Genomic DNA, 225,143 nt, shown 5'->3' with positions numbered 1-225,143 from the left:
CCGACTGCATGATCTCGAACAGGCCATCATCGATGTCGAAGGCCCAGAATCGGCCGGCCTCGCCGAAGGCGACACGGTAGCCGAGCGGTGCGAAAGCCTGCTCATAGAAGCGCTTGCTCTTCTCAAGGTTGCCGACCGCGAAGGTCACGTGATCGATCATGGTTTCCCCGACTGGGTGGCGTCCCACCGCTTCCCCCAGCATTAGCACAGCCGATGGACCTTGCGTTCAGCAACCGGACTTTGTTCATTCGACGGCCCCTGGCGGGTCTGTTACTCTCGGTCACGAATGGTCAAGGCAAGTGCCTGTATTAGTCTGGTTTTCGCGGTCCTGGCTTCCCCCACGGCGTGGGGAGAGGAAAGTCTTATCCTGCCGCCCTTTGCCTGGCCCGTGGCGGGGCAGGTCGTCGATGAGGATGACGGCAGGCCGTGCCCTTCGCGCCATGAGGGGATCGACATCCTGGTGCCCGACGGCACCGAGGTCAGGGCCAGTTTCGACGGGACGGTCATCTATGCCGGCAGTGAAGTGCCGAGCTTCGGCAATCTGGTCCTCATCCGCCATGATGGCGGCTGGGTGACGGTCTATGGCCACAACAAGGAGCTCTTCGTCAATCGCGGCGAGGATATCAAGATCGGCGATGTCATCGCCCGCAGCGGCCATAGCGGCTATGTGGCGCGGCCGCAGCTCCATTTCGAGATCCGGAACGGGCAGGTGCCGGTCAATCCGGCGCGCTATCTGGAGCTCCTGAAAGCCCAGGCGCCGGAACTGCCGTGATCGCCGGGGGGCGATCTCCAGCACGCCGACGTAAGAGCCCTCACCCGCCCTCTCGCCTTCGCGAAGCCTTGATTCAGCGTCGGCGGGCCAAGATGGCTTCGCTTCGGCGGAGCAAGGTCGGGCACCCTCTCCCATTGCTTCGCAACGGGCGAGGGGGAAAGTTTGGAGAGGGCTTGTCTGTTTAGAAATTCATGCGATTGCCCTGTTGATGGACCAGCTGTGTCATCCCGATACAGGTTGCCTTCTGTTTCATTTTAGCGACAGAGCCCGCCGCATCTTGACTTGCGGCTTACGATGGGGTAGTGTAGCGACCCTCAGGGCTCTACGGGTTCAAAGAAACCCGCTTCTGTTCACCAGCAGACCAGAATTTCCTCACTGAGCCTATCGTCGGAAAAAATGATCGGAATGTTCGCAGCACTCGCTTGAGCGCGCGCGGCCTGCCGATCGTCCGTGAATATGCGCGCAGCCGGTCAGCGATCGGTGCGAACGCGGCCTCCTGCGCGCCAACCGAACGAAACCGAGAAAGAACCCGAGATGAAAAGAGCAACGAAATCCCGAGCGGGCGCGAAGCGCCGCTCACCGCGCCGCAAGGCCGCGGCGGCGCATGACGACGGCAACCATCACATGTGCGGCTGCGATCTCGACTTCACCGAGATGGAAGAGACCCTCGATGCCCATCTGCCGATCGCCAAAGGCGGCGTCGCCACGACGGGCTCGCGCCGGGCGCGAACGGCCCGCCGGGCGAACGCCTGAAACGTGATCGATCAATCAAGAGGATCAAGGAAATGGCTTTCTCACTGACATGGTTGCCGCAAGTGCTGCTCGATGCCGGCCTCAAGGTCGCCGAGCAGCCGGGCTGGAAGACCCGCGGCCATGGCGATATGGCGACGGTCAAGGGCGTCATCTGCCACCACACGGTGGGCTCGAAGAACGGCAACATGCCGAGCCTCGGCGTGGTGACCAATGGCCGGCCCGATCTGCCGGGACCGCTGGCGCAATTGTGCCTCGGGCGCGACGGAACCTATTTCGTCGTCGCCGCCGGGCGATGCTTCCATGCGGGGCCGGGCAACTGGCAGGGCGTCACCGCCGGCAATTCAAGCTTCATCGGCATCGAGGCGGAGAATACCGGCCGCACCACGGGGCCGCTGGCCGATCCCTGGCCCGCCGTGCAGCTCGATGCCTATCGCCGCGGCGCCGCCGCGATCCTGAAGAAGATCCGCGCCAATGCCATCATGTGCTGCGGGCACAAGGAATATGCGCTGCCGATGGGGCGCAAGCCCGATCCGACGCTCGACATGGCCGATTTCCGCCAGCAGGTGAGCGCCATCATGGCGGGAACGGCGCCCAATCCCTCGGTCATCCCGGGCACGGATGCCGAAGGCCGCCCGACCTTGCGGCGCGGCGCCACCGGCGAGCTCGTCAAGGAGGTGCAGCGCAAGATCGGCATCGCGGCGAGCGGCGTCTTCGACGCCCTGATGGAAGCGGCGGTGCGCAAGTTCCAGCGCGACCATGACCTGGTGCCGGACGGGATCGTGGGCCCGCGCAGCTGGGCGACACTGGCGGCGATGTGAAGAGGGAGCCGACATCATGAGCGTGATCAAATTCGGCGCCATCGGGCTCCTGGCCCTCGCGGCCGTGGCCGGCACCGCCAGGAGCACGGCCCCCCAATCGCCGGCGATGGAAGTGGCCCAGGCACTCAGCCCGCGTTGCGCCACGCCCGCCGGCGTCTGCTTCATCAACCCGCAACCGATCGGCACGCCATGCTCCTGCGGGCAATTCCAGGGAACCGTCATCTGGTGACCGCCATCGGCGGCAAGAGGAAAGGGCGCGCCCCATGACCATACCGACCCGGCCTCGACGCTATCCCTTCACGCGCCACGCCGCCTTCCTGCGAATCGTCCCGTGCCTGGCCCTGGCGGTGGTCCTGGTGCAGCAGGACACGACCACCCGGAGCTCGTCGTCGCGATCCAACAGCGCCGCCGACCCTCTGCCGCCGCTTGAAACCGAAGTGCCGGGAACCGTCCCCGATGCCAGCTGCGACAGCGGCCAGCGCAATGTCATCAAGGTCTTCGTGGACGGGGCCCTGGTCAGGACCGAGAGAAAGAACTGCGTCGCGCCATGACCCAGCCGCAAGCCAAGCAGGCGGAGATCAGCCAGCCTGAGATCATTCAACCGGAGACCGCCCCGCCGCAAAGACCGGAAGTCTGGCCGTGGCTGAGGCGGGCGTTGTTCTCGCTGCCGGGCGGCACTCTGCTCGGGGCGGCATTGCTTGCCGCCATCCTCCTTGTCGCGGTCAATGTGCAGCCGAAGCGCCTGATCGGATGGGTGATCGGGCCGACAGGCAAGGTCTATGTCAGCAGCCCCGGCGTCTATACGCGGGAAAGGCTGGTCAATGACCGCAACGACCAGGACTTCTGGCTGCGCGAGCAACTGCAGCTTCTCGATGACGCGCAGATCGGCTTCTCGACGGTCACCAGCAACGACCTGCGGCTCAGGGCAGATGTGGCGGCAACGCCAGGGGGCGGTGCCGGCGCCGGCGAGCCGCCGGCGGGAGAGGCGGCCGGCAACGGCGCCAGTGAAGGGCAGCCCACGCCGGCGCAGCCATCGCTCTCGTTTCTCGATGGATTCGCCATCCGCACCGCGGCGCGCGATTCGATCCGCCAGAGCATCCTCGAGAACCTGCTCGACGACCGTCACGACCTGACGGGAAACTCCGTCTACGGATTGAAATTCGACACGACCGTGATCCCCGGCAAGTTCACCACGGGGCGCGCCTTCGTGCGGCTTTCCATCACGCCCGACCAGGCGGCGCTGGTTCCCGACGAGGCGGTTCCCGACAAGGATTTCCCCGATCTGCCCTATCACCTCAGAACCTATTTCCAGTACAGCTATTCGCAGATCGCCAATGATCCCGCCAATCTCAACCACAATTCCTTCAAGCTCTATTCGCAATGGCGCGCCAATGTCGGCTGGCGCCTGAATGCGCATTTCCTGCAGATCGTCGAGACGAAATGCCGGTGCATGACCAGCGTGCCGACCGACAGCCCGTGCAGCCCGCCTTCGCCGCAATGGCGCCAGGAGATCCTGTCCACGGTCAACAAGATCCTCGCCATCGACGGGGCGCGGATCAAGAGCGGGCAAACCGGATCGAGCATGGGCATCATCCTGCCGCCGCCATGGAACAACTTTCTCGCGGTCAATGTCAGCCTGCAGGAGATGAATGGCTGCGGCAGCCTGCCGGCGACCTTCACCGTCAACCAGGTCGACGACACCATCCTCATCCGGCCGAAGGACGAGAAGGACCAGAATTACAGGCTCGTCGATGAGGTGAGCGGGACCGAGTCCGCCTATGTCTATGTGCCCAAGTCGGAAGAAGCGGACCTGATGCTGTACTGGCCGCATTACCGCAACATCCCGGCGATCGCCAGATATGTGAAGAGCATCGGCAAGCAGCTGACCTATTGCACCGACAAGGCGAAACCTCAAAGCTGCGTCGGCTACATCACCATACCCTCGGGCTATTTCAACTTCATCGAGAAGGTCATCAAGCCCGATATGTATGCCTATTCGCTGTTTCCGCGGCTGGAAGCGACGTCGATCCTCAGCGCCCAGACCAGGAGCCTGGCCTATTCGGCGCGCCAGGGCGATGGCGGCCCCGGCTTCGGTATCGACAGCCGCGACGCGATCAACGAGGCAGCCCTGATGCCGACGGCGATCGGCTTCACCGACGCCGAATCGGAGAAATCCATCGACCTCGGCTGGGTGGTGGATGTGGGCCGCACCGGCGCGCCGTTCCAGCGCTCGCAATTCGCCCTCATCTCGGTTCCCGCCTGGACAAGCCGGCTGCAGATCTCGGTCGAGACCGGGTGGCTCGATTCGGCCTCGGCGGAGGAGGTTGCGGAAAAGCAGACCTATACCGTGCCGATACCGCCCGATTACGAAGCCTTCGATTCCTTCATCGGCGGCCAGGAAGCGGTGCGGCGGCCGCAGATCAATGACGAGCTGATGGATGGCGCGATCACGCTCGTCGCCTGCCGGCGCGCCGCCATCCTCATTCCGGGCCTGAGATTGTGGCGCAGCGCCATGGTCACGGTCGGGTCGGAGCGGGCCGACAGGATCACCGTGCTGCCGAATATGAGAGGCATCCTGGCGGAGTTCACCAGGCTCGGCCAGGCGGCGATCGGCGATGCCGTGACCTTGCGCGTATGGACGAGCGAAGGCGTCGATTCACAGCCGGGCAAGGTCAAGGTGATGCCGCCGCCCGATCCCAATGAATGCAAGGACAAGCTCACGACGAGCGCCACGGCCGATTCCGGCGATCCTCCCGCCGCCATTGCCGCGGCGCAGGGCCAGTAGAGGGATTTGTACAGGTACCGACGGGGGCATATGATGGTGGGCATGCCCGCTCCGTGACGGGCGACAGGATGCCCGGCCCATGAAAATCGAAAGCTTCACCTTCGCCGATGACGGCGATGTGCCCAACCATCCGCACTGGCCGATGATCGTCTATCTGGCGGCGCTCGATGCCGGGGAGGCGGACCCCGCCACGGCGTTCGAAAGGACATTCGCGCGCCATGGCTGGGGCGATGGCTGGCGCAACGGCATATATGCCTTTCCGCATTATCATTCCAATGCGCATGAGGTGCTGGGGATTGCCGCCGGCGAAGCGGTGGTGCGCTTCGGCGGGGCGCAGGGAATGGTTCTCACGGTCAGGAAAGGCGATGCGGTGCTGCTGCCGGCCGGCACCGGGCACCAGCGCCTGTCCTCAAGCTCCGATCTTCTCGTCGTCGGGGCCTATCCGCCAGGGGCCGGGCGCGACCTCAAGCGCTCGGGCGAGCCCGACAAGGCGCAGATCCGCAGCCGGCTGCGCCATGTTGCAAAGCCGCTGCATGATCCGATCGCCGGCACGACCGGGCCGATGATTTCACTATGGCAACAGACGCCATGACGATGCGTAACGGGTGACCTCACTGCGTCCTGTGCCGCCGTCATTTTGAATCCGATTCACATTGATGCCAGGAGAAAATCGTCACTGAGACCACGTCAAGTATCGGGGGCCTTTGTTCGTCCCCCGTTTTCGCAATTGGCCGTTTCCGTTCAAGGGTGGAGAACTTTTGTTCTCATCGCGATCTTGGCGGGTCCGCCACGTCACCTTGCCCGCAGACGGGCGATCTCGCGCTCGGCGACCTGTTCGATCAGACGGCGGTCGACGCCGATATCGCGCAGCTGCCGGTCAGAGAGCTGCTCCAGCTCATTGACCGCCCTGAGGCGCCGGACAGCGTCGGCCAGACGGCCAGCCAAGCGGGCGAGGGGCGAGGGGCGAGAGGCCTTTGCGGTCCCGGGAAGGGAATAACCGGTGAAATTCGACATGTTCGCTTCCTTTCAGTATTTCTTGAGCCCGATTTGATGCCCCATAGATATGCCCTTGTAATTCCACAGACAAACGAGTAGTTTTCATCGTATCTGTTAGTATATTTTGAAGATGTGGCCATGGTCCGACATGTTCCCGGCACCGGCTCGCTGAAGGCCTTCGAGGCCGCCGGCCGGCATCTCAATTTCACGCGGGCGGCGGCGGAGCTGAATGTGACGCCGGCCGCCGTCAGCCATCAGATCAAGGAATTCGAGGACCAGCTGGGCCAGCGCCTGATCGAGCGCACCAGCCGGTCCATGCGGCTGACACCGGCAGGCGAAATCCTGCATGAAGCGGTCGCCGAGGCGCTGGACGGGCTGGCCCGCGCGCTGGCTCGCATGCAGCGGGCGCGCAACAGCTCGAGGCTCAAAGTGAGCGCCTCGACCTCGATCGCCGCCAAATGGCTGGTGCCGCGGCTCGATGAGTATATGAAGGTCGCGCCTGGCGCCGAGGTTCAGCTCGATGTCTCCGACCGGGTGCGCGATTTCGTCCGGGACGACATCGATCTCGCCATCCGGTTCGGCAATGGCCACTATCCGGGCTTCCGTGCCGACCGGCTGTTCGACAACACGATCTTCCCGGTCTGCAGCCCGGCGCTGCTTTCGTCGAAGCAACCGCTGAAGCATCCGCGCGACCTGCTGCAGCACCGGCTGATCCATGTCGAATGGAGCGGGCAAGGGGTGACCTGGCCCAATTGGCGGATGTGGATGCTGGCCGCCGGCGTCGAGGACTATAATGAGGCGGGCGGGCTCTATCTCGACAATTCGGGACTGGCGCTGCAGGCGGCCGTCGACGGGCAGGGCGTGGCGCTGGGCGACTCGTCGCTGGTTTCCGACGATCTCGCCGCCGGATTGCTGGTCCAGCCCTTCGCGCTCACCATCAAGGGCCCGCCGCAATTCGCCTATTATCTGGTTTCCCTCAGCGAGCGGCAGGACGATCCCTTGGTCAAGTCATTCCGCGAATGGATCCTGGACGAGGCGGCGCGCACCCCCCTGGTGAAATGACGCGACCATGTCCTGTCATCCCGATGCAGACCGGAATCCTTTACCCTCGCCCCGCAAGCGAAGCGCAGCGGGGAGAGGGAAGGGGCCCGACGCGAAGCGGCGGGAAGGGTGAGGGGCAGTGGGCGCTGCAGGACTACTTTGCTTCCTGATCGAGGGACCAGCTCATTCGTCCGGCAAGCCCCTCACCCTCCCATTGCTGCGCAATGGGTCCGGCCGGCCTCCGCTTGCGCTCCGGCGCTCTGCGCTCAAAAAGGTCCACTGGACCTTTTTGCCGGCTTCGCCGTCGCGTCTCGCCCCCGCTGAAGCGGGGCGAGGGTAAAGGAGCCAGTCCTGCGATCTCGAGCAGCAATTTGCGCCGCACCGCATCGGCGAAAGTGGCGCGCGTTTCGGCGGTGATCACGAAGCTTCCCGGGCCGCCGATGATCGTCTCGGCGAAGGCCTTTTCGAGATCGTAATTGACCGGCCGGCCCGATGTGCAGCTGCGGCAGAGAATGGCAAGGCCGTTGATGACGATGTCCTTCGCCAGCACATTCATGCGGGCGAGCGGCACCGGAATGCCGCCCCAGCTATAGGCGCTGTCGGCGGAGAAATCGATGACCTTGCGGCTGCCCCTTATGGCGTTGTCCTCGATCAGCGCCTGCGCGACGGCAAGCGCGTTGCCGATGGCGTTGCGCCCTTGCGCCTTGCGGGGCGCCGATGTCAGGCGGTCGGCAAAGGCCCTGGCGCTCTGTTCCCCGTCAATAACAGTCCAGCCCACCACCACATCCTGCGAGGCGACGCTGCCCCATTCGACATAGGCGACGGCAATCTTCTGCAGGGCGCCGCTCGTTATCGCGTCGAGGATCGCGGGATCGGTGATCGCCGCCGCATAGCCCTCGCGCTGGAAGGCGATCTCGCTGTCATCGATCGACCCCGACGCATCGGCCAGGAGAACGAGCTCGAGATCGACTTCCTGGGCTCTTGCCGGAACGGCAGTCCATAGGGCAATAATGAGAAGCGCAACAAGCCGCATGATGGTCACTATGGGCGAGCCCGTCATCAGCGTCCAATCACAGCGCGTTGAGACAGGAACCTCGCCAATGCCTGCCTATACTTTGATCGTCATCTGCCGGAACGCGCATGATGAGGCCGATTTCCGCGCCATCGCCGAAAGAGTTGCCGCACTTGCGCCCGACATAAGGCCGGTGGTGCTGCGGGCCTGGTCGTCCAAGCTGCCGCCCGGCGATCTGTGGTCGAGGCCGGCGCTGGTCGTCGCCTTGTGCAACGCCTTCGAGCTTCAGGTGCAGCGCGGAACCGTCCTGCGCCCGCGGCGCATCTACAAGACCGACCAGTACCAGATCTTCCTCAAGGCGGGACTGGCGACGCCAAAGACGCGCATCTTCGAATTCGGCATGAAGCTCGATGCGGCCGAGTTCGGCGAGCATGTCATCCTCAAGCCCCTCAGGATCAACTCGAAGGGGGAGGGAATCCACCTGGTGCGCTCCTCGCGTGTCGGCGCGCTGAAGCCGCAGCTGTTCAAGGCCAGCCATCCGATCCACAAGGATGTCTATCTGGTCCAGCAATTCATCGATACCGGCGACTATCCGACCCACTACCGGGTGGAGACCTTCCTGGGCGAGGCTCTGTGCTGTCGCACCATCTTCTCGTCGCTCAAGCGTCCTTCGCTCACGGCCAGCGACCGCACGCTTCTCGACGGCGTGGTGGCGAGCAATGCGGTGATAGCGGGGGGAAACAGGACCGCGGCGGCGCGGGATGAGGAGGTGATCGCCTTCGCCCGGCGCATGGACGCCACCATCCCCGACTGCCCGCTCAAGGGCTGCGACGTGCTGCGGGAAGCCGGAACCGGCAAGCTCTATGCGCTCGAATGCAATCCCGGCGGCAACAGCTGGGCCTTCAGCGCGCCCGACGGCGAGAATGCGCGCCAGGCCTTTGGCGGCAAGCAGGGCATGATCGACCATATGGGGGCGTGGGACGCTGCGGCGCGCGGCCTCATCCAGCGCACGCGCGCCGAGGCTTCTTGACGCCTGCTAAAGCGGCCATGCTCATCCTCCTTCTCCGCGCGAAGCGCGGGGAAGGTGGCGCGTAGCGCCGGATGGGGTGGAGCAACCGGCGAAATTTCTGGAAAGCTGCGTGAATGTGTTTCGGCCCGGAGGACCAGATGCAGAAGCCTTCAGCACGCCTCGCGCGGCACCACCTCCATCCGGCGCTGCGCGCCACCTTCCCCCGCTTTGCGGAGGAAGGAGGAATTTATACCGCGTTGAACAGGCCGCCGTCGACGACAAGGCTCTGGCCGGTGATGTAGCCGGCCTGCGCCGAGCAGAGGAAGGCGCAGAGCTCGCCGATCTCGTTCGCCTCGCCGAAGCGTTTTGCCGGCACCGAGCTCTTGCGCTGGGCGGCCATATCGGTCTCGCTCTTTCCCTGCATCTTCGCCATGCGGCCGGTGGTGCTGCGCAGGCGGTCGGTGTCGAACATGCCGGGCAGGAGATGGTTGATGGTGATGTTGAAGCGGGCAAGCTCGCGGGCAGGGCCCGCCATAAAGGCCGCGAGGCCGGCGCGGGCGCCGGAGGAGAGATCGAGCCCCAGTATCGGCATCTTCACGGAGAGCGAGGTGATGTTGACGATGCGGCCGAAATTCTGCTCCTGCATCGCGGGCACGACGCGCTGGATCAGCTCGATCGGCGTCACCATGTTCTGGACGACGCCGGCGAGCACCGCGCCGCGGTCGAGCTCGCGGAAATCCCTGGGCGGCGGCCCGCCATTGTTGTTGACCAGGATATCGGGGCGGGGACAGGCGGCAAGGAGGGCTTCCTGGCCGGCAGGTGTTCCGACATCGGCTGCGACCGCCGTGACATTGGCGCCGGTCAAAGCGATGATCTCATCGCGCGTGGCGGCGAGGACCTTCTCGTCGCGGCCGTTGATGACAATCTCCACGCCTTCGCGGGCAAGCGAGAGCGCGCAGGCCTTGCCGAGACCCCGGCTCGATGCGCAAATGATCGCCTTGCGGCCCTTCAATCCCAGATCCATGTCATCACGCTCCGATAAAAAAACCTGGTAAACTAGAGGCGACGGCTAACGCCGTCGCCTCCAGTTATTTTTCTTGCGCATGATCTTATCGGAAAACCGGCTTCCACTTTTCCGGATCATGCGCTCTCAACCGGGTTCTCGCATGGCAACCTTTCAGGTTCAATCAGCTTTGCGGCGGCTTGCGCTCGGCCATGAAGCGCTCGAATTCCTCGCGGTCGCGCGATTCACGCAGGCGCTGGAGATGCTCGGCGAATTCCGCCTGCTCGGCCTCCAGCCGCTTCAATGTCTCGGCCTTGTAGGCATCGAAGGCGGCATTGCCCGATCCTTTCGGTGTGTTCCTGGCGCCGAAAGCCTCGCGCAGGCGCCGGGCGCCGTCATCGGCCAGGATATCGACCGGGCCGGCCCACAGCACATAGGCCAGGACCGAAAGACCGAGCGGCCACCAGACGATGAAGCCCGCGACGACGGCCAGGATGCTGAGCGGCGTCCAGCGGCCATGGCGCGATTGCGATGATGTCATGGAAGTTCCTCCGATCCAGAATGCGCCTTTTGATATGGGAAAGGAGGCGCGGGGTTCAAGGATTATCAGGGTGCAATCGAGCGATGGCGCGCCTGCCGCAAATCCGCTAATGGCTTCGGCCATGCAGAAAATCCCCAGCTTCGATGATGTCCTGGCGGCGCGTGAGCGCCTCAAGGGCCAAGCCGTCATGACACCGCTGATCGAAAACCCGGTGCTCAATGAGCGTGTCCAGGGCAGGGTGCTGATCAAGGCGGAGTGCCTGCAGCGCACCGGCTCGTTCAAGTTCCGCGGTGCCTGGAACGCGATCTCGCGTCTCGATGGCGACACCGCCAAGGGCGGCGTCGTGGCCTATTCCTCCGGCAACCATGCGCAAGGCGTTGCCGCGGCGGCGCAGCTGATGAAGCTGCCGGCCCTCATCGTCATGCCGTCCGATACGCCGCGGATCAAGCAGGCCAATACCCGCTCCTATGGCGCCGAGGTCGTGACCTATGACCGGGCCAGCGAGGACCGCGAGGAGATCGCCAACCGGATCGCGCGCGAGCGCGGCGCCGTCATCGTGCCGCCCTTCGATCATCCCGAGATCATCGCCGGGCAGGGCACGTCGGGCCTCGAGGTGATCGAGCAGGCGGCCGAGCGCGGCATCAGCGTCGATGCGGTGCTCGTCCCGGCGAGCGGCGGCGGCCTCGTGGCCGGCAATGCTCTGGCCTTCTCAGGCCGATCGCCCATGACCCAGGTACACAGCGTCGAGCCGGAAGGTTTCGACGATCACGCCCGCTCGCTCAGGAGCGGCAAGCGCGAGCGCAATGAGAAGACGACGGGCTCGATCTGCGATGCGCTGCTGTCGCCGGCGCCGGGCGAGATCACTTTCGCCATCAACCAGCCGCGGCTCAAGGCCGGCCTGGTGGTCAGCGAGGCCGAGGTGAAGCGCGCCATGGTCTTCGCCTTCGAGACGCTGAAGCTCGTCATCGAGCCCGGCGGCGCCGTCGGCTTGGCGGCGGTGCTGGCCGGCAAGATCGCCACGCGCGGGCGCACCATCGCGGTCATCGCATCGGGCGGCAATGTCGATCCCGGCCTGTTCGCGGAAATCCTGAACGGGCGGTAGACACACATCCTGCTCCTTCCCCCGCTTCGCGGAGGAAGGAGAAAGAATGAGTAAGGCGAAGACCTTGGTCAGCCGGACAATGGAATGTCGAGCGGATCGTCCTTGGCCCGGCGAATGACCACGATGCGCGGCTTTGCCTCGACGGGCGGTTCGGCCGCGGGCTCCACGCGCGTCGACGGCGGTTGGGGCGTGGGCTCGAACAGGTCCTCGTCGCGCGAGAAATAGGGCGCCTGGTGCCCGACCGGCTGGGCTTCGCCCGGCTCGGCGGCGAGGCCCGTCAGCGTCTCGTCAATGTGACTGAGAAGACCCATGGCCTTGGCGATGCGCTCGCTCAGCACCTCCTGCGACCAGGAGAGCGTCTCGAGCGAGCGGGCATTGGTCTCGACCGCCGCGACATGCTCCTCATCGGCGGTCGCGGCCTTGAGGCCGCCGGCAATGACGCGCAGCGAGATCGAACGCTTGGCGATCTCCCTCGACGTCGAGCGGGCATCGGCGGCGATATGGTCATAAAGCGCGCCATCGGCCGGCAGATAGCCGCCATCGGGCAGAAGGTCGTTATGGGTCGAGGCGATCTCGGAACGCGCCGCCTTGATGGTCAGGGCCAATTGATCGATGTCGGGCAGCGGCTTGTCGGGCTTGAGCCCATTGGATGACGCAACGTTTTCGAGCTTTTTCAGGGCGTCAAGCAGCATCACGGTGTCGGCGGCGCGGTTGCGCCTGGCATATTCGGCCAGGAACCAGCGGCCGCGCGCCGATTCCATGACGGCACTTTCCAGCGCTTCATATTGTTCGCGCGGAAAAACAACCGCGCCAGTTTCCTGACCGGGCGAGTTCATTCCGGGACTCCCACACACTGACTGTCCACTCCGCCGGCAATTATTCTGGAAACTGGTTAGCGTTTGGTTTAGAGGCTGGGACAGTCTCCCTTTCCGGCTCCGATGCAGCCTCAGGCCCTCAATTTCCGCCTCTGCTTCTACATGTCCTTCCTGTTCCTGGGGTTGGGCGTGCAGCTGCCGTTCCTGCCGCTGTGGCTCGCCGATCGCGGACTGTCGACGGCCGAGATCGCCGCCGTCCTCTCGGGCCAGATCCTCATCCGCACTTTCGGCGCGCCGCTCGGCACCTTTCTTGCCGACCGATACGGACGGCCGATCCTGCTCATGCGCCTCGGCGCCTTGCTGTGCGCGGCAAGCTATTTCCTCCTCGACTTCATGACCGGCTTCGCCGCGATCTTTCTCGTCGCGGTGCTGGCCTCGGTCTTCCTGTCGCCGGTGGGGCCGATCGCGGAGAATTTCGCCATCGTCGAGAGCGCCAAGCGAGGGCTCGATTACGGAAGGCAGAGGCTGTGGGCGTCGGTGAGCTTCATCATCGGCACGCTGGTCTCGGGCTTCGCGCTGGAATGGCTCGACACGTCGAGAGCGGTCCTCCTCATCGCGGTGAGCTATCTGGCGCTGGCGGCGGCCGGCTTCGTCCTGCCGGACCAGCGCCGCCGCAAGAGCAAGACGGAAGAGGCGCCGGCGATCGTCAGGCCCAAGGACGTGCTGCAGCTCTTCCGGGCGCGGAGCTTCGTCATCTTCCTGGTGGCGGTGAGCCTCGCCCAGGCGAGCCATGCGCTGCTCTATGGCTTCGGATCGCTGCATTGGGAACAGCTCGGCCACGCCAAGGCGACGATCGGCATATTGTGGGGCATAGGCGTCGTCGCCGAAGTGGTGTTCTTCTTCTTCTCAGGAAGGCTCATTCCCTCCTTCATGCCGATCGCGCTCATCATCGCCGGCTGCCTTGCCGGCGTCCTGCGCTGGATCGTGACGGCCTTCGATCCGGCGCTGTGGCTGCTCATGCCGCTGCAGGTGCTGCATGCCCTCACCTTCGCGCTCGTGCATTTCGGGACGCTGCATTTCCTGATGCAGAACGTGCCCGAGCGCCTGCGCAATTCGGCGCAAGGGCTCTATGCCGCCTGCTCGGCCGGCCTGTTCATGATGATCGCTACGGCGATCGCGGGGCCGCTGTTCGATGCCTTCGCCGGCGGGGCCTATCTTGCCATGGCGGTGATGTCGGCGCTGGCCGCAGCACTTGCCGTCCAGGTCATGCGGATCAGCCCCAGAGTGCCGGCGGCGGCGGATACATCAGGCTCCCGACAAAATTGATGCCGGGGGAGCGGTCTTCCTTCAGGAGCAAAGGCCCATCGAGATCGACGACGCTGGCGAATTGCGCCAGCAGCATCGCCGGCGCCATGGCGAGCGACGTCGCCAGCATGCAGCCGACCATGATCTTGAGATCATGCCGGCGGGCGGCCTCAGCCAGAGCCAAGGCGCCGGTGAGGCCGCCGGTCTTGTCGAGCTTGATGTTGATGGCGTCATATTTGCCGACGAGGCTGGCGATGCCTTCGACGCCATGGGCCGATTCATCGGCGCAGATCACAACCTTCCGGTCGATCGAGCGCAGCGCTTCATCGGCAGCGGCCGGCAAGGGCTGCTCGACGAGCTCAATTCCGGCCCTGGCGCAGGCATCGAGCATGCGCGGCAGCACGGTTTCGCTCCAGCCTTCATTGGCATCGACGATGAGCCGCGCGCCGGGAGCCGCGGCGCGGATGGCTTCAATGCGCTCCTCGTCGCCCTCGCGGCCGAGCTTGAGCTTGAGAAGAGGACGGTCCGATGCCGCGGCGGCCGCCCTGGCCATGGCCTCCGGCGTGCCGAGGCTCAGAGTATAGGCGGTGACGACCGGTCTCGGCTCGGCAAGGCCGGCGAGCTGCCATGCGGGCAGGCCTGAGCGCTTTGCCTCGAGGTCCCACAAAGCGCAATCCAGCGCGTTCCGCGCGGCCTTGGGGGCGACATGACGCGCGATCTGGTCGCGCGGAAGGCCTTCTTCAATCGCATCGCGGGCGGCTTCCAGGGCCGCCACGACCTGGGGCACCGTTTCGTCATAGCGCGGATAGGGCACGCATTCGCCGCGGCCCGTGGCGTCGCCTTTGGTCAAGGTGACGACGACGACATCGGCCTGTGTCTTGGAGCCGCGCGAGATGGTGAAGGAGCCGGCGATCGGCCAGCTCTCATGGGCGACGGTGAGCTTGCGCCTTGTCACCGTGGGCATCCGGAAGAATTGAAGAGAGTAACTCTGGCAGGCGACGCTATTACCCTCGCCCTGCAAGCGAAGCGCAGCGGGGAGAGGGAAGGGGCCCGCCGCGCAGCGGCGGGAAGGGTGAGGGGCAATGGGCGTTGCAATGCTCTACTGTCCTCTTGATCGAAGAGATCAGTCCAATTCGCGGCAGGCCCCTCACCCTCCCATTGCTGCGCAATGGGTCCCTCCCTCTCCCCGCTGAAGCGGGGCGAGGGTAAGTGCGCGCTTGCGCCAGGAGAGAAAGCCGTTGCCATCAGGCGTGATAGCGCTTCTGCAGGAGATCGATGATCGGCCCGCAGCCGGTGCGGATCGGGTCGACGCAAGGGAGGTCGTGCTCCCTGGCGGTGCGCTCGAGCAGCGCCAGAGCATCCGTCTCGGGCAGATGCTCGGTATTGATGGCGATGCCGGCGCAGGCGATCTTCGGATTGGTGAGACGGCCTTCGACAATGGTGCGGTCGATGACCTCGGCGATCGAGGGCAAGGCATGCTCGACGCCGCGCATCCTGGTGCGGGTCGGCTCATGGCAGACGACGAAGGCGTCAGGCTGGGCGCCGTGCAGCAGGCCCAGCGTCACGCCGGCGAAGGAGGGATGGAAGAGCGAGCCCTGGCCTTCGATGACATCCCAATGGTCGGGGTCGTTCGCCGGGCTCAGCCATTCGGCGGCCCCGGCGATGAAATCGGCGATCACCGCATCGAGGGCGATGCCGCGGCCGGAGATCAGGACGCCGGTCTGGCCGGTGGCACGGAAGTCCGATTTCATGCCGCGGGCACGCATTTCCTTGTCGAGGGCGAGTGCCGTGTATTTCTTGCCGACCGAGCAATCGGTGCCGACCGCGAGGATGCGCAGGCCCGGCCGCTTGGTGCCCTTGCCGGTGGCGAAGGCCATGTCGGTGAAGCGCACGTCGTGCAGCTTGCGGCCATTGCGCCGTGCAGCCTCGGCAATCTCCGGTATCGAGCTCAGCCGCTTGTGGAGCCCGGTCGCGACATCGAGCCCCTGGTCGAGCGCCTCGACGATGCGGGCCACCCAGTGTCCGGGCAGCACGCCGCCGGCATTGACGACGCCGACGACCATGGTCTTCGCGCCCTTGGCCCTGGCCTCGGCGATGGTGATGTCCTGAAGCCCGCAATCGGCCTTGCAGCCTTCCAGGCGGATCTGGCCGACGCACCAATCGGGACGCCAGTCGACGACACCCTGGGCGGTCTTGGCGGCAAGTTGATCTTTCACATCTCCCAGGAACAGGAGATAGGGCTTGGCGATATCCATGATGCTCCCTGCTTATTGCGGGCTGATGCGCCCGGAGGCTTGTGCCAGGAGCAGGTAGAGCTTTCCCGATTCCGATGCAAGGGAGGCATCGACCAGCTGGTCGCCCTGCGACGTTTCCGCAAAGGTGTCGAGCAGGCGTTCGAACAGGCGGACATAGGCATCGACGCGGCCGCGCACCAGCCGCTCGCTCTTGTAGCGGCGCTCGATGAGCTTGGGCAGGCGCCGGCCGCGATCCTCGAGCAGGTTGTGGGTATAGACCTCGCCTTCACCGGCCGTGAAGCGCTTCTCGAGATCGCGCGGCAGATCCTGGTCGATCGCCTCGACGATGTCGCGGGCGGCGGCATTGAGCTTGCGGACCAGTGTCTCGGCTTCGCGAGTCAGGGCGCGCGAGAGCTGGTTCTGCTTTGCCTTGCGCTGCGAGCCGTTGGCGGGCTGGAGCAGGGCCTCGGCGACCCGGCGCGGCTTCGTAACCGGCTCATCCTCGACCCGCCCGCGCAAAGCCGGGGGCTCATCGTCGCTCCGCTCGATGTCTTTCTTCTGGGCGCCAGAGGTCCTGGGGGGCGGAGCGTTGGACCCGGCGCCTTCTATTTTCCCGCGCCGGATCCCCGTCCCGAAGGCATGTAGATGCCGGGCCCCGACAGATCGAGCGCATTCGACTGGCGCTTGACGACGTCAGCCAGCGCATTCAGCGCCGAAATCTGGTCGGCGACGACCTGGCGCATGGCATCGGCATTGGCGCGCGTCTCGTCAGGCAGGTCGAAGATCGCGCGCTTCAGCTCGTTGCGGGCGAATTCGATGTCCTTGACCACCTGCTGGGCGGTGACGCGCATGTCCTGCGCCGTCTGCTGGAAGCCCGATGCCGTCTCCGCCATCATCTGATTCATGGCGCCGATGGCACGCTCATGCTGCTCGCGCATGACCCGGGCGGCGTTGGATATCTGCGAGTCGGAGGAGGCCTCGAGCCGGCGGATCTCCTTTTCCAGATTGGCGGCGACCTGGGTGGTGTTCTCGGAGATGAACTTGCCGACCTCGGCCGAGCGGCGCTCGGCGGCGCCGAGCGACTCCTCGATGAGGCCCATATAGTTGCGCATCATCTGATCGACGTCCTGGGCGCGCTTGCCGAGCGTGCTGACCAGCCCGCCCAGCGTGTCCTCGCGGCTCGACAGCATGTTCTCCATGTCGACATTGAACTTGTCGAGCGAGCGCTGGACGACGCCCGAGACATCCTCGAGGCGCTCGGAGATGCGGCTGCCGGCGGTCTCGAGCTTGCCGGTGAGCTGCATGCTGATGCCTTCGAGGCGGTCGTCGATCGCATCCGCCGTGGTCGAGAGCTGGTTGGACAGGAAGGCGTTGGCGGTCTCGAGATGCTTGGCGAACTTGCCGCCCGCTTCCTCGAGCTTCTTGGTCGAACCGGCAGCGGTGCGCTCGAGATCGCGCGCCGCCCGATCGAGGTGATCGACGAGGAGGCCGGATTGCTGCTCGAACTGCCCGGAGATCTGCAAGGTCGTCTGGCCCAGCCCCTCGGAGAAGGCGTCCGACGCCTTGCCGAGATTGGTGATGATGTTGGTGCTGGCGCTGTCGAGCGTCTGGGCGAAGGACATGCTCGCGCCTTCCATGCGGCCCGAGACATCGGTGGTGATCTTGTCGAGAAGATCGGTGGCCACGTCGAAGCGCTCGCCGAGATCGCGCACGGTATTGTCGATGCGCGCGAACATGGAATTGCCGGAGAGCTCGAGGCGATCGGCGACGTTGCCCGCCGTCTGCTCGAGCCGCTCGGTCATCGCCGTGCGCGTCGTGTCGAGCTGATCGAAGATCCGCGACGAGGTCTCCTCGAGCTGCGTGGTCATCTGGCTCGACGTGTCGATCAGCTGGTTGCCGAGGCGGCTCGAGGCGCTGTCCAGCTGCGAGAACAGCTGGGCCGAGGTGCTTTCGAGCTGCGTGGTCAGGCGATCGGAGGTCTCGGAAAGCTGCGAGCCCAGATCGTCCGAGGTGCGGTTCAGCTGCGAGAAGAGCTGGGCCGCGGTGCTTTCGAGCGTCGAGGTCAGGCGGCCCGAGGTCTCGTCGAGCTGCGAGGTGAGCAGCGTCGAGGTCTCGTGCAGGTCCTTGGCGAGGTCGCCCGCCACGCGCCCGACACTCGAGGTGACGAGGGTGGCGGTGCCGCTGATATGGTCGGTGATGCGCGACGTCGTTTCCTCGAGCTGGGCGGTGAGCTGGCCCGAGGTGTTCTCGAGACGCCCGAACAATTGCTGGGTGGTCTGCTCGAGCTGGGTGGTGAGATCGCCGGAGGAGCGCTCGAGGCGGCCGAACAGCTGATGAGTGGTTTCCTCAAGGCGGCCCGTCATCTGCGACGAAGCGGTCTCGAGCAGCTTGAAGACATCGTCGCGGGCGCTGTTGACGTTCTGCACGAAGTCGCCGGAAACGCCGATGAGCTTCTCGGTGACGATGCCGCCGACACCTTCGATGTTCTGCGAGACGGCTATTCCCGAATCCTGCATCTGCCGCGTCACGATCTCGGAAGTCTCGCGGATATGCGCGGTGATGGCCGTGCCGGTCGAGGCGACGAGATCGGTGACCGCGGCACCCGTGGTCTGCAGATCGGAGGTGATGCCGGAGGCGGTATCGCGCAGCCGCGCATAGACGCCATTGGTGGTTTCGTCGATCTTGCCGGTGATGGCGGTGGCGGTGGCGCCCATATGGCCGAAGAGCCGTTCGGCCGCTTCTTCGATACGGGTCTCCATCTGCTCCGAAGAGTCGCCGATGACGCCAGCGAGGCGGGTGGCGGATTCATCGAGCTTGGAGGTGACCAGCGAGGTCTGGTCGCCCAGCACGTTGAAGAAGCGGGTGGTCGTGTCCTCGACCTTGGCGGTGATCTCGCTGCCCGCCACATTGAGCTGGTCGAGGATGCCGGAGGCGGCCTGATCCATGCTGGCGACGAGCTGCGAGCTCGACACGTTGAGATGGCCGACAACGCGGCCGGAGGTCTCGTCCACGCGGCTGATCAGCCTTTCGCTGGCCGTCAGGATGGTGGTCGCGGCGAGCTCGGTCGAGGCGCTGAGCCGCTCGACCATGGCGTGGCTGTTGTCCTCGATGCCGGTCTGGATCGCCTGGGCGGTCTCGTCGACCCGGCCGATCAGCTTCTCGCTGGCGGCCACGATGGTCGAGGCGGCAAGCTCGGTCGAGGCGCTGAGCCTCTGGACCATGGCGTGGCTGTTGTCCTCGACGCCGGCCTGGATCGCCTGCGCCGTTTCGTCGAGCTTGGAGAACAGGCGGCCGGTGGTGTCGTCCAGTCGGCCGGCGAGGTGCAGGCCGGCATCGTCCATGAAGCTGGACAGGCCGGTGCGGGCGCGCTCGACATTCTCGACATAGTGCTTGATGGCGACGTCGAGACCGTCGGTCATGCGGGCACGGCCGGATTCGAAGGCGTGCGTGGCCTCGTCGAGCTTGGTGAACAGGCGGCCGGTCGAGTCATCGACGCGCAGCGCAATGTCGCCGCCGACCTGGTCGACATAGGTCGAAAGCTCGGCGCGGGCGCGCTCGACCTGGTCGACATAGTTCTTGATGATGCTTTCCAGGCCTTCGGTCATGCCGGAACGGCTGGTCTCGACCAGCTTCAGGAGCTGGGCACTCGACGTGCCGATGGCGATGGCGGCAGCCTCGGTGGAGGCCGACAGGCGCTCGACCAGGATGTTGCTGTTCTCCTCGATGCCGACATGGATGGCGCGCGCGGCCTCGTCCAGCTTGGTGAACAGGCGGCCGGTCGAGTCGTCGACCCGGGTGGAGATCTCGCCGCCGGCCTGGTCGACATAGGACGACAGATCGATGCGGGCGCGCTCGACCTGGTCGACATAGTTCTTGATGATGCTTTCGAGCCCGTCGGTCATGCCCGAGCGGTGCGTCTCGACCAGCTTGATGAGCTCGGCGCTCGAGGCGGCGATGGCGGCGGCAGCCGAGTTGGTGGAGGTGGAGAGGCGCTCCACCATGACATTGCTGTTCTCCTCGATGCCGACATGGATGGCACGCGCGGCTTCATCGAGCTTGGTGAACAGGCGGTTGGTCGAGTCGTCGACCCGGCCGGCGATCTCGTTACCGGCCTGGTCGACATAGCCGGCGAGGCTGGCGCGGGCGCGATCGACCTGCTCGACATAGTTCTTGATGATGCCCTCAAGCCCGTCGGTCATGCCGGTGCGGCTGGTCTCGACGAGGTGGATCAGCTTGTTGCTCGAGGCGCTGATGGCGGCGGCGGCGGCATCGGTCGAGAGGGTGAGACGCTCGGACAGCGTGTTGCCGTTCTCCTCGATGCCGATATGGATGTGGCGCGCCGCTTCGTCGAGCTTGGTGAACAGGCGGGCGGTCGATTCCTCGACCCGGCCGGCGATCTGCTGGCCCGCCTGGTCGACATAGGTGATGAGACCGGCGCGGGCGCAGTCGACCTGGTCGACATAATTCTTGGCGATGCCTTCGAGGCCGTCGGTCATGCTCGAACGGCTGGTCTCGATCTGCTGAGAAACGACGATGCCGGATTTCTCGATCTGCTCGGCGACCTCCTGCGAGGTGGCCTTCAGGTGATAGACGATGTTGCCGCTCGCCGACTGGAGGAGCTCGGTGAGCTGGGTGCCTGTGGTGCGGATCTGATCGCTCGACGAGGCGGCGGCATGGTCGATCGTCTGGGTAATCTGGGTATTGATGCTGGTAAGCTCGCTGATGCTCGAGCGCAGGAGCTGCACGACGCTCGACTCCATGCCCTGGACGCGCATCCCGAAATTGCTCGACTCCGCATTGAGGGAGCCTGTGGCATTGGCGAGGATTCCGATCTGCTCGGACAGATGCTCGGAGAACTTGCGCAGCTCAGTCACGAAGATCGAGGACGAGCGCTCCATATGCGCGGCTTGACCCGAAATCTCGGAGCCGGCGACGGAAGCGCGCGAGGCGACCTCATCGATGGTGCGGGCGAGCTCGACGGTCGTCGTCTTCAACCCGTGCTCGAGATGGGAGATCGTCGACTGCGCGTTGGAGATGATGGCGTCGAGATTCTGGGTGTTGGATTCAAGCCGCGCCAGGACCGGATTGGTTTCGGTGCCGATCACGACGCCCGCCTGCTGCAGGGCGGCGCGCTGGTTCTCGAGTCCGGCGACGAGGGTGCGGATGCGGTCTTCATTGCCCCCGAAGGCGCGCTCGATCGAGGCGATCTCCTTGTGGACGATGCCTTCGAGCTCGGAGGCGCGCTGCACCGCATGCTCGACGCCGCCGACCAGGATGTCGACTTCCGAGCGCACAGCCTGGGCGATCGAGGCGAGCCCATCGGCGGCTATGTCCTGGGGCCGCACAAGGCGCACGGCCGTCTGCACCAGGACTTCAGAAACCTGGCGCATCTGCCGGGCATGCCAGAAGAAATAGGCCAGCGTCCAGATCAGGATGACGGGCAGGATGCCGACGGCGCCGGCGATCATCGTCTGCGGCATGTTTGCCGTCGAGAGCGGGTTTGGCCGGTCAAGAATGGCCGGGCTGAAGGTCCAGAACCACAGGAATACCCACAGCAACATGAGGACAAAGGCAATGAGATAGGGCGCCGGCGAAGGCCGGCGGCGCAGGCCCGCCATCATGGCGGCCGATGGCTCATTCTCATTGGCAGGGCGCCCGCGCAAGGGCGTGTCGCGCGTCGCGCCAACATCGCCGTCGCGCCGGCCGGCATCGCCGCCCCGCTGACGCCGTTGCGAACGCCGTGGATCGTTTGGATTGTTTACCATGTCTGTACCCGCACCACTTCCCTGTTCATCGACGGCGGCTCTCTGTCCGTCCGACCCCCAGTCCCACCCGTTGGCCGTCCCTGGTTACGCGTCAAATCCCCATCCGCGCGTATGGGAGCCGGACACGACCGGGCATTGCCGGGCGGTCCGATTAGAGCTTCCATGATACCTCATCGGGAGTCCCGCTTGAACTCATCTTAACCTTGTCGATGCGGCTAAATAAAGTTTTGGTTAAAATTATGGTTCGCTTTGAATCAAAATGGAAAATCTCGTGTTAAGGAAAGCGGGCTAGGGAATTGTGGCTCAACGTCAGGGCGCGACCGCGGCCGCGAGGGGTAAGAAAATGTTAACCATTGGCGTGGCGGAAATGGGATCCGGCGATACGGATCCCGCCATATTCGACCGTGCGCATCTGCGGCAATATACGAGCGGGGACGAAAACCTCGAACGCGAGCTGCTTGGCCTTTTCCTGGGCCAGTTCACGCCGATCCGGACGCAGCTCCATGCCGCCGCCAAGGCCGATGACTGGAAGCTCGCCGCCCATACGCTGAAAGGGTCGGCCCGCTCGATCGGGGCGCCGCAGATCGGGGCAGTGGCGGAAAAGCTCGAGCTGACGGGCTTCACCGCACCTGCCGATAGCAGGGCCGCGGTTCTTGCCGAACTCGACCAGGCGATGGCGGGCTTCGCCGCCGAGGCCGAGAAGGTGCTCGGAGCCGGGGGATAAAAGACGCATTTGCAAAGAGTTGCGACGTTTCCCTGCAAGGGGGATTCAACCAGCCCGGATAAAGCGAAAAAGGCCCGGTGCCGGCGCATGGCTGCGGTGACGGGCCATTTCCTTGTGTTCGCCGGCCTGATCCCTTAAAGAGGCCCGCGCGTTAATACCCGACAAAAGGCCCCGGAATGGCGAAGATCACCTTCATCCAGCATAATGGCACAGAGCAGACCGTCGACGGGGTGACGGGGATGACGGTCATGGAGACCGCCGTCAAGAACATGGTGCCGGGGATCGATGCCGATTGCGGCGGCGCCTGCGCCTGCGCCACCTGCCATGTCTATGTCGAGCCCGACTGGCGCGAGAAGACCGGCCAGCGCAACCCGATGGAAGAGGACATGCTCGACTTCGCCTTCGATGTGCGGGAAGAAAGCCGGCTGTCCTGCCAGATCAAGGTATCCGACGCGCTGGACGGCCTCAGGGTGCGCGTCCCTGAAAAGCAATTCTAGTCATTGCGGAGCGAAAATATGAGCGAAGAGGTGATCTCCACCGATGCCGTGATCGTGGGGGCGGGACCTTGCGGCCTGTTCGCGATCTTCGAACTGGGGCTCCTCGACATCAAATGCCATGTGGTCGACATCCTCGACCGCCCGGGCGGGCAGTGCGCCGAGCTCTACCCGGAAAAGCCGATCTATGACATCCCGGCGCTGCCGATCGTCACCGGCTCCGAGCTGACGCACCGGCTCCTCGATCAGGCCAAGCCCTTCAAGCCCGAATATCACTTCAACCAGATGGTGACCGAGCTCACCAAGCGCGAAGATGGCCGCTTCGAGCTCAAGACCGATGGCGGCCTCGTCTTCAACGCCAAGGTGGTGGTCATCGCGGCGGGCGGCGGCTCGTTCCAGCCGAAGAAGCCGCCGATCCCGGGGATCGAGGCCTATGAGGCGAAATCGGTCTTCTATTCGGTCAAGAAGATGGAGACGCTGCGCGGGCGCGACATCCTCATAGTCGGCGGCGGCGACTCCGCCCTCGACTGGACGCTCAATCTGCAACCTCTGGCCAGGAGCCTGACGCTGCTGCACCGGCGCGACGATTTCCGCGCCGCGCCCGACAGCGTGAAGAAGATGCGCGAGCTGGTGGCGGCGGGCAAGATGCAGTTCAAGCTCGGCCAGGTGACCGGGCTCACGGGCGAGGGCGGTGTCCTCGCTTCGGTGCAGGTGAAGGGCAATGAAGGCCCGTTCGACATCACTGCCAATGCCATGCTGCCCTTCTTCGGACTCACCATGAAGCTTGGACCGGTGGCCGAATGGGGACTCAATCTGCACGAGAACCTCATTCCCGTCGATACGGCGAAGTTCGAGACCTCGACGCCAGGCATCTTCGCCATCGGCGACATCAACACCTATCCGGGCAAGCTCAAGCTCATATTGTCGGGCTTCCACGAAGCGGCGCTGATGGCGCAGGAAGCCTTCCATCATATCCATCCGGGCGAGCGGCTCCTGTTCCAGTACACCACCTCGAGCTCGAGCCTGCAGAAGAAGCTGGGTGTGGCTTAGCTCTTCTCACTCGCCCGGCTGATGCCGCGGGTCTTGCGCCGGCGCAGCAGCGCCAGTTCCTCCTTGCGGTTGGGCCGGCCCAGCATCTTGCGATAGGTGTCGCGCTGCTCATGCACGGAAGCGATGGCGAGGCCCATGGCGAGCCCGGCGCCGACCAGGACCGATTCACCCAGTTGCAGTGAGGCCTCGATCGTCTCGGGCACCGCTTCGGTGACGCCGAGGCCATAGAGCTTGACGGCATGGCGGTCGTCGCGGGCGCGCGCGATGATCTGGATGTCGGCGCGTTCGGCGCGTGCCGCGACCGTCACATCCTCGACCTTCCTCGGCTGGTCCATGGTGACCGCGATGACCCTGATATGATCGAGATTGCAGGCGCGCAGGAATTCCGGGCGCGCCGCATCGCCATAGTAGATGGGCTTGCCGGCCTTGCGCTCGGCAGCGACGACCGCGGGATCGGTGTCGACGGCGATATAGGCGATGCCATGCTCCTCGAGCATCTGGCCGATGAGGCGGCCGACGCGGCCGAAGCCCGCGATGATGACCTTGGCCTCGCTGTCGGGCGGCGGTGTTTCCATCGGCATCGCGACCGCGGCCTTGAGGATCTTCCGCGACAGGGGCCGGCTCAGATAATCGAGCAGCGGGAGCGCCGCCATGGTGAGCGAAACGGTGACCAGGACCGCATCCGAGACGATCTGGTTGACGACGCCCGCGGCGACGGCCGCCGCCATGGCGATGAAGGCGAATTCACCGCCGGGTCCCAGCAGCAAAGCGGCCTCGATGCGGGCGTCCTTTCCGATCGCGAAGGGGGCGGCGGCAAGCCAGAACAGGAGCGCCTTGACGGCGATGAGGGCAAATGCCGAGAGGATGAAGGCTGCCGGGAAGGAGGCGATCTGCCTGAGATCGATGCCCATGCCGACGAGCAGGAAGAAGGCGCCGAGCAGCAGGCCCTTGAAGGGTTCGATGATGGCCTCGATCTCGCGGCGGAACTCGGTCTCGGCAAGGAGGAGTCCGGCGAGGAAGCCGCCGAGCGCCATGGACAGGCCGGCGAGGCTCGCCGCATAGCCCGCACCCACCGCGATCAGCAAGGTCGTTGCCATGAAGAGGTCGCCGCTGCGGGTCGCCGCCACGAGCCTGAGCAGCGGGCGCAGCAGGAAGCGGCCGATGACCACGATGACCGAGATGGCGATGAGCGCCTGGGCGATGGCAGTGAGGATGTCGGCGAAGGAAAAGCCCGCCTCATTGGCGCTCAGCACATTGATGAGGAGCAGGATCGGGATGACGGCCAGGTCCTGGAAGAGAAGCACCGCGAAGCTGGCGCGCCCGGTCTGCGTGCCGAGCCGCTTGGCATCGGAGAGAAGCTGGACGACGATGGCGGTCGAGGAAAGCGACAGCGCGGCGCCGACGACCAGCGCTGCGGGCGCATCGAGGCCGAGCCACAGGCCGACGAGCGTCAGGACGGTCGCGGTCACCAGCATCTGCAGGCCGCCGAGGCCGAAGACCAGCCGGCGCATGGTGATGAGCCGCTCGAAGGACAATTCGATGCCGATCAGGAAGAGAAGGAAGACAACGCCGAGCTCGGCGAGCTGGGCGAACTGGCCCGATTCGGTGAAGACGAAATTGGCGAGCCAGGGATGATCCGGGGCGAGCGCCCCCAGCATATTGGGGCCGACCAGCGCGCCGACGATGAGAAAGCCCAAGATCGAGCTGATGCCGAGCTGGCGGAATATCGGAATGACGACGCCCGCGGTGCCGAGGAAGATCAGCGCTTCCTTGTAGGCGGAGGGATCGACGGGTGAGGCCATGGAAAGTCCGGGACTTGCTTGGTCGCTTCAGTGTGTGCGAAGCCACGGCACCTTGCAAAGAAGAATCGAGGCGCCGCCATGAATTCCCACAAGACCACTCCCGCTGGCAAGACACGTGGACGCGGGCTTAAGCTGCCCTTTCCCGGCGCGCCGGGCGAGCATAATGCAATCACCGATGTAGCCGGTGTCGAGGTCGGGGTAACGACGCTGATTTCAGGCGCGGGCAAGCTCGTCGTGGGCGCGGGGCCGGTGCGCACCGGCGTCACCGCCATCCTGCCGCGCGGCCGCGGCAAGGCGCAGGTGCCTTGCGCCGCGGGCTCCTACGCCCTCAACGGCAATGGCGAGATGACGGGCACCATCTGGATCGAGGAATCGGGTGAGCTGCAGACCCCGATCACCATCACCAACACGCATTCCTGCGGCATCGCGCGCGATGCGACGATCGAATGGCTGGTGCGTCATGGGGGCGGCAACGTGCAGGATTGGGGACTTCCCGTCGCGGCCGAGACCTATGACGGCGACCTCAACGATATCAACGGCTTCCACGTGAAGGCTGAGCATGTGATTCAAGCGCTGGAAGGGGCGCGGGGCGGGCCCGTGGAGCAGGGCAGTGTCGGCGGCGGCACCGGCATGATCTGCTACGACTTCAAGGGCGGCAACGGCACGGCGTCACGGGTGGTGAAGGTGGCGGGCCGCAACCATACGGTCGGCGCCTTCGTGCAATCCAATTTCGGCCAGCGCCCGGAATGCACCATCCTCGGCGTTCCCGCCGGCCGGCATCTTACCGGCGATGAACTGCGCGGCAAGCCCGCGGGCTCGATCATCGTCGTCATCGCCACCGACGCACCGCTTGAGGCGCATCAGCTCAAGCGCATCGCGAGAAGGGTGCCGATCGGCCTCGCCCGCACCGGCGGCATCGGCCATAACAGCTCCGGCGACATCTTCCTCGCCTTTTCGACCGCCAACGAGGCGGCCTTCACCGCAAAGCGCGGCGAATTGCGGCGGATGGAGGCGGTCGGCACTGGCGACATCGATCCCCTGTTCGAAGCGACGATCGAGGCGACGGAGGAGGCGATCATCGACAGCATGATCGCCAACGAGACGATGGAGGGACGCGACGGCAATCGATCGGTCGCACTGCCGCATGACCAGCTGATCGATGTGATGAAGAAATATGGGAGGATGTAGTTTCCCCTTCCCGCAAGGGCGATGGGTATCGCATATGAATTTCTAAACCAGGCAAGTCCTCTCCAAATTTTCTCCCTCGCCCGTTGCGAAGCAATGGGAGAGGGTGCCCGAAGGGCGGGTGAGGGCTCTTAAGCTGGCGTGCTGGAGATCGTTGCGATACCTTTCGTCATGGCTCTCACCGAGGAAAAGCGCCTTGAACAGGCCCGCCGACTGCGCCGTAGCCAGACGCCGGCAGAGGCGCGCTTGTGGTCAGGCTTGCGTGGTCGTCGTCTCCAGAACCACAAATTCCATCGCCAATACCCGATCGGACCGTTCACAGTCGATTTTCTGTGCCGCGATGCCCGCCTTGTGGTCGAATTGGATGGCGCGACACATTCGGAGGACCATGAGATCGCCTATGATACCAAGCGGACGGCGTATCTACGATCACAAGGATACAGAGTGCTTCGCGTTCTGAATGACGATGTCTATCATCGCTTCAACGATGTGATGGACATGATCCTGCTGGCTCTGGCTGGGGATATTTCAGAAGCAAAGTAAGAGCCCTCACCCGCCCTTCGGGCACCCTCTCCCATTGCTTCGCAACGGGCGAGGGGGAAAGCTTGGCGAGAGCTCGCTTAGGAATTCACAGGAACTCATTCGCGACAGCCTAAAGCGGATCACTTCTTCTGCTCGACATGGCCGCCGAATTCATAGCGCATGGCGGACAGGAGCTTCTCCGCGTAGGTATGGTCGCGGCGCGAGCGGAAGCGGGTATAGAGGGCCGTCGTCAGCACATCGGCGGGCACGGCCTCCTCTATCGCCGCTTCCACCGTCCAACGGCCTTCGCCTGAATCGGCGACGGAGCCCGTGAAGGTCTTGAGGTCGCTGTCGCGGGTCAAAGCAATGGCGCAGAGGTCGAGCAGCCAGGATGAAATGACGCTGCCGCGCCGCCAGACCTCGGCGAGATCAGCCATGTCGAAGGTGAAGCGCTCGTCTTCCGGCAAAGCCTCGCTCGATTTGTTGCGCAGGATGTCGAAGCCTTCGGCATAGGCCTGCATGAGGCCGTATTCGATGCCGTTGTGGATCATCTTGGCGAAGTGGCCGGAGCCTGCCGGCCCGCAATGGACATAGCCATGCTCGGCACGCGGATCGCGCTTCTCGCGGCCGGGTGTGCGATCGATCTTGCCGAGACCGGGAGCGAGGCAGGCGAAGATGGGGTCGAGATGCGCGACGATATCCTGGTCGCCGCCGATCATCATGCAATAGCCGCGCTCCAATCCCCACACCCCGCCCGAGGTGCCGACATCGACATAATTGATGCCCTTCGCCCGCAAGGTCCTGGCGCGACGGATGTCGTCCTTGTAGAAGCTGTTGCCGCCATCGATCAGGATGTCGCCCGTGCTCATTTCGGCGGCGACCTCGGCCAGGACCTTTTCGGTGATCTCGCCCGCCGGCAGCATGAGCCACACAGCGCGGGGCGCCTTCAGCTTCTTCAGCATATCGGCCGAATCCTTCGACGCCAGGCCGCCGGCGCCCGCGACGTCCTTCACCGCATCCTGGTTGCGGTCGAGCACCACGCATTTGTGTCCGCCGCGCAGGAGGCGGCGGGCAATGTTGCCGCCCATGCGTCCGAGGCCGATGATACCGATATCCATATGTGTGTTTCCCCGTTCAGGTCAGTGAAAGCATGTCATGCGACGGCTGCGGGTGCCAGTATGCCCCTGGCATGCGCAATCTCATCGTCATTTATGATGTGGTCGCTGCCGGGATAGAGGCGCCAGGTCACTTTCGCGCCCAGCGTTTCGAAATGAGCGGCGGTTTCGGTGACGCGGCGTGCGGGGATGAAAGGATCCTTCTCGCGGCAGCCCAGGAAAATGGGCGTGCCGGCAAGACTCCCCTGGTCCTGCCGGACCATCGGCTCGGGACCGATGAGACCGCCGCTGAAGCCCAGGACGCCGGCATAGCGCCGAGCGTTGCGGGCGGCGAATTCGCTGGCGAGGCAGGCGCCCTGTGAGAAGCCGGCGAGGAAAATCTGATCGCCAATGCCGAAGCCCAGCTCAGCCACGGCGGCGAGAATGGCGCCGACGCGGTCGAGGGCGCGGCTCAAATAGGGCTCGTTGCTGATGATGGGCGCCATGAAGGCTCCCGGATACCAGCTGCCGGTCTCGGCATCGGGCGCCAGGAAGCAGAGGCCGGGCTGGGCCAAACGGTCGGCAAGCGGCAGGATGACCTCACCGCTGGCATGGCGGCCATGGATGAGAATGACCACCTTGTCGGCTTCGGCCAGAGGCGCACCTGCAACATGAAGACCATGCGCCTTGATGAGACGGGCAGCATCCGTGGGCTTTATCTTCATGCGAGCGGCTTCAACCCGGCTTCAATGCTGGCGCGGCGCGCTTCGAGAAAGGGCGGCAGCGACAGGCGCTCGCCCAGGCTGGCCAGCGGCTCATCCACCGCAAAACCCGGCCCGTCGGTGGCGATCTCGAACAGGATGCCGTTGGGCTCGCGGAAATAGAGCGAGCGGAAATAATAACGCTCGACCTCACCGCTGTTGGGCAGCTTGAAGCTTGTGAGCCGCGCCGTCCATTGATGCAGCGCTTCGACACTTGGCGTGCGGAAGGCGACGTGATGGACGCCGCCGGCACCCTGGCCGGCAGCCGGCAGATGCGGCTCGACGGCGAGGTGGAGCTCGGCTGCCGCACCGCCATCGCCCATCGAGAAGACATGGAGGGATGTCTTGCCGTTGCCGAGCGGGTGCTCGCGCGTCTCGCTCATATTGAGGATCCGGGTGAGGACGGCGGCTGTCGGCTTCAGATCCGGCACCGAGAGCGTGATCGGGCCGAGCCCGCGAATCTGATGCGCCTCGGGAACGCTGCTGGCGCTCCACGGATTGCTTTCGCCTCTGCCCTTGTCATCGATGAGGCGCAGGCGCTGACCTTCCGGATCCTCGAAATCGAGTGACGTGAAACCGGCGACCTCGCCGATTTCGCCGGTCTTCACCTTGTGGGCCAGCAAGCGGTCGCGCCACCAGGCGAGGCTTGCCTCGCCGGCGACCCTGAGCGCCGTGCGCGAGATGCTATGGGTGCCGCGCCGCTCGCGCGCGACCGGCCAGTCGAAGAAGGTGACATCACTGCCCGGGCTTGCTTTGCCGTCGGCATAGAAGAGATGATAGGCGCTCGTATCGTCCTGATTGACGGTCTTCTTCACCAGGCGGAGCCCCAGCACCTTCGTGTAGAAAGCGAGATTGCCGGGCGCGTCGGCGGTGATGGCGGTCAGATGATGAATGCCGCTCAATTGGTCGGCCATGGCGGTCTCCCTGAAAGCTTTTTCTAGATTCGGTTGAGCGGCACCTTGAGATAGACATTGCCATCCGGATCGGGTGGCGGAAAATGCCCGGCATTCATGTTGACCTGGATCGAGGGGATGATGAGCCGCGGCGTGCCGAGCTTCTTGTCGCGCGCCGTGCGCATGGCGACGAACTCGTCCTCGCTGACGCCTTCGCGGACATGAATATTACCGGCGCGCTCGGCGGCCACCGTCGTCTCCCAGGCGAAGAAGTCGCGGCCCGGCGCCTTGTAGTCATGGCACAGGAAGAGCCTGGTATCCGGAGGCAGCGACAGCACCTTCTGGATCGAGCGATAGAGCTGGCGGGCATCGCCGCCGGGGAAATCAGCACGGGCGGTGCCGAAATCCGGCATGAACAGCGTGTCGCCGATGAAGGCGGCATCGCCAATGACAAAAGTCATGCAGGCAGGCGTGTGGCCCGGCGTGTGCATGGCATGGGCCTCGATCGAGCCGACGGCGAAACGGTCGCCATCGCCGAACAGATGATCGAACTGGCTGCCGTCGCGCTGAAAGTCCGTTCCGGCGTTGAAGATCCTGCCGAACGTGTCCTGCACGACCTTGATTTTCTCGCCGATGCCGAGCCTGCCGCCCAGTTTCTCCTGGATATAGGGAGCGGCGGAGAGATGGTCGGCATGGACATGGGTCTCGAGAATCCAGTCGAGCTCCAGCCTGTTGCGGCGGACGTGATCGATCACCCTGTCGGCGGACTGGAAGGAGGTCCGTCCGGCAGAAGGGTCGTAATCGAGAACCGAATCGACGATGGCGCAGATGCGGGTCGCGGGATCGCTGACGACATAACTCACCGTGTTGGTGGCTTCATCGAAGAACCCCTGAACATCGGGATGGCTGGCCATGATCTCCTCCTGATGCCGGTTTCGGCGGGAATGCCAGGCGGAGGATAGACCGGAATTGTGTCAGGCGCGACGGGGTTTGAGGAGGACAAGAAGCCGCCCGTCGATCAGGGCGAGCCCCAGGGCGATGGTCGCCATACCAATGACGTGGTGGCTGTCGAGGCTCTCGCCAAGGAAGGTCATGCCCAGCAGAATGGCGCTGACCGGGACGAGAAAAGTGACGAGGACGATGTTGGTCGCGCCGGCGCGCTTCAGGATAGTGAAATAGAGGATATAAGCGAGCGAGGTGCACAACAGAGCGAGACCCGCCACGGCAAGCCAGGCCGACACGGGCGGCGCCGACAGGCGCCAGGGCATGTCGATGGCGAGCATCAGCGGCAGGAGAATCAAGGTGGAGGCGGCGGTCTGACCGGCCGCGGTCACCAGCGGAGGCGTTTCGGAGAAACGCCGGCCGAAGACGCTGGCGAAGGCATAGGATATGGCGGCGCCGATGATGGCGAGCTGCGGCAGCAGGGATCCCGACTGCGCCGCCAGCATGTCGGTTCCCATCATGGCGGCGACGCCGGAAAGTCCGATCAGGGCGCCGAGAAGACGGTTCCAGGACAGCTTCTCATCGCTGGTGAGCAGGTTGGCGGCGATCACCGTGAAGAAGGGGGTTGTGGCGTTCAGGATGGCGGCGAGCCCTGAGGCGACTTCGTGCTGGCCCCAGACGATGAGGCTGAAAGGAATGGCGTTATTGATCAGCCCCATGACGAGGAAATCACGCCAGATGCCCCGCCGGCGCAGCGGCAGGAGGCCCATTGCCCAGGCGCACAGCCACAGGCCGAGGCTGCCCAGGCTCACGCGCAGGAAGACAATGGTGAAAGTGGGCAGATCGACGAGCGCCACGGCATAGAGGAAAAACGAACCTCCCCAGACGATGCTGAGGAGGATGAGCATGGCCCATTCGGCGGGGCCCATGACACGGCTGATCATGCGGATGGTCTAGCCGGCTTTGGCCGGCGCGACCACCCGATTCACGACCTATTTGGAGACGAACATGGTGCGCGCCAGGCTGTCGCGGATGATGCCGAAGGCAGTCACCAGCTCTTCATTGGTATCGACGTCGAAGAAGTACTTGTCCGGCGGGTCGGGGGGATCTTCGCCCGCCGCCACATTGTCGAGGTTGACCGACGCGCAATCCTTCAGGCGCTTTTCCGTATCCGCATCGGCCAGATCGAAGGAAACAGTGATGACGCGGATACCCGCGTCCTTCATCTTCTGGCACTGAACCTCCAGATTGGCCTCGGCCTGAGCAACGGAGAGGGCATTGTTCGGCCCGTTGCCGGGGCTCGTCTGCTTCCCATCGGTCAGCAGCACCACCGCCTTCAGCGTTTCCTCGGTGTTCTCCGTGGCCGCATAGGGCAGATTGGGCGTCAGCAGGTGCCAGGCGGTCTCCATGCCGAGCGATATATGCGTGTTGCCATATGGGATCATCTCGGTGATCTGCGTATTCGTCGCGGCATGATCGGTCGACAGCGGCCTCACATTCAACTTGTTGGTCGAGAAATACGAGCAGCTGGCCTTGAAGAACTTCGTCGAATTGTACGTCGTGCCGGTGTTGGGTGTTTCGGAACTGAGATTGTAGGGATAGTTGCGGTCATCGACGCAGCTGGTCGTCGTCGTGGTGCCGGTCTGGCCATAATAGTAATTCTTGGGCATAGTGACGCGCACCGCGTGCGAGAACGGCACCAGGCCGAATTCGACATCGGTATTGGTGAGGTTCTGTGACAGATATTTGACCAGCTTGCTGGCCTCATCGCGCATGCTCATGTATTTCTGCGTGCCGCCGACAGTCTCGTACATCGAGCTCGAGTAGTCCATGACGAGCACGATCTGACCCTTATGATAGTCGGAGAAAATCGGCAGCGTGACGGTGCTCGATATGGTGCCGTCCTCATTGTTGCCGATCGACATTTCTTCGAAACCGCCAATGCTCGTCAGTGTCGTCGGTATGGAGCCTTTGGCCGTCATGGTGAGAGTGTTGTCGACGGTGTTGACGGACACGTCCGTCTCCAGATTGGCATCGGTCAGCTCATCACTCTGGGCCAGATTGCTATCGAAGACCGCGTTGGCGATGTCCTTCCAGCTGTCGTTGCCGGTTCCATAGGCGGCGGCGGCAGAGAGGGCGGCGGCGTCGGTTGCCGCCTGGACATGGACACGGGCCGAAGACAGGCGGCTCGAGTCAACGGCGATGCCGGTGATCATGACTATCGGAATGGCGCTGATCGCGAATATGGGCGCCACGCTGGCCTTGTCGCCGGCGAAAAAGTGATTCAGGGCGGAGCGCGCCTTGAGCCATGTCTTGAAAGTTTCCGTGTGCATGAGGTTGCGATCCATGGATCAGAGGTTTTCCAGAACGGAGAGTGCCGTGTCGGTGTAGGCAGTGCAGAAAGCGGGCGTGTCATCGCCGATATCGGCGGCGATGTTGTCGAAGATGTCGTTGATCGTATCGGAAGAGGCGTCCGTGTTGGTGACGCGGGTCTCGATGATGTCCTGCAGCTTGCTCAGCTGAACTTCATCGACAGAGAGCTCGCATTTGCGCACCGCGATAAGGACCTTGTAATAGGTCTCGAGCGATTCAGCCCGGGCGGGCGCCGTGCCCATGAAGGTTGTTGCGATGGCCGCCTGGAGAGCGATGACGATGCTGCCCAATATCCTGCGTGACATTTCGAAGCCGTCCCTGAACAAAAAAGCGAAGATCGAGTAGACGGCAACCTAAAAGCGGCGTCTGATCCAGGAATTAAAAGAATTGTTCGAATTTTTCCTATCGCGCCCACCAACATGGGAGCACAGGTTTAGCCTTAATAGCATCTTTACCACTGCGCAGACATCAGTCGGCGCATTTAGGGATCGATTAAGGATGCAGGGGAACCGTGACGCCGGGACATCTGACGCAGTGTCGCAATCAACACAAGGAAACGTCGGTCGTATATCTCAGAAAACCCTGCATAACCTCAGCGCGTCATAGATTGCCGCGTGAATATTGCGCGAAGCGACGGCGTCGCCGATGCGAAAGAGCTGAAACTTGCCCGAGGGATTGGTGCGTATCGCCTGCGGCCGGGCGACGACAAAGGCTTCATGATCGAGCTCGCCGCGGTTGCTCGATTCTTCCTTGAGGTCGAAATAGAGATCGGCAAGAGGCGATGTTCCGTTCTCGATGACGACCTGATCGACCAGCCGGGTGGAATAGTCTGCCTCGCCATAGGTGTTCCACAAGGTGGCGAGGATCTTGTTGCCCTGACGCTTGAGCGTGCGCACCCGGGTCATGGTGGTGATCCGCACGTTGCGCCGGGTGAAGGCCTGCATATAGGGCACCAGATTGAGCCCGCCGATTTCCGCGGCAAAGATGCGTTCAGGACTCGCGATCTCGAGGGTCGAGCCCGTCTCGGCGATGAGTTCGGCCGCCGCCATGCCGGGATGCGCGCCATTGTCGTCAAAGACCAGGACGTCCTCGGCCGGTTTCACATCGCCGGACAGTATATCCCAGCTCGATACGGCGAGATCGGCGCCTTCCTCGATCGCCATGTTCTGCGGCAGGCCGCCGGTCGCGACAATGACGATGTCGGCGTCGAGCGATCTTACATCCGCCGCCTCGACGAAATGGTTGTACTTCACGCTGACGCCGAGCCGCTCGCACTGCTCGGCGCGCCAGTCGGCAATGCCGATGAGCTCGCGCCGGCGCCTGGCCTGGCTTGCCAGCCGGATCTGACCGCCGGGATTGCCCGACGCCTCGAACAGGATCACCTCATGGCCGCGCTCGCCCGAGACGCGTGCCGCTTCGAGGCCGGCGGGACCGGCGCCGATGATGGCGATCTTCCGGCGCTTGCCCGTCGTGCGGGTGACTACCTGCGGCAGCGAGGCTTCGCGGCCGGTCGCCGGATTGTGGATGCACAGCGTGTCGTAGCCTTCATAGAGGCGATCGAGGCAATAGGTGGCGCCGACGCAAGGGCGAATCTCGCTTTCGCGCCCCTCGGCGATCTTTTTGACGATATGAGGATCGGCGATATGGGCGCGCGTCATGCCGACCATGTCGAGCTTGCCTTCGGCGACCGCATGACGCGCCGTCGCCACGTCGTTGATGCGTGCCGCATGGAAGACCGGGAAGCGGGTGAGGGCGCGCACTTCGCCGGCAAAATTGAGATGCGGCGAAGCCTGCATGCCCATGACCGGAATGACCCGGGCAAGCGGGGCATCGTGCTCGATATGGCCGCGGATGATGTTGAGGAAATCGACGAGGCCGGAATTCTTGAGCTTGTGGCAGATCTCGAGGCCCTCCTGCTTGGAGAGCCCCTTGTCCCAATCCTCATCCGCCACTAGGCGGCAGCCGACGATGAAATCCGGCCCCACCGCCTTGCGCACCGCCTCGAGCACCCGCATGGTGAAGCGCAGCCGGTTGTCGATCGAGCCATTGTAGTCGTCGGTGCGCAGGTTGGTCGCCGGCGACCAGAAGGCATCCATCAGATGGCCGTAGCATTCGAACTCGAAGCCATCGAGGCCGGCCGCCTTCATGCGCTGGGCGGCTGCCGCGTAGTCGGCGATGATGCGGTCAAAATCCCAATCCTCCATCTCCTTGGGAAAGGCGCGATGCGCCGGCTCGCGCACCGGCGAGGGGGAGAGGATCGGGAGCCAGTCCCCCTTGTTCCAGTTGGTGCGGCGCCCGAGATGGGTGAGCTGGATCATCACGGCAGCGCCATGCTCATGGCACTCATCGGCCAGCTTGCGCAGCCAGGGCACGATCTCGTCCTTGTAAGCGAGGAGGTTGCCGAAAGCGGGCGGTGAATCGCGCGAGACGACGGCGGAACCGGCGGTCATGGTCAAAGCGATGCCGCCTTTGGCCTTCTCGACATGATAGAGCCGATAGCGGTCCTTCGGCATGCCGTCTTCGTGGTAGTTCGGCTCATGCGCCGTCGACATGATCCGGTTGCGGAGTGTCAGATGCTTGATTGTGTAAGGCTGGAGGAGGGGATCGTTGGCGCGGATGAGGGTGGTGGCTGGCATGTCAACTGTCTTGCTGGGCTTCCGTTGACAGTCTGTCACGCCTATTGCGGCAGTGCCAGCCTATTACGGTGCGGCGAAAGGACAGTCAGGCCGAGAAGAAGCGCGTGAAGCGGGTGCGGATCGTAGCCGGCGCCGAATGGTAAAAGCGCCGGACGAGCGGCCGCAGCAGGGAGAGATAGCCATGACCATAGACCATCCCGGCCATCGACAAGGGGGTGTGGAACTCATGGACCGCCACGCGGCCATTGCTCCAGGACTGCTTGTGGGGATCGCCCGGAATCATCAGGTCGAAGACCTGCATGCCATCCCGAATGGCCTGACGCTGGGATAGATCCATGTGAAGCCGCGCCGGCGAGGCATCCGTGAGGGTGGTGTCATGCGCGGTGATGAAACCGAAATGGGCCCCGCCGCAGCGCAGCCCGATCTCCCAGGAGATGGGACGGTCGCCCGCCGTCAGGCAGGAGATGACGAGCGAAAAAGCGCCGCCCGTGCTGCGCGAGAGATCGCGCAGGAAGGAGTCGAACAGGGGACACAGCAAGGGCTTGCTGTAGAGGCCGCGTTCCGAAAGCCATTGGCGTTTTTGCGCGACGGCCTGCTCCATGGCGCGATCCATGGCGCTGCCGGGGGATAACATGCGGAAGCTGACCGGCCCCATGGCCTCGAGGGACTTCCTGATCTTGTTGCGGCGCTTGCGCTGCTCGCGCGTGTAGCGCTGGTCGTAGGCTGTTTCGGTCGGGTAGGCCGTCAGGTCGAGAAAGGGCGCCTCATCGGGCTCGCCGGCACGGTAGAAGTTTTCCGCCAGGAAGGGGTGAATGGCCGAATCGGCCCGCACATGGCGCAGACGAAGGCAATCTATGCCCTTGAGCCGGCGCAGGAATTCCATGGCGCTACGGCACCAGGGACGGGCATCCGTGCCGGAACGAACCAGTATGTCGCCATATTGCGCAAAGGGATCGGTGAACCAGCGCAGGATGGTGAGGGGGCCGCTGCGCACTTTCATGAGCGGCCACAGGAACATCAGGACGCCATCCTGGTAGCCGGTGACGATGCAGGGCTCTATGCCTTTCTCAGGCTTCGCATAGCGGCGAGCCCAAGCCATGCACCATTCAGCACTCTGGAAAACGCCTGCAGGTCGGGCGCATGCCTGATGCAGGTCGTGCCAGTCACCCGACAGCTGCTCGAGCGCGGCCAGATCGGTGACGAGCGATATATGCCCGTGGTGCGGCGGCGCAAGGTCGCGGATAGCGAGGCTCGTAGAGCCTTCTCCCCGTGCAAAATCTGCGGTGAGCGAAAATTCTCGCTGTGGTTGCATTGCTGTCCTGACCCGATCTGTGCCGAGGAGACACAGTTGCAGGAAATCCCTGCAACTTGATTGCCAGGAAACGGACTATGGTTAGGAAAGGTTAAATTCGGGCCGGACGGGCAGAAAAGAGAGACCCGCAGAGCAAAGCCCTGAGGGCCGCCTTCAGTTACTGCTGCTCCGGGCCATTGCCGCCGCCGTCATCATCCCTGTCGTCGTCACGATCATGGTCGCGCCAGCGCCGCTTGCCGCCATCCCGGCGATCCTCCTTGCTGACGGCGCCATCGCCATTGCGGTCGCGGTTGGCGACGATGCGGGACAGCGGCTCCTTGTATTCATCGAGAGTCACGCTCGCATCGCCATTGGGGTCGAGCTGCTGGAACTCACGCACCATCTGCTTGCGGTGCGCCTCGAGCCACAGAGCCTCGAACTCCTTGAGGTTCATGGTTCCGTTCTTGTCGGCATCGAACCTGCCGAACCAGTCGGTGCGGTTGGTGTCGACTTCCTGCTGCGTCACCTTGCCGTCCTTGTTCGCGTCATAGCGTTCCATGAAGCCGCGCATCATGCCACCGTGGCGGCCGCCCCATCCGCCACCCCAGTGCCCCCGGTCGGCGAGCGCCGCCGTGGCAAGGGTGCCGATGCCCAGCGTGGACAGGGCGACGGTGATGAGGATGAGCCTGGTCTTGTTGTGCATTCTGATCTCCTGGGTTGATACCCATAAGACGAGAACCCGCCGTCATTCCGTCGTCGATTTAGCGCGTCAGCTCGCGCATGGCCTTGTCGAGGCCTTCGAGCGTCAAAGGAAACATGCGGCCGGCCAGAAGACGGCTGATGAGATCGGTCGAGGCCGTGTAGGTCCAATAGCGTTCGGGCGTCGGGTTGAGCCAGATGACCTTGGGATAGATATGGGTCATGCGCTCGAGCCAGAGAAGGCCGGGCTCCTCATTGAAATGCTCGACCGAGCCGCCGGCATGCGTGATCTCGTAAGGGCTCATGGCGGCATCGCCGACAAAGATGACCTTGTAGTCGCAGGGATAGGTGTGCAGCACCTTCCAGGTCTCGACCGGCTCGTCATGGCGCCGGCGATTGCTCCGCCACACTTTCTCGTAAAGGCAATTGTGGAAGTAGAAATACTCCATGTGCTTGAACTCGGCGCGCGCCGCCGAGAACAATTCCTCGCACAGGCGGATGAAGGGATCCATCGAGCCGCCGACATCGAAGAACAGCAGCACCTTCACCGTGTTGCGCCGTTCGGGCACCAGTTTCAGATCGAGATAGCCCTTGCTGGCGGTCGAGCGGATCGTGCCGCCGAGGTCAAGCTCCTCAGGCGCGCCTTCGCGCGCGAATTTGCGCAGGCGGCGCAATGCCAGCTTGATGTTGCGGGTACCGAGCTCGATCGTGTCGTCGAGATCCTTGTAGTCGCGGCGGTCCCACACCTTGACGGCGCAATTGTTGCGGTTCCTGTCCTGGCCGATACGGACACCCTCGGGATTGTAGCCATAGGCGCCGAAGGGCGAGGTGCCGGCCGTTCCGATCCATTTGCTGCCGCCCTGGTGACGCCCTTTCTGCTCGGCCAGGCGCTTTCTCAGTTCCTCCATGATCTTGTCCCAGCCGCCGAGCGACTCGATGAGCTTCTTCTCCTCCGCGGTGAGGAACTTCTCGGTGAGCCTGCGCAGCCACTCTTCCGGTATTTCGGCAAGAAGGGCATCGACCGGCGCATCGAGCCCCTTGAAGACATGGCCGAAGACGCGATCGAACCTGTCGAGATTGCGCTCGTCCTTCACCAGCGCGGTGCGCGCGAGGTAATAGAAATCCTCGACATGGAAGCGCGCCAGGCCCGCATCCATCGCTTCCATCAGGGTGAGATATTCCTTGAGCGTGACCGGGATACCGGAAGCCTTGAGCTCATGGAAGAAAGTCAGAAACATGCTTGATCTTGTGCAAGGCTGGATGGTCGGGTCAAGCCCGACCACTCAGTACCATATCCCCATGCGGTGCCAGTGGATGCGCGGATTGCGGATCGGCGGAACGATGGAAGGGCCGGGCTCGGGCCTCGTGGTGCTGACCACGATCTGAGGCCCGGCGTCGCCGGTGAGCGCCATCAGGCGCGCAACCCGATCCTTGGTCGCGGGATGGGTGCGCAGCAAGGACGGGCTCGGCACGCGCCCGGCCGGAAACAGGCCTTCCCAGATGTGACCCTGGCGGCGTTCGAGCGTATCGAGGGCGGAAGCGAGGCCGGCGGGATCGCCGGTCAATGCGGCGCCATCGAGATCGGCATCATATTCGCGCGTGCGCGACAGGCCCAGCTGCAACAGTCCGCCAAGGGTCGGCGCGAAGATCAACAGCAGGATGCCGAGCCAGGGTATGTCCATTCCCGCGCCGAACAGGGCAGGAATGCCGATGAGACCCAGCATCGCCATGAAGCTCGTGATGCGGGTCAAGACATCGGCGAGCGCCATCACCTTCAGATCGCCGGAGCGGATATGCGATGTCTCATGAGCGAGGATGCCGGCGAGCTGACGCATATTCATGGCGCGCACCAGGCCGTCGGTGATGGCGATCGCCGAATCCTGGGCCGTGCCGACAGCGAAGGCGTTGAGGAGCTTGCTCGGCACATAATAGAGCTGCGGGACGGAAGAAAGCTCGGCGCGCCGCGCCAGCTCGCGCATCACCCGATGAACGTCAGGCAGTTCGTCGGGCGACAGCGGGCGGGCCTTGTAGAGAGTGAGCACCACCTTGGGCGAGACGCGGCTCATCATCCACAGGCCGACGGCGCCGAAGATCGCGGCCCAGATGAGACCGGTCGGCCCGTAGACCGTCCAGGCGATGACGGCGAGAAGCAGGGCCGATCCGCCGATCAGGAACGCCGTATGGAGCGCGTTGCGCACGTCATGGCTGCGCCTCACTGCGTGATCAAGACGGGGAGGGGACATTTTCCTTGCCTTCGCTGCCGAAATTCACAAGCTCGCGCACCAGGCTCGCCAGCGTCTCCTTGGCTTCGGCATCCTGTGGAATGGGCCGGCAGACATCGAGCGCGGCAAGGCCGATGCGGGCGGTGAGGATACCATTGACCGCGCCTTCGCCAAAGCGCGCCGACAGGCGACCGATCAGGCCCTTGCCGACCACATGCTGGATGACGCTGTCGGAAAGGGCGAGACCGCCGGTGACCGCGAGATGGCCAATCACCATGCGGGCAAGACGCAAGGTCGAGAGCGTCGAGGGCCTGCCGCCATAGAGGGTGGCGATCTCGCGCAGCATGCGCAAATTCTGCGCCGCGACGAACAGGATGTCGAAGGCGGCGGCCGGCGTCACCGCGGTCAGCATGGTCACGCGGCGGCTGCGACGCGCGATGATGCGGTGCGCTTCCTCGTCGAAGCCGCTGACGAGATCGCGGTCGGCGAGACGGATGCGATCCTTCGCGTCCATCACGTCCCGCTCATGCTCGGCGAGCGACTTCAGTCCCCAGGCGGCATCATGGCGGCCGCCATAGACGTTCCTGAGGGCCAGGAGCACCCGCCGTGCGGCGGCATCATCGTCGTGATTGAGGGCGCGCGCCGCATCGGCCTGGACGTGCTCGATGCGGTTGAGACGCAACAGGCCCCAGATCTCGCGGATGATGATGGCGAGCGCGGCGAGGCCGGCGAGCCCGGCGAGGCCGACGCCGAGCCAGCCGAGATACTGCGAGCGGGCGAAGAGCTGCTCGATCAGATTGCCGGCGGACAGGCCGGCCCACAGGACGAAGAGGCCAAAGAGCGCTGAAACCAGAAGCGAGCCCCAGCGCAGGCTGCGTGATGACGGCAAGGGAGCCGGCGGCACCACGACGATGTCCCGACCCTGGGGCTCCGGGTCGAATTTGATCTTGTCCGGGGCGATGGCGCGCGGGGCGCGGCGCACTTTATCGGGCCGAGGCGCCGGGTCGATGCGGAAGGCCTGCGGTCTGCGGTGATCATTCATTGGAAGCGATCTCCCAGCAGGAATTCAAGCGTGCGATCAAGGCGAATATGCGGGAAGCTTTTTCCCACTGTCAAAGGCGGCCGGAATTTCACGAAATGCAGCGCTCCCTCGAGGCCGCCCCTGAGAGCCTCCTGCGGATCGGCGGGGAGATCGCCGGGGAAGATCGCCGCTTCGGTCTCGCCGTTGAAAACCTGGCCGCCGATCGTCTCGCCCTGCTGCGGGATGCCGACGATGCAGGCGAGCTCCTCACCCTTCTGCTTCACCGTCGCCTCGCGCGTCGCGCGGATGGCGGCGAGGCCGGCAATATCAATATCGGCGCCAAAATATTCGGCACGCGCGGCGGCGTCCTTGACGATCAGATCGAGGATCGCTTCCAGCCGGTCATGGCTCGTATGGTGGATGAGGTCGGCCTTGGCGGCGGCGAAGACGATGCGCTCGATGCGCCGGCCGAACATGGCGGAGGCCCATGAGTTCGAGCCCTGGCGGAACGCCTGGAGCACGTCGCCCAGCGCCTTCTGCAGATCGCGCATCGCATCGGCGCCGGCATTGAGGGCGGTCAGGGCATCGACGAGCACGATCTGGCAGTCGAGCCGGGCAAAATGGCCGAAGAAGAACGGCTTCACCACCTTGGCGGCATAGGAGTCATAGCGCCGCGCCATCAGCGCTCCCAGCGAGCCGCGCGGCAGGTCGGCATCGGCGGCGACATCGAGCGGCGCAAAAGTGAGGAGCGGAGAGCCGGCAAGATCGCCCGGCATCAGGAAGCGCCCGGGTGGCAGAGCCGAAAGCGACACGTCGCCGCCGCGGCATCGGGCGAGATAGGATGTAAAGAGCTCGGCCGCCTTGACGGCGTGCTGCTCATCAGCCGGTGCCAGGGGATCGAGCGTGGCCAGGAAAGAGTGCCAGTCGCGCGCCAGGGCCTGGCGGGGAGCGAGGCGGCTCGCCGCCACCGTCTCAGCCGACCATTGCTCGTAAGACAGGCCGAGCAGGGGCAGGTCGAGCAGCCATTCGCCCGGATAGTCGACGATGTCGACATGGAGGCGATGGCGGCCGAAACGGCGGGCGATGAAACCCTGCGGGGTGTAGTCGACGGTCAGCCTGAGCTGGCTCAGACGCCGCGTGCTCTCCGGCCATTGCCGGTCATCGGCGGTCAGCCGGGCAAGATGATCCTCATAGGCGAAACGCGGCAGGTCATCGTCGGGCTGGGGCTCGAGATAGGCGCGAGTGATCCGCCCTTGCGCCTGCGCATCGAACAAAGGCAGCCGCGTCTGGTTGAGCAAAGCGTGGACGAGGGCGGTGATGAAGACCGTCTTGCCGGATCGGGCAAGGCCAGTGACGCCAAGACGAAGGCTCGGCGTGCCGAGGCCCGACGCAAAATCCTTGAGGCCGCCCGCCGCGATGCGTGCGCTGTCGAAGAATGATGTGCGTTTCAATGCGTCATGGCCCAGATTCGCCCCATAGTTGGGGGCATAAGCGGCCTTGCGCAAGTGCTAAGTTATTGGCTCTTTTGCCAGATCGCGCGGGCGCACGAAGAAGGCGAGCGTGCCCTTGCCGTCCTCGATATTGCCCCAGTCCGACGTCTCGAAGGTGATCACGGCGAGAGCGCCGGTCGGATATTTCTCCGCGACGCGCTTGCGCAGTTTCGCATCGCCCTTGCCGATCAGGCGCTGCGCCAGGCGCTCGATCGAGGGATTGTGGCCGACGACCAGCACCGATCTGGCGGTATCGGACTTGGCCCTTACAGTGTCGAGAATGCGCCCGCCATTGCCGAAATCATAAAGCGCGTCTTCCATCAGGAGACGCGGCGACGCCTTGAGCTCGGTCGCGGCGAGCTTCCAGGTCTCGCGCGCCCGGCGTGCCGGCGAGCACAGGACGAGGTCGGGAACGAGCTTCTGGGCATTCATGAAGCGCCCGACCAAGGGTGCTGCCTTCTGCCCGCGCGGATTGAGGGGACGGTCATGATCGTCCAGACCGGGATCGGTCCAGCTCGATTTGGCGTGCCGCAGCAGCATGAGGCGAAGCATGGTGCGACGAACTATAGTCGGTTTGTGACAGGGGAGCGACAGGGCCCGCCATCAGGCAAGCGACTTGCGCATGAGCAAAGCCGGAAGGTCAGGCCATCATCCTTGTTGATGCAGATCGGGTAGTAGAAATCCATGATCTCGCGCATATGCGAGAGCAGGAAATCGGGGGAGCGGAAATCGGGGAGGGGCTTCACGCGATCTCCCCCGATTCCTATTTGCCGATATCGGCGAGCGCGAAGGGGGTCGACTGGTAGACCTCGTTGATCCAGTTGCCGAACAGGAGATGGGCGTGGCTGCGCCAGCGGTTCTCCGGCACGGCATGGGGATCATTGCCGGGGTAATAGTTCTTCGGCAGCTCGATCGGCTTGTTGGCTTTCACATCGCGCCAATATTCCTCGCCGAGCGAGGCCGAGTCATACTCGACATGGTTGAACATGTAGAGAGACCGGTGCGCCTTGTCCTCGATCATGCAGAGGCCGGCTTCATCCGATTCCATCAGTATCTCGAGGCCGCTGCCGGCTGGGATGTCGGCGCGGCGATTCTCCGTCCAGCGCGAGACCGGGATGGAGAAGTCATCGGAGAAACCGCGCAGATAGGGCGAGGCGGGCTTCAGGTTCCTGTGGCGATAGACGCCGAAGCGCTTCTGCGTCAGCGCGTGCTTGGGCACGCCATGGAAATGATAGAGGCCGGCCTGGGCGCCCCAGCAGATATGGAAACTCGAATGAACATTGGTCTGCGTCCAGTCGAAGACGCGCTGCAACTCGTCCCAATAGGTGACATCGGCGAAATCGAGAAGCTCGATCGGGGCACCCGTTACGATGAAGCCGTCGAACTTCTCCGCCTTCACATCCTCCCAGTCGCGATAGAAGGCGATGATGTGGTCGTTGGGCGTGTTCTTCGGCACGTGATTGGTCATCTTGACGAGCGTCATCTCGACCTGCAGCGGGGTGGCGCCGACAAGGCGCGCGAACTGCGTCTCGGTCCGGATCTTGTTCGGCATAAGGTTGAGGAGGCCTATGCGAAGGGCGCGGATATCCTGGCGGGCGGCGGTCGCCTCGCTCATCACCATCACGCCTTCCTGTTCGAGCGTGGCGCGGGCGGGCAGGTCGTTCGGAATCTTGATGGGCATGGTCAGTGTTTGTCGATCGCGCGCGACACGAGATCGAGAAAATCCTTCTCTGTCTTAACCTTGGGCACGTCTTCCATCTTCACCGCATAGCCGAAGTTGCGGGCAATCGCCTGGTAGAGCGGTATGCGGTGATGCAGCAGCTGCTCGAAGCCCCAGACCGCGAAGCCGTCGGGGTCGACCTCGCAATCCTCGGCGATGGATTTCGACTTCTTGTACTCGGCCCATTTCTCGTCGAGAAACCGCGGCTGATAGTACATGGGCTTCGGCATCTTGCGGAAGCGCTCGACCAGCATGCGCGCATGCGCCGGCGTGCCCTCGATATAGAGCAGGAGCGTGCTGTCGGCGAGGCATTGCAGCACCGGATCGCTGAAATCCTCAGGGTCGACCACCTCGCACAGGCTGCCGCCCGAGTCGCAGACGAAATGGCTGTAGCCATAGATATCACGCGAACGCTCGATGAAGGCCGGCACGTCCTTGAGCGCGCTGATCTCGCCTTCGCGATGCTGGGCCTGGCGACGCTTGTATTCGGCAAAATCGATGCCGCCCTTTTCGGGGTTGCCGGGCTTGCCGAGATAGGTCGAAAGCGGCTCCAGGTTCTGGAAGGTGATATTGGAGGAGATGTAGATCGAATCCGAGCGCAGGAGATCGCGCAGGAAAGGCACCCGCATCGCCTCACGCTTGAAGTTGTCGACAATATGCTCGCCCATGTAGCGCGTGCCGATCCGGTAATCGACCGAGTAGTGGAACCAGGCGCGGTCCTGCAGGAGATCGGCCAGGGTCGTCTTGCCGACGCCGGACATGCCGAAGACGGTCACGGCCTTGTTCGGCCAGTCCCTGAACTCCTTGCTGGTCTTGAAACGCATCGCGGGCCCTCAGATTGGTGGGTCTCAATAGCTTATGGGGGGCCTTGAGGGCAACGGCCCCGCCATGTGCGGGTTACAGGCCTGACTTGGGGTAGAATCATCTAAGATGACGGACGCGGTTGAGATTCGAGGGGACGCATGGGCTTCAAGTCTTCGCAGACCTGGTATGAGGCGATGGCACCTGCGAGGGATGCGGCGCCGCCGCCCCGGGGCGTCGTCGCGGCCGATGCCTGCATCATCGGGGGTGGACTTGCCGGGATCACCACCGCCCGGGAACTGCAGCGGCGCGGGCGGATCGTCGTCCTTCTCGAGGCAAAGACGCTGGCCTGGTCGGCCTCGGGACGCAATGGCGGCTTTGTCGGCAACGGCTTCGCCGCCGGGATCGAGGAGATCATCGAGCGCGTCGGCCTGAAGAACGCCCAGGCGCTCTATCGCCTGTCCGCCCATGGCACCGAATATGTCCGCCGCGAGGTCACGCGCCTCGATGCCTCGATCCGCATGAGCGACGGCATCATCGTGGCCCAGCGGGTGAATGACCCGGCGGGCGCCCGGCGGCGCCAGGAAATGATGCTGCGCGATTTCGGCGAGGGACTCGACGTGCTGTCGGCGGAGCAGACACGCGCACTCCTCGTCACCGAGCGCTATTTCCAAAGCCTCAGGAATCCGAAGAGCTTCCTCATTCATCCCCTGCGCTATGCCCGCGCCCTTGCCGATGACGCCGAGCATGGCGGGGTGAACATCTTCGAGAACACGCCGGCGCTTTCGGTGAGCCGGAAGGGCTCGTCCTTCGTCGTGCGCACCGCCCATGCCGAGGTCCATGCCCAGCATGTGGTGCATTGCGTCTCGGCGCTCGACCGGCGCATCCATGCCCCGACCGGCCGGGCGGTGCTTCCGGTCGCCACCTATGTCGCGGTGACCGAGCCCCTGACGCAGGACGCCATCCGGACGCGCTCGGGGATCGGCGACATGCGCCGCGCCGGAGACTATTATCGGCTCGTGACCGACAACCGCCTCCTGTGGGGCGGGCGCATCACGACCCGCATCAGCGAGCCTTTGCGCCTCGCCCAGATGATGAAGCACGACATGCTGGCGGTCTTCCCGCAGCTCGGCAATCCCAGGATCGACTATGCCTGGGGCGGGCTCATGGCCTATGCGCTGCACAAGATGCCGCTGATCGGCCGTGCCCGCGATGGCCAGTGGTTCGCCACAGCCTTTGGCGGCCATGGCCTCAATACCACCGCGATGGCCGGCATATTGCTGGCCCGCGCCATTGCCGACAAGGATGACGAATACCGGCGCTTCGCGGCCTTTGCGCCCAGATGGGCGGGAGGACCCTTCGGACGGATCGGCGTCCAGGCCAGCTACTGGCACATGCAGCTGCGCGACCGGCTCGACGAACGGGCGGACCGGCAGTCCCGCGATGGAGAAGACGATGAGCGGGAATGACGACTGGCTCGACATCGGCGCTGAGAGCGACCTCGAAAAGCAGGCGCTGAGGCCGATCGAAGCGGGCTCGGTCAAGATCGCCCTTTCCTGCATCAATGGGACTTTCGGTGCCGTCCACAATGCCTGCAACCATGTCGGCGGTCCTTTGGGCGAAGGGGCGCTCGATGGCGACTACATCGTCTGCCCGTGGCATCAGTGGAAATTCCATCGGGTCAGCGGCCTCGGCGAACCGGGCTTCGAGGCGGACCGGGTGCCATCCTTTCCGGTGAAGGTCGAGAACGGCCGCGTGCTCCTCCAGCTCAAGCCGACCAAGCGACAGAAGGCGCCGCATGAGCCGCATCCCCTGGCGCGCCCCATCGCGCGCGCCGCCGGTCCCATTCGCGTCGCCGGCATCTCGACCACCGCCATGGACAAGGGCGCACCGCGCTATTCGGGGTCGGATGACCTGCTCGCCTCGGCGCTCAAGGCCGCCGAAGCGCAAGGGGCCGAGACGCAGCTCATCAAGCTCAACGATCTCAAATTCCGCGCCTGCGAGGGCTATTACTCGAAGGCGGCGCAGGCCTGCACCTGGCCATGCTCGATCACCCAGATGCGGCCCAAGGACGAACTCACCCCCGTCTATGAGGCGCTGGTGCATTGGGCCGATGCGGTGATCATCGCGACACCGATCCGCTGGGGCCAGGCGAGCTCGCTCTATTTCCGCATGGCCGAGCGGCTCAATTGCATCCAGAACCAGGTGACGACGCATAATCGCGTGCTGATCCGCAACAAGGTGGCGTCCTTCATCATCGTGGGCGGGCAGGACAATGTGCAGGGCGTGGCCGGCCAGATGCTGGGTTTCTTCGCTGAGCTCGGTTTCCATTTCCCGCAATTCCCCTATATCGCGCATTCGCGCGGCTGGGCGGCGGAGGACATGGAAAGCAATGTGAGGGAGGTGCGCTCATCGGCAGAGCTGCACAGGGGAGCCGGCGATCTCGCCGAGCGCACGATTGCGCTGGCGCAAAGGCTGCTCGACACGACGCCGGCCGAAAAGATCCGCCGCGGCGGGCGCAAGGCGCATGCGCTGGATTAGAGCTCGATCACAGTGTTGCCGATGATGCGGCCGGCTTCGACCGTTTCATGCGCGGCGGCGATGTCGGCGAGCGGGAAGCGGGCGCCTATCGAGTGCCTGAGCGATCCCGACGCGAGCATGGCGTTCAGATCGGCGATGGCCGCGGCGCGATCTTCGGCGCGCAATTCATAGACCAGGAAGAACTGCAAGGTGAGGCTCCTGAACAGGCTGTCGGTGAAGGGCAGCGGGTTGGTGCCGCGCTGGTTCGAGCCATAGCCGACGAGCTTGCCATGGGGCGCCAGGATGCCCGCCGACAGCAAGGCTCCGGTCGATGAAAAGTCCATGTCGATGACGCCGTCGGCACCCTTGCCATGGGTGAGATCGAGGACGCGCTCGGCGACATTCTCCGTCTTGTAGTCGATGACCGCGTCGGCGCCGGCCGCAAGAGCATGACGGGAACGCGCCGCCGATGCGGTGCCGATCACGCGCGCGCCTCGCGCGACGGCGATCTGGGTTGCATAATGGGCAACCGCCGATGCGGCGCCGGTGACCAGCAGCGTCTTGCCGGCGAGGGGACCATGGAGATTGACCGCATGCATGGCGGTGAGGCCCGGAATGCCGAGGCATGCGCCGACGGCGAAATCTACTCCCTGCGGCAAGCGCACGGCCTGCGCCGCGGGAAGCGCTATGAACTCGGCGGCCGTGCCCATCGGCCGCTGCCATTGCCCGTTCCACAGCCAGACGCGCTCGCCGATGCGCGCAACGGGGACGCCGGCGCCGGCCTTCTCGATGATGCCGGCCCCGTCGCTATGCGGCACCACCAGGGGCCCGGCAAGGGGACGTCCGGCGCGGCTCTTCACGTCGGACGGGTTGACGCCCGAGACATTGAGCCGGACCAGGACTTCGCCACGCGACGGCTCGGGTGTCGGCAGATCGCCGACGATCAGGACATCGTGGGCGGCTCCATTGCGTTCATACCATGCGGCTTTCATGGTCCGTGGTTTTAGGGGCTTTTGCCCCACATGGAAACCACCCAGCCGATCTCGAGGACATCCGCGAGGAGAAGATCCACCCAAGCCACGACAACCGCTGCTTTGCGGCAGGGGGCGTCCCGCGCGCAATATGTGGGGAAGCGAGGTCATCCTCGCTCCACCTGTGCAGGAGGCAAATCTGTCCGATCAAGATGGTCACGCCCGCCAGAAGGGTTTCTGGATCTCGTTCAGCGCCTCTTCCAGCGAGAGGCCGATGTCGTTCACGAGATAATTGCCAAGCTCGATCTGCCGGCTGAGATCGCGGCGGAAGCGATGACGGGCGATCCATGCGCCGATTGTGTTATGCATCCTGCCCTCCTATTTGCCAGACAATTCACAAGCCCGAGATACGGCCTCTTTATCTCCCATTCAAAGCAAGCTATCTGGGGGTAAGGGTCAGGAAAACTAAGGCTAACGCGTCCATGCGCCTGCCATCGCTCAATGCTCTGCGTGCCTTCGAGGCAGCCGCCCGGCATCAGAGCTTTGCGCGCGCGGCGGCCGAGCTTCACGTCACCGAAGGGGCCGTCAGCCGGCATGTAAAGCTCCTGGAGGAGGAGCTTGGCCTGCCGCTGTTCATCCGCCGGCCGCGCAAGGTGGAGCTGACGGAGCATGGGCGCAAGCTGCTGCCCAGCCTGAACAAGGCCTTCAAGACGATCGCGGCCGGATTTGCCGATGTCGCGGCCGAGGCGCCGAAGCTCAAGCTCCTGAGCCAGCCGAGCTTCTCCATCCGCTGGCTCATCCCGCGCCTCGATGATTTCCGGGAAAGCCATCCGGCCATTCCGATCAACATCACCACCGGCATCTATGAATGGCCGGATGCGATCGGCGGTGGCTACGACCTTGCCTTTGGCTGCGGCCCCGATTGCCCGGAAGGCTGGGAAGCGATGATGGTCGTGCCCGCCACCATGACCCCGGTCTGCTCGCCACGCCTCTTGAGGAACAGGACGATCGCCACGCCTGCCGATCTCGCCCAGTTCAATCTGCTGCACACCACGCCCAATCGCAGCGACTGGAAGATCTGGATCGCCGAATTCGCGGTCGATCAGGTCGATGCGATGAGCGGAGAGACCTTTCCCATACTCGACATGGCGATCCAGGCGGCGGTGATGGGGCAGGGCGTTGCGATGGGCGACCTGACGCTGCTCGACCAGGAGCTCGGTTCAGGCAAGCTCGTCTGCCCGCTGCCGCATCTGGTGCTGCGCCGCGATGCCGAGACTACTATGTCTATGGCCCTTCGGCACGCTGGGACAGGCCCAGGGTCGCGGCCTTCCGGGAGTGGCTTCAGTCGGTCGCGCAGCATCAGTTCCGGGCGCCGGCAGCTTCCAGCAACCCTGCCATCTCGCGATAGCCGCGTTGCCTTGCATGGGCCAAGGGCGTCACGCCGTCGCGGTCGGCGAGATTCACATTGGCGCCGGCATCGATCAGGAGCTTCAGGATTTCGATATGCGTCGGACCGCCATCGGACAGGATGATGGTCTCGAGCAGCGCCGTCCAGCCCAGGCGATTGACGTGATCGATATCGATGTCGGTCTTGAGCAATTCGCGAACGATCTCGGGGTGGCCGTGATGGGCGGCGGGAATGAGTCCAACCCCGCCATAGCGGTTGACGCTCTTAAGATCCGCGCCCGCTTTAAGCGTCAGGCGCAGGATCTCGAGCCGGCCTTCGGCCGCGGCATAGAGATAGGGCGAATCCTGGATATTGTCCCTGGCGTTGACATCGGCACCCCTGGCGATGAGAAGGCGGGCGGCATCGACAGCATCGGCATGGGTGGCAACGAGCAGGGCGGTGCGCCCGGCGCCGTCGCGCGCATCGATACGGGCGCCTGCCTCGAGCAATGTCTCGACGCGCACCGCGTCATTCGCGGCCGCGGCCTGGTGGAGATCGGTTTCGGATGCCATGGCGGGAATGGATCCTGCTGCAAATGTCAGCGAAGTCAAAATCAGGAAAATTGAGGTTGTGAATCTGTAACGCACCTAATCTCCACCGCCGCCACCGTCCGAGCCACCGTCGCTGTCCCAACCGGATCCACCACCATCACCACCGGATGAGCTGCCTTCGCTCCTGGATCTTCTCGAGCTGCGATACGCCCACCACAGTCCGAGCCCTACCAAGATCAGCAGAAAGACTGTGCTGTCCTCGATCATCCTAGCATCTACCTGTCGCCGCGCCGCGCCATGAAAGCCAGCTTCTCGAACAGCGTCACATCCTGCTCGTTCTTGAGCAGCGCGCCGTGCAGCGGCGGGATGAGCTTGCGCGGGTCGCGCTCGCGCAAGATCTCGGGGCTCACATCCTCGTTCAAAAGCAGCTTGATCCAGTCGAGGAGCTCCGATGTTGACGGCTTCTTCTTGAGGCCGGGCACGTCGCGGATGTCGTAGAAGATATTGAGCGCCTCATGCACCAGCTTGCCCTTGAGGCCGGGGAAATGCACGTCGATGATCGCCTGCATCGTCTCGCGCTCGGGGAACTTGATGTAGTGGAAGAAGCAGCGCCTGAGAAACGCGTCGGGCAGCTCCTTCTCGTTGTTCGAAGTGATGATGACGACGGGACGCTGCTTCGCCTTGATCGTTTCGCCCGTTTCATAGACGAAGAACTCCATGCGATCGAGCTCCTGCAGGAGATCGTTGGGGAATTCGATGTCGGCCTTGTCGATCTCATCGATGAGGAGCACGGGGCGTTGCGCGTGAGTGAAGGCGTCCCAGAGCTTGCCCTTCCTGATATAGTTGCGGATGTCGTGGACGCGCTCGTCGCCCAGCTGTGAATCGCGCAAGCGGCTCACCGCGTCATACTCATAGAGGCCCTGCTGCGCCTTGGTCGTCGACTTGACGTGCCATTCGATGAGCGGCACGCCAAGGGCCGCCGCCACCTCGCGCGCCAGCACCGTCTTGCCGGTGCCGGGCTCGCCCTTGACGAGGAGGGGCCGCTCGAGGACGACGGCGGCATTGACCGCAATGGTGAGGTCGTCGGTTGCCACATAGTTGCTGGTGCCTTCAAAGCGCATGAGGGGCCCTTGTTTCTGTCTCGAACCGTCATAGCGCCAGCGCCCGGCAACTGCAAAGGCACGGTCTTTGCGAGGCTGTCACAGAATTCAGGCATCTGGCTGGAAATGAGAAAAATTGTTCCAAATCAGGATGATGCGTATGCGGGAACCCGACGGTGAGGGAACTTTCTTTGGCTATTGTCGAAGCAGTCCCCAATCGCTATAAGCCCGCCGCACCGAAGGTTAATAGACTCGAGTTCTGGTGAGGTCGGCATGGCGGCGGTGGAAGTCGAAGAGGACTACAAACCAAGAGAAGACGAGCCGTTCATGAACGAACGGCAGCGTGAATATTTCCGCAACAAGCTCCTGAACTGGAAGGACGACATCCTGAAGGAGAGCCGCGAGACGCTGGCGCATCTCCAGGACGACAACAACATCCTTCCCGATCTCGCCGACCGTGCCTCGACGGAAACCGACCGGTCGCTGGAGCTCCGCACCCGCGACCGCCAGCGCAAGCTCATCTCAAAGATCGACGCGGCGCTCAAGCGCATCGAGGACGGGACCTATGGCTATTGCGAGGAAACAGGCGAACCGATCAGCCTGCGCCGGCTCGACGCCCGCCCGATCGCCACGCTGTCGATCGAGGCACAGGAGCGCCATGAGCGGCGCGAACGGGTCTATCGTGACGATTGATTGCGGCACGCGTTCCGCGTAGCCTCGGGTTCATGCGCTGCAGGCCGCCGCACGTGCAATTCGCCCGCCACGGTTATCACCATGGAAACCTCAAAGAGGCGCTGATCGCGGCTGCGCGCAAGCTCATCGCCGAGCATGGCCCCCAGGGTTTCACCCTCAATGAAGCCTCGCGCACGGCCGGTGTCAGTCCCAGCGCTCCCTACCGGCATTTTCGCGACCGCAATGCCCTGATCGAGGCGACGGCCGAGGAAGGCTTCAATCTGTTTCGCGAGCGGCTGCTGGCGAGCGCCGAGGGTGCGGCTTCGCCCTATGACGCGCTGGTGCGCATGGGGGCTGCCTATTATGCCTTCGCGCTCGACGAACCCGGCTTCTACCAGGCGATGTTCTCCTCAGGCCTCCCGGCCGTGGGGGCGCCAGTGACCGAAGCCGGCGACCGCGCCTTCGCCGTGCTCGAAAATGCGGTCAGGGCGCTTGGCGCCCAGGAGCACCAGGTCCGCTCGCTTGCCATCAAGATCTGGGCTTTCACCCACGGCATGACGGGCCTGATCGCCTCAGGCTCGGTGTCGCCCATGGAAGCGGGCCGGCTCGCCGGCGATGCCGTCGATGCGCTGCTGCGCGCCAGCGGCATCGAAATTCCGGCCAGGGCTGAAATATAAATTTACAAACTCCGCCCTTGTAACGGGGGGATCCCTCCTTATGTGAATTGCGCTAACATCAGCGAGGAGGACCCATGTCAACGTCAACTTCCGGTACGTTCGAGCCTGGCTATGAGGCCCGAGACCAGCATGCGAGCCAAAGGCGCGGCTGCGGCTGGGGCAAGGCATCGTGGTCGTTCTGGGAAATCGCTCTCATCGTCGGCGCCTTCGTCGTCTTCTGGCCGCTCGGCCTCATCGCCCTGTTCTTCAAGCTGGCGAAAGGCGAGCTGTGGCGCGGCTCGGCGCAGAGTGTTGCTCCCTGGAACAAGTTCAAGGCACCGGACATCAAGCGCTGGACGTTCCGCGACGACCTGGCGGGCAACAGCGGCAACAGCGCCTTCGATGCCTATAAGGCGCAGGAGCTCGAAAGGCTCGAGGCGGAGCGCCGCAAGCTCGCCGAAGAGCAGCGCGCATTCGGCGAATTCCTCGATCGCCTGAAGAAGGCGAAGGACCAGGACGAGTTCGACCGGTTCATGAGCGAAAGGCGCCAACCGCCGGCGACCACCTGATAAGCTGGAATTGAGAAGGCCCGGAAAAATTCCGGGCCTTTTTCATTTGCCATTCATTTGGTGAGATCGGTCCAGATGGCCGTGTAGAGCTTCTGGATATCGGCGGGGCAGGTATGCATGAACGTGCCACCACTTGCGGCGCTGGCCGGGATATCGACCTCGGGCGCACCCTTCATGTCGGCCGGCATGAAAGCCTCGGACCCTTTTATGCCATTTGCGTAGCGCGCGAAGGCCGAGATCATCGCGGCATTCTCGGGATCCATGATGAAGTTCTGGAAGAGCTTGGCATTGTCGGGGTTCTTGGCGTCCTTGAGCACCGACACATTGTCCATCCAGATCGGATAGCCTTCCTTGGGATAGCCATAGACGAGCTTGTCGTTCTGCAAGCGGGCGCGGAACGACCAGCCGTTCCAGTTGACGCCGGCCGCTATGTCTTCCTTGGCGTATTTCTCGGCATTGGCATAATCCATCGCGATCCAGCTCGGCTTGGCGGCGACCAGCTTGTCGCGGACCTTCTTCAGGATCTCCTTGTCGCTGGTGCAGGGCTCGCCGCCGACATAGCGCACCGCCAGATGCATGACGTCCATCATCTCAGGCACGACATTGATCTTGCCCTTGAGCTCCTCCGGCGGGTCCATGAAGATCGCCGACGTATTGGGATCGCCCTTGTAATACTTGGTGTTGACGATGACGCCGGTGGTGCCCCATTGCCACGGCACGGTGTAATGGCGGCCGGGATCGAAATAGACATCGACCCATTTGGGGTCCATGTTCTTGAAATTCTCCATCTGGTCGGGCCGGGTTTCGAGCAGCAGCCCCTCATTGACCCAGATCGGAACGAACTGCGCCGAAGGCACCACGATGTCGTAGCCATGGCCGCCGGCGCGGATCTTGGCCAGGGCGGTGTCGTTCGAGTCGTAATCGGTGACCGTCACCTTAACGTTGTAGGCCTTCTCGAACTTCTTGATGAGATCGGGATTGGTATAGTCACCCCAGTTGTAGATGTTGAGCTCGCCATCGGCGAGCGCCGTGCCCAATGACGCCATCAGCCCAAGGCCGAAGACGCAGGCCTTCGCAGTCCATTTCATGATGCTTCCTCCGTTGCCGGCACTTTTGGATGTGCCTTCACTTGCGCCTGTGGATCAGGCTGCCCAGCGTATTTGCCCCATCGGATTCAGATAGCGCCGTTCTGCGACGGCTTCAGAACAGTCAGAAAACAGTCAGACGCGGTCGTCAGGTCCGTAGTCACGATCCTGGGGGCCGAGCTGGGGTTCGCCGCGATCGATGGTGCGCAGGACGGGACGCTTCTCGCCGAAGACCGGGGGGCGCGGAGCGGCACGCAGCGGAATGGGCGCGTGCTCGTCGCGCTCGGCGCGGGAGCTGCGGCGCGGCTCGGCGGGCTCGGCGTGGAGCGGGCGGCTGGTGAATGTCTCGTCATAGTCACGGTCGAACCCAATGGGGATGCCGGTCTCGATCACCACATCCTGGGCGCCGCCGATGAGGACAAGATGCTCATAGTCGTCGCGACGCACCAAAACGAGGCGGCGGTCCTTGTCGATCTCGTGATACTCGCTGATGCCGAGCCTGGCGCCCTTGCCACCGCGCACACGGCCACCCAGGCTGCGCACGACGACGAACAACAGCACCAGAACCGCAAGGATGATCACGGCCCCGACGATGTAACTCCAATAAGCCGTCAGAACGTCCATTTACGCCTCCTCCCAGAACGCCGTGAAACCCATCCTATCATGAATATCGGGGCTTGAGGCCAGCGAATAAACGCATCTGCGGCGGCCAAGCCCCGGATATCACGCCGGAAGTGGTCGCCAGCGGATTCCCGATCCGGCCAAATCGCCTATACTGGGACGATTCGCGGGATGGGGAAGTCTTGGGCGAGGATGAGTGACGCCACTAGCAAACAGGCAGAGGTGAGGGCTGGCCCATTGGGCGGCGCCCGCAAGGGCTGGCCTGTGCTGTCCCTGGTCCTGGCCATCCTGCTTGCCGTGGCCACCGCCGTGATCGCCTGGCACCTGCGCGGATCCGTGCCGCTGTGGCTGCTGGCGGCCGGCGCTATCCTGGCTTTTCTCGGCCTTGTCGTCCTGTTCGGTCTCATGGCCGGCATCGTCCATGTCGGACCAGGCGACCGCGGCGTCGCCTTCTTCAGCGGCCTGATGGACGCCATGGGCGATGCGTGTGTCGTCACCGATGCGCGGGGGCGCGCCGTCTATGGCAATGCCGCCTATCTCAAGCTGGTTTCGGCAGCGGGCCTGGCGCGGCTCGTGGGCATCGAAAACCTCTATGCCGGCTATCCGGACCTGTCCCAGCACATCTACCGGTTGTCGCAATCGGTTCGCGAAAGACGTGCCGCCGTCGAGGAAGTCCGCCTCATGGCCGGCTCCTCGGCCGCCGGCGCCAAGGCGAACGAGCCGGTGTGGATCAGGATCAGCGTGTCGCCCATCGAGACGGAAGGCGGGGAAGGCTATTCGCTGTGGCGGCACCAGGACATCACTTCCGACCGCGGCAAGCAGGAAAGCGCCTTTGCGCATCTCCAATATATCATCAACTATCTCGACCAGGCGCCGGCCGGATTCTTCTCCGCCGATGCCGACGGGCGGATCGCCTATATCAACGCCACGCTGGCGGAGTGGCTGGGCCTCGACCTCGAGGCGACGACCGGGGGCGCGCTCAGGCTCCGCGACGTGGTGTCGGAGGCGGGCGAGAAGCTCCTGACCCGCATCGCGTCCTCGGGCGAGGCGACCCTGACCGAGTTCTTCGACATCGACCTGCGCGCGCGCGACGGAAAGACGGTGCCGGTGCGCATCATCCACCGCACCGGGCATGACCAGGACGGGCGGCTGCAGCCCTCGCGCAGCCTCGTCCTGCCGCAAGCCGCCAAGGGAACCGAGGGAGCCGACACCCAGCTGTGGGAAGCGCGGCTGTCGCGCTTCTTCAATATCGCGCCCATGGGCATCGCCGAGCTCGACGGCCAGGGCATCATCCGCAACGCCAATCTCGCCTTTATCGGCCTGTCGCCGCAGGCCAAGCGCGGGGTGGCGCTCGAGAGCCTGGTGGCACCGCAGCAGCGCGCCCAGCTGCGCGAGGCGCTTGCGGCAGTGAGCGGGGTCGGGGCCCGGTCAACCCATGTCGATGTCTCGATCATCAGCGACCCGCCGCGCTCGGTGCAGCTCATCATCTCCGGCCACAGCGAAAAGGATGCGAGCTATCTCGTCTTCGCCCATGACACGACGGAGAATAAATCGCTCGAAGTGCAACTGGCCCAGGGCCAGAAGATGCAGGCCATCGGCCAGCTCGCTGGCGGCGTCGCGCATGACTTCAACAATGTGCTGACCGCCATCATCGGCTTCTCCGATCTGCTGCTCGCCAAGCACCGCCCGACCGATCCGGCCTTCGCCGACATCATGAACATCAAGCAGAACGCCAATCGCGCCGCCAATCTGGTGCGCCAGCTCCTGGCCTTCTCGCGCCGCCAGACGCTGCGGCCGGAGCTCCTGTCGCTGACCGATGTCATCTCCGATCTCGGCAACCTGCTGGGCCGGCTGCTCGGCGAGAAGGTCGAGCTCAAGGTGGTGCATGGCCGCGATCTCGGCATGGTCAAGGTCGACGTCAACCAGTTCGAGCAGGTCGTCATCAACCTGGCGGTCAATGCCCGCGATGCCATGCCCAATGGCGGCACGCTGACGGTGCGGACATCCAATGCCAGCATCTCGGCCCAGCAATCGGTCGATCTCCAGTCGATGCCGCCCGGCGACTATGTCCTGTGCGAGGTGCAGGATACGGGAACCGGCATCCCCAAGGAGATCCTGGACAAGATCTGGGAACCGTTCTTCTCCACCAAGGATGTCGGCAAGGGCACCGGGCTCGGGCTGTCGACCGTCTATGGCATCATCAAGCAGACCGGCGGCTTCGTTTTCTGCGACAGCGTCGTCGGCAAGGGAACCGTATTCCGCATCTACCTGCCGCGCCATCAGCCGTCCCAGGCGGCGGTCGAAGACGGCAAGGCCGAGCGGCCGGAGGCCAAGCGCGCCGATCACACCGGCAAGGGCACCGTGCTTCTGGTCGAGGACGAGGATGCGGTGCGTGCTTTCGCGTCGCGCGCGCTGGCGTCCCGCGGCTATACGGTGCTCGAGGCGGCTTCGGGCGAGGCGGCGCTGGCGATCGTCGCCGACAAGGGCGATGAGATCAGCCTCGTCATCTCGGATGTGGTGATGCCCGAAATGGACGGGCCGACGCTGCTCAAGGAATTGCGCAAGCGCGGTATCACCATCAAGGTCATCTTCATTTCGGGCTATGCCGAGGACGCCTTCGAGAAGAATCTCGAGGGTGAGGAAGATTTCGCTTTCCTGCCCAAACCATTCTCGCTTAAGCAGCTTGCCGAAGCGGTCAAGGATGTGATGGGAAGCTGATCTGATGACGTTCAAGCCTTTGCGCGCTTTGGCGCATGATCTGGATGCGGGCGCCGTTACCGCCCAGGAACTGGTCGAAACCGCTCTGGCGCGGATCCAGGATCCGGCCGGGGAGGGGGCTCGCGCCTTTCTTACCCTCGATGGCGCCGCGGCCGTCGAACTGGCGCAATTCTACGACCGGCAGCGCCGGGCCGGGCGCAGCGTGCCGCCCTTTGCCGGGATTCCGGTGGGGGCCAAGGATCTCTTCGACATCAAGGGCCAGGTGACGCGGGCGGGATCGGCGATCCTGGCCAATGCGCCGCCGGCCCAGGCCGATGCGCCGGCCATCGCCAGGGTGAAGGCGGCCGGCTTCATCGTGGTCGGCCGCAACAACATGACCGAATTCGCCTATTCGGGCGTCGGCCTCAACCCGCATTACGGCACGCCGCGCTCACCCTATGACCGCAAGACCGGGCGCATTCCGGGCGGCTCATCCTCAGGCGCCGGCGTCGCAGTGGCGGATGGCATGGTGCCGCTCGCCATCGGCACCGATACCGGCGGCTCGTGCCGTATTCCCGCCGCCTATAACGGCGTCGTCGGCTACAAGCCCTCGACCGGGCGCATCCCGACAGCCGGCGCCTATCCGCTGTCGAAGACGCTCGACAGTATCGGGCCACTCGCCCGCACTGTCGAATGCTGCGCCTTGACCGATGCGGTGCTGGCCGGCGACTGGGACGGCGTCATCGCGCCGCCCCGCCATGGCCTGCGCTTCGCGGTACCCAGGAGCTATTTCGAAGGCACGATCGATGAGGACGTGGCGGCGCATTTCGACCGGGCGCTCTCCCATCTCGGCGAGGCCGGGATCGCGATCGCGGAAGTCGCCTTCGATGAGCTAAGCCAGCTGCCGGCGATCAATTCGAAAGGCGGCATATCGGCGGTCGAGGCCATGCTGCATCACCGCGCCCAGATCGCCAGCCTGGGCGAGGGCTATGATCAAAGGGTGCGGCGGCGCATCGAGCTCGGCGCACTCATCTCGGCACCCGATTATGCCGATCTGCTCGCCATGCGGAAGTCGCTCATCGCCCAGTTCAATCGCGGCATGACCGGCTTCGACGCGCTCGTCATGCCGACCACCTGCAACATCGCGCCCGCCATCTCGGCGCTGGCGCGAGATGAGGAGTATCTCCGGCTCAACTTCCTCAGCCTGCGCAACACCTTCACCGGCAATTTCCTCGATTGCTGCGGCATCTCGCTGCCGATGCACAAGGAAGGCGAGCCGCCGACCGGCCTCATGCTGATGGCGCCGCATGGCCAGGACCAGCAGGTATTCTCGGCGGCGCAGGCAGTGGAAAGCGCTTTGGCGAGCTTGCGCTCCGCCTGACAGTCAGCGCGGGCGAGGCAGCTCTACGCGAACGAGGAAGCCCGTCGCATCATTGACGAGCTGGATGTCGCCGCCATGGCTCAGCACCACGTCGCGGGCGATGGTGAGGCCGAGGCCAGTGCCGCCGGTCTCGCGGTTGCGCGAGGCTTCGAGGCGCTGGAAGGGCGCGAAAGCGCGCTCCATCTGATCGGCCGGGATGCCCGGGCCGTTGTCGCGGATCTCGATGATGAGCGAGCTTCCCTTGTCGGTGAGCGAGACGCAGACCTCGCCGCCATATTTGCAGCCATTGTCGATGAGATTCGAGAAGGCGCGCCGCAGCGCCACCGGCCGGCAAGTCAATTGCGCATGATCCGGCCCTTTATAGGTGACCTTCCGGCCGCTATCGCAGAAGGTGTCGCACTGGCTGATGACGAGGCTCGCCACGTCGACGGCGCTATAGGGCTCGCGATGGATTTCGTCGCTCATGAAAGCAAGCGAGGTCGCGACCATGGTCTCCATGTCGGAAATGTCGGAAAGAATCTGGGCGCGCTGTGCCTTGTTCGGTACGCTTTCGGCATAGAGACGCAGCCTGGTCAGCGGCGTGCGCAGATCATGCGAGATGGCGGCCAGCATCTGCATGCGCTCGTCGACGAACTTCTTGAGCCTGGCCTGCATCTCGTTGAAGGTATCGGCGATGGCGGCGAATTCCGGAAGCTTCATGCCGCCGATCGGCGTGGTCTCGCGCTCGCGGCCGAGCTTTTCCGCCGCGGCCGCGAGATTGGACAGGGGCTTGACGATGCTGCGCGCCATCCAGATCGAGAAGATGGCCACGATGAAGAAGGTGAGTATCAGGCTGATGAGATTGCGGAAGTAAGTGAGCGGCGTCAGACCGGCTTCGGTCGGGCTGATCATCAGCCAGGACTGGTCCTTGAGTCTGATGGCGATATTGAGATCGCCAACGACCATGCTGTCGCGCGACATCAGAATCTCGGTATCCATGAAGGTCGGGATATCGGACATCACCACGACGTTGGTCTTGACCTCCGGCTCCTTGAAGAATTCGGTTCTCACCAGAACATCTTCCGGCGGCCGATCGAGCGCCCTGACGATGGCAGCTTTGGCTTCGCGGGCGAGCTTGGGCAGATCGTCCTGCGGAAAATCGGGCGCTTCCGCGAGGATATCGAATTTCAGCCATTGCGTAAGGGGTGAGCCGGCGAGAGCCGCCAGACGGTCCGCTGCCGGTGTCTGATCGGCAATGTGTTCCGCCTCCGTCGCTGTTTTCGCCAGCCACTCGTTGTTGACGACCAGGAAGCCGGAGGGTGGCAGAACATGCTGAAGCGTCTCGTCCAAAAATTTGGCTGCGACGGCCGTTGCCACGATGAGGATGGCGAGGCGCGGCGCCAGTTTGAGTTTCGACCAGAGCGGCAGTCTCATGGCGTCACGGCGGCGGTGATGGCGGCCACGGTCGCGGTGAAGAAATAGCCGCCATTGCGCACCGTCTTGATCAGCGCCGGCGCGTTGGGATCGAGCTCGATCTTGCGGCGCAGCCGGCTGACCTGCACATCGATGCTGCGGTCGAAAGCGAGGCTGACGCGGCCCCTGGCCAAATCGAGCAGCTGGTCGCGGTTGAGGACACGCTGCGGGTGCTCGACAAAGGCGACGAGAAGGTCGAATTCGCCGGTGGTGAGATCGGTGAGGGCGCCGTCCGGCGAGATCAGCGAGCGGCGGCTGGTGTCGAGCGTCCAGCCGGCGAACTGGTAGACCGCGCTGGCCAGGCGCTCGACGGCCTGCATGTTGCCGTTCACCCGCCGCAACAGGGCGCGGATGCGGGCGAGGAGCTCACGCGGATTGAACGGCTTCGTCACATAGTCGTCGGCGCCGAGCTCGAGTCCGACGATACGGTCGGTCTCGCTGTTGCGGGCGGTGAGCAGGATGAGGGGGATGGTGTTGCTGCTGCGCAATTTGCGGCACAGTGTAAAGCCATCATCGCCCGGCATCATGACGTCGAGCACGATGACGTCGAAGCGGCCGGTCTCCAGCGCTTTGAACATCTGCTCGCCGTCGCCGGCCTGCGTCACCCGCATCGCATGCTCGCCCAGGAAACGCGCCAGCATGGTGCGGATCTGGCGATCATCATCGACGATCAGGATATGCGGCTTTACCTGCTTACTCATCGCACGCACCTCTCCTCAGGCACGCGCGGCAACGCCCTCTCGGCAATAATCTGCAACATGTCGAAACCCGCTCGAAACTTCCTCGCCAGGATCGCGGCCTAGAAGGATGCATCCACTGATCGCAAAGGACCGCATCCATGCCTTCCCGCTTCGCCGGCAAGATTTCCCTGGCCCCAGCTGTTACCGCAAATTGGCTCAGAATCATGGCAGGAGTCGCCGTCGTCGCCTATGGCACCACCGTTGCCCAAGCGGCGGACGAGGATAACTCTACGTCAGAACCGGAGCCGAGCAAATGGAGCATCATCATCGGGGGCGGGGGCGCCTATCTGCCCGACTATGAAGGCTCCGACGATTATGAATTCCAGCCTTTCCCCTTCGCCTCGATCGTCTATGACGATTTCGTCTTCATCAGCGGACCGTCACTGGGCGTAAACCTGCTCAACCATGAGGGCCTCAAGGCCGGGCCGATCGCGCGCTACAGCTTCGGCCGCGACGAGGACGACAACAACGCCCTGGAAGGGTTGGGCGACGTCGATGATTCGATCGAGCTCGGCGGCTTCATCAAATACGAAATCGGCATCTGGTCGGCCGGGCTCACCGTGACCCAGGATGTCGCCGGCGGCCATGAGGGACTTCTCGCCGAGGCGACGACCGGCGTCGCCTTTGCGCTGACCGAAAATCTCAGATCCAGCCTCGAAGCGTCGGCCAGCTGGGCCGACAGCAACTACATGGAGACCTATTTCGGCATCTCCTCATCGCAGGCGGCGTCGAGCGGCTACGGCGAGTATGAGGCGGATTCAGGCTTCAAGGATGCGGGCGTGACGTTCGGGCTCGACTACAGGATCACCGAGAGCATCGGCATTGGCGGGCGGGCGCAATACAAGCGGTTGCTGGGCGATGCCGCCGACAGCCCGATCGTGGCGGATGAGGGCTCGGCGGACCAGTTCCTCTCGACCCTGTTCCTCACCTATCGCTTCAGATAGGCGGCAGGGGAAGGCAAAAAACGGCCCGGGGCGAACTAAGCGAGGTTCGGCTTGCATAGGGACGCAACATCAGGTGAAGTCGCGGCAGCTTTTGTAGCGGCGGAGAACCAGATGTATTTGCAGACGATCGGGGAAGACGAGGCAACCGGCCAGATTGCGGAGATCTACTACAAGCTCAGGGCGCAGAACGGCTTCGTCATGGAAGCCACCAAGTGCTTCACGACAAGGCCCGATCTCCTGCCGCTCTACACTGACTTCATCGACAAGGTGCGGGCCGGCTTTTCGCTCGGCCCGCGCGAGTGGCGGCTCATCACCCTCATCGCCGCCAAGCGCGTGCCTTCGACCTATTGCTCGCATGTCTTCGCCAAGCAGCTCATCGCCGATCTCGGCTCGAAGGAGGCGGTGCTCAGGATCCACCGCGATTTCCGGCATGCGGGGCTTCCGCCCCGGGATGTCGAGATGCTGAGCTATGCCGAGAAGATCGCCCAGAATGCCTCGCAGGTATCGGCGGACGATATCGAGCGCCTGCGCGCGGCGGGGTTCACCGACCGGCAGATCTGCGATATTGCTTTCTGTGCGGCGTGGCGCTGCTTCGTGGCGCGTTTCTTCGATGCGACGGGAGCCGGACCCGAACCCGCCTATATCGACGAAGATCCGGATTTCCGGGCAGCCATGACGGTCGGTAAGAATTGCTGACGACCGTTGTCTGTGAGGGTTGCGCGGCTCCTGTCCGTCCTGTCATTGTGACAATATCGGGGCAGTCCGGAAGTTCCGCCGGCCACGAATTATTTTCCGCTTTTCACGGCGTCGTCGCGAATCTGCGACAGAGTGCGGGCGGGCGTGATCGCCTCGGGGTCGATGAGGCAATGCAGGATCGAAGGCTTGCCTGATTTCAGGGCACGCTCGAAGGCCGGCGCGAACTCATCCGTCGTCTCGATGCGCTCGCCATGGCCGCCGAATGCCTTGGCGTAAGCGGCGAAATCGGGATTCCTGAGCAGCGTCGCCGAAACGCGATTCGGATATTCGCGCTCCTGGTGCATGCGGATCGTGCCATACATGGAGTTGTCGAGGACGATCACGATGAGCGGGATATCATACTGAACGGCGGTCGCAAATTCCTGGCCGTTCATCATGAAGCAGCCGTCGCCGGCAAAGGCGACGACGGGGGAGTCCGGAAATTGACGCTTCGCCATCACCGCCGCCGGCACGCCATAGCCCATTGATCCCGAAGTGGGCGCCAATTGCGTGCCGAGCTTGCGGAAGCGGTAATAGCGATGCACCCAGATGGCATAGTTGCCGGCGCCATTGGTGATGATCGCATCGGCGGGCAGGCGCTCGCGCAGCCAGCGCATGGCCTCGCCATATTGGAACTTGCCCGGAAGCCTGCCCGGCTTGTCGGTCCAGTCGATGAATTCCTGGCGCGCCTGGCGGGTGGCCTCGGCCCAGGGCCGCTCATTGGGCCGGGCGAGATCGGCAAGTGCTGCGCAGAAGGCGCCGGGCGATGCCTGGATGGCGAGCGCGGGCTGATAGACCCGGCCCAGCTCCTCCGCTCCCGGATGAATATGGACGAGAGTCTGGCGCGGATTGGGGATGTCGATGAGCGAATAGGAGGAAGAGGGCATTTCCGACATGCGGGCGCCGAGCAGCACCAGGAGATCGGCTTCCTTCACGCGCGCCGCGAGCTTCGGATTGGGGCCGATGCCGACATCGCCGACATAGTTGGGATGATCCGACGGGAAGAGATGGGCGCGGCGGAAGGAGGTGGTGATGCCGACATCGAATTTCTCGGCGAAGCCGATGAGCGCCTTCTGCGCCTCACCCGTCCAGCGCGATCCGCCGAGGATGAAGAGGGGCTTGCAGGCGGTGCGCAGCAACTCGCCGAATCGATTCATATCCTCAGGCCCAGGCCAGGATTCGGCATAGGAAATGGCGGGCGCATCCGCGACATCGGCCATTTCGGTCAATACGTCTTCCGGCAGAGCGACGACGACCGGGCCGGGCCGGCCCTGGCAGGCGACGCGATAGGCGCGGGCCACGAGCTCGGGCAGGCGGGCGGCGCTGTCGACCTCGACCACCCATTTGGCGATCGAGCCGAAGAAGGCCTTGTAGTCGACCTCCTGGAAGGCCTCGCGCTCGCGCATGCCGCGCTCGACCTGGCCGATGAACAGGATCATCGGGGTCGAATCCTGGGCGGCGATATGGACGCCGTGGCTGGCATTGGTGGCGCCGGGGCCGCGCGTCACGAAACAGATGCCGGGCTTGCCGGTGAGCTTGCCATAGGCTTCCGCCATCATGGCGGCGCCGCCTTCATTGCGGCAGACAAGGACGTCGATCTTCGCGTCATGGAGCGCATCGAGGACGGCCAGATAGCTTTCACCCGGCACGCAGGCGAGGCGCTCGGTGCCCTGGATAAGCAACTGGTCGACGAGAATCCGGCCCCCGCTTCTTTGTGTCATATCATTCTCCTGGCGCGCTTCCCGGCGAAGTGGACTCACTTCGCCGAAAGGAATCGCGCAATTGGTGTTTTGAGCAAATCCTTATCGCCAAAGTCTGCAACTTTGGCGGGATTTGCTCTAAAGCGTGATGGCTTTAGATGGAATCACCATCACGCTTTAGCTTTTTGTTTGCGCATGATTTTCCCGGAAAACCGGTGTCCACTTTTCCGGATCATGCTCTAAATATCGAATTTGACGCCCTGCGCCAAAGGCAGCGCGCGGCCGAAATTGATGGCGCTGGTGACGCGCCGCATATAGGCCTTCCAGGCGTCCGAGCCCGACTCGCGGCCGCCGCCCGTCTCCTTCTCGCCGCCAAAGGCGCCGCCGATCTCGGCGCCCGATGAGCCCATATTCACATTGGCGAGGCCGCAATCGGAGCCAGAGGCCGAGAGGAAGCGCTCGGATTCGCGCAAGTCCGTGGTGAAGATCGCCGAGGACAGGCCCTGCGGCACGCCATTGTGGAGGGCGAGGGCCTCGTCGAACTCCTTGTAGCGCAGCACATAGAGGATCGGTGCGAAGGTCTCGGCCAGCACCGGACCCGATTGCGCCGGCATCTCGACCAGAGCAGGGGCCACATAATAGGCGTCATCGCCGCCAAGCCCTGCGACGCGCTTGCCGCCATGCACCTTGCCGCCGGCCTCGGCGGCGGCGGTCAGCGCCTTCTGCATCGCCTCGAAGCTGCGCCTGTCGATGAGGGGACCCACCAGCGTCGAGGGCTCGCGCGGATCGCCGATCGCCACCGTCTCATAGATCTTCTTGAGGCGCGGGACGAAACGGTCATAGACGCTGTCATGCACGATGATGCGGCGCAGTGTGGTGCAGCGCTGGCCGGCCGTGCCGATGGCGGAAAAAGCCGTGGCGCGCAAAGCGAGGTCGAGATCGGCGGAAGGGCAGAGGATCGCGGCATTGTTGCCGCCGAGCTCGAGGATGGCGCGGCCGAAGCGGCGCGCCAGGCGCTCGCCGACAATGCGGCCCATGCCGGTGGAGCCGGTGGCCGAAACGAGCGGCACACGCGGATCATCGACCAGCGCCTCGCCGACATCGCGCCCGCCGATGAGGAGGCTCATCAGATTTTCAGGGATGCCTTCGACCCGGGCCGCGGCGCGGCGGAACAGGGCTTCGGTCGCCAGCGCGGTGAGCGGCGTCTTCTCGGAGGGCTTCCAGATCACCGTATTGCCGCAGATGAGCGCCAGCGCGGCGTTCCAGGACCATACGGCGACGGGGAAGTTGAAGGCGGTGATGACGCCGGTCGGCCCCAGCGGATGCCACTGCTCCATGAGGCGGTGATCGGCCCGCTCGCTCACCATGGTGAGGCCATAGAGCTGGCGCGACAGGCCGACGGCGAAGTCGCAGATGTCGATCATCTCCTGCACTTCGCCCAGGCCCTCGGACAGGATCTTGCCGGTCTCGATGGTGACGAGGCGGCCAAGCCCGTCCTTGGCGGCACGCAATTCATTGCCGAGCTGACGCACCAACTCGCCGCGCAGCGGGGCCGGAATGAGGCGCCATTGGTGGAAGGCTTCCGCCGCGCGGCCGATCGCGGCCCTGGCTTCCTTTGCATCGGCAAATCGCACCTTGGCGATGACCTCGCCGGTGATCGGGCAGCGGATTTCATGGGCACCTTCGGTGAGGCGCTCCGGCGGCAGGCCGAGCTCGGCGAAGAACTGCGCGACATCGCGGGCGAGGCTACGCTGCATCATAGGCTTGTTCATGAGGTGCTCCAGATGATCCGGTGTGTCTTCTAGAACCGGACCGGAAAAAGGGAAGCCGGTTTTTGTGAGGGAATAGGCGCCATGCGCCGAGCATAGGAGACGGGGAGCGCGGTGAAGCGCCTGCGGTGGACAGTTGGCGCAAGCGCTTGTGCGGTTTTGTTATCTGGTCGTTTTCGCGCCCGCAATAATCTGACAAATTTCCTGTTATGGTTGTATTTTGATAGGTTAGGCACTGTGAGGTTTTGTTTGATTTGCCTCCCAGGGCAAGTGCCTTTGCGACGTCATTCCAAATATTGACCGAACATTCAAAATGAGTTCTCATTCTGTTTCTTATATCCAGGGGTATAGCCGATCGCCGTTCACGAGATGTTTTTAGTCAAACATCCAGAATATATGGAGAACCCTAGTACAGCCGTATTCCGTAACGTAATGCGCGTTCGGCGAACGATCACGGATGAGACGGTTGACCAGCGGCCTGCAGGGCGCTGGCTCGCCGCTCGATACCAGGGCCAATTGGAAGGCGGCAGTGCAGGCAGGCACGACCAAATCGATCGGGCGAGATTCCAGCCGGGCCGAGGCTGCTTTTACTTTTCGTTTTGCGCCTGTTTAGGCTGACACCAAACGAATTGGCCTTGGATTCCATATTTGTTCTTGTCTGGTTCCAGGGGGTATTAATATAGCAGATAAAAAACAATGGTTTACAGAAAGGCTTGCCATGAGAACAAAAAAAGTACATTCTGACCACATCGCCGTTGTCCGAGACTCATTTGCACCGGCGGAACCCTTGTGAAATAAGGAGCGCGACGATGGGGCAGACGAATCTTAGGGTTGTCGAGAACAAGGATATGGACAAGAACAAGGCTCTGGATGCGGCGTTGAGCCAGATCGAGCGCGCCTTCGGCAAGGGCTCGATCATGAAGCTGGGCGCCAACCAGGCGCTTTCGATTGCCGCGATCTCGACAGGCTCGCTCGGGCTCGATATCGCGCTCGGCATTGGCGGCCTGCCCAAGGGCCGTGTCATCGAAATCTACGGGCCGGAATCCTCCGGCAAGACCACGCTGGCGCTGCAGACGGTCGCCGAAGCCCAGAAGAAGGGCGGCATCTGCGCCTTCGTCGACGCCGAACATGCGCTCGACCCGGTCTATGCGCGCAAGCTCGGCGTCAATGTGGACGATCTCCTGATCTCGCAGCCCGATACGGGCGAGCAGGCGCTCGAAATCGCCGACACGCTGGTGCGCTCCGGCGCCATCGAAATCCTGGTCATCGACTCCGTGGCGGCGCTCACGCCACGCGCCGAGCTCGAAGGCGAGATGGGCGATTCACTTCCGGGCCTCCAGGCGCGCCTGATGAGTCAGGCGCTGCGCAAGCTCACCGCATCGATCTCCAAGTCGAACTGCATGGTCATCTTCATCAACCAGATCCGCATGAAGATCGGCGTCATGTTCGGCTCGCCCGAAACGACGACGGGCGGCAATGCGCTGAAATTCTACGCCTCGGTGCGCCTCGACATCCGCCGCATCGGCGCCATCAAGGAGCGCGAGGAAGTGGTCGGCAACCAGACCCGCGTCAAGGTGGTCAAGAACAAGGTGGCGCCGCCCTTCAAGCAAGTCGAATTCGATATCATGTATGGCGAAGGCATCTCCAAGGTGGGCGAGCTTGTCGATCTCGGCGTCACCGCCGGCGTCGTGGAGAAATCAGGTTCGTGGTATTCCTATAATGGCGAGCGCATCGGGCAGGGGCGTGAGAACGCCAAGACCTTCCTCAAGCAGAATGCCGATGTGGCAGACGCCATCGAGCAGGCGATCAGGGCCAATGCCGGGCTGATCGCCGCCAAGATCACCGACCCGTCGGGCGACGAAGCGGCCGAATAATCCTCATTCCGGCCTTCCCCTCATCCCACCAGGCCGGCAAGGTGTGAGCCTCACACCGATCGGCGTCCTCCTTGCCCCGGGAGGACGCCTTTTCAGTTTTGGGCGCCCGGTTCCACGGGGGCAGTTCATCCGCCGGCAGAGGCGCGGGGACCATTGAGTTTCCACCGTCTTTTTAACCCTCCCGGGGTCATGTCTTTATGGACAGGGCCGCCCTCAATCCTTAAAACAGCGCACCCTCTTTCCAACTGGATATGACACCATGACCGGCCTTGCGCAGATCCGCTCCACCTTCCTCGACTTCTTCCGGAAGCAGGGGCATGAGGTCGTGGCCTCCTCGCCGCTGGTGCCGCGCAACGATCCCACCCTCATGTTCGCCAATTCCGGCATGGTGCAGTTCAAGAATGTCTTCACCGGCGCCGAGAAGCGCCCCTACAGGCGCGCCACCACGGCGCAGAAATGCGTGCGCGCCGGCGGCAAGCACAATGACCTCGACAATGTCGGCTATACCGCGCGCCATCACACCTTCTTCGAGATGCTGGGCAATTTCTCCTTCGGCGACTACTTCAAGCCGGATGCGATCGAATGGGCGTGGACGCTGGTCACCAAGGAATATGGCCTGCCCAAGGACAAGCTGACCGTCACCGTCTTCTCGGAGGACGATGAGGCTTTCGGCCTGTGGAAGAAGATCGCAGGGCTGCCCGACAGCCGCATCATCCGCATCCCGACCTCGGACAATTTCTGGGCGATGGGCGATACCGGCCCCTGCGGCCCGTGCTCGGAGATCTTCTACGACCATGGCGACAAGATCGCCGGCGGTCCTCCGGGCTCGGCGGAAGCCGATGGCGACCGCTTCATCGAGATCTGGAATCTCGTCTTCATGCAGTTCGAGCAGGTGACGAAGGAGGAGCGCATCTCCCTGCCGAAACCCTCGATCGACACCGGCATGGGGCTCGAGCGCATCTCGGCGGTGCTGCAGGGCACACATGACAATTACGAGACCGATCTGTTCCGCTCGCTGATCGCGGCGATCGTGGAAGAGACGAATGTGGCGGCGGAGGGCAAGCACAAGGCGTCGAACCGGGTCATCGCCGATCACCTGCGCGCATCGTCCTTCCTCATCGCCGATGGCGTGCTGCCGTCCAACGAAGGCCGCGGCTATGTGCTGCGCCGGATCATGCGGCGCGCCATGCGCCATGCCGAATTGCTGGGCGTCAAGGATCCCCTGATGTGGAAGCTGGTGCCGGCACTGGTGCGCGAGATGGGCGGCGCATACCCTGAGCTCACCCGCGCCGAGGCGCTGATCGAAGAGACGCTCAAGCTCGAAGAGACGCGTTTCCGCAAGACGCTGGAACGGGGCCTGCGCATTCTCGATGAGGAATCGGCCACGCTCGGCGCCGGCCATGTCTTTTCCGGCGAAACGGCCTTCAAGCTCTATGACACCTATGGCTTCCCGCTCGACCTGACGCAGGATGCGCTGAAGCCGCGCGGCATCGCGGTCGATGTCAAGGCCTTCGACAAGGCGATGGCGAAGCAGCGTGAGGATGCGCGCCAGGCCTGGAAGGGCTCGGGCGAGGCCAAGACCGACACGATCTGGTTCGATATCCGCGAGCGGATCGGCGGCAGCGAGTTCCTGGGCTACGACACCGAAAAGGCGGAAGGTGTCATCCGCACCATCGTCGCCGAGGGCAAGGAAATTCAGGAGCTGAAGCAAGGGGACAAGGGCACCATCGTCCTCAATCAGACGCCGTTCTATGGCGAATCGGGCGGCCAGACCGGCGATCACGGCGTCATCCGCGGCATGACGGGCAGTCTGTTCCGCGTCACCGACACGCAGAAGCGGGTCGGCGATCTCATCATCCATCAAGGTGTGGCCGAGAAAGGCTCGTTCAAGGCGGGCGAGGCGGTCGAGCTCGATGTCGATCATGCGCGCCGCTCCGGCAACCGCCAGCACCATTCGGCGACGCATCTGCTGCACGAAGCGCTGCGAGAGACGCTGGGCCATCATGTGGCGCAGAAGGGCTCGCGGGTCGAGCCGGACCGTCTGCGCTTCGACTTCTCGCACAACAAGGCGATGAGCGCCGAAGAGATCGCCGCGGTCGAGGCGATGGCCAACGAAGTGGTGCTGCAGAACGGCGCGGTCGCGACGCGCCTGATGAGCGTCGATGAGGCGATCGCGGAAGGCGCCATGGCGCTGTTCGGCGAGAAATATGGCGATGAGGTGCGTGTCGTGTCGATGGGATTGCGCCCGGAAGGCAACAACCGGCGGACCTATTCGCTCGAATTGTGCGGCGGCACGCATGTGGCGCGCACCGGCGATGTCGGCATCATCAAGATCATTTCGGAAAGCGCGTCCGCTGCGGGCGTGCGACGCATCGAGGCGCTGGCCGGCGAGGCGGCGCGGCGCTATCTCGACACGCAGGACAAGCGCGTCCATGCGGCGGCCTCCGTGCTGCGCGTGACTCCGTCCGATGTCGTGCAGCGCATCGAGACGCTGCTCGACGAGCGCAAGAAGCTCGAGCGCGAGCTGGCCGAGGCCAAGAAGCAGCTGGCGCTGGGCGGCGGGCCGGCCCGGGGCGATGAAGGTATTTCCGAAGCCGGCGGCGTCAAGCTGATGGCGCGGGTGATCAAGGGCATCAATCCCAAGGATATGAAAAGCCTGGTCGATGACGGCAAGGCGAAGATCGGCTCGGGCGTCGTGGCGCTGGTCGGCCTCAATGACGAGGGCAGGGCCGGGCTCATTGTCGGCGTCACGCAGGATCTGACCATGCGCTTCAACGCGGTCGAGCTGGTGCGCATCGGCTCGGAAGTGCTGGGCGGCAAGGGCGGCGGCGGGCGCCCCGACATGGCGCAGGCCGGCGGCCCGGACGCCTCCAAGGCGGAAGCGGCTTTGCAGGCCATCAGGGACGCCGTCGCGGCCTGAGCCCTTTCGGTGTATCATCATCCGGCCTCTCGATTTCCAGATAGGCGGCTGAAAGGAAACGACGCATGGCCTCGGTCTCGATGCGCCATCGTGTGTATGAGATCATCGAGCCCGGCATAAAGCGCGACAGCGCGGCGCTGTGGTTCGAGCGTGTGTCGATCCTGATCATCCTGGCCAGCGTCGCAGGCGTCGTCGCCTCGACCGTTCCAAGGCTCGATGCCGGCCTTCTGGCTTATCTCCACCATGCGGAGATCATCTTCGGCCTTTTCTTTCTGGGCGAGTATGCCGCCCGCCTGTGGACCGTGCCCGAGCATCCGGTATTTGGCGGCGAGAAGGGACGCGGGCTCGTCGCCTATGTGGTGACACCGCTGATGCTGCTGGATGTCGTCGGTATTCTGCCGCTTCTACTGCTGCTCGCCAGACCGCAGGCGTCGGGTCTCATCCTCATCCTCCAGGTGCTGCGCTTCTTCCGTCTCGCCCGCTATTCACCGGCGCTGGCAACGGTCGGCAGGGTACTCGCCAATGAGTGGCGACCACTGATGGCGGCGGGGCTCATCGGGCTTGGGCTCCTGCTGGTCTCGGCGACCGGAATGCATCTGATCGAGCATGAGGCCCAGCCCGACAAGCTCGGCAGCATCCCTGCAGCGATGTATTGGGCAGTCGTCACCGTGGTGACCGTCGGCTATGGCGACGTGGTGCCGATCACGCCGCTCGGCAAGCTCTTCACCGGCTTCGTCATGCTGGGCGGACTCATCTTCTTCGCGCTCCCTGTCGCTATCATCGCCACCGGATTCCTGGCCGAGATCCGCCGGCGCGATTTCATCGTGAATTACGGTATGGTGGCCCGGGTTCCGGCCTTTGCCGACCTCGATGGGGCGGCGCTGGCCGAACTCGTCAGCATGCTCAGGGCCCGCAAATTCCCGCCCAATACGATCATCATCCGGAAAGGCGATGAGGGCGACAGCATGTACTTCATCGCTTCGGGCGAAGTCGAGGTGGTGCTGCCGCGCCAGACCGTCAGGCTTCTGGACGGCGATTTCTTCGGTGAAGTGGCGGTGCTGGGCCGGGTCAGGCGGACAGCGACGGTGATCGCACGGCGAACAACGGAGCTTCTCGTGCTCGATGCCGCCAATGTCGTCAAGCTCATGGAGCAGAATCCGCGCGTCGAAGCCATCCTGCGCGAAGCGATGAATGCCCGCCAAGGGCTTCATGAGGAGGAGCCGGCGTAGATCATGCGCCATCTATCGGCAGCGCCGTCGTCTCCTTGATCTTCTCCATGACGAAGCTCGCCGACACATCGGTCAGCGCTATGCGGGTGATGAGCCGCTTATAGAGCTGGTCGTAGCCGGCAATATCGCTGACCACGGCCTGCAGCAGGTAGTCGGTCTCGCCCGTGGTGCGGTAGACGCCGATGATCTCGGGGAAGTCGCGCACGGCGCGGGAGAATTTCTCCAGCCACCTCTCTTCATGCTGGGCGGTGCGGATGGCGATGAAGGCGGTGAGACCGAGGCCGAGCTTCGCCGCATCGATGAGGGCGACACGGGCCTTGATGACGCCGGCCTCCTCGAGCGCCTTCACCCGGCGCCAGCAGGCATTGCGCGAAAGATGGATGCGCCCGGCCAGGTCGTCGACGGTGAGGGTGGCGTCGCGCTGCAGCTCGGCCAGGATGGCCCGATCGGTCTTGTCTAGCATTGTGGGATAATATCCCAATATTCTCTGATATGGCAATCATATTTGGGACGTTTTCTCGCGAATCTCGTGAGAATATGGAGGGATTCACGGGAAAGGAAAAGCCATGATCGTCGAGCGCATTTTTCTGAGGCATCCGCACCGGGTCGGCGAGGGCTTCTTCGAGCACATGGTCTTCGCGCTGACCTTCAGCGGACGCCTGTTCAAGGCCTCAGCCGCGGCGTTCCTGCATGCTTTCGTGCCGGCGCTATGCGAGACGACCGCTTCGCAGGCGATCATGGACATGCATGCCGAAATCGCCGCACGGCGCACCCAGATGGCGAAGAGCAGAGAAACCCCTCATGCCGAGGTGCGAGCGTAGCGAGCCTCGAAGCATGATCCAGGGACCACGGTCATGCCGCTTGCCACCCTTCGAGGGCCGCGTCGCGGCCACCTCAGGGTGAGGATTTGGAGATCGGCGGCCACATCTCAGTATCGTGGTCAGGATGCTGCAGGCTCTTCAGCTTCCTGAGATCTTCAGCTGTACGATCGTCCTCGGTCGAGTGTGACGGCAAATTCGCCAGAGCCTTGAACCAGGAGAGCTCCGACTCGATGCCAACCTGAGAGGTCGGCACGGCCTGTTCCGGATCGTCGAGCGTGCCGATGGCGATGTCGTAATTGGGATCGCCATCCTCGTTCATGTAAAGCGGTGTGCCGCACCCCGCGCAGAAGCCGCGGGCGACGATCGCCGATGAACGGAATTCAGACGGCTTGCCGCGCGTCCAGGTGAATTGCGCCTTGGGAACCGAAACCAGGGCCGCGCCCCAGTTGCCGAAAGCCTTCTGGCACATGCGGCAATGGCAGATGCCGGCATGTCCCAGGGTGCCTTCAATGCGATAACGCACCGCGCCGCATTGACAGCCGCCTGAGAGAACCGGTTCGGCCATGTTGTGTCTCCTCTGGAAGCGATAACTTAGCCCAAAGGTCTGCAGCTTTCTGTCAGCAGGTTCGTTCCTCTGAAGTCTGGATGGCCGCCTCGTCGGGCGGCCATGGACTTTTCGGGGATATGCGTCAGGCCATCGCCTTCTGCAGTTCCTTGTCGACCGCGTCGATGAAGCCCTCGGTCGAGAGCCAGGCCTGGTCGGGGCCGACCAGCACCGCGAGATCCTTCGTCATCTTGCCGCTCTCGATGGTCGCGACCGTCACCTTTTCCAGCGTGTCGGCGAATTTCCTGAGCGCCTCATTGCCGTCGAGCTTGGCGCGATGCGCGAGGCCCCGGCTCCAGGCGAAAATGGAGGCCGTCGAGTTGGTCGAGGTCTGCTTGCCCTGCTGATGCAGGCGATAGTGACGGGTCACCGTGCCATGCGCCGCTTCCGCTTCGACCGTCTTGCCGTCGGGCGTCATCAGCACCGAGGTCATGAGGCCGAGCGAGCCGAAGCCCTGGGCCACGGTGTCGGACTGGACGTCGCCATCATAGTTCTTGCACGCCCAGACATAGCCGCCGGTCCATTTGAGAGCGGAGGCCACCATGTCGTCGATCAGGCGGTGCTCGTAAGTGATCTTGCGCTTCTCGAACTCGGCCTTGAACTCCTTGTCGTACACTTCCTGGAAGATGTCCTTGAAGCGGCCGTCATAGACCTTGAGGATGGTGTTCTTGGTGGAGAGATAGACCGGGTAGTTGCGGTTGAGCCCGTAATTGAGCGAGGCGCGGGCGAATTCCCGGATCGATTCATCGAGATTGTACATCGCCATGGCGACGCCCGATCCGGGCGATGAGTATACCTCATGCTCGATCACCTTGCCGTCCTCGCCGACGAACTTGATCGAGAGCTTGCCCTTGCCGGGGAACTTGAAATCGGTGGCGCGGTACTGGTCGCCGAAGGCGTGGCGGCCGACGATGATGGGCTGGGTCCAGCCCGGCACCAGGCGCGGCACGTTGGTGCAGATGATCGGCTCGCGGAAGATGACGCCGCCCAGGATGTTGCGGATGGTGCCGTTGGGCGACTTCCACATCTGCTGCAGGTTGAATTCCTTCACGCGCGCCTCATCGGGCGTGATGGTGGCGCATTTGACGCCGACGCCGTGCTTCTTGATGGCATGGGCGGCATCGACGGTGACCTGATCCCTGGTCTTGTCGCGGTTCTCGACGGAGAGATCGTAGTAATCGAGCTTGATGTCGAGATAGGGGTGGATCAGCTTCGTCTTGATCAGATCCCAGATGATGCGCGTCATCTCATCGCCATCCAGCTCGACCACCGGATTTGCGACCTTTATCTTTGCCATGGAGCCTGCCTCACGCTGCGGTTTTGAAGAGACGTGCCTATAGCAAGCAGGAGCCGGGCGGGTAAACCCTCCAGATCACACAAGCTCAGCCCGTCCTGAGGGAGGCGGTGCGCATGATGGCGGCGAGAAACAGGGCCTGGGCGGGGGTGAGCGGGCGGCCCGCTTCATGGGTGATGAAATGCCCGGCGGCCGACTGCAACTCGATATCGGAAAGCGCCAACAGGGTCTTCCTTGCGAGCGCCGCATCGATGAGCGGGCGGGAGCCCAGGAGAATGCCGGCCCCGGCTTCCGCGGCGCCAAGGGCGGCGACGAAACTGTCGAAGCGATAACGGGCCGGGCCTTGCGGCGGCAATCCGGCCAGGGCGAACCAGTCGGGCCACATTTCGCGGGCGCCCCGCACCGCCAGCAGGGGCAGGCGCTGCCAGATGTCGGTCCTGCGGCGTGACGCCTGGGGAGCCGCGACGGGTCTGAGCCTTTCCGTCGTCAGCCGATAGGCCCTGCGGCCCGGCCAGTCGCCGAGGCCGAAGCGGATATCGAACACCGTCTCGCTCGCCTCATAGTCATCGGGCGTGTGCATCGTGGTGATGTCGAGGCTGAGGCCTTGCGTCTCGCCTTCGATACTCCTGAGGCGAGGGGTGAGCCACAAGGTAGCAAAGGAGATCGGCGACAGCAGCGTTATGGTCTGGGCCGGGCGGCGGCCGAACAACTCCTGCGTGCTGCGGGCGAGGCCCGCGAAAGCCGATTGAATATGGGGAAGATAGGCCGAACCTTCAGGCGTCAAGGTGACGCCGCGCTGGCGGCGATGGAAGAGCGCCGTGCCGAGGCGGCTTTCGAGCGCCCGGATCTGCTGGCTTATAGCAGCCTGGGTGAGCCCCAGCTCGTCGGCGGCAAGGGTGAAGCTCGACCGGCGTGCCGCGGCCTCGAAGGCCTTGAGCCAGTTCAGATGGGGCAACAAGTCGGGTTTTGCCATAAGTATAATTAAGCCAAAGGCCGAAATTGCATTGTTTGAATTTTGGCAGATGCCGAGCCAGGATTCAACCAGGCCCTTATGAGGAAACCCCCATGCCCCTGGAAAAAGCGCAGATCATCGAGGACGGCAAAGCGGTCGGCCTGACCTGGAGATCGGGCGAGACGGCGCGCTTCCATGCTCTCTGGCTGCGCGACAATGCGCTCGATGGCGCGACACGCAACGCCAGCAACGGTCAGCGGCTCATCACCGTGCTCGACATTCCGGCGGCAACCCGCCTTTCCGCAGCCGACATCTCGACAGGCGGCGATCTCACCCTCCGCTTCGAGCCCGAGGGCAAATCCGTGTCCTATCCGGCCAGCTGGCTTGCCCGTCATATCTATGATCGCAAGAGCGACGGGCGCCACGGCTGGGTCGCACCTCAGATCGCGACCTGGGACGGCACGCTCGCGGCGAAGACGCCGGTGATCGCGCATGAGCGCGCCAGGACCGATCGCGCGGCATTCGGGCAATGGCTCGCCGGCATCAGGCGCTATGGCTTCGGCGTCATGACGGATATGCCGACGACCAGCGGCGCCCTCATCGAGGTCGCCCGCATGTTCGGCTTCGTGCGCGAGACGAATTACGGCAAATGGTTCGAGGTGCGCGCCGAGGTCAATCCCAACAATCTCGCTTATACGAATCTGGGGCTCCAGGCCCATACCGACAATCCCTATCGCGATCCGGTGCCGACGCTGCAGCTGCTCGCCTGCCTCGAAAATACCGTCGAAGGCGGTGAATCGGTGGTCGTGGACGGCTTTCGCGCCGCTGAGCGGCTTCGCGAGGAAGACCCCAAAGGCTTTTCGCTCCTGGCGCGGCACTGCGCCCGGTTCGAATATGCAGGCTCGGCCGGCGTCAGGCTGCAATCGAAGCGGCCGATGATCGAGCTCGGGCCGGATGGCGAATTGATCGCCATCCGCTTCAATAACCGCTCGGCCGCGGCCTTTATCGATATCCCGTACGACGACATGGAAGCCTACTATGCCGCCTATCGCCGCTTTGCCGGGATCATCGAGGATCCGGCGCTGGAGATCACCTTCAAGCTGAAGCCGGGCGAGCTCTTCATCGTCGACAACACCCGCGTGCTGCATGCGCGCAAGGCGTTTTCGAGCTCAGGCTCGCGCTGGCTCCAGGGCTGCTATGCCGACAAGGATGGTCTCCTGTCGACGCTTGCCGCGATCGAGCATGAAGGCAAGGAGGCGGCGTGATGAGCGAGCCCCAACTCGACCGGTCGACCATCGTCGCCTTCATCGCCGATATCTTCGAGCGGCGCGGGGCGGAGTCCTATCTGGGCGAGCCTGTCACCATGTCGCAGCATATGCTGCAAGGCGCCGTCCTTGCCGAGCAGGAGGGGGCGAGCGATGAGCTGATCGCGGCGGCGCTCCTGCATGACATCGGCCATTTTACCAGCGAGTTCGGGCCTTATTCGCCGGACGACACCGAGGACAATCATCATGACGAGGCAGGGGCCAGGGTGCTCGAGCATTTCTTCCCGCCGGTCATCACCGAATGCGTGCGCCTGCATGTGGCGGCCAAGCGCTATCTCTGCGCCACGGATGCGACCTATTACGGCAAGCTCAGCCAGGCCTCGCGCCATACGCTGGAACTGCAGGGCGGCCCCATGAACAGGAAGGAAGTTGCCGAGTTCCGGCGCAACCCGTTCTACAGGGAAGCGGTGCGCGTCAGGCTGTGGGACGAGGGCGGCAAGGATCCGGATATGGCGACGCCGCCTTTCCGGCACTATGTTCCGGTACTGCAACGGGTGGTGGACAGATATATGGGGCCGATCTTAACATAACTCCACTCGAGATGCGAGCGCAGTCCCTCCATTCGTCATGGCCGGACTTCGACCCGGCCATCCAGCCTCGATGTCATACAGCTGGTGCGTTGAGAGACTGGATGGCCGCCTCAAGGGCGGCCATGACGAGTTGGGGTAAGTGTGCACTTCAGTGTGAGGTCGTCAATTACAACCAGTTCCCCATCAGAATGAAAGCCGACCAGTAGTAGGGATGCTGGAAGCCGGGCTCGGCGATCAGCGTATTGGCCGCCGGCACGTCGATGATCTCATTCGCCGAGCGCGACGCGGTGACCATGCTGGCGGGCCTGGTCTCGCCGCGCAGCATGGCGATCTGGGCATTGCGCAGCGCCGTCGCCTTGTCGTGGCCCGCGGCGAGGAGGCCCTTGTAGAAATCCGACATCAGGGCCGATGTCGATGTGTCGGCGATCGGCCACAAGGTGGCGAGGACGGAGGAGGCGCCGCGCTTCTGGACGACCGAGGCGAAGCTTTCGATCTCGGCACCGGTCTGGTCGACGCCACCCGCGGTCTCGCAGGCCGACAGCGTCAGGAGATCGAGATCGGTCAGGCGGAAGCGCTCGTCCTTGCGGAACTCATCGAGCGACAAGGTGCGGCCGTCGCCGAGCAGCAGGGCCGAATTGCCGGCATCGCCCGGAACCAGGCGAAAATGACTGGCGACATGGAGATAAAGCGGCTTCGACTTGAGAGCGTCACCGAGCGTGGCGCTGTTGAAGCCCTCATCCGCGCGGGCCTTGCCGCCGAGATAGCCCTTCTTGTCATTGCCATCGAAGATCGCTTCGAGCTCATCGGCCACGCCGGGAAGCGCCGAGAAGCCCTCATGCGGCTTGGTCACGCCAAAGCCCGCCGCCTTCTCACGCGTGCGCGGCAGGCGCTCATAGCGGGTATTGGCGGCCGTGGTGGACAGCGCCAAGGCGTAGTCTTCGACGAGATAGCGCTCGCCGCCATAGAGTGCGGCCAGCGGCACATAGCGCAGCACGCCGCTCAGATTGAACATCAGCACGTCGGCCCCGGACGCCTTGAGCTCGGGTTCGACCGGCTTGACCAGTATGTCATAGAGGCGCTTGAGATGAAGACGCGCGTCGGGATCGCGTGTCGCGGTGGCGCTCCAGGCGCGGAACACCAGGAGCGCCATCTCCTTGCGCCCGACCGGCACCGATTTGTGGATGCCGGTGCGGCCGGTGGTCAGGAAGATGTGGAGATCGGTGTCGAGGCTGGCGATCTGCAATTCGACCGCGCGGCCGTTCATGGCCTTGAGCCGCTCCTGCGTGGCATCGACCATATCGAGATCGAGCCGGTTGACCTCACGCTCGATCGTGCGGTCGGCGTTCTCGGCCTCGGCCAGGAGATCGTCGATCTCGGTCTGCTGCCTGCGGAACTGATCGGCGAGCGATTGCTCCAAGGTGAGGACGAGATGCTCTTCCTCCTTGCTGAGGCCCGTTTCCGCCTGTTTCTTCTTGAGGGCTTCGATCTCGCCGGCCGCGCGGATCGGCGCCTCGACGAGGTCCATGATGCGGCTGGAAAGATCGGATTCGGTGGGCGTCAAGGCGGCGCGCCCGTCAACGCTCGCCGCCTCCCGGCTGTCGCGCCGCACGAAATCGAAAAGCTCCTGCTGCTTGATGAGATCGAGCACCTGCTGGGCTTCCTGCAGGCGCCCCGCGGTGATCAGCATATTGGCGAGGTACTCATAGAGCTCGCGGTAGCGCCCGGCCAGCGCCCGCGCCATGTCCTCGGGCAGGTTGCGATTCTGCGAGCGGATTTCCTGATTGATGTTCACCGCCAGCTTGGCGAAGGCGATGGCCGCCGGCGCGTTGCCCTGCTGCTTGAGGACGAGCGAGAGCGACCAGTAGCTCTGGCGCAGATCCTCGGGGTCGGCCTGCTTGTTGATGGTGCGGATGCGCAAGGCGCGGAAGCCGTATTTCAGCGCCTCGCCATTGAGGCCGATGCGGGCGCTCGAGCCCGCGAGATCGGAATAGACATCGGCGATGCGCCGGTGATTGGGGCCGAAGACGCTTTCATATATTCCGGCGGCCTTGAACAATGGCGCACGTGCTTCGGTATATTTGCGGTTCTCGCGATAGAGGCCGCCCAGGCGGTGATAGGCCGAGGCGACGCGATCGTGATTGGGCCCGTAGAGCACCGCATAATGCTCGATGGCGAGATTCTGGATCTTCGTCGCCTCATCGAGACAGCCGGCGCGCACGAAGGTGACGCTCACATCATCGAGAACCTCGGGAACGCGGCGCTGCGCGCGCGTCCCGTTGGCGAGGTAGATTTTGAGGGCGGCGCCCAGATTCTCCAGGGCGCCCGAAGTCTTGCCCATGCTGCGGCCGACGGTGCCGGCGAAATGCAGAGCAAGGGCGGTGGTGCGATGCGCAGGGCCAAGCCGCGCGCGGCTGAGATCCGCCGCCTCCCTGGCCAGAGCCAGCGCCGTCTCGCGATTGCCGATGCGCGCATGCAGGCTCGCCGTGTCGATCAGAAGCTCGGTGAGATGGCTGGTCTCGGCCGGCAGGTTGGCCTCATAGACGGCGCGCGCGGCGCGGAAGGCCGCCAGCGCCGGCTCGAACTGCGTCATGTTCAGGTCGATCTTGCCGATATTGTGAAGGGCGAGCGCCACCTTGGGATGACCAGCGCCAAGAGCCGCCTCGTAACTGCCCCGCGCCGCATCATACATGGCGCGCGCGCCCAGACGGTCGCCCTTGTTGGTGAAGACCTGGGCCAGCTCCATCTGCGTATCGCCGAGCGCGGTGCGCCGGCGGGCCCCGGCGGCCGCGTAGATGGAGAGGGCGGATTTCAGCGCTGCAACCGCGTTGTCATATTGGGCGGCGTCACGATAATCGCGCGCCAGCACACGGTGGGCAGCGGCGGCGCGATTGCTCTTGTCGCCATATTTGCGGACCGCGTCGGCGAGGAGCTTCCGGCTTGCGTCGATGGCCGTTTCCTTGCGGGCACTGGCTTGCGAGGCCTCAAGCGACGATATTGCGGGTTTGCGGGGAACCGGCGGCAGAGCCTTCCGAGGCCCGCCGACGGCCTGCTCATAGGCCTCGATGGCGGCAGGGCAGGCGAGTTTCGGCACCGCGGCTTCGGGCGGGGGCTCGGGGATTTCGGGCGTCTGCGCACGCACGGCCGTGCCGGCCAGCAGGGCGGCGAGGAGAAGGGCGACCTTCATCGTCAGGCGCATGAAAAAACCAGGCAATACAAATCAGCGTGGACCCTAGTGAAACCGGATAGTTGACGCAAGGTCCCAATCTCAGGGGCTTTTTTGACAGGGCGCGATCCAGCGCGCATATCGTGGACGCAATGTCCCTTTCCGATTCATCCGATCCGGATTCTCCCGCCACAGCCGAGCCTTCCGTCTTTCGCCACCGCGGCTTCCTGTTCTACTGGATCGCCCGGATCTTGGTGAACTTCGCGACGCAGATCATCTCTGTCGCGGTGGGGTGGCAGGTCTATGATCTCACCCGTGATCCCTTCGATCTCGGCATTGTCGGCCTCGTCCAGTTTCTCCCCTCGTTGCTTCTGGTGCTGGTTACCGGCGCTGCCGCCGACCGCTACAACAGGCGCGCCATCATGGCGATTTGCCTCAGCCTCGAAGCGATTGTCTGCGCCGGGTTGCTGGCCTTCGTCTGGAGCGGGGCGCGCGAGGTCGGCTTCATTTTCGCCATGCTGGTGATATTCGGAATCTCACGGGCCTTCATGGGCCCGGCCACCCAGTCGCTCCTGCCTAATCTCGTGCCGCCGGCGGAATTGAGCAGGGCGATCGCGTGGAACTCCTCGTCCTGGCAGATTGCGACGATCACGGGGCCGGTGGCGGGCGGTCTGCTCTACGGTGTCTCGGAATATGCGGCGTACGGAACGGCTCTTCTGCTCATGGCCGTCGGCATGGTGCTGGTCAGCGCGATTCCCAGGCCGGTGCAGCGCACGTCCGGACAGGCGAAGAGCCTTGAAACGCTGTTTGCCGGCTTTCGCTATGTCTGGTCGGAGAAGGTGGTGCTCGGCGCCATCTCGCTCGATCTTTTCGCCGTCTTCCTGGGCGGCGCCATGGCTTTGCTTCCGGTCTATGCGCGCGACATTCTCCATGCCGGTCCCTGGGGGCTCGGGCTGCTGCGGGCGGCGCCCGGCGTAGGGGCGCTCCTTGTCGCGGCCTGGCTGACGCGCCACACAATTCGTGATCATGCCGGTGTGCTGATGTTTCTCTTCGTCATCGGCTTTGGAGCCTTCACGAGCCTGTTCGGCGCGTCGAGCCTGATCTGGCTGTCGGTCATCGCTCTGGCGGCGGCTGGCGCTTGCGACATGGTCAGCGTCTATGTGCGCCAGACGCTCATACAGCTGCGCACGCCCGATGATGTGCGCGGCCGCGTCAATGCCGTGAACATGGTGTTCGTCGGCGCATCGAACGAGCTCGGCGAATTCCGCGCCGGCGTCTCGGCGGCCCTGTTCGGGGCGGTGCCGGCGGTCGTCTTCGGCGGCGTCGGCACGATCGCGGTGGCGATCCTGTGGGCGATGTGGTTTCCGCAGCTGCGCAAGATACGCCATCTGGATGGGGCAAGGTAGCTTCCGGAACAGGACAAGCTCACAGAACGCCACAGTGACAAAGCCACGCGCGACAGTTATGGTGTTGTAACGACGCGGCAATTGCCGCAGGTTCTTCGAGATAGATTTTTATCTGAAAGCTTGCGCAATGGATGGTTTCGACCCGGTCTTGCTGGCGCGCTGGCAGTTCGCCTTTACGGTCAGCTTCCACATCATCTTTCCCGCTTTCACCATCGGGCTCGCCAGCTATCTGGCGGTGCTCGAGGCCCTGTGGCTCGCGACCGGGCGCGCGAGCTTCCTGTCGCTGTTCAACTATTGGAAGAAGATCTTCGCCGTCACCTTCGCCATGGGCGTCGTCTCGGGGCTGGTGATGAGCTACCAGTTCGGCACGAACTGGAGCGTATTCGCCGACAAGGCCGGCCCCGTCATCGGCCCCCTCATGGGCTATGAGGTGCTGACCGCCTTCTTCCTCGAAGCGGGCTTTCTCGGTGTCATGCTGTTCGGCCTCAACAAGGTGGGGCGCGGCCTGCATTTCATCGCCACACTGATGGTCGCCATCGGCACGTTCATCTCGGCCTTCTGGATATTGTCGGCCAACAGCTGGATGCAGACGCCGGACGGCCATGCGATCAATGCGGCCGGACAGTTCACGCCGGTCGACTGGTGGGCGATCATCTTCAACCCGTCCTTTCCCTATCGCCTCGTCCATATGGTGATCGCCGCCTATCTCACCACCGCACTTGTCGTCGGCGCTGTCGGCGCCTGGCACCTGCTGCGCGACAAGATGAACGAGCCGGCGCGCGTGATGTTCTCGATGGCGATGTGGATGCTGGCGCTGGTGGCGCCGGTGCAGATCCTCGCCGGCGACATGCATGGACTCAACACGATCGAGCATCAGCCGGCCAAGATCGCCGCCATGGAAGGCCATTTCGAGACCCGCGCCGGCGCTCCCCTCATCCTGTTCGGCTGGCCCGATATGGAAGCGGAGGAGACGCTTTACGAGATCGCGATACCGCAGCTCGGCAGCCTCATCCTCACGCATGACTGGAACGGGGTGGTGAACGGCCTCAAGGAATGGCCCAGGGAGGACCGGCCCAATGCGCTGATCGTCTTCTGGTCCTTCCGCATCATGGTGGGCCTGGGCTTTCTCATGCTGGGTCTCGGCCTGTGGTCTCTGTGGGGCCGGCTCAGGCGACGCCTCTATGACATGCGGCTGCTCCACATCGCGGCGCTCCTGATGGGGCCGATGGGCTTCGTCGCCGTGCTGGCCGGCTGGGTGACGACCGAAGCGGGCCGGCAGCCCTATACGGTCTATGGTCTCTTGCGCACCTCCGAGTCGGCGGCGCCTGTTGCCGCAGAGGCCGTCGCGGCTTCGCTTCTTGCTTTCATCATCGTCTATTTCGCGGTGTTCGGGGCAGGGACGTTCTATCTCCTGCGCCTGATGGCCAAAACGCCGCATCGCGACGAGCCCGACAATCCGAGCGATGCGCATCTGCGCTCGGCCGGCATCGTGCCGGCGCCGGCGCTCGAATCGGTCGGCGAACTGCAGTCCCATCCGGAGACGCGGCCATGATCTTCGATCTCGCTTTCATCTGGGCCGGGATCATCGCTTTCGCGGTGCTGGCCTATGTCGTCATGGATGGGTTCGATCTCGGCATCGGCATCCTGTTCCCCTTCTACAAGTCGGAAGCCGAGCGCGACCGGATGATGAATTCGGTGGCGCCGGTCTGGGACGGTAACGAGACCTGGCTGGTGCTGGGCGGCGGCGGGCTGTTCGCGGTCTTCCCGCTGGCTTATGCGATCATCATGCCGGCGCTTTATGCGCCGATCATCATCATGCTGCTGGCGCTCGTCTTCCGCGGCGTCGCCTTCGAATTCCGCTGGCGCACGACGCGCGGCAAGTTCCTGTGGGACTGGTCCTTCGCCCTGGGCTCGCTCGCCGCGACCTTCACGCAAGGCATAGCGCTCGGCACCATCGTGCAGGGCATTCCGGTGGCGGACCGCGCCTATGCCGGCGGCTGGTGGAACTGGCTTACCCTGTTCAGCCTGTTCACCGGCCTGGCGCTGGTGGTCGGCTATGCGCTGCTGGGCGCGACCTGGCTCATCCTCAAGACCGAAGGGCAACTGCAGGACAGATCCTATCGCTTCGCGCGCATCCTCGGGCCGGCGACGCTCATCCTCATCGGGCTGGTGAGCCTGTGGACGCCGTTCCTCGAGCCTCTTTATATGGAGCGCTGGTTCACCTGGCCGCGCATGCTCTACACGATCCCGGTGCCGCTGCTGGTGGCGGCTGCCGCCTATCTCCTGCTCAACGGCCTGGTGCGGCGGCAGGAACGCACGCCGTTCCTCGCTTCGCTGGCACTCTTCATCCTGTCCTTCATCGGCATCGGAATCAGCTTCTATCCCTATATCGTGCCGCCGACGCTCACCATCAGCGATGCGGCCGCGCCCGATGAGAGCCTGGGATTCCTGCTGGTTGGTGCCGTGGTGCTGGTGCCGATCATCCTGGCCTATACGGGCTATGCCTATTGGGTGTTCCGCGGCAAGGTCGGAACGGAGGGCTATCATTGAAGGCGGACGAGACCGAGCGGCCTTTGCGCCAGAAGCTCGCCTGGTTCGTGCTCCTGTGGGCTCTCGGCATAGCTGCCGTTGGGTCGGTAGCCTGGGTGATAAGGCTGTTCCTGGGTCTTTAGAGCGCCGGGCATTCCAGTCGATCGCCGCGGCGCTCTATCTCTTTGATTCGCGCATCGGATTGTCCGAAAACCGCTTCACACTTTTCGGTCCGATGCTTTGGCCAGAAAGTACGACAATATCACGCTTTCTTGCCATCGGGCGCCGTTCCCGCCATAAGGGCGACCGCATCAAAACTTGCATCATTGGGCACCATGGCGAAATCACTGAAATTGGGTGTGGCAGGACTGGGAACGGTCGGCACCGGGCTCCTCGATCTGTTGGCCAGGCACAGAGCGGTCATCGCCCGCCGGGCCGGCCGGCCGATCGAGATCACGGCGGTATCGGCGCGCAGCAAAGGCAAAGCGCGCGGCAGCCACGACCTCGGGCCTTTCACCTGGTTCGACGATCCCAAGGCGCTCGCCGTCTCTGATCAGATCGACGTGTTCGTCGAATTGATGGGCGGCGAAGGCGATCCCGCGAAGTCCGCCGTCGCGGCGGCGCTCAAAGCCGGCAAGCCGGTGGTGACGGCCAACAAGGCGCTGCTTGCCCATCATGGCGCCGAGCTTGCCAGGCTCGCGGACGAGAAGAGCATCGCGCTCAATTTCGAAGCCTCGGTCGCAGGCGGCATCCCCATCGTCAAGACGATGCGCGAGGCGCTGGCCGGCAACCAGGCGGCCAAGGTCTTCGGCATCCTCAACGGCACCTGCAACTATATCCTCACCAAGATGGCGGATGAGGGCAGGAACTTCACCGATGTGCTGAAGGAAGCCCAGCAACTGGGCTATGCCGAGGCCGATCCCACTTTCGACATCGGCGGCTTCGATACGGCCCACAAGCTCGCCATCCTGACCTCGCTCGCTTTCGGCGCGGAAGTGAATGTCGAAGCGATCGACATCGAGGGCATCGAGGCGGTGACGCTGGCCGATATCCGCAATGCCGATGCGATGGGCTTCAAGATCAAATTGCTCGGCGTCGCGGTGGCGACGGCGGACGGCATCGAGCAGCGCGTGCATCCGACGCTGGTGCCCAAGGGGTCGCCGGTTGCCGATACCGACGGCGTGTTCAACGCGGTCGTGGTGCAGAGCGATTTCGCCGGCGACCTGATGCTGGAAGGCCGCGGCGCCGGATCGCACCCGACCGCTTCCGCCGTGGTCTCCGACATCGTCGATATCGCGCGCGGCAATCTGCGCCCCGCTTTCGGCGTGCCGTCGGGTGAATTGCGCAAATACAGGAATGCGCCCAAGCGCGCGCATGAGGGTGGCTATTACGTGGCGCTCGAGCTCTATGACCGGCCAGGTGCCGTAGCGGCGATTGCCAGGGTCCTGGCGGACGAGAAGATCTCGATCGAAAGCATCGTGCAGAGGGCTCCCGCAAAGGAAGGGGCGATCGCGTCCTTCATGCTCGTCACACATAAGACACTTGATTCATCCATGCGTCAGGCCCTGGCCCGGATCGAAAGAGACGGCCATGTCGCCTCGAAACCCCGCACCATCCGTATCGAACGGCTCTGATCACCCTGGAGGATACTAATGCTCAACCGCATGCTTACCATCGAGATTGCCCGCGTCACCGAAGCGGCGGCCATCGCCGCGGCGCATTGGCGGGGCCGTGGCGATGAGAAGCTGGCGGACCAGGCGGCGGTCGATGCGATGCGCAAGGCGCTCAATGCCATCGTCGAGATGGACGGGCTGGTGGTGATCGGCGAGGGCGAGCGCGACGAGGCGCCCATGCTCTATATCGGGGAAAAAGTGGGCGGCGGCAAAAGCTGGCGCATCGATATCGCGCTCGATCCGCTGGAAGGCACGACCTTGTGCGCCAAGGCGATGCCCAATTCGATCGCCTGCGTGGCGATGGCGGAAGGCGGCAGCCTCCTGCATGCGCCGGACACCTACATGGACAAGATCGCGATCGGCGGCGGCTATCCCGAAGGCACGGTCGATCTCGATCTGTCGCCGCAGGAGAACATTGCGCGCCTCGCCAAGGCGAAGGGCGTTCCTGCGGCGCAGGTCACCGCCTGCATCCTCGACCGGCCGCGCCATGACAAGGTCATCGCCGCGGTGCGCGAAACCGGCGCCTCGGTGAGGCTCATTACCGATGGCGACGTGGCGGGCGTGATCCACACGGCGGATCCGGAAGAGACAGGCATCGACATCTATATGGGCATCGGCGGGGCGCCGGAGGGCGTGCTGGCGGCGGCGGCACTGCGCTGCATCGGCGGGCAGATGCAGGGCCGGCTGGTGACCTCGAGCGCCGAGCAGAAGGAGCGCGCCCGCAAGATGGGCATCACCGACTTCAACAGGAAGTTCTCGCTCAACGACATGGCCTCGGGCGATGTGATGTTCGCGGCGACCGGCGTCACCGACGGCTCGCTGCTGCGCGGCGTGCGCTTCGACCGCGAACATGTCACCACCGACACGGTCGTAATGCGCTCGGCCACCGGCACAGTGCGCTGGATCAAGAATCGCCGCCGCGCGGATGCGGCGGAATAGGCTCTCCAATATCGGTTCTCCATATTCCGTCACCCCGAAAGTCGGGGCCATTAAATTCGTGCAAACTCCGCAGCGCTGCTCGCTTGCGCTTATTCAGTGGGTCCCGGCTTTCGCCGGGATGACGAAAATAGGGAAGAGCGATCAAACGGGCAGATCGAGCACTTCGTTCGAGCCGAAGCCCATCGCGGCATAGGCGGCGAGGCTTTCATTGCCGCGGCCGCGCGCCGAGGTGAGGAACACCGTGCCGTGTTGGGCGCCATTCATGCGGGCGCCCGTGCCCTTGGCGCTACGCAGGAGATCGCTGACGCGGCGCGCGATGGCGGGGGCGGGATCGATATAAGTGACGGGCCACGGAGCAGCTTGGCGGATTTCGTCGAGCAGCAGCGGATAATGCGTGCAGCCGAGGACGACGACGTCCGTCGTCTTGTCGTCGCGCTTGCGGAAGACCGGCATGATCTCGCTCTTGAGCTCGTCCATGTCGACAGCCTGGCCTTTCAGCTTGCCTTCGGCGATCTCGGCCAGCCGCTTGGCGCCATGCAGGAACACCTTGCAGTGATAGGCATAGGTGTGGATCAGCGTCCTGGTATATTCGCGATTGACCGTTCCGGGCGTCGCGAGGACACCGATGAGACCTGATTTCGTCTGCTCGGCCGCGGGCTTGATGGCGGGCACGGTGCCGACAAAGGGGACGGCATAGCGTTCGCGCAGGGCCGCAAGCGCCAGCGTGCTCGCGGTGTTGCAGGCGATGACGACGAGGTCGGGGGTGGTTTCGGCAACGAGCTTGCCCACCACAGCGACGATGCGCTTGACCAGCAGCGGTTCGTCCCAGGCGCCATAGGGAAAGGCGGCATTGTCGGCGGCATAGATCAGCGTGGCCTCGGGCTCGGCGGCGCGCACGGCGCGCGCCACGGTGAGGCCGCCCATGCCGCTGTCGAAGAGAAGTATGCGGGGCTTTGTCATTCGCCCGTCGTGCCTTTCCGTTTCAGATGGGCGCGACTGAGGGAGGCGACGATACCGCGCAGCGAGCGCACTTCCTGCTCGGTGAGCTCGGCGCGGGCAAAGAGATTGCGCATGTTGCGGATCATTCCCGGTTTCTTGTCGGCGGTCTTGAAGAAGCCTGCCGCGTCCAATTCACTCTCAATATGATGAAAGAATCCATAAAGCTCGTCCTTGGTCGCGGGCCGCGTGTCGGGGGTCTGCAGACCGGGTCCGGCGAGGGCCGGAAGCTCCGGCGTGGATTGGCCCAAAGTCGTCGCCTCATGCTTATACCATTCATAGCCGACGAGCAGCACGGCCTGGGCGATGTTGAGCGACGCGAAGGCCGGGTTGACCGGGGCGGTGATGACGATATCGGCCAGGGAAACTTCGTCATTATTGAGGCCCCAGCGCTCACGGCCGAACAGCAAGGCCAGTTTTTCGCCGCGGCCGATCCTTGCCCGCATGTCGCTGCCCGCCTGTTCCGGGGTGATCACCTCCTTGACCATGCCGCGAGGCCGTGCCGTCGTCGCATAAACGCGGGTGAAGCCCTTGAGAGCCTCTTCCAGCGTGGCATGGATCACCGCCGCTTCGATGATCCAGTCGGCCCCCGAGGCCGCCTTGAGGGCCCGCTCATTGGGCCAGCCGTCGCGCGGGTCGACAATATGGAGCTCATGCAGGCCGAAATTGGCCATGGCCCGGGCCGCGGTACCTATATTTTCGCCGAGCTGGGGATTGACCAGGACGACCGCCGGGGCGGGGCCATGGGGGGAATTCCGGGTCTTGTCGGTGCCTGCCATGGCGCTCGCTTAACCTATTCGAAGGCAAAGGAAAATGCAGAACCGATCTGTGATTGCGTGATTTGGAAATTACGTCAATATTGGACCAACCGAGGTGTGCATGAACGACGGCAAGACCCAGCAGACCGATTTCCGCCTCGCCGACCCGGCGCAATTCGCCCGGAACATGGCGAAGGTCTTCGAGCAGGCGGCCCAGATCGCCCGCAGCATGGCCGAGAACCCGCCCGATCCGCAGCGCGAGATGGAGGCCCAGGTCACGCCCATCGAGCAGGTGGTGAAGACGCTCTCGGCCGTCGCGCAGTCCTATGCCTCGGACCCCCAGAAGCTGATGGATGCCCAGATGCGCCTGTGGGCCTCCTATGGGGACCTGTGGCAATCGGCCTGGCGGAAGTTCCTGGGCGAAGATGTCGGTCCGGTCGCCGCGCCCGAGCGCGGCGACAAGCGCTTCACCGACAAGGACTGGCAGCAGAACACGATCTTCGATTTCCTCAAGCAGTTCTATCTGCTCTCGGCGCGCTGGGCGGGCGATCTCGTCAAGGATGCCGAGGGGCTTGACGACCATACAAGGCACAAAGCGCGCTTCTATGTCGACCAGATCGCCAATGCGGTCTCGCCCTCCAATTTCGCCTTCACCAATCCGGAAGTGCTGCGGGCAACGCTCGCCAGCAACGGCGCCAATCTCATCGAGGGCCTGAAGAATCTCGAAGCCGACATCAAGGCCGGGCAGGGGCGCCTGCGCATCAAGCAGACCGATCTCTCGGCCTTCGAGCTCGGCAAGAATATCGCGACGACGCCCGGCAAGGTCGTCTTCCAGAACGACACGTTCCAGCTCATCCAGTATTCGCCGACCACGGAGAAGGTACATGAGATACCGCTCCTCATCGTGCCGCCCTGGATCAACAAGTTCTATATACTCGACCTCAACCCGAAGAAGTCCTTCGTGCGCTGGGCGACGGAGCAGGGGCTCACAGTGTTCGTCGTGTCCTGGGTCAATCCGGACGCGAGCCACGGCCACAAGACCTTCGCCGACTACATGCGCGATGGCTTCCTGGCCGCGCTCACCGCGGTGCAGGAAGCGACCGGCGTCACCAAGACGAATGTCATTGGCTATTGCGTCGGCGGCTCGCTGGTCGCCTCGGCACTCGGCTATCTCGCGGCCAAGGGCGATGAGCGGATCAACGCCGTCACCTTCTTCACCACGCAGGTCGATTTCGAGAAGGCCGGCGATCTGCGCGTCTTTGTCGACAAGGAGCAGATCGAATGGGCGGAAGGGCGGATGAAGGACAAGGGCTATCTTGCCGGCCGCCATCTCGCCGATGCGTTCAACCTGCTTCGGTCGAATGACCTGATCTGGTCCTATGTCGTCAACAACTACATGCTGGGCAAGGATCCGATGCCCTTCGACCTCCTGTACTGGAACAGCGATTCGACCCGCATGCCGGCGGGCGTGCACAGCCAGTATTTGCGCGAATGCTATCTCAACAACCGGCTGGCCAAGGCGCAGATGACGCTCGATGGCGTGCGCATCGATCTGAAGAAGGCGAAGTATCCGATCTATAATCTCGCGGCGCGCGAGGATCATATCGCGCCCTTGCCCTCGGTGTTCCGGTTGGGTCAGAATTTCGGCGGCGAGACCCGTCTCGTGGTATCGGGCTCGGGCCACATAGCGGGCGTGGTCAATCCACCCGAGGCGCAGAAATACCAGTACTGGACGAATGACCAGCCCGCGGCGACGATCGAGGAGTGGCTCAAGGGCGCCACCGAGCATCCGGGCTCGTGGTGGCCAGACTGGCTCGAATGGATCACGCCCAAATCCGGCAAAAAGGTCAAAGCGCGGGTTCCGGGCGAGGGCAAGCGCAAGGCGATCGAGGATGCGCCCGGCAGCTATGTGCTTGTGAAAGCGGAGTAATTCCGGTCTTCGTCGGCCATTTGACAAGCCTTCCGCCTTGCATTACACGCTCGCCCATGCGGGGCCGCATTTGGCCCCGTATTTTGCTTGCCTGCGGATCTCTTGTTTCCACGCGGAACGAAGGTCCTGTCGGCCGGGTAACCGGCAGAGGAGGGCTCGCTCAATAACCCGGCGGTCATTTCGGCCGCCACCTCATTATTTCGAGACTTTGGAGCCAGAGATGACGAAACGCGTGCAAGCCAAGCACAAGATCGACCGCCGCATGGGGCAGAATATCTGGGGCCGCCCCAAGAGCCCCATCAACAAGCGTGAATATGGCCCGGGCCAGCACGGCCAGCGCCGCAAGGGCAAGCTTTCCGACTTCGGCATGCAGCTCAGGGCCAAGCAGAAGCTGAAGGGCTACTACGCCAATATCTCCGAGCGCCAGTTCTTCGGCGTCTATTCGGAGGCCGCGCGCATGACCGGCGACACCTCGCAGAACCTGATCGGCCTGCTCGAGCGCCGCCTCGATGCGATCGTCTATCGCGCCAAGTTCGTCTCCACCATGTTCGCTGCCCGCCAGTTCGTGAGCCACGGCCATGTCAAGGTGAATGGCCGCCGGGTGACCATCCCCAGCATGCGCATCAAGATGGGCGATGTCATCGAAGTGCGCCAGAAGTCGAAGGAGCTGCCGGTGCTCCTCGAAGCGACGCAGCTCGCCGAGCGCGACGTGCCGGATTATGTCGAGACCGACCACAAGGCGATGACCGCGAAGCTGACCCGCGTTCCGAGCCTGTCGGATGTTCCCTATCCGGTGCAGATGGAGCCCAATCTGGTCGTCGAATATTATTCGCGCTGATCGGCTCTTCTATCGAGCTTCAGAACGGCGGGGTTATCCCCGCCGTTTTCGTTTGGGCTCTATCTTATCTCCTTCATCAGGAGTAGCGCCGTATCGCCATCGATGATGAGGCCCCTGGCCGTGCCGCTCTTGAGGAAAGCATGCGCGGCGCGCAGCTTGCTGCGCCCGGCAATGAGGCCCACCGCATTGGCCTTCCGCAACTCATCCAGGCCGAGCGCCAGAGTGCGATGATTGAGCGGGTGATCGACCGGGCGGCCATCATCGTCGAAGAAGATGCCATTGGTGTCGCCGACCGCGCCCGCAGCCCGCAATTCGACAAGCTCGGCCGAGGTCAGCATCTTCTGCCGGCGGAGCAGGGAGTCCTCGGTGAGCTCGCCGATCGAGATATAGGCGACGGTCGCCGAGCGGCCGATCTCGAGCGCCCGCTGCACGCTGCGCTGCGACAGCAGGACCTTGCGGTCCTCGACACTGTCGGCGATGAAGGGCACCGGCAGCACGAAGCCTTCGCCGCCAGTCGCGCGGGCGAAAGCATGCACCACCTCGAAGGGATTATAGGCGGAGTTGGCGGTCAGCGATCCCATCATGCTGATGAACCGCGCGCGCGGCGCCTTCACACCGGCGAGCTGCAAGGTCATTTGCTGCAACGTGCGGCCCCAGCCCGTGCCGATCACCGCATCTTCCTTCTCGGCGAGATGGCTACGCAGATGCGATGCGGCCGCGGCGCCCACGGCGCGGAAAGCAAAACCCTGCAGGACTTCGCTGGCTTCGTCCCCCTTGCGGTCTGATCCGAGAGCCGGCGTGCAGATGCAGAAATCGAGCCCGAACCTGATGCGGATCTCTTCCTCCACCGGCAAGAGGCCGACATTGGTCGGGTTGATCGTGATGCTGACGAGGCCGGTCTCGCGCGCGTCCTGAAGCAGCTTGTTGACCCGCGCGCGGGTGATGCCGAGGCGCCTGGCGGTCGCTTCCTGGTTGAGGCCGCCGACATAATAGAGCCAGGCGGCACGCGCCATCAGCATCTCATCCTCGAGGGCGGGTTCTCTGTCCTGCGGCACGACCTTCTCTCCAAATCCCATCGCCCGGAACCGAATTGAGCCGATTCGAGCGCGACAGGTAACTGCCTCAAAAGATTGAGCTTCGAAATACCCGACGCGCAGCCGGGCTCGTCAGCATGTCATGACAAATGTATTTCATGTTGACAATTGTAATACGACCCTTAATTTCATGATCGCGGACGGGTAAATCCACCCCGCCGCAAGCACTAACGATTTTGCCCGATGGGAGGAAATTAGACATGAAAACCCGGTTTGCCGGAATGATAGCGGCTGTCCTGATGACAGGTGTCATGGCGATGCCCGCGAATGCGCTCGATATCGCCTGGGTTCACTCGAATGCCGCAGCGCAGTCGGAACAGCGCGTGAAGGCCGGCTTCGATGCCTGGCTCAAGGAAACCAACAAGGGCGACTGGAAGGTCAATCTGCTCGACAGCGGCGGCTCGGGCGAGCAGACCGCGTCCAACATCCAGGACGCGGCGAGCCGCGGCGTTGGTGCCATCATCATCACCATGGCGGATCTGCGCGCCTCGCGCGCGGCGCTCGATGCGGCCCGTGCCGCCAAGATCCCGGTCTTCGCGGTCGATTCGGGCTATGTCGATGGCGTGGTCGCCGACATCACCACCAACAACTGGGCCATGTCGGCCGACGTCTCGCCCTATCTGCTCGACCAGTTGGGCGGCAAGGGCAACATCGTCTTCCTGCGCATGGCCGAGCATCACGGCACGCGCAAGCGCGGCGACGTGATGGCGCAGGTGCTGAAGGAATATCCGGATGTGAAGGTGCTGGCCGAGCATAATATCGACTACACCGCCTTCTTCGAGGACACCTCGAAGACGATGGAAGACTATGCCGCCCGTTTCGGCAAGGAAATCAACGCCGTCTGGGCGCCCTGGGATGAGCCGGCGCAGGCCGCGATCAACGCGCTCAAGGCGGCGGGGATCACGGATGTGAAGGTCATCGGCATCGATGGACATCCGCAAGCCGTCGCCGAAGTCTGCAAGCCCGACAGCATGATGATCGCCACCGTCTCGCAGCCCTTCGAGGGCATGGGCAAGATGCTTGGCGAATGGATCGAGGCGATCGTCGTCAACGGCAAGCCGACGGAGGAGGTCGTCCCGGCCAAGACCGTCTATATGGACGCGCCGCTGGTGACCAAGCGCAACTGCAAGGACTTCCTCAAGTAAGCCACTTATAAGGGAGCGGCGTTGCCCTGGCGGCGCCGCTCCTCTTATTTTGAGCCTTGCGATGGCCGAAATGGAAACGTGCCTCACCGACATCACCATGCAATTCCCGGGAACGCGCGCGCTCGACCGCGTGAGCGTCACCTTCCGTGTCGATGAAGTGCATGGCCTCATCGGCGAGAACGGGGCCGGCAAGTCGACACTCGTCAATATCCTCGGTGGCAGCCTGCCACCGACCTCGGGCTCGATCGCCATCGGCGGAGAAAGCGTGCGCCTGAAGAGCCCGCGCGATGCGCTCCTGCGCGGCATCGCCCATGTCAGCCAGGAAGGTAGCCTGGTGGCGGGGTTGAGCGGCGCCGAGAATATCCTGCTCGGCGCCGAACCACGCCGTGCGGGGGTGATCGCCGCGGGGAAGCTCAGGAACGACGCGGCCGCGCTGGTGAAGCGCTGGTTTCCGCAAGTCGTCATCAATCTTGCCGAACCGGTGGCAAGCCTGCCCGTCGCCGACCGCAAGGTGATCGAGATCGTGCGCGCCTTGCGTGGCGATATCCGTCTGCTCATCCTCGATGAACCCACCGCCACATTGCCGGCGCGCGAGAAGGAGCAATTGTGGAGCATCATCCGCAGCCTGCCCAGGCAGAGCGTGGGGGTGATCCTGATCAGTCACTTCCTGTCCGAGATCAAGGCGCTGAGCGACCGTATCACGGTGCTGCGCGATGGCCGCCATGTGGTGACCGAAGCGGCCGGCCGATTGAGCGAAAGCCAGCTCGTCGATCTCATGCTGCGGCGGTCGGGCGAAAGCGGCAAGTCCAAGGAACAGGCAGCTGCCGCCGCCCGCGCCGAGGGCGCTGTCGCGCTCAGCGTCAAAGGCTGGCGGGCCGGGCGGCTGCAGGTGCCGCAATTCCATATCCGCGCCGGCGAGATTGTCGGCCTCATCGGCCTCACGGGCTCCGGACATTTCGGCTTCGCCCGCTCGCTCTACAATCCGGCGGGCGTGCACTACGAGAGTTGCGAGGTGGGCGGGCGTGCCGTAGCACTGCACAGAGCGCGGACCATGCGCGACATGGGCGTGGCGCTGGTTCCCGATCACCGGATGGAGAATGCCCTGATCGGGGAATGGGAGCTGCGCGAGAACCTGGCCATGGTGCATCCCCAGCACGCGGTGCTGACGACGGGCGTGCTGTCGCGCCGGCGCGAGGAAAGCGAAGCCCAGCGCATCATGCGGCTCCTCAATGTGAAGGCCCATTCCTCGGCCCAGCAGCTCAACACGCTCTCCGGCGGCAACAAGCAGAAGATCTCGATCGGCAAGTGGCTCTATGGCGCCGGCAACCGCTACAAGGTGATGATCTTCATCGAGCCGACCGAAGGTGTCGATGTGGGGGCCAAGGCCGAGATCTATGCCGAGATGCGCCGCCTTGCGGGCCTGGGCGTCGCCATCCTCATCGCATCCTCCGACCTGATCGAAATCGAAACGATGGCCGACCGCGTCATCCCGTTCGTCAACCAGGCGGCCGGTCCGGAGCTCACCAGGGCGCAATTCTCGGAGAGCGCCTTCATTACCGCCATGTCAGGAGAATCCGCATGACCTCCACGAGCGCCGGAACCGCTCCGTCGCGTGACCTTGTGCTCGGCATCGTGCGCAAGGACCATGTCCAGCGCTACAGCACCGTCGTCGTGCTGGTGCTGATCTTCCTCATCTTCGCCGCCACGGTCGACCGCTTCCTGCAGCCGCAGAATCTTCTCAATATCGCGCAGCAGATCTCGATCCTGACGATCGTCGGCGTCGGACTCACTTTCGGCTTCGCGGCGCGCGAGATGGACCTGTCGGTCGGATTCGCGGTCGGCCTCGCCGGCATCCTGGTGCCCTTGCTTCTCACCAAGGACGTGGCGCTGCCTCTGGCCCTGCTTGCCGGAATAGGGGCGGGCCTTGTGATCGGCGGCGTCAACGCCGCGCTGGTCACGATCGTCGGCATTCCTTCGCTGATCGCGACACTTGCAACCGCCTCCATCCTGTTCGGAATCAGCTTCATCCTCACCGGCGGGCGCGCGATCTACGGCGGATTGCCCGAGGCCTATCTGTGGCTGGGCCAGGGGCGGGTCGGTGGCGTCCCGGTGCTTGCCATCCTGATGCTGATTGCGGTCATCGTCGCGTGGTTCGTGATGGAGCGCACCGTCTTCGGGCGCTACATCTATGCGGTCGGCGGCAACCGCAAGGCGGCCGAGCTCTCCGGCATCAATGTGCGGGGATACCGTATCGCGGCGCTCGTCGTGTGCGCCGTCTTCGCGACGGTCGCCGGCATGCTGCTCGCCTCGCGGCTGGGCTCGGGCCAGCCCAATGCCGGCGAGCGCTATCTTCTCGACGGGCTTGCCACCGTCTTCATCGGCATGACCATGCTGCGCCCGGGAACGGCGACCGTGGTCGGCACCTTCTTCGGCGCGCTGTTCATCGGCATCATCAACAACGGGCTCAATCTTCTGGGGATGGACACCTATATCCAGTCCATCGTCAAAGGCATCATCATCCTGACCGCGGTCGCGGTCGTATCGCGCACCACGAAGCTCAATCTTCTCTAGACTCCGGAGTTACGCATGAGCAAGCCAAAGGGGGCATCCGCTCCCGGCACAAAAACCAATTCCGACCTGCCGGAGCTCTATCGCACCATGCGCCGGGTGCGCAGCTTCGAGGAGCGGGTGGGTGAACTCTTCGTGCGCGGGCAGACGGCGGGCTCGATGCTGCATCTCTCGATCGGCGAGGAAAGTGCGGCGGCTGGCATCACCGCAGCAATGAAGCCGCAGGACACCTTCACCACCCATCATAGAGGCCATGGCATCTTCCTGGCGCGCGGCGCCGACCCAAAGCGCATGATGGCCGAGATCGGCGGCAAGGAAGCGGGCTACTGCCATGGCAAGGGCGGCTCGATGCATATTGCCGATATGGGCCTCGGCCATCTCGGCGCCAATGCCATTGTCGGCGGCGGCATTCCGGCCGTTGTCGGCGCCGGTCTCTCGGCGCGGCGCAAGCGCAACAACGCTGTTTCGGTCGCGTTCTTCGGCGATGGCGCCACCGGGCAGGGCGTACTCTATGAGAGCATGAACATGGCGGCGCTGTGGGGCCTGCCGGTGCTCTTCGCCTGCATCAACAACCAGTATGGCATGGGCACGCGGATCGACCAGGCGACCGCCAATACCGCGCTGCATGAGCGCGCCATCGCTTTCGGCCTTAATGGCGAAAGCGTGGACGGGCTCGATGTGGAGGAGGTGGCGGAAGCTGCGCGCCGGCTGGTGGATGCGGCACGTGCCGGCAAGCCCGGCTTTCTCGCCGTGTCCTGCTATCGCTTCTATGGCCATGCGCGCAAGGACAAGTCGCCCTATCGCGATGCGGCGGAGGAAGAAGCAGGCCGCCAGCGCGACCCGGTGGCATTCGCCCGCGCAAGGCTGATCGAGCGCGGGCTGGTGAAGGCCGCTGAGCTCGATGCGCTCGACAGCGAGATCGCCAGGGAAATGGATGCCACCATCGATTTCACCATCGCCCAGAACGAGCCGCCGCTCGCCTCGATGTTCCGCGACGTGTTCGATCCCTCGGAGCCCGAGCCCGAGCCGGTCCGCACCCGCCTCAACCGCGTGCTCGCAACGGAGCAAGAGAATGGCTGAACTGACTTACCGCGACGCGTTGCGCAAGGCGCTGGCGGATGCCATGACCGAGAATCCCGATATCGTCATCCTCGGCGAAGAGGTCGGCCGCTATGGCGGCGCCTATGGCGTGACCAAGGACCTGATCAAGGAATTCGGACCTGAGCGGGTGATCGATACGCCGATCTCGGAACCCTCCATTGTCGGGGCGGCGGTCGGCGCCGCCATGACCGGCCTGCGTCCGGTGGCCGAGCTCATGTATGTCGATTTTCTTGGCATGACGATGGACCAGCTGGCGAACCAGGCGGCGAAGATCCGCTACATGTTCGGCGGCCAGATCGGCGTGCCGATGGTGCTGAGGACCCAGGGCGGCACCGGGCGCTCGGCGGGCGCGCAGCATTCGCAGAGTCTCGAAGCCTATGTGATGCACACGCCGGGCCTCAGGCTTGCCATGCCGGCGACGGTTGCGGACGCCTATCACCTGCTGCGCCAGGCGCTGGAGAGGCCCGATCCGGTCGTCTTCATCGAGCATAAGGCGCTCTATACGATGAAGGAAGATGTGGATCTCGGCGCCAGGCCGCCGGCCTGGGGGAAGGCTGCGGTGCGACGCCAGGGCAAGGATCTGGTGATCGTCACCTATTCGCGCCAGCTCCATTATGTCATGGACGCCGCCAAGGCGCTGTCGGCCAAAGGCATCGAGGCGACCGTCATCGACCTGCGCACGCTCAATCCGCTCGATTTCGACACGATCCGCGAGCATGTCGAGCGCATCGGCCGCGCCATGGTGGTCTCGGAGGGCGCGATGACGGCCGGTGTCGCGGCCGAGCTCGCGGCGCGCATCTCGGAAGAGTGCTTCGATTTCCTCGAAGAGCCGGTGATCAGGGTGGCGGGCGAGGATATTCCGATATCCGTGTCGCCGGCTCTCGAAAGCGGTTCGGTGCCCGGCCCGCAGCTCATCGCCGAAATGGCGGGGCGGTTGCTCGCATGAGCACACGCATACTCACCATGCCGCGGCTCGGCGAGACGATGGAGGAAGGCACCATCGTCGGCTGGCTGGTTTCTCCCGGGCAAAGCTTCAAGCGCGGCCAGGCGATCGTCGAGATCGAGACCGACAAGACGGTGGTCGAGTTTCCGGCATTGGGCGACGGCGTGCTCGAGGAGACACTCGCCGGCGACGGAGACCGGGTCACGGTCGGCAATCCGATCGCGCGGGCCGTGGTGACGAATATGCATGACTGGGAGAGTGCGGCAGCTGATGTGCCGAGCGTCGATGCTCCGGCTTCGGCTGGCGTCACGGCAAGCGCGCCACCGCCGCCTGCGCCTTTGACCAGCGGGCGGCCGCGCGCGACGCCGGTGGCCCGCCGCCTGGCGCGGAAGGCCGGTCTTGCCCTGGAAGCGCTGCAGGGGACTGGCCGGCGCGGCCGCATCGAACGGGAGGATGTCGAGCGAGCATCACAGTCCGGGACCGGACGCACCAGCGGCCGGATCGCCTATGACAAGCTCGGCGAAGGCAGCACCACCTTCCTGCTGATCCATGGATTTGCCGGGGACCGCAGCACCTGGGCGGCGACGGCCAGCGGTCTCGCGCGCGCCGGCCATTGCGCCATCGTGCCCGATCTTCCCGCCCATGGCGCGACCATGGCCGAGGCGCAAAATCTCGATGATCTCGTTGCCGCTCTGGCGGAATTCAGCGCCGGACTGGCCGGTCCCCTTCATCTTGTCGGCCATTCACTCGGGGCTGCGGTCGCCGTGGGAATAGCCGAGCAACTGGGTGCCAAGGCGGCAAGCCTGACGCTGGTCGCGCCGGCCGGAACGGGCCGCGAAATCGCGCAGGACTTCATCTTCGGCATGGCCGAAGCAACGACAGCGGCGGAAGTTGCGCATCTGCTGCGTATGCTCGGACCGAAGGGCGAGGGGCTTTCGGACGCGGCACTCGCCGCGATGGCCGCGCAGCTGGCGCAGGGCCGCCTCAAGACCCTGGCCAACGCGCTGGCCGGTCCGCAGGGACAACGCATCGACATCCTGCGCCCGCTGGCAAAGCTTATCGAGCAGCTGCCGGTGCGGGCGCTCATCGGCAAGGATGATCGCATCATCCCACCGTCGCATGCCTTCAACTTGCCATCCGGCGTCGCGGTGCATTTCCTGTCGGCAGGGCATATGCCGCATTGGGATGCGCCACGCGAAACACTTGGCCTTCTGACAGGAGTCGTTCATGGCTGATACGAAACAAGCTCTCGCCGCCGCCAGGACACGCCTCGGCGCATTCGCCAAGGCAGCACCTGGCCTCATGAAGGGGCTCAGCGAGGTGAGCCGCGCCGCCACGAAGGAGGGACATTTCAAGGCGGCGGACAAGGAACTGCTGGCGGTTGCCATCGCGGTCGCGACCGGCTGCGAGGACTGCATTCTCTATCATGTCGATGCCGCGATCCGGCATGGGGCGAGCGAGGCGGCACTTGTCGAGGCGCTGGAGGTCGCGGTCGAGATGGGCGGGGGACCCGCCGTGATGTATGCCGGCAAGGCGCTGGAGGCCTATCGGTCTCCGGCTTGAGCTCTTGAACGAGGGAGGAGCGAATGGCCTATTACCTGACCGCGGATGGCGGAACGGAAAGCCTCAGGGCGCGGATCTATGATCTTGACGGCGTGTGCCTCGGCTCGAAGGCGGTGCCCTATGAAACGCGGTTCTTTCCAGGCGCACGGGCCGAGCAGAATCCCGAAGACTGGTGGCAGGCGCTGATCGCAGCGACACGCGGCGCCATTGCCGAGGCGCGTATCGATGCCGCCCAGATCGAGGCGATGGCCTATGCGACGACCTGCTGCACCGTCGTTGCGCTCGACAAGAACGGCCAGGCGCTGCGGCCGGCCCTTCTGTGGATGGATGTGCGCGCCCATGAAGAGGCCGATGCCGTCCTTGCCACGGGCGATGCGCGCCTCGCCATCAATGGGGCAGGGCGAGGGCCGGTTTCGGCGGAATGGATGATCCCCAAGGCGCTGTGGCTCAAGCGCCACGAGCCCGAGGTCTTCGCCGCCGCCGAAACGATCTGCGAATATCAGGATTACCTCACTTTCAGGCTCACCGGCGAGCGTTGCGCCTCGCTCGATAATGTGGGCTTGCGCTGGCATTATTCGAGCCGCGAGGGCGGCTGGGCGCGGGGCATCCTCAAGCGCCTCGATATCAGCGATCTCGAAGGGAAATGGCCGCAGCGCGTCGTGGCACCAGGCGCGGTCGTGGGCACGCTGACCTCGGCGGCGGCTGCCGCTCTGGGCCTCAGCCCAAAGGTCAAGGTGGTGCAGGGCGGGGCCGATGCGCTCATCGGCATGATCGGGCTCGGCGTGGCGAAGCCCGGCCAGCTGGCGCTGATCACCGGCTCATCGCATCTGCAGTTCGGCGTCACCGAGGCGCCCATCCATGCGCCGGGCGTGTGGGGCGCCTATCCCGACATCGTCTATCCGGGCCGCTTCATCGTCGAAGGCGGGCAGACCTCGACCGGATCGATCATCAACTGGCTGAGGCGCATCACCGGCGGTACGCTCGACCTCGCGGAGATGAACAGCAAGGCCGAAGCGCTGGAGCCGGGCTCCGACGGCCTCATCGTCCAGGATCATTTCCAGGGCAACCGCACGCCCTATACCGATCCCCTGTCGCGCGGCGCCATTGTCGGGCTGACGCTGGCGCATGAGCCGCATCACATCTTCCGCGCCATCATGGAAGGCATCGGCTTCGGAACGCGCGCCATTCTCGATGCCTTCAAGGCCGGCGGCTACAGCAGCACCGAGATCACCGCCGGCGGCGGCGCCACCGCGTCGCGCCTGTGGATGCAGATCCATGCCGACACGGCCGGCCTGCCGGTGCGCATCCCGGCCTCGCCCGATGCGCCCTCGACCGGTTCGGCAGTGCTGGCCGCGCATGGCGCCGGCCGCTTCGCCTCCATCGATGACGGCATTGCCGCCATGGTGCGGCCGGGATCGATGGTCGAGCCGCGGCCGCGCGAAGCCGCCCTCTATGACGAGATCTATCACCGCTACAAGGCGCTCTATCCGGCGCTGAAGACCGTGCTTGGCTAAGTGAAGGAGACGAGGATGACCGTTGGAAAGGGACGCGTGGCGCTGGTGACGGGAGCCAGCCGGGGAATAGGGCGCGCCATTGCGCTGGGCCTCGCCGAGCGCGGCTTCGATCTCGCCTTGAACGATATTCCACGCCAGGCCAAGGCGCTCGACGAGGCCGCCGCGGCCGTGCACGCCCTCGGCCGCCGTGCCGTGGCGCTCCATGCCGATGTGTCGCAGAAGATCGAGGTCGAGGCGATGGTCGAAAAGGCGGTGGCCGAGCTCGGCGGCATCCATGCCGTCGTCAACAATGCCGGCATCCTCATCGCCGCATCGGTCGAGACCCTGGCCGAAACGCATTGGGACAGCGTCATGGATGTCAATGCCAAGGGCACGTTCCTCGTCATCCAGGCCGTGCTGCCGGTCATGAAGCGCCAGGCCTATGGGCGCATCTGCAACATCGCCTCGATCGGCGGCAAGCATGGCGCGCCGCAGCAGGCCCATTACTCGGCCTCGAAGGCCGCCGTGATGGGCTTCACCCGCGTGCTGGCGCAGGAGCTCGGGCCCATCGGCATCACCGCGAACTGCGTGTGCCCCGGCATCATCCTCACCGATATGGGCCGCGTCAATCTCGACGATCCGGCGATCCGCAATGCCTGGGCGGCCAAGACCGCGATGGCGCGCATCGGCGATCCGGAGGATGTCGTAGGCCCCGTCGCCTTCTTCTGCTCGGATGACAGCGCCTTCGTCACCGGCCAGACGCTCAATGTCGATGGCGGTATCGTCTTCTCGTAATCCCTAGAGCATGATGGCTTTTCGTCGAGTCGCCATCACGCTCTAGCTTTTTGTTTGCGCATGATTTTTCCGGAAAACCGGTTTCCACTTTTCCGGATCATGCTCTAAGCCGCGAAGCGATCGACCCGGAAAGGTGCCAGCAATTCGGACCGTCCCTCGGTGACGAGACGGGCAACTTCCTCACCGACGCCGGCGCCCAGCTTGAAGCCGTGGCCGCTCGATCCGCAAATGACGAAGAGCCCGTCAATGCCGGGCACCGGTCCGATGATCGGATTGTCGTCCGGGCTCATGTCATAGAGGCCGGCATAGCCCGGCCGGACGCCAAGCTCGGCGAGGCGCGGGAAGCGCGGCAGGAGGAAGCTCAAGGAGTCGAGGCATTCATCCTCATCCGTCTCGGCGCGGTAGTCATCCGGGTCGGTGACGATCTCGGGGCGCGCCAGAGTCTGGTTGCGGATACCGGTGCCGCCGCCCGCCCAGACGCCCGCCAGGATGACGCGGTCGCCATCGGGACGCGCATAATTGCACAGGAGATCGTCGCACCAGGAGAAGGGCATGAAGTCGCGCGCTTTGCCGCCGCCGTCGAGCACCGCCATGATATGGCGCTCGACATGGATCGGCAGCTCATAGCCCTGAGCTGCGATCAGAGGTTTCGTCCACACGCCGGCCGCCGATATGACGATGGGAGCTGAAAGCTTGTCGCCATTTGCGGTCTCGACTCCGGTGATCCTGCCGGAAGACTGGACGAGGCGCGTGACCTTGCGGTTGAGATAGACCGTGGCGCCGCGCTGACGGGCGCCCTTCACCAAAGCATGGGTGGCGCCATAGGGATCGCCATAGCCATAGGCCTCTTCCCACAAAGCGAGCGCGATGCCGTCGAGATCGATGCCGGGCGCCTGGCGCGCCAGCTCATCGGCCGACATGGGCTCGATCCTCGACCCCTCCGTGGTGATGCGTTCCGCCGCGGCGCGCCAGGCCGGAGCCGAATCCGCGCCGCAGGCCCACATCATGCCGCATTCTGTGTGCGCTGGCGCCTCGCTGGTAAGCTCGGGGATGCGCCGCAAGGTGCCTACGCCGGCAATGGCGAGGCGCGACAGCTCGCTTTGCAGATAGAAGGCGTGGGTCACCGCCGATGACCGCCCCGTTGGGCCAGAGGCCGGGTGGCTCATCTCGATCAGCGCGACATTGGCGCCGCGCTCGGCCAGGAAGAAGGCGGTCGCCGCACCTGCAATGCCGGCGCCGACGACGATCACGTCATGTGTGCTCATAGTGCGTCCTCATACGCCTTGATAGATACGCCGCGCATTCGTCCGGGCGACGAGAGCTGCGATCTCGTCCGCATCCTTCGCCGAGCAGAAGCCATCCCTGATCCAGCTGTCGAGAATGCGCTGGAACGCCCGGCGGAACAGGAAGGCGCCCAGATAATAAAGCTCGGACAGGCCGAAGGCGTCGGTCGAGAACAGGAATTTCTGGAACTTCCCGATCTGCAGCGCCTCGCGAAGGATGTTCTCGGATTCAGCGGCGCCATAATTGAGAATGACGCCGGCATCGTAATAGACATTCTCGAACACCTCGGAGAGCCATTGGGCTTCCTTGAGGAACGGCCAGTTGTGGAGGAGCGTAATCGGTACCTGCCATTTCTCCATGGCGGCGATGAAGTCGGTGAAGTGGGTCGGATCGCAGGCATGCATATAGATGTCGGGGTCGCCGAAGCCGACATGGAGCTGCAATGGCAGCTTCTTCGCCCGGCAGATTTCGGCGCCGACCCACAGGCCATGGCGAATGACGGTTGGATCGCCGATGCGGAACTTGCCCGCCGCCTGCGAAGCCTTCATCCAGGCGCCTACGGCCTTGACGATTTCCGCAGGGGCGGGCGCCGACTGCGGAATGGCGAAAGTGCAGCGATAGGCAACGATCGATTTGAGGCCGACGGCCCCGGCGCTGCGCTCGGCCAGCCGGTCGGCAAAGGCCCTGGCGAAATTCTCCGCGCTGACGCCGGTGGCGGCGACTTCCTCGATGATCGCCTCGATGCGCACCACCTCATGTGCCGGCCTTCCGGCAAGGGCGCCGGTTTCCTCGAAGCTGTGAATGGCGCTGGAACGATGGCCGGTATCGACGATGAGGCAGTCTAGATGGGAAGTGCGCATCAGGCGGCGGTTCACCTCGGCAGCACCAAGGGCCAAGCGTTTCTCCACATAGGCCTCGCCCGAGACATGCGGTTCCAGATCGAGCAGCGGTGCGCAGAAGCTGCGGATGGCGAGGCCGAGCGGCTTCTGGAATTCATTCGTGCCGGGCGGCGGCGGGCGGTAGCTTTCCGAGAACAGCGCCTGGAACTGCTTCCAGTCGAGCTGCGCCGGCGAGATGCCGTGGCAGTGATGGTCGATCAGCGGCAGCGTCTCAATAGGCATCGTGATATCTCTGGCACATGGCTTCGGGCGTCGCTTCGGCGAACATCTCGATCTCCTTGCGCTTCACCGCCACATAGGAGTCGCGCATGACATCGGGCAGCCAGGAGGAAACGGTCTTGCTCGCCAGCATGAGGTCGAGCGCTTCGCCGAGCGATGAAGGCAGGGGGCGCACGCCAAGGGCTGCTCTCTCGCTCTGCGAATAATCAGCGGGATCGCGATCGAGCATCGCAGGCAGCGGCAGCTTCTGGCGAATGCCTTCGAGGCCGGCGCGCACGAGGGCGGCCAACACCATATAGGGGCTCGCTGTCGCATCGGGCGGGCGCAGCTCGAGATTGAAGGCCTTGGCCGACTTGGCCGGATCGGGCGAGGGGCAGGCGCGGATCGTCGCCTCGCGGTTCTGCACGCCGAAGGCGGCATAGCCGCAGGACCAGTGATGCGGGCCGAGCCGCAAATAGGAGACGGGCGAGGGGGCCACCAGCGCGCAGAATTCCGGCATGTAGCGCACGACGCCGGCAGCGAAACGCTGCGCCGCTATGGAAATCTGCGCAGGCTGCCCCGCATCGAAGGTGCGGTTCACGCCCTTGGCGTCGACCAGGCTGAAATGGACATGGGCGCCGTTGCCGACGCTGGTCGGGGTGGGCTTGGGGGTGAAGCTCGCCCGGAAGCCCAGGCGGCGCGCCGTTTCGCGAATGACCTCGCGGGTGATCACGCAACGGTCGGCGGCGGCGACGCCAATCGCCGGGCCGCACGAGATCTCATATTGGCGCACGCCATATTCAGGCTCGACCGTTTCGAGGCCGACATCGGCTATGAGCAGCGCCCGGGTGAGATCGCTCGTGAAGGGCGCCACCATGCGCATCTGCTCGACCGAGAAGGGCACGATCCAGGGCAGGTTGTTGCCGGAGAGGAGGAATTCATGCTCGAAGGCGGCAGCGAGAGAGAGGCCGGTCTCGCTCTCGAGGTCGGCAAGCGCGTCCTTGAGGAGACCGCGTACGCAGCAATCCCAGTTCCTGCCGGCAAGCATCGAATCGCACAGCGCGAAATGGAAGGCCGGCGCATCGTCCCAGATCGCGATGCGGGTCTCGGTCGCGAGCACCGGCGTCTGGCGCACCTCGGTCATCGGTCCCCAGGGATTGTCGGCAATATCCTCGAAGGGAGTCAGCGCCTGGCCGGCAACCGCCCAGCCAAGGCCGGTGGCGTGACGGTCCTTGAACTGGGCCACGGGAACGCCCCGGCAGCGGGTAATGCCGACATAGTCGGTCCAGACCAGAAGAACGATCTCGCCTGGATCACCGGCGCCCGGCCGGCCTTTCTTCGCCGCTGTCGCGGCGCGGGCTCTGCGTGCCATTCATTTCCTCCCTGGGACATCGAGGTCCCGGATTCTTACGTCTCTTCTTCCCGGCGCGCATGCTGATCCGGCGGTCAGGATGCCCGGCAGGGTCCGAAACGGATTGAATTATTTTTTACAGTTTGGAGTATTTGTGTCAATTCCGTAATAAATATTGACATCGCCTTTTTGCTCACCCTAGATTTGCAAACGGGGAGAAAAGAACGGGTGAGGGATGAGCTTCGGCTCAACATTGTCGCGCGCTATTGCTGTCGATGCCGTGCCGGGCGCCGCACTCCTGGCGGGTCTTGTGGCGTTGCCCTGCCTCGTCATCGCGCTGACCGGCAGCGGCGCGCTGGTCCTCACGGCCACCAATTTCCTCGTCATGCTGATCGCGGTGCTCGGCATTTCGCTGTTCAGCGGCAATTCCGGCATCATCAGCTTCGGCAATGTCGCCTTCATGGCGATCGGCGCCCAGGTGTCGGCCACGCTGACACTGCCGCCGGCGATCAAGACCGCCAACCTGCCGCTGCTGCCGGTTTTCCTCCAGTCGATCCAGCTCGATTTCTGGAGCGCCACCGCCGCGGCGCTCATCGTCGTCATCATCGTCGCTTTGGCGAGCGGCCTCGCTCTGGTGCGGATGAGCCCGACTTCGGCCTCGATCGCGACTTTGGGCCTTCTCATCATCGTCAATTCGATCATCGTCGGCGCGCAAGGTTTTACCCGCGGCAGCCAGGCCATGTATGGCGTGCCCAAGCTTGTCGGCCTGCCGATGGCCGTAGGGCTTGCAGTCGTCGCCATCATCGCAACGCGGCTCTATCGCGATTCCGTGACCGGGATCAGGCTCAGGGCCGGGCGCGACAATGATGCGGCGGCGCGCGCCTGCGGCATCGATGTGCCGGCCGAGCGGCTGCGCGCCTGGGTGGCCGGCGCCATTCTCTCCGGGCTCGCGGGCGCGATGTTCGCCCATATGCTGACCGTCTTCTCGGCCAAGAGCTTCTATTTCGACCTCACCTTCTCGATCATCGCCATGATGGTGGTGGGCGGCATGGCGAGCGTTACCGGCGCCGTCTCGGGCGCGGTGGTGATCACGGTGCTGATCGAAATCCTGCGCCGGCTCGAAAATGGCTTCAGCCTCGGCGGGCTGCAAGTGCCGCAGATATTCGGCCTCACCCAGGTGGGCCTCAGCGTCGCCATCCTGGTCATCCTTTATGGCGGGCAGACAGGTCTTCTCGGTTTCCGCGAGATCGATTCCTTCCTGCCGAAATCCTGGCGGCGCCAGCGTGCGCTGCCGGCAGCGGCATCCGCGCAAGCGCGCGCCGACGATGGCGGCGATGTGCTTTCGGTGCAGAAGCTCACCAAGAGCTATGGCGGGCTTGTCGCGGTGAGCGATGTAAGCCTCAGCGTGCGCCGCGGCGAGATCGTCGGCCTCATCGGGCCGAACGGATCCGGCAAGACGACGCTGCTCGGCTGTATTGCCGGCACCCACGCGGCGACCTCCGGCGATATCAGGATCGGCACGCTCAGCCTCAATGGCCTGGCGCCGCATGCGATCGCCCGCCTCGGCATCGGGCGCACCTTCCAGACGGTGCGGCTCTTCGCCAATATGACGGTGCTCGAGAATGTGACGGCGGCGCTCGCCGATGCCGAGCGCGGATCAGGCCTCGATGCGCTGGCGGGCAGGGCGATGGACCTCCTTGCCGAAATGGGTATTGCCGAGCTCTCAGGCCATATCGCCGGCACGCTGGCTTACGGCCAGCAGCGGCGCGTCGAGATCGCCCGCGCGGTCGCCGTTTCCCCGGCCTTCCTGCTGCTCGATGAGCCCACGGCGGGCATGAACGATGTCGAGACCGGCGTCATCCTCGCGACGCTCAAGCGGCTGGTGGCCGAGCGCAATATCGGACTCCTGATCGTCGATCACGACATGAAGCTCATCATGTCGCTGTGCGACCGCATCGTGGTGCTCAACAAGGGGGCGCTGATCGCCGAAGGATCGCCCGACGAGATCCAGGGCAACAAGAACGTGCAGGAAGCCTATCTCGGCCGGCGCCATGCCAGGCTGGCCGGCAATCAAGCATAAACACAAGGAGGAAGCAGATGTTCAGGAAATCACTCAACCTCGGTGTCGCCACGCTGGGCCTCGCCATGATGCTCGGCGGGCCGGCCCATGCCGAGGAGACGTTCAAGCTCGGTTTTCTCGGCGGGCTGACCGGCTATCTCGCCCCCTATGACCAGCCCTCGCTCGACGGCCTCACCTTCGGCGTCGACGAGATCAACAAGGCGGGCGGCCTGCAAGGCAAATACAAGATCGAGCTGGTGTCGCGCGACATGCGCTCGGAGACGGCGGAATCAGCCGTCATCGCGCAAGAGCTGGCAGGCGCCGGCGTCAATTTCCTGGTCGTGCCCTGCGATGTCGATCCGGCTGTGGCGGCGGGGCAGATCTCGGCGGCTGCGGGCATCCCGACCATGTCATCCTGCGCCTCGACGCCAACGCTGCCCGGCATTGTCGGGGAATACATGTTCTCCAACTACACCGCCGACAATCTGCAGGCCGCCGCCCTTGGCGATTATGCAATGAAGCAGGGCTACAAGAACGCCTTCGTCATGCTGTCGAAGGACACGCCCTATACCCAGAAACTGCCGGAATATTTCGTGGAAGTGTTCAAGAAAAAGGGCGGCAGCATCGCCGGCATCATCGAATACAAGATGGGTCAGCAGGATTTCGCCGCCGAGGTGACGAAGATCAAGGGCCTGTCGCCGGCGCCCGACGTCATCATGACCTCGGCCTATGAGCCGGATTTCCCGGCTTTCATCAAGGCGCTCCGTGCCGCCGGCATCACGACGCCAGTGCTGGGATCGGACGGCATCGATTCACCGACGACGCTCGCCCTTGGCGATGTGGCCGAAGGGGTCGTCTTCACCAATGCCGGCTTCGCCACCGAAGGCTCGGCGCTGGCCAAGTTCTTTGCCGACTACAAGGCGGCCAAGGGCAAGGAGCCTGAGACGCTCTATGTCGCGACAGGCTATGACATCGTGAAGGTGTTGGACGCTGCTGTGGGGGCCAGCCAGGGCAAGCTCGACGGCAAGTCGCTGCGCGATGCGGTCGACGGGCTCGAGAATGTTGCCGTCGCAACAGGCACGATGACATACAAGGGCATGAACCGTGTGCCGCTGCGCACCGTTGCGCTCAACAAGGTCACGGGCGGCGCCAGGGCGCTGGTCGAACTGGTGACGCCGGCCGCCGCCGACGTTCCCGCGGCGCAGTAAATCCTGCCATGCTCGAAGTCCACGATCTCAGAGTTTCCTACGGGCCGATCCAGGCGGTCAGAGGCGTCAGCTTCTCCGTGGCGAAAGGCGAGATCGTGGCGCTTCTGGGCGCCAACGGGGCAGGCAAGAGCTCGATCCTCAAGGCCTTCATGGGCATAGCGCCGCGCAGCGCCGGGCGGATCAGCTTTGCCGGTGAGGCGGTCGAGCGGGCCGATACGGCGAGCATCGTGCGGCGCGGGCTGACCCTGGTGCCGGAAGGGCGCCGGGTGTTCAGCCAGCTCAGCGTGCTGGAGAATCTCAAGATCGGGGCGGCCGCCAATCGCCAGTTGCGCGGCCGTACGCTTGAGAATTGCGAGCGCATGTATGCGCTCTTCCCCAAGCTGGCGGAGCGGCGCGACCAGCTTGCCGGATCGCTCTCGGGCGGCGAGCAGCAGATGCTCGCCATTGCCCGTGCCCTGATGTCGGAGCCGCGCATGCTGCTGCTGGACGAGCCCTCGCTCGGCCTCGCGCCCAATGTGGTGGACCAGATCTTCGATTTCCTGAAAGCCCTGCAGAAGCAAGACATCGCGCTGCTCATCGTCGAGCAGAATGCCGAGACGGCGCTCGATATCGCGGCGCGCGGTCTCGTGCTGGCGCAGGGCCGCATCGGCAAGGAGGGCGCCTCGGCGGCGCTGCGGGCGGATGAAGAGCTGCAGCGTCTTTACCTGGGGGCCGGCTGAGGCGCATGGACATCGTACTGCAGCAACTCCTGAACGCGGTGGCGCTCGGCGGCACCTATGCGCTGCTGGCCCTGGGCCTTGCCATCGTCTTCTCGGTGATGGGGCTCATCAACTTCGCCCATGGCGAGCTCATGACCGCCACCGGCTATGGCATCTTCTTCGGCATCGCCGCGGGTTTCCCCTTCATCCTGTCGCTCGGCATGGGCGTGGGTCTCGCGGTCGTGCTGGCGCTGTCGATGGAGCGCGTCGCCTTCCGTCCGATCCGGCGAGCATCGCCCACCATCATGCTGCTCACCAGCTTCGCCGTCAGCACCATCCTGCACACGCTGATGCAGAATCTCATCTCGGCCCGGCCGAAGCCGATCCCGATCCCCGACATGCTGGCGGGGGCGGTGACGATCGGGGCGCACCAGATCGGCACCATCCAGGTTCTTTCCATCGTCATCGCGGCAGTGTCGCTCATCGGCCTGACGCTGTTCTTCCGTGCCACCTTGCTCGGCATCGGCATGCGGGCGGCGGCGGAGGATTTCGATGTCGCGCGCCTCATGGGCCTCAATGCCAACCGGGTCATCGCGGTCGCCTTCGCCATATCGGGCGTGCTGGCTGGCATTGCCGGCATCCTGTGGCTGTTCCAGCGCGGCTCGGTCGATCCGCTGATGGGCTTCGTGCCCGTGCTCAAGGCCTTCATCGCCGTGGTGCTGGGCGGCATGGGAAGCCTGGTCGGCGCGGTCGCCGGCGGCTTCATCCTCGGCGTGGTCGAGGTGCTGCTGCGCGCGTTCCTGCCCGACGCGCTGATCTCCTATCGCGACGCCATCTCGCTCTCGATCGTCATCGCGATACTCTATTTCTATCCCGACGGAATCATACCGCGCCGCGAGAATATCAGATGAACTGGACTGCGCCTTTCGACGTCTTCAACCCGGAGGGCAAGACGGCGATCGTCATTGTCTGTGACCATGCGAGCAACGCGCTGCCAGGCGAGGTCGGTTGTCTCGGCGTCGCCGAAGGCGACATGCAGCGCCATATTGCCTGGGATATCGGAGCGGCGCCGATCGCGCGCCATCTGGCCCGGATATTCGATGCACCGGCGGTGTTGAGTGGAACCTCGCGGCTGGTTATCGACTGCAACCGCAAGCTCCATGATCCGTCACTCATTCCGTCGATGAGTGACGGCATCATCATTCCCGCCAATGAAGGCTTGAGTCCCGGGCAGCGGCAGAAGCGCATCGATGCCTATTTCAATCCCTATCATGCGGCCTGCCGGCAGGTGATCACGTCGCGTTGCCGAAAGGGAGAAAGACCGCTCTTCCTGTCGGTACATTCGATGACGGACCATATGGACGGAACGCATCGGCCGTGGGAAATATCGCTCTCGTCGAACGAGGATCGTCGCGCGACGGCGCCGGTGCTGGCGGCACTCAGCGAGGTGCCTGGCCTCGTGGTGGGCGACAACCAGCCCTACGACATGGACCCGACGCAGGACTATTCGACGCCCGAACATGCGCTGTCGCGCGGGCTCGACTACCTGCAGGTCGAGTTCCGCCAGGATCTGGTGGCCGAGGCGAAGGGCCAGGAGCGCTATGCACATATCTTTGCCGAAGCGGTCAAGCGGTCCGGTATCCTCACGCCGTAGGATCAGTGCAGTCGCCACTCGCTGCCGACAAAGCGCAGCTCGGCCGGGCCGACGATCGATGAATGAGCGACGCGCACCTCGCAGAGCGGGCCGTCGAGATTGTGCGCCCAGAAATCGAGAAACTTGACGAGGCGCGGGAATTGCGGCGCCAGATCGTAGTCCTGCCAGAGGAAGAGCTGAAGAATATCGCGGTGATCGGGCAGGCGGTACATGATCTCCGCCGTCGTCAAGGACCACCCTCGCAACTGACCTTCGAAGCTTCTGTCGATCATCGCCGTCCTCCAGATTCTCTGGCGATAACAGCTTGTTGCAGCCGGGATTCTCGGTCAAGACAGTGAAGATTGATTTAACGGTTATTTTTCAATCTGTTAGCAGCCCGCCCGAAAGAGTGCTGCCAATTCAGGGACGCAGCGAGAAGGCTTCCGCCATCTTGGCATCGGCGAAGGCGAAGCAGCCGGCGAGCGAGGCATTGAAGGGCAGTTCCGAATAGGTGCCAATGGCGCCATTGGCTTCGAGGCGGCCGGCAAGCCCTGCTTCCTCGCCCTGGACGATCCAGACGAAGCCAAGCCAGGTGCCGCGCACCGGCATGCCATTGGCGGCGACAATACGGGCGAACATCTCATCCTCGCTCATGCCGGGATCGAAGACCGCAAGCAGCGGCCCCGACGCTTCCGGCGGCAAGGCCGCCTGGCGCATGGTCACCGCCATCACCACGAGCCAGACGAGGAGGACGATGCCGCCAAAGGCCAGCGCAAATCTATGGCCCGGCCAGCTGCCCATCAGGCCGGCTGAGGCTGCGCGAAGTGGTTGGAGCGCTGCTCGCGGATAGGCAGATGGACCAATGCGGCGAAGATCCCGAGCGCGGCGCCCATCCACCAGACCGGATCATAGGAGCCGAACTGATCGTAGAGCCTGCCGCCGAGCCAGACGCCGAAGAAGGATCCGACCTGGTGGCTCAGGAACACGAAGCCATAGAGTGTGGCCATATAGCGGGTGCCGAACATCACGGTGACGAGGCTCATGGTCAGAGGCACCGTCGAGAGCCACAGGAGACCCATCGATATGGTGAAGGCCATGGTCGTCACATTGGTGATGGGCAGAAGGATGAAGGCGACGATGGCCAGGGAGCGCAGCACATAGATGATGCTGAGCGGAATGCGCTTGGCGCCCCGGCCGCCGATGATGCCCGAATAATAGGACCCCAGCACATTGAACAGGCCGATGGCGCTCATCGCAATGCCGGCGAATTCGTTGCTGATGCCGTGCTCGCGCAAATAGGGCGGCAGATGGATGGTGATGAAGGCGAGCTGGAAGCCGCAGACGAAAAAGCCGGCGGTCAGGAGATTGTAGGAGCGATTGCCGAAGGCCGCCTTGATGGCCTGGCGCATGCTCATTTCCGCTTCGCCCGGTGGCACGGCGCTCCTCGAGGTGTTATGCGCCATCAGGGGCAAAGCGAAGATGATGATCAGAAGCGAGCAGGCGGCAAGGATGAGCAGCGCCTCAAACCAGCCGAAGGCCGGGATGAGCACGCCACCCAAGGGCGCGAAGATGAACTGGCCCATGGAACCCGCCGCGGTGGCGATGCCGAAGGCCCAGGACCGCTTCTCCGGCGGCACGAGCCGGCCGAAAGCGGCCATGACGATGCCGAAGGACGAAGCGGCAATACCTATACCGACCAGGATGCCACCGCCGAAATGGAGCATGAGGGGCGTCGTCGCCATGGCCATCAGCACCGTGCCGGCGGCGTAGAAGAGCGCACCGCCGATCAGGACGCGGGCGCTGCCATATCGGTCGGCGAGAGCCCCGGCGATCGGTGTCGCAACGCCCCACAGAAGGTTCTGCAGCGCCATGGCGAAGCTGTAGATCTCGCGCGGCCAGGCATGGGCCTCCGAAATCGGCGTGGTGAAGAAGCCGAAGCTAGAGCGCACGCCGAAATTGACCATGGCGACGAGGCAGCCCGAGACGATGATCACGGCGGGCAGATAGTACCAGGGCGTGGGTCTGGCGAGCGGCTGATCGGTCATGGGCGCCTCAAAAGTGGGGGCGCAGCATAGGCACAACCGGAGCCTGGTCAAACTGCGTTCTCATCATGCCCGACCTGCCTCTGGCGCCTAATCTAGCGCGGCCCGAATTGGGCGACGGCGACACCGCCGAGAATCAGGAGGCCGCCCATCATCGTCGTCAAGGCAATCGTCTCGCCCAGGAAGAAAGCACCGGCCAGCACGGCGATCACCGGGATCACATAGAGCGACGTGCCGATCGTCGAAGCCGGCAGCCTGGCGGTGGCGTAGGTCCAGCAGAACATGGCGATGAAGGATGAGACAAAAGCCAGGAAGACGAGCTCGAGCCACTGGCCCTGAGTCATGCGGGTGAGCGTGTCGATGGTTCGGGACGATGCCAAGGCAAGCATCGGGATGGTCCCGACGAGCAGGCTGAGCGCCGTGATCGACAGCGTACCATAGCGCTGAATGATGACCTTGCCGGGAACCGAATAGAACGACCATGCGAAACAGGCGAGGAGCAGCAGCAATGTGCCGGTAAGGTATGATTGGGTCGTATCCGTCGCCATGAGATCGTCCCAGACGAGGAGGACGGTTCCGGCGATTGCCAGGATCAGGCCAAAGATGCTGGCATAGGTCAGTCTCTCGCCCAGCATGATGGCGGCGAGGAGCAGGATGAACAGGGGCTGCGTGGCATAGATGAGGCCGCCGACGCCAGCCGGCACGGTTGCGAAGGCATAGACCGAGGCAGCGCTGTAGCCAAAGATGCCGATGATCGAAATCACGAGCAGGCGAGGCCAGTCGGCCCGGGCGATGCGCCATTTGCCAGTGACCAAGAGCAGGATGATGCAGGCCAGCGAAATGAGAACGTAGCGGATCACCAGCGCATCGGCCGGCCCCAGCCCGACCGAGATCGAGCGCAGGAAAACCGGCGTGACACCCCATATCAGCATGGTGAAGGCCAAAGCGAGGATGGGTTTGAGCCGCGCCATTCAGACCGTCGTCGCCCTGCGGCAGATCCAGATGCCGGCGAGGATCGCGGCCCCGCTTGCCAGCATCATGAGGGTCAGGGGCTCAGACAGTATGAGCCAGGCGACGACGGCGGCGACCGCCGTCTGCATCAGCCCCATCATCGAGGAAAAGGATGTGGGCAGATGGGCGAGTGCGAAAGTCATCATGCCCTGGCCGCCGGCATGGCTGACGACGGCAAGCGCTATCAGGATCAGCCAGCCATTGAGCGAGCCCGACTCCATGGTCGGGCTGAGTGCCCAGGCGAAAGGCAGGATGGCGAGCGCCGAGACCAGCGTGGTGGTGAGCATGATGGTGCCGGTCGAACTGTTGCGGCGCACCTTGGTGATGAGCAGCAGATAGGCGGCATAGAAGGAAGCGGCCATCACCGCGTAGACACCGCCGAGCAGCCGGTCGGGTGGCATTGCCAAGGCGCCGGTCCGCTGCAGCGCCAGGGTCACGACGCCGGCGAGTGCGACGGCAAGACCAATGACGAAGAGCGGCTTGATCTTCTCGCCGAAGAAGAACACTGATGCGACCGTGACGATGATGGGTACGGTGCTGGCGAGGAGCGTCGCCTCGAGCACGGTGGTGTGGGCGATGGCCAGGTGCCAGAAGGCGATGTCGGCGGCAAAGGCGATGCCGGCCAGCACCATCCGGATGCGATCTCCCCGTGTCATCGCACCGAAAGGCTGAAGTTCGCCGCCGCTGAGTCTGATCGCCAGCCAGATGGCGACAACCGCGAAAGCCAACCGGTAGAAGCCTGAAGCCAGCGGGGCGAGATCGGAGACGCGGGCGAGAATGGGTGAGAAACCCACGGCGATGCCGGCGCCCAGAAGCGCTGTGAAAGCAAGGGTCGAGCCTTGCGACGTCGATGGTGAGGAGGTGAGGGCCATGCGGTTGGGCAACTGAGTTGCCCGAACCGTCACTTGGCGTCAATCGCCGGCCGAACCGGGCCAGCCATGCACGATGCATGGGGCCTGTCGCCTGATCGCAGGCGGTTCTGTATGAGGGAGTGCCGGGTTTTCACAGGGGAGTGCCATGGAGATTGCAGGGGTTGCGGCGGTGGTCACGGGGGGCGGGTCGGGACTTGGAGCGGCCACGGCGCGGGCCCTCGCGAAGAAAGGGGCAAGGGTCACGGTCCTCGATATCAGCCCCGATGGAGCGAAGTCCGTTGCCGCGGAGATCGGTGGCCTGGCACTGGGCTGCGATGTGACGCAGGAGACGGCAGCCGAGGCGCTCGATGAGGCGGCCAAAGCGCATGGGCCGGCGCGTGTTCTCGTCAACTGTGCCGGCATCGCTCCATCCGGCCGGACAGTCGGCAAGGAGGGACCGCTGGCGCTTGCCAACTATGCCAAGGTGATCAGCGTCAATCTGATCGGCACCTTCAATATGCTGAGGCTTGCCGCCGCCCGCATGGCGAAGCTCGATCTTCTGGGTGAGGAGCGCGGCGTCATCATCAACACGGCGAGCATCGCCGCCTATGAGGGCCAGATCGGCCAGGTTGCCTATGCCTCATCCAAGGGCGGCGTCGTGGGCATGACTTTGCCGGCGGCGCGCGATCTCAGCTCCCTCGCTATCCGCGTCAACAGCATCGCGCCCGGCATCTTCATGACGCCGATGCTGATGACCGTAGCGGAAGAGTACCGCAAGAGCCTCGGTGCCCAGGTGCCGTTTCCCTCACGCCTCGGCGACCCCAAGGAATATGCAAGCCTCGCCATTCATATCATCGAAAATTCGATGCTCAATGGCGAGACCATAAGGCTCGATGGCGCACTGCGGATGGGGCCGCGGTGAGGTCAGGCGGCCGTCTTCTCGGCGATGAGCGTCTTGAGCTCGCCAGACTGGAACATCTCGGTGACGATATCGCAGCCGCCGATGAATTCGCCCTTCACATAGAGCTGTGGGATGGTCGGCCAGTTGGAATAGTCCTTGATGCCCTGGCGCACTTCGCCCGATTCAAGGACATTTATGCCCTTATAGTCGGCGCCGAGATGATCGAGGATCTGCACGACGCGGCCGGAGAAGCCGCACATCGGCGCGTCCGGCGTGCCCTTCATGAACAGCACGACGTCATTCGACTTCACTTCATTGTCAATCCAGGTCTTGATGTCGGTCATTTTTCACTCGCTCTCTGAGATAGTCTCTGTGTTCCTCATGCCGGCTTTCGGCCGCTTTCTCGGTCAGCCACAAGGCTGAAGGCGGCTGCTCGACCGCCATTTGCGGTCCATATCCTTTTCGTTTCCCCACCGTCCGAAGCGCCAGAAGCGCCACACCCACCACGATAACTGCCACAGCGCCTGCAATCGCGATCGGATGGAGCATTCCAATCAGTCCTCCGGGGCGCTGGTCTGCAGCGCCAAAGCATGCAACTCACCGCCCATTCTACCCTTGAGCGCGGCATAAATCATCTGGTGCTGCTGGACGCGCGATTTGCCCTTGAAGGAAGAGGATACCACATTGGCGGCATAGTGATCGCCGTCGCCCGCGAGATCGCGGATCTCGACACGCGCATCCGGAAGGGCTTCGCGGATCAGGCGCTCGATCTCGGAGGCGTTCATCGCCATGCTCAATCTCTCCTTCAGGCAGCCTTGGCGCCCATATAGGCCGGGAACCAGCCTTCATGGGCCGCCCGCAGCTCGTCCAAGGATATAGAAGCGGCACCTTCGACAATCAATCCGGCCTTGTCGGTTACCATCCCGATCCGGATGACATCGACGCCCTTCACATGGGCCTGGGTGATGATCTTGGCGGCTTCCCTGGCCGGGCAGGTGACCACATAGCGGGCCTGGTCCTCGGCGAAGAGGGCGACATGATCGAGCGCCACGATCGAGGCCCCGAGCGTCTTCGAAGCGAGCGCCATCTCGATCAGCGCGGAAGCCAGGCCGCCGTCGGAAATGTCATGCACGGCAGTGACTTGGCCCGATCTGATGAAAGATCGAATCAGGTCGCCATGGCGCTTTTCCCTGGTCAGATCGACGGGCGGGGGGCTGCCTTCCTCGCGGCCCAGTATCTCGCGCAGATAGATCGACTGGCCGAGATGGGTTCCATGGCCACCCAGCAGCAGGACGGCCTCGCCTTCGGCCTTGAGGGCGAGGGTCGCCATTTTCCCGAGATCGGGCAGGAGGCCGACGCCGCCAATGGCGGGCGTGGGCAGGATCGCCTGGCCATTGGTCTCGTTGTAGAGCGAGACATTGCCGGAGACGACCGGGAAATCGAGTGCCCGGCAGGCCTCGCCAATGCCCTCGATCGCCCTGACGAAAGTTCCCATGATCTCGGGCTTCTCAGGGTTCCCGAAATTGAGGTTGTCGGTGACGGCGATGGGATCGGCGCCGACCGCGGTCAGATTGCGCCAGCATTCGGCCACCGCCTGCTTGCCGCCCTCATAAGGATCGGCCTCGACATAGCGGGGCGTCACATCTGTCGAGACCGCGAGGCCCTTGGGCGTCCCCTCGATGCGGAGGACGCCGGCATCACCACCAGGAATCTGCGCCGAATTGGACTGGATCAGATGGTCATATTGCTCCCATACCCAGCGCCGCGAGGACATATCGGGGCTCGAGAGGATCTTCAGGATCGCGGCCTTGAGATCATTCGGCGCCGGCACGGCGTCGGCCTTGAGCACCGGTGGCGCATTCGGCGCCACCCAGGGGCGGTCATATTCCGGCGCCTGGTCGCCCAGCTCCTTGATCGGCAGGTCGGCCTTCACCTCGCCCCCATGCTTGATGACGAAGCGCAGCGTATTCGTGGTCTCACCCACAATGGCGAAATCGAGCCCCCATTTGCGGAAGATCGCCTCGGCCTCTTTCTCCTTCTCCGGGCGCAACACCATCAGCATGCGCTCCTGCGATTCCGACAGCATCATCTCATAGGCAGTCATGCCGTCCTCGCGGCAGGGCACCTTGTCGAGATCGAGCTCGATGCCGAGATCGCCCTTGGCGCCCATCTCGACCGCCGAGCAGGTGAGACCGGCAGCGCCCATGTCCTGGATGGCGATGACGGCGCCGGACGCCATCAATTCGAGACAGGCTTCGAGCAGGCATTTCTCCGTGAACGGATCACCGACCTGGACGGTCGGCCGCTTCTCCTCGGCCTTGTCGTCGAATTCGGCGGACGCCATGGTGGCGCCATGGATGCCGTCGCGCCCGGTCTTGGCGCCGAGATAGACGACGGGAAGTCCCACACCTTCCGCCTTCGAATAGAAGATCTTGTCGGCATCGGCCAAACCGACCGCCATGGCATTGACGAGGATGTTGCCATTGTAGCGCGGGTGGAAGTTCACCTCGCCGCCCAGCGTCGGCACGCCGAAGGAATTGCCATAGCCGCCAATGCCGGCGACAACGCCCGAGACCAGGTGCCGGGTCCGGGGATGATCGGGGCTGCCGAAGCGCAGCGCGTTCAGGGCGGCGACAGGCCGCGCCCCCATGGTGAATACATCGCGCAGGATGCCGCCGACGCCGGTCGCGGCCCCCTGATAGGGCTCTATGAAGGAGGGATGGTTATGGCTCTCCATCTTGAAGATGACCGCCTGGCCGTCCCCGATATCGACCACGCCGGCATTCTCGCCCGGGCCCTGGATGACCTTCGGCCCGGTGGTGGGAAGCGTCTTCAGCCACTTCTTGGAGGATTTATAGGAGCAGTGCTCGTTCCACATGGCGGACACGATGCCGAGCTCGGTGATGGTCGGATCGCGGCCGATGAGCTTGCGGAAGCGCTCATATTCATCGGGCTTGAGGCCATGCTGGGCGATGAGTTCAGGGGTGATCTTGATGTCGTTGGGAATCATGGTTTTCGCTGGAACGGCTCTTGCGGAAAGGGGTCTGCTTAGCGGGGTTGGGCCCTGATAACAACTCGGCAAAAAGCTTACCCCGAAGGGGCTTCGCGGCTGCGTTTTCCGGCCCAGCGGTCATAGGCGACAAAGGCCAGGCCCAGGACGACGAACAGGATGAATATGAAAGCGATGTTGAGCAGGGCCGAGGGATAGCCGAGCTTGCCCGCATCCATGATCGGATAGGGATATTCTCCGGTCAGGCCGCCGCGGATCATGACATAGACGGCATAGAGGAAGGGGAAGGCCAGCGTCTTCGGGATGCCGGCATAGGCAAGCGTGCCCTTCGGCACGAAGACCAACCAGAAGATAAGGTAGAGGGCCGGCATCACATAGTGCAGCAGCGTGTCGAGCAGGCGCATGAGGCCCTCCGGCGCCCACAGGCCCTCGAGGATGGCGATATAGATGATGGCGACGACCAGCATATAGAGTGCCACCGCGCTCCGGACGCCAGGCTTGCGGAAGAAGGCAAGGCGGCCTTGCCCGGGCAGGAGAGCGGCCAGAAAGCAGAGCACCGCCAGGATGTTGCTGAGGATGGTGAAGAAACTGAAGAAGAAGACGATGGAGCCGAGAGACGTACGTCCGGCCGCCATCGACAGCGAGAAAGTGAGCGGGAACTGGCTGACGAGCGTCGCGGTGCCGATGACGAAACCGGCGCCGGCCAGGCCTCTTCTCCATGTCTGAAACGACGTCGTGCCCTGCATATTCATTCGGCGACCGCGAGGCTCCATTCAGGCATTGCGGATATGCTCTCCCACCAGCGGGCAAGACGGGGGAATTCCGAAAGCATCTGGCGCCCCTCCGGGGCCTGAAGAAAATAGCCGAAAACCGGGGCGACATGGAAATCGGCGAGGCTCGCTTTGGCTGAGACGAGATATGTCATGTCACCCTTCAGGGCGTCGAGCGCTGAAAGATAGGTGCGCGCCTTGGGCAAAGCGGCGGCGATCAGCTTTTCATCGACCGGCTTGCCGTCGCGAGCCTGCGAAACGCGCTCAACATAGATGTCCCAGACCAGCGGGCGATAGCCGTAGGAATCGGTCATCGCCATGACCTGCACCATGCGCGCCCGGTCCGCCACCTTTGCCGGCTGCAAGGCCGGCCCGGAGAAGGCTTCATCGACATAGCGGTTGATGGCTGCCGTCTCATAGAGAACGAAATCGTCGTGGCGGAAAGCGGGTATGCGGCCGAAAGGATGGAGCTTGCGATAGGCCTCGTGATCCTCCGCAGCGGAGAAGATATCGACGGGCTGGAGATCGTAAGCGACGCGCTTGGCGGCGAGCGCCATCCTGACGGCGCGCACATAGACGCTGTAGGAGGCGCCGTAGAGCGTGACCGCGGCGCTCACGCCGCCAGCAGGCTTTCGAACAGCGGCCGGCAGTCGGTATTGCCGTGCAATGGCTCGATCATATTCTCAGGATGCGGCATCATGCCGATGACATTGCCGGCCTCGTTCACGATGCCGGCGATGTCGCTCATCGCGCCATTGGGATTGGTGCCCTCGGCATAGCGGAAGACGACGCGGCCATTGTCCTCGAGCGCTTTCAAGGTCTCGGCGTCGCAAATATAGTTGCCTTCGCCATGGGCGACCGGGCAGCGCACGACATCGCCCTGCTTCATCCGATTGGTGAAGAAGGTGCGGGTGTTCTCCACTTTGAGCTTCACTTCGCGGCAGACGAATTTGAGGCCCGAATTGCGCAAAAGCGCTCCCGGCAGGAGGCCGGCCTCGGTGATGATCTGGAAGCCGTTGCACACGCCCAGCACTTTCAGGCCCCGGGCCGCCTTGGCGCGGATATCGGCCATGATCGGCGAGCGTGCCGCGATGGCGCCGCAGCGCAGATAGTCGCCATAAGAGAAGCCGCCCGGCACGGCGACGAGGTCGACCTTGGGCAAGGTCGTCTCGGTATGCCAGACGATGGCCGGCTTGTGGCCGGTGACGGCTTCGAGGGCCCGCGCCATATCGCGCTCGCGATTGATGCCCGGGAAAAGGATGACGGCGGATTTCATGCTGTCTAAGCGAGCTCGATCTCGTAATTCTCGATGACGGTGTTGGCGAGAAGCTTCTTGCAGATGTCGTCGAGCTGGGCCTTGGCCTTCGCCTTGTCCGTGCTCTTGAGGTCGATCTCGAAATACTTGCCCTGGCGCACGTGATCGATGCCGGAGAAGCCGAGCGAGCCGAGCGCGCCCTCGATCGCCTTGCCCTGCGGATCGAGGACCCCGTTCTTCAGCGTGACTTTGATTTTAGCTTTCATGATGAGATCAGTCACTCTTAACCAATTGCGGGCGGGACCGTTCGGGCTCGGCGAGCTCCGGCATGATGCCGAGGCGCTTGGCCACTTCCTGATAGGCTTCGACGAGGCCGCCCATGTCGCGGCGGAAGCGGTCCTTGTCGAGCTTGTCCTGGGTCTTGATGTCCCACAGGCGGCAGGAATCGGGGCTGATCTCATCGGCCAGCACGATGCGCATCATATCGTTCTCATAGAGCCGGCCGAACTCGATCTTGAAGTCGACGAGCTTGATGCCGATGCCGAGGAAAAGGCCCGACATGAAATCATTGATGCGGATGGCGAGATGCATCATGTCGTCGATCTCCTGGGGCGTCGCCCAGTTGAACGCGGTGATATGCTCCTCCGAGACCATCGGGTCGTTGAGCTCGTCCTTCTTGTAGTAGAATTCGATGATCGAGCGGGGCAGGGCGGTGCCTTCCTCGATGCCGAGGCGCTTCGACAGCGAGCCCGCGGCGACATTGCGCACCACGACCTCGAGCGGGATGATCTCGACCTCGCGCACGAGCTGCTCGCGCATATTGAGGCGCTTCAAGAAATGGGTCGGCAGGCCCAGCTCGTTGAGCCGCGTGAAGATCATTTCCGAGATGCGGTTGTTGAGCACACCCTTGCCGTCGATGACGGCCTTCTTCTGGGCATTGAAGGCGGTTGCATCGTCCTTGTAGTGAACGATCAGGGTTCCGGGCTCGGGCCCTTCATACAGGATCTTGGCCTTGCCCTCATATATGCGGGTGCGCCTGGTGTTCATATTCACAATCCTCATCCAGAAAACCCTTGTTACCCTCGCAAATTACGTCCGCAAGGGAGACTTACGCCACCAATATCGAGAAGTTATGCGACTCGCATTTGCCGCCATGGGCAAAATATAGGGCCTATGGTTGCGCTGCACAATGGACCTAGCCCGGGAGCCTCAGATAATCAAGCGCGGTTGATTTGGGGCCGGGCAGTCGCTATCTCATCGGCCACAGGGGTCATGCGCAGGCTGCGTGGCTGCATTAACTACAGGGGAGACCGGAATGACGACTTTCGACAAGCGCGAGGAAGGTTTTGAGCGGAAATTCGCCCTTGACGAGGAAATGCGGTTCCGGGCCAATGCGCGGCGCAACAAGCTCCTGGGCCAGTGGGCTGCCGAAAAACTGGGCCTTTCCGGCGCCGAAGCCGAGGCTTACGTCAAATCCGTCGTCGCCGCCGACTTCGAAGAGGCGGGCGATGAGGATGTTTTCCGCAAGGTGCGCAAGGATTTCGACGCCAAGAGCGTGAACCAGTCGGACCACCAGATCCGCCGCACCATGGAAGAACTGCTCGGCAAGGCCATCCAGCAGCTGCAGGCCGAGAAGTAAGGCATCCCGATGAGCGTCGATCTCAGGGCAAGGCTCGCCAAGTCCGAACCGTTCTATTTCAGCTGGATGACGCTGCCGGGCGCAATTGTCGCAGGGCAGGTGGCGAGGCTTCCCTATGAGGGTGTCTGCATCGACATGCAGCACGGCCTTGCGGGCTTCACCGATGTCGCTTCCATGTCGCCGGCGATCACCCAGACCGGCAAGCCGCTCATCCTGCGCATCCTGTGGAACGATCCGGGACTTGTCGGGCAGGCGCTCGATGCCGGCGCATCGGTGGTCATCGCGCCCATGGTCAACACGGCGAACCAGGCCCAGGCGCTGGTCAAGGCGGCGAAATACGCGCCCCAGGGCATGCGCAGCTGGGGCGGCTATGCGGCGGTCCAGGCGGCGGGCGTCGTGCCGGCGGACTATCTCAAGGAAGCCAACCGCCGCACCATGGTCTTCGCGATGATCGAGACCGAGGAAGCGCTCGGCAATCTCGACGCCATCGCGGCGACGCCGGGCCTCGACGGCCTGTTCGTCGGCCCCAATGATCTGTCGATCTCGCTCGGCTTCGGCCTCGGCAAGGACCTCAAGATCCCCAAGCTCGAGGCCGCGATCAAATCGATCGCCGCGGCGGCGAAAAAGAACGGGCTGGTGCCGGGCGCGTTCGGCGGCTCGCCCCAGGCTTGCGCTGTCTTCGCCGGGCATGGCTTCCGTTTCATCGCAGCGGCCACCGATGTCGGGCTCATGGCGGCGGGCGCCAAGGCGTTGCAGGATCAGATGGCCGAGATTTGACGCCTATTCCGTTAGCGTCCACAATCCGGGCTGGCAGAGAGGCATTGTTATGGATCAGCGAACTCCCCTGACCGCCAGGCGCGACGAGGTCCTGGACCGGATCGTCGATATCTGTCTGAGCGCTGGCCCGATCGAAGCCCAGACCGACAAGTATTTCACCAATACGTCGCGCATCGTGAAGGCGCATGGCGACGCGCAAGTGACCTTCGCGGTGTTCATGCGAAGGCGCGTCGTCGCGGCGCTCGAACCCACCATCCGCATCATCAACCGCCTGGCACCCGGCACCAAGGTGCAGCGCTTCTTCAACGAGGGCGACCTGGTTCCGTCGGAAATGAAGATGATGGAGATCACCGGCTCCATGGCGAAGCTCTCGGAGATCGAGACGCTGCTCCTGCAGAAGACGGGCTTTCCCTGCGTGTCGGCGAACAACGCCTATGAGATGTGCCGCGCCATCCCGACCGCCGGCTTCATGGACATGCATGCGCGCCATGCGAGCGGCGCCGAGATGAACATCCTCGCCGCCTATGGCGCGGCGATCGGCAGCGAAGCGGCGCGCCGCGCCGATCCCAAGGTCAAGGGCTTCGTCGGGTCCTCGCAGGATCTGACCGCGCCCTTGTTCGGCGCCGACCAGGGCATGGGCACCATGCCGCATGCGCTCGTCGGCTATACCGGCGGCGACGTGCTGGAAGCGATGAAGCTCTTCAACGCCACGATCCCCGACGCCAAGACACTGATCGCGCTGGTCGACTATACGGGCGAGGAGATCACCGACGCCTTGCGCTGCGCCAGGTGGTTCTACGAGGAAGAGAAGCTCGACGAGAAGGGCAAGACCTTCGGCGTGCGCCTCGACACGCATGGCGGGCGCTTCGCCGAAGGGCTCGACTATGAGAAATCGGTCGAGCGCGTCGGCCACTGGCTCGGCGTCTCGGGCGAATACAACATCGTCGAACAAGTGTTGGGCGGGCGCGCCTTCCAGCTCGATCCCGGCAATATCCTGGTCGACAAGGTGCGGCGCATCCTGTTCGGCAAGGGCGTGTCGGTCGCCTCCATCATCCATGTGCGCCTGGCGCTCGATGAGGCCGGCTATCGCGATGCGCAGATCGTCGCGTCCTCCGGCTTCGATCCGCAGAAATGCCAGGTCATGGGCGCCGCCAAGGCGCCGCTCGATGTCGTCGGCACCGGCAGCTTCCTGCCCGCGACCCTGTCCGAGACCTATGCGACGGCCGACATCATCGCCTATGACGGGGTAAGGCGCGTCAAGGTCGGCCGCGAGTTCTTGTTCGACTAAGCCTGGGAATAAACTTACGTTCGCGGCACCCGTCTCGCCGTCCTGAAATACAGGGAATTACAGGGATTTTCAGGGACTTTTCGCAAAAAGACTCCCGCTTCAGCAATATCAATGGGTTGGTTCGCCAGATCGCGCCGGAGCAGGGAATTTTCCGGTTCGGAACGCGGCGGCTTCAGTCTTGTGAAAATTCCCAGGCCTTGCATCGAAATCCCATCCTTCGTCCTCGAAAAAAAATGTACCGGACGACTGTCCGCAAAGGCAAGCGGCGCTGATCACTGCCTTGCACCGGCGCGCAAGCTTTGAAGATTGTGGACATGCCGGGAATCATCGCCTGAACGGGCACCCCCCGGGATTTATTCGCATTCTGCGCCCGTAAGGAATGAGCCCTTAAACATATTTCTGGAAATTCAATCTGTTCCCGGAGGAATGCGGTAGGAATAATCACGGTGACGTGAAGGAAACGACTGTTGAAAGCCTAAGGCGAGTCATGCTTTCCTATCGGCCTATTCGGGCTGAGATTACTGAGGGCTAGTGAACATGCGTATGGGTACTGGATTCTTCCGGAAAATCGCCTCGGTTGCCGCTGCGGGTTTCCTGGGCCTCTTCATAATGGCTTCGGCGGCGCAAGCCAAAGTCGCGGTCAGGATCGACATATCGAGCCAGACCATGTCGGTCTCGGTCAATGGCTGGCCCTATGCGACCTGGCGCGTCTCGACGGCGCGGCGCGGCTACTGGACGCCGCGCGGGTCCTACCGGCCCTTCATGCTGAAGCGCATGCATTATTCGAGCAAATACGACAATTCGCCGATGCCGCATTCGATCTTCTTCAAGGGCGGCTATGCCATCCATGGCACCGGCTATGTGCGCTCGCTCGGCCGGCCGGCCTCGCATGGCTGTATCCGGCTGGCGCCCGGCAATGCCGCCAGGCTCTTCAGCCTCGTGCAGCGCTATGGCAAGGGCAGCACGCGGATCGTCATCACCAACTGACCAGCATGTCAGCGAGCGTGCGTACCGGCCGAGCGTGACAGGCGGGCGCCGGACGTTCCATCGGTCCGATACTCAAGAGCATGATGGCTTTTCGTCGAGTCGCCATTACGCTCTGGCTTTTTGTTTGCGCATGATTTTTCCGGAAAACCGGTTTCCACTTTTCCGGATCATGCTAGCCGAAGACCCGCTTGAAGATCGTGTCGACATGCTTGGTGTGGTAGCCAAGGTCGAAGAGCTCGGCGAGCTCGGCCTTGGAGAGCTTCGCCGTCACGTCCTTGTCGGCTTGGAGAAGGGTCAGGAAATTGCCTTCGCCGCGCCACACCGGCATGGCGTTGCGCTGGACCGCGGCATAGGCTTCCTCGCGCGCCATGCCTTTCTGGGTGAGCGCCAGCATCACGCGCTGCGAATGGATGAGACCGCCGAGCCGGTCGAGATTCTTCTTCATGTTCTGCGGATAGACGAGAAGCTTGTCGATGAGGCCGGTGAGGCGGCGCAAGGCGAAATCGAGATGCACGGTGGCATCGGGCGCGATGCCGCGCTCGACGGATGAGTGCGAGATGTCGCGCTCATGCCAGAGCGCCACATTCTCGAGCGCCGGCACCGCGGCCGAGCGAACCAGACGGGCAAGGCCGGTCAGATTTTCCGACAGCACCGGGTTGCGCTTATGCGGCATGGCGGATGAGCCCTTCTGGCCGGGCGAGAAGAATTCCTCCGCCTCCAGCACCTCGGTGCGCTGCAGATGGCGGATTTCCGTGGCCAGGCGCTCGACCGAGCTGGCGATGACGGCCAGCACCGAGAAGAACATCGCATGCCGGTCGCGCGGGATGACCTGGGTCGAGACCGGTTCGGGCGTCAGGCCCATCTTCCTGGCGACATGCTCCTCAACGCGCGGGTCGATATTGGCGAAAGTGCCGACCGCCCCCGAAATGGCGCAGGTCGCGACCTCCATGCGGGCGAAAGCGAGGCGCTCCTTGGCGCGGCTGAACTCGGCATAGGCGAAAGCCAGCTTGACGCCGAAGGTCGTGGGCTCGGCATGGATGCCGTGGCTGCGGCCAATGGTGAGCGTGTTGCGGTGCTCCCTGGCGCGGCGCTCGAGCGCCACGAGCAGGTCGTCGAGATCGGCAAGGAGGAGGTCGGCCGCCCGGCACAATTGGACATTGAGGCAGGTGTCGAGCACGTCGGAGGACGTCATGCCCTGATGCACGAAACGCGCATCGGGACCGACGATCTCGGCGAGATGGGTCAGGAAGGCGATGACATCGTGCCTGGTCTCGCGTTCGATCGCATCGATGCGAGCGACGTCGAATTGGGCGTCGCGGCCCTTGGCCCAGATGGCCTCGGCCGCCTTTCTGGGGATGATGCCCAGCTCGGCCATGGCGTCCGCGGCATGGGCCTCGATCTCGAACCAGATGCGGAAACGGGTCTGGGGCTCCCAGACGGCGGCCATTTCGGGGCGGGTATAACGCGGAATCATAAGAGAGCTCGTGCGATTTCTGACCTGCGCGGTCTATCAAATCGAAAGGGCGAGAGCGAGGGAAAATCCAGCATCGGGCCATATTGACTCCACGAGCCGGACATAATCTGATGGTCCAATGGCGAGGTAGATGACGGCAGTGACGGCTCAGCTGACCAAAGTTCCCATATGGATGGCCGGACTTTTGTTCGTGGCTTTCGTCATGCTGACCGGGATCGGCCCAGCAGAGGCGGCCGAACGTCCCCGCCTGGCGCTCGTCATCGGCATCTCGGACTACCATCCACTTCCGGCGCTGAAGAACGCCGCCAATGATGGCCGCCTGATAACGGATAGCCTCTTGGATGTGGGGTTTGAGGTCACGTCGCTGACCAACCCTTCCAATGCCGAATTGCGCCGAGGGATCGTAGAATTTGCCGCACAGATCGCCGAAGTCCCGGATCCGATCGTGGTCGTCTACTATGCAGGACAGGGCATCCAGGTGGACGGCACGAACTATCTCATCCCGCGTGACGCCGCGATCACGACTGAGGCGGATCTGGAACTTGAAGGCGTCAGCCTGACTCAGTTGATCGACAGGCTGGGGAGCGCCAATGCGGCGGCGACATTCCTCATGTTCTTCGATGCGTGCAACGACAATCCTTTCGCGGCCGCCTCGACGACCCGTGGCGCAGTCAGGCTCGATGCACAACGCGGTCTCGCGCCAGTCGATGTCGGTCGTCGCCGCATGGTGGTGATGTATGCGACCGCGCCCGGGCGGCAGGCGCTCGATGGATCAGGCAGCAACGGTCCCTTCGCGCTGGCGCTGGCCAAGAATCTGAAAACTCCCGGTCTCGAATTCCTGGAATTCGCCAGGCTGGTGCGTGACGACGTGCTGGCCTCGACGAACGGCTATCAAAATCCCTGGGTCCAGACAGGCCTGATCGAGCCTTTCTACTTCAATGCCGTCGCGACCGCTCCCATTGTGCCGGAGAAGGACGCCAAGACCCGCGCCGCCGAAGTGCTCTACGAGGCGCAACCCGGCGAGATGGTGGCAACCTATGAGGACGGCAGCTACGCGCTTCTCGTCGGCGTCAGCCACTACGACGAAACCCTGAAGGCATGGCGCGACCTGCCCGCGGTCGGCGAGGAGATCGATGAGCTGGGACGGACGCTCGAGATCATGCACGGATTCAAGGTGAAGACGCTCCTCGACCCGACCGGCCGGGCACTGGAGACCGCGATCAAGGACTTCGTCAATGAGCACGGCTCCAAGACGAATGCGCGGCTGCTGTTCTTTTTCTCGGGCCACGGTATCACGATCGAGAACAAGCTGACGAGGAAGAAGGTGGGGTGGTTCATTCCGAAGGATGCTCCGCATCACATCGACAGCCCCATCCCCTTCGCCAATACGGCGCTCAATATGAGTCGCATCGCCGAATGGTCGGAACTGATGGAGGCCAAGCATGTGCTGTGGGTGTTCGACAGCTGCTTCTCCGGTGTGGCGCTGCGGATGATGGAGAAGAAGGGCGACGAGGCGATCAAACCCTGGGAGATCCATCTCCATCTTGCGCCGGTGCGCCGGGTGATAACGGCGGGTTCCGAGAACCAGGAGGTCCCGGCCGAAAGCCGCTTCACCCGGCAATTTACCCGGGTGCTGCGCGGCGACGTCAAGGTCGGGGACCGGGACGATCTCATCACCGGCGCGGAACTGGGCGATTTCCTGAAGCAGGACATCGTCGATGCTACTTACGGGACGGATCTCCCCCAGACCCCCCAAAGCGATACGATCATCATCCCGGATTCGGACAGCGGCGACATCGTCTTCAGGATCGAGCCTGATCTGATCGCCGGCATCGGGCCCTGAAATATTTTCCGGCCACCCCAAGCTTTCGCCATCGGCGTCCGTCAAACCCTGCAGACATGAGTGCGAGCGACCTCGATCTTGTCCGGCTTGCGCAGGACGGCGACCGTGCCGCGTTCCGGCTTCTGCTGGAGCGGCATTACGGCATGCTTTACCGGGTCGCCTACCGCCTCCTGGGCAGCAGGGCTGAGGCCGAGGACGCCGCCCAGGAGATGGCCATGGCGCTGGCGCGCAAGATCACGAGCTTCGGCGGCCGCAGCCGCTTCTCGACCTGGCTTTATCAGCTGGCGCTCAACCATTGCCGCGACCGGGCCCGGCGGCACAGGAGCGTCGCCAGGATGCAGGCCGCCTTTGTCGAGGTCGAGGCCGGGCGCAGCGCCGACTGGGCCGACAGCGACCGGCGGACCCGCTGGCTCTATCAGGCGATCGACCGGCTCAAGCCCGATCTCAAGGAGACGGCGCTGCTCGTCCTCGCCGAGGATATGAGCCACGCGCAGGCAGGCGAAGTGCTCGGCATCAAGGAAGCGACCGTGTCCTGGCGCATGCATGAGGTGCGCAAGCACCTGACGGAGATGGCGAAGACGGACCATGACTGACGAACTGGACCATATCAAAGCGCGCTTCCGTGCCGAAACCGCGATCGAGCCGGATGCGGCGGCCAAGGCGGCCGGGATCGCTGCGGCGATGGCGCACTATGACGAGAATTTTTCGAAGGCGTCCCAAGGAAAGGCATCTGGGCCCCGTCTCATCGAGCGGGTGAGGGGTGTTCTTTTCGGGAGCTCAAAAATGCATGGATTGAAGTTGAGCCATGGCCTGATGGCCGGCGCGAGCCTTGCCGTCATCTCGCTGGTGGCGATCAATAGCGGGCTGTTGCACGAGGTGCAGAATATCCCCTTCACGCCCGGCGTCGATCAGGATGAAGAGGCGAAACTGGCATCGCCGGCGCCAGAGCCCGCGAAGAAGGAAGCAGCACCGCTGCCGAGCATGCCATCGACAGTGGTGGCCCGGCAGAAAGCAGTCGAGTTCGATGCCGGCGCGATCAGTGGTTATCTCGAGAAGACACCGGCGCCTGGCCTCGCTTTGCCTGCCGACCAGCCGCAGGTCCATTACCAGGATCAGGGCCGCGACAAGTTCAGCGATATCGAGACCAACCCGGTGAAGATCGCCAGGGACGAGCCGGTCTCGACCTTCTCGATCGATGTCGACACGTCGTCCTACAGCTTCGTGCGGGCGGAGCTGAACCAGAATGTCCTGCCGCAGAAGGATGCGGTGCGGGTCGAGGAGATGATCAACTATTTCCCCTATGACTATGCGGGGCCGGTCGACAAGGCCGTGCCCTTCAAGACGAATGTCTCTGTCTTCCCCAGCCCATGGAATCCCGACACGAAGCTCATGCATGTCGGCATCAAGGGCTTCGCGCTCAATGGCCAGGAAAAGCCCAAATCGAACCTTGTCTTCCTGATCGATACGTCGGGCTCGATGGATTCACCCGACAAGCTGCCCTTGCTGCGGAATGCGATGACAATGCTGGTCGAGACGCTGGGCCCTGAGGACACGGTGTCGATCGTGACCTATGCCGGCAGCGCCGGGACGGTGCTCGAGCCCACCAAGGCGAAGGACAAGGCGAAAATCATCGGCGCGCTCGACCGGCTGATGGCGGGCGGCTCGACGGCGGGCGCCGAGGGCATCCGCCAGGCCTACCAGCTGGCCGAGCAGAGCTTCGACAAGACGGGCATCAACCGGGTGATCCTGGCGACCGATGGCGACTTCAATGTCGGCATCACCGATCCCGAGGAACTCAAGAGCTTCGTCGAGCGCAAGCGCGAGACCGGCGTCACCCTGTCGGTGCTGGGCTTCGGGCGCGGCAACTACAATGACGAGATGATGCAGACGCTGGCGCAGAACGGCAATGGCAATGCCGCCTATATCGACACGATCAACGAGGCGCGCAAGGTGCTGGTCGATGAGGTGAGCTCGACGCTGTTCACCATCGCGCAGGACGTCAAGATCCAGGTCGAGTTCAATCCCGACACGGTCTCGGAATACCGGCTCATCGGCTATGAGACGCGGATGCTGAAGCGTGAAGACTTCAACAACGACAAGGTCGATGCCGGCGATATCGGCTCCGGCCATACGGTGACGGCGATCTATGAGATCACGCCCCGGGATTCCAAGGCCAAGCTCAACGACGATCTGCGCTATGGGGCGAGCGAGACGCCGGCAAAGGCCGGGGCGGATGAATATGGCTTCGTCAAGATCCGCTACAAGCTGCCGGGCGAAAAGGACTCGAAGCTCATCAGTGAGCCGGTGAAGGTGAGCGCAGCATCGGCCACGGTCGATGCGGCGCCGCAGGAAGCGCGCTTCTCGGCGGCGGTCGCCGCCTTCGGGCAGCTTCTGCGCGGCGGGCAATATACCAGGTCCTATTCCTATGATGACGTGATCGCGCTGGCGCAAGCCGCCAAGGGAACCGACGCCTTCGGCTATCGCGCCGAGTTCATCAACCTGATGCGCCTGGCGAAGACGGCCCAGGGACTGGAGCCGCTCAAGCAGTAGTCATTACTCAAGCTCCTCCTGCGGAAACTCGAAAATCCGCAGGAGGGGTGTTTCATTTCTCCGATCCTCGCTATCCTTGGGGGGAATCGGAGAATTTCATGCCTCACTTCATGTGCGTGCAATGTGCTGTCCAATTCGCGGCAAGCGACAGCCCGCCTTCATCATGTCCCATCTGCTCGGACCCTCGCCAATATGTGCGCTGGGCCGGGCAGGCCTGGACCACGATGGAAGAGCTTGGCCGCGACCATGCGGTCGTGCTCAGGGACGAGGATGGAATCCTCAGCATCGGCGTCGAGCCCGCCTTCGCCATCGGGCAGCGCGCCCTGCTGGCCGAGACGGCGGACGGCAATGTGCTGTGGGATTGCGTGCCTCTGGTCAGCGATGAGGCGGTCGCGGCGCTTACCGCACGCGGCAAGGTGAAGGCCATCGCCATCTCGCATCCGCATTTCTTTTCGGCGATCGTCGAATGGAGCCGGGCCTTCGGTAATATCCCGGTCTATATCCATGAGGGCAACCGGCCATGGGTGATGCGGCCGGATCCGGCGATCGTCTTCTGGACCGGCGAGACGAAAGCCATCCTGCCGGATGTCACCTTGATCCATTGCGGCGGGCATTTCGACGGAAGCTCGGTCTGCCACTGGCGGCGACGGGACAAGTCCAATGTCGTGCTGGCGGGCGATACGCTGCAGGTCGTCATGGACCGCAAGCATGTGAGCTTCATGTATTCCTATCCCAATGCCGTGCCGCTCAATGCCCGAGCGGTGAAGTGCATCGCCGGCGCGCTCGAGTCCTTCGACTATGGGCAGGTCTACAGCGCCTTCTGGAACATGCGCATCCTGGCGGACGGCAAGGGCGCGGTGGCACGCTCGGTCGAGCGCTATCTGACGGCGATTGCGGATTAGCGTGGGATTAGCTCCTACCCATCACCCTCACCCTGAGGTGGCCGCGTAGCGGCCCTCGAAGGGTTTGCTGCGGCAAGCTCACTCTATCCTGATGGATGCTTCGAGGCTCGCTACGCTCGCACCTCAGCATGAGGGGTTGGTCAAGGCTTAGGGCAGGGTGAAGGGAACAGCGATCAGGCGTCGGTCCGAGCCTTCGAAGCCCGGCGTGTAGACTCCAACCAAGGCGACATATTTCTCGCCAGGCGGCGAATAGGTGCGATAGGCGATCACATCGGCGAGGTCATAGTCACGCGGGCAATAGCGTGAGGAGGGGATGGCCGCATCCTTATGGGCCTCCTTCGTGAGGTTCTTGTCATTGTCCGTGACGGTGAGCCTGAAGCCCATCTGCTTGTCGTTGTGGTCGAGGCATTTCTCGGGCGCCGGGAAGGGCACCAATTCGATGCGCAAGGTGTAGCGAGTGGCGGGCTGGCTCCCAAGCCCGATGTAGAAGGGATCGAAAGTCACGCGGTGGCGGTCTTGTGATGATTCGGTGACCGGCTGCGACGCGAGGATTTCGCCGGGCTCGGCGATGCTGAGGGAGGCGATCAGGCTCCGGGCGGAATTGGCGGCCTTTGCTCTGGCGCCGCTGACGAGCGCGCTCTCATCTTCCACCGTCTCGCGGAAGGGCGAGCCCTTCACCCATTCATCGGCGTGAAGATCGACGATGAATATCTCGGAGAACGGAAAGCCCGATCCGTCCTGAACGCCATATTGCTCGAAGGCGAAATAGCGGCCATCGGGCGAGAAGCCGATGACGGCGCGCTCGGCATTTTCGGCTGCCCTAACGGAATTTGTGGCGGCAAGAAGGACGATGATCAGTAGCCAAAAGAAGCGCATGGCTGGCCTTCAGAAAGCGCGGAAGGTGATGATCGTATAGGTGTCCCTGATGCCCTTTATCTTGTGCAGCTTCTCGTTCACGAAGTGGCCGATGTCGGCCTCGGGCTCGAGATAGAATTTTGCCAGAAGGTCGTAGTTCCCCGAGGTCGAATAGATCTCGGAGGCGATCTCGGCATCGGCGATCGCGGTCGCCACCTGGTATGCTTTGCCCAGCTCGCATTTTATCTGGACGAAATAGGCCTTCATTTCAGGCTCCCTTGATTTCCGGAACGATCCTTCCTGCCGAAAGTTGGTTTGGTCAAGATGCCATTTCGATCGGCAGGCCGATTTCGAACATGCGCATCCGAGGTCTAGGGGAGAGAGAAAAAGGAGGACCTTATTGTGTTGAATATCAAGACTTTGGCCATAGCCACCGGGATATCTGCCGGCGTCGCTCTCGCCCTGCCGGCAACGAGCCAGGCCATGCCGCACTCATCGCCGGTGAAGGTCGACACCATCGGGAACAGCAATGTCGTCGAGGTCAGGCACAAGAAGCGCTGGAAGAGATTCGCCCGCTATTGCCGGCGCAACTGGGACGATCCGCGCTGCCATAGCCGCCACCGTTCGGCGCGGTACCACCGCTATCGCTACCGCTACTACGAGCCCTATGACGACGGATATTATCGGCCGTATCGTCCGGGCATCGGGCTGTATCTCAATATCGACTGAACGAAGACTCATTCACGCAACATCAACCCGCATGGCGCGGCCTTGCGGGCGGTTCAGTAAATCAGCCGGCTGACGATTTGTTACAGAATGTTGCTGAGCGGCTCAAGCGGCGCGCGCGCCTTTTATCGGCCACATCCAATTCCTATCTAGAGAAATCTCAGAAGTCTTTGAGGTCTTATCGAGAGAGAAGGAGGGACCTTCATGATCAACATCAAAAACCTCGCCGCAGCCGCCGCGATTTCCGCGGGCTTCGCCCTTGCCATGCCGGCGACCGGTCAGGCGATGCCGGTCGGGCCGCTTAAAATTCAAACCAGCGGCGATGCGAATGTCATCGATGTCCACTACAAGAACAAGAAGCACTGGCGCAAGCACCACAAATGGCGCAAGCACAACAAATGGCGCGAGAGCCGCAGATGGCGCCACAGCCGCCGCTGGGCGCGCTATTGCGATCCGTGGGATGGCTGCTATCGCCGCCGTCATGCGCGCGTCTACCGCTATTGGGACGAGCCCTATTATGGCGGCTATGACTATCCCTATTATGGCGGCTATTACGGGCCGGGCTTCTATGGCCCTGGCATCGGATTGCAGTTCCGCATCCACTGACGCCCGCGCGTCAGCCCGGACAACAAAAAACCCGCATGGCATGCCATGCGGGTTCTTCTTTGGCGTAAGCGCCGATTACTTGTTCAGCTCGGCATCCTCGGCATATTTGCCGTCATGCCACTTGTACCAGACATACTTGGCGTCCTTGATGTCGCCCTTCTCGTTGAGCGAGAGATCGCCAAGCACGGTCTTCAGCGTGTTGCCGGCGCGCAGCCACTCGGCGAGCTTCTTGTTGTCGCCCGCGCCGCCGGCCGCCGCCACAGCCTGCTGATAGGCCTGGACAGCCGCGTAGGTGTAGAGCGTGTAGCCTTCCGGATTGTAGCCCGAGTCCTTGAACTTCTGCACGACTGCCTTGGCCGAGTCGAACTTCTGCGGATCGGGCGCGAAGGTCATGATCGTGCCTTCGCCAGACGGACCGGTAATGGTCCAGAATTCGTCGGTCACGAATGCGTCGCCCGAGATCATGAGCGCCTGCGAGCCCTGTTCACGCAGCTGGCGGAGGATGAGGCCGCCTTCCGTGTGATAGCCGCCGACATAGACGACATCGATGCCCGCTTCCTTCATCTTGGAAACGAGAGCGGTGTAGTCCTTCTCACCGGCGGTATAGGATTCGTTCATCGCCTCCTTGCCGCCGGCGGCGTTCAGCGCCTTGCGGGTTTCATCCGCGAGGCCTTTGCCATAGGCAGTCTTGTCGTCGATGATGGCGATCTTCTTGTCCTTGTAGTTCATGGCAAGGAAGTTGCCGGCGACGATGCCCTGGGCGTCGTCACGGCCGCAGACACGCGCCACGTTCCAGCCGCCCTCGTCGGTGAACTTCGGGTTCGTCGAGGCCGGCGAGACCTGCAGGATGCCTTCCTCTTCATAGACCTTGGAGGCGGGGATCGAGGAGCCGGAGCAGAAATGGCCGGCGATGAACTTCACGCCCTTCGAAGCCATCTGGTTGGCAACCGCAACAGCCTGCTTCGGGTCGCAGGCGTCGTCGCCCACTTCCAGCACCACTTTCTCGCCACCGATGCCGCCGGCCGCATTGACGTCGGCCACCGCCATTTCGGCGCCTTTCTTCATCTGCTCACCGAAGGCTGCATACTGCCCGGTGATCGGGCCCACGACGGCGATCGTGATATCGGCCCAGGCCGTCGAGGCGGCGAGCGCCGTCGCGAAGCCTACCGCCATGCCCGACAAAACTAACTTCTTCATCTGGTTCTCCCTTGGGGTAATGACCTTGATCGGTCTTTCGGGGGTTGCGCACCCCTTGAGCCTATCTTTGCTCAAATGGGTGCGATTGGAAAGGGCCATGCTTTTGGGCATTCTCCCTTTGTCCAAACTCATGGAGCTCCTTTTGCACGCCAGGAAAAGGGCCCTGAACGCTCGTACAGCCAGGGATACTGGCTGACCATCTGTTTGACACGGGTGAGGCGATAGCCGAGGCCGGCCCCGGCTATCAGCACCAGTGTGTCAGTTATGAAGTAATGCAGGCTCAAAAGATCGCCATTGAACAGCGCATAGTGAAAGAAGCGTAAAGCGAGGCCGAGCGGCACCATATAAAGGGCCGTCATGAGCCAGGGCCGCCATTTGGAGGCCAAAGCCCGCCCGGCGAGGAAGGCGGCGCCGCCGCCGATCACCACCGTCATGATGAGGAAGATCCAGGGGTTGTCCTCGACGAAGAGAGACATTTCAGGGTTCCTTAGTGGGCTCCGCCTTCGAGATAGGCGGCGCGGATCTCGGGGCTGGCGAGCAGCTGGCTGCCGGTTCCCGTCATGGTGATGCGGCCGTTCACCATCACATAGGCACGATGAGCGAGCTTCAGGGCGTGGAAGGCGTTCTGCTCGACCAGGAAAACGGTCAGGCCCTGGTTGGCATTGAGATCGCGAATGACCTCGAAGATCTGCTTCACGATCAGGGGGGCGAGGCCGAGCGAGGGCTCATCGAGCAGCAGGAGGCGCGGCCGCGCCATCAAGGCGCGCGCGATCGCCAGCATCTGCTGCTCGCCGCCCGACAAGGTGCCGCCGCGCTGGCCCTGGCGCTTTTCGAGTATAGGGAAGATCTTGAAGGCGCGGCCGAGATCCTCGTCGAAATGCTTCGGATCGCTGACCGCAGCGCCCATCTGCAGGTTCTCGAGCACCGTCATGCGCGGGAAGATGCGCCGGCCCTCCGGCGACTGGGCGATGCCGAGGCGGACGATCTCATGCGTCGGGCTCTGGGTGATGTCGGCGCCGCCGAAATTGATCGAGCCCGCGCGGCAGCGCGGCGTGCCGCAGATCGTCATCATCAAGGTGGATTTGCCGGCGCCGTTCGAGCCGATCAAGGTGACGATCTCGCCTTCATTGACATCGAGGTCGATGCCCCTGAGCGCCTGGATCTTGCCGTAGAAAGTCTCGACGCCGCGGACGGTGAGGAGGGGCTTGGCCATCAGCGTTCCCCCTGCTTGCCAGGAGGCTGCGATTCATGCTCGGCCCTGACGATCGCCTCGGTCACGAGCTTCTCGGCGATCGGCGGGGCTTCCTCCTCATCGACGCCCAGATAGGCGCGGATCACCGCCGGATCGGTCTTGACCTGGGCCGGAGTGCCGTCGGCGATCTTCTGCCCGTAGTCGAGCACCACGACATGATCGGAAATCTCCATAACCACCTTCATGTCATGCTCGATCAGCAGGATGCCGATGCCCTGGTCCTTACGGATGGACAGAAGCAGCTTGTTGAGGTCGTCCGATTCGCGCGGATTGAGGCCGGCGGCGGGCTCGTCGAGACAGAGGAGCTTGGGCTCGGTGCACATGGCGCGGGCGATCTCGAGGCGGCGCTGGGCGCCGTAAGGCAGATCGCCGGCCGGATCGTCGGCGCGGTCGGTCAGGTTGATCTTGTCGAGCCAGTATTTGGACTTCTCGATCGCTTCCCTTTCGGCGCGGCGATAGCCGGCGGCACCGAGAATGCCGGCGACCGTATAGCCAGATGCCTTCATCAAGGTATTGTGCTGGGCAACGACGAGGTTTTCGAGCACCGTCATGCCGGCGAACAGCCGGATGTTCTGGAAGGTGCGCGCCACCTTGGCGAATTGCGAGATGCGGAAATCGTCCATGCGCTCGAGGATGAACTCCTTGCCGTCCTCATGGCGCATCACGATCATGCCTTCGGTCGGCTTGTAGAAGCCGGTGAGGCAGTTGAAGACCGTGGTCTTGCCGGCACCGTTGGGGCCGATGAGGGCGGTGATGTCGTTGCGCCCGACGGTGAAGGAAAGATCGTCGATGGCGATGAGGCCGCCGAAGCGCATGGTGATGTGGTCCACGCGCAGCACGGGGTTGGTCTGCCAGCTCGCCATGTCAACCATGCCCCTGCGCGACGAGATCGGCCGAGACGGCCTTCTTTTCTTTCAGGTAGATCGAGGGATCGCGCTTGGTGATGAGGCCGCGCGGGCGCCAGCGCATGATCAGCACCATGGCGATGCCGACCGCCAGCATGCGGAACTGAACCGGATCGAAGCCTGCGGGCATGATCGCCTTGAGGAAGGCCATCTCGCGGAAGACCTCGAAGGCGCCGATGACGACGATCGAGGCGATGACGACGCCGATCTGGGAGCCGAGGCCGCCGAGCACGACGATGGCGAGGATGATGGCCGATTCCATGAAGACGAAGCTCTCGGGCGAGACGAAGCCCTGTCGGGTCGCGAAGAAGGACCCGGCGAAGCCGCCAAACATGGCGCCGATGGCGAAGGCGGTGAGCTTGGTGTTGGTGGTGTTGATGCCGAGCGAGCGGCAGGCGATTTCGTCCTCGCGCAACGCTTCCCAGGCGCGCCCGACCGGCAGCTTGCGCAGGCGCGTGGTGACGAAGTTGGTGATCAGCGCCAGGACCAGGATGACATAGTAGAGGAAGATGATGCGCTGCAGCGGCGAGTAGGTGAGGCCGAAAGTGGCGGCAAAGCCGTTCTCGTCATTGCTGAAGGGAATGCCGAAGAAGCTCGGGCGCGGAATATCGGACACGCCGTTCGGGCCGCCGGTGAAGTCGTACCAGTTGATGAGAATGACGCGGATGATCTCGCCGAAAGCGAGTGTCACGATGGCCAGGTAGTCGCCGCGCAGACGCAGCACCGGGAAGCCCAGGATGATGCCCCAGCAGGCGGCCAGGAGCCCGGCGAGCGGCAGCACCAGCCAGAAGGTCCAGGGCGTGATGCCCTCGCCGAACCACAAGGGGAAATAGACCGTGGAGAGGAGGGCGTAGGAATAGGCGCCGACGGCATAGAAGGCGACGTAGCCCAGGTCGAGGAGGCCGGCGAGGCCGACGACGATATTGAGGCCCCAGCCCAGCATGACATAGGTCAGCATCAGGATGGCGAGGTCGACGATGCGCCGGTCGACGCCCGGAATGAAAGGCAGGACGACGGCGATCAGGAAGAGGGCGACGCCGACATATTTTCCATAGGGCTCGACGGCCCGCATGAGACCGCCTGTCTGTGCGCCTCTGGCTTCGGCGATCTCCTTGGTGGCGGACGTCATAAGCCAGATGCCGAGGACGAGCGCGAAGACCCCGAAGGCGATCATCCAGGCGGCGAGGCTCGGATGGATTTGGGCCAGGAAGCCCACGGGCGAATCCATATTGGAGAGACCGACCAGCAGCGCCACGGCGCCAATGGCAATCGCTGCCGCGCCGGTGCGCTTGATGTGGATCGGCTCGACCCAGGCCGGACGGTTCCACACCAGGAGTTGCAGGAACAGCCGCCCGGCGGCGATGATGGCGACAAGCCAGAAGACCATGGTCCAGCGATATTCGAGGACGAGCCCGCCTTGCGGCGCGGTGGCGTTCATGCCGACGATGGGACCGATGATCGCCAAAGCGATCAGTGCGGTGAGGGCCGTGTCGATGAAAATGCGGCGGTAGTCGGTGCCGGCCTGGGACTGTTGCGTGGCGGCGGTCACTGCGCCTTGTTCCTTTCGCATTTGTCGGGCTGGCAAGGCGCCATGGTCAGACTTTCTCCACTTCCGGTTTGCCGAGGAGTCCCTGCGGGAGGAAGATCAGCACCACGGCCAGCATCGCGAAAGCCGCGACGTCCTTGTATTCGACCGAGAAATAGGCCGACCAGAACACTTCGATGAGGCCGATCACCATGCCGCCGAGCATGGCGCCCGGGATCGAGCCGATGCCGCCGAGGACCGCCGCCGTGAAGGCCTTAACGCCGGCGAGGAAGCCGATATAGAAGTCGATGACGCCGTAGCGCAGGAAGAACATGAGGCCGGCGACCGCGGCAAGGGTGGCGCCCATGATGAAGGTTATCGAGATCGTCCTGTTGACGTCGATGCCGAGGAGGGAGGCCATCTTCATGTCCTGCTCGCAGGAGCGCTGCGCGCGCCCCAGCGAGGTGCGGGTGATGAGGGCGGTGAACAGAGCCATCAAGGCCAGCGTCGAGACGATGATGACGATCTGCATGGTGGAGAGACGGACGACGAAGTCGCCCCTCTCGGTGGTCGTGTGCATCAGCTCGATGCCGCCGCTGATCAAAGGCTGCATCGGCTTGGGACGGCCACCCTGCGCGATGCGGACGAATTCCTGCAGCACGATCGACATGCCGATGGCGGAAATGAGCGGGGCGAGGCGGAAGGAGCCGCGCAGCGGCCGGTAGGCGACGCGCTCCACCGTCCAGTTGTAGGCGGCGGCCAGGATCATGGCGATGGCCAGCACCAGGATGAGCGCCAGGAGGAGGAGGGCGAAGCTTGCCGAGGCGGTGAGGCCGATGGCGAGGATCGCGATCAGCGAGATGAAGGCGCCAACCATGAAGATGTCGCCATGGGCGAAATTGATCATGCCGATGATGCCGTAGACCATCGTATAGCCGATGGCGATCAGGCCATAGATCGACCCAAGCGTAATACCGTTGATGAGCTGCTCGAGGAAATATTCCATGAGCCCCCCTGTCCCTCCTCACCCATGACTTTTTTTGTCGTTATCCAGCTTCTGCAACGGCCGGTTATGCGTTCATTAGACGCATCATTTTGGAAAGACAAGCCGTTGCTCAAAAAACCGCCAAACCGACCGAAAGGACACTTCAAAGTGATGAAATATTTCGTAACGAAATACTTTCCCGAAACATCTTGTCGTCTGTCAGTAGTGTTGCGATCTAGCAAGTTTATATCATTTACATTCAACCCCAAAAAGCCTATCTAGACGCCCCATGTTGCGCCGCATCATATACTTCTTGCTCGTGATTATTGTGCTGGGGGGACTCGGCGGACTGATCGCGTTCTATGCCTTCGATTTCAAGCCGAAGATGATTGCCGGCTTCATCGCGGCGGCGCCCAAGCCGGTCGAGACCGTCTCGGCCGAGGAAGCCCGCCAGGACCGGTGGGAACCGCTGGTCGCGGCGATCGGCACGCTCAACGCGGTGAACGGCATCGAGATGGCGCCCCAGGTCGGCGGCGTCGTCAAGGAACTCAATTTCGATTCGGGCGACCTCGTGAAGAAGGGCCAGAAGCTCCTCCAGCTCGATACCGACACGGAAGAGGCGGATCTCCAGAACTACAAGGTGCAGCTCGCCAATGCCCAGATCGAGCTCGACCGCCGCCAGAAGGTGTTCGACAAGGGCTATGTGGCGAAGGCCGATCTCGACACCGCGCGCACAACGCGCGACCAGCTCCAGGCCAATGTCCAGCGCACCGAGGCGCTGATCGCCCAGAAATCGATCTATGCGCCGTGGGACGGCAGGCTTGGCCTGCGCGATGTCTCGGTCGGCAAATATATCGCCCCCGGCCAGACGGTGGTCTGGCTGCAGACGGTCGATCCCATCTATGCCGACTTCACCGTGACCGAGAGCGATTTCGGCCGCATCAAGCCCGGCCAGAAGGTAATTGCGAAATTCAGCGCCTATCCCAATGACAGCTTCAACGGCGAGGTCACCACGACCGACGCGCGCGTGTCCTCGTCGAGCCGGATGATCACCGTCAGGGCCAAGATCGAAAATCCCGACGGCCGCCTGGTGCCCGGCATGTATGCCGATGTCAGGGTGGTGGTGGGCGAGCCGCAGCAGGTGGTGACCATCCCGCAGACCGCGGTGACCTATTCGCTTTACGGCGACAGCGTCTTCGCGGTCGTGAAGGCCAAGAATCCGGACCCCAATGCGAAGGAGCCCGAGCTCGAGATCGAGCGGCGCTTCATCAAGCTGGGCATGGTGCGTGACGGCAGAGTGAATGTGCTCGATGGCGTGAAGCCGGGCGAGCAGGTTGTGATCGCCGGGCAGAACAAGATCGACCAGGGTTCGAAGGTCCGAATCGACAATTCGATCGCGCTCAACCTGACGGTTGACCGCAACACGCAATAGCGGGGGCAACCCATGAGTTTCACCGACATCTTCGTGCGCCGCCCGGTGCTGGCGACGGTGGTGAGCCTGCTCATCCTTCTGGTGGGGGCGAATTCGGTCTGGAATCTGCCGGTCCGGCAGTTCCCGAAGGTCTCCGATACGACCATCACCATCACGACGTCCTATCCGGGCGCCAATGCCGACCAGATCAAGGGCTTCATCACGACGCCGATCCAGCAGGCGGTGGCCTCGACCGAGGGCATCGACACGCTGAAGTCGACCTCGGCGCAGAACGTCTCGACCATCACCATGAAGCTGAAGCTCGGCGCCGACGGCGACCGGGCGCTGGCCGACGTTCTCTCCAAGATCAACGAAGTGAAGAGCGTCAGCGGGGGCAACCCATGAGTTTCACCGACATCTTCGTGCGCCGCCCCGTGCTGGCGACGGTGGTGAGCCTGCTCATCCTTCTGGTGGGGGCGAATTCGGTCTGGAATCTGCCGGTCCGGCAGTTCCCGAAGGTCTCCGATACGACCATCACCATCACGACGTCCTATCCGGGCGCCAATGCCGACCAGATCAAGGGTTTCATCACCACCCCGATCCAGCAGGCGGTGGCCTCGACCGAGGGCATCGACACGCTGAAGTCGACCTCGGCGCAGAACGTCTCGACCATCACGCTGAAGCTGAAGCTCGACGCCGACGGCGACCGGGCGCTGGCCGACGTTCTCTCCAAGATCAACGAGGTGAAGAGCGTCCTGCCGGAGGAGTCGAAGGATCCGGTGGTGCAGCGCACCACGGGCACGCCCTATGCGCTCATGTATATCGGCTTCAATTCGAAGAACATGGCGCCGGCCCAGATCAGCGACTATCTCGACCGCGTGGTCAGGCCGCAGATCCAGGCGATCAACGGCGTGGCGGAAGCCGAGATCCTCGGCGGCGCCACCTTCGCCATGCGCGTCTGGCTCGATCCCGACAAGATGGCGGCCTTCGGCCTGACGCCGCTCGACGTCAACAACGCGCTCGCCGCCAACAACTTCACCACCGCCGCCGGCAGCGTGAAGGGCGACTTCACCTCGCAGAACATCAACGCGCAGACCTCGCTCGATACGCCCGAGCAGTTCATGCAGCTGGTCGTCGCCGTCAAGGGCGACACGATCATCCGCCTCGGCCAGATCGCGACCGTCGATCTCGGGCCGCAGAACTTCGATTCATCCTCGTCCTTCGACGGCCTCAAGGCGGTGTTCCTCGGCATCAATGCGACGCCCGACGCCAACCCGCTGTCGGTGATCTCGAATGTGCGCAAGGAATTCCCGAATATCCAACGCCAGCTGCCGCAGGGCCTCGACGCGCAGATCGCCTTCGACGCCACCACCTTCATCAGCTCCTCGATCTGGGAGGTGAGCAAGACGCTGGCGGAAGCGGCGATCATCGTCATCGTCGTCATCTTCCTGTTCCTCGGCAATGTGCGCTCGACGCTGGTGCCGGTCGTCACCATTCCCCTGTCGCTGGTCGGCGTCGCGATCTTCCTGCTGGCGCTCGGCTATTCGATCAACCTCCTGACGCTGCTCGCCTTCGTGCTCGCCATCGGCCTGGTGGTCGACGACGCCATCGTGGTGGTGGAGAACATCCACCGCCATATCGAGGACGGCATGACGCCGTTCCAGAGCGCCTTGCAGGGCGCGCGCGAGATCGCCGGCCCCGTCATCACCATGACGCTGACACTGGCCGCGGTCTATGCGCCGATCGGCTTCACCTCCGGTCTCACCGGCGCCTTGTTCCGCGAATTCGCCTTCACGCTGGCGGGCGCCGTCATCGTGTCGGGCATCGTCGCGCTCACTTTGTCGCCGATGATGTGCTCGAAGATCTTCAAGCAGCATGAGCAGGAAGGCTGGTTCGAGCGTCTCATCGAGCGCGTGTTCGGCGCGGTGCGCGGCTTCTATTCGCGCCGCCTCGAAGGCGCCATGAAGCAGCGGCCGGTCTTCGCGCTGATGGTCATCCTCATCGTCGCGATGTCGGGCATCCTCTATGCCGCGATCAACAAGGAGCTGGCGCCGGCGGAGGACCAGGGTGTGCTGTTCGCCTTCGTCAATGCGCCCGAGCACACCAATCTCGACTATCTGTCGACCTATACCGACCGCGCCACGCAGATCTTCATGGATGTGCCGGAGCGCCAGAACGTCTTCACCATCAACGGCATGGGCTCGACGCATGCCGCCTTTGTCGGCCTCATCCTGAAGCCATGGGAGGAGCGGCAGCGCTCCGACGCGATGGTCATCGGCGAATTGCAGGGCAAGCTCGGCAGCATCCCGGGCGTCAAGACCTTCGCCACCGCGCCCCCGGCGATCCCGATCGGGGCCGGCGAAATGCCGGTCGAGTTCGTCATCAAGTATCCGGGCGACTACACCAAGGTCTCGGAGGTGCTCGACAAGATCGACGCCGAGGCGAAGAAGAGCGGCCTGTTCATCTTCACCAACACCGACCTCCGGTTCGAGACGCCGCAGGCCGAGCTCATCATCGACAAGGACAAGGCGAACCAGCTTGGCGTGCGCATGAGCGATGTCGGCGCCACGCTCGCGGTGCTGCTCGGCGGCAACAATGTGAACCGCGTCAACATACAGGGCCGCTCCTATGAAGTGATCGCCCAGGTGCCGCGCGCGTTCCGCGGCTCGGCCGAGCGGCTGCTCGACTACCAGCTGCGCACCACCTCGGGCGACATGGTGCCCTTGTCGTCCTTCATCCGGCTCGACAGGACGGTGCAGCCCAACAGCCTCGCCACCTTCCAGCAGCTGAACTCGGCCACCTTCCAGGGCGTGCCGTTCCCCGGCCGCACGGTGGGCGAGGCGGTGGCCTTCCTGCAGCAGAAGGCGAACGAGTATTTCCCGCAAGGCATGACCTACGACTTCCAGGGTGAAAGCCGGCAGTTCGTGACCGAGGGCAACACGCTCGCCATCACCTTCCTGTTCGCGCTGGTCGTCATCTATCTGGTGCTGGCGGCGCAGTTCGAAAGCTTCCGCGACCCGTTCATCATCCTGATCGGCCTGCCGGCCTCGATGTTCGGCGCGCTGTTCTTCCTGTTCATCCTGGGCGAGGTGAACGGCATGACGCAGGGCCAGTCGCCGGTCAATCTGGGCTCCGGCACGATGAACATCTATACCCAGATCGGTCTCGTGACCCTGATCGGCCTCATCTCGAAGCACGGCATTCTCATGGTGGAGTTCGCCAACAAGCTTCAGGAAGAGCAGAATTACGACAAGTTCGCTGCCATCAAGGAAGCCGCCGCGGTGCGCCTCAGGCCGATCCTGATGACGACCGCGGCCATGGTGATCGGCGTTGTGCCGCTCCTCGTTGCCAGCGGCGCCGGCGCCAAGAGCCGCTTCGATATCGGCCTCGTCATCGCCGCCGGCATGACGATCGGCACGATGTTCACGCTGTTCATCACGCCCGTCGTCTATACCTATATCGCCGCCGACCGGCGTCCGAAGGAAGCGCTCGCGGCAGGGGGCGCCACGGGCCACGGCCATGCGCCGGTGATGGCGCAAGCCGCCAATGACCGGGACGAGGAGCCGCAAGTGGCGGCCAAGGGCAGGAAACGGCGCGAGCCGCGACCGCCTGCGGCGGAAGCGGCGGAATAATCAGGTAAGCCGCTTCAATCCCTTGGCGAAGCGCTCCAGCGCCTTGGCGAGTTCGGCCTCGCCGGTGGCGAAGGAGAGCCTGATGCAGTCGGGATCGCCGAAGGCCGAGCCCGGGACGGTGGCGACGCCATGTTCCTCGAGCAGCCAGTCGCACAGGGTCTCGACGCTGTCCATCACGTGATTGCCGGCCTTGCGGCCAAGATAGGCGCCGACATTGGGGAAGGCGTAGAAGGTCGCCGGGATGGGCGCCAGGCGCAAATCGGGAATGGCGCCCAGCGCCGTCACCACCATGTCGCGGCGCGCCTGATAGCGCCGGCGCATCTCCTCGACGCAATCGCGCGGGGAAGCGAGTGCGGTCAGCGCCGCTTGCTGGACGAAGGAATTGGCGCCGGCGGTCAGGCCGCTCTGCAGGCGCGCCATGGCGACGGCCAGCGGAGCAGGGCCTGCCGAATAGCCAAGCCGCCATCCCGTCATGGCGAAGCTCTTGGAGAAGCCGTTCACCGTGATCGCCCGCTCGCGCATGCCGGGCAGGCTGGCAAAGGACATCATCTTGCCGTCGAACAGGATATATTCATAGATCTCGTCCGACAGCACCATCAGGCGCGGATGATCCCTGACCACCTCCGCCAGCGCCTCGAGCTCGGGCTTCGTCCATACAGCACCCGTCGGGTTGTTGGGCGAGTTGAGCATCAGGAGCTTGGTCTTGTCGGTCAGCGCTGCCTTGATGCGCTGCGCCGGGACCTTGAAATTCTCCTCGACGCTGGCTTTCAGGATGACCGGCACGCCGCCCGCCAGCCTGACCGTGATCTCATAGGAGACCCAATAGGGCGAGAGCAGCATCACCTCATCGCCGGGCTCGATCAGAGCGAGGACGGCATTGGCGATGGCCTGCTTGGCGCCATTGGCGAGCACGATCTCGGAAGCGGCATAGTCGAGGCCGTTCTCCTCCTTGAGCTTCCGGGCGAGGGCCTGGCGCAGCTCGGGGATGCCGGCGACCGGGGAATAATGGGTGAGGCCCTTGCGCATGGCCTCGGTTGCCGCGGCCTGGATATAAGCGGGCGTGTCGAAATCAGGCTCGCCGATGGTCAGGCTCGCAATGTCCTGGCCCTTCGCCTTCAGCTCGCGGGCGCGCTGCGACATGCGCACGATGGCGCCTTCATCGGACTGGGCGGCACGGCGGGCGAGGAGGGAAGTGACATCGAAGGGGGCCATGGCGGGCTCTATGCCATGGGCGGGCAAGGAGGTCGAGCGGCCCCCGCAAAAAAGTCACAGTCTGCCCTTAGGCGGGCCCGATTGCATCGGTGCAATTGCTTAACTTCCTTCCTGTACATGGCGGGCGAACAGCCCTATATGCGCGGGCCTTCCCACCCCATCGCCGGATTTTCCATGACCCGTAACGTGCTTGCGCTTCTCCTTGTCGCGATCCTCGCCTCGGCCTGCAGCAAGGGCGGCAATGTCGATATCAATTCCGGCGGACCCAGGAAGATGCAGACGCAGTCGCGCTCCGAGCCCATCTTCTACAATGGCAAGCACTATGCGCTCGCCTACAGCTATAATGAAGGCATGAAGGCCTTCGACGTGAAGGTGTCGGGGACAACCACGCCGATGAAATCCGACAGCCAGAAGGACGCGGTCAATATCGCCTCGTCCTCGCTCGGCTATTTCGCCTGTCCGGACGAGCAGCGCGGCCGCCTCGTCGGCTCGCCCAAATTCAATGGCGGCGTGTGGGATCTGCAGGCGCGCTGCGGCTAGGGTCTCGTCTCGCGCCCGCTATTTCCTGTTTCCCTTCGGCCTGGCCGCGCCTTCCGCAGCCTTCCTTTTCTGCTTTCGCGAGATGAGCAGCTTGTCGATGCGCCGCTTGTCCATATCCACCACTTCGAACTTCCAGTCGCGGTATTTGAATTTCTCGCCGGCCGCCGGTATGCGCCCAAGCTGATAGAGTGCGAAGCCCGCGACCGTGTGGAAATCATTCTGCGCCGGCAGGATGTCGAGGCCCAGCCGGATGAAGACCTCGCGAATGGGGGTAAGGCCATCGACGAGGAACGAGCCATCGTCGCGCTCGACGATCTGGGGTTGCTCGCCTTCGGCTTCCGGCAGGTCGCCGGCAATGGCTTCCAGAAGATCGGTCTGGGTTACGATGCCCTGCAGGCTTCCATATTCGTCGACGATCATCGCGAGCCGGACCGGGCCTTTCTTGAAATGGCTCAGCACGCTGAAGATCGGCGTGACTTCCGGGATCACGAGCGGGTCGTGCATGATGGCTGCAAGGTCGAGAGTCTTGCCGTCGAGCATCCGATCGAGCACCTCATGCTTGGAGATCACGCCGATCGGCTCATCGATCGTTCTCCGCCCGACCAGCATCTGCTCGTGCGGGCATTGGCGGATGCGCTTGAGAATTTCATCCAGGTCGTCCTTGGCGTTCACCCAGTCTATCTCGGGCCTCGGCGTCATGATGTCGCTGATGTGACGGTCGCCGATGCTGAATACTCTTTCCGCCACTTCCTGCTGCGCCTCCTGGAGAAGCCCCGCCTCGTAGCTCGCGGTGATCAGCAGCTTCAATTCGTCGGGTGAATGCAGGGACTCCTCGCCGGTTCCCGCCCGCAGCCCGACCAGGCGCAGGATGAGATTGCCAAGACCGTTGAGGATCAGGATGGCGGGCTTGAGCAGGAACAGGAAGAAGCCGAGCGGCCGGACCACCCAGAGTGCGGTGCTTTCACTGCGCTGCAAAGCGAGGCTCTTGGGCGCGAGCTCGCCAAGGACGATGTGCAGGGCGGTGATGACGATGAAGGCGATGGCGACCGCGATGACATGCGAGGTTGCCGCCGTGAATGACGCCGGAACAAAGCTCAGCAGCGGCTCGATCAGATGCGCCAATGCCGGTTCGCCGATCCATCCCAGAGCGAGCGAGGAAATGGTGATCCCGAGCTGGGTCGCGGCGAGATTCGCATCGAGATTGCCGAGGGCACGCTGGAGCGCGCCGGCATTCATCCGGCCTGCCGCAACCAGCTCGGCAACGCGGCTGCGCCGGACGGCGACCATGGAAAATTCCGCGGCGACAAAGAAGCCGTTGGCGGCAACGAGGACAAGGACACCCAGGACGCCGAGCACATTGAAGAAACCACTACTGGACTCTGGCATAATCTTCCCTCGCATGGGTTCGGATGATGGGTACCGTCGGGAATTTATCGAATTGAAGCCCGAAACGCCATCAAGGGATGCTGGCGAGGGCCCGCCTTGTGAGGGAGCGGGGCCGCTGCTAGCTAAGAGGGCTCTGCGGATTTTCGGAGCCGGTTGTGATCCTTCGAACTCTAGCCGTCTTGTGGAGCCTGTGCGCGGCCGCTCTGTTGTTCGCGCCGGACACCGCAGCGGCGCAAACGCCGCGGATCTGCCTCGACGACAGCAAGCAGGCGCTCGCGCAATTCGCGCAGTTCCACGAGCTCGCGACACGCAACCTTTATCACACGCGATCGGTAGCCCGCCTGCGCCAGCCCTTCGTCGATCTTGCTTCTGACGCGGCCGCCTATGTCGGACCGCGTGAACATGCGGGCCTTCTCATCTTCGCCTGGGATGAACGTGATCTCTGCCTGTTCTTCTGGGCGCAGCAGTCGCGGACGCCGGACGACTATGTCTATGTGCGCCGGTCAGGCGGGCGGGCAGAGCTTCTCGCCCAGGCCCGGTTGCTCGACGAGATCGTTCGTGCTCCCAAAGCCGTCGCAAACCGTTTGCCGCGGAAACGCAGCATGACGGTCCTGGAGGCACCCGCTCCACCGACGGGCGATGTGGCGGCCGTGACCGCGATCCTTTCGCGGCTTCTTTTCCCGCCCGAGCTTCGCCGTGAGCTCGCGAGCGTCAAGGAGCTGTCGATCGTGCCGGTCGGTCCGATTGCCACCATTCCGCTCTTCATGCTGGAACCGCTGGACGATGCGCGCACCTCGCCCGAGCTCTTCTCGATCAACATCCTGACGCTCATGGAGGACATCCAGGCGCCGATGCGCTGGCAACATGCCGCCGGCGACACCGTCCTCGTGATCGGCAATCCGGCCGCGCGCGATGCGGAATGGGATCTTCCCGATCTGCCGGGCGCCGAGGCCGAGGCGCGTTTCGCGCATCGGCTCTTCGGCGGCACGATGCTCGCCGGTCGGGAAGCCACTTCGGAGAGGTTCGAGGCGCTTGCGCCGGAGGCGGATCTCATCGTCATCGCCGCTCATGGTGTGGCGGACAGTGTCGAGCCCCTGGACGGCAGCTTCCTGGCGCTTGCCGGCGGACGGCTCACGCCGCGCCAGATCCAGTCGCTCGAACTGGCGAAACATCCGCTCGTCATTCTCAGCGCCTGCCAGAGTGGTCTCGGCCAGGCGCTCGATGCCGGTGTCATCGGCCTGGCGCGAGCCTTCCAGATCGCCGGCGCCACCGATACTGTCATGAGCCTGTGGAGCATCGATGATGAAGCGACCCGCTTCCTGATGGAGCGCTTCTACCGGCAGCTCGTCACGCATCCGCCGGCCGAAGCCCTCCGGCGGGCGACGCTTGCCACGAAGGAGCACTATCCCGATCCCGCGCAATGGGCGGCCTTCGCATTGTTCGGCGGGCCGTGATCCTGGGTAGTAGCAGGCACTCAAGGATCTGGTAATCCAGGTCGATGTACTCTCTCAGCCTGAGCATTCCGAACGGCAACAATTGCTTTTAGATTTGATATCAGCGTCTTTCCGTCGGCCGAGTCTGGATTGATTTCAGGAATTAGTATCCTCTTGTTCTTCTCCAGTGCGTGAAATGCCGCCGTCAGATACTTCCCGACTGGATTGTTACGCGTAAACCTCGCTACCAAGCACGCCATAATGTACGGCGTCCCAGAATCACCAAGCCTACTGTAGTAAACGTAGTCTAGTATCTCTATCGCCCACCCGTTTTCTCGTGCGGCGCCTGCGATATCTTTTGGCCATCCAGAAAAGAAAAAGTCCTGCAGGTCAACATTCGCCCAATCGTCAATCTTGGTGAGCTTACGGGTCTTTTCTATTTCAGATTTATAGGCGTCCGATTTACAGTTTTCCTTGATTAAGTTGATTAGGCGCGCCTTTGCTGCTTGCGGAAATTTTTCGTCATGTCTGCACGTGACTGCTAAGACAAATTCTTCGACGCTTGAGCCGTCTGAGCTAGTCTGATTCTGCCACTTAAGAAATCGCTCCACTGTATTGTTTATTCTCATGATATCCGGAGGCTCTGGATAGTAGTGATCGCAAAAATCCAAATTGATAAAATCATATGGAAAAGACTCTTTGATGCGAAAGTGTGTCCGTTTTAGTTGCAGACGATCTACCTTATCTTCTTCTCTTAAGAAGCCCTCATCCTCTAGCTTCTCAGAAATACTATCGAGGCTTGGGAACTCCATTGTGAAACTGTCATCTTCAAATAAGACGGCTGGTTCGAGTCGATCTTGAAAGCCCGCATCTTCGCGAGCAACCAGATCTCGAATCTCCACGAAATGTTCGGGATCAAGTTCACAGAACTGAACTGAGTCAATGGCATGGCTTTCTGTATCCAGAAGCAAAACACCTTCCTTAACAAGCATAAAGACATCGATCATTGGGCGAGCGCAAAGAGTAAAGTAACGGAGTGATCTCGTGCCGTTCAGCTTTTTGGCAAGCCCCTTTATATGCGGAAGCCAGTGCTCATTCCGCTTTTTGTGTTTCTTCAGATCTTTCCAGTATTTGCCGAAATCTGACATGATAACCCTATAGGTCAGAGAAAATGTCGTTCAAAAGCTTGTAAAAAAGCTCTCGTCTCTTCGCTACGGTTGGTTCGGAGTTCGAGCGTTCAAACGCGACGACGAGCCTTTCAATTAACGGTGCGTACTTCGTGCGGCGGAACAGAGGTTGGAGAAGCGCGTGGTCGGCATTGACTTCGATCTCTTCATTCTGGGAGTGAAACTCCACAGGCTGGACGGGAACGCTTCTGGGTGTGTGGGCGCCCTTTTCCTTTGCTACCTCCACCCTGCGAATTGATCTGACCGGATCTCCTGTCGCCCTACTAAGATTTGTTACGAATCGAGTGTCTTGCTCAACCTTGATTGTATCTTTCCGCTGGCGGTTACGTTGCTTTTCCTCTCCCCAAGTTTCAGGGAAGATCAGCTCATGTAACAAAGCATGCATATATGCCTGCAGCCGGATATAATGGGGGTGTAGTTCATTGAAGCTGTCGCGGTCGATATTAAGCGCATCCTCAAAACCATTTCGTACGAAGACTTCGCTGGAAACCATTGAGTATCTTGGCCCCTCGGCATAGGGGTACGTGAGCATTCCGTTGTCAAATTTGCCGATTGCGACATTGTTGAGGCGAATTAGAATTCCCTGAATGTCTCGGGGGTAGAGGCGCCCGGTTTGTTGAAAAAGATATCCAGAAAAAGCAAGTCTACTTCCTGCGACGTCCTTGTTGTTATAGTCGAACGCATAGAGGTTGAATGTTTCATCAGAATCGACAACAGCTACGTGATGCTGGGTTACCTGGCATTTGGCTTTATAAGGCCCGTCGACTAAAGGGAAGTCTTTGATCTCTGCTCCTTTTACGCGGCATTTGCTAGTGGAGGAGTCTTTTCTGTCTGACGGTAGGCAGACAGGGTTAGCAAGAGATATATTGTCAACCAGGACTTGAAATTTGTACTCACTCAGCTCGGTTTGTCGTGTTGCAACAGCTGGAATTTTTGTTACAATGTTTCTGTTGCTTATGAAAGGCAAAGGTGGAGCGAGGGCTAGTCCAAAAATCATTTGATCGTAGTCAGAGAGCAAATTCAAAGATTTGTTGAGCGAATGCGGTTGATATATTGCCTCTAAGAAGTTCTCAAAGTTTTTGTAAGGTCTCGATTGTTTAAGGATCTTCTTATTTGCATAACGCGACAGTGACGAGCGCATGCGCTTTCGAAACGACTCGCGAAGATATTTGGTGAATACGCGAACCCCCTGTTTTTCGACTGAAAATTTCTCCTCATCGAATTGATACTCTCCCCCCTGAACGAACTCCTCTTTCGCGCTTGTCTTTGCTGTGATTTTATCCATTTCCTCCCGGGTATAGGGGGGGAACTTTATCGTCGCTCGAAATGCAGTTTTCGTTTCGCGGTGATGAGATACGATGTCGAAGCGAGAGCATATCTGCGCGAGCGCTAGAATGCCGAGACCAAGTCGACCAATTAATGGTCGCTTATACTTATCTGTTGTCGTTTTGTTGTTTGCCCGCTTGTAGCTGCTGCCTATTCCCTGATCCATCAATCTGAGGAATTCATCTCGTGACATACCGGTGCCGTCATCCTCGCATGAGAACGTATCGAAGTGAGGATAGCCGGTGTGAATGCGCACCAAGCGAGAGTCGGCATCGAAGGAGTTGGAGATTAATTCTTTAATCGCGCCCGCAGGAGTGCGGTACATGCCCTGCGAGATGTGGCCGAACACTTTGGCGGAAAGGACAATTGGCTTCCACTGTTCGGGCATGGTGGTCGTTATTTTGGTTTTCGAAGGATCAGAATTCGCTCACTCAATAGGCGGTTGCCAGTTGAGCCTTTTGCGGTTTTCCATTCTATTGAATCAACAAATTTCAGCCCCTGAGCGGGAGAGCTTGCCAGTTTAGCTATGATGGATGGGGTATCTATATACAGCCCCAAAAGCGATTTTTGATCCCTAATGACGTATGCACAATACCCGCCAGGCTTAAGAGCCCTGGATGTTGCGCGCAGATGGGTGATCATTCCGCCAAAATACTCACTGACCATTTGCCCATAGAGCCGAGAGAACCCGTCCGTTCGCCCTCTGGCGCGACGGTTCAATTCTTTTGAAATCTCACGCACACTTGAATAACGATTGCCCGTTCGCGCTTCAGTATCGCCTTTATATATTCCCTTGGTATGGCATCGAACCATCTTCTTCTTCAGAGCTCGAATATCGTCATTGCTCTTGACGTGCCCCAACATAACGAGTTCCAGACGGGTACTTCGCGTGTAGTCGTGCTCAGCAGGATAGGGAGGCGATGTAATCACGAAATCTGCGCCGTTTGGAACTGCTTTTGTGAGCAAGGCCTCTTGGCGAGAATCTCCCTCGAATATCTTACTGCTGGCGGTTTGTCGCAGATGCGGTGCAGCTCGAGCAAGATCTCCAATCATCGTATTGACGGTTTCTTGGAAGCTGGCCTGTACTTGTGTTCGCTTGGGTTGTGGAAGGCAGTAGACTTCGGGACCGAATTTTATATCAGCGATTTTATCTACGATGGCGGAGATCAGGGCGAGGCGAAAAAACTTTCGTTGCGGTGGCTTCATTGCAATCTGTTCAATCGCCAACCGGATTGCGACGACTTTCCGGGCCTTGTGATCCGAAAGCCAACCACGATCGATCATGCCGCTTTCACGTAGGTATTGCAGTGCAATATCGTTCGAAACGATTTCTTTCTTTTCGATCTGCTCTGATGTCTGAAGGATCTTTTTTGACAGCCCGATAAGAGCGTTCGGCTCGAGATTCCAGAATGTTTTTACTTTTGACGCTAGAATGCAGACTGGGTTGGCGTCAATGCCTACAGATTTAATGCCTTGCTTCTTGCATTGGACCAGCGTTGTACCAGCGCCACAAAACGGGTCGAGAACCAAGTGGTTAGGGCCAATGTTCAGTTCGTTGATTACGAATTGAACAAGCTTCCAGTCGAAGCCCATAATTATCCGGTACCACTGATGGACAGAGTCATCCTTCAACAGGTCAGCCGAGTCCATTTGGTTAGGGTCCCCACCCGCGATCCGCGCCCAAACCCTCTACAATACTGACTGCTAACAATTTGAAAAGAGTCGGGGAAGGAGATTGTCTAAAACTTAAGATTGTGTTTACCCAATATTCCGATCGATCCAGTCGCGGGTGCGGAAATAGCGCCCGATCCACGGCACAAACCAGGTGTTGCCGTTGTAGAATGGATGATCGGGGAAATCCTCGCGGTCGAAGGCGCAGATGCGGTTGACGCGGCCGGCGATCTTGCGGCCCGTCTGGAAGCCCAGATAGCTCAGCATCGCGACGCCTGAGCCATTGCAGCCCAGCGCGTAATGGAGATTGTCGAACTTGCCCATATGCGGCATCTCGTCGAGGGTGAAAGCCACATTGCCGGTCCAGGCATGGGTGATCTTCACGCCTTTGAGCTGCGGATAGCGGTCGAGCATGAAGCCGTAAAGGATGGGCGCGGTGTCGACGGGATCGGTCTGGCCGAATTTGGCGCGTCCCCCGAAGATGAGGCGCTTGCCGTCGGGCGACATGCGGTAATAGGTCAGAACCCGGCGGGTATCGGCGATCGAGCGGTTCTTCGGCGACAGGGAGGCCGCGATCTCGGGTGAAAGCTCTTCGGTGGCGATGATATAGGAGCCGATCGGCACCACGCGACGCTTGAATTGCGGCGTGACATCGCCGGTATAGCCGTTGGTCGCGATCACCACATCGCCGGCTTTGATTTCGCCACGGGGCGTCGTCACGGTCCAGTCCTTGCCGGTCGGCGTGAGCTTCGTCACCGGTGTCTTCGAGGCGATCGGAATATTCCGCTTACGGATGATTTCGAGCAGGCCCTGGTAATAGAGGGCAGGGTGGATATGGGCGGCGCGCTCCACCACCATGCCGCCGCGATAATAATCCGAACCGATCTCTTCGCGCTGGCGCTCGCGCGGCACGATATAGGCGCCCGATCGCGCATTGGCATTGAGCGCCTTGATCTTCTTTTCCATGTCGCGATAGTGGCTGTTGCACCAGGCGCCGAGGAAATAGCCGGCCTTGGTCCAATGGCAGGCGATCTTCTCGCGCTCGATCAGCGCCTCGATATGGGTGAAAGCTTCGGCGGCATCGCCCAGGAAAGGCGCTGCCTCCTCGGGTGCCATGGGCTTGGCCAGATAGCGCTTGCCGACATTGACGCCGCCCGACACCATGCCGCCATTGCGCGTCGAGGCGCCGAAGCCCGGCTCATTGGCATCGAGAATGATGCAGTCGAGGCCGGCATCGTTCAGAGCAAGCGCCGCAGAGAGCCCGGCATAGCCGGCACCGACAATGGCGACACGCGCTTCCCTGGGCAGGTCGATCGGGGCAAGTGCCTCAGGCGCATAGGCTTCCCACCAGAAGGGGCGCGCCTTGAAGCCGGGATGAAATATCTGTGATGGCATGGAGGTGCGTTTCCACGAGTTGGAGTCCGGTGAACAATAACACTGGCCGTTTAGCGTTTCAAAAACAGCCACTTAAGCGAGGCTTCTGATCTATTCCGAAAACCCGGCTTCGACGTTAGTTGAATGACGCGGCAAGTTGCCTCACCCCGGTTTCTCCTGCACACTCACGCGCAAACGCCACAGGCAAGAACCCAGGCGTCAACCAGGGAGGAACCTCATGAAAAGAGACAAAAAGGCCACGAAAGACGTGGTCGCGAAATCGCGCCGAAACTTCCTCAAGACGGGCGCAACGGCGGTCGCCGGAGCGGCCGCTTTGTCGGTGCCCAATGTCGCCCGCGCCCAGGAGGCGATGGTGTTCAAATTCCAGAGCACCTGGCCGTCCAAGGACATCTTTCATGAATATGCACAAGACTATGTGAGCCGCGTCAACGACATGTCGGGCGGCCGTCTCAAGCTCGAATTGCTGGCGGCAGGAGCCGTCGCCAAGGCCTTCGAGGTGCAGGATGCGGTCATTGCCGGCACGCTCGATGGCGGGCACGGCGTGTGCGCCTACTGGTATGGCAAGCACAAGGCCTATTCATTGTTCGGCACGCCGCCCGCCTGGGGCTGGCGCGCCAACCAGATGGTCGGCTGGATGAAATATGGCGGCGGCCAGGCGCTCTATGACGAACTCGTCCAGCAGGTGCTCGGCCTCAATCTCGTCGGCTTCCTCACCGGGCCGATGCCCACCCAGCCGCTCGGCTGGTTCAAGAAGCCGGTCGAGAAGCCGGAAGACCTGTCAGGCCTCAAATACCGCACCGTCGGCCTCTCGGCCGACCTGTTCAAGGAAATGGGCGCGGCGGTCACCATCCTGGGCGGCGGCGAGATCGTGCCGGCGATGGACAGAGGCCTGCTCGAGGCGGCGGAGTTCAACAATCCGTCCTCGGACCGGTTGCTGGGCTTCCCGGATGTCAGCAAGGACTACATGCTGCAGTCCTACCATCAGTCGGCGGAGTGCTTCGAGATCATCTTCAACAAGTCGAAATATGATGCGCTCACGCCCGATCTCCAGGCGATCCTGAAATATGCGGCGGAATCAGCGTCCGCCGACATGTCGTGGAAGGCGATGGACCGCTATTCCAAGGATCTCGAGGCGATGAAGACGGAGCAGGGGGTGAAGGTGCATCGCACACCCGACAGTGTCCTGCAGGCGCAGCTCGCGGCCTGGGACAAGGTGATCACGGCCCAGTCGCAGGAGCCGTTCTTCGCCAAGGTGGTCGAATCGCAAAAGGCGTGGACGAAGCGGGTGGTGAGCACCCAGTTCGATCTGGAAGTCGATCAGAAGACAGCCTACGATCACTTCTTCAAGGCTTAGCTCTCACCATTATTACCTTCTCCCGTGCGCAAGCATGGGAGAAGGTGCCCGAAGGGCGGATGAGGGCTCTTTACTTAGCTCGCGCAGGGACGGTTTATCGGATTCAGTGTCGGTCCTGATGGTTCCAGATAGAGCCCTCACCCGGCCTCTCGCCTTCACGAAGCCGAGGTTTCGCCCCGGCAGAGCAGATAACTTCCGCTTCGGCGGAGCAAGGTTGGCCACCCTCTCCCATTGCTTCGCAACGGGCGAGGGGGAAACCTGGAGACGAAAGGCTCGTGGGTAGAAAGTAGGGGAGCGGGATGCACAAATCTGACTGCGCGGGGGCGCTATGAAGAACCAGCGCCTGTCGCTGTTTCTTTTCGGGGGTGGCGTCGTCCTCATCATTCTGGCGATCTTCTGGTCGCTCTATGCCTATGGGCTGGTCGGCGGTCTCGTCGCCGGCAAGGGGCTCAGACCCAGCCAGACCTTCCTCTGCCTGTTCGGCCCGTTCGAGCGCTGCGCGCCGCTTGCCGCAGCTCATGCGGAACGCGGCACGATCGCCTATTCACCATGGCTGTTCTGGGTTGGCGCGCTGGCCATCGTCACGAGCTTCTGGCTCAATCTCGCCAAGCGATCGCCCGACGAGGGCTGGGGGCCGCGGCTGCAGCGCGTGCTGATCCCGGTCGACCAGGTCTCGACCTTCATCGGCAAGCTCTTCGCCTGGTCGATCGTCGTTCTCACGCTGGCGGTGAGCTATGAGGTCTTCGCGCGCTATGTGCTGCGCAACCCGACCACCTGGGCCTATGATGCGAGCTATATCCTCTATGGCGCGCTGTTCATCATGGCAGGCGCCTATGCGCTGTCGCGCAATTCGCATGTGCGCGGCGACTTTCTCTACCGGGCATGGCCGCCGCGCCGCCAGGCGCTGATGGATCTCGTCCTCTACTTCCTGTTCTTCTTTCCCGGCATCATCGCCTTCATCTATGCGGGCTATGGCTTTGCGGCGCAGTCGTGGATGACGCATGAGCATTCGGCCTACAGTCCGGACGGCCTGCCGGTCTATCAATACAAGACGCTGATCCCGGCGACCGGCGTCCTTCTCCTGCTGCAGGGAATCGTCGAGGTGGTGCGCTGCATCTTCTGCCTCAGGCGCGGCGAGTGGCCGCAACGCCTGCATGACGTCGAAGAGCTCGAGAATGTCATTCTTGCCCAGCATGGAACGCCTGAGGCGCAACTCGGAGACCGCCCGTGACCGATCCGCAACTGGGCGTGCTCATGCTCGTCCTCTTCATCTTCCTCATCATGCTGGGCTTTCCGATCGCCTTCACGCTGATGGCCATGGGCGTGGGCTTCGCCTTTCTCGCCTATGACGGGAACATGGACACCGTCGCGGCGCTGCTCGTCCAGCGCACCTGGTCGGTGATGACCAATGACGTGCTGATCTCGGTGCCGCTCTTCGTCTTCATGGGCTATATCGTCGAGCGCGCCAATATCCTCGACCGCCTGTTCCGCTCGATCCAGCTCGCCTCCGGCGCCCTGCCGGGCTCGCTCGCCATCGCCACGCTCGTGACCTGCGCGCTCTTCGCCACCGCGACCGGCATTGTCGGCGCGGTGGTGACGCTGATGGGCCTGCTCGCCTTTCCGGCGATGCTGCGGCATGGCTATGACGTCAAGCTCTCGGCGGGCGTCATCTGCGCCGGCGGCTGCCTAGGCATCCTCATACCCCCCTCGATCATGCTCATCCTCTACGGCGCCACCGCCGGCGTCTCGCCGGTGCAGCTCTATGCCGGCGCGTTCTTCCCCGGGCTCATGTTGGCCGGCCTCTATATGGCCTATGTGATGATCCGCGCGCTCATCAATCCGACGCTGGCGCCGCCGATGCCGAAGGAAGAGCGCAATGTTCCCTATGCGACCATCGCCTACCAACTCATAACGTCGTTCCTGCCGCTGGCGCTCCTGATCCTGGCGGTGCTGGGCGCCATCATGTTCGGGCTTGCGACGCCGTCGGAAGCCGCCGCGATCGGGGCGCTGGGCGCCCTCATCCTCGCCGCCGCCTATCGCTCGCTCAGCTTCGAGAAGCTCAAGGAATCGGTCTATCTCACGGCGCGCACGTCGGCCATGGTCGGCTGGCTGTTCGTCGGCTCCTTCATGTTCTCGGCGGTGTTTGCAGCACTTGGCGGCGATGCGGTGATCAAGGATTTCGTGGTGGGCCTCGATCTTTCGCCGCTCACCTTCCTGATCGTCACCCAGATCATCATCTTCATCCTGGGCTGGCCGCTCGAATGGACCGAGATCATCGTCATCTTCGTGCCGATCTTCCTGCCGCTGCTCGACCATTTCGGCATCGACCCGTTGTTCTTCGGGCTCCTGATCGCGCTCAATATCCAGACGTCGTTCCTGTCGCCGCCGGTCGCCATGGCGCCGTTCTACCTGAAAGGCGTGGCGCCCAAGCATGTCAACATCAACGACATCTTCAGGGGCGTCATGCCCTTCATCTTCATCGTGCTGATCGCCATGGTGCTGCTCTATGTCTTCCCGGAGATCGGCTTGTGGCTGCCGCGCCAGGTCTATGGGGGCTCCGGCATTTCCGGGAATTAGTGTCCCGGCCAGCGATAGACGATGTCACCAATGCCGATCGGCTCGAAGATGAGATGCGTCACCGCGATGAAGCCGTGGCGCTCATAGAGCCGGCAGGCGCCGTAATTCTGCTGGGCGCAGTTGAGCTCGAGGCCGGCCGGATGGAGCGACTTGGCGAAATCGAGGCAAGCCGAGCCTATCCCTGATCCCTGCCAATGCGGCGCGATGAAGAGCTTGTCGATGAAGGCGGGCTGAAGTGTCAGTATTCCGACAACCACGCCGCTCACTTCCGGCACGAAGCAGCGCTGACCTTCGGCCAATGCCTCGCCGAGGCGGGTGCGGGTCACCGATACCGGATGGTTGTAGCCGAAGAAGGCATAGGCCTGCCGGCAGGCGGCATTGGCCGCTTCAGCCGCTGCGTCAAGGTCGCTCGGACGATAGGGCCTGATCTGGAAAAGATGGGCAGGGCGCATGGGCTGAGCTATAGAGGCGTCGTGGGCCAAGAGCCAGAGATCATGGATGAAGAAATTTCTCCTGAGTGTCGCCTATGCGCTGATCGCGCTCCTCGTCATCTTCATGGGCGGCGCCTATACGCTGCCGGGAGAGGCTGTGGTCGAGCGTCAGATCACCATTGCCGCGCCACCCGAAAAGGTCTTCGCCATCGTCGGGGATCTCAAGCGTTTTCCTGAATACTCGCCCTGGGCCGTGCTCGATCCGGGCCTGCATTATAATTTCGAAGGACCGGAGATCGGCATCGGCCAGAAAATGTCCTGGACGTCCGACAACCCGCAGGTCGGCAAGGGCTCGCAGACGGTCGTCGACTATCAGCCGAACAAGCGCTTCGCCACGACACTCGATTTCGGCGATATGGGCGATGCCATCGCCTATATGGAGCTCAAGCCCGTCGACAATGACACGAGCGTGACCTGGGGCTTCAAATCGCTGCTGCGCAATCCATTGGAACGCTGGATGGGGCTGCTGTTCGACCGCTGGATCGGAGCGGACTACGAGAAAGGGCTGGCGAAGCTGAAAGCCATCGCCGAAAAGTGAACGCGGCCCGATCTCCGCATCTTCGATCGGACCGCGCCTCCTGTCGCCTTACACGTACCGGCACTGATACGGGAGAGACGTGGAAAGAGTTTCAACACGAGGTCCGAATATTCGAAGGTCCGCGAAAGGCGGCGTTAACAATTGGATTTATTATTGTTTTTCATGAATAACTCGGTTCGCGGACCGCGCTCCATATAGGTATTCAGGGCGATATAGGAGCGCGTACTCCTGACCCCCGGCGTGTCGTAGACCCGTTTCAGCAGCTGCTCCAGAGCGAGCGTGCCCTCGCAGCGCACCTTGAGAAGGATGCAGGTGTCGCCGGCGACGGAATGCAATTCCTCGACGCGTGGATCATCGGTGATCGACAGCATTTCGGGCGTCTTGCCCCAGCCTTCGGTCGTCACATGAACGAAAGCGAGCAGGGGGCAGCCGATCGCCTCGCCATCGATCTCGATGGTGGTGCGCTTGATGACCCCTTGCGACTTGAGCTTCTTCACCCGCTCATAGACGGAAGGGGCGGAAAGGCCCAGCTTCTCGCCGAGGTCGCGGAAGGCGATGGTGGCATCTTCGGCCAGGATGGCTAACAGCTTTCGGTCAGTGGCATCCATATCGGGTCATCCTTTGAACGGCATTCGTCGCCGAAAAATAGGTAATTCTCATATAGTGCGGAACATGATACGGGAAAAATGGAAATCCATCTACTGGTATTAGGATCATGACCGCCGTCTCGACCGTACCCTCCACCCAGAACCATCTCGTGATCCTGATGGCCGGCATTGCGGCCGTCGGTATTCAGGCCCTGATGCTGTCGCCGCTTCTGCCCGATATCGCGCAGGCGCTCCAGGCGGGGCCGGCCGAGATCGGCATTGCGTCGGGCGCCTATGGCGCCGGTGTGGCGCTGGCGGCTTTGCTCGCCGCCCCCCGGCTCGGCCAGTGGCGCAAGCGGCGCGCGATCCAGATCGCCTTCGCCGTCATCGCCGCCGGGCTGGCAGTCTGTGCCGCCGCTTTCGACTGGCGGATATTGGTGGCCGGGCAGTTCATCACAGGCCTCGCTGCCGGCGTCATCATTCCCGGCACCTATGCGCTTACCGCCGATCTGACGCCGGACCATATGCGCTCGCGTGCCATGGGACGGGTGATCTTCGGCTGGTCGGTCGCCATGGTGGCGGGCATTCCTTTCGCCGCCCTGATCGCCGATCTCCTCGACTGGCGCGGCACCTTCCTGGCTGTTTCGACGATTTCGGCGGTGATGATCTTCGGCATCGGCCTTTTGCCGCGCAGCGAGGCTGTGGCGGCGGCGCGGCCGGTCTCCTACCGGCAGGCGCTGGCAGTGACAGGAATTCCGCTGGCGCTCATCGCCACCTTCGTCTTCATGATCGCCTTCTACCAGACCTACACATTCCTCGGCGATCATGTGCGCCATCTGCACCAGGCGGGCGCCTGGCTCGGCGGGCTGGTGGCCTGCTCCTATGGCGTGGGCTTCGGGCTCGCGGTGTTCTTCGACGCCTTCATCGACAGAGTGGGCCCGGCACGATTGATGGCGGCAGCACTCTTCGTCCTCGGCATCAACTACATACTCCTGCCGCTCTCGACCCTCACTCTGTGGACCGCGATCGCCTATCCCTTGATCTGGGGCCTGGCGCAGCATGTCGGCATGAACACGCTCGTCTCCTATATCGGGGCAGCACCCCAGGCGGAGCGCTCGACCGCGATGGGGCTCTTCTCCTTCATCACCTATGTGGCGGTAGGTCTCGGAGGCGGCGTCTATGGCAGCGTCTATGCGAATTACGGCTTCTTCGCCACGAGCTTCGCCGCGACGGCGAGCCTGTGGATCGGGGCGCTGCTCGTGCTGCTGTTCCTGCCAAGGTCCGCTACTCCGGCGACTTCATCGAGCCGCTGAAGGTTATTTTCGAGCATCCTTCGGCGGTCGAGCTGATGCCGAGAATCTTCACTTCCGCAAATCCTTGCAGCGCGTCCCTGAAGGGCATCGGGGCCGTCAGGACGCAAGTCTCGGATACGTCGAACCGGCACAAGAGAACGTGGATCTCCGTGCTCCCGCCATCCTCGAAGGCGCAATTGAGCGCGCCCTGCAGGAATTTGGGCTGCGCTTCCGTCGAGTCTTCATTTGTATCCTCGGCCTCAGCCGCGTGGCCGCGCGTGATCCAGCCTGGAAAAGCACACAGGGCGACAACAGCAAGGGCGGCGAGAAACGGCTTCATGTGACCTTCCGGCAGGAATGGCAGTCCTTATACGCCGAAGCGGGAGATTGCGCATCACCTGCCGGCCAACGGTCGAGGCTGGCGAACCGTGAGCTTCCAGCAACCATCAGGCATTTGCAGGAGTTTGAGGACCTTTGCGTTCGGGGAAAGAGGCCGGTCGCCAGTCAGACGACACGAGGTGGTATCCCCATCGCGACAACGCAGGACATGAAGGTCCGCATTCCTGCTTTCTTTATGTATGCAAAAGAAAATGGGCCTCGGTCCGCAATCCAGGCAGATCGGCGGAACTGCCAGTCGGGTCACTTTCGGGCGCGCGAGGCCATCAGCCGCCGCAGGTCCGGCAACACAAGCCAGCAGGCTGGACATCGCCATCACGATAGCAGGGATCGGCTTCATCAGATCGGATCCTCGCAATCCTGAGATGAATATCGCCTGAAGACGAATACATCACGAGACGCCTTTGGAAGCGGATTTCGTGAAGGCGCGGCTCGCTACAGCGATCACGAGCGCCACGATCATCAGGCCGGCATCGACCAGGAAGGTGACCCGCATGCCGGTAGCGATGGCCTCGGGAGCCGCCAGGGTGATGTCGGTTGTTCCCGCGGCGAAGGCGAAGAGCGCGCCGAGGACGGAAGCGCCGGTGATGAGCCCCAGATTGCGCGACAGATTAAGCATGCCCGAGATGATGCCGCGCCGGTCCGGGCTCACATCCATCATGACGGCGGTGTTGTTGGCGGCCTGGAACAGCTGATAGCCGGGCGACAACAAGGCGATGGCAGCCACATAGCCGGGAACGCCGAACATCACCGGCAGAACAGACAGAGCAAATGCGCCCGCCGCCATCTGGGCGAGTCCGAAGAGCACGATGCGAGGCGCGCCGAAGCGATCGACGATGCGCCCGGCGGGTACCCCTGAGAGCACCGAGACAACCGGTCCGGTCGACATGACAAGCCCGACAAGCGCCGCATTGAGCCCCAGCACATGCGACAGATAGAAGGGCGCCACCACCAAGGTCGTGACGATGACGGAGGCGACGAGCACATTCATGGCGAGGCTGGCGCTCAACAGACGATCGCGGAACGAAGCCGGGCGGATCAAGGGCGACGGCAGGCGCGCCTCCACCAGCAGGAAGAGGCACAGGCCCAGCAAGGCTGCCAGCAGCAAGGCGATGTTGAGCCCGTTGAAATGACCGCGCCCTGCCGTCATGGCGAGCGCATAGGCGGCAAGCGTCAGGCCGAGCAGCGCCGTGCCCGGAAGATCGAGCGCCTTGCGATCGAGTTTCGTCGGCTGTGCTGAGGTGGGGAGGTAGCGAAGCGCCAGAAGGAAAGTCAGGATGCCGATGGGAGCCATGACGAGAAAGAGGGCGCGCCAGCCCAAGCCCGCAATCAGAACACCGCCCAGCGACGGGCCGAGCGCGGTGCCGACCGCCGACATGGTGCCGAGCAATCCCATGGCGCTGCCGGTCTTCTCCCTGGGCACCGTCTCGCCGACAAAGGCCAGAGCGAGCGCCGTCATGACGGCGGCGCCCAAGCCCTGCGCGGCGCGCGCGGCAATCAGCAGGGAAAGCGTGGGCGCGAGGCCACACAGGACCGAGGCCAGGGTGAACAGTGCAATTCCTGCGAGGAGCAGCCGGCGGCGGCCCATGATGTCGCCCAGCCGGCCGACGCTGACGATCAAGGTGGTGATGGCGAGCAAATAGGACAGGACGATCCACTGGACCTGCTGGAAGGAGGCATCGAAGGCCTGGGCGAAAGTCGGCAAGCCGACATTGGCGATGCTGGTGCCGAGCGCTGCCAGCAGGATGGAGAGCGACAGGCCGGCCAGGGCCCAGCGGATTGACGAGGAACCCGCTTCGGCCTCAGCGGTGACGTCATATGCTTTTGAAATCATGATGTTTTCCTGCGGTCAGGCGCACGGGTGAGAAATAGCCACTCTGCGGACATGGCGGAAGGCGCATCATTTGCACTTTATTCGTGCGTTTGACGCCATATGTGGATCAGGTGCTATGATCGTCCCTATGGCGCGTCCCGATCTCAATCTGCTGGTCACCCTCGATGTCCTGCTCGCGGAAAGGAGCGTGGCGCGGGCGGCAAGGCGCCTGCACTTAAGCCCCTCGGCGATGAGCCGCGCGCTCGCGCGCCTGCGCCAGGCGACGGGCGATCCGCTGCTGGTCAGGGCGGGGCGAGGTCTCGTTCCGACGCCACGGGCGCTCGAGCTCAGCGACAAGGTCAATGGCCTGGTGCGGGATGCCGAAGCGGTGCTGCGCCCGGCGGAGAAGCTCGATCTCGGGAAACTCGTCCGCATCTTCACGATCCGGGCGCGCGAAGGCTTTGTCGAGAATTTCGGCGTGGCGCTTGTCGCCCGCCTGGCCCGGGAGGCGCCCGGCGTCAAGCTGCGCTTCGTGCCGAAGCCCGACCGGGACAGCACGCCCTTGCGCGACGGCTTTGTCGATCTCGAGATCGGCGTCGTGGGGCAGGCGACCGTGCCGGAGATGCGCGGGCAGGCGCTCTATCGCGACCAGTTCATCGGTGTCGTGCGCCAAGGGCACCCGCTCAGCACTCAAAGCGACATCACGCCCGCGCGCTTTGCGGCAGGGAGCCACATCCTCATCTCACAACGCGGCATCGAGAAGAAGGACATCGACGAGGCCCTGCGGTCGCTTGGCCTTGAAAGAGAGACCGGCGCAATCGTCGAGAGCTTTTCGGCGGCGCTGGCTCTGGCACGGGGCTCCGACCTGATCGCCACCGTGCCCGAGCGGACCACCGGCAGACTCAGGACCGGCATGCACAGTTTTGCGCTGCCCTTCTTGAGATCGGAGATCACGGTCTCGCTGCTCTGGCATCCGCGGCTCGATGCCGATCCGGCGCATCGCTGGCTGCGCGGCTGCGTGCGCGAAGCCTGCGGTTGACTTCGTCATTGACGGGCTGGCGCGCAACGCGCCATTCTCCTGCGCGAGAAGGGGCATGGTCTGATCTGCGGGGTTGCAAGTGATGTCCGTTCCTCGTTTCCTTCTTGCCGACCTGCTGCTGATGTTTCCGCTCGCCGTACACGCGCAAGAGCAGGTCGAATTCGTGCTGCCTTCCGGCAATGTCGGCTGCATCTACACACCCAAGGGCGGCACCGGGGTCTATCAACCCGTCGATGGCGGGCCCGAGCTTCTCTGCGACCGGGTCGAGCCCCGCTATGCGCGCATCATATTGGGGCCGACGGGCAAGGCGGTGCTCCACAGGCAAGTCGGCGATGCCTCCTGCTGCTCGGCAGAGCCAGTGCTGGCCTATGGCAAGACCTGGACAGCGGGGCCCTTCACCTGCAAGGCGACGACCAAAGGCCTCACCTGCCGGCGCGGCGCGAATGGTTTCGTCATGAGCCGGTCACGGCTCAAGGTGTATTGATCGCGAAATCAGGGAGACCCCAGGCGTTACGTGCCGAGCTCGATCAGAACGATCTCCGGCGGCACGCCGAAGCGAACGGGGAGGATGCTGCAGCCGAGGCCGCCCGAGACGATGAGATGGCGGTCATTCTCGACGACATGGCCATAGGCGAAACGGTTGCCATAGGCCGACGGCACGACCGGTGAGTAACCGAACAGGCGCACCTGTCCGCCATGGGTATGACCGGCGAGGGTGAGCGAGACGCGCGCCGGCACCTCGGTGAAGGCGTCGGGCTCATGGATCATCAGGATGATCGGCGCGTCGTCGGTCACCTTGGCAAGGGTGGCCGGCAGATCGTCGATGCCTTTGAAATGGCCGCGGCCCTTGATGAAGGCGACCTGGTCGCCAAGGCCCAGAAGCCAGAAGGGCTTGCCCCGATGCTCGAGCCGCACGCCGTCATTCTCATAGACAGGAAGGCCTTGCGCCTCGAGGGCGGCGCGATAAAGGCTCGGACCCGCGCTGCGCTTCTGCGCCGCCTTGTCGTCCCACCAGTCGTGGTTGCCGAGAATGGCGTGGACGCCGAGCGGCGCGCTGAGATCCTTGAGCGCCGCCGCGATGTCGGCAACGGGAATCCGCTGCGTCACGAAACGATGGCCGGTGGCATAGTCGCCGAGCAACAGAGTGAGATCGGGCTCGAGCGCATTGGCGGCGGCGACGATCCGTTTGAGACGGGCGCGGCCCATATAGGGCTCGGCCGCATGGATGTCGGCCAGCGCGGCGATGCGCAGCTTGAAGCCGGAAGGCCAGCCGGGCGGCGTCAGGGCGTAGCGCTGCACGCGCAGGAGAAAGCCCGGCTCGATGCCGAAGGCATAGCCCGTCACCGCCACGCCCGACAAAGCAAGGCCGCCCAGCCATTTGAAGAAACCCCGGCGGTTCATAATGTCACGCTTGAGATGTTCTTCCCACTTTCCGTCATCCCGGCGAAAGCCGGGATCCCCTGGATAAGGGCAAGCGGGCGGCGCTGCTCGCGTGGAAAGAATTTAATGGGTCCCGGCTTTCACCGGGATGACGGAACTGCAGGAGAGTCACTGTGATTGCGAACACTAGCGGCCCTTCCACACCGGCTTGCGCTTCTCGGCGAAGGCGCGCGCACCTTCCTTCTGGTCTTCGCTCGCATACAGCACATCGACCGTCTTGAGCTTGCGCCTGGTCACGAGATCGAAAGCCTGCTGCACGGTGAGGCGCTCGGTTTCGCGCACCGTCTCCTTGATGGCGGCAAAGACGAGGGGCGGCCCTTCGGCCAGCATCGCCGCCACTTCGCGGGCGCGGATCATCAGATTGGGCTGGGTCACGATCTCGTTGACGATGCCCCATTGCCTGGCTTCATGCGCGTCCATGCGCCGTCCGGTGAACAGCAGTTCCATGGCGACATGATAGGGAATGCGGCGCGGCAATTTTATGGTGGCCGCATCGGCCAGCGTGCCCGAATTAATTTCCGGTAATGCGAAAGTCGCGTGGTCGGCGGCAATGATGATGTCGGCCGAGATCATGATCTCGAAGCCGCCGCCGAAGGCGATGCCGTTCACCGCGGCGATCACCGGCTTGTTGAGGCCGGGCAATTCCTGCAGGCCGCCGAAGCCGCCGACGCCATAATCGGAATCGGGCGCCTCGCCCTGGGCCGCCGCCTTCAGGTCCCAGCCGGGGCAGAAGAACTTCTCGCCCGAGCCCGTCAATATGGCGACGCGCAATTCCGGGTCGTCGCGGAATTTCGCGAAGGTCTCCCCCATGATGCGGCTTGTCGGCGCGTCGATGGCATTGGCCTTGGGGCGGTTGATGGTGACTTCAAGGACTTTGCCACGGCGTTCGACAATGAGGGGTGAGGTCATGAATTTCCTTTGCGCATTCTGATGAGGGCATCGACCGCCACCGCACCTTGACCGGGCGGCAGGACGAGCAGGGGATTGACGTCCAGTTCCTCTATAAGGCCACGACGTGTTTCGGCAAAGCCGGCAATCGCCTCGATTGCCTTGACGACGCCTTCCTGATCACCGGACTTGTTGCGGAAACCTTCGATGAGCTTCCATATTTTCAGGGACTTAAGCGCACGCTCGATCTCGGGCCGCGAGGTCGGCAGAATGAGCGTTGCCGAATCTTTGAGCAGTTCCGTCAATATGCCGCCGGCGCCCAGCACCAGCGCCAGGCCGAATTGCGGATCGGATTTGAGGCCGATGATGAGTTCGGCGACGGCACCCGTCACCATGCGCTCGACGATGACATCATCGGCAAGATGCGACATGCGTTCGGCCGCCGCCCTCACCTCGTCGGCATCCTTAAGATTGAGCGCCACGCCGCCGGCTTCGGTCTTGTGCGCAATGGCGGCAGAAGAGACCTTGAGCGTCACCGGGAAGCCCAGCTTCTCGGCCGCCTTCACGGCATCGCCATGGGGGCAGACAATGCCGTCGGGCACCGAAAGCCCGTGCGATTTGAGAAGCTGCTTGGCCTCATGCTCGGTGAGCGTTGGGAGATAGCCCTGCTGCGCGGCAGTCACGGGCAACAGGGGCGCCCGGTCGCCGCGGGCCCAGTTGCGGCCAATGAAGGCCGCCGCCTCGAAAGCCGAGAGCGCATCATCGAGCCCCATCATCGGGGCGACGCCGGATGCAGCCATCTCGTCGGCGAGCGCCAGCGGCATGCATTCGGGCAGGCTCGCCACCATCGCGGTGCGGGCCTTCGTCGCCTCGGCGGCGTTGCGCAGGGCGCGCGCCGTGGTGAGCCAGCCATCGGGTTTCATCGCCGGATTGGTCGGGATGTCGAGGATCAGCATCGCCACATCGAAGCCGCCCGCGAGCACGGCGGAGAAGGTGGCGGTGAGCTTGTCTTCCTGGTTCCAGATGAAAGTGTGATAGTCGAGCGGGTTGTCGATCGACACATATTCATTGAGCGTGGCCGCGACCTTCGGCCTGGTGCCGCCGTCGAATTCCGGGAAGCGCACCTTCCTGCTCATGGCCATGTCGGCGATGAGAGCAGCCTCGCCGCCCGAGCAGCTCATGGAGACAAGACGGCTGTCCTTCAGCGGTCCGCCATGATGCAGGAACTTCAAGGTCTCGACGAAGGCCGTCACCGAGGTCATGCGGGCGATGCCATGGCGCTCGAACAGCGCGTCATAGAGCGTGTCGGCGCCGGCGAGCGAGGAGGTGTGGCTCATAGCCACTTTCGCCCCTTGCTCGGAGCGTCCGGTCTTCAGCGCAATGACCGGCTTGCGGCTCAGCCGCGCGATCTCGGCGGCTCGCGCGAAAGCCGGTATGTCCTTCAGGCCCTCGATATGAAGGCCGATGGCGGTGATGCGCTCGTCCTGCGACAAGGCCTCCAGCATCTGCGCGATATCGACATCGGCCTGGTTGCCGATGGCGAAGACGGCGGCCACGGGCAAAGCGCGGCGCGTCATGGTGAAGTTGCAGGCGATATTGCCGGACTGGGTGATGATGGCCACGCCGCGTTCAATCGGCGCGAGGCCATGCTCGTCGGGCCACAGCGCGGCGCGCGCCCTGGCATTGACGAAGCCATAGCAATTGGGGCCCATCAGCGGCATGTAGCGTCCGGCCTCCAGCAGCTGGCGCTGCAGCTCCTTGCCCTCATCGCCGGTCTCGGAAAAGCCCGAGGCATAGATGACCGCGCCGCCGCACTGGATCTTGTTCAGATGGCGGACGATGTCGATGGTGGGCTCGCGCTTGACGGCGACGAAAGCGGCGTCGGGCGAGCCGTCGATCTCTTCCACGGATTTGACGCAGGCGATGCCGCCCAGGGTTTCGCGTTTCGGATGGACCGCCCAGATCTTGCCGGTGAAGCCCAGCGCCAGGGTGCGCCCGATCGCGACCTCGCATTCATGGCCGCCGATGAAGGCGATGGATTTGGGGGAGAGGAAGCGGGTGAGGGGTGTGGTCATGTGTTTCTCTTATGGATAGACCACCCGACCCCCACCCCGTCCCTCTCGCCTTCGCGAAGCCGAGGCTTCGCTTCGGCGGAGCAAGGTCGGGCCAGTGGATGGGGGCTGGGCAGTTCTTCCGTTAGCCTCCCAGCGGCCTGAGCATCGCGCGCGAAATGATGTGGCGCTGGATCTCGCTGGTGCCTTCCCAGATGCGCTCGATGCGGGCGTCGCGCCAGATGCGCTCAAGCGGCAATTCCTCCATGACGCCCATGCCGCCATGGATCTGGATCGCCTCATCGGCGACCATGGCCAGCATCTCGGTCGCCTTGAGCTTGGCCATCGCCATGTCCATGTCCTCGACCGTGCCCCGGTCGTATTTCCAGGCGGCCTCGAGGGTGAGGAGCCAGGCCGCCTTGAATTCGAGCGCCATGTCGGCGAGCTTGAAGGAGACGCCCTGGAACTTGCCGATCTGCTGGCCGAACTGGACGCGGTCGACTGCCCATTGCTTGGCATGATCGAGTGCCCGCTCGGCGCGGCCGATGCAGGTGGCCGCGACCTGCAGCCTGGTGGCGCCGAGCCAGGAATTGGCGACCTCGAAGCCCTTATGCACCTCGCCCAGCACCGCCGATTTGGGCAGGCGGCAATCGGTGAATTCAAGGATGCAGTTGTTGTAGCCGCGATGTGAGACATTGCGATAGCCATCCCTGACCACGAAGCCCGGATGGCCCTTGTCGACCAGGAAGGCGGTGATGAGCTTCTTCTTCCCGCGAGGCGTGTCTTCCTCGCCCGAGGCCGCAAAGAGAATGACGAAGTCGGCGACATCGGCATGGCTGATGAAATGCTTGACGCCATTGACGACGAAGTCATCGCCTTTCCGGACGGCGGAGCATTTCATGCCGCGCACATCGGAGCCGGCGCCCGGCTCGGTCATGGCGAGGCAGTCCGATTTCTCGCCGCGCACCGCGGGGAAGAGATATTTGTCGCGCTGCTCGCCTTCGCAGGCCATCAGGATGTTGGAAGGGCGCGCCACGCAATTCCAGTGCAGCGCGTAATTGGCGCGTCCGAGCTCGCGCTCATACATGACCCAGCTCTGGGTATCGAGCCCGGCGCCGCCGGCTTCGGCCGGCATGTTGGCGGCATAGAGGCCGGCTGCGATCGCCTTGGCCTTCAGCTCCTCATAGAGGTCCTTGCGCAACTCGCCGGTGCGCTCGACTTCCGCTTCATGCGGGAAGAGCTCGTTCTCGACGAAATCGCGCGTCGTCTTGACGATCATGCTCTGTTCTTCGGTGAGGGCGAAATCCATGGGTTCAGCTCCCGATATGGAAGGTTTCGGTATGGCCATCGACCGAGATCGCCTGGCCGGTCACCATCTTGGCGGCGGGGGAGGCCAGGAAGAGGCACATATCGGCGATCTCTTCCGGCTTCACAAAGCGCTTGATCGACTGGCCCGCGACATATTCCTTGAAAAGGAAATCGGTCGAGACGCCGCGGCTCTCCGCTTCGGCCCGCATCACGCGCTCCATGCGGGGGCCTTCGACGGCGCCAGGGCAAATGGCATTGCAGCGCACGTCATAAGGCCCAAGCTCGATGGCGAGCGATTTGGTGAAGCCAATCACCGCCCATTTGGCGGCGGCATAGGGGGTGCGCAAGCCATAGCCGAAGAGGCCGGCGGTCGAGGAGATATTGATGATGGACCCGGCGCGCTGGTCCTTCATCACCGGAGCGGCGCGCCTGGCGCAGAGGAACTGCGCATCGAGACCGACGCTCAGGCATTCGCGCCAGTCATCGAGCTTGAGCTCCTCGACATAGCCGGTCGGGCCCTTGATGCCGGCATTGTTGATGAGCACATCGATGCCATCGAGGTCGTCGAGCGCCTCGTCGAACCACTGGTCGACCGATTCCTCGTCGGTGACATCGACCTGCGTCGCCGCGATCTGCGGATAGCTCTCGGTGACCTCGCCCAGCGCTTTCTCATCGACATCGCAAATATGCACCTTGGCGCCACTATCGGCGAAGGCTTTGGCAATGGCCCAGCCGATGCCGGAGCCGCCGGCCGTGATCATCACACGCTGCAGCATGTCGTCCTCCCTGGATCGGTTCAGCGTTTGGCTTTCTTCTTCGCAGGCTTCTTCTTCGGTGTCGGCTTCTTCTTGTCCTTCCTGGGCACGCCCATCACGCGGCCGAGCTCGGCCGGGCTCTTGAGCTTCCTGTGCTCGGCCCAGACGGCCGAGAGCGGCTCGAAGATATCGGCACGCATCGGCGCCACCTTGCCCGCCTTCTGGTCGACATGGAGCTGCATGATCTCATTGGTGGCGACCAGCTCGCCGGTCTTGCCATGCAGCATGCGATGGAAAAGATGCATGCGCTTCTCATCCAGGCCGACGAGCTGCGTCTCGATGGTGAAGGGCTCGCCCGCCTTCATCTCGCGATAGTAGTTGAGATGCGTCTCGGCGGTGAAGAAGGTGAGGCCAGAGGCGCGGTAGGCCTCGTCATCGCCGATGAAGCGGAAGAAGGCATCGAGGCCGTCGCCGAAGGCCACCAGATAATAGGCGTCCTGCATGTGATTGTTGTAATCGACCCAGGAGGTCATGACGGTGCCGTGATGCAAGGCGAGGGGGCCTGAGATCCTGGCGCCCTTCTTCCAGCGCTTGAGGCCTTTCAGGCGGCGCTCCTCCTCGCGCGCGAGAACCAGGCCGGCGCCGACCTTGTGCTGCTTGAAGAGATGCATCATGTCGACGAGGACGTCGTTGCGCTTGGCCTCGATCTGGGCAACGCTCCGGCCTTCGGCCTGCGCCTCGCAGCCTTCGACGAGGCGCTTCTCCAGCGCATCGTTCCATTTGGGGAAGCGCAGATCGGTCCAGGGCAGTTCGAGCGTCGGGTCGAACTGCTTGATGAAGGCGCGCATGCCGCCGGGGCCGCCGGCTGCATGATAGGTGAGGAAGGAGCCCATGAAGGCCCAGCGCATGCCGGCCGAATAGACGATCGAATCGTCGATATCGGCAGTGGTGCCGATGTCCTTGTCGAGAATATGCAGGGCTTCGCGCCACAGGGCCTCCTGCAGGCGATCGCAGATATAACCGTCGATCTCCTTCTTGAGGCGCAGCACATGCATGCCGATGGCCTCGAAATATCTGCCGGCGCGGTCCATCGCTTCCGATGAGGTCCTGGCACCGGGCACCGTCTCGACGAGGGGGAGCAGATAGACCGGGTTGAAAGGATGGCCGATGATCACGCGCTCGGGATGGGCGCATTCGGATTGCAGCCGCGTCGGCAGGAAGCCCGATGAGGAGGAGGAGATGATGACATCGGGGCGGGCATAGGAGCCGATCTCCCGGAAGAGCCTGATCTTCAGCTCCTCGCGCTCGGGCGCTGCCTCATGGACGAAGTCAGCCTTCGACGCCATCTCCTTGAGATCGGTGGTGAAGGTGAGCTTGCCCTTCTTCACCTTGGGGGTGTTGAGCAGGCGGATCATGGAAGGCCAGGCGACATCGATGGCGGCCCTGAGCTTGGCTTCGGCCTCGGGCGCCACGTCATAGGCGATGACGTCATAGCCCCTGACGAGAAGGCGGGCGGCCCAGCCCGCGCCAATGAGGCCCGTTCCCGCAATGCCGACGGTCTTGATGGTCATAAGGTGTTTCCCTCTTTCCGATCCTTTTCGTTTTTACCCTCCCCCTTGCGGGGAGGGTCGGCCCGAAGGGCCGGGGTGGGGGTCGGGTGGTCTCTCAGAAATCTTCTTTCCGATCTGAGAGACTGCCAGACCCCCACCCCAACCCCTCCCCGCAAGGGGGAGGGGAATCATTACTTCTTCCTGAGCTTCAGGATGTCGCGCGCTTCGTCGGGGCTGGCGACCTTGGAACCCAAAAGCTCGATGATCTTCACGGCGCGCTCGGTGAGGGTGCCGTTGGAGGCATAGACGCCCTTGTCGAGATAGAGATTGTCCTCGAGGCCGACGCGGACATGGCCGCCGAGCAGGATGGCTTGCGCCACCATCGGGAACTGGTTGCGGCCGATGCCGAAGGCGGCCCACACCGCGTTCTTGGGCAATTCACCGACCTGGTAGGCCATGGTCTGCGTGTTCACCGGCGCGCCCCATGGAATGCCGAGGCAGAGCTGGAAGAGCGGCGGGTCATCGATGAGGCCTTCGGCCACGAGCTGCTTGGCGAACCACAGATTGCCCGAATCGAAGATCTCCATCTCGGGCTTGACGCCATAGGACTGGATGAGCTTCGCCTGCTCGCGCAACTGGGCCGGCGTCTGCACCACGATGGTGTTGCCGTCGCCGAAATTGAGCGTGCCGCAATCGAGGGTGCAGATTTCGGGGCGCAGCTCCTTCACATGGAGGAGGCGCTCGACCGGGCCGACGAGGTCGGTATTGGCTTCATTGAACTGGCGCGGGTTTTCGCCCTGGCCGATCTCGACATCGCCGCCCATGCCGGCGGTCAGGTTGATGATGACGGTCTTGTTTTTGGCGCGGATGCGCTCGACGACCTCGGCATAGAGCTCGACATTGCGGGCGCCCTTGCCGGTCTTCACATTGCGCACATGGCAGTGGACCACGGCGGCACCGGCGCTCGCGGCCTCGAGCGCCGCATTGGCGATCTGTTCCGGCGTGACCGGGATGGCCGGGTGCTTGCCGACCGTATCGCCGGCGCCGGTGACGGCGCAGGTGATGATGACTTTCGGATTCATGATGTCCTCCCAGGAATGGTGTCGGCGGCAGACTAGGGGCCGAAACTTCATCGGATTTGACTTTTTTCGACATTTGTTTGATTTTTGGCGCTATGGCCCGCGACATCGCTTTCCTGCTCGTACCGCGCTTTTCGATGATCGCGCTGTTTTCGGCGCTCGAGCCCTTGCGCGTCGCCAACCGCTTCGCCGGCGATGTCTTCGCCTGGCGTTTCGTGTCCATGGATGGCGAGGCGGTGATCGCGTCCAACGGCATTCCGGTCTCGGTGACGGCGAGCATCGAGGATATCGGGCGCCCCGATGCCCTCATCACCTGCGCTTCCTATGACCAGGAGGCCGGCATGACACGTGCGGTCTTCAATGAGCTGCGCCGCCTGGCGCGCAACGGCACCTTGCTGGGCGCGGTCGATACCGGCGCCTTCCTGCTGGCGGGCGCCGGCGTGCTCGATGGCTATCGCGCCACCTGCCACTGGGAGACGCTGCCGGCCTTTCGCGAAAGCTATCCCGATATCGACGCAGCGGAGGAGACCTATGTGCTCGACCGCGGCCGCATCACGGCATCGGGCGGCGCGGCGGCGCTCGACATGATGCTCGACTGGCTGGGCTCGATCGAAAGCGAGGCGCTGGCGCAGAAGGTGGCCGACACGCTGGTCCACACCCGCCATCTCAATCATCCGGGCGAGGCGCGCGTGCCTGCGGGGTCGCGCTACCTCATCGACGATGGCCGTCTCGTAAAGGCCATCCGGCTGATGGAGGAGCATGTGGAAGACCGCCTCACGCTCAAGGATGTGGCGGCGAGCACCGATCTGTCGAGCCGCCAGCTCGAGCGCCTGTTCCGCCAGCATCTGCATGTGACGCCGGTCGCGTTCTATCGCCAGATGCGGCTCGACCGGGCCCACCGGCTGCTCATCTATTCGCGCTTGAGCGTGCGCGACGTGGCGCTCGCCACCGGCTTTTCGACGCTGGCCGAGTTCTCCCGCGCCTTCAAGCAGAAATACGGCAGGCCGCCGAGCCATGCGCGGCGCTGAGAGGGATACATGATGAAACGTCTGTGGCAGAAAACCATGATCGCGCTGGCGCGCTCGCACCGCATGAAGACATTCATGCAGCGCGATGAGCGGATGAAGGCGCTGGCGCAACGCTTCGTGGCGGGAGCCGATGCGCAAGCGGCGCTCGCCACCGCCCATCGCCTGCTCGCCGCGCAGGGCATCCGCGCATCCTTCTTCTATCTCGGCGAATATGTTGACCGGCCGGAACTCGTCTCCGAGAATGTCGAGCAGAAGCTCCTGATCGCCCGGCTTCTCGCGGATGAAGAGGAGATAGACGTCCATATCTCGGTCGATCCGACCCAGATCGGCCTGCAGACCGATCCTGCCGAGGTCGGGACGCGCGCGCTGGCGATCGGGCGCGCGATCATGACGGCGTCTGCCGGCAAGGCCGGGCTCCATTGCCTCATGCTCGACATGGAGGACAGCTCGGTCGTCGATTTCACCCTGGCGCTCCATGACGATCTGCGCCGGCTCGAATTGCCGGCCGCCATCACGCTGCAGGCCTATCTGCGGCGCAGCGAGCGCGATCTCGAGAGGCTGATCACCGGCGGCGCCAGAGTGCGCCTGGTCAAGGGGGCCTTTGTCGGCACAAGCGATATCGCCTTCACCAGCGAGGCGCAGATCAAGACCAATTATCGCCGGCTGGTCGGAATGATGCTGGGCGCGCAGGCGAAAGCGAGCGGCTTCTATCCGATCATCGCGACCCATGACGACCGCATCCAGGCCGAGGCGGTCGAGCTGGCCCGCCGCAATGGCTGGCCGCAGGGCTCATATGAATTCGAGATGCTGCTCGGCGTGCGCAGCGATGTCGCCGAGCGGCTTTCGCAACAGGGCGAGCGGGTCAGGCTCTATGTGCCTTTCGGGCGCGACTGGTGGCCCTATGCGGTGCGCCGGATCGGCGAGAATCCGGCCAATGGGATTCTCCTGGCGAGGTCGCTCCTCAGCGGGAGGAAAGGGCGCCCTGCCACTCCTTGATCGCATCGAGCGGCCACACCAGCATGATGATGTTGAGGGTGAGGTTGTCGCGGATCATGAAGCCCGTGAACAGCTCGAAGGCGATGGCGAGCGCCACCGTCAGCCACACGGGTGCCCGCGCGGCGATGAGGAAGCCCGCCGCCATCGCCACGATGTCGCTCGCCGAATTGACAACGCTGTCGCCATAATAGTCGAGCGAGATGGTCGCCTCGCGATAGCGGTTGATGATGAAATCGGTGTTCTCGAAGATCTCCCAGGCGCCTTCGACGACAATGGCGAGGCACAGTCTCAGGCCCAGGGGCCAGCGCCGGCCGATGAGCCAGAAGAGGCCATAGAAGATGAAGCCATGGATGAGATGCGAGGGCGTGTACCAGTCGGTGATGTGCTGGGAATTCTCCGAGCTCATCACCACGCCATGCCACAGTTTCACATAGCCGCATCTGCAAATGGGCTCGCGGCCCATGGCGAGAAGGATGAGGGCGATCACCGCGACGAGCGCCGCTGCGGCGAGCCAGTAGAGATGCCGGCGTGATGGCGGGGAGAATGTCATGTCGGTCATCAATAGTGCCTTGACTTCAGGACAGCTCTCGGCAAACTGCCCCTGCGAGAGAGACGGGGCACAGTCTGGACTGCACTATCCACAGGGGTACCCATGCGCTTTCTGCGTCTTCTCTCGACTGCCGTCATTCTCACCACCTGTTTCATTCTGCCTGATTCGGCGGCTTTCGCCGCGGCGAAGAAATACATCAATCCGATATGGGGAGGCGATCGCCTCGACTGGTGCTTCTCCTGGTCGGCGGGCTGCGGCAAGCAGGCGGCGGATGCCTTCTGCAAAGCCAAGGGCTTCGACAATGCGCAGGGCTTCAGCCAGGCGCCGGATATCGGCGCCGTCACGCCGACGCGGCTGATCTCGACGGGCGCCGTGTGCGACCAGAATTTCTGCGACGGCTTCAGCTTCATCGACTGCGTCTCGGCGGCGCCGACGCAACAGACCTTCACCAAGCCGAAATTCAAGGGCAACCGGCTCGACTGGTGCTTCAGCTGGAGCGCCGGCTGCGGCGAGCAGGCGGCAAGCGCCTGGTGCAAGAGCAAGGGCTTTGCCAAGGCCAGCGCCTGGGCGATGGCGAGCGATATCGGGGCGGTTTCACCGACCCGCCTCATCGGCACGGGAGCGGTCTGCGACCAGCCGTTCTGCGACGGCTTCAAATGGCTGGTGTGCCAGAAATAGATATGCGAGGGGAGAGAGGGGTAGGGAGTACGGCCGCGTCACCGCGGCCGTACTTTTTCGACGCAACGGTCATTCGGGCCGGGCCGGCAGCATGCCCTGGCTCGGAGGTTCGGGTTGGGGATTGAGGCCAACCGCAAGAGTGGGGTTCTGGACCTTCACGCCCTGAGCCACCTTGGCGGCCACGATAGCGTATTTGGGGGCGTATTTCTGGGCGAGCTTCGGCGCAACGCCGGGATTGAACTTGGGCGTGGCTTCAGCACCCGGACCGGCCATGGCCTGGGTTGCGAAACCCAAAGCGAGGACGGCAGTTGTCGCAAGTATCTTCATGAAGAGCGCTCCGGTTTAACAAGTCAGTCTGTTGTGCCTCAACGGTGCCGATCATGCTCTCCGGCGGCTGAATCCGGTTTGAAGGCTGCATTCACGCAACATTCAATGACTTGTCAACTTGATGGCAATTAATGGCAACTATGCGTCGGCGCCCGGCGCCTCGACCAGCTGGCAGCCATTGATCTTCCAGGAGCCGTCGGGCTGGCGCTCCATGGCATAGAGCGCCGTCCAGGCCTTGCCGTCGGCATCGATGATGGTGACATGCTGGGTCGGCTGGCCGCCCATCTCGTTGCCGATCCGGCCGAAGGCGTAGGACTGGCGGCGGTAGACCGGCGGATAGCCGCGCTGGACCATCGACATGAAGATCTCGGGGCTCGGGAAGAGGCGCTGGATCATGGGCGTCGCCAGGGCATAGGCCTTGGCCCCGTCATCGGCCGAGAAGGCATTGAGCTGGCTTGAGATTATGCGCTGGAATTCGGCCGCCTCGGCCTGCGACACGGCTTGCGCGGACGAGGGCCGGGCGGCGCCCGTGACAGCCAGAAGGGTGGCGAGAATGAGGAACAGTCTGCGGGTCATATGCGCGTCTCCATGACGGTCTTACGCATTGCCGAAGCTCCCGGTTGCAGCGGCATCATCGCATGAACAGGCCTTGCCTTTAAGTGTTAGTACTTTGGTACCAATTGGTTATCGCTTGACCCTATGGCGGCAGCGCGCAAGGATGCGCGCAGCGAAGACATAAGGATTCCGCGGCCGCAAACAGGCCATGTGCCGGGCTCGCGCGATCTCTGGGAGGAGGCGTAGATGTCTGCGATTTCCATGAAAGTGAACGGGAAAGCTGTGTGCGGAACGGTCGAGCCGCGCACGCTGCTGGTCGAGTTTCTGCGCGAGAATCTGGGGCTGACCGGCACCCATGTCGGCTGCGACACCAGCCAGTGCGGCGCCTGCGTCGTGCATGTGAACGGCAAGGCGATCAAATCCTGCACCGCGCTTGCGGTCGCCTGCGACGGCGCCGAGGTGACGACGGTCGAAGGCCTCGCCAAGAACGGCAAGCTGCATCCGATGCAGGAAGCCTTCCGCGAGCATCATGGGCTGCAATGCGGCTTCTGCACGCCCGGCATGCTGATGGCCGCGGTCGATCTGGTGAAGCGCAAGGGCAAGAAGCTCGACGAGGCGACCATCCGCCACGAGCTCGAAGGCAACATCTGCCGCTGCACCGGCTATCATAACATCGTCAAGGCCATCCAGGCCGGCGCCGAGAACATGTAAGCGCGAGCGCGCTTCCCGCCAAAGTTGCTCGACTTTGGCGATCAGGAAACGCGCCCAAGATGCTTAGGGAGGACACATCATGAGCGACACCGGAATCGGCGCCCGCGTCAAGCGCAAGGAAGATCACCGCTTCATCACCGGCAAGGGCCAGTATACCGACGACATCAACCTGAAGGACCAGACCTACGCCTATTTCGTGCGCAGCCCCTATGCGCATGCGACGATCAAATCGATCAAGATCCCGAAATGGAAGCCGGAGGATGGCGTCGTCGGCGTGTTCACCGGTGATCATGTCGCCGAAGACAAGATCGGCGGCCTGATCTGCGGCTGGATGATCCATTCCAAGGACGGCTCGCCGATGAAGGCGGGGCCCCATCCCATCCTCGCCCAGGGCAAGGTGCGCTATGTCGGCGATCATGTCGCCGTCGTCGTCGCCGAAAGCAAGGAGCAGGCGAAGGCCGCCGCCGCCCGGATCAATGTGAGCTATGGCGAGCTGCCGCATGTCGTCGATGCCGCCAAGGCCGCGAAGTCCGCGGCGCAGATCCATGACGTCGCGCCCAACAACACCGTGTTCGAATGGTCGCTGGGCGACAAGACGGCAACCGATGCCGCCTTCTCACGCGCCCATCACGTGACCAAGCTCGATATCGTGAACAACCGGCTCATCCCCAATGCGATGGAGCCGCGCGCCGCGATCGGCTCGTGGGATGCGGGCAACGACCACTACACGCTCTATACCACGAGCCAGAACCCGCATGTGGCAAGGCTGGTGATCTCGGCCTTCCACGGCCTGGCGCCCGAGCACAAATTGCGCGTCATCGCGCCCGATGTGGGCGGCGGCTTTGGCTCCAAGATCTTCATCTATGCGGAGGAAGTGGTCTGCGTCTGGGCGTCGAAGCGTATTGGCGGGCGGCCGATCAAATGGACGGCGGAACGCACCGAGAGCTTCCTCGCCGACGCGCATGGCCGCGATCACGTCACCCATGCCGAGCTCGCGATGGACGCGCAGGGCCGCATACTCGGCCTCAAATGCCACACCATCGCCGGCATGGGCGCCTATCTCTCGACCTTCGCGTCCTGCGTGCCGACCTATCTCTATGCGACACTGCTGTCCGGCCAATATGCCATCCCGGCGATCTATGCCGAGGTGGACGCGGTCTATACCAACACCGCGCCCGTCGATGCCTATCGCGGCGCCGGCCGGCCGGAAGCGACCTATGTGGTCGAGCGCATCGTCGAGACGGCGGCGCGCGAGATGAAGATCGATCCGGCGGAATTCCGCCGGCGCAACTTCGTCAAGTCCTTCCCGCACCAGACGCCGGTCATCATGACCTATGATGCGGGCGACTATGACGCCTCTCTCGAAAAGGCGCTGGAGATCGCCGACTACAGGGGCTTTGCCCAGCGCAAGGCCGCGGCGGCCAAGAAGGGCAAATTGCGCGGCATCGGCTTCGCCAATTATATCGAAGCCTGCGGCATAGCGCCTTCGGCGGCGGTCGGCTCGCTCGGCGCCGGCGTCGGCTTGTGGGAATCGGCCGAGGTCCGCGTCAATCCGGTCGGCACCGTCGAGATCCTCACCGGCTCGCACAGCCACGGCCAGGGCCATGAGACGACCTTCGCGCAGCTCGTGTCGGACCGGCTCGGCGTCGACATCAACACGGTCTCGATCGTGCATGGCGACACCGACAAGGTGCAGTTCGGCATGGGCACCTATGGCTCGCGCTCGGGCGCCGTCGGCATGACGGCGATCGCCAAGGCGCTCGACAAGGTCGAGGCCAAGGCGAAGAAGGTCGCCGCGCATGTCATGGAAGCGGCCGAAGGCGACATCGAGTTCAAGAACGGGACTTTCTCGGTGAAGGGCACCGACAAGAAGATGGCCTTCGGCGAAGTGGCGCTCGCGGCCTATGTGGCGCACAAGTTCCCGACATCGGAGATCGAGCCCGGCCTCAAGGAAAGCGCCTTCCACGATCCGACCAATTTCACCTTCCCGGCCGGCTGCCATATCTGCGAGGTCGAGATCGACCGCGACACCGGCGTCACCGAGATCGTGAACTGGACGGCGGTGGACGACTTCGGCACCGTCATCAACCCGATGATCGTCGAGGGCCAGGTGCATGGCGGCATTACGCAAGGTGTCGGCCAGGCGCTGACCGAGGGTTGCGTCTATGATCCGGATTCGGGCCAGCTCATCACCGGTTCCTACATGGATTACTGCATGCCGCGCGCCAGCGACGTGCCGTCGTTCAAGCTCGACTTCACCGAAACGAAATGCCCGTCCAATCCGCTGGGCATGAAAGGCTGCGGCGAAGCGGGCGCCATCGCGGCGCCGGCCGCCGTCATGAATGCGGTGACCGATGCCCTGGGGGTGCGGGACCTGCCGATGCCGGCGAGCCCGCACACCGTGTGGAAAGCCTTGCATGCCACGAAGATGGCAGCGGAATAGAGGGAGGAACCCATGGACAATTTCAACTATCACCGGCCCTCGAAGCCCGCCGACGCGGCCAAGGCGATGAAGAAGGCCAAGGACGGCAAGTTCATGTCGGGCGGCATGACGCTGCTGCCCACCATGAAGCAGGGGCTGGCCTCGCCCACCGACATCATCGATCTCGGCGGCCTCAAGAATTCCGGCGTCACGGCCGCCGCCGCGAAAGTGGTTGTAAAGGCCGGCACCGTGCATGCCGATGTGGCGTCCGACAAGGGCGTCAAGAAGGCGATCCCGGCATTGGCGAAGCTGGCCTCCGGCATCGGCGATCCGCATGTACGCAATCGCGGCACGATCGGCGGCTCGATCGCCAACAACGATCCGGCGGCGGATTATCCGGCCGCCGTTGTCGGCCTCGGCGCCACGGTGCAGACCTCGGCGCGCAAGATTCCGGGCGACAAGTTCTTCACCGGCATGTTCGAGACGGCGCTGAAGAGCGATGAGATCGTGTCGGCGGTCGAATTCCCGGTGCCGAAGCGCGCGGCTTACGTGAAGTTCCCCAATCCAGCGTCGCGCTATGCGATGGTGGGCGTCATGGTGGCCGAGCTCAAGGATGGCTCGGTGCGCGTGGCGGTGACGGGGGCAGGGCCCAAGGTCTTTCGGGTGCCCGAAATGGAGAAGGCGCTGCAGGCCAAATTCTCGGCCGACGCCATTGCCGGCATCCAGGTCAAGGCCAAGGGGCTCAACAGCGATATCCATGCCTCGCCCGAATACCGCGCGCATCTGGTCAATGTGCTGGCCCGCCGCGCGGTGGCGGCGGCAAAATAGCGTTCTTGCGATTTTGCGATTGTCGGGGCCCGTATGTATAGACATGCGGGCCCTTTGTCTTGAACCCGGTTGCTGAAAGTCCCCGATGCCCAAGCCGCTTCCCGCTTCGATCGACGCCACGGCAATGCTCCTGTCCGGTGAGAACTATATCGCCGACCGGGCGCTTGCGACCGTCGTGTTCCTCGCCCTCAAGATGGGCCGGCCGTTGTTCCTCGAAGGCGAGGCCGGCGTCGGCAAGACCGAGATCGCCAAGGTTCTGGCGGGTGCGCTGGGGCGCAGGCTGATCCGCTTGCAGTGCTATGAAGGGCTCGACGTCAATGCGGCGGTCTATGAATGGAATTATTCCGCCCAGATGATCGAGATCAGGCTGGCCGAGGCTGCGGGCGAACTCGACCGCGAGCGGCTCGGGCATGACATCTTCTCCGAACGCTTTCTCACCAAACGGCCCTTGCTGCAGGCGCTCGAGGCGCCGAAGGGGGCTGCGCCCGTCCTCCTCATCGACGAGCTCGACCGCACCGATGAGGCTTTCGAGGCTTTCCTGCTCGAAGTGCTGTCCGATTTCCAGGTGACGATCCCGGAGCTCGGCACGATCGCCGCAGAGGAGCCGCCCATCGTCGTCATCACCTCCAACCGCACGCGCGAGGTACATGATGCGCTGAAGCGGCGCTGCCTCTATCACTGGGTCGGCTATCCCGATGCCGAGCGCGAGATCGCCATCATCAAGGCGAGGCGTCCGGAGGCGCCGGCGGCGCTGGCGCGCGAGGTGGTGAGCTTCGTGCAAAGCCTGCGCCAGGGCGAGCTCTACAAGGCGCCCGGCGTCGCCGAGACGCTCGACTGGGTATCGGCCCTGCATGAGCTCGATGCCATCTCGCTCGATCCGCAGACGGTCAATGACACGCTGGGCGTGCTGCTCAAATACCAGGACGACATCGTCAGGATGGAGGGCTCGGAAGCCAAGCGCATCCTCGACCAGATCAAGGCCGAGATCGCGACCATGCCGAGGGCCTGACATGACGGCGGCGCCCTCGGGCCGGCTCGCCCTCAATATCATGCATTTCGCGCGGGTGCTGCGCGAGGCGGGCCTGCCGGTCGGACCCGGCCATGTGATCGATGCGCTCGATGCGGCACAGGCCGGCGCGTTGCGCTCGCGCGAGGATTTCTACTGGACACTGCATGCCGTCTTCGTGAAGCGGCGCGAGCATACCGAATTGTTCGGCCAGGCGTTCCATGTCTTCTGGAAGAAGCCGAAGATGCTGGAGCAATTGATGCAGCTGATGTTCCAGCAGATCACCCGGCCGGCGGACGAGAAGGCGAAGAAGGCAGGCTTCCGCCGCCTGGCGGAAGCGATGTTCGACCAGGTCGAGACCCGGAGCCGGCGCCAGGAGAAGCCCGATGCGCTCGATTTCGACGCGACCTTCTCGCATTCGGCCATGGAAGTGCTGCGCCAGAAGGACTTCGAGCAGATGACGGTCGCAGAGCAGGCACAGGCGCGCCTTGCCATCACCCGCTTGCGCATCCACCGGCTCGAAATCCGCACGAGGCGCTTCCGGCCCTTCCACTCAGGCGAGCGCGTCGATCTCCGGCGCACGCTCAAAGGCTCGCTGCGCGCCGGCGGCCATCTCATCGACCTTGCCCGGCGCGAAAGGCAATGGCGTGAGCCGCCACTCGTGGTGCTGTGCGACATTTCCGGCTCCTGCTCGAATTACAGCCGGATGTTCCTGCATTTCCTGCATGGGCTCATGAATGACCGCGAGCGGGTGTCGGTCTTCCTGTTCGGCACCAGGCTCACCAACATCTCGCGCGAGCTGAAGCGGCGCGATGTGGACGAGGCGATGGCGAAAGTCTCATCGGCGGTCAAGGACTGGTCGGGGGGTACCCGCATCGGCAGCGCGCTCAAGGAATTCAACTACAAATGGGCACGCCGTGTGCTGACGCAAGGCGCTCATGTGCTGCTCATGACCGACGGACTCGACCGCGAGGACGTGTCGCTGCTGGAGACGGAAATGGCGCGGCTCAGGCGCTCGGCCCGGCGCATCATCTGGCTCAATCCCTTGCTGCGCTACCAGGGTTTCGAGGCGCGCGCCGCTGGAATTCGCGCCATGATGCCCTATATCGATGAATTCAGGCCGGTCCATTCGCTGGAAAGCCTGGCGGATCTGGCGGCCGCGCTTGCCGCACCCAGGCGCGCGGAGCATGATCCGAAGACATGGCTCAAGGCAGGTTAGGAGGTTCACATGGCAGGCTCCGATCCCACCATTCTCGATCAGGCGGCGCAATGGCTGAAGGACGGGCGGCAAGTGGCGCTCGCCACGGTCATCGAGACCTGGGGCTCGGCGCCGCAACCCGTGGGCAGCCAGCTCGCCATTGACGCCAACGGCAATTTCATCGGCTCGGTCTCGGGCGGCTGTGTCGAGGGGGCGGTCGTCACCGAAGCGCTCGATATCATCACGTCCGGGAAGCCCAAGACGCTGGCTTTCGGCGTGGCGGATGAGACCGCCTGGAAGGTGGGCCTCGCCTGCGGCGGCAAGATCCGCGTCTATGTCGAACCGCTGGCTGCATGAAACCGGAGATCTTCGAGCAGATCATGGATGCGCGGGCGCAGCGCACGCCCGTGGCGCTGGTCACGGCGCTCGATACCGGCGCGCAGCGCGTGGTGGCGCGCGACCATGCGGCCGACGACATACTGGCGCAGGTACTGGCTGACGCCTTCCGCTTCGACCGCAGCGGCGTGCACAAGGTTCCGGAAGGCGAGTTCTTCGTCCATATCCACAACCCGCCCTTGCGCCTCATTATCATCGGCGCCGTTCATATCGCGCAGGCGGTGATCCCGATTGCCAGGGCTGCGGGCTATGACATCGTGGTCATCGACCCGCGCGGGGCCTTCGCCACGGGCGAGCGCTTTCCCGACATCGCGCTCCATGCCGAATGGCCCGACGAGGTCCTGCCGAAGCTCGGCCTGGATCAGCGCACCGCCATGCTGGCGCTCACTCATGATCCCAAGATCGACGACCCCTCGCTTCATCTCGCCCTCAAATCCAAGGTCTTCTACATCGGCGCGCTTGGTTCGAAGAAGACGCAAGGTACTCGTGCCGAGCGCCTGGCAGCCGCCGGCTTCCCGGCCGCCGACATTGCGCGCATCTATGGGCCGATCGGCCTCGATATCGGCGCGCAGGGCGCGCCCGAGATCGCGATTTCGATCATGGCCGAGCTGACGCGCGTGTTGCGATTGGGAAGCTGATGAATCATTCACCGTCATCCCGGCGAAAGCCGGGATCCCCTAAATTCGTGCAAAACGAGCAACACCGCACGGATTGCCCCTATTCAATGGGCCCCGGCTTTCGCCGGGGTGACAGATAAGATGAAGTTCGGCGAAATCCCTATTGCTTCGGCCGAAGGCGCGATCCTCGCCCATTCGGTCAAGCACAAGGCCGGGATGTTCAGGAAGGGCCGCGTGCTAAGCGCAACGGATATAGCCCTTCTCGCCGAGTGTGGGGTGGCGCAGGTCTTCGCGGCGCGTCTGTCGGATGATGATGTGCCGGAAGACAAGGCTGCCGAAGCCGTGGCGAAAGCGATCGCAGGCGAGGGTACGGTGGTTCAGGCGCCTTTCACCGGGCGTGCCAATCTGCATGCCCGCCAGCGCGGCCTCGTGGTCATCGACCAGGAAAGGGTGCGCGACTTCAACCGGGTGCATGAAAGCCTGACGCTCGCGACATCGGCGCCGTTCGAGATCGTCGAGGAGCGGCAAATGGTGGCGACGGTGAAGGTCATTCCCTTCGCGGTGCCGCGCGACATGCTGGAGGAGGGACTGTCGGTCATCGGCGCCGATCCGCTCATCCGGGTCGAAAGCTTCAAGCATCGCAGGGCCGGCCTCATCATCACCCGGCTGCCGCAGACCAAGCCTTCGCTCATCGCCAAATCGGAAGAGGCGATCCGCGGGCGCATCGCCGAGCTCGACGGCACGCTGGCCGAAGTGACCGTCGTCGAGCACGCGGTAATGGCGGTCGGCGATGCGGTGGCGAAGCTTCACGCCAAGGGTCTCAATCCGATCCTGATCTTCGGCGCCTCGGCCATTGTCGATCGCGGCGATGTCATCCCGGCGGCGCTCGAGAAGGCGCAAGGCGAAGTCGTGCATCTCGGCATGCCCGTCGATCCCGGCAATCTCATGATGTTCGGCAGGCTCGAAGGCGCAGCGGTGATCGGGGTGCCGTCCTGCGCGCGCTCGCCCAAGCTCAATGGCTTCGACTGGGTTCTGGCGCGCATCATGGCGGGGCTGCATGTCTCAGGGCAAGACATCATGGATATGGGGGCAGGCGGGCTCCTCAAGGAAATCCCGTCGCGGCCCAGCCCGCGCGAAGGCGAAGACGCCAAGTCGCAACGTGCCCCCAAGATCGCCGGGATCATCCTGGCGGCGGGACGCTCGACGCGCATGGGCGCCAACAAGCTCATGAGCATCATCGGGGACAGGCCGATGGTGCGCATGACGGCGGAGGCGCTGCTGGCCTCGGCAGCCGGCCCGGTGCTGGTGGTGACAGGCCATGAGCGCGAGCGCGTGGAAGCGGCGCTTCAGGGTCTCGATGTCCGCTTCGTCCATAATCCGGCCTATGCGTCGGGACTTGCCAGCTCGCTGAAAGCCGGACTTGCGGCAGTGCCACAAGATGCCGAAGGCGCCGTGGTGGCGCTGGGCGACATGCCGCTGGTCTCGGCCCAGCATATCGACAGGCTCATATCCGCCTTCAGCCCGGCCGAGAAGCGCACCATCATCGTGCCGGTCCATGCGGGCGAGCGCGGCAATCCGGTCTTGTGGGGGCGCGAGCATTTCGCCGAGATGCTCTCCCTCGACGGCGACCGCGGCGCCAAGGTGCTTATGGAGGCAAGTGAGGACCATGTCACGGAGATCGCCATGCGCTCCGATGCGGTGCTGGCCGATTTCGACACGCCGGAAGCGCTGGCAAGACTCACCCGCTGATTGAAGTTTCGGCACTCAATGTGACAAAAAAGTCACAGCGGTTCAGAAATCACGCAAGGGCAATTGCCGTTTCTGACCAGTTAGTTATCTTTCTGAGTCTGGATATCCGATCGGGGAACAGAATGATCCGCAAATTGCTTTGGGCCTTTACCTTTTCGGCGGTCGCATTGACGAGCGCCCAGGCAGCGGATGTCGTCGAACCGGCGGCCTATGACTGGAGCGGATTCTATGTCGGCGCCCAGGCGGGCTATGGCTGGGGAGACACGGACTTCCACTACCTTCCGGAGGATTCAAGCGTCGGGATGGAATTTGACGGCTTCGTGGGTGGCGTCACGCTGGGTTTCAACGGTCAAAGAGGGAACCTTGTCATCGGTGCAGAGGCCGATATTTCCTATTCTGATTTCTCGGATGATATTTTGTTGCCAAGCAACACTGGTGCAAACACGCCCTGTCTGGAAGAGGGTTGCTCCCTCGATATCGACTGGTTCGGCACTGCACGGATTCGGCTGGGCTACGCCATGGACAACATCTTGCCCTTCATCACGGGCGGTATCGCTTTCGGCGACGTGGAGTCCACATTCGATATTGGCGCTTGCGCGTGCGAGATCGACGAAACGGCCTTTGGCTGGACTATCGGCGGCGGCATCGAGTGGGCCTTCAGCGAAAACTGGTCGGCCAAAGCGGAATATCTCTATGTCAATCTGGGGCAGCCGGACCCCGAGGGCATTGCCGATAACGTGCCACAGGACGTGATCGACGATGTGTCGACCGACGATTTCGATTTCAGCGTCGTGCGGCTCGGCGTGAACTACCGATTCAATTAGCCGACAGCCCGGGCGGCGGCCGAGGGTTTGTCACGCACTCGGCGGTGACATTATTGCTGGACAGGCTTCCCGCGAGGTTTGTCCCAATGGTGCATTACAAGAATGTCTCCGGAATGGGCGCCCATCCACTCGCATCTTGCCTGGTGAACTGGGGAATATGCGCGAGGCTGTGCAGGAGGGCGCAATCGGCACCGAGTGTTGCCTGCCAGTCGCGCGCTTCGGTGAGGATCACGCCGATGCCCACGACATTGCCGCCGGCGCGCCGCACCAGGTCCAACGCTCCCTTGAGGCTGGAGCCTGAGGCCACGACGTCGTCGACCACCACGACCCGCCGGCCCTCGATCAGCGGGACCGCCTCCCGGTCGAGGAGCAGGCGCTGCTCGCCTTTCGACGTGATCGAGGAAATGCGCTGTTCCAGGGCATCACCCAGATGGATTTTCGGCGATTTCTGCAAAATGACATAGTGATCGGCGCCCAAAGCGCGGGTCACCTCGATCGCCACCGGAATGCCGAGCGTTGCCGCGCCGACGATGATGTCGGGCTTCAGCGGCGCCAGCCTGGCGGCGAGCTTTCGCCCGACATGCTCGCCGAACTTCACGCCCAGATCGATCACCATCATCAGGGAGATCGCGAAATCGGGCTTTATGGGCACGATCGGCAAATCGACCGGGCGGCCGGCGACGTCGACCGTCCAATGCTGCCGGATGGCGGGTTCCGATTCACGAGACTTCATCGACATTGTCCTTCTGAGAGAGGCGAGGCTCGACCAGCAAGCCGATATTGCGCCATGTCGTGCGGCGGCGCTTGAGATCGAAGCCGTTGATCGCGAGGGAAAAGGAAATCGCATGCGCCAGGCGGATCGCCTGCACCAGCAGCGGTACGCCGCGGGCGAGCGCAAAGCGCAGCTTCGTCGGCAGGGCGACCTCGTCGACCTCCATGCCGCGGGCCCGCTGGGCATCGGCAATGCGCTCGAAATCGTCGCGCAGCATCGGGATGATGCCGAATGTCAAGGAGAGGACCAGTGTCGCTATGGGGGGCAGGCGCGCCGCACTCGCGGCGGCGAGAATGGATCCGGGCGAGCTCGTCTCCATGACGAAATAGAACGCGGCCGTGGTCGTGATCAGCCGGGCCGCCATCGCCGCGGCGATGGGCAACGAGTCGTGCAGGCTCACGCCCTGGATGAAAAGATTGACGAGCCAGCTCACCATCACCATGGCGGTGAGCAACAGTGCCCCCTTGAGATAGCCGCGCAGGCCAGGGACGCCCACCGCCCACAGTGCCAGGACGCAAAGCAGGGCGAAAGGCACGCCGAACCGCCAGCCGGGCACCAGCCATGCCACCAGCATGACCGCGAAAGCGAGGGCCAGCTTGATGAAGAAATTGAGATCGTGCAGCCGGCTCATGCCACGCCTTCCAGCCGCGGCGCGCCATAGGGGGCGGACCAGCCCAGCGCGGCAAAGGCCGGGCTTTTCCAGCCATCCGCCACGTTTCCGTCGAACGCGATCCCGCCGTCTTTCAGGATCACCAGGCGCGTGGCGACGTCATCGACCAGTTCCAGATCATGCGAGATGAGCATGACCGCGCGGCCCGATCCCAGCATGGAGGAGATGAATATATCGAGCATCCGCCGCCCCTCGACGTCGCGCGCCAGCAGCGGTTCATCGACGATGGCCATGCGAGCCCCCGTGGCATCCGCGCAAGCGAGACCCAGCAAGGCCTGCTGGCGCGCGGAGAGGGCGAAGGGATTGGCTTGCGCCAGATCGGACAGGCCGTAGCGCGCCAGCATGGCGCTCGCCAGATTGGCCACCGAGCTGTCGGTCGTCGTCGCGGTCGATGCGGTGATGGAGAAGACGACCTCGCCGGTCACCGTGAGATTGAACAGGATGTGACGCATGCTCTGCGGCACATAGGCGATCTTGCGGGCGCGCCGCGCGGCGGTCCAGCCCTCGGCATTGGCGCCGTCAAGGATGATCGCGCCCGCTTCAATGCCGGAAAGTCCCAGGATCGACTTGAAAAGGGTGGTCTTGCCCGCGCCATTGCGACCGATCAACGCCACGACTTCGCCCGCCCTGACCTGCAACCCGACCTGGCTCAGCACCGGCCGGGCGTCCGAGCGGACCAGCTTCGTCGTCAAGCCTGATACTTCAAGCAGGGATGCACCCGGATTTGCCGTTCTCGGCTGTGAACGGGTCCGGCTCGGCGGCAGGATGCCCGCCTCGAGCCAGGGCCGTTCCAGCGCCATTATATCGTTGGCGGGGAAGGGGGCGGAGAGTTTCCCGTCCTTGAGCAGCATGACGGTATCGACAATGGAACTGAGGGAGGCGGGATCTTGCTCCGCCACCAGGAGAGCCGAGACGGAGGCGGCCGCTTCGCCGAGGCTGCGTGACAGCCGCGCGCGCGCCTCGGGATCGAGCCCGGTCGTCGGCTCGTCGAGCACCAGGAGGGACGGATTTGACGCCAGCGCTGCCGCGATCGCTACCATGCGGCGTTCGCCGCCGGACAGTGTCAGCACGCGACGCCCCAGGAGCGTCGTGAGCCTCAATCCATCGATGAGCTGCCTGAGCCGGGCGCGTATCGCCTTCCTGTCGACACCGCGATTCTCCATCGGAAAGGCGATGACGTCCTCGACGCTGAGGTCCCACAGCTGATCTTCGACATTCTGCGACACGAAGCCGATGGTGCTGAACAGCTCGTCGCGGGTGAGAGTGGAGATCGGGCGTCCTTTGATGGCAATGTCGCCGCTGAACAGCGGGATCGCCATCAGTCTCGGGATGAGGCCCGCCGCCGCACTCAGGAATGTCGTCTTGCCGCTGCCGGCAGCGCCGCAGATCAGCAGCCGCTCACCATCGGCCAGGCTGCAAGCGGCTTCGGCGACGACCGGGGCGGGGTCGCCGAAGCCGAGTTTCAGATTGGCAATCTCAAGCACTCGAAATGCCGCTGCCGTTCAGAACCGCTTGAAGCTCGCCGGATAGGCGGCCTTCAGAATCCTGAGCGCAGGAATGACCAGCAAGGGAGTGCCTATGACCATCGGCACGATGTCGGAGAGCCCGATATAGCCGAACGCCCACCAGAACGGAAAGATGCCGAGATAAGCGAGGCTGGCCGACACCGCCGCCACCATGACCAACCCGACGACCAGGCAGACCAAGGCGACCTTGAGCAGCGTTGCGCGGTCGAACGTGGTCTTCGCGGGATCGAACATCATCCCCGGAACGAGCCCGGTCAGGCCAACCATGATGCCGTCGATGACCAGAGAATGGGCGGGGATGAAAGTGCCCGCCAGCAGCGACCACACGATGGTGCCGAGATAGCCGCAGATGAAGCCGCTGCGCCAGCCGAGCAGGATGCCGATCAAGGGCGGCAGAAAAGCGAATATCCGCCATTGGATCACACCCGGCACCAGCTGGATGGGGTTGGCATAGGCCCACAGGACACCGGTCGCGGCAGCCGCGATGACGGAAAGCACGATCGGAAAGAGGGGGTTACCCTCGCCTTGCGATATCGTTGATGTTTGCATTTGACCCTTCCCTTATTTTCTACTTTTCGAGATTTGCCCGGCCGCAGCCGGGTACGCCACTATCACCAGACACTCGTCAAATCCCCGCAGTACCGGCCAACCGCGCGGCGCCGACGGGTGGAGACCATGGATTGCGCTCGGTCGCCGGATCGGGCGTGGCCACGCCGTCCACGATGTCGAATTGGGGAATATGACCGAGGGTTTCGATCAGCCCGGCATCCTTGCCGAGCGCGTCGCGCCAGGAATGGCCTTCGGTCAGGATGACGCCGGCGCCCATAACCTCACCACCGGCCCGGCGCACGAGGCGGATGGCGGCGGCCATGCTCGATCCCGTCGCCACGACATCATCGACCACCAGCACGCGCTTGCCCTGCAGGAGCCTGATCGAGCGCCGGTCGAGCAGCAGCCGCTGCGGCGTCATGGTGGTGATCGAGCGTACTTCCTCGATCATCGCGTCGGCCAGATGGAATTTCGGCGACTTCTGCAGGATGACATATTGATCCTTGCCGAGCCGGCGCGAGACTTCGATCGCGATCGGGATGCCGAGCGTGGCGCTGCCGACGACGATGTCGGGCTTAAGGGGCGCGAAATGCCGGGCGATGGCCGCGCCGACCATCTCGCCGAAGCGCACGCCCATGTCGATGACCATGAGGAGGGCGATCGCCCGCCGGTCGTCGAGCTGGATGATCGGCAGGCTGGTCGTCTCGCCGGCGATTTCCGTCTGGTAGGTCTCAGGTGTCGCGATCAGCATCCGCGAGATTTCCTCATCAGCCTGTCACGGGTGCTGTGTCCGAGCGCGTCTTTGCAGCGGCGATCGAGCGGATGACTTCCGCTTCCAGCTCCTCGGCGGAATAAACGAAATCGACATCGGTCTCGGCGAGGATCTCCATCGGAATGGCGCTGAACGTATCGCGCAGGGCGAGGATCTTCGGGCCCTTCACCCATTTGGTCCAGGCGATCTCGGCCATCGTGCCGCAGGACAGGCCGACACAGATCAGAAGGTCGGAAAACTCGCACATCAAGGCGTGCTGGTGATGCCAGGTGAAGCCATCGACCACCTCATCGCAGCCGCCTGCATTTTCGAGACAGTTCAGGGTCGCCACGGAATCGGACGGCCCGCCCGCCGGAACGAGGCCGATCGTCCAGCTGCCGCGGGCTTCCCGATAGCCCTGCATGCCAGACAAGGCGACGCCGCGATCGGGGACGATGGTCAGGCTGGCACCGGCGCGCGCGACCACCTGTCCCGCCGCATGGGCCGTCTCGCGGTACCGGCTCTCCGGAATGCCGCTCGCCTGCGAAATCCGCAGCAAATTCGTCGGACCGATAAGGCCGATAATGGGTTGATCCGGTCGTTTCCCTTTTTTCATCGCTCTTTGGCTGCCCGGTGGGGTCGTTTTTGCAGGAAATACGCATGAATTGCGGGGCGATCTCTATAGACAGGGATAGGAGGCCTCATTACAAACGAATAAAAACGTGCTGAGCGTTCTCTTTTTCTCGACGCTGGGGGCTAAGCTCGTGAAGCGGGTTCTGTTTTCCCGGTTTGCCAATTATCTCGACGAGATCGCGCGCCTGGGGTCGATCCGCAAGGCCGCCGACAAGCTGAATATTTCCGCCTCGGCCATCGACAAGCAGCTCATCCATGCGGAGGAGGCGCTGGGGGTAGAGCTCTTCGAACGCCTGCCGCGGGGCATGCGCCTCACCTCGGCCGGCGAAATCCTCCTGCACGGCGTCAGAAGCTGGCAGAAGGACCTGGCCCGGATCCGGTTCGAGATCGAAGAGCTGCGGGGATTGCGCCGCGGCGAGGTGAAAATCGCGGTCTCCCAGGAGACGGTGTTCGATTTCCTGCCCGGCGCGCTGGCAAGCTTCATGAAGGACCATCCGCGCATCGCGAATCACGTTGCGGTCGCCGAGTCCGACCGGATCCGCCAGATGGTGCTGGACGGTCAGGCTGATTTCGGTCTCACCTTCAGCCCGCCGCCACTGCCCGGCGTGACGGTCATCCGCGCGGCGCGCTTTCACGTCAGGGCGGTGGTGCCGGTCGAGAACGAGCCGCAGCCGCAGAAGACCATAGCCTTGAGCGACTTCTTCCTCAGGCCCACCATCATTCCCGATGCCAGCGTTCACCTGCGCGACATCGTCGACATCGCCGCCGCCAAGAGCAAGGCCCGCCTGCAGCCGGTCCTGACGACGAACAATCTCGAGCTGATGCGCTCGATGGTGCGGGAAGGCTGCGGCTTCGGGCTGACGGCGATCTCCGACAGATCGTCGACCGCCGTCAAGGATGGCCTTGCCTATCTTGCCCTCGGCGACCGCAGCATACCGCCGCTCACCCTCTCCCTCATCGTCGCCCCGGAACGGAAGTTCTCGCTGACCTCCATCCTGGCGCGGCGGTATTTCGAGGTCTATTTCGACGGCCTGGAGCAGGCAGGAGGCAAAGAACCTGCGCTGCAAAAAAAAGCCTAGAATGAGATGGTCGGTTCTATATCCGGTAATAGCGCTCAGCATTCGCCGAGAATAATTGCGCCTGCTCGCCGGCCGTGAAATCGGCCACGATCTCTTCGTAACTTTGGTAGAGCTGCGCGAAGGAGCTGTAGAGCCGGTCGACCGGAAAATTGCTGGCGAACATGCAGCGCTCGACACCGAAGATATCGATGGTTTCCAGCACGAGCGGTCGGATCGATTGCGTGGTCCATTTCCAGTCCAGCATTCCGAGGCCGGAAATCTTGACGGCCGTATTGGCGTTACGCGCGAGGAGCCGCATGCCCTGCCGCCACGATTCGAGGCTAGCGCCCCGTGCGTGGTAGGGCATGCCGGCATGATTGAGAATGGCCATGGTGTCCGGATGGCGTGAGGCCAGCTCCGCCGCGCCGGCGAGCTGCCAGGGATATATCTGCAAGTCGAAGCTCAGCCCATGTCTGGCTAGCAGAGCATAGCCCGCGAGCCAGTTGCGATTGGTCATGTAGTCGGGGCGATCCGTGAATGTCAGCAAAGGATCTGGGTCCCAGTTGAGTATGTGCCGCACGCCGCGAAGCCTCCCCGCTGCGGCATGTTTTTCCAGTTGCGTTGCAATGTCGGGCTGATGGAGCTTGACGCCGGCCACGATGGCGCTGGGAAGGTCGCTTGCCTCGGCGAGTTCCTGCAGCCACGTCGTTTCCGCCAGGGGATCGTCCCATCCGCCATCCACGTGAACCGTTTTGCGCAGATCGTAGGCGCATGCGTCCTCGCGCAGGTCGTCGATCAGGTAGTTTTTCGCAATTTGCGAGACGTCTCCCACGATGGACGGCCGATAAGGTGGACCGGACAGCCAGGGATATGAATGTTGCGTGGTGTCCCACAGGTGATGATGGGCATCGACGATCACGCGCTTGGGCAAATGCCGGTTCTCCTCATTGCTTTGATATCGATACCTTTTATAGAATTGATAACGATACCATACAGCCGAGTCAACGTCGCTTTCCGCGCGTATTCGATAGTGTCAATTGATACGGGCGTCAGGCGCTATCGCGCCACACGATTTCATAGCCGACATCGATGATCTCGGGCTCCGCCGTTTCGCCCGAGAGGCGGCGGGCGAGGATACCGGCCGCCCGCTGGCCCATCTCGTATCCGCGGATCCGGACCGTGGTGAGGGCGGGGGTGATAATCGACGTTGCCTCGACATCGCCAAATCCGGCAATGGCCACGTCCTGCGGGACCCGCTTGCCGCGGCGCCCTGAGACCACGACGGCGCCGATGGCAATCAGCTCATTGGTGCAGAACAGGCAGTCGACGGACGGGTTCTGGGCAAGGAAGTCCGCGACGACATTGCCGCCCTCCAGGGAGCGATCGAGGAAGTGGTAGTAGGGAACGACGATCGACGGCCCGGGCGACAGGCCGTGGTCGCGCAGCGCCGCTTCATAGCCCTTGGTCCTTTCGCCTGCGCGATTGCCGGGAACCACGGGGCCGGTGGCCAGGGCAAAGGACCGGTAGCCCTTTTCGAACAGCGCTTTGGTAATGTCGTAAGCCGCTGAATAATTTGAGAAACCGACCACGCTGTCGATAGGATGGGTGGTCTGGTCCCAGATCTCGGCGATGGGAATGCCGGCCGACTGCAGCAGCGATCGCGCCCGTACCGTGTGCTTGACGCCGGCGATGATGATGCCGTCGGGACGGCGCTGGATGAGCGCTGCGATGACCTTTTCCTCACGCTCGATGTCATAGGACGATTCGCCGATCATCAGCTGGTAGTCGAACTCGTTCAACGTGTCGGAAATACCACGAATGGTTTCGGCGAAAACCGATCCGGTCAATGTCGGCACGATGACCGATATGATGCCGGAACGGCTCGAGCGCAGGCTTCCCGCAATCTGGTTGGGGATGTAGCCCAGCCGCGCGACGGCGGCATGCACGGCCTCGCGCGCTGTTGCCTGGACCGTCTGCTCGCCCCGCAGCACGCGGCTTGCCGTCATGGGCGAAACGCCGGCTGACCTCGCGACATCAACGAGGGTGGGGCGGCTGTTGAGGTCCCTGCGATCTGCCATTCCACACCTTATGAACCCCGAAAACCTGTGAGCCAGCTGCAAAATATCATCGATGCCTCGGGCTTGACAACCAGATTGATATCGTTTTTAATCGCCTAAAAGGTAACGATACCAAAAAATCGGAACGAAGCGGGAATTCGAACCGCCAAAGGGAGGATGGGGTGAACAGATATGCCTGGGTGCTCGAAGTCCGTCCCGGCTGCGAGGACGAGTACAAGAAGCGCCATGATGAAATCTGGCCGGAACTCATCGCGGAGATAAGGCGGGCGGGGCAGCGCGACTACGCCGTCTTTCGCCATGGCCTCACTCTCTTCGGCACATTCGTGTGTGACGACATCGAGCAGGTCTACGCGGTCATGAAAGCAAGCCCGGTGTTCAGGAAATGGGGCGAGTTCAACGCCGCGATCATGAAAGCCGAGATCAACCCCGATACGGGCTATCCCTATCTCCTTCCCAAAGTATGGGAGTTCGAAGGGTGAGCGCCCGAGGGTCAGGGGGCCAGCGGTGGCTCGGCGCGACAGACGTAGCCGTCGGCTCGCTCGGCTTCGGCACCGTGCCGCTCGGGAATCTCTACCGGGCACTCGCGGAACGGGAAGCCGCGGTCACGGTGGAAGCCGGGGTCGCCGCAGGGATCCGCTATTTCGATACTGCGCCGTTCTACGGGCTGGGCCTCAGCGAAAGGCGGCTGGGGCTCTATCTGCGCGCGTTGCCGCGCGAGCACTTTGTCCTGTCGACCAAGATAGGACGCACGTTGAAGCCGGCCGGAACGCGCGGCGGCAGCGGCATCTTTGCCGATCCGCCGCCTTTCGTCGAAAGCTTCGATTTTTCCTATCCGGGCGTCATGCGGCAGTTCGAAGACAGCCTCCAGCGTCTGGGCGTCGACCGCATCGATTGTCTCGTCATCCACGATCTCGGTCTGTGGCATATGAAAGAGGCGGAGGTCGTCGACCATCACTTCCGATCCCTGGAGCAGGGCGGTCTCAAGGCGCTGCTCGAGTTGAAGCGGAACGGCCACATAAGAGCCATCGGTGCGGGGGCGAACGAGCTTACCCTGTGCGATCGTTTTCTCTCTCTGGGCGAGATCGACTTCATCCTCCTGGCGCTGCGCTACACGCTGCTCGACCAGAGCGCGGATCAAGGATTTCTGGAGAATGCGCGGTCGCGCAAAGTGAGCGTCGTCGTGGGGGCTCCCTTTCAGTCCGGCATACTGGCCACGGATGCCGGCCAGCAAGCCCGCTACAATTACGGCGATGCGCCGCCTGGCGTCGTCGCGAAAGTCATGCGGCTGAAGGCGGTCTGCCAGGAGCACGAGGTTCCGCTCAAGGCAGCGGCATTGCAATTCCCCCTGCAGAATCCTGCCGTTGTCTCGGTGCTGGCCGGCATGGGGTCGAAATCCGAGGTGCTGGAAAATGTCGCGATGGCGACGTTCGACATTCCCTCCGCGTTATGGGGCGCGCTGCGCCGGGAGGGGTTGACGCAATAGGAACAGTTCGCGCGCCAGCCGACAACAACCGATGGGGACTTCAGATTGCGTCACGCCGCTTGCGGCGTGGCGGGGCCCAACGTCAACGTGAAACAGGGGGGAACTACAATGAGAGTCAGAATTCAGATGTTAGCTGCTTCGGTATTCGCCTTGGCCATGGCGGTCAATGCCTCGTCCGCGCAGGACTCCAAGCTCAATATTTCACTTCTCAATGCATACATACAGGACGAGTTCTGGCAGGGCTGCAGCGTCGGTGCGAAACGCGCGGCCAAGGACTTGGGGGCGGAGCTCACCGAGCTCGACGGCAATTATTCGATCGAGGCGCAGGTCAACCAGATCGATACGACGATCCAGCGGGCTCCTTATGCGCTCATGATCGCCTCGATCGATTCGAATGCCGTCGTTCCCGCCCTCAAGCGGGCGATGGCGAAAAAGATCGAGGTCTATGCCTTCAATACGGCGGTTCCGAATGCCATGATTACGGCAACGGTAGCCATGGACGAGACCGCGACAGGCGCCGCGGCCGCGCATCGCATGATCGATCTCCTGCGCAAGAGATCGGCGGCGACCGGCCAGACATCGTTCCGGCTGGTTCATCTCGTCGGCGCCGTGGCTACCGAGCCGGTAAGGCTGCGGCGCGAAGGCTTCAACAAGGTCATCAGTGCGCCCATCGACGGCATAAAGGTCGACATGGTCGAAGTGGTGACCAATTGGAAACCCGAGCCGGCCGTCGCCGGGCTCCAGGACGCGATGACTCAAGGACATGTGGACGCGATCTTCACCGAAAGCGACTTCCTGACGCCCTTTCTCATCCCGGTGCTCAAGCGCAACGGCTATACCGAAGCCGGCGGCGCCAAGCATGCGATCATCGGCGGCCTTGGCGGGATTCCGGGCGGCCTGAAGGCCATCCGAGAGGGCTGGCAGGAGTTTTCGCTCAACTATCCGATCGACGGCATGTGCGCCAGCAACGTCTACCTGGCGTCCGAATCGCAGAGGGGTAAATCCTTCGCCGACGCCTGGAAGGGGGTGATGGAAAAGTCCGGCGTGACCGAGAACGCCCCGCAGCTCATCGAGAATCCGGCGACCGGACCGACGATCCTGCTGACGGCCAACCCGATCGATTCCAGCAACGTCGAAAGCAAGATGTTCTGGGCGAACACCTTCAAGGAGTAGCCGGTCATGGCCAAGTCGGAAGTGCTAGCTCAAGACGGCATGGCGGAGAACAGGGGTGTGACGATGCGTATCGCTGCATCAGTGGGGAAAACCCTGCTGCTCAATCCCATACTTCCGATCCTGGTTGTCGCATTGCCCCTGTTCGCCGCCTTTGTCCCCTATTATGCGACACTGGCAAATCTGCAGAACCTGTTGCTCGCGTCATCCATCCTTCTGCTCCTCTCCTGCGGCGGGGCTTTGGCGATGATCACCGGCAATATCGACCTTTCGGTCGAAGGCACTCTGTGCTTTTCGTGCATGGTAATCGCCTGGCTGATGATGCCGAGTCCTCCGGGCTCGGGCCTTGAGCTTTCGCCCTTCATCACAATTCCGCTCGGTATCCTCATCGGGGTCGGGATCGGCATGCTGAATGGATTGATGGTCCAGGGATTGGGCGTCAATCCGTTCATCGTGACGCTCGGGATGCTGCTGACCCTGAAAGGCGCAGCAGCCATTCCCACCGAGGCCACCACCATCTATTCGCTTCCTCCGACCTATAGCTGGGTCGGGTATAATGCGCTAGCCGGCGTCAGCTGGGTCGTCATCATCGCCTTTACGGTGTGCCTCCTTCTCGCGATCTGGCTGCGCGCATCCGTGGTGGGCCGGCACATCTACGCCATCGGCGGCAATTCGGAAGCGGCGCGCGAAAACGGGATATCGCCGCTGCGCACCGTGATGATCGTCTACGGAATCTCCGGGGGCATGGCGGGGCTCGCCGGATGGCTGAATGCGGCGCGGCTCGACTCCGCCTCCGCAAGTGCGGGCGATGGGATCACCTTCACCGTATTTGCGGCCATCATCATCGGCGGGGTGGCGCTGTCCGGCGGCGCCGGCAGCCTGTGGGGCGTGCTGGGCGGCGTCATCCTACTGTCCTCAATCGACAATGTGCTGAACCTCATCGCCATCAATCCGCTCTATCTGAATTTCGTGAGGGGAGCGGTGATCATCGTCGCGGTGCTCCTGATCGTCGTCCGGCAGAGATTAGCCTCGCGCTTCCGGCTGCAGGAGTCCGCGGCATGAGTCCGTTCCTCGAGATCAAGAGCATCAGCAAGTCATTCGGCGGCGTCGCGGCGCTCAAGAATGTGAGTTTCGATATCGGGGCCGGCGAGGCGGTTGCCCTGATGGGTGGCAACGGGGCCGGCAAGTCCACGCTGGTTTCACTGCTCGCCGGCCTGCAGCGGCCGGATTCAGGCGGCATCGTCATCGATGGCGCCGAGCAGGATTTCGCGAAGCCGCAGGATGCGCGTGCTTCCGGGATCGAGACCGTGTTCCAGAACCTGGCTCTCTGCCCGAACCTCAATGCGCCGGGGAATCTCTTTCTCGGGCGCGAACTGTACCGTGGCCGGGCCCCCTTCCGCTTCCTTGACCGCAAGGCGATGGAGAGGGCGACCGTCGCGACATTGCGCGACCTGGGCGTAAATGTGCCGGACATGAAGGCGGCCGCCAACAAGTTCAGCGGCGGGCAGCGGCAGGCCCTCGCTTTCGCGCGCGCGGCACGGGCGAAATCGCGACTGCTGATCCTGGACGAACCGACCGCGGCGCTCGGCGTCGAGGAGAGCGCCAATGTCATACGCACGGTGCAGAGACTGCGGCGGGAGCGGAACATGACCGTGCTCCTCATCACGCACAATCTCGAGGAGATGCGTGCCATCGCGGACAGGGCGGTCATCCTGAGGCGCGGCCGCTATGTCGGTTCTGTCAGACTGGATGAAACGTCGGATGACGAGATCGTCGGGCGGATAACGGGCTCGCTGGCGGTGCGGGAAGAGGTGGCATGATGCTGAAGACGCCAGCCATTGCGGACGACCACCCGCTTATCATCGAGAAGGTCGAGGTGCGGCTGTTCCGGATGCCTCCCAGCGAGCCCTGGGAAGATGCGACGCATCGCGTTCCCGCCATCGAGATCATCATCCTCGAGCTGACCGTCAATGGCCGTCTGGCGCGAGGCTTCAGCTATACTGTCGGTGTCGGCGGGACGGCCGTCCGGGCGCTCCTGCATGATTACTGCGTGGCTGAACTGCTCGGCCGCGACGCACGCTACATCGTCGGGCTGTGGCGCAGCCTCTATCACCATCTCTTTCGCACCGGCATGGCGGCGATCACCACCCTCGCCATGGCGGCCGTCGATGTCGCCTTGTGGGAAATACGCTCGATGGCTTCCGGGCGCCCGCTCTATCTGGAGCTGGGCGGGAACGAGCCATCCATTCCCGCCTATACGAGCGGCATCGATCTGCAGATGAGTCCGGCGGACCTGGCGAAAACCCAGCTTCAGCAGCAAGCGGCCGGATATCAATGGTTCAAGATCAAAGTCGGCCTGCCGAGCATCGCCGATGATATCGCGCGGGTGGCGGCGACGCGGCAGGCCATCGGATCCGAGGCGAAGCTGATCCTGGATGCCAATCAGGCTTGGGATCTGAGCGAGGCGATAAAGAGGTGCAACGCTTTCTCCCCCTATGACATCACCTGGATAGAAGAGCCCCTGGTGTCAACCGACATCGATGGTCACGCGGCGCTCAGACAGAAGACCGGCTTGCCGGTGGCGATCGGCGAGAGCTTGTACACGGCTGAGGAATTTCGCCAATATCTGATGGCCGACGCGGTGGACATCATCCAGGCCGATGTGGTGCGTGTCGGCGGGCTCTCGCCTTGGCTCAGGATCGCCGACCTGGCGGCGGCCTGGAACAGGCCGGTGGCGCCGCATTTCTTCGCAGAGCTCTCGCTGCACGCGCTGTGCGCGATCGACAATGGGCTTGTGCTCGAAAATGTGCGCGGCGGCTCGCTCTTCGAACTCGGCCTCGCCAGGCAGCCGATCCAGATCTTGGGTGGCCTCGGTGTTCCACGTGCCGTCCACGGTCACGGCGTCGACTTCGATCTCGAGCGAAACACGCGGTTCGAAGTGGCCATGTCCGGCTATGCGTTTTCCGATATCCGCAGCCACAAAGCTTAGATCAGCTTCAGGCTCCTGAAGCTCGCATGGCCGTTGCGGCCGATGATGATGTGGTCGTGCACCTTGATCGAAAGCTTGTCGCCGGCCTCGATGAGACGGCGCGTCATGTCGATGTCGGCCGAGGAGGGAGTGGGGTCGCCGGACGGATGGTTGTGGACGAGGATGATGGCGCTGGCCGCAAGCTCGAGTGCCCGCTTGATGACCTCGCGCGGATAGACCGGCGTGTGATCGACCGTGCCTTCGCCCTGCACCTCATCGGCGATGAGACCGTTCTTCTTGTCGAGGAAGAGGATGCGGAACTGCTCGCGCTCGGCGAAGGCCATGGCGGCGCGGCAGTAATCGAGCACGGCCGACCAGGAAGAGAGGAGCGGGCGCTGCCTGATCTCGCCCTTGATCAGGCGCAGGCCCGCGGCATGGACGATCTTGAGCTGGGTGATGACGGGTTCGCTGGCGCCCACCTCCTTCAGCCTCTCGGGGGAGGCGCTGACGGCTTCCGTGAAGCTGCCGAATCGCGCAATGAGCGCCTTGGCAAGCGCCTTCACGTCCTGGCGAGGTATGGCATTGAACAGGATGAGCTCGAGGAGCTCGTAGTCGGGGAGCGCATCGGCCCCGCCTTCGCGAAACCTGTCCTTCAGGCGTTGGCGATGGCCCAGATGATGGGGCTTTCCGTCATCTTCCGACAGGCCCCGTTTCATCGGTCATCCTTGCCGCATGATCTTGTCGGAAAACCGGCAGCCACTTTTCCGGATCATGCGCTATCTCTGCGAAGTCGGCGGGTAATCGAGCCCTTCGGGCGACAGGGTGAAGATCTCGCAGCCTGTCTCGGTGACGCCGATCGTATGCTCGAACTGCGCCGACAGCGAGCGGTCGCGGGTCACCGCCGTCCAGCCGTCGCTCAGGATCTTCACATGCGGGCGGCCCAGATTGATCATCGGCTCGATGGTGAAGAACATGCCGGGCTTGAGCGCCACGCCTTCGCCGGCCCGCCCGTAATGCAGGATATTGGGGTGGTCATGGAATTCACGCCCCAGGCCATGGCCGCAGAAATCGCGCACCACCGAGCAGCGCTCGCCTTCGGCATAGGACTGGATGGCATGGCCGATATCGCCGGTCTTGTTGCCGGGCCTGACCGCGCCGATGCCGCGCATCAGGCTCTCGAAGGTCACCTCCATCAGCCGCTCGGCCTTGCGGTTGACTTCGCCGACGCGGTACATGCGGCTGGCGTCGCCATGCCAGCCCTCGACGATCAGCGTCACGTCGATATTGACGATATCGCCCTCGCGCAGCGGCTTGTCGTTGGGAATGCCGTGGCAGACGACATGGTTGATCGAGGTGCAGATCGATTTGGGAAAGCCGCGATAGTTGAGCGAGGCGGGAACGGCCTTGTTGTCGCGGGCGAATTCGGCGACCTTGCGGTCGAGCGTCTCGGTGGTGACGCCGGGATGGACGAGGGGGACGAGAAGGTCGAGGGCTTCCGCAGTCAGCCGGCCGGCCTCGCGCATGGCGGCGAAGCCTTCCGGGCCATGCAGCTTGATCTGGCCGGTGCGGCCCTCGGTTCCTTCCTGCGCTTTCACATAGGTCATGACGGCTTTACTTAATGATGATCACGAGCAGGGGCAAGGTGAGACATTTCTACAAGAATATCAATCGCTTTGACAGTTCGGGCGGACGATGGCACAGCTAGGCCATCATGGCAGACCACGCACCCACCGCCGCCGTCCTGCTGATCGGAGATGAAATCCTCTCCGGGCGCACCAAGGACAAGAATCTGGGCTTCATCGCCGATTACCTGACCGTGCTCGGCATCGATCTCAAGGAAGCGCGCGTCGTTCCCGATATCGAGGATGAGATCGTCCAGGCGGTGAATGTGCTGCGCCGGCGCTACACCTATGTGTTCACGACCGGCGGCATCGGTCCCACCCATGACGACATCACCGCCGATGCGGTCGCCAGGGCCTTCGACGTCGAGATCGACCATGATCCGCAAGCCGTCGAAATCCTGCTTGCCCATTTCAAGGCGATCGGGCGCGAGCCGAACGAAGCGCGCCTGCGCATGGCGCGCATCCCCAAGGGAGCGAGCCTGATCGCCAATCCGGTATCGAAGGCGCCGGGCTTCCAAATCGGCAATGTCTTCGTGATGGCCGGCATACCCAAGGTCATGAATGCGATGATGGAGGAAGTGGCGCCGCGGCTCGAGCGTGGCGCCCCCGTCATCTCGCATACGATCACCATCGAGGGCGGGGAAGGCGATGTGGCGGCCCCCCTGAAGGCGATCCAGGAGCGCTTCGCCGATGTGATCATCGGATCCTATCCGTTCGAAAGCCCGCAAGGCTTCGCCACCAATCTGGTGCTGCGCTCGCGCGACCAGGCATTGCTTGCCTCGGCCGCCAATGAGGTGCGCCAGATGGCGGTCGAGCTCACCCGGGATGGGAAGGTGCGAGGCTGGTCCTGACGCCATCCGCGCCGGTGGCGGATGATCCGATGAGGTGCAGGCTTTCCTCGAAGATCCGGGCGGTGCGCTCCCAGGTGAAGCACAGGCTGGCCTGATGCACCTTGTCCCGGTCGAGCGTCATGGCCCTGAGAATTGCAAGCTTCAGATGCTTGTCGAGCGATCCGGTGACGCCTTCCGCCACCACATCGATCGGGCTTGGCACGTCGAAAGCCGCAACCGGCGTGCCGCAGGCCATGGCTTCGAGCATCACGAGACCGAATGTGTCGGTGAGGCTTGGAAACACAAAGACATCGGCGGAGGCGATCATGCGCGCCAGCTCCTCGCCGAAACGGTAGCCGAGAAAGGCGACCTCGGGAAAGCGCTTCTCCAGCTCGGCGCGCTGCGGCCCGTCGCCGATCACCGCCTTGGTGCCGGGCAGATCGAGGTCGAGAAAGGCGTCGATGTTCTTCTCGGGCGCCAGCCTTCCGACAAAGAGCGAGATCGGCCGCTCGAGAGCCAGGTAATCGCGCGCATGGGGCTTGAAGAGTTCATGATCGACGCCGCGCGTCCATACCTTCACATGGGAGAAGCCGCGCGCTTCGAGGTCGGCGCCGATGCTGCGGGTCGGGACCAGGACGGTTCGGCTTGCGGCATGGAAACGCCGCAGCATCGACCATGAAGCCTCGGCGAGGCCCGGCAAAGGCAAGCGCAGGGCCAGATAGTCGGCAAAGCGCGTATGGAAGCCCGAGATGAAGGGAAGCCCCACGCGCCGGCAATGGGCGCGTGCCGCCCAGCCCAGCGGCCCCTCCGTCGCTATATAGATCGCATCGGGGGCGAGGCTCGTGATCTCGCGGCCGAGCGCTTTCGAGCCGGTGAGCGCCAGGCGGATTTCCGGATAGAGCGGCATCGGCAATGTCCGCCGGCCTTCGGGAGAAAGAACATGAACATCGTGACCGCGCTTCCTGAGCTCGTCGGCGACGGCGCTCAGGGTACGGACGACGCCGTTAACTTGCGGGAACCAGGCGTCCGTTACGATGGCGATCCGCACTCGCGACCTCCAGCAGCTTGTCACGCAACTTCGCCCATTCGATGATTTCGAACCGGCCGTCATGATGCTCGATCAGCGCGGTGCAGCTTTCGACCCAATCGCCGTCATTCATGTAATGGATGTCGTCGATCATGCGGTTGTCGGGCGTGTGAATGTGACCGCATATGACTCCCTGGGCGCCGCGCTGGCGCGCTTCGCGCACCACGGCATCCTCGAAATGCGAGATGAACTCGACCGCCTTCTTGACCTTGAATTTGAGATAGGCCGAGAGCGACCAGTAGGGCAGGCGGAACAGGCGGCGGCCGCGATTGACGATGCCGTTGATCGTCATCGAGACCTCATAGGCGCGGTCGCCGAGACGCGCGAGCCACGGCGCGAAGCGCACGACACCGTCATATTTGTCGCCATGCAGCACCAGATAACGCTTGCCATTGACGGCGTGATGGATGGCATCCTCCAGCACCGCCACGCGGCCCATGCGCAGATTCCGGAAGTCGCGGAACTTGTCGTCGTGGTTGCCGGGGATGTAGATGACCTTGGTGCCCTTGCGCGCCTTGCGCAGGATCTTCTGGATCAGGTCATTGTGCAGCTGGTCCCAGAACCAGGCTTTCTCGAGCGCCCAGTTGTCGACCAGGTCGCCCACGATATAGAGCCAGTCCGATTCCGTAACCCGAAGGAAATCAAGGAGATAACTGACCTGCGCGCGTCTTGTCCCCAAATGGATGTCGGAGATGAAGATGGCGCGATAGCGGGTGGTCGGCTTTGTGAGTGCGTTCATGTGGCCAGGCTGCCTGGTTATGCCGACCTTAGGCCTGACTCCCATGAAGGTATCATGACGGTTGCCGGGCAAGACTGTTGCGGACGGCAGATTGCGGGCGATTGCGGGGGGTCAGGCAAAGCGGTTAAGACACATTCTCGATGGAGGACCCAATGGACGAGAAATGGCAGAAGAGTTTTCCGGTCTCGTGGGACCAGTTCCACCGCGATGCTAGGGCGTTGGCCTGGCGCCTGCATGGCGAAGGACCGTTCACCGCGGTCGTTGCGATCACAAGAGGCGGGCTGGTGCCGGCGGCGGTGGTGGCGCGCGAGCTCGGGATAAGGGTCATCGAGACGGTCTGTGTCGCTTCCTATGACTATGAGAAGCAGGGCGAGCTCAAGGTGCTGAAGAGCGTCGGCGACAGCATCGCCGGGAGCGACGGCGGCAAGCATATCCTGATCGTGGACGATCTGGTCGACACCGGCGCCACGGCCAGGGTCGTGCGCGCCATGCTGCCCAATGCGCATTTTGCCACCGTCTATGCCAAGCCCGAAGGAAGGCCCCTGGTCGACACCTTCGTCACCGAGGTGAGCCAGGATACCTGGATCTATCTGCCCTGGGACATGGGGCTCGCCTTCACGCCGCCGATTCGGGACGGCGCCAAGGTGTGACGCGGATCCGGCGCGCCCGGTTCCATTGCCGCAGGGGCATGCCATTTTGGAGCATTTTGGGTCGGCGGGACGCCCATTTCTGTGGTGTTTCAGCAACAGTTCGCGCAAAACTGCGACGTAGCTCATGGTTAAGGTTGATCAATGAGCACGGGAAGTTCCTAATGCCGATGGTTGTGGGCGATGGGGGCCGTGCCGCTGGTATTCAGAGGGGATATCGCAAGTGGTGCATTTGGCCCGAAGTTGGCGCTTCAACTGGAATTCCTCCTCCCTCCGTAAACTCAAGGGCGCAATCCGGCGCCCTTTTTCTTTTGAGGGGCAGAATCTCGAGGGAACGGCAAGCTGTATTGGGATAAATATCCTGGGCATGGGGCCTGTGATATGGACGCAACAGCCCCTGAAAAAATTGCTGGTGAGGTCCGGCGTGGTTGTTCCCAGGGAGGTCTGCGGTTACTGTTGTCCGAATCCCAGGGGAAATGTGTTTATGATCAAGGCATTCCTACTCACCGCCGCCGCATCGACGATGATGATTGGCGCCGCGCAGGCTGCAGATGTCGAAGCTCCGGCTGTCTATGACTGGTCCGGGTTCTATGTCGGCCTTCAGGCGGGCTATGCCTGGGGAGATTCCCAGGTCGATGAAATCAATGACGACGGTTCTCTCAACCAGACCCAGGACTACGATCACGACGGGTTCGTCGGCGGCGTTCATGCCGGCTATAATTTCGACATGCAGGGTCTGCTTCTTGGCCTCGAGGGCGATTTCGAATATGCCGATATCCAGGGGGACCAGGATTTTGGCGGGTCGGATGACGAAACCGACAAGACCATCGAGTGGTTGGGTTCCTTGCGCCTGCGCGCGGGCGTCACCATGGACAGGGCCCTGATCTACGCAACCGGTGGTGTCGCGGTCGGTGAAGTGGATATGGAAGCTTCCGAGCCGGGCCTGAGCATCTCCGACAGTGAGACCGCCTGGGGCTGGACGATCGGTGGCGGCATCGAATACGCTCTTTCCGACGCGATCAGCGCGCGTATCGAGTATCGCTACACCGATCTCGAAAACACCGAACATAGCGGCGACATATTTGGCGGCACCTTCACCTATGAGCATGAGAATGATTTTCATGCCGTGCGGGGCGGTCTCAGCTGGCACTTCGACAGCATATGATCTGATGTCCCTTGTACCGATGAAGGGCCGCCAGCGAGCGGCCCTTTTCATGTCGTAGCGCGTTGCAGAGGTTTCGGAGGCCTCATCGAAGAGCGAAGGGGCGTGCCTCTTCCAGGGGCGAACCGGGACGGCTTGCCGCCGATATCCTGCCTGATCTAGCTTTCCAGCTGGGCTGGTTGGCGGAGTTGCCACCCACCGTTACCTGGATGAACGGGAGCTCCCTGCATCATGCTCATTCGAACGATTTCTCTGGGGATAGGCGTTCTGGCGGCGATCGTCGGCGCTCAGCTTCCGGAGGTCATGCAGCAATATAAGCAACGGCTCGGTGGTGCCGTTGATGAGGTCGCAGCCATCGTCGACCGGTTCGACCGGGATGCAGCGGCCAATAATATGAGCCGGGGCGATGCCCTGGCCCAGCTGCGGGTGAACGGCGATGATCTGGTGCGCCGGCGCGGCATCGACATGGAGCTGAACATTCAGAGGCTCTCCGAGCTGAGACAGCAGCGTGACGACATGAGTGGAGACTATCTCAGTCGCGCCGTGTCCTTCCTTGGCGACGCCGACCGACCATTGCTCGACGAAACGCTGAAAGACTATCAACCGGCGATTCCCACGACAGGCGAGGGTTTCATCAGTGCGCTTGTCGGCCTTGTGGCCGGCTGGGGGATCATCCATCTGCTGGCCTGGCCATTCAGGCGCCGGCGCGCCAGAGACAGTTACGGGCGGACATAGACGTCCTCCTACGCCGAGGCTTCCTCCTACGCCAAGGCTTCCTCCTACGCCAAGGCTTCGGAGGACTCGTCGATGGCACGCCACCCGAAGCTCCTCCTACGCCAAGGCTCCGGAGGACTCGTCGAAGAGCGAAGGGTGGTGCCCCCTCCCGGGGTCGAACCGGGACGCCTTGTGGGCTCAGGATTTTAAGTCCTGTGCGTCTACCAATTCCGCCAAGGGGGCCTGATCGACCTTCTAGCGCACCGCGCCATGGGGGCAAATCCTTTGTGCGGCCGTCAGGCTGGCGGCCTGATCAGCCCCAGCTTCTCGCGCCTGAGCCAGCGCTGCACCATCAGCACGGCAACCGCGGCGAGACCGGCCGCGAGGCCGATCCACACGCCGACACCACGCAAGGGAGTGAGCTGCGACAGGCAGGCGCTGAGCGGCAAGCCGATGCACCAATAGCCGATCGCCGCATACCACATGGGTACGCGCGTATCATGGAGTCCGCGCAGCATGCCCGCCGCCAGGACCTGGGCGCCGTCGGCGATCTGGAAGATGGCGGCGACGATGAGGAACGAGGTGGCGAGCGCGAGGACGGGCAGATTGCCGGGCCGATGAACGTCCAGGAAGATGCCGACCAGGAATTGCGGCACGCTTATCAGCAGCGCCGCCATCAGCACCATGAAGCCAGTGCCGAGAATGAAGGCGCTCCAGCCGGCCCGTGCGGCGCCCAAAGCATCGCCCGCGCCATAGGCGAGGCCGACGCGCACGGTGGCGGCCTGGGCCATGCCGAGCGGCGTCATGAAGGTGATGGCGGCGATCTGGATGGCGATGGCATGGGCGGCAAGCTCGGCCTCGCCGAGCCACCCCATGAGGAAGGCGGCGGCATTGAACACGCTGGTCTCGAAGGCGATGATCAGGCCGATCGGAAGCCCGAGCCGCCAGATCGCCTTGAAGCGCGACCAGTCCGCCTGCCAGAAGCGGCCGAGAACATGATAGCGGCGGAAATGCCGGTCGAAGGTGACGACCGCGGCCATGCCGATGAACATGAGCAAGGTCGCGATGGCGCTTGCGAGCCCCGAGCCAACGAGGCCGAGAGCGGGAAAGCCCCAATTGCCGAAAACCAGCAGCCAGTTGCCGAGCGCATTCAGCAGGATTCCGCCAATGGCGATGACGAAAGCCCATTGCGGTCGCTCGAGCGCCGATATGAAGAAGCGCAGGACGACGAAGCCCAGGAAGGACGGCAGTGCCCAGACGAGGGCGCGCAGATATTTGCCGGCCTCGGCCGACAAAGCCGGCTCCTGACCGATGGCGAGAAGGAAGCGGTCGCCATGCCAAAGCAGCAGGATTGCCGGTATGGAGACGGCGATGACCGTCCACAGGCCCTGCCGCACGATGCGGCGAATCTCGCGCACTTCGTGGCGGCGGGCGCCTTTCTCGCGCGCCACCATGGGGGCTACGGCACTGACCAGCCCGAAGGCGAAGAAGGTGAATGTGTGGTAGATGTTGACGGCGAGCGAGCTCGCGGCCAGCGCCTGCGGCCCGAGCCTGCCGATGAAGACGACGTCGGTGACGATCATCGCCGTCTGCGCCAGGTTGGTGAGCACCATCGGCCAAGCGAGTTGCAGCGTCGCCACGATATTCTCGCGCCAGGCCGGCCATGTGCTTTCGGCGGACCTTTCCGAATGGGGAAGTGTCTGCTCCTGCTTGATCTCGTGGCGAATATCCGGCATGGCCGGCGCAACCTACAGGCTTCCCGCAGCAATCTCCATGTCCAAGCTTAGTTGAGTGCAGCGCATGGCTGAAACATTGCGCCTTTGCGCAAGGTCGGGCATGCTCCGGGGCTTGCGTGCAGGGAAATGAGCATGAGTGCGCCTCTCGTCGACACTATCGATGCGGCTGTGGCCGAAGCTTCGGAGCGTTTCAGCCGGGCGCGGCCGCGCACCAAGGCGTTGCATGAGGAGGCGCTCGCCGTCATGCCGGGCGGGAACACCCGCACCGTGCTGTTCACGGCGCCCTTTCCGATCCGCATCGCGCATGCGGAAGGGGCGGTTATCCGCGATATCGACGGCCATTCCTATGTCGACCTTCTGGGCGAATATTCGGCCGGGCTCTACGGACATTCGCACCGGCGCATCAAGCAGGCGGTCGCGGAGGCGCTGGCCGGCGGGATCAATCTCGGCGCCCATAGCGAAATGGAAGTGCGATTCGCGCAGATTGTGGCGGAGCGCTTCGCACTCGATCTGGTGCGCTTCACCAATTCCGGCACCGAAGCCAATATGATGGCGCTGGGCGCGGCGCGCGCCTTCACGAAACGCCCCAGGATCCTCGGCATCAAGGGCGGCTATCACGGCGGAACGCTCTATTTCGGGGGCGGCGGCGCCGCCATCAATGCGCCGTATGACGTCGTGCTGGCCCCCTTCAACGATATTGCCTGGACGCGGAAGCTGATTGCCGAGCATGCTGCATCGCTTGCAGCCGTCATCATCGAGCCGATGCTGGGCAGTGGCGGCTGTCTGGCGGCCGACAGGGATTATCTGGAGATGCTGCGGCGTGAGACGGCGGCGCGGGGAATCCTCCTCATCTTCGACGAGGTGATGACGTCCAGGCTCGCTCCGGGAGGACTGAGCGCCACACTTGGCATCGCGCCCGACCTCAAGACGCTGGGTAAGTATATTGGCGGCGGCATGTCCTTCGGCGCTTTTGGCGGCCGGCGGGACATCATGCAGCAGTTCGATCCGACGCGGCCGGACTTCCTGCCGCATGCCGGCACCTTCAACAACAACATGCTGACCATGACGGCGGGTTTCGCGGCGCTCTCCGAGATATTCACCCCCTCTGCCTGCCTCGAGCTCAACCGGCGCGGCGATGGCCTGCGCGAGCGGCTCAACGATCTCTTCATGCGCTACCAGGTCCGCCTCAAGGCGACCGGACTTGGCTCGCTGATCAACCTTCATCCGCTGGCCGGCGAGATCAGAACCCCTGACGATGTCGGCAAGTCCGATCCGCGGCTGCGCCAGCTTCTCTATCTCGATCTTCTGGAAGAGGGCTATTACACGGCCGGGCGGGGCTATATGGCGCTGTCGCTGATGGTGAGCGATGCGCATTGCGAGAGCTTCTGCGCCGCGGTCGAGCGCGTCGTCACCAGGCGCCGGCATCTCTTCTCCTCGCCATGACGAGGGGATGCATCATCTGCGCCGGGCGCGAGGGAGATGAAGCGCTGCATCGTGTCGAGGTGTGGCGCGACGGCGAATGGCGGCTGACCCTGTCGCTTGATGCGGAAGTGCTGGGCTTCGCCTATCTCGAACCCTTGCGGCATATTCCGACCATCGCCGATCTCGACGGCGCGGAAGCGCGGAGCTTCGGTGCCGCGATCGCCAGAGTAAGCCGGAGCCTCAAGGCGGCGACCGGCACAGAGCATGTCTATGTCTATATATTCGGCGACGGTGTTGCGCATCTCCATGTGCATCTGGCGCCGCATCGCGACGGCGATGCGCTCAACAGCCAGATGATCCGCGGCGAGATCGTCTCGGAAAAGCTGCCCGATGGCTTCGAGCGCTTCTACAGCCGTGAATTCCCGGCGCTGCCCGAAACCGAGCAGCGCCAGGTCGTCGAAAAGGTGCGGCGCGATCTGAACGCAGCCTAGTCACTGCGCATCGTGAAAGATGATGCCGAGCGTGTGGCGGCGGCCCGATCTGAGCCGGCTGACGCCATGGCGCAAATTGACCTTGTAGATGCCGCGTGTGCCCTGGACCGGACGATGATGCACCGGAAAGATCACGCCGTCGCCCTGGCGCAGCGGTGCCACCTCGGCGCGGGACTGCATCCTGGGACGCTGCTCGGTCAGGACGAATTCGCCGCCGGTGAAATCCTCGCCCGGCCGCGAGAGAAGTATGGCGACCTGCAGCGGAAAGACATGCGCGCCATAGATATCCTGATGCGGGCAATTATAGTCGCCTTCCTCATATTGCAGCAGCAGGGGCGTCGGGCGCTGCTGGCCGGCCTCGTGGCAGCGCGCGATGAAATCCGGATGCTCGGCCGGGAAGCGCGCCGCATCACCCAAGGCCTCGTTCCAGCGATTGGCGATCTGCGCCAAAGGCGCATAGAGAGCCGCGCGCAGCGAAGCGACGAGGCCGGGCAGGGGATAGGCGAAATACTTGTACTCGCCGCGGCCGAAGCCGTGCCGACTCATGATGACGCGGCTGCGGAACGGCCGGTCTTCGGCATAGGACCGGGCAAGTCCGGCGCATTCGTCCGGGCTGAGCAATCCCTCGATGATGGCGGCACCATGCTTGTCGAGCTCGACGCCGAGAGCCGGCCAGTCGCGCGCCGAGATGCGTCTGGCGACGGAAGCGGGGAGCGCGTCGGTCACAGCGCGCCCTCCCGCCTGAGCAGTGCGCGCTTGCGCTGAACGCCCCAGCGATAGCCCGAGATCGAACCGTCCTTGCGCAAAATGCGATGGCAGGGAATGAGAACCGCGATCTTGTTGCCGACGCAAGCGTCAGCGACGGCCTTGGCGGCCCCTTTGGCACCGCCTGTCGCGCCGATCCTCCTCGCAAGCCCGGAATAGCTCAGGGTCTTGCCCGGCGGGATGGCGCGCAAAGCCTGCCAAACCTCGATCTCGAAATCCGAGCCGCGCAGATCGAGCGGCATCTCGCACGATTGTGTCGGTGCTTCGATATGAGCGATGACGCGCGCGACCTGGTCGTCCAGATCATGGTTCCCGGAAGATTGCGCCAGGGGGAAATGCTCACGGAGGCGATCCGCCAGCCGGTCGCGGTCGCTGCCGAGAAATATGGCGCAGATGCCCTTGCCGGTCGTGGCAACCAGCACCTCGCCCAGGAAGGATGCGCCGAAGGCATAGCGCACCGGATCATCGTGCTGGACCGGCGGTGCGGTGTGGTGGCGTTCGGTGGTCGATATGTCGAGTGTCATGGCGGAACTCCTCATTGCATGACCTCAATCTGGGAGAGCAGAGGGGCCTTATCCACCCGAAACCGGACGCCCGTCGTGAGCGTGATAATCCGTGTGCGGATTATCACGCTCGGACAAGGGGCGAGGCTAATTAAACTGCCATTAGGTCAAGTTGCGGTCTCGCAGCTGCACAAGCAGGGGCTGGCGGCGCATCGGAGCCTTGGCTACAGTCTGCAAAGACACGGGAACGCCCTTTGTCGCCTTCAGATATTGAATGAACGTTCAGTCAAAAAGAGGAAAATCATGCTTCATCAGGCTAGCAACCGCTTCAACCCGGATGATCTGTGGCAGAAAGACCATGATCATTTCCTGCATCCCTATACGCATTTCGACAGTTTCCGCGAGGAGGGCTCGCTCGTCCTGGTCGAGGGCGAGGGCTGCTATGTCAAGGATGCCGAGGGCCGGCGCTATTTCGATGGCATCGGCGGCATGTGGTGCGTCAATGCCGGCTATGGCCGCAAGGAGATCGCCCAGGCGATGGCCGAGCAGGCGCTGCAACTGTGCTATACGACGACCTTCGTCGATGTGACCAACGCGCCGGCGGCGGAGCTTGCCGCGAAGCTTGCCTCGCTGGCGCCTTCCGGGCTCAACCATGTCGCTTTCGCCACCTCCGGCTCCTGCGGCGTCGACACGGCAATCAGGCTTGCGCATTACTATCAGTCGCGGCGGGGCGCGCGGGACCGCAAATACATCATCTCGCGCAAGAACTCCTATCACGGCTCTACCTATCTCGGCATGACGGTGGGCCTGCGCGATGGCGATCAGTCGGAGCACTTCCACTATGTGCCCGATCTCGTGCATCACCTGTCCGCGCCCTATCCCTATCGCCGGCCGGACGGCATGAGCCTTGCCGAGTTCAGCGACTTTCTGGTCGAGGAATTCCGCCAGAAGATCGAAAGCCTGGGGCCCGAGACAATCGCTGCCTTCATCGCCGAGCCGGCACAGGCCTCGGGCGGGGTCACCATGCCGCCGCCCAACTACCTGCCGCGCATGGCCAAGCTCTGCCGCGACAATGGCATCCTGTTCATTGCCGATGAGGTGGTGACGGCCTTCGGCCGACTCGGCCACATGTTCGCGTCGGAAGCCGAATTCGGCATCGTGCCCGACATCATCGTGACGGCGAAGGGTCTGACCTCGGGCTATATCCCGCTATCGGCGGTGCTCTATTCGGACAAGGTGCATGAGGTGATCAGCGCCCCCGACGCCGATGCGTGGTTCACCCATGGCTATACCTATTCCGGCCATCCGGTCGCCTGCGCGGTGGGGCTCAAGAATATCGAGATCATCGAGCGCGAGGATCTCCTGGGCAATGCGGCGCGCGTCGGCGACTATCTCGAGCGGCGCCTGGCCGAGCTTTCATCCCTGCCGATCGTCGGCGATGTGCGCGGCCGCCGCCTGATGATGTGCCTCGAATATGTCGCCGACAAGGAGACGAAGCGGAAGCTGCCCGACGAGGCGAATATCTCCAAGCGCATCTCGAATGAATGCGAGGCGCATGGGCTGCTGGTGCGGCCGATCGGCCATCTCGACGTGCTGTCGCCGCCGCTCATCATCACCAAGGGAGAGGTCGATTTCATCGTCGACACGCTGGGCGCGGCCATCCGCAAGGTCACCGATCAGCTGGTGCGCGAGAAGGCGATCTAAGATGAGCGAGGGAGCGGGCCGGGGCTCGCTCCCTCTTTAGAGCAGGATGATGCCTTGCCGCGTAGGGTCCTTTATGATGGGGAGCCCCATACAATTCATTGATTTCATTGGTTATTGCCGCCTTCTTGTATGATTTGTCATCATTGACTAATATGCAATCAATGATGTCATAGGTGAAATATGGCCAGCATGACCATTCGAGATATCGACGAAAAGCTAAAGGCAAAGCTACGCGTGCAGGCAGCGCGGCACGGTCGCTCGATGGAAGATGAGGCGCGTGACATCCTGCGCACGGCGCTCTCCCGTGAAGCCTCCCGCGCGGGTGGACTTGTCGATGCTATCCGCGCACGTGTTGACTTCATTGGCGGTGTGGACCTGGAAATTGCTCCCCGTCAGGCTATGCGCGATCCAGTAGATATCGACAGATGATTGTGCTGGACACGAATGTTCTGTCGGAAATGTTGCGGGTCAGCCCAGAGCCGCGCGTAGCGGAGTGGCTTAACGACCAACCGCGTGCTTCCATATTTACAACGACCGTCACGCGAGGAGAGCTTCTCTATGGTATCCGAGTGCTCCCCGCCGGTAAAAGACGCGATCAGCTTTGGGATGCCGTGATACGTATTCTCGATATCGACATGGCGGGACAGGTCCTAACCTTCGATAGTCTTGCTGCGGACGAATTCGCGCAGATCAGTGCGACCAGGCGAGCAACCGGTCGTCCAATCTCACAATTTGATGCGCAAATCGCGGGCATTACACGTTCGCGTGGCGCACAACTTGCCACACGGAACGCCAGCGACTTCGATGCATGTGGTTTTGACGTTATAAATCCCTGGCTCAAGTAAAGTGTCGGCACGCCGGGCGGGCAGCGCTCGTTCCCTCATTCCAGCAGAAACACGTCTTCCGGCCCATCCTCTTCATCGATCTGGACGCCGATCTTGCGGGCACCGAGCTTCAGCGCGACGCCGCGCGAGGCGGCATTGCCGGGCGCGATCGAGAAGATGAAATGCCTGGCGCCGCGCCGGCGTGCCCAATCCATGAGCGCGCGCACCGCTTCCTCGACATAACCCTTGCGGCGATGCTCCTCGAAAATCGTGTAGCCGAATTCGGCGCAGGCATCGCGTTGCGCCATTTCGTGGCGGGCGGGCAGGTCATGGAAATTGACATAGCCGATCGCCTGCCCGGTTTCCTTCAATACAATGGCGCGGATGGACCACGGGCGGTAGTCCGGGCATTCGGCCAGCTGCGGCAGGCGCCGTCGCGCCAGGGGAGCGACATCCTTCCATTTCCCGGGCAGGTCGAAGGCCAGCGACCGCGCCGCCTCGGCGACGTGACCAGCCTCCGTCGCTTCAAGCGCGTCCTGCGGCAGAAGTCGGAGGACCAGGCGCAGAGTGATGATGTCATCGTGCTTCATGCGCGTTTCAGGGCCTGGCGGAGAGGTTTGGCCAGGGACCCGCGCGCCGCCGCGGCGATATCGCCAAGCCCCAGCCATTGCGCCATGCGGCGCAATTCGGGTGTGGCGGCCTCGGCCGTTCGCATCATGTCGATCCCGTCCTCGCCATGGGCGGCATTCACACGCAGGAGGCCGGCCTGGCGGTCGGCCTTCAGGCAGAAGCGCGCGGTGAGCCGGTCGCCTTCCAGGAAGGGCAGGACATAATAGCCGTAAACGCGCTTGGGCTGCGGCGTGTAGATCTCGATCCGGTAGTGGAAGTCGAACAGGCGCTCGGCACGCGAACGCTCCCAGACGAGAGGATCGAAAGGCGACAGCAAGGTGTTGGCGCCGGCCTTGCGCGGTGAGCCCGTATCGCGGTGGCGATAGGCCTTGATCGTCCAGCCGTCGACCCTGGCCGGCACGATCACGCCTTCCTCGATGAGCGCCGGCATGGCTTTCTTGAAGGCATCGACCGGCAGGCGGAAATAATCGCGCAGATCCGCCTCGCTGGCGATGCCCAGCGCACGCGCCGAGAGATCGATCAACTGGCGAACCGCGTCCGCTTCCGGCACCATGGGGGCGTTCAGCGTATCGGCCGGCAGCACCCGTTCCGGCAGATCATAGAGACGCTCGAAGACGCGCCGCGTCGCCGCCGTCACCTCGCCGGTGTGGAAGAGATATTCGAGCGCGATCTTGCCCTTGTTCCAGCCCCACCAATTGCCGGTGCGCCCGCCGGGATCGGGCAGGTCGCTGACCGCGGTCGGCCCGTTGGCGCGTACATGCGCGCGCACCTCATTGACATAGGCCTTCTGCTCGCGCCCGAATGTCTCGAGAAACCTGTGCTCGCCCGTGCCATTTCGTGCGCGGTCCATCTTCCAGCGCAAAAGCGGATAGAGCTCGAGCGGCAGGAAGCTCGCCTCATGCGCCCAATATTCGAAGAAGCGGCGCTTGCGCCTGCCGAAAGTGCGCTGGTCGAGCGTGTCGTGGCTGTAATGGCCGGCGCGCGCGAAGACGGGCAGGTAGTGCGAGCGCACCAGCACATTGACGCTGTCGATCTGCAGGAGATTCATATGCGCGATGGCGCGCTCGATGCGCGTCCAGTTGGCCGTGCCTTCACGCTTCGGGCTGGCGAAGCCCTGGGCGACGAGGGCCAGGCGGCGGGCCTGCGCATTGGACAGCGTGTCGTTCTTCATGTGAAGACCTTGCGCATGTCGACCAGGAGATCGGAGAAGCCGAAACCGCGATAGGCCTCGCGCGCGCCATTGTTCAGGGCCAGCACGGTGATGCGCAATTCATCGCGGCCGGCGGCACGGGCCCGTCTTTCGCATTCATCGAGAAGCCTCCGGCCGATGCCGCGGCGGCGCGCCGCTTCGGCCACCACCAGGTCGCCGACATAGGCATAGGCGTAAGCGACCTCATCGCCCGCGCCATCCTCGATCACATTGGTGAGGATCGTCGCATAGCCCAGGGCATTGCCGTCTTCCGCGGCGATCAGGATGACGCCGTCATCCTCGGCGCATTGCTTCTTGAGAAGATCGATATACCACGAGCCCATATCGGCGGCGGGTTTCATGCGGTCGTAGAGCGCCACCTCATGCGCCTGCAACTGCCGAATCAGCGCCAGCATCGCCTCGGCGTCGGTTTCCCTGTATTCCCTGATCTCGATCATGCGGGCGGACGGTGCCGGTTCAGCGGTTGCAAATCAAGCTGGACAATCGCAAGGTGCGATGCCAGTTTGCGTCAGCATGTTGCGGACCCTCATCGCCATCATCTGCCTGACCGCGCTCACCGGCTGTGCCGCCTGCCTGCCGGGGCAGAGCAAGCTCGACAAGGGCATGGTCGATGAGACGGCGGCGTCGCAGTAACGCCGCTCGCGCCATTCAAGCCGCTTCGTCCGTCCACAAGGCATTGGCCGGCTTCGATTCCGTCGCGGCCAGGCGATCATTGTATTTATAAAGTGTCGAGCAATAGGGGCAGACGGTTTCCTTGTCGGCACCCATGTCGATGAAGATATGCGGGTGGTCGAAGGGCGGCTTGGCGCCAATGCACATGAATTCCCTGGTGCCGATCTCGATCGCCGGCACGCCGTCGCTGTTCTGGAAATGTGGTGTGGAGCCCGACGCCATGTCGCATCCCTGATTTAAGCTATTAGAGAAGGGCGCGATTAGCATATCTTTCTCCTTATCGCAAAGCACGAGGGCCCATGCCGAGTTTCCGTTCCGACATTGTCGATATCGCCTATGAGGTGACCGGGGAGGGCAAGCCTGTGCTCCTGATCCATGGCTTTGCCTCCAATCAGCGGGTCAACTGGTTCGATACGGGCTGGGTGAAGGCGCTCACCGAAGCCGGCTACCGGACGATCACCTTCGACAATCGCGGCCATGGCGAGAGCGGCAAGCTCTATGACGTTGCGGCCTATCCCGCCCCCGAAATGGCCGAAGATGCGCGCCGGCTTCTCGACCATCTCGGCATCGCGAAGACATTGGTCATGGGTTATTCGATGGGGGCGCGGATCTCGGCCTTTCTCACGGTCAAGCATCCCGACCGCATACGCGCCGCGGTCTTTTCCGGTCTCGCCGAGAACATGATCAAGGGTTTTGGCCGGTCGGAGCCGATCGCGGAAGCCCTGGAGGCGCCATCTGTGGATGTCGTCACCGATCCCGAGGCGCGGGTCTTCCGCATCTTTGCCGAACAGACGAAAGGCGATCTCAAGGCCCTTGCCGCCTGCATGCGCTCGGAACGGGCGAAGATCACGCGCGCCGAACTCGGGCAAATCCAGGTGCCGGTGCTGGTCGTGGCCGGCGAGGTCGATGATGTTGCCGGACGGGTGGAGCCCCTGGTCGAAGCCATTCCGGGCGCCCGCGGTGTGGTGCTGCCGCGCCGCAACCACATGAACGCGGTGGGCGACCGCCAGCACAAGGATGAGGTAATTAAGTTCTTTAATTCAATCGGTTAGGGCGGTTTCCTGGCATCCGGAATCAAGCGCCGGTGAAGCGCGGCTTACGCTTCTCGAGGAAGGCCCGCTGGCCCTCGGCATAGTCGGCGCTGGCGAAGCAGGCGGCGGCGAGCTCGGCCGGATCTTCGCTGACCTGTCGTCCCGCCAGCGCATCGACCGCCCGCTTGGACGCCTTCAAGGTGAGGGGCGCGTTCTCGGCGATGAGGAGGGCCAAATCGCCGGTTTCCGCCTCCAGCCGGTCAGCCGCCACGACGCGATGCACAAGGCCGGCCGTGAGCGCTTCCCCGGCGCCACAGCGCCGGGCCGTGAACAGCATCTCCTTGGCGAAAGCGGGGGACACCGCCTGCAGCAGGTCGCGCAGACCGTCGAGCGGATAGGCGAGGCCGAGCTTTGCCGGGGGCAAAGCGAAGACGGCATCTGCGGCCGCAATGCGCAGATCGCAGGCCAGCGCCAGAGCGAGCCCACCGCCGATGCAGAAGCCCTGGATCATGGCGATGGCGGGTTTCGACGTGTTGCGGAGCGCGGCGAAGGCTGCTCCGTTCAACACCTCATATTCTCTGACCTTTTCGGGCGCGGAGCGGGCATCGGCGAATTCGCTGATATCGGCGCCGGCGGCAAAGGCTTCCCGCCCGGCACCCTTGACCACCAGAAGGCGCGTCTCGGGGGCGCTGTCGAGGGCTTTCACCAAAGCGGGCAGGGCGGCCCACATTTCGCGGTTGAGGGCATTGCGGCGTTCCGGCCGGTTGAGCAGCAGGACACCCGTGGAGCTTTCGCGCCAGGCGCGCAAATAGGGGGTAGGGGAAGCGATTTCTGTCATAAGGCCCGCTTAGTGCAAATCTCGCCAAAGTTGAAGACTTTGGCGATAAGGATTTGCACCAAGCTATTGATTTGGCGCGAATCCTTTTCGGCGAAGTGAAATTCACTTCGCCGGGATGCGCGCAGAGAGCCCCCCGGTTAACGCAATGCTGTTGCTTTTCGGGGAATGTTCCCTATCTGCCGGGGAGTGGCGTAATATGAGGTCAATCAGGGAGAAACCGATGGTCCGCCAGTCGACAAATCCGCAAGTCGCCAGCCTCGATCCGGTCTGGGACCGCATCCGTGATGAAGCCCATGAGGCGGCCAAGAAGGACCCGAGCCTCGGCGGCTTCATCTTCGGCGCCGTGCTGAACCAGCCGCGCCTGGAAGATGCCGTGATGCACCGCATCGCGCAGCGCATGGCCAATGCGCTCACCGCCGAGCTGATCCAGCAGGCCTTCCAGGACGCGCTCGATGCCGATCCCGCGATCGGCGATGCGATGCGCGCCGATATCGTCGCGGTGCATGAGCGTGATCCCGCCTGCAACCGCTATCTCGAGCCGCTCCTCTATTTCAAAGGCTTCCAGGCGATCCAGACCCATCGCATGGCGCATCAGCTGTGGAAGATGGACCGCAGGGACTTCGCCTACTATCTGCAGAGCCGCGCTTCCGTGGTCTATACGGTCGACATCCATCCGGCGGCCCGCATCGGGCGCGGCATCTTCATCGATCACGGCCACAGCATCGTGATCGGCGAGACGGCGGTGGTCGAGGACAATGTTTCGCTGATGCAGGACGTGACGCTCGGCGGCACCGGCAAGGAATCGGGCGACCGGCATCCCAAGATCCGCCACGGCGTGCTCGTCGGATCCGGCGCCAAGATTCTCGGCAATATCGAGATCGGCCATTGCTCGCGTGTCGCCGCGGGCTCTGTCGTGCTGCATGACGTGCCGCCCAACCGCACGGTCGCGGGCGTGCCCGCCAAGATCGTCGGCTATGCGGGCTGCGCGGAGCCGGCTCTGGTGATGGATCACCAGCTCAAGGCGGACGCGCCCCAGGAAGCAGAATAGGCTTGTCTTGCCTTTGGCCGGGGGAGTAGACCTTGGGCTTCCCCGTTCAGCAAGGAAGGCAATAGTGCAACCCGACGAGATCAAGAAGCTCACCCGTTTTTTCAAGGCCAAGTTCCAACTCGCCAATATCGAGGTGCGCAAGCGCCCACAGAAGAGCGATTCGGCGGAGGTCTATATCGGCGATGAGTTCATCGGCGTGATCTTCCGCGATGATGAGGATGGCGAGCTCTCCTATAATTTCAACATGGCCATTCTCGATTTCGATCTCGAGTAAGCCGCAAGCGACGGGTGGCCGCTTTCAGACCGGCCATCATCGCCGAAGCCGACATGCCTCAATCAACCTCATCTGTTATCCGGTGCAATGTCGGCTTTGCGGCCGGCATGCCGCAGCGCCCACGCCCAGACCACAAGCGCTTCAGGCTCTGATGGGGAGTGACAGATGCATATCTTATCTGATATGATGTCTCATATCTAATATTCGATATCTGAAGCATGATTACTGCTGGCCAGCTGAAATCCGCCCGCGCGCTGATCGGAATTGATCAGCGCAAGCTTGCCGAGCTTGCCGGTCTTTCCTTGCCCACGATCCAGCGGATGGAGGCCAGCGACGGCGTCGTCCGCGGCAATGTCGAATCCCTCACCAAGCTCATTTCGGCCCTGGATGAGGCCGGCGTCGAATTGATCGGCGACGGTGCTGCGAGTCAGTCCGGTGGCCGCGGCGTCCGGTTGAGAACATAGGGCTGGACCATGGAGCAGGCCGCGCATGGATAATGTATCGCTCGCGCTGATGTGCGTGGCGGCGCTGCTTGCGACGGCTGTGCTTGGCGTCCTTGTCCGCAGATCTGCCGCGGCGAGCGGGCTGGTCTATTCGCTCTGCCTCATTCTCAGCCTCGCCATTCTCGCCGTGGCGGCGAGCCAGCTGCTCGGTGGGGCCGGCGCGACGGAGATCACACGCTTACCGATCGGCCTGCCTTGGGTTGGAGCGAATTTCCGCCTCGATCCGCTTTCCTCGTTTTTTCTGGTGGTCATTGATCTGGGGGCCGCGGCGGCGAGCCTCTATGCGCTCGGCTATGGCCGCCATGAAGATGCGCCGGAACGCATACTGCCTTTCTATCCGGCGTTCCTCGCCGGCATGAACCTCGTCCTTCTCGCCGCCGACGCCTTCAGCTTCCTCGTCGCCTGGGAATTC

General features: G+C 63.2%; 220 protein-coding genes, 1 tRNA gene and 2 pseudogenes (2 of these 223 cut by a window edge). 110 read left to right on the top strand and 113 right to left on the bottom strand.

The features are described 5' to 3' along the window. On the bottom strand, positions 1-160 hold the beginning of the coding sequence (locus tag DT068_RS18205) for a VOC family protein (protein ID WP_119391288.1). It extends 212 nt beyond the left edge of the window; the window shows 160 of its 372 coding nt (coding positions 1-160); its start codon is at positions 158-160; its stop codon lies beyond the left edge, outside the window. A gap of 228 nt (positions 161-388) precedes the next feature. Here DT068_RS18205 and DT068_RS18200 point away from each other — a divergent pair, with 228 nt between their 5' ends. From DT068_RS18200 to DT068_RS18170, 7 genes are all read left to right on the top strand, one after another. Continuing rightward, the gene (locus tag DT068_RS18200; protein ID WP_162914287.1) at positions 389-772 is read left to right on the top strand and encodes a murein hydrolase activator EnvC family protein; all 384 of its coding nucleotides are present in this window, start codon (positions 389-391) and stop codon (positions 770-772) included. A 534-nt stretch (positions 773-1,306) separates the two neighbouring features. Next, a complete protein-coding gene (locus tag DT068_RS18195) occupies positions 1,307-1,525 on the top strand; it encodes a hypothetical protein (RefSeq protein WP_119391286.1) in 219 nt (72 codons plus the stop codon). A gap of 32 nt (positions 1,526-1,557) precedes the next feature. After that, a complete protein-coding gene (locus DT068_RS18190; protein WP_119391285.1) occupies positions 1,558-2,343 on the top strand; it encodes a peptidoglycan recognition protein family protein in 786 nt (261 codons plus the stop codon). Positions 2,344-2,359: 16 nt separating this feature from the next. Next, positions 2,360-2,572, top strand: coding sequence for a hypothetical protein (locus tag DT068_RS18185; protein ID WP_119391284.1), 213 nt, complete (start codon positions 2,360-2,362; stop codon positions 2,570-2,572). 34 nt (positions 2,573-2,606) lie between these two features. After that, the gene (locus tag DT068_RS18180) at positions 2,607-2,894 is read left to right on the top strand and encodes a hypothetical protein (RefSeq protein WP_119391283.1); all 288 of its coding nucleotides are present in this window, start codon (positions 2,607-2,609) and stop codon (positions 2,892-2,894) included. After that, positions 2,891-5,128: a hypothetical protein gene (locus DT068_RS18175; protein ID WP_119391282.1), complete on the top strand. Its 2,238-nt coding sequence runs from the start codon at positions 2,891-2,893 to the stop codon at positions 5,126-5,128. The genes DT068_RS18180 and DT068_RS18175 overlap by 4 nt, the downstream gene beginning before the upstream one ends. A gap of 79 nt (positions 5,129-5,207) precedes the next feature. Beyond that, positions 5,208-5,720 (top strand): cupin domain-containing protein, encoded by a 513-nt coding sequence (locus DT068_RS18170; protein WP_119391281.1) that lies wholly within the window; start codon positions 5,208-5,210, stop codon positions 5,718-5,720. 200 nt (positions 5,721-5,920) lie between these two features. On the opposite strand, the gene DT068_RS18165 is transcribed toward DT068_RS18170, so the two are convergent. Next, the gene (locus tag DT068_RS18165) at positions 5,921-6,142 is read right to left on the bottom strand and encodes a DUF1127 domain-containing protein (RefSeq protein ID WP_119391280.1); all 222 of its coding nucleotides are present in this window, start codon (positions 6,140-6,142) and stop codon (positions 5,921-5,923) included. A 120-nt stretch (positions 6,143-6,262) separates the two neighbouring features. Between DT068_RS18165 and gcvA the strand changes: the two genes are divergently transcribed. Beyond that, the gene (gene gcvA, locus DT068_RS18160; RefSeq protein WP_119391279.1) at positions 6,263-7,186 is read left to right on the top strand and encodes a transcriptional regulator GcvA; all 924 of its coding nucleotides are present in this window, start codon (positions 6,263-6,265) and stop codon (positions 7,184-7,186) included. A gap of 133 nt (positions 7,187-7,319) precedes the next feature. Here the strand turns inward: gcvA and DT068_RS18155 are convergent, their stop codons facing one another. Then, positions 7,320-8,225, bottom strand: coding sequence for a DUF1194 domain-containing protein (locus tag DT068_RS18155; RefSeq protein WP_368904807.1), 906 nt, complete (start codon positions 8,223-8,225; stop codon positions 7,320-7,322). Between the two features lie 40 nt (positions 8,226-8,265). On the opposite strand from DT068_RS18155, the gene DT068_RS18150 reads away from it, so the two are divergent. Continuing rightward, positions 8,266-9,207 (top strand): ATP-grasp domain-containing protein, encoded by a 942-nt coding sequence (locus DT068_RS18150; RefSeq protein WP_162914286.1) that lies wholly within the window; start codon positions 8,266-8,268, stop codon positions 9,205-9,207. 226 nt (positions 9,208-9,433) lie between these two features. On the opposite strand, the gene DT068_RS18145 is transcribed toward DT068_RS18150, so the two are convergent. Both DT068_RS18145 and DT068_RS18140 read right to left on the bottom strand, forming a co-directional pair. Continuing rightward, entirely contained in the window at positions 9,434-10,210 is a 777-nt protein-coding gene (locus DT068_RS18145) for an SDR family oxidoreductase (RefSeq protein ID WP_119391277.1), read from the bottom strand. Between the two features lie 163 nt (positions 10,211-10,373). Beyond that, on the bottom strand, positions 10,374-10,730 hold the full coding sequence (locus DT068_RS18140) for a DUF2852 domain-containing protein (RefSeq protein WP_119391276.1): 357 nt from the start codon (positions 10,728-10,730) through the stop codon (positions 10,374-10,376). A gap of 121 nt (positions 10,731-10,851) precedes the next feature. Between DT068_RS18140 and DT068_RS18135 the strand changes: the two genes are divergently transcribed. Continuing rightward, positions 10,852-11,832, top strand: a complete 981-nt coding sequence (locus tag DT068_RS18135; protein WP_368904806.1) for a threonine ammonia-lyase — start codon at positions 10,852-10,854, stop codon at positions 11,830-11,832. A 68-nt stretch (positions 11,833-11,900) separates the two neighbouring features. Here the strand turns inward: DT068_RS18135 and DT068_RS18130 are convergent, their stop codons facing one another. Beyond that, complete coding sequence (locus tag DT068_RS18130; RefSeq protein ID WP_162914285.1) at positions 11,901-12,668, bottom strand: hypothetical protein; 768 nt, start codon at positions 12,666-12,668, stop codon at positions 11,901-11,903. A gap of 102 nt (positions 12,669-12,770) precedes the next feature. Here DT068_RS18130 and DT068_RS18125 point away from each other — a divergent pair, with 102 nt between their 5' ends. Next, positions 12,771-13,973 (top strand): MFS transporter, encoded by a 1,203-nt coding sequence (locus DT068_RS18125; protein WP_119391273.1) that lies wholly within the window; start codon positions 12,771-12,773, stop codon positions 13,971-13,973. Here the strand turns inward: DT068_RS18125 and dgcA are convergent. The 4 genes from dgcA to DT068_RS18105 all read right to left on the bottom strand — a co-directional run bounded on the left by dgcA (position 13,921) and on the right by DT068_RS18105 (position 21,951). After that, a complete protein-coding gene (gene dgcA, locus DT068_RS18120) occupies positions 13,921-14,916 on the bottom strand; it encodes an N-acetyl-D-Glu racemase DgcA (RefSeq protein WP_119391272.1) in 996 nt (331 codons plus the stop codon). The genes DT068_RS18125 and dgcA overlap by 53 nt on opposite strands. Positions 14,917-15,196: 280 nt before the next feature. Then, positions 15,197-16,207, bottom strand: coding sequence for an N-acetyltransferase DgcN (dgcN, locus tag DT068_RS18115; RefSeq protein WP_119391271.1), 1,011 nt, complete (start codon positions 16,205-16,207; stop codon positions 15,197-15,199). A 12-nt stretch (positions 16,208-16,219) separates the two neighbouring features. Then, positions 16,220-16,705, bottom strand: a complete 486-nt coding sequence (locus tag DT068_RS18110; protein WP_119391270.1) for a hypothetical protein — start codon at positions 16,703-16,705, stop codon at positions 16,220-16,222. 86 nt (positions 16,706-16,791) lie between these two features. Further along, positions 16,792-21,951, bottom strand: a complete 5,160-nt coding sequence (locus DT068_RS18105) for an apolipoprotein A-IV repeat region-like domain-containing protein (RefSeq protein ID WP_119391269.1) — start codon at positions 21,949-21,951, stop codon at positions 16,792-16,794. A gap of 343 nt (positions 21,952-22,294) precedes the next feature. Here DT068_RS18105 and DT068_RS18100 point away from each other — a divergent pair, with 343 nt between their 5' ends. The 3 genes from DT068_RS18100 (at position 22,295) to DT068_RS18090 (ending at position 24,219) form a co-directional block, all read left to right on the top strand. Then, a complete protein-coding gene (locus DT068_RS18100) occupies positions 22,295-22,675 on the top strand; it encodes an Hpt domain-containing protein (protein ID WP_119391268.1) in 381 nt (126 codons plus the stop codon). 176 nt (positions 22,676-22,851) lie between these two features. Then, complete coding sequence (locus tag DT068_RS18095; RefSeq protein ID WP_119391267.1) at positions 22,852-23,172, top strand: 2Fe-2S iron-sulfur cluster-binding protein; 321 nt, start codon at positions 22,852-22,854, stop codon at positions 23,170-23,172. Positions 23,173-23,190: 18 nt separating this feature from the next. Continuing rightward, on the top strand, positions 23,191-24,219 hold the full coding sequence (locus tag DT068_RS18090; RefSeq protein WP_119391266.1) for an NAD(P)/FAD-dependent oxidoreductase: 1,029 nt from the start codon (positions 23,191-23,193) through the stop codon (positions 24,217-24,219). Here DT068_RS18090 and DT068_RS18085 read toward each other — a convergent pair. Next, positions 24,216-26,021 carry a cation:proton antiporter domain-containing protein gene (locus DT068_RS18085; RefSeq protein WP_119391265.1) on the bottom strand — a complete coding sequence of 602 codons (1,806 nt, stop codon included), beginning with the start codon at positions 26,019-26,021 and terminating at the stop codon, positions 24,216-24,218. The two genes, DT068_RS18090 and DT068_RS18085, sit on opposite strands and share 4 nt — an antisense overlap. 78 nt (positions 26,022-26,099) lie before the next feature. On the opposite strand from DT068_RS18085, the gene DT068_RS18080 reads away from it, so the two are divergent. Together DT068_RS18080 and DT068_RS18075 are read left to right on the top strand one after the other, a co-directional pair. Beyond that, entirely contained in the window at positions 26,100-27,209 is a 1,110-nt protein-coding gene (locus DT068_RS18080) for a DmpA family aminopeptidase (protein ID WP_119391264.1), read from the top strand. Positions 27,210-27,347: 138 nt separating this feature from the next. Beyond that, positions 27,348-27,749 carry an endonuclease domain-containing protein gene (locus DT068_RS18075; RefSeq protein WP_368904805.1) on the top strand — a complete coding sequence of 134 codons (402 nt, stop codon included), beginning with the start codon at positions 27,348-27,350 and terminating at the stop codon, positions 27,747-27,749. A gap of 119 nt (positions 27,750-27,868) precedes the next feature. On the opposite strand, the gene gnd is transcribed toward DT068_RS18075, so the two are convergent. From gnd to DT068_RS17985, 17 genes are all read right to left on the bottom strand, one after another. Next, on the bottom strand, positions 27,869-28,846 hold the full coding sequence (gene gnd / locus DT068_RS18070; RefSeq protein WP_119391263.1) for a phosphogluconate dehydrogenase (NAD(+)-dependent, decarboxylating): 978 nt from the start codon (positions 28,844-28,846) through the stop codon (positions 27,869-27,871). A gap of 35 nt (positions 28,847-28,881) precedes the next feature. Beyond that, positions 28,882-29,547, bottom strand: coding sequence for an alpha/beta hydrolase (locus tag DT068_RS18065; protein ID WP_119391262.1), 666 nt, complete (start codon positions 29,545-29,547; stop codon positions 28,882-28,884). Beyond that, on the bottom strand, positions 29,544-30,497 hold the full coding sequence (locus tag DT068_RS18060) for a ring-cleaving dioxygenase (RefSeq protein ID WP_119391261.1): 954 nt from the start codon (positions 30,495-30,497) through the stop codon (positions 29,544-29,546). Before DT068_RS18060 ends, DT068_RS18065 begins: the two co-directional genes overlap by 4 nt. 23 nt (positions 30,498-30,520) lie before the next feature. After that, a complete protein-coding gene (locus DT068_RS18055) occupies positions 30,521-31,390 on the bottom strand; it encodes an MBL fold metallo-hydrolase (protein WP_119391260.1) in 870 nt (289 codons plus the stop codon). A gap of 60 nt (positions 31,391-31,450) precedes the next feature. Then, positions 31,451-32,362: a DMT family transporter gene (locus tag DT068_RS18050; RefSeq protein WP_368904804.1), complete on the bottom strand. Its 912-nt coding sequence runs from the start codon at positions 32,360-32,362 to the stop codon at positions 31,451-31,453. Positions 32,363-32,410: 48 nt separating this feature from the next. Then, a complete protein-coding gene (locus DT068_RS18045) occupies positions 32,411-33,751 on the bottom strand; it encodes a pilus assembly protein TadG-related protein (RefSeq protein ID WP_162914284.1) in 1,341 nt (446 codons plus the stop codon). A gap of 18 nt (positions 33,752-33,769) precedes the next feature. Then, positions 33,770-34,096 (bottom strand): hypothetical protein, encoded by a 327-nt coding sequence (locus DT068_RS18040; RefSeq protein WP_162914283.1) that lies wholly within the window; start codon positions 34,094-34,096, stop codon positions 33,770-33,772. 267 nt (positions 34,097-34,363) lie between these two features. Further along, positions 34,364-36,409, bottom strand: coding sequence for an oxidoreductase (locus DT068_RS18035; RefSeq protein ID WP_119391313.1), 2,046 nt, complete (start codon positions 36,407-36,409; stop codon positions 34,364-34,366). A gap of 103 nt (positions 36,410-36,512) precedes the next feature. Beyond that, positions 36,513-37,526 carry a GNAT family N-acetyltransferase gene (locus DT068_RS18030; protein ID WP_162914282.1) on the bottom strand — a complete coding sequence of 338 codons (1,014 nt, stop codon included), beginning with the start codon at positions 37,524-37,526 and terminating at the stop codon, positions 36,513-36,515. Positions 37,527-37,896: 370 nt separating this feature from the next. Continuing rightward, positions 37,897-38,421: an EF-hand domain-containing protein gene (locus DT068_RS18025; protein ID WP_119391256.1), complete on the bottom strand. Its 525-nt coding sequence runs from the start codon at positions 38,419-38,421 to the stop codon at positions 37,897-37,899. Between the two features lie 58 nt (positions 38,422-38,479). Further along, entirely contained in the window at positions 38,480-39,655 is a 1,176-nt protein-coding gene (locus DT068_RS18020) for a vWA domain-containing protein (RefSeq protein ID WP_119391255.1), read from the bottom strand. 45 nt (positions 39,656-39,700) lie between these two features. Then, positions 39,701-40,633, bottom strand: coding sequence for a zinc metalloprotease HtpX (locus tag DT068_RS18015; RefSeq protein ID WP_162914281.1), 933 nt, complete (start codon positions 40,631-40,633; stop codon positions 39,701-39,703). Between the two features lie 7 nt (positions 40,634-40,640). Then, entirely contained in the window at positions 40,641-41,681 is a 1,041-nt protein-coding gene (locus DT068_RS18010; protein ID WP_119391253.1) for a YcjF family protein, read from the bottom strand. Further along, a complete protein-coding gene (locus DT068_RS18005; protein ID WP_119391312.1) occupies positions 41,678-43,111 on the bottom strand; it encodes a YcjX family GTP-binding protein in 1,434 nt (477 codons plus the stop codon). The genes DT068_RS18010 and DT068_RS18005 overlap by 4 nt, the downstream gene beginning before the upstream one ends. A gap of 57 nt (positions 43,112-43,168) precedes the next feature. After that, a complete protein-coding gene (locus DT068_RS18000; RefSeq protein WP_368904802.1) occupies positions 43,169-43,690 on the bottom strand; it encodes a SixA phosphatase family protein in 522 nt (173 codons plus the stop codon). Positions 43,691-43,913: 223 nt separating this feature from the next. Further along, positions 43,914-44,831 (bottom strand): homoserine O-acetyltransferase MetA, encoded by a 918-nt coding sequence (gene metA / locus DT068_RS17990; RefSeq protein WP_119391250.1) that lies wholly within the window; start codon positions 44,829-44,831, stop codon positions 43,914-43,916. Positions 44,832-44,833: 2 nt separating this feature from the next. Then, entirely contained in the window at positions 44,834-45,694 is an 861-nt protein-coding gene (locus DT068_RS17985; protein ID WP_119391249.1) for a DEAD/DEAH box helicase family protein, read from the bottom strand. Positions 45,695-45,832: 138 nt separating this feature from the next. Between DT068_RS17985 and DT068_RS17980 the strand changes: the two genes are divergently transcribed. Beyond that, positions 45,833-47,140 (top strand): NAD(P)/FAD-dependent oxidoreductase, encoded by a 1,308-nt coding sequence (locus DT068_RS17980; RefSeq protein WP_119391248.1) that lies wholly within the window; start codon positions 45,833-45,835, stop codon positions 47,138-47,140. After that, the gene (locus DT068_RS17975; RefSeq protein ID WP_119391247.1) at positions 47,127-48,212 is read left to right on the top strand and encodes a Rieske 2Fe-2S domain-containing protein; all 1,086 of its coding nucleotides are present in this window, start codon (positions 47,127-47,129) and stop codon (positions 48,210-48,212) included. Before DT068_RS17980 ends, DT068_RS17975 begins: the two co-directional genes overlap by 14 nt. On the opposite strand, the gene DT068_RS17970 is transcribed toward DT068_RS17975, so the two are convergent. Both DT068_RS17970 and DT068_RS28090 read right to left on the bottom strand, forming a co-directional pair. Continuing rightward, complete coding sequence (locus DT068_RS17970; protein WP_119391246.1) at positions 48,209-49,183, bottom strand: NADPH:quinone reductase; 975 nt, start codon at positions 49,181-49,183, stop codon at positions 48,209-48,211. The genes DT068_RS17975 and DT068_RS17970 overlap by 4 nt on opposite strands. A 195-nt stretch (positions 49,184-49,378) precedes the next feature. Continuing rightward, a complete protein-coding gene (locus tag DT068_RS28090; RefSeq protein WP_162914280.1) occupies positions 49,379-49,531 on the bottom strand; it encodes a DUF1127 domain-containing protein in 153 nt (50 codons plus the stop codon). On the opposite strand from DT068_RS28090, the pseudogene DT068_RS17965 reads away from it, so the two are divergent. After that, positions 49,510-50,415, top strand: a pseudogene (locus DT068_RS17965) (LysR family transcriptional regulator); the annotation flags it as partial. The gene DT068_RS28090 and the pseudogene DT068_RS17965 overlap by 22 nt on opposite strands. Positions 50,416-50,521: 106 nt before the next feature. On the opposite strand, the gene DT068_RS17960 reads toward DT068_RS17965, so the two are convergent. Then, a complete protein-coding gene (locus tag DT068_RS17960; RefSeq protein ID WP_119391244.1) occupies positions 50,522-51,121 on the bottom strand; it encodes an ankyrin repeat domain-containing protein in 600 nt (199 codons plus the stop codon). A 254-nt stretch (positions 51,122-51,375) separates the two neighbouring features. Further along, complete coding sequence (locus tag DT068_RS17955) at positions 51,376-52,221, bottom strand: AAA family ATPase (RefSeq protein ID WP_119391243.1); 846 nt, start codon at positions 52,219-52,221, stop codon at positions 51,376-51,378. Between the two features lie 252 nt (positions 52,222-52,473). Here DT068_RS17955 and dksA point away from each other — a divergent pair, with 252 nt between their 5' ends. The 3 genes from dksA (at position 52,474) to DT068_RS17940 (ending at position 54,097) form a co-directional block, all read left to right on the top strand. After that, entirely contained in the window at positions 52,474-52,893 is a 420-nt protein-coding gene (gene dksA, locus DT068_RS17950; protein ID WP_119391242.1) for an RNA polymerase-binding protein DksA, read from the top strand. 53 nt (positions 52,894-52,946) lie between these two features. Continuing rightward, positions 52,947-53,549, top strand: coding sequence for a TetR/AcrR family transcriptional regulator (locus DT068_RS17945; protein WP_162914278.1), 603 nt, complete (start codon positions 52,947-52,949; stop codon positions 53,547-53,549). Between the two features lie 74 nt (positions 53,550-53,623). Next, on the top strand, positions 53,624-54,097 hold the full coding sequence (locus DT068_RS17940) for a DUF2852 domain-containing protein (RefSeq protein WP_119391240.1): 474 nt from the start codon (positions 53,624-53,626) through the stop codon (positions 54,095-54,097). 53 nt (positions 54,098-54,150) lie between these two features. On the opposite strand, the gene DT068_RS17935 is transcribed toward DT068_RS17940, so the two are convergent. After that, positions 54,151-55,185, bottom strand: coding sequence for an extracellular solute-binding protein (locus DT068_RS17935; protein WP_119391239.1), 1,035 nt, complete (start codon positions 55,183-55,185; stop codon positions 54,151-54,153). A 132-nt stretch (positions 55,186-55,317) separates the two neighbouring features. Next, complete coding sequence (locus DT068_RS17930) at positions 55,318-55,806, bottom strand: flagellar biosynthetic protein FliO (protein WP_119391238.1); 489 nt, start codon at positions 55,804-55,806, stop codon at positions 55,318-55,320. Positions 55,807-56,025: 219 nt separating this feature from the next. On the opposite strand from DT068_RS17930, the gene cckA reads away from it, so the two are divergent. Together cckA and DT068_RS17920 are read left to right on the top strand one after the other, a co-directional pair. Next, entirely contained in the window at positions 56,026-58,521 is a 2,496-nt protein-coding gene (gene cckA / locus DT068_RS17925) for a cell cycle histidine kinase CckA (RefSeq protein ID WP_368904801.1), read from the top strand. A gap of 4 nt (positions 58,522-58,525) precedes the next feature. Continuing rightward, positions 58,526-59,881, top strand: coding sequence for an amidase (locus tag DT068_RS17920; RefSeq protein ID WP_119391236.1), 1,356 nt, complete (start codon positions 58,526-58,528; stop codon positions 59,879-59,881). A 3-nt stretch (positions 59,882-59,884) separates the two neighbouring features. Here the strand turns inward: DT068_RS17920 and DT068_RS17915 are convergent, their stop codons facing one another. Together DT068_RS17915 and DT068_RS17910 are read right to left on the bottom strand one after the other, a co-directional pair. Further along, positions 59,885-61,294, bottom strand: coding sequence for a sensor histidine kinase (locus tag DT068_RS17915; protein WP_119391235.1), 1,410 nt, complete (start codon positions 61,292-61,294; stop codon positions 59,885-59,887). Beyond that, a complete protein-coding gene (locus DT068_RS17910) occupies positions 61,291-62,034 on the bottom strand; it encodes a response regulator (RefSeq protein WP_119391234.1) in 744 nt (247 codons plus the stop codon). Before DT068_RS17910 ends, DT068_RS17915 begins: the two co-directional genes overlap by 4 nt. A 203-nt stretch (positions 62,035-62,237) precedes the next feature. Here DT068_RS17910 and DT068_RS17905 point away from each other — a divergent pair, with 203 nt between their 5' ends. Both DT068_RS17905 and DT068_RS17900 read left to right on the top strand, forming a co-directional pair. After that, positions 62,238-63,017 carry a MipA/OmpV family protein gene (locus DT068_RS17905; protein WP_162914277.1) on the top strand — a complete coding sequence of 260 codons (780 nt, stop codon included), beginning with the start codon at positions 62,238-62,240 and terminating at the stop codon, positions 63,015-63,017. Between the two features lie 111 nt (positions 63,018-63,128). Next, positions 63,129-63,713 carry a carboxymuconolactone decarboxylase family protein gene (locus DT068_RS17900; protein ID WP_119391232.1) on the top strand — a complete coding sequence of 195 codons (585 nt, stop codon included), beginning with the start codon at positions 63,129-63,131 and terminating at the stop codon, positions 63,711-63,713. Between the two features lie 89 nt (positions 63,714-63,802). Here the strand turns inward: DT068_RS17900 and DT068_RS17895 are convergent, their stop codons facing one another. Both DT068_RS17895 and amaB read right to left on the bottom strand, forming a co-directional pair. Then, positions 63,803-65,473: a thiamine pyrophosphate-binding protein gene (locus DT068_RS17895; RefSeq protein WP_119391231.1), complete on the bottom strand. Its 1,671-nt coding sequence runs from the start codon at positions 65,471-65,473 to the stop codon at positions 63,803-63,805. A gap of 218 nt (positions 65,474-65,691) precedes the next feature. Further along, on the bottom strand, positions 65,692-67,212 hold the full coding sequence (gene amaB, locus DT068_RS17890; protein WP_119391230.1) for an L-piperidine-6-carboxylate dehydrogenase: 1,521 nt from the start codon (positions 67,210-67,212) through the stop codon (positions 65,692-65,694). An 818-nt stretch (positions 67,213-68,030) separates the two neighbouring features. Between amaB and recA the strand changes: the two genes are divergently transcribed. The 3 genes from recA to DT068_RS17875 all read left to right on the top strand — a co-directional run bounded on the left by recA (position 68,031) and on the right by DT068_RS17875 (position 73,244). Further along, positions 68,031-69,095 carry a recombinase RecA gene (gene recA, locus DT068_RS17885; protein ID WP_119391229.1) on the top strand — a complete coding sequence of 355 codons (1,065 nt, stop codon included), beginning with the start codon at positions 68,031-68,033 and terminating at the stop codon, positions 69,093-69,095. 259 nt (positions 69,096-69,354) lie between these two features. Beyond that, positions 69,355-72,015 carry an alanine--tRNA ligase gene (gene alaS / locus DT068_RS17880; protein WP_119391228.1) on the top strand — a complete coding sequence of 887 codons (2,661 nt, stop codon included), beginning with the start codon at positions 69,355-69,357 and terminating at the stop codon, positions 72,013-72,015. 65 nt (positions 72,016-72,080) lie between these two features. Further along, a complete protein-coding gene (locus DT068_RS17875) occupies positions 72,081-73,244 on the top strand; it encodes a cyclic nucleotide-gated ion channel (RefSeq protein WP_119391227.1) in 1,164 nt (387 codons plus the stop codon). Between the two features lies 1 nt (position 73,245). Here DT068_RS17875 and DT068_RS17870 read toward each other — a convergent pair whose 3' ends face one another. After that, complete coding sequence (locus DT068_RS17870; RefSeq protein ID WP_119391226.1) at positions 73,246-73,707, bottom strand: Lrp/AsnC family transcriptional regulator; 462 nt, start codon at positions 73,705-73,707, stop codon at positions 73,246-73,248. A 103-nt stretch (positions 73,708-73,810) separates the two neighbouring features. Between DT068_RS17870 and DT068_RS17865 the strand changes: the two genes are divergently transcribed. After that, a complete protein-coding gene (locus DT068_RS17865; protein WP_119391225.1) occupies positions 73,811-74,065 on the top strand; it encodes a DUF6356 family protein in 255 nt (84 codons plus the stop codon). A gap of 73 nt (positions 74,066-74,138) precedes the next feature. Here the strand turns inward: DT068_RS17865 and DT068_RS17860 are convergent, their stop codons facing one another. The 3 genes from DT068_RS17860 to DT068_RS17850 form a co-directional block, all read right to left on the bottom strand. Next, complete coding sequence (locus DT068_RS17860; RefSeq protein WP_119391224.1) at positions 74,139-74,630, bottom strand: GFA family protein; 492 nt, start codon at positions 74,628-74,630, stop codon at positions 74,139-74,141. Between the two features lie 124 nt (positions 74,631-74,754). Then, positions 74,755-75,966, bottom strand: a complete 1,212-nt coding sequence (locus tag DT068_RS17855) for an NADP-dependent isocitrate dehydrogenase (RefSeq protein ID WP_119391223.1) — start codon at positions 75,964-75,966, stop codon at positions 74,755-74,757. 85 nt (positions 75,967-76,051) lie between these two features. After that, entirely contained in the window at positions 76,052-76,936 is an 885-nt protein-coding gene (locus DT068_RS17850; RefSeq protein ID WP_368904799.1) for a LysR family transcriptional regulator, read from the bottom strand. Positions 76,937-77,028: 92 nt separating this feature from the next. Here DT068_RS17850 and tmpA point away from each other — a divergent pair, with 92 nt between their 5' ends. Both tmpA and tmpB read left to right on the top strand, forming a co-directional pair. Then, the gene (gene tmpA / locus DT068_RS17845; RefSeq protein WP_119391222.1) at positions 77,029-78,180 is read left to right on the top strand and encodes a 2-trimethylaminoethylphosphonate dioxygenase; all 1,152 of its coding nucleotides are present in this window, start codon (positions 77,029-77,031) and stop codon (positions 78,178-78,180) included. Continuing rightward, on the top strand, positions 78,180-78,770 hold the full coding sequence (tmpB, locus tag DT068_RS17840; RefSeq protein WP_119391221.1) for a (R)-1-hydroxy-2-trimethylaminoethylphosphonate oxygenase: 591 nt from the start codon (positions 78,180-78,182) through the stop codon (positions 78,768-78,770). The genes tmpA and tmpB overlap by 1 nt, the downstream gene beginning before the upstream one ends. A 166-nt stretch (positions 78,771-78,936) precedes the next feature. Here tmpB and DT068_RS17835 read toward each other — a convergent pair whose 3' ends face one another. Continuing rightward, positions 78,937-81,966: a CHAT domain-containing protein gene (locus DT068_RS17835; RefSeq protein WP_119391220.1), complete on the bottom strand. Its 3,030-nt coding sequence runs from the start codon at positions 81,964-81,966 to the stop codon at positions 78,937-78,939. A 119-nt stretch (positions 81,967-82,085) separates the two neighbouring features. Here DT068_RS17835 and DT068_RS17830 point away from each other — a divergent pair, with 119 nt between their 5' ends. The 6 genes from DT068_RS17830 (at position 82,086) to glpX (ending at position 88,480) form a co-directional block, all read left to right on the top strand. Further along, positions 82,086-83,339, top strand: a complete 1,254-nt coding sequence (locus DT068_RS17830; protein WP_119391219.1) for an MFS transporter — start codon at positions 82,086-82,088, stop codon at positions 83,337-83,339. 127 nt (positions 83,340-83,466) lie between these two features. After that, on the top strand, positions 83,467-84,891 hold the full coding sequence (locus DT068_RS17825; protein WP_119391218.1) for a cytochrome ubiquinol oxidase subunit I: 1,425 nt from the start codon (positions 83,467-83,469) through the stop codon (positions 84,889-84,891). Further along, positions 84,888-85,889 (top strand): cytochrome d ubiquinol oxidase subunit II, encoded by a 1,002-nt coding sequence (gene cydB, locus DT068_RS17820; RefSeq protein WP_119391217.1) that lies wholly within the window; start codon positions 84,888-84,890, stop codon positions 85,887-85,889. The genes DT068_RS17825 and cydB overlap by 4 nt, the downstream gene beginning before the upstream one ends. After that, a complete protein-coding gene (locus DT068_RS17815) occupies positions 85,886-86,011 on the top strand; it encodes a DUF2474 family protein (RefSeq protein ID WP_119391216.1) in 126 nt (41 codons plus the stop codon). The genes cydB and DT068_RS17815 overlap by 4 nt, the downstream gene beginning before the upstream one ends. Positions 86,012-86,203: 192 nt before the next feature. Further along, a complete protein-coding gene (locus tag DT068_RS17810) occupies positions 86,204-87,502 on the top strand; it encodes a homoserine dehydrogenase (protein ID WP_119391215.1) in 1,299 nt (432 codons plus the stop codon). An 18-nt stretch (positions 87,503-87,520) separates the two neighbouring features. Further along, on the top strand, positions 87,521-88,480 hold the full coding sequence (glpX, locus tag DT068_RS17805) for a class II fructose-bisphosphatase (RefSeq protein WP_119391214.1): 960 nt from the start codon (positions 87,521-87,523) through the stop codon (positions 88,478-88,480). Positions 88,481-88,621: 141 nt separating this feature from the next. Here the strand turns inward: glpX and murI are convergent, their stop codons facing one another. Continuing rightward, the gene (gene murI / locus DT068_RS17800; protein WP_119391213.1) at positions 88,622-89,440 is read right to left on the bottom strand and encodes a glutamate racemase; all 819 of its coding nucleotides are present in this window, start codon (positions 89,438-89,440) and stop codon (positions 88,622-88,624) included. Next, on the bottom strand, positions 89,437-90,255 hold the full coding sequence (locus DT068_RS17795) for an RNA methyltransferase (RefSeq protein WP_119391212.1): 819 nt from the start codon (positions 90,253-90,255) through the stop codon (positions 89,437-89,439). The genes murI and DT068_RS17795 overlap by 4 nt, the downstream gene beginning before the upstream one ends. 100 nt (positions 90,256-90,355) lie before the next feature. On the opposite strand from DT068_RS17795, the gene DT068_RS17790 reads away from it, so the two are divergent. After that, entirely contained in the window at positions 90,356-92,164 is a 1,809-nt protein-coding gene (locus tag DT068_RS17790; protein ID WP_119391211.1) for a PHA/PHB synthase family protein, read from the top strand. A 220-nt stretch (positions 92,165-92,384) separates the two neighbouring features. After that, complete coding sequence (gene rpsD, locus DT068_RS17785; protein WP_119391210.1) at positions 92,385-93,002, top strand: 30S ribosomal protein S4; 618 nt, start codon at positions 92,385-92,387, stop codon at positions 93,000-93,002. Between the two features lie 59 nt (positions 93,003-93,061). Here the strand turns inward: rpsD and DT068_RS17780 are convergent, their stop codons facing one another. Then, the gene (locus DT068_RS17780) at positions 93,062-94,057 is read right to left on the bottom strand and encodes a sugar-binding transcriptional regulator (RefSeq protein WP_368904798.1); all 996 of its coding nucleotides are present in this window, start codon (positions 94,055-94,057) and stop codon (positions 93,062-93,064) included. Between the two features lie 290 nt (positions 94,058-94,347). On the opposite strand from DT068_RS17780, the gene DT068_RS17775 reads away from it, so the two are divergent. The 9 genes from DT068_RS17775 to DT068_RS17735 all read left to right on the top strand — a co-directional run bounded on the left by DT068_RS17775 (position 94,348) and on the right by DT068_RS17735 (position 103,704). Next, positions 94,348-95,241: a sugar ABC transporter substrate-binding protein gene (locus DT068_RS17775; RefSeq protein ID WP_368904797.1), complete on the top strand. Its 894-nt coding sequence runs from the start codon at positions 94,348-94,350 to the stop codon at positions 95,239-95,241. 61 nt (positions 95,242-95,302) lie between these two features. Beyond that, positions 95,303-96,823: a sugar ABC transporter ATP-binding protein gene (locus DT068_RS17770; RefSeq protein ID WP_368904796.1), complete on the top strand. Its 1,521-nt coding sequence runs from the start codon at positions 95,303-95,305 to the stop codon at positions 96,821-96,823. Beyond that, entirely contained in the window at positions 96,820-97,812 is a 993-nt protein-coding gene (locus tag DT068_RS17765; RefSeq protein ID WP_119391208.1) for an ABC transporter permease, read from the top strand. Before DT068_RS17770 ends, DT068_RS17765 begins: the two co-directional genes overlap by 4 nt. Before the next feature lie 15 nt (positions 97,813-97,827). After that, positions 97,828-98,889, top strand: coding sequence for a thiamine pyrophosphate-dependent dehydrogenase E1 component subunit alpha (locus DT068_RS17760; protein WP_368904795.1), 1,062 nt, complete (start codon positions 97,828-97,830; stop codon positions 98,887-98,889). Then, positions 98,882-99,856, top strand: coding sequence for an alpha-ketoacid dehydrogenase subunit beta (locus DT068_RS17755; RefSeq protein WP_119391207.1), 975 nt, complete (start codon positions 98,882-98,884; stop codon positions 99,854-99,856). The genes DT068_RS17760 and DT068_RS17755 overlap by 8 nt, the downstream gene beginning before the upstream one ends. Then, the gene (locus DT068_RS17750; protein ID WP_119391206.1) at positions 99,853-101,088 is read left to right on the top strand and encodes an acetoin dehydrogenase dihydrolipoyllysine-residue acetyltransferase subunit; all 1,236 of its coding nucleotides are present in this window, start codon (positions 99,853-99,855) and stop codon (positions 101,086-101,088) included. The genes DT068_RS17755 and DT068_RS17750 overlap by 4 nt, the downstream gene beginning before the upstream one ends. After that, positions 101,081-101,416, top strand: coding sequence for a carboxymuconolactone decarboxylase family protein (locus DT068_RS17745; protein WP_119391205.1), 336 nt, complete (start codon positions 101,081-101,083; stop codon positions 101,414-101,416). Before DT068_RS17750 ends, DT068_RS17745 begins: the two co-directional genes overlap by 8 nt. Before the next feature lie 23 nt (positions 101,417-101,439). Beyond that, positions 101,440-102,930 carry an FGGY-family carbohydrate kinase gene (locus DT068_RS17740; protein ID WP_119391204.1) on the top strand — a complete coding sequence of 497 codons (1,491 nt, stop codon included), beginning with the start codon at positions 101,440-101,442 and terminating at the stop codon, positions 102,928-102,930. A gap of 15 nt (positions 102,931-102,945) precedes the next feature. Continuing rightward, on the top strand, positions 102,946-103,704 hold the full coding sequence (locus tag DT068_RS17735) for an SDR family NAD(P)-dependent oxidoreductase (protein ID WP_119391203.1): 759 nt from the start codon (positions 102,946-102,948) through the stop codon (positions 103,702-103,704). Positions 103,705-103,808: 104 nt separating this feature from the next. Here DT068_RS17735 and DT068_RS17730 read toward each other — a convergent pair whose 3' ends face one another. Genes DT068_RS17730 through DT068_RS17720 form a run of 3 tightly spaced genes read right to left on the bottom strand, consistent with a single transcriptional unit; the run spans position 103,809 to position 107,457 of the window. Then, positions 103,809-104,969, bottom strand: a complete 1,161-nt coding sequence (locus DT068_RS17730) for an NAD(P)/FAD-dependent oxidoreductase (RefSeq protein WP_119391202.1) — start codon at positions 104,967-104,969, stop codon at positions 103,809-103,811. Between the two features lie 9 nt (positions 104,970-104,978). Beyond that, complete coding sequence (locus tag DT068_RS17725) at positions 104,979-106,109, bottom strand: amidohydrolase family protein (RefSeq protein ID WP_119391201.1); 1,131 nt, start codon at positions 106,107-106,109, stop codon at positions 104,979-104,981. Further along, entirely contained in the window at positions 106,099-107,457 is a 1,359-nt protein-coding gene (locus DT068_RS17720) for a type I glutamate--ammonia ligase (RefSeq protein WP_119391200.1), read from the bottom strand. Before DT068_RS17720 ends, DT068_RS17725 begins: the two co-directional genes overlap by 11 nt. A gap of 214 nt (positions 107,458-107,671) precedes the next feature. On the opposite strand from DT068_RS17720, the gene DT068_RS17715 reads away from it, so the two are divergent. Genes DT068_RS17715 through DT068_RS17695 form a run of 5 tightly spaced genes read left to right on the top strand, consistent with a single transcriptional unit; the run spans position 107,672 to position 113,055 of the window. After that, positions 107,672-109,516, top strand: coding sequence for a branched-chain amino acid ABC transporter ATP-binding protein/permease (locus DT068_RS17715; RefSeq protein WP_119391199.1), 1,845 nt, complete (start codon positions 107,672-107,674; stop codon positions 109,514-109,516). Positions 109,517-109,533: 17 nt separating this feature from the next. Beyond that, positions 109,534-110,703: an ABC transporter substrate-binding protein gene (locus DT068_RS17710; protein ID WP_119391198.1), complete on the top strand. Its 1,170-nt coding sequence runs from the start codon at positions 109,534-109,536 to the stop codon at positions 110,701-110,703. 8 nt (positions 110,704-110,711) lie between these two features. After that, positions 110,712-111,422 carry an ABC transporter ATP-binding protein gene (locus DT068_RS17705; RefSeq protein ID WP_119391197.1) on the top strand — a complete coding sequence of 237 codons (711 nt, stop codon included), beginning with the start codon at positions 110,712-110,714 and terminating at the stop codon, positions 111,420-111,422. Positions 111,423-111,427: 5 nt separating this feature from the next. Further along, positions 111,428-112,312, top strand: a complete 885-nt coding sequence (locus DT068_RS17700; protein WP_368904794.1) for a branched-chain amino acid ABC transporter permease — start codon at positions 111,428-111,430, stop codon at positions 112,310-112,312. Beyond that, positions 112,309-113,055, top strand: coding sequence for an N-formylglutamate amidohydrolase (locus DT068_RS17695; RefSeq protein ID WP_119391196.1), 747 nt, complete (start codon positions 112,309-112,311; stop codon positions 113,053-113,055). Before DT068_RS17700 ends, DT068_RS17695 begins: the two co-directional genes overlap by 4 nt. A gap of 2 nt (positions 113,056-113,057) precedes the next feature. Here DT068_RS17695 and DT068_RS17690 read toward each other — a convergent pair whose 3' ends face one another. The 5 genes from DT068_RS17690 to DT068_RS17670 form a co-directional block, all read right to left on the bottom strand. Beyond that, positions 113,058-113,327, bottom strand: a complete 270-nt coding sequence (locus DT068_RS17690) for an usg protein (RefSeq protein WP_119391195.1) — start codon at positions 113,325-113,327, stop codon at positions 113,058-113,060. Between the two features lie 127 nt (positions 113,328-113,454). Continuing rightward, positions 113,455-113,835 (bottom strand): hypothetical protein, encoded by a 381-nt coding sequence (locus DT068_RS17685; protein WP_119391194.1) that lies wholly within the window; start codon positions 113,833-113,835, stop codon positions 113,455-113,457. Beyond that, positions 113,835-115,079, bottom strand: coding sequence for an MFS transporter (locus tag DT068_RS17680; RefSeq protein WP_119391193.1), 1,245 nt, complete (start codon positions 115,077-115,079; stop codon positions 113,835-113,837). The genes DT068_RS17685 and DT068_RS17680 overlap by 1 nt, the downstream gene beginning before the upstream one ends. A 92-nt stretch (positions 115,080-115,171) precedes the next feature. Next, positions 115,172-116,047 (bottom strand): DMT family transporter, encoded by an 876-nt coding sequence (locus tag DT068_RS17675; protein ID WP_119391192.1) that lies wholly within the window; start codon positions 116,045-116,047, stop codon positions 115,172-115,174. After that, complete coding sequence (locus tag DT068_RS17670) at positions 116,048-116,971, bottom strand: DMT family transporter (protein WP_162914276.1); 924 nt, start codon at positions 116,969-116,971, stop codon at positions 116,048-116,050. A 133-nt stretch (positions 116,972-117,104) separates the two neighbouring features. Here DT068_RS17670 and DT068_RS17665 point away from each other — a divergent pair, with 133 nt between their 5' ends. Beyond that, positions 117,105-117,860, top strand: a complete 756-nt coding sequence (locus DT068_RS17665; protein ID WP_119391190.1) for an SDR family NAD(P)-dependent oxidoreductase — start codon at positions 117,105-117,107, stop codon at positions 117,858-117,860. A 2-nt stretch (positions 117,861-117,862) separates the two neighbouring features. Here the strand turns inward: DT068_RS17665 and grxD are convergent, their stop codons facing one another. From grxD to purC, 9 genes are all read right to left on the bottom strand, one after another. Continuing rightward, complete coding sequence (grxD, locus tag DT068_RS17660) at positions 117,863-118,183, bottom strand: Grx4 family monothiol glutaredoxin (protein WP_119391189.1); 321 nt, start codon at positions 118,181-118,183, stop codon at positions 117,863-117,865. Beyond that, positions 118,158-118,388 carry a hypothetical protein gene (locus DT068_RS28085; protein ID WP_162914275.1) on the bottom strand — a complete coding sequence of 77 codons (231 nt, stop codon included), beginning with the start codon at positions 118,386-118,388 and terminating at the stop codon, positions 118,158-118,160. Before DT068_RS28085 ends, grxD begins: the two co-directional genes overlap by 26 nt. Positions 118,389-118,393: 5 nt before the next feature. Next, on the bottom strand, positions 118,394-118,630 hold the full coding sequence (locus DT068_RS17655) for a BolA family protein (protein WP_119391188.1): 237 nt from the start codon (positions 118,628-118,630) through the stop codon (positions 118,394-118,396). 14 nt (positions 118,631-118,644) lie between these two features. Further along, a complete protein-coding gene (gene purL, locus DT068_RS17650) occupies positions 118,645-120,849 on the bottom strand; it encodes a phosphoribosylformylglycinamidine synthase subunit PurL (RefSeq protein ID WP_119391187.1) in 2,205 nt (734 codons plus the stop codon). 77 nt (positions 120,850-120,926) lie between these two features. Beyond that, on the bottom strand, positions 120,927-121,601 hold the full coding sequence (locus DT068_RS17645) for a Pr6Pr family membrane protein (RefSeq protein WP_162914274.1): 675 nt from the start codon (positions 121,599-121,601) through the stop codon (positions 120,927-120,929). Continuing rightward, positions 121,598-122,236, bottom strand: a complete 639-nt coding sequence (locus DT068_RS17640) for a glutathione S-transferase family protein (RefSeq protein ID WP_368904793.1) — start codon at positions 122,234-122,236, stop codon at positions 121,598-121,600. The genes DT068_RS17645 and DT068_RS17640 overlap by 4 nt, the downstream gene beginning before the upstream one ends. Then, positions 122,233-122,895 carry a phosphoribosylformylglycinamidine synthase subunit PurQ gene (gene purQ / locus DT068_RS17635; RefSeq protein WP_119391185.1) on the bottom strand — a complete coding sequence of 221 codons (663 nt, stop codon included), beginning with the start codon at positions 122,893-122,895 and terminating at the stop codon, positions 122,233-122,235. The genes DT068_RS17640 and purQ overlap by 4 nt, the downstream gene beginning before the upstream one ends. Positions 122,896-122,900: 5 nt before the next feature. Continuing rightward, complete coding sequence (purS, locus tag DT068_RS17630) at positions 122,901-123,143, bottom strand: phosphoribosylformylglycinamidine synthase subunit PurS (protein WP_119391306.1); 243 nt, start codon at positions 123,141-123,143, stop codon at positions 122,901-122,903. Positions 123,144-123,147: 4 nt separating this feature from the next. Then, positions 123,148-123,921, bottom strand: coding sequence for a phosphoribosylaminoimidazolesuccinocarboxamide synthase (purC, locus tag DT068_RS17625; protein WP_119391184.1), 774 nt, complete (start codon positions 123,919-123,921; stop codon positions 123,148-123,150). Positions 123,922-124,189: 268 nt separating this feature from the next. On the opposite strand from purC, the gene DT068_RS17620 reads away from it, so the two are divergent. The 4 genes from DT068_RS17620 to DT068_RS17605 all read left to right on the top strand — a co-directional run bounded on the left by DT068_RS17620 (position 124,190) and on the right by DT068_RS17605 (position 127,565). Beyond that, positions 124,190-124,513 (top strand): DUF1476 domain-containing protein, encoded by a 324-nt coding sequence (locus DT068_RS17620; protein WP_119391183.1) that lies wholly within the window; start codon positions 124,190-124,192, stop codon positions 124,511-124,513. 9 nt (positions 124,514-124,522) lie between these two features. After that, a complete protein-coding gene (locus tag DT068_RS17615; RefSeq protein ID WP_119391182.1) occupies positions 124,523-125,290 on the top strand; it encodes an HpcH/HpaI aldolase family protein in 768 nt (255 codons plus the stop codon). Between the two features lie 49 nt (positions 125,291-125,339). After that, positions 125,340-126,578 (top strand): nicotinate phosphoribosyltransferase, encoded by a 1,239-nt coding sequence (locus DT068_RS17610; RefSeq protein WP_119391181.1) that lies wholly within the window; start codon positions 125,340-125,342, stop codon positions 126,576-126,578. A gap of 543 nt (positions 126,579-127,121) precedes the next feature. After that, positions 127,122-127,565 (top strand): L,D-transpeptidase, encoded by a 444-nt coding sequence (locus DT068_RS17605; RefSeq protein WP_438816443.1) that lies wholly within the window; start codon positions 127,122-127,124, stop codon positions 127,563-127,565. Positions 127,566-127,737: 172 nt separating this feature from the next. Here the strand turns inward: DT068_RS17605 and purB are convergent, their stop codons facing one another. Next, the gene (purB, locus tag DT068_RS17600) at positions 127,738-129,039 is read right to left on the bottom strand and encodes an adenylosuccinate lyase (RefSeq protein WP_119391180.1); all 1,302 of its coding nucleotides are present in this window, start codon (positions 129,037-129,039) and stop codon (positions 127,738-127,740) included. Between the two features lie 130 nt (positions 129,040-129,169). On the opposite strand from purB, the gene DT068_RS17595 reads away from it, so the two are divergent. From DT068_RS17595 to DT068_RS17580, 4 genes are all read left to right on the top strand, one after another. Then, on the top strand, positions 129,170-130,882 hold the full coding sequence (locus DT068_RS17595; protein WP_119391179.1) for a caspase family protein: 1,713 nt from the start codon (positions 129,170-129,172) through the stop codon (positions 130,880-130,882). Between the two features lie 56 nt (positions 130,883-130,938). Beyond that, positions 130,939-131,475 (top strand): RNA polymerase sigma factor, encoded by a 537-nt coding sequence (locus DT068_RS17590; protein WP_119391178.1) that lies wholly within the window; start codon positions 130,939-130,941, stop codon positions 131,473-131,475. Beyond that, positions 131,468-133,432: a vWA domain-containing protein gene (locus DT068_RS17585; RefSeq protein ID WP_119391177.1), complete on the top strand. Its 1,965-nt coding sequence runs from the start codon at positions 131,468-131,470 to the stop codon at positions 133,430-133,432. The genes DT068_RS17590 and DT068_RS17585 overlap by 8 nt, the downstream gene beginning before the upstream one ends. A 98-nt stretch (positions 133,433-133,530) precedes the next feature. Continuing rightward, positions 133,531-134,334, top strand: coding sequence for an MBL fold metallo-hydrolase (locus DT068_RS17580; protein WP_119391176.1), 804 nt, complete (start codon positions 133,531-133,533; stop codon positions 134,332-134,334). Between the two features lie 147 nt (positions 134,335-134,481). On the opposite strand, the gene DT068_RS17575 is transcribed toward DT068_RS17580, so the two are convergent. Next, positions 134,482-135,210 carry a DUF2259 domain-containing protein gene (locus DT068_RS17575; protein WP_119391175.1) on the bottom strand — a complete coding sequence of 243 codons (729 nt, stop codon included), beginning with the start codon at positions 135,208-135,210 and terminating at the stop codon, positions 134,482-134,484. Positions 135,211-135,219: 9 nt separating this feature from the next. Beyond that, a complete protein-coding gene (locus DT068_RS17570; protein WP_119391174.1) occupies positions 135,220-135,456 on the bottom strand; it encodes an Lrp/AsnC ligand binding domain-containing protein in 237 nt (78 codons plus the stop codon). A 135-nt stretch (positions 135,457-135,591) separates the two neighbouring features. Here DT068_RS17570 and DT068_RS17565 point away from each other — a divergent pair, with 135 nt between their 5' ends. After that, positions 135,592-135,918: a hypothetical protein gene (locus DT068_RS17565; protein WP_162914272.1), complete on the top strand. Its 327-nt coding sequence runs from the start codon at positions 135,592-135,594 to the stop codon at positions 135,916-135,918. Between the two features lie 201 nt (positions 135,919-136,119). Continuing rightward, a complete protein-coding gene (locus tag DT068_RS17560; RefSeq protein WP_119391172.1) occupies positions 136,120-136,521 on the top strand; it encodes a hypothetical protein in 402 nt (133 codons plus the stop codon). A gap of 75 nt (positions 136,522-136,596) precedes the next feature. On the opposite strand, the gene DT068_RS17555 is transcribed toward DT068_RS17560, so the two are convergent. The 6 genes and pseudogenes from DT068_RS17555 to DT068_RS17530 form a co-directional block, all read right to left on the bottom strand. Continuing rightward, positions 136,597-137,718, bottom strand: a complete 1,122-nt coding sequence (locus tag DT068_RS17555) for a branched-chain amino acid ABC transporter substrate-binding protein (RefSeq protein WP_119391171.1) — start codon at positions 137,716-137,718, stop codon at positions 136,597-136,599. Between the two features lie 128 nt (positions 137,719-137,846). Then, positions 137,847-138,194 (bottom strand): DUF6867 family protein, encoded by a 348-nt coding sequence (locus tag DT068_RS17550; RefSeq protein ID WP_119391170.1) that lies wholly within the window; start codon positions 138,192-138,194, stop codon positions 137,847-137,849. A gap of 11 nt (positions 138,195-138,205) precedes the next feature. Then, complete coding sequence (locus tag DT068_RS17545) at positions 138,206-138,931, bottom strand: ABC transporter ATP-binding protein (protein WP_119391169.1); 726 nt, start codon at positions 138,929-138,931, stop codon at positions 138,206-138,208. Positions 138,932-138,945: 14 nt separating this feature from the next. Further along, a pseudogene (locus tag DT068_RS17540) lies at positions 138,946-139,833 on the bottom strand (ABC transporter ATP-binding protein); the annotation flags it as partial. A 1-nt stretch (position 139,834) separates the two neighbouring features. Then, the gene (gene livM / locus DT068_RS17535) at positions 139,835-141,424 is read right to left on the bottom strand and encodes a high-affinity branched-chain amino acid ABC transporter permease LivM (RefSeq protein ID WP_368904792.1); all 1,590 of its coding nucleotides are present in this window, start codon (positions 141,422-141,424) and stop codon (positions 139,835-139,837) included. Between the two features lie 46 nt (positions 141,425-141,470). Beyond that, entirely contained in the window at positions 141,471-142,406 is a 936-nt protein-coding gene (locus DT068_RS17530; protein ID WP_119391166.1) for an ABC transporter permease subunit, read from the bottom strand. A gap of 298 nt (positions 142,407-142,704) precedes the next feature. On the opposite strand from DT068_RS17530, the gene DT068_RS17525 reads away from it, so the two are divergent. Genes DT068_RS17525 through DT068_RS17515 form a run of 3 tightly spaced genes read left to right on the top strand, consistent with a single transcriptional unit; the run spans position 142,705 to position 147,428 of the window. Continuing rightward, entirely contained in the window at positions 142,705-143,817 is a 1,113-nt protein-coding gene (locus tag DT068_RS17525) for an efflux RND transporter periplasmic adaptor subunit (RefSeq protein ID WP_368904811.1), read from the top strand. A gap of 12 nt (positions 143,818-143,829) precedes the next feature. Further along, positions 143,830-144,201, top strand: a complete 372-nt coding sequence (locus DT068_RS17520; RefSeq protein ID WP_119391164.1) for an efflux RND transporter permease subunit — start codon at positions 143,830-143,832, stop codon at positions 144,199-144,201. Beyond that, complete coding sequence (locus DT068_RS17515) at positions 144,198-147,428, top strand: efflux RND transporter permease subunit (protein WP_119391163.1); 3,231 nt, start codon at positions 144,198-144,200, stop codon at positions 147,426-147,428. Before DT068_RS17520 ends, DT068_RS17515 begins: the two co-directional genes overlap by 4 nt. Here the strand turns inward: DT068_RS17515 and DT068_RS17510 are convergent, their stop codons facing one another. After that, positions 147,429-148,640: a pyridoxal phosphate-dependent aminotransferase gene (locus DT068_RS17510; RefSeq protein ID WP_119391162.1), complete on the bottom strand. Its 1,212-nt coding sequence runs from the start codon at positions 148,638-148,640 to the stop codon at positions 147,429-147,431. Between the two features lie 174 nt (positions 148,641-148,814). Here DT068_RS17510 and DT068_RS17505 point away from each other — a divergent pair, with 174 nt between their 5' ends. Beyond that, positions 148,815-149,180: a hypothetical protein gene (locus DT068_RS17505; RefSeq protein ID WP_162914270.1), complete on the top strand. Its 366-nt coding sequence runs from the start codon at positions 148,815-148,817 to the stop codon at positions 149,178-149,180. A gap of 18 nt (positions 149,181-149,198) precedes the next feature. On the opposite strand, the gene DT068_RS17500 is transcribed toward DT068_RS17505, so the two are convergent. Further along, the gene (locus DT068_RS17500; protein ID WP_119391160.1) at positions 149,199-150,566 is read right to left on the bottom strand and encodes a hemolysin family protein; all 1,368 of its coding nucleotides are present in this window, start codon (positions 150,564-150,566) and stop codon (positions 149,199-149,201) included. A gap of 155 nt (positions 150,567-150,721) precedes the next feature. On the opposite strand from DT068_RS17500, the gene DT068_RS17495 reads away from it, so the two are divergent. Beyond that, positions 150,722-152,020, top strand: a complete 1,299-nt coding sequence (locus DT068_RS17495) for a CHAT domain-containing protein (RefSeq protein WP_162914269.1) — start codon at positions 150,722-150,724, stop codon at positions 152,018-152,020. 20 nt (positions 152,021-152,040) lie between these two features. On the opposite strand, the gene DT068_RS17490 is transcribed toward DT068_RS17495, so the two are convergent. From DT068_RS17490 to DT068_RS17475, 4 genes are all read right to left on the bottom strand, one after another. Beyond that, entirely contained in the window at positions 152,041-153,147 is a 1,107-nt protein-coding gene (locus DT068_RS17490; RefSeq protein WP_162914268.1) for a hypothetical protein, read from the bottom strand. A 7-nt stretch (positions 153,148-153,154) separates the two neighbouring features. After that, a complete protein-coding gene (locus DT068_RS17485; RefSeq protein WP_119391157.1) occupies positions 153,155-154,900 on the bottom strand; it encodes an ATP-binding protein in 1,746 nt (581 codons plus the stop codon). An 8-nt stretch (positions 154,901-154,908) separates the two neighbouring features. Continuing rightward, positions 154,909-156,162 carry a DNA methyltransferase gene (locus DT068_RS17480; protein ID WP_119391156.1) on the bottom strand — a complete coding sequence of 418 codons (1,254 nt, stop codon included), beginning with the start codon at positions 156,160-156,162 and terminating at the stop codon, positions 154,909-154,911. A 108-nt stretch (positions 156,163-156,270) separates the two neighbouring features. Continuing rightward, on the bottom strand, positions 156,271-157,578 hold the full coding sequence (locus tag DT068_RS17475) for an NAD(P)/FAD-dependent oxidoreductase (protein ID WP_119391155.1): 1,308 nt from the start codon (positions 157,576-157,578) through the stop codon (positions 156,271-156,273). Between the two features lie 217 nt (positions 157,579-157,795). Between DT068_RS17475 and DT068_RS17470 the strand changes: the two genes are divergently transcribed. The 3 genes from DT068_RS17470 (at position 157,796) to DT068_RS17460 (ending at position 161,509) form a co-directional block, all read left to right on the top strand. Further along, positions 157,796-158,932, top strand: coding sequence for a TRAP transporter substrate-binding protein (locus tag DT068_RS17470; RefSeq protein WP_119391154.1), 1,137 nt, complete (start codon positions 157,796-157,798; stop codon positions 158,930-158,932). A gap of 328 nt (positions 158,933-159,260) precedes the next feature. After that, a complete protein-coding gene (locus DT068_RS17465; RefSeq protein ID WP_368904791.1) occupies positions 159,261-160,163 on the top strand; it encodes a TRAP transporter small permease subunit in 903 nt (300 codons plus the stop codon). Continuing rightward, on the top strand, positions 160,160-161,509 hold the full coding sequence (locus DT068_RS17460; RefSeq protein ID WP_368904790.1) for a TRAP transporter large permease: 1,350 nt from the start codon (positions 160,160-160,162) through the stop codon (positions 161,507-161,509). The genes DT068_RS17465 and DT068_RS17460 overlap by 4 nt, the downstream gene beginning before the upstream one ends. Here DT068_RS17460 and DT068_RS17455 read toward each other — a convergent pair. Next, positions 161,506-161,961, bottom strand: a complete 456-nt coding sequence (locus DT068_RS17455; protein WP_119391153.1) for a GNAT family N-acetyltransferase — start codon at positions 161,959-161,961, stop codon at positions 161,506-161,508. The genes DT068_RS17460 and DT068_RS17455 overlap by 4 nt on opposite strands. Positions 161,962-162,007: 46 nt before the next feature. Between DT068_RS17455 and DT068_RS17450 the strand changes: the two genes are divergently transcribed. Next, the gene (locus DT068_RS17450) at positions 162,008-162,538 is read left to right on the top strand and encodes an SRPBCC family protein (RefSeq protein WP_119391152.1); all 531 of its coding nucleotides are present in this window, start codon (positions 162,008-162,010) and stop codon (positions 162,536-162,538) included. Between the two features lie 134 nt (positions 162,539-162,672). Here DT068_RS17450 and DT068_RS17445 read toward each other — a convergent pair whose 3' ends face one another. After that, positions 162,673-163,146, bottom strand: a complete 474-nt coding sequence (locus tag DT068_RS17445) for an Lrp/AsnC family transcriptional regulator (protein ID WP_119391151.1) — start codon at positions 163,144-163,146, stop codon at positions 162,673-162,675. A gap of 107 nt (positions 163,147-163,253) precedes the next feature. On the opposite strand from DT068_RS17445, the gene DT068_RS17440 reads away from it, so the two are divergent. Beyond that, positions 163,254-164,438 carry an MFS transporter gene (locus tag DT068_RS17440; RefSeq protein ID WP_119391150.1) on the top strand — a complete coding sequence of 395 codons (1,185 nt, stop codon included), beginning with the start codon at positions 163,254-163,256 and terminating at the stop codon, positions 164,436-164,438. Here DT068_RS17440 and DT068_RS17435 read toward each other — a convergent pair. Together DT068_RS17435 and DT068_RS17430 are read right to left on the bottom strand one after the other, a co-directional pair. Further along, entirely contained in the window at positions 164,410-164,757 is a 348-nt protein-coding gene (locus tag DT068_RS17435; protein WP_119391149.1) for a hypothetical protein, read from the bottom strand. The two genes, DT068_RS17440 and DT068_RS17435, sit on opposite strands and share 29 nt — an antisense overlap. Positions 164,758-165,204: 447 nt before the next feature. Continuing rightward, positions 165,205-166,647, bottom strand: a complete 1,443-nt coding sequence (locus tag DT068_RS17430) for an MFS transporter (RefSeq protein WP_119391148.1) — start codon at positions 166,645-166,647, stop codon at positions 165,205-165,207. 127 nt (positions 166,648-166,774) lie between these two features. Between DT068_RS17430 and DT068_RS17425 the strand changes: the two genes are divergently transcribed. Then, on the top strand, positions 166,775-167,665 hold the full coding sequence (locus tag DT068_RS17425) for a LysR family transcriptional regulator (RefSeq protein WP_119391147.1): 891 nt from the start codon (positions 166,775-166,777) through the stop codon (positions 167,663-167,665). A gap of 82 nt (positions 167,666-167,747) precedes the next feature. After that, positions 167,748-168,149, top strand: a complete 402-nt coding sequence (locus DT068_RS17420; RefSeq protein WP_119391146.1) for a DUF6636 domain-containing protein — start codon at positions 167,748-167,750, stop codon at positions 168,147-168,149. Positions 168,150-168,175: 26 nt separating this feature from the next. Here DT068_RS17420 and DT068_RS17415 read toward each other — a convergent pair whose 3' ends face one another. From DT068_RS17415 to DT068_RS17385, 7 genes are all read right to left on the bottom strand, one after another. After that, positions 168,176-169,069 carry a metallophosphoesterase gene (locus tag DT068_RS17415; protein WP_119391145.1) on the bottom strand — a complete coding sequence of 298 codons (894 nt, stop codon included), beginning with the start codon at positions 169,067-169,069 and terminating at the stop codon, positions 168,176-168,178. A gap of 162 nt (positions 169,070-169,231) precedes the next feature. Next, complete coding sequence (locus DT068_RS17410) at positions 169,232-170,014, bottom strand: carnitinyl-CoA dehydratase (protein ID WP_119391144.1); 783 nt, start codon at positions 170,012-170,014, stop codon at positions 169,232-169,234. Further along, complete coding sequence (locus tag DT068_RS17405) at positions 170,011-172,068, bottom strand: acetate--CoA ligase family protein (RefSeq protein WP_119391143.1); 2,058 nt, start codon at positions 172,066-172,068, stop codon at positions 170,011-170,013. Before DT068_RS17405 ends, DT068_RS17410 begins: the two co-directional genes overlap by 4 nt. 121 nt (positions 172,069-172,189) lie before the next feature. Next, positions 172,190-173,353 carry an acyl-CoA dehydrogenase family protein gene (locus DT068_RS17400; protein WP_119391142.1) on the bottom strand — a complete coding sequence of 388 codons (1,164 nt, stop codon included), beginning with the start codon at positions 173,351-173,353 and terminating at the stop codon, positions 172,190-172,192. Positions 173,354-173,357: 4 nt separating this feature from the next. Beyond that, positions 173,358-174,128, bottom strand: a complete 771-nt coding sequence (locus DT068_RS17395) for an SDR family oxidoreductase (RefSeq protein ID WP_368904789.1) — start codon at positions 174,126-174,128, stop codon at positions 173,358-173,360. A 20-nt stretch (positions 174,129-174,148) separates the two neighbouring features. Then, entirely contained in the window at positions 174,149-175,678 is a 1,530-nt protein-coding gene (locus DT068_RS17390; protein WP_119391141.1) for a 3-hydroxyacyl-CoA dehydrogenase NAD-binding domain-containing protein, read from the bottom strand. 170 nt (positions 175,679-175,848) lie between these two features. After that, positions 175,849-176,739 carry a beta-keto acid cleavage family enzyme gene (locus tag DT068_RS17385; protein ID WP_119391140.1) on the bottom strand — a complete coding sequence of 297 codons (891 nt, stop codon included), beginning with the start codon at positions 176,737-176,739 and terminating at the stop codon, positions 175,849-175,851. Between the two features lie 92 nt (positions 176,740-176,831). Between DT068_RS17385 and DT068_RS17380 the strand changes: the two genes are divergently transcribed. Together DT068_RS17380 and DT068_RS17375 are read left to right on the top strand one after the other, a co-directional pair. Further along, a complete protein-coding gene (locus tag DT068_RS17380; RefSeq protein WP_119391139.1) occupies positions 176,832-177,764 on the top strand; it encodes a GlxA family transcriptional regulator in 933 nt (310 codons plus the stop codon). A gap of 9 nt (positions 177,765-177,773) precedes the next feature. Further along, the gene (locus DT068_RS17375) at positions 177,774-178,760 is read left to right on the top strand and encodes a proline dehydrogenase family protein (protein ID WP_119391138.1); all 987 of its coding nucleotides are present in this window, start codon (positions 177,774-177,776) and stop codon (positions 178,758-178,760) included. Here DT068_RS17375 and DT068_RS17370 read toward each other — a convergent pair. Beyond that, entirely contained in the window at positions 178,726-179,319 is a 594-nt protein-coding gene (locus tag DT068_RS17370; protein ID WP_119391137.1) for a DUF2585 domain-containing protein, read from the bottom strand. The genes DT068_RS17375 and DT068_RS17370 overlap by 35 nt on opposite strands. A gap of 93 nt (positions 179,320-179,412) precedes the next feature. On the opposite strand from DT068_RS17370, the gene DT068_RS17365 reads away from it, so the two are divergent. Further along, on the top strand, positions 179,413-179,988 hold the full coding sequence (locus DT068_RS17365; RefSeq protein WP_119391136.1) for a hypothetical protein: 576 nt from the start codon (positions 179,413-179,415) through the stop codon (positions 179,986-179,988). Between the two features lie 69 nt (positions 179,989-180,057). On the opposite strand, the gene DT068_RS17360 is transcribed toward DT068_RS17365, so the two are convergent. Further along, positions 180,058-180,315 carry a hypothetical protein gene (locus DT068_RS17360; protein WP_119391135.1) on the bottom strand — a complete coding sequence of 86 codons (258 nt, stop codon included), beginning with the start codon at positions 180,313-180,315 and terminating at the stop codon, positions 180,058-180,060. Between the two features lie 138 nt (positions 180,316-180,453). Next, positions 180,454-180,891, bottom strand: coding sequence for a DUF4864 domain-containing protein (locus DT068_RS17355; RefSeq protein ID WP_119391134.1), 438 nt, complete (start codon positions 180,889-180,891; stop codon positions 180,454-180,456). A gap of 225 nt (positions 180,892-181,116) precedes the next feature. Here DT068_RS17355 and DT068_RS17350 point away from each other — a divergent pair, with 225 nt between their 5' ends. The 9 genes from DT068_RS17350 to DT068_RS17310 all read left to right on the top strand — a co-directional run bounded on the left by DT068_RS17350 (position 181,117) and on the right by DT068_RS17310 (position 190,621). Next, positions 181,117-181,581 carry a (2Fe-2S)-binding protein gene (locus tag DT068_RS17350; protein ID WP_119391133.1) on the top strand — a complete coding sequence of 155 codons (465 nt, stop codon included), beginning with the start codon at positions 181,117-181,119 and terminating at the stop codon, positions 181,579-181,581. A gap of 79 nt (positions 181,582-181,660) precedes the next feature. After that, positions 181,661-184,024, top strand: a complete 2,364-nt coding sequence (locus DT068_RS17345; RefSeq protein WP_119391132.1) for a xanthine dehydrogenase family protein molybdopterin-binding subunit — start codon at positions 181,661-181,663, stop codon at positions 184,022-184,024. Between the two features lie 12 nt (positions 184,025-184,036). Continuing rightward, a complete protein-coding gene (locus tag DT068_RS17340; RefSeq protein WP_119391131.1) occupies positions 184,037-184,831 on the top strand; it encodes an FAD binding domain-containing protein in 795 nt (264 codons plus the stop codon). Positions 184,832-184,916: 85 nt separating this feature from the next. Beyond that, positions 184,917-185,840 carry an AAA family ATPase gene (locus tag DT068_RS17335; RefSeq protein ID WP_119391130.1) on the top strand — a complete coding sequence of 308 codons (924 nt, stop codon included), beginning with the start codon at positions 184,917-184,919 and terminating at the stop codon, positions 185,838-185,840. Position 185,841: 1 nt separating this feature from the next. Further along, positions 185,842-187,056 (top strand): vWA domain-containing protein, encoded by a 1,215-nt coding sequence (locus tag DT068_RS17330; protein ID WP_119391129.1) that lies wholly within the window; start codon positions 185,842-185,844, stop codon positions 187,054-187,056. A gap of 9 nt (positions 187,057-187,065) precedes the next feature. Further along, complete coding sequence (locus tag DT068_RS17325) at positions 187,066-187,392, top strand: XdhC family protein (protein ID WP_119391128.1); 327 nt, start codon at positions 187,066-187,068, stop codon at positions 187,390-187,392. After that, on the top strand, positions 187,389-188,069 hold the full coding sequence (locus tag DT068_RS17320; RefSeq protein ID WP_119391127.1) for an XdhC family protein: 681 nt from the start codon (positions 187,389-187,391) through the stop codon (positions 188,067-188,069). The genes DT068_RS17325 and DT068_RS17320 overlap by 4 nt, the downstream gene beginning before the upstream one ends. Before the next feature lie 120 nt (positions 188,070-188,189). Next, positions 188,190-189,797, top strand: a complete 1,608-nt coding sequence (locus DT068_RS17315; RefSeq protein ID WP_119391126.1) for an NTP transferase domain-containing protein — start codon at positions 188,190-188,192, stop codon at positions 189,795-189,797. A gap of 122 nt (positions 189,798-189,919) precedes the next feature. Then, a complete protein-coding gene (locus DT068_RS17310) occupies positions 189,920-190,621 on the top strand; it encodes an outer membrane protein (RefSeq protein ID WP_119391125.1) in 702 nt (233 codons plus the stop codon). A 94-nt stretch (positions 190,622-190,715) separates the two neighbouring features. Here the strand turns inward: DT068_RS17310 and DT068_RS17305 are convergent, their stop codons facing one another. The 6 genes from DT068_RS17305 to DT068_RS17280 form a co-directional block, all read right to left on the bottom strand. Next, entirely contained in the window at positions 190,716-191,354 is a 639-nt protein-coding gene (locus DT068_RS17305; RefSeq protein ID WP_119391124.1) for a phosphoribosyltransferase family protein, read from the bottom strand. After that, positions 191,341-192,024, bottom strand: a complete 684-nt coding sequence (locus DT068_RS17300; protein WP_119391123.1) for an energy-coupling factor transporter transmembrane component T family protein — start codon at positions 192,022-192,024, stop codon at positions 191,341-191,343. The genes DT068_RS17305 and DT068_RS17300 overlap by 14 nt, the downstream gene beginning before the upstream one ends. Beyond that, entirely contained in the window at positions 192,021-193,547 is a 1,527-nt protein-coding gene (locus DT068_RS17295; protein ID WP_119391122.1) for an ABC transporter ATP-binding protein, read from the bottom strand. Before DT068_RS17295 ends, DT068_RS17300 begins: the two co-directional genes overlap by 4 nt. A gap of 18 nt (positions 193,548-193,565) precedes the next feature. Then, entirely contained in the window at positions 193,566-194,138 is a 573-nt protein-coding gene (locus DT068_RS17290; protein WP_119391121.1) for an aminotriazole resistance protein, read from the bottom strand. 76 nt (positions 194,139-194,214) lie between these two features. Beyond that, the gene (locus tag DT068_RS17285) at positions 194,215-194,889 is read right to left on the bottom strand and encodes a phosphoribosyltransferase family protein (RefSeq protein WP_119391120.1); all 675 of its coding nucleotides are present in this window, start codon (positions 194,887-194,889) and stop codon (positions 194,215-194,217) included. Positions 194,890-194,905: 16 nt separating this feature from the next. Further along, entirely contained in the window at positions 194,906-195,505 is a 600-nt protein-coding gene (locus tag DT068_RS17280) for an SLOG cluster 4 domain-containing protein (protein WP_119391119.1), read from the bottom strand. Positions 195,506-195,611: 106 nt separating this feature from the next. Here DT068_RS17280 and DT068_RS17275 point away from each other — a divergent pair, with 106 nt between their 5' ends. Further along, a complete protein-coding gene (locus DT068_RS17275; RefSeq protein WP_368904788.1) occupies positions 195,612-196,601 on the top strand; it encodes a LysR family transcriptional regulator in 990 nt (329 codons plus the stop codon). A gap of 16 nt (positions 196,602-196,617) precedes the next feature. On the opposite strand, the gene DT068_RS17270 is transcribed toward DT068_RS17275, so the two are convergent. Beyond that, complete coding sequence (locus tag DT068_RS17270) at positions 196,618-197,511, bottom strand: amidohydrolase family protein (RefSeq protein WP_119391118.1); 894 nt, start codon at positions 197,509-197,511, stop codon at positions 196,618-196,620. 118 nt (positions 197,512-197,629) lie between these two features. Continuing rightward, the gene (locus DT068_RS17265; RefSeq protein ID WP_119391117.1) at positions 197,630-198,658 is read right to left on the bottom strand and encodes a LacI family DNA-binding transcriptional regulator; all 1,029 of its coding nucleotides are present in this window, start codon (positions 198,656-198,658) and stop codon (positions 197,630-197,632) included. A 161-nt stretch (positions 198,659-198,819) separates the two neighbouring features. Between DT068_RS17265 and DT068_RS17260 the strand changes: the two genes are divergently transcribed. The 6 genes from DT068_RS17260 (at position 198,820) to DT068_RS17235 (ending at position 204,300) form a co-directional block, all read left to right on the top strand. Next, positions 198,820-199,137, top strand: a complete 318-nt coding sequence (locus DT068_RS17260; protein ID WP_119391116.1) for an L-rhamnose mutarotase — start codon at positions 198,820-198,822, stop codon at positions 199,135-199,137. Continuing rightward, positions 199,134-200,141, top strand: a complete 1,008-nt coding sequence (locus tag DT068_RS17255) for an aldo/keto reductase (protein ID WP_162914266.1) — start codon at positions 199,134-199,136, stop codon at positions 200,139-200,141. Before DT068_RS17260 ends, DT068_RS17255 begins: the two co-directional genes overlap by 4 nt. Before the next feature lie 108 nt (positions 200,142-200,249). Beyond that, complete coding sequence (locus tag DT068_RS17250; protein WP_119391114.1) at positions 200,250-201,314, top strand: sugar ABC transporter substrate-binding protein; 1,065 nt, start codon at positions 200,250-200,252, stop codon at positions 201,312-201,314. 6 nt (positions 201,315-201,320) lie between these two features. Then, positions 201,321-202,373, top strand: a complete 1,053-nt coding sequence (locus DT068_RS17245; protein WP_119391113.1) for an ABC transporter permease — start codon at positions 201,321-201,323, stop codon at positions 202,371-202,373. Beyond that, a complete protein-coding gene (locus DT068_RS17240; protein WP_119391112.1) occupies positions 202,370-203,131 on the top strand; it encodes an ATP-binding cassette domain-containing protein in 762 nt (253 codons plus the stop codon). Before DT068_RS17245 ends, DT068_RS17240 begins: the two co-directional genes overlap by 4 nt. Then, the gene (locus tag DT068_RS17235) at positions 203,128-204,300 is read left to right on the top strand and encodes a mandelate racemase/muconate lactonizing enzyme family protein (RefSeq protein ID WP_119391111.1); all 1,173 of its coding nucleotides are present in this window, start codon (positions 203,128-203,130) and stop codon (positions 204,298-204,300) included. Before DT068_RS17240 ends, DT068_RS17235 begins: the two co-directional genes overlap by 4 nt. Here the strand turns inward: DT068_RS17235 and radC are convergent. Together radC and map are read right to left on the bottom strand one after the other, a co-directional pair. After that, the gene (gene radC, locus DT068_RS17230) at positions 204,297-204,995 is read right to left on the bottom strand and encodes a RadC family protein (protein WP_119391110.1); all 699 of its coding nucleotides are present in this window, start codon (positions 204,993-204,995) and stop codon (positions 204,297-204,299) included. The two genes, DT068_RS17235 and radC, sit on opposite strands and share 4 nt — an antisense overlap. 60 nt (positions 204,996-205,055) lie before the next feature. Continuing rightward, on the bottom strand, positions 205,056-205,883 hold the full coding sequence (gene map, locus DT068_RS17225) for a type I methionyl aminopeptidase (protein WP_119391109.1): 828 nt from the start codon (positions 205,881-205,883) through the stop codon (positions 205,056-205,058). Positions 205,884-205,990: 107 nt separating this feature from the next. Between map and DT068_RS17220 the strand changes: the two genes are divergently transcribed. Further along, positions 205,991-206,752 (top strand): competence/damage-inducible protein A, encoded by a 762-nt coding sequence (locus DT068_RS17220; RefSeq protein ID WP_119391108.1) that lies wholly within the window; start codon positions 205,991-205,993, stop codon positions 206,750-206,752. Here the strand turns inward: DT068_RS17220 and DT068_RS17215 are convergent. Continuing rightward, positions 206,718-207,779: a glycosyltransferase family 4 protein gene (locus tag DT068_RS17215; RefSeq protein WP_119391107.1), complete on the bottom strand. Its 1,062-nt coding sequence runs from the start codon at positions 207,777-207,779 to the stop codon at positions 206,718-206,720. The genes DT068_RS17220 and DT068_RS17215 overlap by 35 nt on opposite strands. Next, complete coding sequence (locus DT068_RS17210) at positions 207,736-208,557, bottom strand: UDP-2,3-diacylglucosamine diphosphatase (RefSeq protein ID WP_119391106.1); 822 nt, start codon at positions 208,555-208,557, stop codon at positions 207,736-207,738. Before DT068_RS17210 ends, DT068_RS17215 begins: the two co-directional genes overlap by 44 nt. Before the next feature lie 152 nt (positions 208,558-208,709). Between DT068_RS17210 and gpt the strand changes: the two genes are divergently transcribed. The 3 genes from gpt (at position 208,710) to DT068_RS17195 (ending at position 211,101) form a co-directional block, all read left to right on the top strand. After that, positions 208,710-209,207 carry a xanthine phosphoribosyltransferase gene (gpt, locus tag DT068_RS17205; protein ID WP_368904787.1) on the top strand — a complete coding sequence of 166 codons (498 nt, stop codon included), beginning with the start codon at positions 208,710-208,712 and terminating at the stop codon, positions 209,205-209,207. A 220-nt stretch (positions 209,208-209,427) separates the two neighbouring features. After that, the gene (locus DT068_RS17200) at positions 209,428-210,369 is read left to right on the top strand and encodes an outer membrane protein (protein ID WP_162914265.1); all 942 of its coding nucleotides are present in this window, start codon (positions 209,428-209,430) and stop codon (positions 210,367-210,369) included. A gap of 228 nt (positions 210,370-210,597) precedes the next feature. After that, complete coding sequence (locus tag DT068_RS17195) at positions 210,598-211,101, top strand: DUF2937 family protein (protein ID WP_119391103.1); 504 nt, start codon at positions 210,598-210,600, stop codon at positions 211,099-211,101. A 136-nt stretch (positions 211,102-211,237) separates the two neighbouring features. Here the strand turns inward: DT068_RS17195 and DT068_RS17190 are convergent. After that, positions 211,238-211,323, bottom strand: a tRNA-Leu gene (locus DT068_RS17190). Positions 211,324-211,376: 53 nt separating this feature from the next. Next, positions 211,377-212,816, bottom strand: a complete 1,440-nt coding sequence (locus DT068_RS17185; RefSeq protein ID WP_119391102.1) for an MATE family efflux transporter — start codon at positions 212,814-212,816, stop codon at positions 211,377-211,379. Positions 212,817-212,948: 132 nt separating this feature from the next. Between DT068_RS17185 and DT068_RS17180 the strand changes: the two genes are divergently transcribed. Continuing rightward, positions 212,949-214,259 (top strand): aspartate aminotransferase family protein, encoded by a 1,311-nt coding sequence (locus DT068_RS17180; protein WP_368904786.1) that lies wholly within the window; start codon positions 212,949-212,951, stop codon positions 214,257-214,259. Then, entirely contained in the window at positions 214,256-214,729 is a 474-nt protein-coding gene (locus DT068_RS17175; protein WP_119391100.1) for an HIT family protein, read from the top strand. Before DT068_RS17180 ends, DT068_RS17175 begins: the two co-directional genes overlap by 4 nt. Here DT068_RS17175 and DT068_RS17170 read toward each other — a convergent pair whose 3' ends face one another. Continuing rightward, positions 214,730-215,455 (bottom strand): 2OG-Fe(II) oxygenase, encoded by a 726-nt coding sequence (locus DT068_RS17170; protein ID WP_119391099.1) that lies wholly within the window; start codon positions 215,453-215,455, stop codon positions 214,730-214,732. It lies immediately after the preceding gene. Next, positions 215,452-216,018, bottom strand: coding sequence for a methylated-DNA--[protein]-cysteine S-methyltransferase (locus tag DT068_RS17165; RefSeq protein ID WP_162914264.1), 567 nt, complete (start codon positions 216,016-216,018; stop codon positions 215,452-215,454). Before DT068_RS17165 ends, DT068_RS17170 begins: the two co-directional genes overlap by 4 nt. Before the next feature lie 282 nt (positions 216,019-216,300). On the opposite strand from DT068_RS17165, the gene DT068_RS17160 reads away from it, so the two are divergent. The 3 genes from DT068_RS17160 (at position 216,301) to DT068_RS17150 (ending at position 218,546) form a co-directional block, all read left to right on the top strand. Further along, complete coding sequence (locus tag DT068_RS17160) at positions 216,301-217,701, top strand: aminotransferase (RefSeq protein WP_119391097.1); 1,401 nt, start codon at positions 216,301-216,303, stop codon at positions 217,699-217,701. Positions 217,702-217,881: 180 nt separating this feature from the next. Next, positions 217,882-218,130: a FitA-like ribbon-helix-helix domain-containing protein gene (locus DT068_RS17155; RefSeq protein WP_119391096.1), complete on the top strand. Its 249-nt coding sequence runs from the start codon at positions 217,882-217,884 to the stop codon at positions 218,128-218,130. After that, entirely contained in the window at positions 218,127-218,546 is a 420-nt protein-coding gene (locus DT068_RS17150; RefSeq protein ID WP_119391095.1) for a type II toxin-antitoxin system VapC family toxin, read from the top strand. Before DT068_RS17155 ends, DT068_RS17150 begins: the two co-directional genes overlap by 4 nt. Before the next feature lie 35 nt (positions 218,547-218,581). Here the strand turns inward: DT068_RS17150 and DT068_RS17145 are convergent, their stop codons facing one another. The 4 genes from DT068_RS17145 to DT068_RS17130 form a co-directional block, all read right to left on the bottom strand. Then, positions 218,582-219,115 carry a GNAT family N-acetyltransferase gene (locus DT068_RS17145; protein WP_162914263.1) on the bottom strand — a complete coding sequence of 178 codons (534 nt, stop codon included), beginning with the start codon at positions 219,113-219,115 and terminating at the stop codon, positions 218,582-218,584. Further along, entirely contained in the window at positions 219,112-220,326 is a 1,215-nt protein-coding gene (locus tag DT068_RS17140) for a winged helix-turn-helix domain-containing protein (protein WP_119391093.1), read from the bottom strand. The genes DT068_RS17145 and DT068_RS17140 overlap by 4 nt, the downstream gene beginning before the upstream one ends. Beyond that, positions 220,323-220,802 (bottom strand): GNAT family N-acetyltransferase, encoded by a 480-nt coding sequence (locus DT068_RS17135; protein ID WP_119391092.1) that lies wholly within the window; start codon positions 220,800-220,802, stop codon positions 220,323-220,325. Before DT068_RS17135 ends, DT068_RS17140 begins: the two co-directional genes overlap by 4 nt. Before the next feature lie 211 nt (positions 220,803-221,013). After that, positions 221,014-221,259, bottom strand: coding sequence for a zinc-finger domain-containing protein (locus DT068_RS17130; protein ID WP_119391091.1), 246 nt, complete (start codon positions 221,257-221,259; stop codon positions 221,014-221,016). Between the two features lie 77 nt (positions 221,260-221,336). Between DT068_RS17130 and DT068_RS17125 the strand changes: the two genes are divergently transcribed. Further along, positions 221,337-222,089, top strand: a complete 753-nt coding sequence (locus DT068_RS17125; protein ID WP_119391090.1) for an alpha/beta fold hydrolase — start codon at positions 221,337-221,339, stop codon at positions 222,087-222,089. Positions 222,090-222,111: 22 nt separating this feature from the next. Here the strand turns inward: DT068_RS17125 and DT068_RS17120 are convergent, their stop codons facing one another. Further along, the gene (locus tag DT068_RS17120) at positions 222,112-222,906 is read right to left on the bottom strand and encodes an enoyl-CoA hydratase (RefSeq protein ID WP_119391089.1); all 795 of its coding nucleotides are present in this window, start codon (positions 222,904-222,906) and stop codon (positions 222,112-222,114) included. A gap of 220 nt (positions 222,907-223,126) precedes the next feature. Here DT068_RS17120 and cysE point away from each other — a divergent pair, with 220 nt between their 5' ends. From cysE to hyfB, 4 genes are all read left to right on the top strand, one after another. Then, the gene (gene cysE, locus DT068_RS17115; RefSeq protein WP_119391088.1) at positions 223,127-223,954 is read left to right on the top strand and encodes a serine O-acetyltransferase; all 828 of its coding nucleotides are present in this window, start codon (positions 223,127-223,129) and stop codon (positions 223,952-223,954) included. A 64-nt stretch (positions 223,955-224,018) separates the two neighbouring features. Beyond that, positions 224,019-224,228 carry a DUF3126 family protein gene (locus DT068_RS17110; RefSeq protein WP_119391087.1) on the top strand — a complete coding sequence of 70 codons (210 nt, stop codon included), beginning with the start codon at positions 224,019-224,021 and terminating at the stop codon, positions 224,226-224,228. Positions 224,229-224,446: 218 nt separating this feature from the next. Continuing rightward, the gene (locus DT068_RS17105) at positions 224,447-224,692 is read left to right on the top strand and encodes a helix-turn-helix domain-containing protein (protein WP_119391086.1); all 246 of its coding nucleotides are present in this window, start codon (positions 224,447-224,449) and stop codon (positions 224,690-224,692) included. Between the two features lie 25 nt (positions 224,693-224,717). Next, positions 224,718-225,143, top strand: partial view of a hydrogenase 4 subunit B gene (hyfB, locus tag DT068_RS17100; RefSeq protein WP_119391085.1) — the 5' end (the start) only. The gene runs 1,587 nt beyond the window's last position; 426 of the gene's 2,013 nt are visible here — the first part of the coding sequence; the start codon lies at positions 224,718-224,720; its stop codon lies beyond the right edge, outside the window.

The sequence above is a fragment of the Taklimakanibacter lacteus genome (assembly GCA_003576695.1).
In the GTDB taxonomy this organism is placed as follows: domain Bacteria; phylum Pseudomonadota; class Alphaproteobacteria; order Rhizobiales; family Aestuariivirgaceae; genus Taklimakanibacter; species Taklimakanibacter lacteus.
This window is presented reverse-complemented; position numbering and strand designations above follow the sequence as displayed.

Coding starts and splice junctions, on each gene's coding strand:
- DT068_RS18195 (WP_119391286.1), top strand. CDS start 1,307: ATGAAAAGAGCAACGAAATCCCGAGCGGGCGCGAAGCGCCGCTCACCG.
- DT068_RS18190 (WP_119391285.1), top strand. CDS start 1,558: ATGGCTTTCTCACTGACATGGTTGCCGCAAGTGCTGCTCGATGCCGGC.
- DT068_RS18185 (WP_119391284.1), top strand. CDS start 2,360: ATGAGCGTGATCAAATTCGGCGCCATCGGGCTCCTGGCCCTCGCGGCC.
- DT068_RS18180 (WP_119391283.1), top strand. CDS start 2,607: ATGACCATACCGACCCGGCCTCGACGCTATCCCTTCACGCGCCACGCC.
- DT068_RS18175 (WP_119391282.1), top strand. CDS start 2,891: ATGACCCAGCCGCAAGCCAAGCAGGCGGAGATCAGCCAGCCTGAGATC.
- DT068_RS18170 (WP_119391281.1), top strand. CDS start 5,208: ATGAAAATCGAAAGCTTCACCTTCGCCGATGACGGCGATGTGCCCAAC.
- DT068_RS18165 (WP_119391280.1), bottom strand. CDS start 6,142: ATGTCGAATTTCACCGGTTATTCCCTTCCCGGGACCGCAAAGGCCTCT.
- gcvA (WP_119391279.1), top strand. CDS start 6,263: ATGGTCCGACATGTTCCCGGCACCGGCTCGCTGAAGGCCTTCGAGGCC.
- DT068_RS18155 (WP_368904807.1), bottom strand. CDS start 8,225: ATGACGGGCTCGCCCATAGTGACCATCATGCGGCTTGTTGCGCTTCTC.
- DT068_RS18150 (WP_162914286.1), top strand. CDS start 8,266: ATGCCTGCCTATACTTTGATCGTCATCTGCCGGAACGCGCATGATGAG.
- DT068_RS18145 (WP_119391277.1), bottom strand. CDS start 10,210: ATGGATCTGGGATTGAAGGGCCGCAAGGCGATCATTTGCGCATCGAGC.
- DT068_RS18140 (WP_119391276.1), bottom strand. CDS start 10,730: ATGACATCATCGCAATCGCGCCATGGCCGCTGGACGCCGCTCAGCATC.
- DT068_RS18135 (WP_368904806.1), top strand. CDS start 10,852: ATGCAGAAAATCCCCAGCTTCGATGATGTCCTGGCGGCGCGTGAGCGC.
- DT068_RS18130 (WP_162914285.1), bottom strand. CDS start 12,668: ATGAACTCGCCCGGTCAGGAAACTGGCGCGGTTGTTTTTCCGCGCGAA.
- DT068_RS18125 (WP_119391273.1), top strand. CDS start 12,771: ATGCAGCCTCAGGCCCTCAATTTCCGCCTCTGCTTCTACATGTCCTTC.
- dgcA (WP_119391272.1), bottom strand. CDS start 14,916: ATGCCCACGGTGACAAGGCGCAAGCTCACCGTCGCCCATGAGAGCTGG.
- dgcN (WP_119391271.1), bottom strand. CDS start 16,207: ATGGATATCGCCAAGCCCTATCTCCTGTTCCTGGGAGATGTGAAAGAT.
- DT068_RS18105 (WP_119391269.1), bottom strand. CDS start 21,951: ATGGTAAACAATCCAAACGATCCACGGCGTTCGCAACGGCGTCAGCGG.
- DT068_RS18100 (WP_119391268.1), top strand. CDS start 22,295: ATGTTAACCATTGGCGTGGCGGAAATGGGATCCGGCGATACGGATCCC.
- DT068_RS18095 (WP_119391267.1), top strand. CDS start 22,852: ATGGCGAAGATCACCTTCATCCAGCATAATGGCACAGAGCAGACCGTC.
- DT068_RS18090 (WP_119391266.1), top strand. CDS start 23,191: ATGAGCGAAGAGGTGATCTCCACCGATGCCGTGATCGTGGGGGCGGGA.
- DT068_RS18085 (WP_119391265.1), bottom strand. CDS start 26,021: ATGGCCTCACCCGTCGATCCCTCCGCCTACAAGGAAGCGCTGATCTTC.
- DT068_RS18080 (WP_119391264.1), top strand. CDS start 26,100: ATGAATTCCCACAAGACCACTCCCGCTGGCAAGACACGTGGACGCGGG.
- gnd (WP_119391263.1), bottom strand. CDS start 28,846: ATGGATATCGGTATCATCGGCCTCGGACGCATGGGCGGCAACATTGCC.
- DT068_RS18065 (WP_119391262.1), bottom strand. CDS start 29,547: ATGAAGATAAAGCCCACGGATGCTGCCCGTCTCATCAAGGCGCATGGT.
- DT068_RS18060 (WP_119391261.1), bottom strand. CDS start 30,497: ATGGCCGACCAATTGAGCGGCATTCATCATCTGACCGCCATCACCGCC.
- DT068_RS18055 (WP_119391260.1), bottom strand. CDS start 31,390: ATGGCCAGCCATCCCGATGTTCAGGGGTTCTTCGATGAAGCCACCAAC.
- DT068_RS18050 (WP_368904804.1), bottom strand. CDS start 32,362: ATGATCAGCCGTGTCATGGGCCCCGCCGAATGGGCCATGCTCATCCTC.
- DT068_RS18045 (WP_162914284.1), bottom strand. CDS start 33,751: ATGCACACGGAAACTTTCAAGACATGGCTCAAGGCGCGCTCCGCCCTG.
- DT068_RS18040 (WP_162914283.1), bottom strand. CDS start 34,096: ATGTCACGCAGGATATTGGGCAGCATCGTCATCGCTCTCCAGGCGGCC.
- DT068_RS18030 (WP_162914282.1), bottom strand. CDS start 37,526: ATGGCTTGGGCTCGCCGCTATGCGAAGCCTGAGAAAGGCATAGAGCCC.
- DT068_RS18025 (WP_119391256.1), bottom strand. CDS start 38,421: ATGCACAACAAGACCAGGCTCATCCTCATCACCGTCGCCCTGTCCACG.
- DT068_RS18020 (WP_119391255.1), bottom strand. CDS start 39,655: ATGTTTCTGACTTTCTTCCATGAGCTCAAGGCTTCCGGTATCCCGGTC.
- DT068_RS18010 (WP_119391253.1), bottom strand. CDS start 41,681: ATGAATGATCACCGCAGACCGCAGGCCTTCCGCATCGACCCGGCGCCT.
- DT068_RS18000 (WP_368904802.1), bottom strand. CDS start 43,690: ATGCTGCTGCGGCACGCCAAATCGAGCTGGACCGATCCCGGTCTGGAC.
- metA (WP_119391250.1), bottom strand. CDS start 44,831: ATGCCCATCAAGATTCCGAACGACCTGCCCGCCCGCGCCACGCTCGAA.
- DT068_RS17985 (WP_119391249.1), bottom strand. CDS start 45,694: ATGCGTTTCAAGACCAGCAAGGAGTTCAGGGACTGGCCGAACAAGGCC.
- DT068_RS17980 (WP_119391248.1), top strand. CDS start 45,833: ATGGGCTTCAAGTCTTCGCAGACCTGGTATGAGGCGATGGCACCTGCG.
- DT068_RS17975 (WP_119391247.1), top strand. CDS start 47,127: ATGAGCGGGAATGACGACTGGCTCGACATCGGCGCTGAGAGCGACCTC.
- DT068_RS17970 (WP_119391246.1), bottom strand. CDS start 49,183: ATGAAAGCCGCATGGTATGAACGCAATGGAGCCGCCCACGATGTCCTG.
- DT068_RS28090 (WP_162914280.1), bottom strand. CDS start 49,531: ATGCATAACACAATCGGCGCATGGATCGCCCGTCATCGCTTCCGCCGC.
- DT068_RS17960 (WP_119391244.1), bottom strand. CDS start 51,121: ATGGCATCCGAAACCGATCTCCACCAGGCCGCGGCCGCGAATGACGCG.
- DT068_RS17955 (WP_119391243.1), bottom strand. CDS start 52,221: ATGCGCTTTGAAGGCACCAGCAACTATGTGGCAACCGACGACCTCACC.
- dksA (WP_119391242.1), top strand. CDS start 52,474: ATGGCGGCGGTGGAAGTCGAAGAGGACTACAAACCAAGAGAAGACGAG.
- DT068_RS17940 (WP_119391240.1), top strand. CDS start 53,624: ATGTCAACGTCAACTTCCGGTACGTTCGAGCCTGGCTATGAGGCCCGA.
- DT068_RS17935 (WP_119391239.1), bottom strand. CDS start 55,185: ATGAAATGGACTGCGAAGGCCTGCGTCTTCGGCCTTGGGCTGATGGCG.
- DT068_RS17930 (WP_119391238.1), bottom strand. CDS start 55,806: ATGGACGTTCTGACGGCTTATTGGAGTTACATCGTCGGGGCCGTGATC.
- DT068_RS17920 (WP_119391236.1), top strand. CDS start 58,526: ATGACGTTCAAGCCTTTGCGCGCTTTGGCGCATGATCTGGATGCGGGC.
- DT068_RS17915 (WP_119391235.1), bottom strand. CDS start 61,294: ATGAGACTGCCGCTCTGGTCGAAACTCAAACTGGCGCCGCGCCTCGCC.
- DT068_RS17910 (WP_119391234.1), bottom strand. CDS start 62,034: ATGAGTAAGCAGGTAAAGCCGCATATCCTGATCGTCGATGATGATCGC.
- DT068_RS17905 (WP_162914277.1), top strand. CDS start 62,238: ATGGCAGGAGTCGCCGTCGTCGCCTATGGCACCACCGTTGCCCAAGCG.
- DT068_RS17900 (WP_119391232.1), top strand. CDS start 63,129: ATGTATTTGCAGACGATCGGGGAAGACGAGGCAACCGGCCAGATTGCG.
- DT068_RS17895 (WP_119391231.1), bottom strand. CDS start 65,473: ATGACACAAAGAAGCGGGGGCCGGATTCTCGTCGACCAGTTGCTTATC.
- amaB (WP_119391230.1), bottom strand. CDS start 67,212: ATGATGCAGCGTAGCCTCGCCCGCGATGTCGCGCAGTTCTTCGCCGAG.
- recA (WP_119391229.1), top strand. CDS start 68,031: ATGGGGCAGACGAATCTTAGGGTTGTCGAGAACAAGGATATGGACAAG.
- alaS (WP_119391228.1), top strand. CDS start 69,355: ATGACCGGCCTTGCGCAGATCCGCTCCACCTTCCTCGACTTCTTCCGG.
- DT068_RS17875 (WP_119391227.1), top strand. CDS start 72,081: ATGGCCTCGGTCTCGATGCGCCATCGTGTGTATGAGATCATCGAGCCC.
- DT068_RS17870 (WP_119391226.1), bottom strand. CDS start 73,707: ATGCTAGACAAGACCGATCGGGCCATCCTGGCCGAGCTGCAGCGCGAC.
- DT068_RS17865 (WP_119391225.1), top strand. CDS start 73,811: ATGATCGTCGAGCGCATTTTTCTGAGGCATCCGCACCGGGTCGGCGAG.
- DT068_RS17860 (WP_119391224.1), bottom strand. CDS start 74,630: ATGGCCGAACCGGTTCTCTCAGGCGGCTGTCAATGCGGCGCGGTGCGT.
- DT068_RS17855 (WP_119391223.1), bottom strand. CDS start 75,966: ATGGCAAAGATAAAGGTCGCAAATCCGGTGGTCGAGCTGGATGGCGAT.
- DT068_RS17850 (WP_368904799.1), bottom strand. CDS start 76,936: ATGGCAAAACCCGACTTGTTGCCCCATCTGAACTGGCTCAAGGCCTTC.
- tmpA (WP_119391222.1), top strand. CDS start 77,029: ATGCCCCTGGAAAAAGCGCAGATCATCGAGGACGGCAAAGCGGTCGGC.
- tmpB (WP_119391221.1), top strand. CDS start 78,180: ATGAGCGAGCCCCAACTCGACCGGTCGACCATCGTCGCCTTCATCGCC.
- DT068_RS17835 (WP_119391220.1), bottom strand. CDS start 81,966: ATGCGCCTGACGATGAAGGTCGCCCTTCTCCTCGCCGCCCTGCTGGCC.
- DT068_RS17830 (WP_119391219.1), top strand. CDS start 82,086: ATGTCCCTTTCCGATTCATCCGATCCGGATTCTCCCGCCACAGCCGAG.
- DT068_RS17825 (WP_119391218.1), top strand. CDS start 83,467: ATGGATGGTTTCGACCCGGTCTTGCTGGCGCGCTGGCAGTTCGCCTTT.
- cydB (WP_119391217.1), top strand. CDS start 84,888: ATGATCTTCGATCTCGCTTTCATCTGGGCCGGGATCATCGCTTTCGCG.
- DT068_RS17810 (WP_119391215.1), top strand. CDS start 86,204: ATGGCGAAATCACTGAAATTGGGTGTGGCAGGACTGGGAACGGTCGGC.
- glpX (WP_119391214.1), top strand. CDS start 87,521: ATGCTCAACCGCATGCTTACCATCGAGATTGCCCGCGTCACCGAAGCG.
- murI (WP_119391213.1), bottom strand. CDS start 89,440: ATGACAAAGCCCCGCATACTTCTCTTCGACAGCGGCATGGGCGGCCTC.
- DT068_RS17795 (WP_119391212.1), bottom strand. CDS start 90,255: ATGGCAGGCACCGACAAGACCCGGAATTCCCCCCATGGCCCCGCCCCG.
- DT068_RS17790 (WP_119391211.1), top strand. CDS start 90,356: ATGAACGACGGCAAGACCCAGCAGACCGATTTCCGCCTCGCCGACCCG.
- rpsD (WP_119391210.1), top strand. CDS start 92,385: ATGACGAAACGCGTGCAAGCCAAGCACAAGATCGACCGCCGCATGGGG.
- DT068_RS17775 (WP_368904797.1), top strand. CDS start 94,348: ATGGCGATGCCCGCGAATGCGCTCGATATCGCCTGGGTTCACTCGAAT.
- DT068_RS17770 (WP_368904796.1), top strand. CDS start 95,303: ATGGCCGAAATGGAAACGTGCCTCACCGACATCACCATGCAATTCCCG.
- DT068_RS17765 (WP_119391208.1), top strand. CDS start 96,820: ATGACCTCCACGAGCGCCGGAACCGCTCCGTCGCGTGACCTTGTGCTC.
- DT068_RS17760 (WP_368904795.1), top strand. CDS start 97,828: ATGAGCAAGCCAAAGGGGGCATCCGCTCCCGGCACAAAAACCAATTCC.
- DT068_RS17755 (WP_119391207.1), top strand. CDS start 98,882: ATGGCTGAACTGACTTACCGCGACGCGTTGCGCAAGGCGCTGGCGGAT.
- DT068_RS17750 (WP_119391206.1), top strand. CDS start 99,853: ATGAGCACACGCATACTCACCATGCCGCGGCTCGGCGAGACGATGGAG.
- DT068_RS17745 (WP_119391205.1), top strand. CDS start 101,081: ATGGCTGATACGAAACAAGCTCTCGCCGCCGCCAGGACACGCCTCGGC.
- DT068_RS17740 (WP_119391204.1), top strand. CDS start 101,440: ATGGCCTATTACCTGACCGCGGATGGCGGAACGGAAAGCCTCAGGGCG.
- DT068_RS17735 (WP_119391203.1), top strand. CDS start 102,946: ATGACCGTTGGAAAGGGACGCGTGGCGCTGGTGACGGGAGCCAGCCGG.
- DT068_RS17730 (WP_119391202.1), bottom strand. CDS start 104,969: ATGAGCACACATGACGTGATCGTCGTCGGCGCCGGCATTGCAGGTGCG.
- DT068_RS17725 (WP_119391201.1), bottom strand. CDS start 106,109: ATGCCTATTGAGACGCTGCCGCTGATCGACCATCACTGCCACGGCATC.
- DT068_RS17720 (WP_119391200.1), bottom strand. CDS start 107,457: ATGGCACGCAGAGCCCGCGCCGCGACAGCGGCGAAGAAAGGCCGGCCG.
- DT068_RS17715 (WP_119391199.1), top strand. CDS start 107,672: ATGAGCTTCGGCTCAACATTGTCGCGCGCTATTGCTGTCGATGCCGTG.
- DT068_RS17710 (WP_119391198.1), top strand. CDS start 109,534: ATGTTCAGGAAATCACTCAACCTCGGTGTCGCCACGCTGGGCCTCGCC.
- DT068_RS17705 (WP_119391197.1), top strand. CDS start 110,712: ATGCTCGAAGTCCACGATCTCAGAGTTTCCTACGGGCCGATCCAGGCG.
- DT068_RS17700 (WP_368904794.1), top strand. CDS start 111,428: ATGGACATCGTACTGCAGCAACTCCTGAACGCGGTGGCGCTCGGCGGC.
- DT068_RS17695 (WP_119391196.1), top strand. CDS start 112,309: ATGAACTGGACTGCGCCTTTCGACGTCTTCAACCCGGAGGGCAAGACG.
- DT068_RS17690 (WP_119391195.1), bottom strand. CDS start 113,327: ATGATCGACAGAAGCTTCGAAGGTCAGTTGCGAGGGTGGTCCTTGACG.
- DT068_RS17685 (WP_119391194.1), bottom strand. CDS start 113,835: ATGGGCAGCTGGCCGGGCCATAGATTTGCGCTGGCCTTTGGCGGCATC.
- DT068_RS17680 (WP_119391193.1), bottom strand. CDS start 115,079: ATGACCGATCAGCCGCTCGCCAGACCCACGCCCTGGTACTATCTGCCC.
- DT068_RS17675 (WP_119391192.1), bottom strand. CDS start 116,047: ATGGCGCGGCTCAAACCCATCCTCGCTTTGGCCTTCACCATGCTGATA.
- DT068_RS17665 (WP_119391190.1), top strand. CDS start 117,105: ATGGAGATTGCAGGGGTTGCGGCGGTGGTCACGGGGGGCGGGTCGGGA.
- grxD (WP_119391189.1), bottom strand. CDS start 118,183: ATGACCGACATCAAGACCTGGATTGACAATGAAGTGAAGTCGAATGAC.
- DT068_RS28085 (WP_162914275.1), bottom strand. CDS start 118,388: ATGCTCCATCCGATCGCGATTGCAGGCGCTGTGGCAGTTATCGTGGTG.
- DT068_RS17655 (WP_119391188.1), bottom strand. CDS start 118,630: ATGGCGATGAACGCCTCCGAGATCGAGCGCCTGATCCGCGAAGCCCTT.
- purL (WP_119391187.1), bottom strand. CDS start 120,849: ATGATTCCCAACGACATCAAGATCACCCCTGAACTCATCGCCCAGCAT.
- DT068_RS17645 (WP_162914274.1), bottom strand. CDS start 121,601: ATGAATATGCAGGGCACGACGTCGTTTCAGACATGGAGAAGAGGCCTG.
- purQ (WP_119391185.1), bottom strand. CDS start 122,895: ATGAAATCCGCCGTCATCCTTTTCCCGGGCATCAATCGCGAGCGCGAT.
- purC (WP_119391184.1), bottom strand. CDS start 123,921: ATGAACACCAGGCGCACCCGCATATATGAGGGCAAGGCCAAGATCCTG.
- DT068_RS17620 (WP_119391183.1), top strand. CDS start 124,190: ATGACGACTTTCGACAAGCGCGAGGAAGGTTTTGAGCGGAAATTCGCC.
- DT068_RS17615 (WP_119391182.1), top strand. CDS start 124,523: ATGAGCGTCGATCTCAGGGCAAGGCTCGCCAAGTCCGAACCGTTCTAT.
- DT068_RS17610 (WP_119391181.1), top strand. CDS start 125,340: ATGGATCAGCGAACTCCCCTGACCGCCAGGCGCGACGAGGTCCTGGAC.
- DT068_RS17605 (WP_438816443.1), top strand. CDS start 127,122: ATGGGTACTGGATTCTTCCGGAAAATCGCCTCGGTTGCCGCTGCGGGT.
- purB (WP_119391180.1), bottom strand. CDS start 129,039: ATGATTCCGCGTTATACCCGCCCCGAAATGGCCGCCGTCTGGGAGCCC.
- DT068_RS17595 (WP_119391179.1), top strand. CDS start 129,170: ATGACGGCAGTGACGGCTCAGCTGACCAAAGTTCCCATATGGATGGCC.
- DT068_RS17590 (WP_119391178.1), top strand. CDS start 130,939: ATGAGTGCGAGCGACCTCGATCTTGTCCGGCTTGCGCAGGACGGCGAC.
- DT068_RS17585 (WP_119391177.1), top strand. CDS start 131,468: ATGACTGACGAACTGGACCATATCAAAGCGCGCTTCCGTGCCGAAACC.
- DT068_RS17580 (WP_119391176.1), top strand. CDS start 133,531: ATGCCTCACTTCATGTGCGTGCAATGTGCTGTCCAATTCGCGGCAAGC.
- DT068_RS17575 (WP_119391175.1), bottom strand. CDS start 135,210: ATGCGCTTCTTTTGGCTACTGATCATCGTCCTTCTTGCCGCCACAAAT.
- DT068_RS17570 (WP_119391174.1), bottom strand. CDS start 135,456: ATGAAGGCCTATTTCGTCCAGATAAAATGCGAGCTGGGCAAAGCATAC.
- DT068_RS17560 (WP_119391172.1), top strand. CDS start 136,120: ATGATCAACATCAAAAACCTCGCCGCAGCCGCCGCGATTTCCGCGGGC.
- DT068_RS17555 (WP_119391171.1), bottom strand. CDS start 137,718: ATGAAGAAGTTAGTTTTGTCGGGCATGGCGGTAGGCTTCGCGACGGCG.
- DT068_RS17550 (WP_119391170.1), bottom strand. CDS start 138,194: ATGTCTCTCTTCGTCGAGGACAACCCCTGGATCTTCCTCATCATGACG.
- DT068_RS17545 (WP_119391169.1), bottom strand. CDS start 138,931: ATGGCCAAGCCCCTCCTCACCGTCCGCGGCGTCGAGACTTTCTACGGC.
- DT068_RS17530 (WP_119391166.1), bottom strand. CDS start 142,406: ATGGAATATTTCCTCGAGCAGCTCATCAACGGTATTACGCTTGGGTCG.
- DT068_RS17520 (WP_119391164.1), top strand. CDS start 143,830: ATGAGTTTCACCGACATCTTCGTGCGCCGCCCGGTGCTGGCGACGGTG.
- DT068_RS17515 (WP_119391163.1), top strand. CDS start 144,198: ATGAGTTTCACCGACATCTTCGTGCGCCGCCCCGTGCTGGCGACGGTG.
- DT068_RS17510 (WP_119391162.1), bottom strand. CDS start 148,640: ATGGCCCCCTTCGATGTCACTTCCCTCCTCGCCCGCCGTGCCGCCCAG.
- DT068_RS17505 (WP_162914270.1), top strand. CDS start 148,815: ATGACCCGTAACGTGCTTGCGCTTCTCCTTGTCGCGATCCTCGCCTCG.
- DT068_RS17500 (WP_119391160.1), bottom strand. CDS start 150,566: ATGCCAGAGTCCAGTAGTGGTTTCTTCAATGTGCTCGGCGTCCTGGGT.
- DT068_RS17490 (WP_162914268.1), bottom strand. CDS start 153,147: ATGTCAGATTTCGGCAAATACTGGAAAGATCTGAAGAAACACAAAAAG.
- DT068_RS17485 (WP_119391157.1), bottom strand. CDS start 154,900: ATGCCCGAACAGTGGAAGCCAATTGTCCTTTCCGCCAAAGTGTTCGGC.
- DT068_RS17480 (WP_119391156.1), bottom strand. CDS start 156,162: ATGGACTCGGCTGACCTGTTGAAGGATGACTCTGTCCATCAGTGGTAC.
- DT068_RS17475 (WP_119391155.1), bottom strand. CDS start 157,578: ATGCCATCACAGATATTTCATCCCGGCTTCAAGGCGCGCCCCTTCTGG.
- DT068_RS17470 (WP_119391154.1), top strand. CDS start 157,796: ATGAAAAGAGACAAAAAGGCCACGAAAGACGTGGTCGCGAAATCGCGC.
- DT068_RS17465 (WP_368904791.1), top strand. CDS start 159,261: ATGAAGAACCAGCGCCTGTCGCTGTTTCTTTTCGGGGGTGGCGTCGTC.
- DT068_RS17455 (WP_119391153.1), bottom strand. CDS start 161,961: ATGCGCCCTGCCCATCTTTTCCAGATCAGGCCCTATCGTCCGAGCGAC.
- DT068_RS17450 (WP_119391152.1), top strand. CDS start 162,008: ATGAAGAAATTTCTCCTGAGTGTCGCCTATGCGCTGATCGCGCTCCTC.
- DT068_RS17445 (WP_119391151.1), bottom strand. CDS start 163,146: ATGGATGCCACTGACCGAAAGCTGTTAGCCATCCTGGCCGAAGATGCC.
- DT068_RS17440 (WP_119391150.1), top strand. CDS start 163,254: ATGACCGCCGTCTCGACCGTACCCTCCACCCAGAACCATCTCGTGATC.
- DT068_RS17435 (WP_119391149.1), bottom strand. CDS start 164,757: ATGAAGCCGTTTCTCGCCGCCCTTGCTGTTGTCGCCCTGTGTGCTTTT.
- DT068_RS17430 (WP_119391148.1), bottom strand. CDS start 166,647: ATGATTTCAAAAGCATATGACGTCACCGCTGAGGCCGAAGCGGGTTCC.
- DT068_RS17425 (WP_119391147.1), top strand. CDS start 166,775: ATGGCGCGTCCCGATCTCAATCTGCTGGTCACCCTCGATGTCCTGCTC.
- DT068_RS17420 (WP_119391146.1), top strand. CDS start 167,748: ATGTCCGTTCCTCGTTTCCTTCTTGCCGACCTGCTGCTGATGTTTCCG.
- DT068_RS17410 (WP_119391144.1), bottom strand. CDS start 170,014: ATGACCTCACCCCTCATTGTCGAACGCCGTGGCAAAGTCCTTGAAGTC.
- DT068_RS17405 (WP_119391143.1), bottom strand. CDS start 172,068: ATGACCACACCCCTCACCCGCTTCCTCTCCCCCAAATCCATCGCCTTC.
- DT068_RS17400 (WP_119391142.1), bottom strand. CDS start 173,353: ATGGATTTCGCCCTCACCGAAGAACAGAGCATGATCGTCAAGACGACG.
- DT068_RS17395 (WP_368904789.1), bottom strand. CDS start 174,128: ATGCTGCAGCGTGTGATGATCACGGCCGGCGGCTCCGGCATCGGCTGG.
- DT068_RS17390 (WP_119391141.1), bottom strand. CDS start 175,678: ATGACCATCAAGACCGTCGGCATTGCGGGAACGGGCCTCATTGGCGCG.
- DT068_RS17385 (WP_119391140.1), bottom strand. CDS start 176,739: ATGAATCCGAAAGTCATCATCACCTGCGCCGTCACCGGCGCCGGCGAT.
- DT068_RS17380 (WP_119391139.1), top strand. CDS start 176,832: ATGGCCCGCGACATCGCTTTCCTGCTCGTACCGCGCTTTTCGATGATC.
- DT068_RS17375 (WP_119391138.1), top strand. CDS start 177,774: ATGATGAAACGTCTGTGGCAGAAAACCATGATCGCGCTGGCGCGCTCG.
- DT068_RS17370 (WP_119391137.1), bottom strand. CDS start 179,319: ATGACCGACATGACATTCTCCCCGCCATCACGCCGGCATCTCTACTGG.
- DT068_RS17365 (WP_119391136.1), top strand. CDS start 179,413: ATGCGCTTTCTGCGTCTTCTCTCGACTGCCGTCATTCTCACCACCTGT.
- DT068_RS17360 (WP_119391135.1), bottom strand. CDS start 180,315: ATGAAGATACTTGCGACAACTGCCGTCCTCGCTTTGGGTTTCGCAACC.
- DT068_RS17355 (WP_119391134.1), bottom strand. CDS start 180,891: ATGACCCGCAGACTGTTCCTCATTCTCGCCACCCTTCTGGCTGTCACG.
- DT068_RS17350 (WP_119391133.1), top strand. CDS start 181,117: ATGTCTGCGATTTCCATGAAAGTGAACGGGAAAGCTGTGTGCGGAACG.
- DT068_RS17345 (WP_119391132.1), top strand. CDS start 181,661: ATGAGCGACACCGGAATCGGCGCCCGCGTCAAGCGCAAGGAAGATCAC.
- DT068_RS17340 (WP_119391131.1), top strand. CDS start 184,037: ATGGACAATTTCAACTATCACCGGCCCTCGAAGCCCGCCGACGCGGCC.
- DT068_RS17335 (WP_119391130.1), top strand. CDS start 184,917: ATGCCCAAGCCGCTTCCCGCTTCGATCGACGCCACGGCAATGCTCCTG.
- DT068_RS17330 (WP_119391129.1), top strand. CDS start 185,842: ATGACGGCGGCGCCCTCGGGCCGGCTCGCCCTCAATATCATGCATTTC.
- DT068_RS17325 (WP_119391128.1), top strand. CDS start 187,066: ATGGCAGGCTCCGATCCCACCATTCTCGATCAGGCGGCGCAATGGCTG.
- DT068_RS17320 (WP_119391127.1), top strand. CDS start 187,389: ATGAAACCGGAGATCTTCGAGCAGATCATGGATGCGCGGGCGCAGCGC.
- DT068_RS17315 (WP_119391126.1), top strand. CDS start 188,190: ATGAAGTTCGGCGAAATCCCTATTGCTTCGGCCGAAGGCGCGATCCTC.
- DT068_RS17310 (WP_119391125.1), top strand. CDS start 189,920: ATGATCCGCAAATTGCTTTGGGCCTTTACCTTTTCGGCGGTCGCATTG.
- DT068_RS17305 (WP_119391124.1), bottom strand. CDS start 191,354: ATGAAGTCTCGTGAATCGGAACCCGCCATCCGGCAGCATTGGACGGTC.
- DT068_RS17300 (WP_119391123.1), bottom strand. CDS start 192,024: ATGAGCCGGCTGCACGATCTCAATTTCTTCATCAAGCTGGCCCTCGCT.
- DT068_RS17290 (WP_119391121.1), bottom strand. CDS start 194,138: ATGCAAACATCAACGATATCGCAAGGCGAGGGTAACCCCCTCTTTCCG.
- DT068_RS17285 (WP_119391120.1), bottom strand. CDS start 194,889: ATGCTGATCGCGACACCTGAGACCTACCAGACGGAAATCGCCGGCGAG.
- DT068_RS17280 (WP_119391119.1), bottom strand. CDS start 195,505: ATGAAAAAAGGGAAACGACCGGATCAACCCATTATCGGCCTTATCGGT.
- DT068_RS17265 (WP_119391117.1), bottom strand. CDS start 198,658: ATGGCAGATCGCAGGGACCTCAACAGCCGCCCCACCCTCGTTGATGTC.
- DT068_RS17250 (WP_119391114.1), top strand. CDS start 200,250: ATGAGAGTCAGAATTCAGATGTTAGCTGCTTCGGTATTCGCCTTGGCC.
- DT068_RS17245 (WP_119391113.1), top strand. CDS start 201,321: ATGGCCAAGTCGGAAGTGCTAGCTCAAGACGGCATGGCGGAGAACAGG.
- DT068_RS17240 (WP_119391112.1), top strand. CDS start 202,370: ATGAGTCCGTTCCTCGAGATCAAGAGCATCAGCAAGTCATTCGGCGGC.
- DT068_RS17235 (WP_119391111.1), top strand. CDS start 203,128: ATGATGCTGAAGACGCCAGCCATTGCGGACGACCACCCGCTTATCATC.
- radC (WP_119391110.1), bottom strand. CDS start 204,995: ATGAAACGGGGCCTGTCGGAAGATGACGGAAAGCCCCATCATCTGGGC.
- map (WP_119391109.1), bottom strand. CDS start 205,883: ATGACCTATGTGAAAGCGCAGGAAGGAACCGAGGGCCGCACCGGCCAG.
- DT068_RS17220 (WP_119391108.1), top strand. CDS start 205,991: ATGGCAGACCACGCACCCACCGCCGCCGTCCTGCTGATCGGAGATGAA.
- DT068_RS17210 (WP_119391106.1), bottom strand. CDS start 208,557: ATGAACGCACTCACAAAGCCGACCACCCGCTATCGCGCCATCTTCATC.
- gpt (WP_368904787.1), top strand. CDS start 208,710: ATGGACGAGAAATGGCAGAAGAGTTTTCCGGTCTCGTGGGACCAGTTC.
- DT068_RS17195 (WP_119391103.1), top strand. CDS start 210,598: ATGCTCATTCGAACGATTTCTCTGGGGATAGGCGTTCTGGCGGCGATC.
- DT068_RS17185 (WP_119391102.1), bottom strand. CDS start 212,816: ATGCCGGATATTCGCCACGAGATCAAGCAGGAGCAGACACTTCCCCAT.
- DT068_RS17180 (WP_368904786.1), top strand. CDS start 212,949: ATGAGTGCGCCTCTCGTCGACACTATCGATGCGGCTGTGGCCGAAGCT.
- DT068_RS17175 (WP_119391100.1), top strand. CDS start 214,256: ATGACGAGGGGATGCATCATCTGCGCCGGGCGCGAGGGAGATGAAGCG.
- DT068_RS17165 (WP_162914264.1), bottom strand. CDS start 216,018: ATGACACTCGACATATCGACCACCGAACGCCACCACACCGCACCGCCG.
- DT068_RS17160 (WP_119391097.1), top strand. CDS start 216,301: ATGCTTCATCAGGCTAGCAACCGCTTCAACCCGGATGATCTGTGGCAG.
- DT068_RS17155 (WP_119391096.1), top strand. CDS start 217,882: ATGGCCAGCATGACCATTCGAGATATCGACGAAAAGCTAAAGGCAAAG.
- DT068_RS17150 (WP_119391095.1), top strand. CDS start 218,127: ATGATTGTGCTGGACACGAATGTTCTGTCGGAAATGTTGCGGGTCAGC.
- DT068_RS17145 (WP_162914263.1), bottom strand. CDS start 219,115: ATGAAGCACGATGACATCATCACTCTGCGCCTGGTCCTCCGACTTCTG.
- DT068_RS17140 (WP_119391093.1), bottom strand. CDS start 220,326: ATGAAGAACGACACGCTGTCCAATGCGCAGGCCCGCCGCCTGGCCCTC.
- DT068_RS17135 (WP_119391092.1), bottom strand. CDS start 220,802: ATGATCGAGATCAGGGAATACAGGGAAACCGACGCCGAGGCGATGCTG.
- DT068_RS17130 (WP_119391091.1), bottom strand. CDS start 221,259: ATGGCGTCGGGCTCCACACCACATTTCCAGAACAGCGACGGCGTGCCG.
- DT068_RS17125 (WP_119391090.1), top strand. CDS start 221,337: ATGCCGAGTTTCCGTTCCGACATTGTCGATATCGCCTATGAGGTGACC.
- DT068_RS17120 (WP_119391089.1), bottom strand. CDS start 222,906: ATGACAGAAATCGCTTCCCCTACCCCCTATTTGCGCGCCTGGCGCGAA.
- cysE (WP_119391088.1), top strand. CDS start 223,127: ATGGTCCGCCAGTCGACAAATCCGCAAGTCGCCAGCCTCGATCCGGTC.
- DT068_RS17105 (WP_119391086.1), top strand. CDS start 224,447: ATGATTACTGCTGGCCAGCTGAAATCCGCCCGCGCGCTGATCGGAATT.